The 222573-nt window shown below is 60.5% G+C and carries 221 protein-coding genes, 3 tRNA genes and 1 riboswitch (2 of these 225 cut by a window edge); of the genes, 115 read left to right on the top strand and 109 right to left on the bottom strand.

Going from position 1 to position 222573, the window contains the following annotated elements; translation table 11 throughout:
• Positions 1-529, top strand: partial view of an EamA family transporter RarD gene (gene rarD / locus ACP15S_RS09800; RefSeq protein ID WP_425039386.1) — the 3' portion only. Its footprint begins 404 nt before the window's first position; the window shows 529 of its 933 coding nt (coding positions 405-933); the start codon falls outside the window, past its left edge; it ends in the stop codon at positions 527-529.
• Here rarD and ACP15S_RS09795 read toward each other — a convergent pair.
• On the bottom strand, positions 424-987 hold the full coding sequence (locus ACP15S_RS09795) for a TIGR00730 family Rossman fold protein (RefSeq protein WP_425039385.1): 564 nt from the start codon (positions 985-987) through the stop codon (positions 424-426). The two genes, rarD and ACP15S_RS09795, sit on opposite strands and share 106 nt — an antisense overlap.
• A 107-nt stretch (positions 988-1094) precedes the next feature.
• Here ACP15S_RS09795 and ACP15S_RS09790 point away from each other — a divergent pair, with 107 nt between their 5' ends.
• The 3 genes from ACP15S_RS09790 to ACP15S_RS09780 all read left to right on the top strand — a co-directional run bounded on the left by ACP15S_RS09790 (position 1095) and on the right by ACP15S_RS09780 (position 5554).
• Positions 1095-2777, top strand: coding sequence for a LysM peptidoglycan-binding domain-containing protein (locus ACP15S_RS09790; RefSeq protein ID WP_425039384.1), 1683 nt, complete (start codon positions 1095-1097; stop codon positions 2775-2777).
• Between the two features lie 78 nt (positions 2778-2855).
• Entirely contained in the window at positions 2856-4691 is a 1836-nt protein-coding gene (locus ACP15S_RS09785) for an ABCB family ABC transporter ATP-binding protein/permease (RefSeq protein ID WP_425039383.1), read from the top strand.
• 149 nt (positions 4692-4840) lie between these two features.
• Entirely contained in the window at positions 4841-5554 is a 714-nt protein-coding gene (locus ACP15S_RS09780; protein ID WP_425039382.1) for a hypothetical protein, read from the top strand.
• On the opposite strand, the gene ACP15S_RS09775 is transcribed toward ACP15S_RS09780, so the two are convergent.
• Complete coding sequence (locus tag ACP15S_RS09775; RefSeq protein ID WP_425039381.1) at positions 5490-5699, bottom strand: DUF6471 domain-containing protein; 210 nt, start codon at positions 5697-5699, stop codon at positions 5490-5492. The two genes, ACP15S_RS09780 and ACP15S_RS09775, sit on opposite strands and share 65 nt — an antisense overlap.
• A gap of 105 nt (positions 5700-5804) precedes the next feature.
• On the opposite strand from ACP15S_RS09775, the gene ACP15S_RS09770 reads away from it, so the two are divergent.
• The 3 genes from ACP15S_RS09770 (at position 5805) to ACP15S_RS09760 (ending at position 7529) form a co-directional block, all read left to right on the top strand.
• Positions 5805-6767, top strand: a complete 963-nt coding sequence (locus tag ACP15S_RS09770) for an IS1595 family transposase (protein ID WP_425039380.1) — start codon at positions 5805-5807, stop codon at positions 6765-6767.
• Positions 6768-6905: 138 nt separating this feature from the next.
• Positions 6906-7187, top strand: a complete 282-nt coding sequence (locus ACP15S_RS09765; RefSeq protein ID WP_425039379.1) for a type II toxin-antitoxin system Phd/YefM family antitoxin — start codon at positions 6906-6908, stop codon at positions 7185-7187.
• 24 nt (positions 7188-7211) lie between these two features.
• On the top strand, positions 7212-7529 hold the full coding sequence (locus ACP15S_RS09760; protein WP_425039378.1) for a type II toxin-antitoxin system RelE family toxin: 318 nt from the start codon (positions 7212-7214) through the stop codon (positions 7527-7529).
• Between the two features lie 15 nt (positions 7530-7544).
• On the opposite strand, the gene ACP15S_RS09755 is transcribed toward ACP15S_RS09760, so the two are convergent.
• From ACP15S_RS09755 to ACP15S_RS09745, 3 genes are all read right to left on the bottom strand, one after another.
• Positions 7545-7745, bottom strand: coding sequence for a hypothetical protein (locus ACP15S_RS09755; protein ID WP_425039377.1), 201 nt, complete (start codon positions 7743-7745; stop codon positions 7545-7547).
• A 338-nt stretch (positions 7746-8083) separates the two neighbouring features.
• Positions 8084-11887, bottom strand: coding sequence for an efflux RND transporter permease subunit (locus ACP15S_RS09750; RefSeq protein WP_425039376.1), 3804 nt, complete (start codon positions 11885-11887; stop codon positions 8084-8086).
• Positions 11884-13233, bottom strand: a complete 1350-nt coding sequence (locus ACP15S_RS09745) for an efflux RND transporter periplasmic adaptor subunit (protein WP_425039375.1) — start codon at positions 13231-13233, stop codon at positions 11884-11886. Before ACP15S_RS09745 ends, ACP15S_RS09750 begins: the two co-directional genes overlap by 4 nt.
• Before the next feature lie 220 nt (positions 13234-13453).
• Between ACP15S_RS09745 and ACP15S_RS09740 the strand changes: the two genes are divergently transcribed.
• The 3 genes from ACP15S_RS09740 to der are packed head-to-tail and all read left to right on the top strand — an operon-like array spanning position 13454 to position 16985.
• Positions 13454-14110 (top strand): hypothetical protein, encoded by a 657-nt coding sequence (locus ACP15S_RS09740; RefSeq protein ID WP_425039374.1) that lies wholly within the window; start codon positions 13454-13456, stop codon positions 14108-14110.
• Positions 14111-14163: 53 nt separating this feature from the next.
• Positions 14164-15483: a PQQ-binding-like beta-propeller repeat protein gene (locus ACP15S_RS09735; RefSeq protein WP_425039373.1), complete on the top strand. Its 1320-nt coding sequence runs from the start codon at positions 14164-14166 to the stop codon at positions 15481-15483.
• A gap of 41 nt (positions 15484-15524) precedes the next feature.
• Positions 15525-16985, top strand: coding sequence for a ribosome biogenesis GTPase Der (der, locus tag ACP15S_RS09730; RefSeq protein WP_425039372.1), 1461 nt, complete (start codon positions 15525-15527; stop codon positions 16983-16985).
• A 96-nt stretch (positions 16986-17081) separates the two neighbouring features.
• Here der and ACP15S_RS09725 read toward each other — a convergent pair whose 3' ends face one another.
• The 5 genes from ACP15S_RS09725 to purL all read right to left on the bottom strand — a co-directional run bounded on the left by ACP15S_RS09725 (position 17082) and on the right by purL (position 21196).
• The gene (locus ACP15S_RS09725) at positions 17082-17912 is read right to left on the bottom strand and encodes a DUF533 domain-containing protein (RefSeq protein WP_425039371.1); all 831 of its coding nucleotides are present in this window, start codon (positions 17910-17912) and stop codon (positions 17082-17084) included.
• Between the two features lie 186 nt (positions 17913-18098).
• Entirely contained in the window at positions 18099-18461 is a 363-nt protein-coding gene (gene grxD, locus ACP15S_RS09720; protein WP_425039370.1) for a Grx4 family monothiol glutaredoxin, read from the bottom strand.
• Position 18462: 1 nt separating this feature from the next.
• The gene (locus tag ACP15S_RS09715; RefSeq protein ID WP_425039369.1) at positions 18463-18708 is read right to left on the bottom strand and encodes a hypothetical protein; all 246 of its coding nucleotides are present in this window, start codon (positions 18706-18708) and stop codon (positions 18463-18465) included.
• A 4-nt stretch (positions 18709-18712) separates the two neighbouring features.
• A complete protein-coding gene (locus ACP15S_RS09710) occupies positions 18713-18949 on the bottom strand; it encodes a BolA/IbaG family iron-sulfur metabolism protein (protein ID WP_425039368.1) in 237 nt (78 codons plus the stop codon).
• Between the two features lie 87 nt (positions 18950-19036).
• Entirely contained in the window at positions 19037-21196 is a 2160-nt protein-coding gene (gene purL, locus ACP15S_RS09705; protein WP_425039367.1) for a phosphoribosylformylglycinamidine synthase subunit PurL, read from the bottom strand.
• 124 nt (positions 21197-21320) lie between these two features.
• Here purL and ACP15S_RS09700 point away from each other — a divergent pair, with 124 nt between their 5' ends.
• A complete protein-coding gene (locus ACP15S_RS09700; protein ID WP_425039366.1) occupies positions 21321-21584 on the top strand; it encodes a hypothetical protein in 264 nt (87 codons plus the stop codon).
• Between the two features lie 118 nt (positions 21585-21702).
• Positions 21703-21888, top strand: a complete 186-nt coding sequence (locus ACP15S_RS09695) for a hypothetical protein (protein ID WP_425039365.1) — start codon at positions 21703-21705, stop codon at positions 21886-21888.
• Between the two features lie 297 nt (positions 21889-22185).
• On the opposite strand, the gene ACP15S_RS09690 is transcribed toward ACP15S_RS09695, so the two are convergent.
• A complete protein-coding gene (locus ACP15S_RS09690) occupies positions 22186-23085 on the bottom strand; it encodes a LysR family transcriptional regulator (protein WP_425039364.1) in 900 nt (299 codons plus the stop codon).
• 207 nt (positions 23086-23292) lie between these two features.
• On the opposite strand from ACP15S_RS09690, the gene ACP15S_RS09685 reads away from it, so the two are divergent.
• From ACP15S_RS09685 to ACP15S_RS09675, 3 genes are all read left to right on the top strand, one after another.
• Positions 23293-26715 (top strand): indolepyruvate ferredoxin oxidoreductase family protein, encoded by a 3423-nt coding sequence (locus ACP15S_RS09685; RefSeq protein WP_425039363.1) that lies wholly within the window; start codon positions 23293-23295, stop codon positions 26713-26715.
• An 84-nt stretch (positions 26716-26799) separates the two neighbouring features.
• Positions 26800-27672 (top strand): lysophospholipid acyltransferase family protein, encoded by an 873-nt coding sequence (locus tag ACP15S_RS09680; protein ID WP_425039362.1) that lies wholly within the window; start codon positions 26800-26802, stop codon positions 27670-27672.
• Between the two features lie 18 nt (positions 27673-27690).
• A complete protein-coding gene (locus tag ACP15S_RS09675; protein ID WP_425039361.1) occupies positions 27691-28503 on the top strand; it encodes a glutamate racemase in 813 nt (270 codons plus the stop codon).
• 164 nt (positions 28504-28667) lie between these two features.
• On the opposite strand, the gene ACP15S_RS09670 is transcribed toward ACP15S_RS09675, so the two are convergent.
• Positions 28668-29339: a hypothetical protein gene (locus ACP15S_RS09670; protein ID WP_425039360.1), complete on the bottom strand. Its 672-nt coding sequence runs from the start codon at positions 29337-29339 to the stop codon at positions 28668-28670.
• A gap of 123 nt (positions 29340-29462) precedes the next feature.
• Between ACP15S_RS09670 and argC the strand changes: the two genes are divergently transcribed.
• The 5 genes from argC (at position 29463) to ACP15S_RS09645 (ending at position 33070) form a co-directional block, all read left to right on the top strand.
• The gene (gene argC / locus ACP15S_RS09665) at positions 29463-30491 is read left to right on the top strand and encodes an N-acetyl-gamma-glutamyl-phosphate reductase (protein ID WP_425039359.1); all 1029 of its coding nucleotides are present in this window, start codon (positions 29463-29465) and stop codon (positions 30489-30491) included.
• A gap of 13 nt (positions 30492-30504) precedes the next feature.
• A complete protein-coding gene (gene ccmE / locus ACP15S_RS09660; RefSeq protein WP_425039358.1) occupies positions 30505-30969 on the top strand; it encodes a cytochrome c maturation protein CcmE in 465 nt (154 codons plus the stop codon).
• A gap of 103 nt (positions 30970-31072) precedes the next feature.
• Positions 31073-31687 (top strand): holin-associated N-acetylmuramidase, encoded by a 615-nt coding sequence (locus ACP15S_RS09655; RefSeq protein ID WP_425039357.1) that lies wholly within the window; start codon positions 31073-31075, stop codon positions 31685-31687.
• Positions 31678-32217: a holin family protein gene (locus tag ACP15S_RS09650; RefSeq protein WP_425039356.1), complete on the top strand. Its 540-nt coding sequence runs from the start codon at positions 31678-31680 to the stop codon at positions 32215-32217. The genes ACP15S_RS09655 and ACP15S_RS09650 overlap by 10 nt, the downstream gene beginning before the upstream one ends.
• A gap of 76 nt (positions 32218-32293) precedes the next feature.
• The gene (locus ACP15S_RS09645) at positions 32294-33070 is read left to right on the top strand and encodes an enoyl-CoA hydratase-related protein (protein ID WP_425039355.1); all 777 of its coding nucleotides are present in this window, start codon (positions 32294-32296) and stop codon (positions 33068-33070) included.
• A 94-nt stretch (positions 33071-33164) separates the two neighbouring features.
• Here ACP15S_RS09645 and ACP15S_RS09640 read toward each other — a convergent pair whose 3' ends face one another.
• The 4 genes from ACP15S_RS09640 to ACP15S_RS09625 form a co-directional block, all read right to left on the bottom strand.
• Positions 33165-34247, bottom strand: a complete 1083-nt coding sequence (locus ACP15S_RS09640) for a dihydropteroate synthase (RefSeq protein WP_425039354.1) — start codon at positions 34245-34247, stop codon at positions 33165-33167.
• 220 nt (positions 34248-34467) lie between these two features.
• Complete coding sequence (locus ACP15S_RS09635; RefSeq protein ID WP_425039353.1) at positions 34468-35145, bottom strand: energy-coupling factor ABC transporter permease; 678 nt, start codon at positions 35143-35145, stop codon at positions 34468-34470.
• Between the two features lie 52 nt (positions 35146-35197).
• A riboswitch (cobalamin riboswitch) is annotated at positions 35198-35341 on the bottom strand.
• A 249-nt stretch (positions 35342-35590) separates the two neighbouring features.
• The gene (locus tag ACP15S_RS09630) at positions 35591-36505 is read right to left on the bottom strand and encodes a methylenetetrahydrofolate reductase (RefSeq protein WP_425039352.1); all 915 of its coding nucleotides are present in this window, start codon (positions 36503-36505) and stop codon (positions 35591-35593) included.
• Positions 36506-36547: 42 nt separating this feature from the next.
• Positions 36548-36844 (bottom strand): virulence factor, encoded by a 297-nt coding sequence (locus ACP15S_RS09625; RefSeq protein WP_425039351.1) that lies wholly within the window; start codon positions 36842-36844, stop codon positions 36548-36550.
• 243 nt (positions 36845-37087) lie between these two features.
• Here ACP15S_RS09625 and ACP15S_RS09620 point away from each other — a divergent pair, with 243 nt between their 5' ends.
• From ACP15S_RS09620 to ACP15S_RS09605, 4 genes are all read left to right on the top strand, one after another.
• Positions 37088-37744 carry a sulfotransferase family 2 domain-containing protein gene (locus tag ACP15S_RS09620; protein ID WP_425039350.1) on the top strand — a complete coding sequence of 219 codons (657 nt, stop codon included), beginning with the start codon at positions 37088-37090 and terminating at the stop codon, positions 37742-37744.
• Between the two features lie 62 nt (positions 37745-37806).
• Positions 37807-38919 (top strand): Ppx/GppA phosphatase family protein, encoded by a 1113-nt coding sequence (locus tag ACP15S_RS09615; protein WP_425039349.1) that lies wholly within the window; start codon positions 37807-37809, stop codon positions 38917-38919.
• A gap of 108 nt (positions 38920-39027) precedes the next feature.
• Entirely contained in the window at positions 39028-39744 is a 717-nt protein-coding gene (locus tag ACP15S_RS09610; protein WP_425039348.1) for an RlmE family RNA methyltransferase, read from the top strand.
• A gap of 191 nt (positions 39745-39935) precedes the next feature.
• Complete coding sequence (locus ACP15S_RS09605; RefSeq protein WP_425039347.1) at positions 39936-41129, top strand: T6SS phospholipase effector Tle1-like catalytic domain-containing protein; 1194 nt, start codon at positions 39936-39938, stop codon at positions 41127-41129.
• A 268-nt stretch (positions 41130-41397) separates the two neighbouring features.
• Here ACP15S_RS09605 and ACP15S_RS09600 read toward each other — a convergent pair whose 3' ends face one another.
• Positions 41398-41886 carry an RNA polymerase sigma factor gene (locus tag ACP15S_RS09600; protein WP_425039346.1) on the bottom strand — a complete coding sequence of 163 codons (489 nt, stop codon included), beginning with the start codon at positions 41884-41886 and terminating at the stop codon, positions 41398-41400.
• Positions 41887-42118: 232 nt separating this feature from the next.
• Here ACP15S_RS09600 and ACP15S_RS09595 point away from each other — a divergent pair, with 232 nt between their 5' ends.
• Positions 42119-42373, top strand: a complete 255-nt coding sequence (locus ACP15S_RS09595) for an EF-hand domain-containing protein (protein WP_425039345.1) — start codon at positions 42119-42121, stop codon at positions 42371-42373.
• 134 nt (positions 42374-42507) lie between these two features.
• On the opposite strand, the gene ACP15S_RS09590 is transcribed toward ACP15S_RS09595, so the two are convergent.
• The 4 genes from ACP15S_RS09590 to ACP15S_RS09575 all read right to left on the bottom strand — a co-directional run bounded on the left by ACP15S_RS09590 (position 42508) and on the right by ACP15S_RS09575 (position 46714).
• Entirely contained in the window at positions 42508-43122 is a 615-nt protein-coding gene (locus ACP15S_RS09590; protein WP_425039344.1) for a YitT family protein, read from the bottom strand.
• A gap of 53 nt (positions 43123-43175) precedes the next feature.
• Complete coding sequence (locus tag ACP15S_RS09585) at positions 43176-43850, bottom strand: VPLPA-CTERM sorting domain-containing protein (RefSeq protein WP_425039343.1); 675 nt, start codon at positions 43848-43850, stop codon at positions 43176-43178.
• A gap of 107 nt (positions 43851-43957) precedes the next feature.
• The gene (locus ACP15S_RS09580) at positions 43958-45172 is read right to left on the bottom strand and encodes an NADP-dependent isocitrate dehydrogenase (RefSeq protein ID WP_425039342.1); all 1215 of its coding nucleotides are present in this window, start codon (positions 45170-45172) and stop codon (positions 43958-43960) included.
• A 171-nt stretch (positions 45173-45343) separates the two neighbouring features.
• On the bottom strand, positions 45344-46714 hold the full coding sequence (locus tag ACP15S_RS09575) for a class II 3-deoxy-7-phosphoheptulonate synthase (RefSeq protein ID WP_425039341.1): 1371 nt from the start codon (positions 46712-46714) through the stop codon (positions 45344-45346).
• 170 nt (positions 46715-46884) lie between these two features.
• Between ACP15S_RS09575 and ACP15S_RS09570 the strand changes: the two genes are divergently transcribed.
• Together ACP15S_RS09570 and ACP15S_RS09565 are read left to right on the top strand one after the other, a co-directional pair.
• Positions 46885-47880: a GlxA family transcriptional regulator gene (locus tag ACP15S_RS09570; RefSeq protein WP_425039340.1), complete on the top strand. Its 996-nt coding sequence runs from the start codon at positions 46885-46887 to the stop codon at positions 47878-47880.
• Positions 47881-48137: 257 nt separating this feature from the next.
• A complete protein-coding gene (locus ACP15S_RS09565) occupies positions 48138-48539 on the top strand; it encodes a hypothetical protein (RefSeq protein WP_425039339.1) in 402 nt (133 codons plus the stop codon).
• A gap of 54 nt (positions 48540-48593) precedes the next feature.
• On the opposite strand, the gene ACP15S_RS09560 is transcribed toward ACP15S_RS09565, so the two are convergent.
• From ACP15S_RS09560 to ACP15S_RS09550, 3 genes are read right to left on the bottom strand one after another with little or no spacing between them, the layout of a single operon-like run.
• Complete coding sequence (locus tag ACP15S_RS09560; protein ID WP_425039683.1) at positions 48594-49145, bottom strand: HD domain-containing protein; 552 nt, start codon at positions 49143-49145, stop codon at positions 48594-48596.
• 23 nt (positions 49146-49168) lie between these two features.
• On the bottom strand, positions 49169-49408 hold the full coding sequence (locus tag ACP15S_RS09555) for a hypothetical protein (RefSeq protein WP_425039338.1): 240 nt from the start codon (positions 49406-49408) through the stop codon (positions 49169-49171).
• Entirely contained in the window at positions 49408-50061 is a 654-nt protein-coding gene (locus ACP15S_RS09550; protein WP_425039337.1) for an alpha/beta hydrolase, read from the bottom strand. The genes ACP15S_RS09555 and ACP15S_RS09550 overlap by 1 nt, the downstream gene beginning before the upstream one ends.
• Positions 50062-50231: 170 nt before the next feature.
• Between ACP15S_RS09550 and ACP15S_RS09545 the strand changes: the two genes are divergently transcribed.
• From ACP15S_RS09545 to ACP15S_RS09480, 14 genes are all read left to right on the top strand, one after another.
• Positions 50232-50693 (top strand): Rrf2 family transcriptional regulator, encoded by a 462-nt coding sequence (locus ACP15S_RS09545; protein WP_425039336.1) that lies wholly within the window; start codon positions 50232-50234, stop codon positions 50691-50693.
• An 80-nt stretch (positions 50694-50773) separates the two neighbouring features.
• A complete protein-coding gene (locus ACP15S_RS09540; protein WP_425039335.1) occupies positions 50774-51817 on the top strand; it encodes a cysteine desulfurase family protein in 1044 nt (347 codons plus the stop codon).
• A 16-nt stretch (positions 51818-51833) separates the two neighbouring features.
• Entirely contained in the window at positions 51834-53354 is a 1521-nt protein-coding gene (gene sufB, locus ACP15S_RS09535; RefSeq protein ID WP_425039334.1) for a Fe-S cluster assembly protein SufB, read from the top strand.
• Between the two features lie 75 nt (positions 53355-53429).
• Positions 53430-53603, top strand: coding sequence for a hypothetical protein (locus tag ACP15S_RS09530; protein ID WP_425039333.1), 174 nt, complete (start codon positions 53430-53432; stop codon positions 53601-53603).
• Complete coding sequence (locus tag ACP15S_RS09525; protein WP_425039332.1) at positions 53600-54100, top strand: cupin domain-containing protein; 501 nt, start codon at positions 53600-53602, stop codon at positions 54098-54100. Before ACP15S_RS09530 ends, ACP15S_RS09525 begins: the two co-directional genes overlap by 4 nt.
• A gap of 43 nt (positions 54101-54143) precedes the next feature.
• Complete coding sequence (locus ACP15S_RS09520) at positions 54144-54458, top strand: heavy metal-binding domain-containing protein (RefSeq protein ID WP_425039331.1); 315 nt, start codon at positions 54144-54146, stop codon at positions 54456-54458.
• Positions 54455-55063: a hypothetical protein gene (locus tag ACP15S_RS09515; protein WP_425039330.1), complete on the top strand. Its 609-nt coding sequence runs from the start codon at positions 54455-54457 to the stop codon at positions 55061-55063. Before ACP15S_RS09520 ends, ACP15S_RS09515 begins: the two co-directional genes overlap by 4 nt.
• Before the next feature lie 126 nt (positions 55064-55189).
• Complete coding sequence (locus ACP15S_RS09510; RefSeq protein WP_425039329.1) at positions 55190-55729, top strand: hypothetical protein; 540 nt, start codon at positions 55190-55192, stop codon at positions 55727-55729.
• Between the two features lie 107 nt (positions 55730-55836).
• Complete coding sequence (gene sufC / locus ACP15S_RS09505) at positions 55837-56592, top strand: Fe-S cluster assembly ATPase SufC (RefSeq protein ID WP_425039328.1); 756 nt, start codon at positions 55837-55839, stop codon at positions 56590-56592.
• Positions 56592-57869, top strand: coding sequence for a SufD family Fe-S cluster assembly protein (locus ACP15S_RS09500; RefSeq protein ID WP_425039327.1), 1278 nt, complete (start codon positions 56592-56594; stop codon positions 57867-57869). Before sufC ends, ACP15S_RS09500 begins: the two co-directional genes overlap by 1 nt.
• 9 nt (positions 57870-57878) lie before the next feature.
• Positions 57879-58358, top strand: a complete 480-nt coding sequence (locus ACP15S_RS09495; RefSeq protein ID WP_425039326.1) for a YIP1 family protein — start codon at positions 57879-57881, stop codon at positions 58356-58358.
• Positions 58355-58954: a Yip1 family protein gene (locus ACP15S_RS09490; RefSeq protein ID WP_425039325.1), complete on the top strand. Its 600-nt coding sequence runs from the start codon at positions 58355-58357 to the stop codon at positions 58952-58954. The genes ACP15S_RS09495 and ACP15S_RS09490 overlap by 4 nt, the downstream gene beginning before the upstream one ends.
• Positions 58947-60167, top strand: a complete 1221-nt coding sequence (locus ACP15S_RS09485; protein ID WP_425039324.1) for a cysteine desulfurase — start codon at positions 58947-58949, stop codon at positions 60165-60167. The genes ACP15S_RS09490 and ACP15S_RS09485 overlap by 8 nt, the downstream gene beginning before the upstream one ends.
• 54 nt (positions 60168-60221) lie before the next feature.
• Positions 60222-60298, top strand: a tRNA-Arg gene (locus ACP15S_RS09480).
• Positions 60299-60306: 8 nt separating this feature from the next.
• Here the strand turns inward: ACP15S_RS09480 and ACP15S_RS09475 are convergent.
• Together ACP15S_RS09475 and ACP15S_RS09470 are read right to left on the bottom strand one after the other, a co-directional pair.
• Complete coding sequence (locus ACP15S_RS09475; RefSeq protein ID WP_425039323.1) at positions 60307-63036, bottom strand: peptidoglycan-binding protein; 2730 nt, start codon at positions 63034-63036, stop codon at positions 60307-60309.
• Between the two features lie 10 nt (positions 63037-63046).
• On the bottom strand, positions 63047-64363 hold the full coding sequence (locus ACP15S_RS09470) for a hypothetical protein (protein WP_425039322.1): 1317 nt from the start codon (positions 64361-64363) through the stop codon (positions 63047-63049).
• Positions 64364-65247: 884 nt separating this feature from the next.
• Here ACP15S_RS09470 and ACP15S_RS09465 point away from each other — a divergent pair.
• Entirely contained in the window at positions 65248-66666 is a 1419-nt protein-coding gene (locus ACP15S_RS09465; protein ID WP_425039321.1) for a hypothetical protein, read from the top strand.
• 1 nt (position 66667) lies between these two features.
• On the opposite strand, the gene ACP15S_RS09460 is transcribed toward ACP15S_RS09465, so the two are convergent.
• The 3 genes from ACP15S_RS09460 to ACP15S_RS09450 form a co-directional block, all read right to left on the bottom strand.
• Entirely contained in the window at positions 66668-67774 is a 1107-nt protein-coding gene (locus ACP15S_RS09460) for an acyltransferase family protein (protein WP_425039320.1), read from the bottom strand.
• Entirely contained in the window at positions 67774-68769 is a 996-nt protein-coding gene (locus ACP15S_RS09455; protein WP_425039319.1) for a sterol desaturase family protein, read from the bottom strand. Before ACP15S_RS09455 ends, ACP15S_RS09460 begins: the two co-directional genes overlap by 1 nt.
• Positions 68770-68966: 197 nt before the next feature.
• Entirely contained in the window at positions 68967-69536 is a 570-nt protein-coding gene (locus ACP15S_RS09450) for a YcbK family protein (RefSeq protein WP_425039318.1), read from the bottom strand.
• A 315-nt stretch (positions 69537-69851) separates the two neighbouring features.
• Between ACP15S_RS09450 and ACP15S_RS09445 the strand changes: the two genes are divergently transcribed.
• From ACP15S_RS09445 to ACP15S_RS09430, 4 genes are read left to right on the top strand one after another with little or no spacing between them, the layout of a single operon-like run.
• The gene (locus tag ACP15S_RS09445) at positions 69852-71456 is read left to right on the top strand and encodes a L,D-transpeptidase family protein (RefSeq protein ID WP_425039317.1); all 1605 of its coding nucleotides are present in this window, start codon (positions 69852-69854) and stop codon (positions 71454-71456) included.
• 26 nt (positions 71457-71482) lie between these two features.
• Positions 71483-72574 (top strand): UDP-3-O-(3-hydroxymyristoyl)glucosamine N-acyltransferase, encoded by a 1092-nt coding sequence (gene lpxD, locus ACP15S_RS09440; RefSeq protein ID WP_425039316.1) that lies wholly within the window; start codon positions 71483-71485, stop codon positions 72572-72574.
• A gap of 32 nt (positions 72575-72606) precedes the next feature.
• Positions 72607-72864: an acyl carrier protein gene (locus ACP15S_RS09435; protein ID WP_425039315.1), complete on the top strand. Its 258-nt coding sequence runs from the start codon at positions 72607-72609 to the stop codon at positions 72862-72864.
• Positions 72861-74069, top strand: a complete 1209-nt coding sequence (locus ACP15S_RS09430; RefSeq protein WP_425039314.1) for a beta-ketoacyl-[acyl-carrier-protein] synthase family protein — start codon at positions 72861-72863, stop codon at positions 74067-74069. Before ACP15S_RS09435 ends, ACP15S_RS09430 begins: the two co-directional genes overlap by 4 nt.
• Before the next feature lie 141 nt (positions 74070-74210).
• Here the strand turns inward: ACP15S_RS09430 and ACP15S_RS09425 are convergent, their stop codons facing one another.
• The 8 genes from ACP15S_RS09425 to fabI all read right to left on the bottom strand — a co-directional run bounded on the left by ACP15S_RS09425 (position 74211) and on the right by fabI (position 82137).
• Positions 74211-75203, bottom strand: a complete 993-nt coding sequence (locus tag ACP15S_RS09425; protein ID WP_425039313.1) for an NAD(P)H-dependent flavin oxidoreductase — start codon at positions 75201-75203, stop codon at positions 74211-74213.
• 220 nt (positions 75204-75423) lie between these two features.
• On the bottom strand, positions 75424-76935 hold the full coding sequence (gene trpE, locus ACP15S_RS09420) for an anthranilate synthase component I (protein ID WP_425039312.1): 1512 nt from the start codon (positions 76933-76935) through the stop codon (positions 75424-75426).
• A 16-nt stretch (positions 76936-76951) separates the two neighbouring features.
• Positions 76952-78802, bottom strand: coding sequence for a peptidyl-prolyl cis-trans isomerase (locus tag ACP15S_RS09415; RefSeq protein ID WP_425039311.1), 1851 nt, complete (start codon positions 78800-78802; stop codon positions 76952-76954).
• Positions 78803-78832: 30 nt separating this feature from the next.
• A complete protein-coding gene (locus ACP15S_RS09410) occupies positions 78833-80023 on the bottom strand; it encodes an aminotransferase (protein ID WP_425039310.1) in 1191 nt (396 codons plus the stop codon).
• A 59-nt stretch (positions 80024-80082) separates the two neighbouring features.
• Entirely contained in the window at positions 80083-80601 is a 519-nt protein-coding gene (gpt, locus tag ACP15S_RS09405; RefSeq protein ID WP_425039309.1) for a xanthine phosphoribosyltransferase, read from the bottom strand.
• A gap of 78 nt (positions 80602-80679) precedes the next feature.
• Positions 80680-81138, bottom strand: a complete 459-nt coding sequence (locus ACP15S_RS09400; protein WP_425039308.1) for a LysE family translocator — start codon at positions 81136-81138, stop codon at positions 80680-80682.
• Positions 81099-81281, bottom strand: a complete 183-nt coding sequence (locus ACP15S_RS09395; protein WP_425039307.1) for a hypothetical protein — start codon at positions 81279-81281, stop codon at positions 81099-81101. Before ACP15S_RS09395 ends, ACP15S_RS09400 begins: the two co-directional genes overlap by 40 nt.
• A 49-nt stretch (positions 81282-81330) precedes the next feature.
• Positions 81331-82137 carry an enoyl-ACP reductase FabI gene (gene fabI / locus ACP15S_RS09390; RefSeq protein WP_425039306.1) on the bottom strand — a complete coding sequence of 269 codons (807 nt, stop codon included), beginning with the start codon at positions 82135-82137 and terminating at the stop codon, positions 81331-81333.
• A 95-nt stretch (positions 82138-82232) separates the two neighbouring features.
• Here fabI and pdxH point away from each other — a divergent pair, with 95 nt between their 5' ends.
• From pdxH to glmM, 11 genes are all read left to right on the top strand, one after another.
• Positions 82233-82838, top strand: coding sequence for a pyridoxamine 5'-phosphate oxidase (pdxH, locus tag ACP15S_RS09385; RefSeq protein ID WP_425039305.1), 606 nt, complete (start codon positions 82233-82235; stop codon positions 82836-82838).
• A gap of 106 nt (positions 82839-82944) precedes the next feature.
• Complete coding sequence (locus tag ACP15S_RS09380; RefSeq protein WP_425039304.1) at positions 82945-83475, top strand: cold-shock protein; 531 nt, start codon at positions 82945-82947, stop codon at positions 83473-83475.
• Entirely contained in the window at positions 83472-83939 is a 468-nt protein-coding gene (locus tag ACP15S_RS09375; RefSeq protein WP_425039303.1) for a DUF192 domain-containing protein, read from the top strand. Before ACP15S_RS09380 ends, ACP15S_RS09375 begins: the two co-directional genes overlap by 4 nt.
• A gap of 62 nt (positions 83940-84001) precedes the next feature.
• Positions 84002-84078, top strand: a tRNA-Pro gene (locus ACP15S_RS09370).
• A gap of 557 nt (positions 84079-84635) precedes the next feature.
• Positions 84636-88298 (top strand): vitamin B12-dependent ribonucleotide reductase, encoded by a 3663-nt coding sequence (locus ACP15S_RS09365; protein ID WP_425039302.1) that lies wholly within the window; start codon positions 84636-84638, stop codon positions 88296-88298.
• Positions 88299-88551: 253 nt separating this feature from the next.
• Positions 88552-89682 carry a lytic murein transglycosylase gene (locus ACP15S_RS09360; RefSeq protein WP_425039301.1) on the top strand — a complete coding sequence of 377 codons (1131 nt, stop codon included), beginning with the start codon at positions 88552-88554 and terminating at the stop codon, positions 89680-89682.
• 122 nt (positions 89683-89804) lie between these two features.
• Positions 89805-92348, top strand: a complete 2544-nt coding sequence (locus tag ACP15S_RS09355; RefSeq protein ID WP_425039300.1) for a putative PEP-binding protein — start codon at positions 89805-89807, stop codon at positions 92346-92348.
• Between the two features lie 164 nt (positions 92349-92512).
• Complete coding sequence (locus tag ACP15S_RS09350; RefSeq protein ID WP_425039299.1) at positions 92513-93166, top strand: cell wall hydrolase; 654 nt, start codon at positions 92513-92515, stop codon at positions 93164-93166.
• 74 nt (positions 93167-93240) lie between these two features.
• Entirely contained in the window at positions 93241-94170 is a 930-nt protein-coding gene (locus ACP15S_RS09345; protein WP_425039298.1) for a dihydroneopterin aldolase, read from the top strand.
• Between the two features lie 27 nt (positions 94171-94197).
• A complete protein-coding gene (folP, locus tag ACP15S_RS09340) occupies positions 94198-95235 on the top strand; it encodes a dihydropteroate synthase (RefSeq protein ID WP_425039297.1) in 1038 nt (345 codons plus the stop codon).
• Positions 95225-96571 (top strand): phosphoglucosamine mutase, encoded by a 1347-nt coding sequence (gene glmM / locus ACP15S_RS09335; RefSeq protein WP_425039296.1) that lies wholly within the window; start codon positions 95225-95227, stop codon positions 96569-96571. The genes folP and glmM overlap by 11 nt, the downstream gene beginning before the upstream one ends.
• Before the next feature lie 59 nt (positions 96572-96630).
• Here the strand turns inward: glmM and ACP15S_RS09330 are convergent, their stop codons facing one another.
• Positions 96631-97224 (bottom strand): VPLPA-CTERM sorting domain-containing protein, encoded by a 594-nt coding sequence (locus ACP15S_RS09330; protein WP_425039295.1) that lies wholly within the window; start codon positions 97222-97224, stop codon positions 96631-96633.
• Positions 97225-97384: 160 nt separating this feature from the next.
• Positions 97385-98326 carry a DMT family transporter gene (locus ACP15S_RS09325; RefSeq protein WP_425039294.1) on the bottom strand — a complete coding sequence of 314 codons (942 nt, stop codon included), beginning with the start codon at positions 98324-98326 and terminating at the stop codon, positions 97385-97387.
• A gap of 206 nt (positions 98327-98532) precedes the next feature.
• Here ACP15S_RS09325 and ACP15S_RS09320 point away from each other — a divergent pair, with 206 nt between their 5' ends.
• Complete coding sequence (locus ACP15S_RS09320) at positions 98533-99087, top strand: hypothetical protein (protein WP_425039293.1); 555 nt, start codon at positions 98533-98535, stop codon at positions 99085-99087.
• 72 nt (positions 99088-99159) lie between these two features.
• Here ACP15S_RS09320 and ilvC read toward each other — a convergent pair whose 3' ends face one another.
• Positions 99160-100182, bottom strand: a complete 1023-nt coding sequence (gene ilvC, locus ACP15S_RS09315; protein ID WP_425039292.1) for a ketol-acid reductoisomerase — start codon at positions 100180-100182, stop codon at positions 99160-99162.
• A 132-nt stretch (positions 100183-100314) separates the two neighbouring features.
• Between ilvC and ACP15S_RS09310 the strand changes: the two genes are divergently transcribed.
• Positions 100315-100770 (top strand): Lrp/AsnC family transcriptional regulator, encoded by a 456-nt coding sequence (locus ACP15S_RS09310; RefSeq protein WP_425039291.1) that lies wholly within the window; start codon positions 100315-100317, stop codon positions 100768-100770.
• Complete coding sequence (locus ACP15S_RS09305; RefSeq protein WP_425039290.1) at positions 100767-101222, top strand: Lrp/AsnC family transcriptional regulator; 456 nt, start codon at positions 100767-100769, stop codon at positions 101220-101222. The genes ACP15S_RS09310 and ACP15S_RS09305 overlap by 4 nt, the downstream gene beginning before the upstream one ends.
• Positions 101223-101295: 73 nt before the next feature.
• Here ACP15S_RS09305 and ACP15S_RS09300 read toward each other — a convergent pair whose 3' ends face one another.
• On the bottom strand, positions 101296-102105 hold the full coding sequence (locus ACP15S_RS09300; RefSeq protein WP_425039289.1) for a PEP-CTERM sorting domain-containing protein: 810 nt from the start codon (positions 102103-102105) through the stop codon (positions 101296-101298).
• A 206-nt stretch (positions 102106-102311) separates the two neighbouring features.
• Here ACP15S_RS09300 and ACP15S_RS09295 point away from each other — a divergent pair, with 206 nt between their 5' ends.
• Positions 102312-103445 carry an aminotransferase class V-fold PLP-dependent enzyme gene (locus ACP15S_RS09295; RefSeq protein WP_425039288.1) on the top strand — a complete coding sequence of 378 codons (1134 nt, stop codon included), beginning with the start codon at positions 102312-102314 and terminating at the stop codon, positions 103443-103445.
• 24 nt (positions 103446-103469) lie between these two features.
• Here ACP15S_RS09295 and ACP15S_RS09290 read toward each other — a convergent pair whose 3' ends face one another.
• The 3 genes from ACP15S_RS09290 to ACP15S_RS09280 form a co-directional block, all read right to left on the bottom strand.
• Positions 103470-104660 carry a UbiH/UbiF family hydroxylase gene (locus tag ACP15S_RS09290; RefSeq protein ID WP_425039287.1) on the bottom strand — a complete coding sequence of 397 codons (1191 nt, stop codon included), beginning with the start codon at positions 104658-104660 and terminating at the stop codon, positions 103470-103472.
• A gap of 89 nt (positions 104661-104749) precedes the next feature.
• Positions 104750-104998, bottom strand: coding sequence for a hypothetical protein (locus ACP15S_RS09285; protein ID WP_425039286.1), 249 nt, complete (start codon positions 104996-104998; stop codon positions 104750-104752).
• Positions 104999-105056: 58 nt separating this feature from the next.
• The gene (locus ACP15S_RS09280) at positions 105057-105716 is read right to left on the bottom strand and encodes a pyrimidine 5'-nucleotidase (RefSeq protein ID WP_425039285.1); all 660 of its coding nucleotides are present in this window, start codon (positions 105714-105716) and stop codon (positions 105057-105059) included.
• A gap of 112 nt (positions 105717-105828) precedes the next feature.
• On the opposite strand from ACP15S_RS09280, the gene ACP15S_RS09275 reads away from it, so the two are divergent.
• Positions 105829-106515 (top strand): GntR family transcriptional regulator, encoded by a 687-nt coding sequence (locus tag ACP15S_RS09275; RefSeq protein WP_425039284.1) that lies wholly within the window; start codon positions 105829-105831, stop codon positions 106513-106515.
• Positions 106516-106522: 7 nt separating this feature from the next.
• Here ACP15S_RS09275 and ACP15S_RS09270 read toward each other — a convergent pair whose 3' ends face one another.
• From ACP15S_RS09270 to ACP15S_RS09240, 7 genes are all read right to left on the bottom strand, one after another.
• Positions 106523-107464 carry a quinoprotein relay system zinc metallohydrolase 1 gene (locus tag ACP15S_RS09270; RefSeq protein ID WP_425039283.1) on the bottom strand — a complete coding sequence of 314 codons (942 nt, stop codon included), beginning with the start codon at positions 107462-107464 and terminating at the stop codon, positions 106523-106525.
• Complete coding sequence (locus tag ACP15S_RS09265) at positions 107464-108258, bottom strand: quinoprotein dehydrogenase-associated SoxYZ-like carrier (RefSeq protein WP_425039282.1); 795 nt, start codon at positions 108256-108258, stop codon at positions 107464-107466. Before ACP15S_RS09265 ends, ACP15S_RS09270 begins: the two co-directional genes overlap by 1 nt.
• A 56-nt stretch (positions 108259-108314) precedes the next feature.
• Complete coding sequence (locus tag ACP15S_RS09260) at positions 108315-110528, bottom strand: PAS-domain containing protein (RefSeq protein WP_425039281.1); 2214 nt, start codon at positions 110526-110528, stop codon at positions 108315-108317.
• A 9-nt stretch (positions 110529-110537) separates the two neighbouring features.
• Positions 110538-111695, bottom strand: a complete 1158-nt coding sequence (locus tag ACP15S_RS09255; protein WP_425039280.1) for an FIST N-terminal domain-containing protein — start codon at positions 111693-111695, stop codon at positions 110538-110540.
• Positions 111696-111753: 58 nt separating this feature from the next.
• Positions 111754-112437, bottom strand: a complete 684-nt coding sequence (locus tag ACP15S_RS09250) for a response regulator (RefSeq protein WP_425039279.1) — start codon at positions 112435-112437, stop codon at positions 111754-111756.
• Positions 112438-112596: 159 nt separating this feature from the next.
• A complete protein-coding gene (locus tag ACP15S_RS09245; RefSeq protein WP_425039278.1) occupies positions 112597-114363 on the bottom strand; it encodes a PQQ-dependent methanol/ethanol family dehydrogenase in 1767 nt (588 codons plus the stop codon).
• Between the two features lie 266 nt (positions 114364-114629).
• Positions 114630-115046: a c-type cytochrome gene (locus tag ACP15S_RS09240; protein WP_425039277.1), complete on the bottom strand. Its 417-nt coding sequence runs from the start codon at positions 115044-115046 to the stop codon at positions 114630-114632.
• Positions 115047-115189: 143 nt separating this feature from the next.
• Between ACP15S_RS09240 and ACP15S_RS09235 the strand changes: the two genes are divergently transcribed.
• From ACP15S_RS09235 to ACP15S_RS09215, 5 genes are read left to right on the top strand one after another with little or no spacing between them, the layout of a single operon-like run.
• Positions 115190-116164: an ABC transporter substrate-binding protein gene (locus ACP15S_RS09235; protein ID WP_425039276.1), complete on the top strand. Its 975-nt coding sequence runs from the start codon at positions 115190-115192 to the stop codon at positions 116162-116164.
• Positions 116161-116790: an ABC transporter ATP-binding protein gene (locus tag ACP15S_RS09230; protein ID WP_425039275.1), complete on the top strand. Its 630-nt coding sequence runs from the start codon at positions 116161-116163 to the stop codon at positions 116788-116790. Before ACP15S_RS09235 ends, ACP15S_RS09230 begins: the two co-directional genes overlap by 4 nt.
• 57 nt (positions 116791-116847) lie before the next feature.
• Entirely contained in the window at positions 116848-117513 is a 666-nt protein-coding gene (pgsA, locus tag ACP15S_RS09225; protein ID WP_425039274.1) for a CDP-diacylglycerol--glycerol-3-phosphate 3-phosphatidyltransferase, read from the top strand.
• A 1-nt stretch (position 117514) separates the two neighbouring features.
• Complete coding sequence (gene moaD / locus ACP15S_RS09220; RefSeq protein ID WP_425039273.1) at positions 117515-117760, top strand: molybdopterin converting factor subunit 1; 246 nt, start codon at positions 117515-117517, stop codon at positions 117758-117760.
• Positions 117761-118204: a molybdenum cofactor biosynthesis protein MoaE gene (locus ACP15S_RS09215; RefSeq protein ID WP_425039272.1), complete on the top strand. Its 444-nt coding sequence runs from the start codon at positions 117761-117763 to the stop codon at positions 118202-118204.
• Positions 118205-118347: 143 nt separating this feature from the next.
• On the opposite strand, the gene ACP15S_RS09210 is transcribed toward ACP15S_RS09215, so the two are convergent.
• The 5 genes from ACP15S_RS09210 to ACP15S_RS09190 form a co-directional block, all read right to left on the bottom strand.
• Positions 118348-119136, bottom strand: coding sequence for an ABC transporter permease (locus ACP15S_RS09210; protein ID WP_425039271.1), 789 nt, complete (start codon positions 119134-119136; stop codon positions 118348-118350).
• Positions 119137-119188: 52 nt separating this feature from the next.
• Entirely contained in the window at positions 119189-119923 is a 735-nt protein-coding gene (locus ACP15S_RS09205) for an ABC transporter ATP-binding protein (protein ID WP_425039270.1), read from the bottom strand.
• Positions 119904-120359 carry a hypothetical protein gene (locus ACP15S_RS09200; RefSeq protein ID WP_425039269.1) on the bottom strand — a complete coding sequence of 152 codons (456 nt, stop codon included), beginning with the start codon at positions 120357-120359 and terminating at the stop codon, positions 119904-119906. The genes ACP15S_RS09205 and ACP15S_RS09200 overlap by 20 nt, the downstream gene beginning before the upstream one ends.
• Positions 120360-120406: 47 nt before the next feature.
• The gene (locus ACP15S_RS09195; protein ID WP_425039268.1) at positions 120407-121369 is read right to left on the bottom strand and encodes a YVTN family beta-propeller repeat protein; all 963 of its coding nucleotides are present in this window, start codon (positions 121367-121369) and stop codon (positions 120407-120409) included.
• 79 nt (positions 121370-121448) lie between these two features.
• Positions 121449-122615 (bottom strand): ABC transporter substrate-binding protein, encoded by a 1167-nt coding sequence (locus ACP15S_RS09190; RefSeq protein WP_425039267.1) that lies wholly within the window; start codon positions 122613-122615, stop codon positions 121449-121451.
• 178 nt (positions 122616-122793) lie between these two features.
• Here ACP15S_RS09190 and pedF point away from each other — a divergent pair, with 178 nt between their 5' ends.
• From pedF to ACP15S_RS09160, 6 genes are all read left to right on the top strand, one after another.
• Positions 122794-123468 (top strand): cytochrome c-550 PedF, encoded by a 675-nt coding sequence (pedF, locus tag ACP15S_RS09185; RefSeq protein WP_425039266.1) that lies wholly within the window; start codon positions 122794-122796, stop codon positions 123466-123468.
• A gap of 7 nt (positions 123469-123475) precedes the next feature.
• Positions 123476-124399, top strand: coding sequence for a substrate-binding periplasmic protein (locus ACP15S_RS09180; protein ID WP_425039265.1), 924 nt, complete (start codon positions 123476-123478; stop codon positions 124397-124399).
• Between the two features lie 106 nt (positions 124400-124505).
• Positions 124506-125033: a CoxG family protein gene (locus ACP15S_RS09175; RefSeq protein ID WP_425039264.1), complete on the top strand. Its 528-nt coding sequence runs from the start codon at positions 124506-124508 to the stop codon at positions 125031-125033.
• Between the two features lie 51 nt (positions 125034-125084).
• A complete protein-coding gene (locus tag ACP15S_RS09170) occupies positions 125085-125570 on the top strand; it encodes a (2Fe-2S)-binding protein (protein ID WP_425039263.1) in 486 nt (161 codons plus the stop codon).
• A gap of 107 nt (positions 125571-125677) precedes the next feature.
• Complete coding sequence (locus ACP15S_RS09165) at positions 125678-128050, top strand: xanthine dehydrogenase family protein molybdopterin-binding subunit (RefSeq protein WP_425039262.1); 2373 nt, start codon at positions 125678-125680, stop codon at positions 128048-128050.
• Between the two features lie 13 nt (positions 128051-128063).
• The gene (locus tag ACP15S_RS09160) at positions 128064-128855 is read left to right on the top strand and encodes an FAD binding domain-containing protein (RefSeq protein ID WP_425039261.1); all 792 of its coding nucleotides are present in this window, start codon (positions 128064-128066) and stop codon (positions 128853-128855) included.
• Positions 128856-128949: 94 nt separating this feature from the next.
• On the opposite strand, the gene ACP15S_RS09155 is transcribed toward ACP15S_RS09160, so the two are convergent.
• Positions 128950-131007 carry a 4Fe-4S binding protein gene (locus ACP15S_RS09155; protein WP_425039260.1) on the bottom strand — a complete coding sequence of 686 codons (2058 nt, stop codon included), beginning with the start codon at positions 131005-131007 and terminating at the stop codon, positions 128950-128952.
• 86 nt (positions 131008-131093) lie between these two features.
• On the opposite strand from ACP15S_RS09155, the gene ACP15S_RS09150 reads away from it, so the two are divergent.
• Together ACP15S_RS09150 and ACP15S_RS09145 are read left to right on the top strand one after the other, a co-directional pair.
• On the top strand, positions 131094-131861 hold the full coding sequence (locus ACP15S_RS09150; protein WP_425039259.1) for an ABC transporter permease: 768 nt from the start codon (positions 131094-131096) through the stop codon (positions 131859-131861).
• 115 nt (positions 131862-131976) lie between these two features.
• Positions 131977-133272: an MFS transporter gene (locus ACP15S_RS09145; RefSeq protein WP_425039258.1), complete on the top strand. Its 1296-nt coding sequence runs from the start codon at positions 131977-131979 to the stop codon at positions 133270-133272.
• 147 nt (positions 133273-133419) lie between these two features.
• Here ACP15S_RS09145 and ACP15S_RS09140 read toward each other — a convergent pair whose 3' ends face one another.
• Positions 133420-134433 (bottom strand): alpha/beta hydrolase family protein, encoded by a 1014-nt coding sequence (locus ACP15S_RS09140; RefSeq protein ID WP_425039257.1) that lies wholly within the window; start codon positions 134431-134433, stop codon positions 133420-133422.
• Between the two features lie 111 nt (positions 134434-134544).
• Between ACP15S_RS09140 and ACP15S_RS09135 the strand changes: the two genes are divergently transcribed.
• On the top strand, positions 134545-135588 hold the full coding sequence (locus ACP15S_RS09135) for a helix-turn-helix domain-containing protein (protein WP_425039256.1): 1044 nt from the start codon (positions 134545-134547) through the stop codon (positions 135586-135588).
• A gap of 95 nt (positions 135589-135683) precedes the next feature.
• Here the strand turns inward: ACP15S_RS09135 and ACP15S_RS09130 are convergent, their stop codons facing one another.
• The 6 genes from ACP15S_RS09130 to ACP15S_RS09105 form a co-directional block, all read right to left on the bottom strand.
• Positions 135684-136472 carry an enoyl-CoA hydratase/isomerase family protein gene (locus tag ACP15S_RS09130; RefSeq protein WP_425039255.1) on the bottom strand — a complete coding sequence of 263 codons (789 nt, stop codon included), beginning with the start codon at positions 136470-136472 and terminating at the stop codon, positions 135684-135686.
• On the bottom strand, positions 136469-137326 hold the full coding sequence (locus ACP15S_RS09125; RefSeq protein ID WP_425039254.1) for a BadF/BadG/BcrA/BcrD ATPase family protein: 858 nt from the start codon (positions 137324-137326) through the stop codon (positions 136469-136471). The genes ACP15S_RS09130 and ACP15S_RS09125 overlap by 4 nt, the downstream gene beginning before the upstream one ends.
• Before the next feature lie 106 nt (positions 137327-137432).
• A complete protein-coding gene (locus tag ACP15S_RS09120; RefSeq protein WP_425039253.1) occupies positions 137433-138413 on the bottom strand; it encodes a type I glyceraldehyde-3-phosphate dehydrogenase in 981 nt (326 codons plus the stop codon).
• A gap of 190 nt (positions 138414-138603) precedes the next feature.
• Positions 138604-139191 (bottom strand): L,D-transpeptidase, encoded by a 588-nt coding sequence (locus ACP15S_RS09115; RefSeq protein ID WP_425039252.1) that lies wholly within the window; start codon positions 139189-139191, stop codon positions 138604-138606.
• A gap of 270 nt (positions 139192-139461) precedes the next feature.
• Positions 139462-140073 (bottom strand): enoyl-CoA hydratase/isomerase family protein, encoded by a 612-nt coding sequence (locus ACP15S_RS09110; RefSeq protein WP_425039251.1) that lies wholly within the window; start codon positions 140071-140073, stop codon positions 139462-139464.
• Complete coding sequence (locus ACP15S_RS09105; RefSeq protein WP_425039250.1) at positions 140070-140819, bottom strand: SDR family oxidoreductase; 750 nt, start codon at positions 140817-140819, stop codon at positions 140070-140072. The genes ACP15S_RS09110 and ACP15S_RS09105 overlap by 4 nt, the downstream gene beginning before the upstream one ends.
• Positions 140820-140944: 125 nt before the next feature.
• Between ACP15S_RS09105 and ACP15S_RS09100 the strand changes: the two genes are divergently transcribed.
• Positions 140945-142477, top strand: a complete 1533-nt coding sequence (locus ACP15S_RS09100; RefSeq protein WP_425039249.1) for a DUF2125 domain-containing protein — start codon at positions 140945-140947, stop codon at positions 142475-142477.
• Between the two features lie 31 nt (positions 142478-142508).
• Here the strand turns inward: ACP15S_RS09100 and ACP15S_RS09095 are convergent, their stop codons facing one another.
• From ACP15S_RS09095 to bhcA, 5 genes are all read right to left on the bottom strand, one after another.
• Positions 142509-143102, bottom strand: coding sequence for a LolA family protein (locus ACP15S_RS09095; RefSeq protein ID WP_425039248.1), 594 nt, complete (start codon positions 143100-143102; stop codon positions 142509-142511).
• A gap of 128 nt (positions 143103-143230) precedes the next feature.
• A complete protein-coding gene (bhcD, locus tag ACP15S_RS09090; RefSeq protein WP_425039247.1) occupies positions 143231-144196 on the bottom strand; it encodes an iminosuccinate reductase BhcD in 966 nt (321 codons plus the stop codon).
• 132 nt (positions 144197-144328) lie between these two features.
• A complete protein-coding gene (bhcC, locus tag ACP15S_RS09085) occupies positions 144329-145492 on the bottom strand; it encodes a 3-hydroxy-D-aspartate aldolase BhcC (RefSeq protein ID WP_425039246.1) in 1164 nt (387 codons plus the stop codon).
• Between the two features lie 102 nt (positions 145493-145594).
• Entirely contained in the window at positions 145595-146566 is a 972-nt protein-coding gene (bhcB, locus tag ACP15S_RS09080; protein WP_425039245.1) for a beta-hydroxyaspartate dehydratase BhcB, read from the bottom strand.
• Complete coding sequence (gene bhcA / locus ACP15S_RS09075; protein WP_425039244.1) at positions 146566-147756, bottom strand: L-aspartate--glyoxylate aminotransferase BhcA; 1191 nt, start codon at positions 147754-147756, stop codon at positions 146566-146568. Before bhcA ends, bhcB begins: the two co-directional genes overlap by 1 nt.
• A 162-nt stretch (positions 147757-147918) precedes the next feature.
• Between bhcA and bhcR the strand changes: the two genes are divergently transcribed.
• On the top strand, positions 147919-148749 hold the full coding sequence (gene bhcR / locus ACP15S_RS09070; RefSeq protein WP_425039682.1) for an HTH-type transcriptional regulator BhcR: 831 nt from the start codon (positions 147919-147921) through the stop codon (positions 148747-148749).
• Here bhcR and ACP15S_RS09065 read toward each other — a convergent pair.
• The 10 genes from ACP15S_RS09065 to ACP15S_RS09020 form a co-directional block, all read right to left on the bottom strand.
• On the bottom strand, positions 148708-149679 hold the full coding sequence (locus ACP15S_RS09065; RefSeq protein ID WP_425039243.1) for an aldose epimerase family protein: 972 nt from the start codon (positions 149677-149679) through the stop codon (positions 148708-148710). The two genes, bhcR and ACP15S_RS09065, sit on opposite strands and share 42 nt — an antisense overlap.
• On the bottom strand, positions 149676-151592 hold the full coding sequence (locus ACP15S_RS09060) for a beta-galactosidase (protein ID WP_425039242.1): 1917 nt from the start codon (positions 151590-151592) through the stop codon (positions 149676-149678). Before ACP15S_RS09060 ends, ACP15S_RS09065 begins: the two co-directional genes overlap by 4 nt.
• Entirely contained in the window at positions 151589-152431 is an 843-nt protein-coding gene (locus tag ACP15S_RS09055) for an SMP-30/gluconolactonase/LRE family protein (RefSeq protein WP_425039241.1), read from the bottom strand. Before ACP15S_RS09055 ends, ACP15S_RS09060 begins: the two co-directional genes overlap by 4 nt.
• The gene (locus tag ACP15S_RS09050; RefSeq protein ID WP_425039240.1) at positions 152421-153035 is read right to left on the bottom strand and encodes a 2-dehydro-3-deoxy-6-phosphogalactonate aldolase; all 615 of its coding nucleotides are present in this window, start codon (positions 153033-153035) and stop codon (positions 152421-152423) included. Before ACP15S_RS09050 ends, ACP15S_RS09055 begins: the two co-directional genes overlap by 11 nt.
• Complete coding sequence (locus ACP15S_RS09045) at positions 153032-153940, bottom strand: 2-dehydro-3-deoxygalactonokinase (protein WP_425039239.1); 909 nt, start codon at positions 153938-153940, stop codon at positions 153032-153034. Before ACP15S_RS09045 ends, ACP15S_RS09050 begins: the two co-directional genes overlap by 4 nt.
• 3 nt (positions 153941-153943) lie before the next feature.
• Positions 153944-154723 carry an SDR family NAD(P)-dependent oxidoreductase gene (locus tag ACP15S_RS09040; protein ID WP_425039238.1) on the bottom strand — a complete coding sequence of 260 codons (780 nt, stop codon included), beginning with the start codon at positions 154721-154723 and terminating at the stop codon, positions 153944-153946.
• The gene (locus ACP15S_RS09035) at positions 154720-156861 is read right to left on the bottom strand and encodes an alpha-galactosidase (protein WP_425039237.1); all 2142 of its coding nucleotides are present in this window, start codon (positions 156859-156861) and stop codon (positions 154720-154722) included. The genes ACP15S_RS09040 and ACP15S_RS09035 overlap by 4 nt, the downstream gene beginning before the upstream one ends.
• On the bottom strand, positions 156861-157709 hold the full coding sequence (locus ACP15S_RS09030; RefSeq protein ID WP_425039236.1) for a carbohydrate ABC transporter permease: 849 nt from the start codon (positions 157707-157709) through the stop codon (positions 156861-156863). Before ACP15S_RS09030 ends, ACP15S_RS09035 begins: the two co-directional genes overlap by 1 nt.
• Before the next feature lie 51 nt (positions 157710-157760).
• Positions 157761-158696, bottom strand: a complete 936-nt coding sequence (locus tag ACP15S_RS09025; protein ID WP_425039235.1) for a carbohydrate ABC transporter permease — start codon at positions 158694-158696, stop codon at positions 157761-157763.
• A gap of 213 nt (positions 158697-158909) precedes the next feature.
• Positions 158910-160169, bottom strand: a complete 1260-nt coding sequence (locus ACP15S_RS09020; protein ID WP_425039234.1) for an ABC transporter substrate-binding protein — start codon at positions 160167-160169, stop codon at positions 158910-158912.
• 186 nt (positions 160170-160355) lie between these two features.
• Between ACP15S_RS09020 and ACP15S_RS09015 the strand changes: the two genes are divergently transcribed.
• The 3 genes from ACP15S_RS09015 to ACP15S_RS09005 all read left to right on the top strand — a co-directional run bounded on the left by ACP15S_RS09015 (position 160356) and on the right by ACP15S_RS09005 (position 163057).
• Entirely contained in the window at positions 160356-161156 is an 801-nt protein-coding gene (locus ACP15S_RS09015; protein ID WP_425039233.1) for an IclR family transcriptional regulator, read from the top strand.
• 3 nt (positions 161157-161159) lie between these two features.
• Positions 161160-162215: an ABC transporter ATP-binding protein gene (locus ACP15S_RS09010; RefSeq protein ID WP_425039232.1), complete on the top strand. Its 1056-nt coding sequence runs from the start codon at positions 161160-161162 to the stop codon at positions 162213-162215.
• Positions 162216-162439: 224 nt separating this feature from the next.
• Complete coding sequence (locus tag ACP15S_RS09005; RefSeq protein WP_425039231.1) at positions 162440-163057, top strand: PEP-CTERM sorting domain-containing protein; 618 nt, start codon at positions 162440-162442, stop codon at positions 163055-163057.
• A gap of 78 nt (positions 163058-163135) precedes the next feature.
• Here the strand turns inward: ACP15S_RS09005 and ACP15S_RS09000 are convergent, their stop codons facing one another.
• From ACP15S_RS09000 to ACP15S_RS08955, 10 genes are all read right to left on the bottom strand, one after another.
• Entirely contained in the window at positions 163136-163879 is a 744-nt protein-coding gene (locus tag ACP15S_RS09000) for a hypothetical protein (protein ID WP_425039230.1), read from the bottom strand.
• Between the two features lie 39 nt (positions 163880-163918).
• Complete coding sequence (locus tag ACP15S_RS08995) at positions 163919-164629, bottom strand: hypothetical protein (RefSeq protein ID WP_425039229.1); 711 nt, start codon at positions 164627-164629, stop codon at positions 163919-163921.
• A 31-nt stretch (positions 164630-164660) separates the two neighbouring features.
• Positions 164661-165953, bottom strand: a complete 1293-nt coding sequence (gene serS, locus ACP15S_RS08990) for a serine--tRNA ligase (RefSeq protein WP_425039228.1) — start codon at positions 165951-165953, stop codon at positions 164661-164663.
• A 500-nt stretch (positions 165954-166453) separates the two neighbouring features.
• Positions 166454-168076: a pentapeptide repeat-containing protein gene (locus ACP15S_RS08985; protein ID WP_425039227.1), complete on the bottom strand. Its 1623-nt coding sequence runs from the start codon at positions 168074-168076 to the stop codon at positions 166454-166456.
• A 160-nt stretch (positions 168077-168236) separates the two neighbouring features.
• Entirely contained in the window at positions 168237-168671 is a 435-nt protein-coding gene (locus ACP15S_RS08980; RefSeq protein ID WP_425039226.1) for a cupin domain-containing protein, read from the bottom strand.
• Positions 168668-170032, bottom strand: coding sequence for a sensor histidine kinase (locus ACP15S_RS08975; RefSeq protein ID WP_425039225.1), 1365 nt, complete (start codon positions 170030-170032; stop codon positions 168668-168670). Before ACP15S_RS08975 ends, ACP15S_RS08980 begins: the two co-directional genes overlap by 4 nt.
• Positions 170033-170131: 99 nt before the next feature.
• On the bottom strand, positions 170132-171406 hold the full coding sequence (gene eno, locus ACP15S_RS08970) for a phosphopyruvate hydratase (protein WP_425039224.1): 1275 nt from the start codon (positions 171404-171406) through the stop codon (positions 170132-170134).
• Between the two features lie 108 nt (positions 171407-171514).
• Entirely contained in the window at positions 171515-172390 is an 876-nt protein-coding gene (locus ACP15S_RS08965; RefSeq protein ID WP_425039223.1) for a DMT family transporter, read from the bottom strand.
• Between the two features lie 13 nt (positions 172391-172403).
• Positions 172404-172823 carry a Fur family transcriptional regulator gene (locus ACP15S_RS08960; RefSeq protein ID WP_425039222.1) on the bottom strand — a complete coding sequence of 140 codons (420 nt, stop codon included), beginning with the start codon at positions 172821-172823 and terminating at the stop codon, positions 172404-172406.
• A gap of 111 nt (positions 172824-172934) precedes the next feature.
• Positions 172935-173750, bottom strand: a complete 816-nt coding sequence (locus ACP15S_RS08955) for a lytic murein transglycosylase (RefSeq protein WP_425039221.1) — start codon at positions 173748-173750, stop codon at positions 172935-172937.
• A 211-nt stretch (positions 173751-173961) separates the two neighbouring features.
• On the opposite strand from ACP15S_RS08955, the gene ACP15S_RS08950 reads away from it, so the two are divergent.
• The gene (locus ACP15S_RS08950) at positions 173962-174420 is read left to right on the top strand and encodes a hypothetical protein (RefSeq protein ID WP_425039220.1); all 459 of its coding nucleotides are present in this window, start codon (positions 173962-173964) and stop codon (positions 174418-174420) included.
• Here the strand turns inward: ACP15S_RS08950 and ACP15S_RS08945 are convergent.
• The 3 genes from ACP15S_RS08945 to ACP15S_RS08935 form a co-directional block, all read right to left on the bottom strand.
• Positions 174413-174565, bottom strand: a complete 153-nt coding sequence (locus ACP15S_RS08945; protein ID WP_425039219.1) for a VPLPA-CTERM sorting domain-containing protein — start codon at positions 174563-174565, stop codon at positions 174413-174415. The two genes, ACP15S_RS08950 and ACP15S_RS08945, sit on opposite strands and share 8 nt — an antisense overlap.
• A gap of 209 nt (positions 174566-174774) precedes the next feature.
• Positions 174775-176181, bottom strand: coding sequence for a type I glutamate--ammonia ligase (gene glnA, locus ACP15S_RS08940; protein WP_425039218.1), 1407 nt, complete (start codon positions 176179-176181; stop codon positions 174775-174777).
• A 42-nt stretch (positions 176182-176223) separates the two neighbouring features.
• Positions 176224-176562 carry a P-II family nitrogen regulator gene (locus tag ACP15S_RS08935; RefSeq protein WP_425039217.1) on the bottom strand — a complete coding sequence of 113 codons (339 nt, stop codon included), beginning with the start codon at positions 176560-176562 and terminating at the stop codon, positions 176224-176226.
• A gap of 170 nt (positions 176563-176732) precedes the next feature.
• Here ACP15S_RS08935 and ACP15S_RS08930 point away from each other — a divergent pair, with 170 nt between their 5' ends.
• A complete protein-coding gene (locus tag ACP15S_RS08930) occupies positions 176733-178460 on the top strand; it encodes an NAD(P)H-hydrate epimerase (protein ID WP_425039216.1) in 1728 nt (575 codons plus the stop codon).
• Positions 178461-178479: 19 nt separating this feature from the next.
• On the opposite strand, the gene ACP15S_RS08925 is transcribed toward ACP15S_RS08930, so the two are convergent.
• On the bottom strand, positions 178480-179010 hold the full coding sequence (locus ACP15S_RS08925) for a Hint domain-containing protein (protein WP_425039215.1): 531 nt from the start codon (positions 179008-179010) through the stop codon (positions 178480-178482).
• A 129-nt stretch (positions 179011-179139) separates the two neighbouring features.
• Between ACP15S_RS08925 and ACP15S_RS08920 the strand changes: the two genes are divergently transcribed.
• Both ACP15S_RS08920 and tig read left to right on the top strand, forming a co-directional pair.
• Positions 179140-179224, top strand: a tRNA-Leu gene (locus tag ACP15S_RS08920).
• Between the two features lie 244 nt (positions 179225-179468).
• On the top strand, positions 179469-180800 hold the full coding sequence (tig, locus tag ACP15S_RS08915; protein WP_425039681.1) for a trigger factor: 1332 nt from the start codon (positions 179469-179471) through the stop codon (positions 180798-180800).
• Between the two features lie 90 nt (positions 180801-180890).
• Here the strand turns inward: tig and ACP15S_RS08910 are convergent, their stop codons facing one another.
• The 4 genes from ACP15S_RS08910 to rpsF form a co-directional block, all read right to left on the bottom strand.
• Complete coding sequence (locus tag ACP15S_RS08910) at positions 180891-181112, bottom strand: hypothetical protein (RefSeq protein ID WP_425039214.1); 222 nt, start codon at positions 181110-181112, stop codon at positions 180891-180893.
• Between the two features lie 137 nt (positions 181113-181249).
• A complete protein-coding gene (rplI, locus tag ACP15S_RS08905) occupies positions 181250-181900 on the bottom strand; it encodes a 50S ribosomal protein L9 (protein WP_425039213.1) in 651 nt (216 codons plus the stop codon).
• 12 nt (positions 181901-181912) lie between these two features.
• The gene (gene rpsR, locus ACP15S_RS08900; RefSeq protein ID WP_005982441.1) at positions 181913-182140 is read right to left on the bottom strand and encodes a 30S ribosomal protein S18; all 228 of its coding nucleotides are present in this window, start codon (positions 182138-182140) and stop codon (positions 181913-181915) included.
• 14 nt (positions 182141-182154) lie between these two features.
• Positions 182155-182508, bottom strand: a complete 354-nt coding sequence (gene rpsF / locus ACP15S_RS08895) for a 30S ribosomal protein S6 (RefSeq protein WP_425039212.1) — start codon at positions 182506-182508, stop codon at positions 182155-182157.
• Between the two features lie 301 nt (positions 182509-182809).
• Here rpsF and ACP15S_RS08890 point away from each other — a divergent pair, with 301 nt between their 5' ends.
• The 3 genes from ACP15S_RS08890 (at position 182810) to ACP15S_RS08880 (ending at position 184438) form a co-directional block, all read left to right on the top strand.
• A complete protein-coding gene (locus ACP15S_RS08890) occupies positions 182810-183244 on the top strand; it encodes a hypothetical protein (RefSeq protein ID WP_425039211.1) in 435 nt (144 codons plus the stop codon).
• A gap of 242 nt (positions 183245-183486) precedes the next feature.
• Positions 183487-184026: a L,D-transpeptidase gene (locus ACP15S_RS08885; RefSeq protein WP_425039210.1), complete on the top strand. Its 540-nt coding sequence runs from the start codon at positions 183487-183489 to the stop codon at positions 184024-184026.
• A gap of 151 nt (positions 184027-184177) precedes the next feature.
• Positions 184178-184438 carry a hypothetical protein gene (locus ACP15S_RS08880; RefSeq protein ID WP_425039209.1) on the top strand — a complete coding sequence of 87 codons (261 nt, stop codon included), beginning with the start codon at positions 184178-184180 and terminating at the stop codon, positions 184436-184438.
• Positions 184439-184452: 14 nt separating this feature from the next.
• Here ACP15S_RS08880 and ACP15S_RS08875 read toward each other — a convergent pair whose 3' ends face one another.
• Together ACP15S_RS08875 and ACP15S_RS08870 are read right to left on the bottom strand one after the other, a co-directional pair.
• The gene (locus tag ACP15S_RS08875) at positions 184453-185052 is read right to left on the bottom strand and encodes a hypothetical protein (RefSeq protein ID WP_425039208.1); all 600 of its coding nucleotides are present in this window, start codon (positions 185050-185052) and stop codon (positions 184453-184455) included.
• Between the two features lie 11 nt (positions 185053-185063).
• Positions 185064-185270: a hypothetical protein gene (locus tag ACP15S_RS08870; protein ID WP_425039207.1), complete on the bottom strand. Its 207-nt coding sequence runs from the start codon at positions 185268-185270 to the stop codon at positions 185064-185066.
• Positions 185271-185616: 346 nt separating this feature from the next.
• Here ACP15S_RS08870 and fabD point away from each other — a divergent pair, with 346 nt between their 5' ends.
• From fabD to lpdA, 25 genes are all read left to right on the top strand, one after another.
• Entirely contained in the window at positions 185617-186555 is a 939-nt protein-coding gene (fabD, locus tag ACP15S_RS08865) for an ACP S-malonyltransferase (protein ID WP_425039206.1), read from the top strand.
• Positions 186556-186585: 30 nt separating this feature from the next.
• The gene (gene fabG, locus ACP15S_RS08860; protein WP_425039205.1) at positions 186586-187323 is read left to right on the top strand and encodes a 3-oxoacyl-[acyl-carrier-protein] reductase; all 738 of its coding nucleotides are present in this window, start codon (positions 186586-186588) and stop codon (positions 187321-187323) included.
• A 196-nt stretch (positions 187324-187519) separates the two neighbouring features.
• The gene (locus ACP15S_RS08855) at positions 187520-187753 is read left to right on the top strand and encodes an acyl carrier protein (RefSeq protein ID WP_425039204.1); all 234 of its coding nucleotides are present in this window, start codon (positions 187520-187522) and stop codon (positions 187751-187753) included.
• A gap of 168 nt (positions 187754-187921) precedes the next feature.
• Entirely contained in the window at positions 187922-189178 is a 1257-nt protein-coding gene (gene fabF / locus ACP15S_RS08850; RefSeq protein ID WP_425039203.1) for a beta-ketoacyl-ACP synthase II, read from the top strand.
• 6 nt (positions 189179-189184) lie between these two features.
• Positions 189185-190339 (top strand): endolytic transglycosylase MltG, encoded by a 1155-nt coding sequence (mltG, locus tag ACP15S_RS08845; RefSeq protein WP_425039202.1) that lies wholly within the window; start codon positions 189185-189187, stop codon positions 190337-190339.
• Between the two features lie 337 nt (positions 190340-190676).
• The gene (locus ACP15S_RS08840; RefSeq protein WP_425039201.1) at positions 190677-191006 is read left to right on the top strand and encodes a hypothetical protein; all 330 of its coding nucleotides are present in this window, start codon (positions 190677-190679) and stop codon (positions 191004-191006) included.
• Positions 190930-192297 carry a DNA-packaging protein gene (locus ACP15S_RS08835; protein ID WP_425039680.1) on the top strand — a complete coding sequence of 456 codons (1368 nt, stop codon included), beginning with the start codon at positions 190930-190932 and terminating at the stop codon, positions 192295-192297. Before ACP15S_RS08840 ends, ACP15S_RS08835 begins: the two co-directional genes overlap by 77 nt.
• A gap of 115 nt (positions 192298-192412) precedes the next feature.
• Positions 192413-193588 carry a phage portal protein gene (locus tag ACP15S_RS08830; protein WP_425039200.1) on the top strand — a complete coding sequence of 392 codons (1176 nt, stop codon included), beginning with the start codon at positions 192413-192415 and terminating at the stop codon, positions 193586-193588.
• Entirely contained in the window at positions 193581-193808 is a 228-nt protein-coding gene (locus ACP15S_RS08825; protein ID WP_425039199.1) for a GTA head formation protein, RCAP_rcc01685 family, read from the top strand. Before ACP15S_RS08830 ends, ACP15S_RS08825 begins: the two co-directional genes overlap by 8 nt.
• Positions 193809-193834: 26 nt before the next feature.
• The gene (locus ACP15S_RS08820) at positions 193835-194377 is read left to right on the top strand and encodes an HK97 family phage prohead protease (RefSeq protein WP_425039198.1); all 543 of its coding nucleotides are present in this window, start codon (positions 193835-193837) and stop codon (positions 194375-194377) included.
• 27 nt (positions 194378-194404) lie between these two features.
• Positions 194405-195577, top strand: a complete 1173-nt coding sequence (locus tag ACP15S_RS08815; protein WP_425039197.1) for a phage major capsid protein — start codon at positions 194405-194407, stop codon at positions 195575-195577.
• A 156-nt stretch (positions 195578-195733) separates the two neighbouring features.
• Positions 195734-196330, top strand: coding sequence for a head-tail connector protein (locus tag ACP15S_RS08810; RefSeq protein ID WP_425039196.1), 597 nt, complete (start codon positions 195734-195736; stop codon positions 196328-196330).
• Positions 196327-196665 (top strand): head-tail adaptor protein, encoded by a 339-nt coding sequence (locus ACP15S_RS08805; protein WP_425039195.1) that lies wholly within the window; start codon positions 196327-196329, stop codon positions 196663-196665. The genes ACP15S_RS08810 and ACP15S_RS08805 overlap by 4 nt, the downstream gene beginning before the upstream one ends.
• On the top strand, positions 196662-197072 hold the full coding sequence (locus ACP15S_RS08800) for a DUF3168 domain-containing protein (RefSeq protein ID WP_425039194.1): 411 nt from the start codon (positions 196662-196664) through the stop codon (positions 197070-197072). The genes ACP15S_RS08805 and ACP15S_RS08800 overlap by 4 nt, the downstream gene beginning before the upstream one ends.
• 17 nt (positions 197073-197089) lie before the next feature.
• The gene (locus tag ACP15S_RS08795) at positions 197090-197503 is read left to right on the top strand and encodes a phage major tail protein, TP901-1 family (RefSeq protein ID WP_425039193.1); all 414 of its coding nucleotides are present in this window, start codon (positions 197090-197092) and stop codon (positions 197501-197503) included.
• Between the two features lie 5 nt (positions 197504-197508).
• Positions 197509-197832 (top strand): gene transfer agent family protein, encoded by a 324-nt coding sequence (locus ACP15S_RS08790; protein WP_425039192.1) that lies wholly within the window; start codon positions 197509-197511, stop codon positions 197830-197832.
• Positions 197829-198050, top strand: a complete 222-nt coding sequence (locus ACP15S_RS08785; RefSeq protein WP_425039191.1) for a rcc01693 family protein — start codon at positions 197829-197831, stop codon at positions 198048-198050. The genes ACP15S_RS08790 and ACP15S_RS08785 overlap by 4 nt, the downstream gene beginning before the upstream one ends.
• Positions 198028-198681, top strand: a complete 654-nt coding sequence (locus ACP15S_RS08780) for a phage tail tape measure protein (protein WP_425039190.1) — start codon at positions 198028-198030, stop codon at positions 198679-198681. Before ACP15S_RS08785 ends, ACP15S_RS08780 begins: the two co-directional genes overlap by 23 nt.
• 12 nt (positions 198682-198693) lie before the next feature.
• Complete coding sequence (locus tag ACP15S_RS08775; RefSeq protein WP_425039189.1) at positions 198694-199326, top strand: phage distal tail protein, Rcc01695 family; 633 nt, start codon at positions 198694-198696, stop codon at positions 199324-199326.
• Positions 199326-200213, top strand: coding sequence for a DUF2163 domain-containing protein (locus tag ACP15S_RS08770; protein ID WP_425039188.1), 888 nt, complete (start codon positions 199326-199328; stop codon positions 200211-200213). Before ACP15S_RS08775 ends, ACP15S_RS08770 begins: the two co-directional genes overlap by 1 nt.
• Complete coding sequence (locus ACP15S_RS08765) at positions 200210-200656, top strand: NlpC/P60 family protein (protein ID WP_425039187.1); 447 nt, start codon at positions 200210-200212, stop codon at positions 200654-200656. The genes ACP15S_RS08770 and ACP15S_RS08765 overlap by 4 nt, the downstream gene beginning before the upstream one ends.
• Positions 200656-204597 carry a baseplate multidomain protein megatron gene (locus ACP15S_RS08760; RefSeq protein WP_425039186.1) on the top strand — a complete coding sequence of 1314 codons (3942 nt, stop codon included), beginning with the start codon at positions 200656-200658 and terminating at the stop codon, positions 204595-204597. Before ACP15S_RS08765 ends, ACP15S_RS08760 begins: the two co-directional genes overlap by 1 nt.
• A 118-nt stretch (positions 204598-204715) precedes the next feature.
• Positions 204716-205972 (top strand): MFS transporter, encoded by a 1257-nt coding sequence (locus ACP15S_RS08755; RefSeq protein WP_425039185.1) that lies wholly within the window; start codon positions 204716-204718, stop codon positions 205970-205972.
• Between the two features lie 100 nt (positions 205973-206072).
• A complete protein-coding gene (locus tag ACP15S_RS08750; RefSeq protein WP_425039184.1) occupies positions 206073-206645 on the top strand; it encodes a DUF924 family protein in 573 nt (190 codons plus the stop codon).
• A gap of 74 nt (positions 206646-206719) precedes the next feature.
• Positions 206720-208114, top strand: a complete 1395-nt coding sequence (gene lpdA / locus ACP15S_RS08745) for a dihydrolipoyl dehydrogenase (RefSeq protein WP_425039183.1) — start codon at positions 206720-206722, stop codon at positions 208112-208114.
• Between the two features lie 88 nt (positions 208115-208202).
• On the opposite strand, the gene ACP15S_RS08740 is transcribed toward lpdA, so the two are convergent.
• The 3 genes from ACP15S_RS08740 to gltX all read right to left on the bottom strand — a co-directional run bounded on the left by ACP15S_RS08740 (position 208203) and on the right by gltX (position 213408).
• Entirely contained in the window at positions 208203-210416 is a 2214-nt protein-coding gene (locus tag ACP15S_RS08740; RefSeq protein ID WP_425039182.1) for a hypothetical protein, read from the bottom strand.
• A gap of 204 nt (positions 210417-210620) precedes the next feature.
• Positions 210621-211916 carry a citrate synthase gene (gene gltA / locus ACP15S_RS08735; RefSeq protein ID WP_425039181.1) on the bottom strand — a complete coding sequence of 432 codons (1296 nt, stop codon included), beginning with the start codon at positions 211914-211916 and terminating at the stop codon, positions 210621-210623.
• Between the two features lie 91 nt (positions 211917-212007).
• Positions 212008-213408: a glutamate--tRNA ligase gene (gltX, locus tag ACP15S_RS08730; protein ID WP_425039180.1), complete on the bottom strand. Its 1401-nt coding sequence runs from the start codon at positions 213406-213408 to the stop codon at positions 212008-212010.
• Between the two features lie 76 nt (positions 213409-213484).
• On the opposite strand from gltX, the gene ACP15S_RS08725 reads away from it, so the two are divergent.
• Positions 213485-215563: a ComEC/Rec2 family competence protein gene (locus ACP15S_RS08725; RefSeq protein WP_425039179.1), complete on the top strand. Its 2079-nt coding sequence runs from the start codon at positions 213485-213487 to the stop codon at positions 215561-215563.
• Here ACP15S_RS08725 and lexA read toward each other — a convergent pair.
• The 7 genes from lexA to ACP15S_RS08690 form a co-directional block, all read right to left on the bottom strand.
• Positions 215527-216222, bottom strand: a complete 696-nt coding sequence (gene lexA / locus ACP15S_RS08720) for a transcriptional repressor LexA (RefSeq protein WP_425039178.1) — start codon at positions 216220-216222, stop codon at positions 215527-215529. The genes ACP15S_RS08725 and lexA overlap by 37 nt on opposite strands.
• 81 nt (positions 216223-216303) lie before the next feature.
• Entirely contained in the window at positions 216304-217470 is a 1167-nt protein-coding gene (gene glp, locus ACP15S_RS08715; RefSeq protein WP_425039177.1) for a gephyrin-like molybdotransferase Glp, read from the bottom strand.
• The gene (moaC, locus tag ACP15S_RS08710) at positions 217467-217955 is read right to left on the bottom strand and encodes a cyclic pyranopterin monophosphate synthase MoaC (protein ID WP_425039176.1); all 489 of its coding nucleotides are present in this window, start codon (positions 217953-217955) and stop codon (positions 217467-217469) included. The genes glp and moaC overlap by 4 nt, the downstream gene beginning before the upstream one ends.
• On the bottom strand, positions 217948-218769 hold the full coding sequence (gene trpC / locus ACP15S_RS08705) for an indole-3-glycerol phosphate synthase TrpC (protein ID WP_425039175.1): 822 nt from the start codon (positions 218767-218769) through the stop codon (positions 217948-217950). The genes moaC and trpC overlap by 8 nt, the downstream gene beginning before the upstream one ends.
• Entirely contained in the window at positions 218766-219488 is a 723-nt protein-coding gene (locus tag ACP15S_RS08700; RefSeq protein WP_425039174.1) for a uracil-DNA glycosylase, read from the bottom strand. Before ACP15S_RS08700 ends, trpC begins: the two co-directional genes overlap by 4 nt.
• A complete protein-coding gene (trpD, locus tag ACP15S_RS08695; protein ID WP_425039173.1) occupies positions 219485-220516 on the bottom strand; it encodes an anthranilate phosphoribosyltransferase in 1032 nt (343 codons plus the stop codon). Before trpD ends, ACP15S_RS08700 begins: the two co-directional genes overlap by 4 nt.
• The gene (locus ACP15S_RS08690; protein ID WP_425039172.1) at positions 220513-221094 is read right to left on the bottom strand and encodes an anthranilate synthase component II; all 582 of its coding nucleotides are present in this window, start codon (positions 221092-221094) and stop codon (positions 220513-220515) included. The genes trpD and ACP15S_RS08690 overlap by 4 nt, the downstream gene beginning before the upstream one ends.
• 189 nt (positions 221095-221283) lie before the next feature.
• On the opposite strand from ACP15S_RS08690, the gene ACP15S_RS08685 reads away from it, so the two are divergent.
• Positions 221284-222573, top strand: partial view of a divergent polysaccharide deacetylase family protein gene (locus tag ACP15S_RS08685; RefSeq protein WP_425039171.1) — the 5' portion only. 618 nt of this gene lie beyond the right edge of the window; 1290 of the gene's 1908 nt are visible here — the first part of the coding sequence; its start codon is at positions 221284-221286; its stop codon lies off the right edge, out of view.

Raw genomic sequence — 222573 nt, 5'->3', positions numbered from 1 at the left:
GGCGGTTCTTGTGCTCACACTTGGGCTTGGCGTCCCGCCGTGGATATCGCTCATCCTCGCCGTGACCTTCGGGCTCTATGGGCTGTTGAAAAAGCGCATTCAGGCGGGGCCGGTGGTATCGGTTACGGCAGAAGTTGTCGTCTCATTGCCCTTGGCGCTCGTGCTGTTGTGGGACAGCCCCGAGGGATACGGCGCGTCTATTTCGTGGCGTGATCTGGGGCTTTTGATCCTGTCAGGACCGCTAACCGCGCTGCCCCTCGTGCTATTTTCCGCAGCGACGAAACGCATCCGGCTCGCTACGGTGGGCCTCCTGCAATATCTCAATCCGACATTGCAATTCCTGTGCGCCGTCGCCGTGCTCGGAGAGTCTCTGGGCTTTTGGTACAGCGTGACCTTCCCGGTGATCTGGATCGCGCTGGCGCTTTACTCGGTGGCGGCCTTTGCAGCAGAGCGCAACAGGTCCATGGCGTCTTCGACGCTCGCGGCCACGGACCACAGCCCGCGAAGCGACGCATCGGCAAAGCCTTGATCGATCACATGCTTCAGCAGCGCCAGAAGCGGGTCCCAGTAGCCGTCGATATTCAGGATCACGATCGGCTTCTTGTGGAGCCCCAATTGCGCCCAGGTCAGCGCCTCAAAGACTTCCTCCAGCGACCCGGCGCCGCCGGGCAGAAGGACAACGGCGTCTGAATTCATCAACATGACCTTTTTGCGCTCATGCATTGTCTCGGTCACGACATATGTGGTCAGATCGGTCTTGCCGATTTCCCAGTCCACCAGATGTTGCGGGATGACGCCAAAGGTCTCTGCGCCGGCGGCCTGCGCGCTGCGCGCCACTCGTCCCATGAGCCCGACGTCTCCCGCGCCATAGACAAGTCGCCATCCTGCCGCGCCAAGACCCCGGCCCAAAGCCTCGGCAGAATCTGCATAGGTGGTGCGCGCGCCGTCACGTGAGCCACAATAGACACAGACTGAAAATACGGGCATGGGCAGACCTCACGGGGGTTTTGACCCCGCCTATCGCTGTTGTTAGGGTCGCGCAAGACGGGGCCGCTGTGCGGCTCCTTTTTCCGGCCCGGTCTGGGGGAGGCAAAATGGCTCGGACAGCTCTTCTTGCAGGTGGCGCCGCCGCGACCGCGCTTGTGGTGGCGGGCGCACTTGTCTTTCGACCGGATCCTTCCGCTGTTCAGCAGGGTGAGCCCGCCGTTGCAGAGGCTCCGACGACGGAACCCGCCCAGCCGGAAACGCGCGCACCAGCCGAGAGCGCCGCAGTGGAGACAACTGCGTCTGATGCCGCGGCATCGGCTCCGAGCGCGGCTGTGGAAAGTGCGGCGACGCCAGACCCCGAAACAGAAGTAGAAGCTGAAACTGTTCTTGCGTCAATAGCTCCAAGCTTTGACGTCGTGCGCGTCGAGCCTTCGGGCCAAACCCTGGTCGCGGGGCAGGGTGCTCCGGGAGCAAACATCGTTATTCGATTGGACGGACGCGATACGGCCCAGGTTGAGGCTGATCGCGGCGGGAAATTTGTGAGCTTTCTTGATGTCGCGCCCAGCGATGCCCCACGCGTTATGACCCTTGCCCATTTGGTTGAGGGGGCATGGGTGGAAGGCGAAGACGCGATCATCATTGCACCTGTCATTGTGCAGGTCGCAGAAGCGCCTGCCGTCCCTGCGCCGGACCCATCATCTGAAGAGCCCCAATCGCAAACAATCGCGGAGCTTGACGCTGAAGCAGACAGCGATGAGCAAGACGCCTCGGAGCCAGAGGCATTGCTGCCCGTCGAGGGCGATGAGGTATTGGAGGCCGATGACATCGCGGATGTGACACCCCCTGCGGATGCGCCGCCTCCAGTGACGGAGGCTCCGACGCAAGACAATCCCACCATAGACGTGAGCACCACTGCCGACACAGGCAGCGACGTGGCGCAGGTCCAAGAAACAGCACCTGATCCAGTTGAAACGGCGCAGGCTGACGATCAAATGCGTGTCACAACTTCGGGTGCCGAGGCCGGTTCAATTGTCGCTGCCGCGCCAGAAGCTGAAGTATCGCTGTCTACCTCCGGTTCTGAACCAGAATTAACCGCCAGCGACGTTGCTGATGCCCAACCGGGTGAGACGCCTGCGCAAGAGGTCACAGCTGTCAGGGAACAGGCAGCAGAGCCAAACGCGCCTGCGCCCGAAGTGGCGGCCACCGCGCCAGACGTTCAGGCGCCAGAAACGCCCGTGGAACCTGTGCCTGTTGCGCCTGCGACCACGGTTTCGCCAACAGTGCTGGCGGCGGACGCAGAAGGGGTCCGTGTCCTCCAGGCCCCTCAAGTCACCGATTCCATTGCGCTTGATTCCATCAGCTATGACGATCAGGGGGAGGTGGCTCTGACAGGGCGCGCGCGGGAGGGCTTCGTCCGGGTCTATCTCGACAATACCCCGATCACCACGTCTCGCATTCGCGAAGATGGCTCCTGGCGTATTGATCTGCCGGAAGTGGATAGAGGGGTCTACACGCTCCGCGTCGATGAGGTGGATGCCGAGGGCACCGTCACATCACGCGTGGAGACGCCTTTCAAACGCGAAGACCGCGCCAATCTGGTTGCGCAGGATACCGAGAGCGCAGCGCCTGCGCGGGTGTTGACAGTCCAGCCGGGCAATACGCTCTGGGCCATTGCGCGCGAACGCTATGGCGACGGGGTTCTTTATGTCCGCGTGTTCGAGGCCAACCGGGACCGCATTCGCGATCCTGATTTGATCTACCCCGGGCAGGTCTTTGATATTCCGGATTAAGCCGAACCTCCCGGTGATCTGACAGGAAACGACGCGGGTGACTGGTCATTCCGCCATTGCGGGATTAAATGCTGAGGCATGACAGCCACGGATACCTCTGCCGCAGCCAGCGACACTCCCGAAAAATCCGCCGCGGATATTGCCGCAGAAGAACGCGCCTCCGGCATGCGCACGATCCGGCGCGTGATGCCCTATCTCTGGCCCGAGGGCCGTATGGATCTGCGCCTGCGAGTTGTGCTGGCCATGGCCGCGCTGGTCTTGTCCAAGATCGTTATGGTCACCATGCCGATGCTCTACAAGCAGGCTGTGGATGCTCTGGGCGGAGAGGCCACGAACCTGATGCTGGGTGCGGTGGGCCTGACGGTGGCCTACGGCATGGCCCGGCTCATGGGGAATGGCTTTCAGCAATTGCGCGATGCGCTCTTTGCAGCCGTCGCCCAACGCGCGCTGCGGCAACTTGCACTGGAGACGTTTGAGCATATTCACCGCCTTTCCATGCGGTATCACATCACGCGCAAGACAGGCGGTTTGAGCCGCATCATTGAGCGCGGGGTCAAAGGGGTCGAGTTCCTCCTGCGGTTTCTCTTGTTCTCTATTGGGCCGCTGGCGCTGGAGCTTTTGCTCGTTGCAGGCGTGCTCTTTTTCCTCTTTGACGCGCGGTATCTCGCGGTCGTCGCCGTCACAATCGCGCTCTATGTCTGGTTTACCTTCAAGGTCACTGAATGGCGCGTGAAGCTGCGCCGCGAGATGAACGATCAGGATACGGACGCCAATCAGAAGGCCATCGACAGCCTGCTGAATTTCGAGACGGTCAAGTATTTCGGCGCGGAGGCGCGCGAGGCGCGGCGCTATGACAGGGCGATGGCGGGCTATGAGGCCGCAGCGCTCAAGACATCCTACTCGCTGGCCTTTCTCAATTTCGGCCAGGCGCTGATCATCACGACGGGGCTCGTGCTTGTCATGGTGTTGGCGGCGGTTGGAGTGGAAAACGGGAACCTGACCGTGGGCGATTTCGTCATGGTCAACGCCTATATGATCCAGCTGACCATGCCGCTGAACTTCCTCGGTACGGTCTATCGCGAGATCCGGCAGGCGCTGGTGGATATGGGCGAGATGTTCAACCTACTCGATCAACCCGCCGAGATTGCCGACAAGCCGGATGCGCCTGCGCTGGACGTGAAAGGCGGGGAGGTTACGCTGCGGGATGTGCATTTTGGCTATGACCCGGCGCGCCCCATTCTCAAAGGCGTTGATCTTACCGTGCCTGCAGGCACGCAAGTGGCCATTGTGGGGCCGTCTGGTTCTGGTAAATCGACGATTGGTCGGTTGCTCTTTCGCTTCTATGACGTAACGAAGGGAGCGCTGAGCATCGATGAGCAGGATGTCCGCGATGTGACCCAGACGAGTTTGCATGATCACATTGGCGTCGTGCCGCAGGACACCGTGCTCTTCAATGACACGATCCGCTATAACATCGCCTATGGGCGCGATAATGCGACGGAAGAAGACATCGTGCAGGCGGCGAAAGACGCGCAGATCCACGATTTCATTCTCAGCTTGCCTGAGGGGTATGACACGGCGGTGGGCGAGCGAGGGCTGAAGTTGTCCGGGGGGGAAAAGCAACGCGTGGGCATTGCGCGCACGCTGCTCAAGAACCCGCCGATCCTGTTGCTGGATGAAGCGACATCAGCTCTGGACAGTGAGACGGAGCAAGAGATCAAGGGCGCTCTGGCCCGCGCGGCGGAAGGTCGGACCGTTTTGACCATCGCGCATCGTTTGTCGACGATTGCCGAGGCGGATCAGATTGTTGTGCTGGAGAAGGGCGAGATCGTGGAGCGCGGGACGCATCACGATTTGCTTGCGTCAGATGGACGCTACGCCAGCCTCTGGGCGCGTCAGCAGAACGACGAGTAGTTTGGCGCGCGGGTTTGGGGCTCTGCCCCGCCGCAATCTGCGATTGCGACTCCCCGAGGTATTTTCGGGCTTATGTATCAAACGCACCAAAGGGCGGTGCGGTATGATTGAGACTCCACATCGTACCGTTGCTGCGGCATGGTTCTGGCATGTTCAGAACGCTAAACAATTTTTTCATGCACTTCGAGTGGCGGCTCTCACTGGCAACGGTGATTTGGAGCCTTCTTGTTCCTGCGGGGAGTTTTGCACTGCCAGCCTGGGCGACAAAGGCAACTGGCGTGTTTAGTGAATATGCACCCCTGTCGTGGGTTGTCGCTGGCTTTGGTGGTCTGCTTTGCTATGCGCTAGCGGTTTTTATATACGGCACAGGCCAGCAGCGTTCAGTTAGATCACGCTATGATGCTAAGTTTATGCAAGAAACAGGCGGCATTGACCCGTTGGCGACGGTATTTGAGGCAAAAAGAATATACTTAAACGACTTCGTCCTGCCGTCTAACCCGGTCATTATGGGTAAGACCTTTGTTAATTGTGAGATTGTTGGGCCTGCGAACCTGTATTTAGAAGTCGGAAACGGCATAGATAACGTATGGCCGGACAAAGTGGACGCAGTAGCGTTATCGGGCGATAATAAGTTCTATAACGGCTTTCTGGTCAGGGATTGTAGGTTTCGTGGATGCCGATTCCATAGAACCACATTGTTCTTCGAGCCAAAAGAATCTCTAGCCGTGCAGCATCTTGAATGGCTCAACTGGATATCTCCGCTGCCATCACAAGACCTACATCCCGGAGTCGAGGAACCTACTGCAATCGAAGATCAGTCTGACCGATCGCCGACAAAGACTGAAGAAGAAAAGCAGCACTGAACTTTCCGCGCGACAGCTTGTTGCGCACGTTCGGCTCTTTGTCCCCAATCAGCTCAGCAAGCTGGGCGTAAGTGACGCCTTGCCGCTTCAATTCGGCTTTCAAGATGTTTGCCGCTTTGGATTCCCAATCGCTCTGATCTGGCATGACGCGCCTCCGTTGATGATAAAGGCACTATAAATGTGATATTTGCCATTGTAAACGTGATCTATACGTACTATATTTGTGATATAAGTAATCACAGAGAGTACAATGGCACAGCACTTCCTCCTTTCAGCAGCATCTCGAACGCTTTCTTTGCGCTTGATTTACAAAGCTGGTGAAGATGCTGCGTACCAAACTTTCTGCGAAATGCGCTGGCCTGAAACGGGTGGCGAAGCCGTTTGCCCGTGCTGTGGATTTGATGAGGCGTACAAGATCACCACGCGCCGCAAGTTCAAGTGCAAGGCTTGTCACCACCAGTTTAGCGTCACATCCGGCACAATCTTTGCCTCACGCAAGATGGACTTTGTGGACCTGCTGGCCGCGATCTGCATCATCGTGAACGCATCAAAGGGCGTGAGCATGGTTCAGCTTTCCCGTGATCTGGACTGCCAGTACAAGACAGCCTTTGTGCTGGCCCACAAGCTGCGCGAAGCGATGGCAATGGAAGTCCACACGGGCGAAGTGCTGGAGGGTCACGTGGAGATTGATGGCGCGTATTTTGGCGGTCACATCCGCCCTGAGAACGCCAAGAAGGACCGCAAAGATCGTCGCTTGAAGCGACATCAGACGGGCAAGCGCCGCGTCGTGATCGCCATGCGTGAGCGTGAAGGGCGCACCCTGCCGTTCGTGGGCATGGCGGAGGGCGAAGGCGTAGCGCTGGCAAATGAGAACGTATCGCGCCTGTCCACCATGTCAGCCGACGAAGCCAGCCATTGGGACGAATTGCACATGGGCTGGCACGTTGACCGTGTGAACCACTCCGAGATTTACAGCGACCACGGCAAGCACACCAACATGGTTGAAAGCTATTTTTCCCGCCTGCGCCGCATGGTGCAGGGCCAGCACCACCACGTCAGCCCGCAGTATCTTTATCAGTATGCCAATCACGCGGCATGGCTGGAAGACAATCGTCGCACCGACAACGGGACGCTGGCGCTGGTCGTGGTCAGCAATTCGATGGCCGCGTCCGTGTCGCGGCAGTGGAAAGGTTACTGGCAGCGTTCTGCTTAAATACACCGTTTGTTCATTTGTGTATGTGTCAATATGCGCACTACGTTCAAATTGAACATTGACTACAAAGTGTACAAAATGTACAAATCCACCGTGCTACCTACAATGTGGGGGTGCTGCCAGAACAAGGAACAAAGGATGCAAGGAGCTGAACGCACCAACAGAACATATACTGCAACAGAGGCACGAAAAAACTTCGCTGACCTGATCGACGCCGCACATTTCGGCGAGAAAATTCTGGTTCAAAAGAGAGACCGCTGTGTCGCGGTTGTCTCAATGGAGTTTATAGAGCGCGTTGAGCGACTGCTGGAAATTGAAGCGGCCCTAGAAGCCGAAGCGGCGCAAAGATCTCTCAACGAGTTTTACGAAAAGGGAGGAAAGACCATGGATGAGATCGAACAGGAACTAGAAATGGACTAGTTCAAGGCAACAGCGGAGGGACCAGTGGACCCCAAAGAGATAATATTCTCGCCTGAGGCAGAGAAAGCGATAAAGAAACTATCGAAGCAAGATCAAAAGACTGTTTGGGGTGCAATTAAGAAATTGCGCGCAGGAGATGGCAATCTCCAAGTCGAAAAGATCAAAGCCAATCCCGTGTTTTATCGCGCACGGGTATCCAACTTCCGCGTAATTTACTACCCGCTCTCTCAGGGGCGGGTAGTTCTCTTATTGATAGGCGACCGAAAAGCAATTTATCGAAAAATCGCAAGTCTTGACCAAAAACTGGGCACCGCACTCAAGAAGCTGAGAGTTGCGGACTAACGGAAGATGCAGGCATTAACTAGCCAGTCGCCATAGACCGCCCCTAACGCCCTCGCGCTGCACCTGCCCTTTTGCCTTCATCTTGACCAGCACACGCAACGTACAGCCATAGGCAAGGTCCGGCTCTAGCTCTGGTCGCTTCGCGGCCACACATGCAACCACCTCTTTCAGCCGCTTGGGGCCATCGCTGAGCGCCTGATACACAATCGCGGTCATGTGCCCGCGCTTGGCAACGTCCCTACGTTTGCGGGGCAGCACACGGGGCAAGTGAACGCCCCGCATTTCAAGTAGGGCCTCCACGTGGTCCAGACCTTGTAGATCGCCACGGATCATTTGCTTTCGAAGCTCCAGCAAAGCATTGTCTATCGTCTTGTCCTGCATCCAAGCATTATGGATTCACGCGGGCCAGATGTTCAGCTAGATTGTTGGTGCGTTTGATACATAAGGCCGGGTATTTTCAGACAAAAGAAGGGGTGCGGTGCGCGGCCATTCGACTGTGGTTGCGCGCGCCCGGGAAGGCTTGATCTAGCAAGTTCCGGGGCGCGCGTTGTTTGTTACTCTGCAGCGCGCAATGGGGGTTGTGGGGTGACGGGCAGAGGCGTTTGCGCGGGCTCATCGAAATCCCAGATGATCTCCGGGTTCTTGATTTTGCGCGCGGCGCGGCGTGCAGCCCAATCCCGTCCCGCTTTGCTTGTCCGTCCTGCCCCAAGGCGCGCGAGGGCGCGGAAGAGCCACATCAGATATGTGCTGGCCCAGACCCGTAGCGCCAGCATGGCGGGTGTGAAGACCAGGGTCAGAACCGTGGCGATACCCAGCCCGAAGACGACGGCTGTGGCCAATTGTTTCCACCACAGTGCCGTTGGGCTGTCGATGGAATAGCCGCCCGCGAAGAAGTCAAACGAGAGGCCAAACATCATCGGGGCGAGGCCTGCCATGGTGGTGATCGTGGTCAGCAGCACCGGGCGGATCCGGTCTTCTGCGGTGCGCACGATGGCTTCTATGCGCGGCATGTAGCGGGAGTAGTCCTGATAGGTGTCGATCAGCACGATGTTGTTGTTCACCACGATGCCCGCCAGCGCGACAATGCCTGTGCCGGTCATGATGATTGAGAAGGTCTGATCCATGACGAGCATGCCGATCAGCACACCGGTGGTGGACAGGACCACGGCCAGCAAGACAAGCGCAGCGTTGTAGAACGAGTTGAACTGCGCCAGCAGGATGATGAACATCAGGCCCAAGGCGCCGGCGAAGGCGGTTTGCAGGAAGGCCGCACTCTCAGCCTGATCTTCCTGATCGCCGGTCCATTCCCACTCAAGCCCTGCGGGCAGGGGATTTGTTTCGAGCCAGCTTGTAACTGCTTCGATACGTTCGTTGGCATTCATGGGAACCAATCGAGCGGTCGCCTTGCCAGCATCGATTTTGCCCTGCACCACAGCTAATTCTATATTTTGGGCGACTTCGGGCGCATGAAAGTAGAAGGTTCTTGCCTCTCTGAAAAGCGAAGAGAACCAACCGAGTTTTTCATTCGCAGTGACGTTATACGGCTCGCCCCGTTCTCTAGCGTCTTCGTCTACGGCATACCCAAAGCCAACGTCTGTAGCTTCGTCTTCTACAGGCTCACCGTCATCATCTAATGGGACCAATTGCAGTATTTCGATACCTGGAAGCACATCAGCTTTCACGTCAAAGTAGCGTTTCTGGTCGATGCGGTTGATCTCTGCCAGCTTCTCGACTGGCGTGCGCGTGATGAAGTTCGCCAGCGGCACAAGACCATCAGCCGTGCGCACTTTCAGCGTATCGAGCGTGGCCAGGACCCGGTCTTCTTCAGGCAGGCGGACGCGGATCTCGATCTCCTCGTCAGAGCTGTCGACGCGCATCGTGTCAAGCAGGATGCCACGGGTCACAAGCTGGACCATCGCGCCCACGGTGGCCACGTCTGCGCCGAACCGTCCGGCTTTCTCGACATCCACGTCGATCTGCCAATCGATCCCGGGCAGGGGGCGCGTGTCTTCTATCAAGGTCAGGCCGGGTGTTTCGTCAAACTTGGCGCGCGCCTTGGTCGCGGCGGCCATGAGGTCTTCCCAATTGTCGCCTTTGATGCGCAGGTGCACGGGTTTGCCCTGGGCTGGGCCCATGGCCAGTTCGGAGATCTCAGCCTGGATGCCGGACAGTTTGGCGAGTTCAGCGTTGAGCTCGGCGATGATGCGGTTGCCGTCGAGGTCCGGATTGTCCTTGCGTTCTTCCCAAGGGATGGTTTCGAACTGCACCTGACCGATCAGGTCTTTGGGCGGTTGCCCGCCGGAGGTGTCGGAGTTCAGCCCGCCTTCACCGGCGAAAGAGAAGACCGACCGCACGCCGGGATGGGCCAGAACGATTTCTTCGGCGCGGCGCACTTGCGCGTCCTTTTCCTCAAGGCTGAGGTTGCCCCGTGCAAGGACGTAGACCACCGCGCGTTCTGGCTCCGTCTCAACGAAGAATTCCGTGCCGTTGTTGTTTGCGGCGAAGTAGCCGAAGACGCTTGCAACGAAGAAGAGGACGCCACCAATTGCCGCAAGCGGCATGATTGGATTGCCTGCGATCAGCTTGATCAGCCCGCCGAAGAGCGTGCGGCGGCGCCCGGCACGGATGCGGCGCGGCTGCCAGCGGATCTCAGCCGCCTGCATTGTGATGGATGCGAGGAAGGCCCCGATGATGAAGACTGCGGCCCCGGGGAGGACGGCGGCAACGCCCTCGAATGGGGAAGTGAAGAGGTAGTCCGGATTGATCGTCATCATCACGCCCGTGAAGACGATGAAGAGCGCCGGAGGCACAAAGAGGGCGCGCAGGGCCCAAGGAAAGCGCGCGCGCAAGCCTTCTGCGGCATTGCCAAAGACCCGCGACAGACGGCCGGACACACCGCCCATAACAGGCAGGTAGATCAGCGCCACGATCAGTGACGCCGACAAAACGAAGATCAGCGTCACCGGCAACATGCCCATGAACTGCCCCGGCACGCCAGGCCAGAAGAGCATCGGCAGGAAGGCGCAAAGCGTTGTCGCGGTCGAGGAGACAATGGGCCAGAACATGCGTTTGGCCGCCTCGACATAGGCATGCATGGGCCCTGTGCCATCCTTGATGCGTTTGTCGGCATATTCCACGACGACAATGGCGCCATCGACCAACATGCCCACTGCGAGGATCAAGCCAAACATCACGATGTTGGAAACGGCGATCCCCATGACGCCCAGCAAGACGAAACAGAGCAAAAACGAGGTCGGGATTGCAAAGCCCACAAGCAGCGCCGGGCGCGAGCCGAGAGAGGCCAGCACCACGATCATCACCAGCGCGATGGCCGTGAGCACCGATCCTTCCAGCTGGCGCACCATGCTATCAACCTCGCGCGAAGTATCGTTGGATGTGCCCACCTGAACGGCGGCCTGAAGTTCTGGCGGCCATTCTTGACGCGCGGCCTCAACAGTGGCGCGGACTTCATTGGCCGTGTCGATGACATTGAAGCCCTTGCGCTTCACGACCTGCAGGGCGAAGGTGTTTTCGCCATCGAACCGGGCGGTGCCCTGACGGTCTTCGAACGTGAGCTGGATCGTGGCCAGATCGCCCAGTGTGACGACGCGTTCGCCGTTTGTCTTGACGGGCAGGTCATAGATGTCCTGCACATCGTCGAAACTGGAGGGGATTTTGACCGCGAAAGTGCCCTGCGCTGTCTCGACCTCGCCTGCTGCAATCAGCTGGTTGTTGTTCTGAACAACCGAGATCAGCTCGCCTGCCGTGACATTGTAGCTCTCAAGGCGCAGGGGATCGATGGTCACCTCGACCATCTCATCACGGTTGCCCGCAATGCCCGCTTCCAGAACGGCGTCGAGGCTCTCGATCCTGTCCTGCAAATCCTTGGCCACCTGCGCCATCGTCCGCTCGGGGACAGCGCCGGTCAGATTGACGATTACGATGGGAAATTCGGAGAAGTTGATCTCGTTGATGGAGTACTTCTCAGCACCGGAGGGAAATTGCGCCTCGGCTGTATTCATCGCATCGCGCACGTCCGCGAGGATTTTCGTTTTGTCCCAGCCGAACTCGAATTCGAGCGCGACGCCCGCGTAATTTTCCGCCGCTGTGCCGGACAGGCTTTTGAGCCCATCCAGATCGGAGAGCTCTGTCTCCATCGGTTTGACGAGCAGTTTCTCACTGTCCGCCGCCGAGATGCCGGGGAAGGGCACCGAGACGAAGAGTGCGGGAATTTCGATATCAGGCTCGCCCTCTTTGGGTAGACCCCAATAGGAAAAACCACCCGCCAGAAGCGAGAGGGCGATAAAGGCCAACACCATGCGGGCGCGGGACGCGGCCCAATCAACGATACCGGTCATTGTTGCAGCTCCTCTTCGAAGCTGACGTTCACCGGAACGCCATCGGTCACGTATTCCTGCCCAAGCGTTATGACGATGACCTCATCGGGCAGACCCGTGGCCCAGACGCCTTCGCGGGTATCGCGCAGGATCCGGATGGGGGCGAAGGCAGCGACATCGCCGTCGGCCACGATCCGCACGCCCAAAGCGCCTTCGTTGTCGAGCGTGAGCGCCGATTGCGGCAGCAAATGTGCAGTATCGCCCGGCGCGGCAATGATGATCTCCGCGGTCTGTCCATCGCGGATTGCGAGATCGGAATTGGGCACGTCAATTTCAACACGGAAGGTCCGTGTTTGCATATCGGCAGAGCGCGCAAGGAAAGACACTTTGCCAGTGACTTCTGCGCCCGTCGTCAGGCGTGCTGCGGCTTGCGCCCCGATTTTGACCCGGGAGATCTGGGTTTCAGGCACAAAACCAACGAGTGTGATGGGATCGAGCTGAAGCACGGTCCCACAGAGCGCGCCGGGTTGAAGCAGAGTGCCAAGCTCGGCTGTGTCCGTCTCCAGAATGCCACCGAAGGGTGCCCTGATTTGCAAGCGCTGGATTTCTTTCTCCGCCGCCGCGACGCCAGCCTCGGCTGACTGAATGGCGGCTTTGGTGCTATCCAGCCCTGAGCGCGCGGCTTTGACGCCGGCCTCGGCTGCCTTGACGCCGGCTTCGGCAGCAATGATACTTGCCTCTGCGCTGCGTACAGCCGCTTCGGCGTTCTTCACGCGCGTCTCAGAGGCATAGCCATCGGCCTGCAACTTCTGCGCCGCGTTGAAGTTGACCTGGGCTTCATCCAAACGCGCCTCGGCTTCGATGAGGCGCGCCTGCGCCTCGGGGATGCGGGCTTCTGCTTCGGGAATGCGGGCTTCTGTTTCAGGTTGGCGGGCGACGGCTTCAGCCAATCGCGCCCGGGCTTCAGCCACGTTCACGGCGCGCGTGCCGGGATCCAGCTCACACATCAACTGACCCGCTTCAATGATCGCGCCTGCCCGCAAGGGTGGAGAGATCACAGTGGAGCTTGTCTCCGATCTGACTTCGACCTGACGCGCGGCCTGGGTCTCCCCGCGCAGAATAATCGCGCTGTCGATCTCCTTGGCCACGGAGCGCATTGCGACAACGTCCACTTCACCTGCGCGCGCGTCCTCGCTCGGCGATGCCTCAACCACCGCCTCGGGCGCCTCGGCGACGACGTCTTCGGCGGGCGCTTCGCTGGACCAAGGTGGATTTGCGGCAAACGCCACAAGCGTATCCCGGTAGAGGACGATACCAATCAAGAACGCTGTCACGAGAAGAGCTGTGACGAAGGGGATTAAGCGCATTACATGTCCAATCTGAATGCCCAAGGAGCCTGGCTGCGTGGGTTATATAGATATCTTCGCTAAACTAACCAGTTCAGATTAGTTTTTTTCGAGAATTTCTGCAAGACGCGCTGCAATGCGGCAAAGTGAGGCAAGATGCGTGAAATAACAGCACCTCTTGGCACTGCGCAGAGGGCAGGGTAAGGGTGTGGCCCAAAGGGTCATGTGAGGCGAGGCACCTGTGAGCGACAGCGACAGCTTTATTGAGGAAGTCACCGAGGAAGTGCGTAGAGACAGGCTCTTTGCGCTGATCAAGCGCTATGGCTGGATCGCCGCCAGCGCGATCTTGTTGCTGGTCGGCGGGGCCTCTTTCAACGAATACCGCAAGGCGCAGGAGCAGGCCAAGGCGCAGCGCTTGGGCGATGCCATGCTCGCGGCGCTCGAGAACAACGATATCGCTGCCCGGGCGGCGGCTCTGGATGCCATCGAAGCCGAAACGCCCGGGGGTGCTGCCATTCTGGCGCTGCTGGCCTCTTCGCAGGAAACCGAAGCTGGGCAGGGTGCGCAAGCGTCCGAGCGTTTGCAGGTTATTGCGACCAATTCCGACTTGCCGGAAATTTATCGCAATATCGCGGGCTACAAGGCGTTGCTCGCAGGGAGCGACACATTGAGCGTCGATGAGCGCCGCGCAGGTTTCCAAGGCCTGGCCGTGCCGGGCAATCCGCTGCGACTGCTGGCGGAAGAACAACTCGCCTTGTTATCGCTGGAAACCGGCGCTGTGGATGAGGCACTGGGCCAGTTCAATCGTATCGTTGAGGATGCCGAAGCATCCGAGGGTGTCAGACGCCGTGCTGCGCAAATGATCGTAGCTCTTGGCGGCGAGGCTCCCGAGACGTAAAAGGGTGATGCGGGGCACAACGATCCCGATGTGAGACAACAAGGGCAGTCATCATGGGCATTGGATCAGTCAAATTGCGAAACCTCCTGGCGGTCGCGCCGCTCGCCGTGCTCATGGGCTGTGTGGAGCCTGAAGTTATACTGACCGGTGAGCGAGAAGACATCCGCTCCGATCTGTCGACCCTGGCGCCCGAGACGACAGCCGTGGCCTTTGCGGCGCCTGCAATTACGAACAACGCCAGCTGGACCCATGGAAATGGCAGCCCGGCGTATCGCACGGATCATCCGGCGCTGGGATCTGCTCTGCGACCGCTGTGGTCTGTGAACATCGGACAGGGCGACAAGAAGCGCGCGCGCATTTCCGCTGACCCCATTGTTGCCGATGGCCGTGTCTTCACGCTTGATAGCGCAGGCCTCCTGAGCGCTGTCTCCACAGGGGGCGCTGTTTTGTGGACCCGCGAGCTGCGGCCCGAGCGCGATGCCCGGAATGAGGTGTCCGGTGGTGGCATGTCCTACGGCGACGGGCGCCTCTACGTGACGACCGGATATGGCAACGCCCATGCTATCGATCCAACCAATGGCGAGGAAATCTGGGTCCAGCGCCTCGGCGCCACAGGCACGGCGTCGCCATCTTATGACGGTGGTTTGGTGTATCTGGTGGCGGGCGATGATGTGGCTTGGGCCATTGAAGCCGATAACGGCCGTATCCGTTGGCAGCTCGAAGCCATTGAAGACACCAATAACGTCTTCGGGGGGCCCGCGCCTGCGGTCACCGATCAGTTTGTCCTCTTCGGCTACGGCAATGGTGATGTGCAGGCGGCCTTCAAGAAAGGCGGCTTGCGTCTGTGGTCTGCAACGGTTGCCGGGCGGCGCACGGGCTTTGCCATCAACCGGGTGAGCGACATTACAGGCGATCCGGTTGTCTATGGTGATCGTGTCTACGTGGGCAACCAATCGGGCCGGCTTGTGTCGCTCTCGCTGGGATCTGGGCAACGGATCTGGACAGCGCGCCATGGGACCGTCCAGCCGGTCTGGGCTGCGGGCAATGCTCTCTTCATGATCTCGGATCGCAACGAGCTGATGCGAATTGATCGCGAGACAGGCGCGGTTGTCTGGTCAGACAAACTGCCCCAGTTCAAATCCCAGCGTCCTCTGCGGCGCGAGACGATCTTTGCCCATCATGGGCCCGTTCTGGCCGGTGGCCAGTTGATTGTGGCCTCTGGCGATGGCGTGCTGCGCGTCTATGATCCTGAGGATGGCGCGCTCACGCGGACCGTCCCACTGCCAGGAGGTGCGACGTCGAACCCTGCGGTCGCGGGGGGTGTTCTCTACGTCGTGACGCGAAACGGGCAATTGCAAGCTTTCGGCGGGTGATGTAACAGGCGCGCTTGAAGTTTCGGAGCGCGAAAGAACCCATGTCATTCACCCTGGCCCTCGTCGGTCGCCCCAATGTGGGAAAGTCGACATTGTTCAACCGTCTTGTTGGCAAGCGGTTGGCGCTGGTTGATGATCAGCCGGGCGTGACGCGTGATCTGCGTGAGGGTGCCGCGAGGCTTGGTGATCTCCGGTTCACGGTGATCGACACGGCTGGTCTTGAAGAGGCGACAGACGAGAGTCTTCAGGGGCGCATGCGGCGCTTGACGGAGCGCGCCGTGGAGATGGCAGACATCTGCCTGTTCATGCTGGACGCCCGCGCTGGGGTCACCCCCTCGGACGAGGTGTTTGCCGATATTCTGCGCAAAAAAAGTGCCAACGTCCTGTTGGCTGCGAATAAAGGCGAAGGCTCTGCTGCGGATGCCGGTGTGCTGGAGGCCTACGCGCTTGGGTTGGGCGAGCCGATCCGGCTTTCTGCGGAACATGGCGAAGGCATGCCTGAGCTCTATGCCGCCCTGCAACCGCTTGCAGATCAATTCGCCGAACGCGCGGAGCAAGACGCGCCGGAAACGGACGTCAGCATTCATGAAGATATCGCAGACGATGACATCCCGGACTTTGCGCCAACCGAGGCCAAACCGCTTCAGATCGCCGTGGTGGGCAGGCCGAATGCGGGCAAATCGACGCTGATCAATCGTATCCTGGGCGAGGATCGCCTGCTCACAGGGCCTGAAGCAGGGATCACCCGGGATGCCATTTCTCTCAAGATCGATTGGGGAGGAACACCGTGCCGCATCTTTGATACCGCTGGCATGCGCAAACGCGCCAAGGTGCAGGAAAAGCTCGAAAAACTCTCGGTGTCGGATGGTCTGCGCGCTGTGAAATTTGCGGAAGTGGTCGTGGTCCTGCTGGATGCGGCCATTCCGTTTGAACAGCAGGATTTGCGTATTGCAGACCTTGCCGAGCGCGAGGGGCGCGCGGTCGTTGTCGCCGTCAACAAGTGGGACGTCGAGCCGGAAAAACAGGCGAAGCTACGCAACCTGCGCGAGGCGTTTGAGCGGCTCTTGCCACAGCTGCGCGGCGCACCTCTGGTCACGGTCTCAGCCAAGACGGGCAAAGGCCTTGATCGGTTGCACGCGGCTGTCCTGAAAGCGTATGCGACCTGGAATGCCCGTGTCCCCACATCCCAGCTCAATCGCTGGCTCGATGGGATGCTGGCACAGCATCCTCCGCCCGCGCCGCAAGGCAAGCGAATCAAGCTGCGCTACATGACCCAGGCCAAAACGCGCCCACCCGGCTTTGTCGTGATGTGTTCGCATCCAGACAAGATGCCCGAGAGCTACTCACGCTATCTCGTCAATGGATTGCGGGACAGTTTCGATATGCCCGGAACGCCCATTCGTCTGCATATGCGTGGTCAGAGTGACAAGAACCCCTACAAGGGGCGGCGCAAGAAAAATGCCGGCGCTTTGGCCAAGCATCTGGGAAAACGGGATCGCTGACGGCCGCCTCGTCTCTTCATCTTGCCAGAAAAACTCCGGGGGAGCCCGCATGGCGGGCGGGGGCAGAGCCCCCAAACCCCATTTGTTCTTGCGCCTTTACGAATACAGGGGTTGTACGCCCATCTGCGTATGCAGCGCGTTGACTGTCTGTTGATCCAGGCCCATGGCCCCGGCCAATTGGTCCAGATAAGCCGCTTCAGCCTGCGTATCGAGACGGATGGCCATGAGGGACATGGAATAGACCTGCATGCGTTGCGGTGCAGGCGTGTCATTGGCGAGACCTGCAATATCCACCGGCGCGGCGAGCTGCGCACGGACAAATGCCATATCTTCGGCATCTGCATCGTCGCCGAGCAGTCCCAGGATCTTTTCTTGCTCCTGCGCGTCGATGTCACCATCTGCCTTGGCAGCCTGAATCATGGCGCGGAGCATGAGACCCGCGGCTTCTTCCGCCTGGGGCGCCGTTTCCTTGGTGTTCATCGCGTCGAACAGGCCACCCAGGCCACCGCCGGAGGCCGCGGCGGCCGATCCTGCCATCGCGAGGATGCCCGCCAGGCCAGCACCGCCACCGGCGCCTGACAGCAGACCGCCGGCGCCGCCGTCACCTTGCTGTGCACTGCCGCCACCCATGAGGCTGCCCAACATGTCTTGCAATCCACCAGCACCGCCGCCGGCACCACCCATGAGGCCACCCAGCATCTCTTGTAGATTGCCACCACCGCCTTGCATCATGGATTGCAATTGCTCCATCCCGGGCATGCCCTGAAGCCCGGCCATGGCGGGGTTTTGTCCAGCCTCAGCTTGGCCCGACGGCACAGATGCACCGCCCAAAAGTCCACCCAAGCCACCGTTTTGCGATACATGTTGCACGCCGCGCGCCGCGGCATATCCAATGGCAACCTTGGCCAGCGTTCCCAGCATTCCCATGACAATAACTCCCTTGTGGTCCATGTCCTTTGGCTAACGTGGTTAACGATGACAGATAACACCGGATATGCCCATAGTTGGATTGTCCTGCCCAAAGGGGGAAAATTGGCTGCGGTGTCGCAAAACAAAAAAAACGCGCGGGGCCGTGGAGGCCGCGCGCGTCTCGACTGTCTCGGGGATGGACAGTCAGCCGTTGGCTTCGCGAATTTTGTCGGCCGCATCCTTGTCAAATCCAACACCATTGTCTTCGAACATGGTGTCGAGTTCGCCGGAAAGCGTCATTTCCGTGATGATATCACAGCCGCCCACAAACTCGCCCTTGATGTAGAGTTGGGGAATTGTTGGCCAGTCGGAGTAATCCTTGATGCCTTGACGGATCTCTTCGTCAGCCAGGACATTCACATCCGCATAATCGACGCCCATGTAATTCAGGACGCCTGCCACGCGCGAGGAGAAGCCACATTGCGGCATCTCCTTGGTGCCCTTCATGAACAGGACCACGTCCTTGGATTTGACCTGTTCGTCAATGCGGGATTTTACGTCGCTCATGTTATTTCTCCTTGTGCCGTCCCTGCGGGACGAATTTTCGGGCATATTCCTGCGGATCGGCGGGGACGCGCCATGTGGTAGAGTGTCCGCCCAGACCCGATTGATAATCTGATGTGAGGATATGGTCGCCTTTGCCCGGTTTTGCACCGCGTGCCTTGCCAGGGTCCCGGCGCAGCGCCATCCAGCCCAGTGCGACCGCCGCGAGGGCGATCAGGAGGCTGAGGGGCAGGATGAGCGACAGATCCACCTCTTTAGTCCGGTGCGCGTGTGGTCAGGGCAAGGGCATGCAATTCGCCGTTGCTGCCGTCCATCTTGCCTTTGAGCGCGGCATAAACGGCGCGCTGTTGTTGCACACGGTTTTTGCCGCGAAAGCTCTCATCCACCACCATGGCAGACATATGCACCCCATCCGAGCCGCCGATCGTGATCTGAGCTTCGGGAAAGCTCTCCCGCAGGAGCGTTTCGATCTCGTTCGCAGTCATTGGCATAAGGGTTTTCCTTGGATCGTTGCGCTAGCGGTCAGTGCCTGACCTCACAGCTAAATTAGGGATCGCGCGGGCAGTTGACAAGAAACCTCAGGCAAAGAGTGCGGGCAGGGTCGCATAGCTCAAATCGCGAAGCTCATCGAGTGCCGCCCGGCTTCCCCCCATAACGACATCGGTGCCCGTAAACCGGCCCACAGATGTCAGCGTGACGCCCGCGCGATTGGCTGCAACCATAAGCGCTTCGGCTTGATCGAAATTGCAGGCAATCAGATAGCGCCCTTGATCTTCGCCAAAAAGGGTGGGCGTGTCCGCCATATCCAGCACCACGCCGACATCGCCTTGCTCTGCCATTTCATATGCTGCCAGCGCCAGACCGCCATCGGATAAATCCGTGCAGGCCTTGATCCAGTCGCGGTTGTCGCGGATGAAATCGCCGGCGGCTTTCTCGGCCTCCAGATCGACATGGGGCGCATCGCCATCTGTCCGGTTGAAGACTTCGGCCAGTAGCGCTGAGCGGCCCAGATGGCCCTCGGTGGTCCCAAGCACAAGAGCGACATGACCATCGCGGGCGCAATCGGCGATGGCCTCATCTGCGTTCTCGATGAGCCCAACGGCGCCGATGGTCGGGGTTGGCAGGATCGGCTCTCCATCTGTCTCGTTGTAAAGCGAGACGTTGCCGGAAACGATGGGCATATCAAGTGCGGCAACGGCCGCGCCGATACCTTTGATCGCGCCCACAAACTGCCCCATGATCTCGGGCTTCTCGGGGTTGCCGAAATTCATATTGTCCGTCGTGGCCAATGGCTTGGCGCCCACAGCTGAGAGATTGCGATAAGCTTCCGCAACCGCCTGTTTGCCGCCCTCGACCGGGTTGGCCACCACGTAGCGCGGGGTCACATCGGAGGTAAATGCCAGCGCTTTTTGCGTCCCATGCACGCGGATGATGCCAGCGCCTGCGCCGGGGATGCGCATCGTATCGGCCATGACCTGGCTGTCATATTGCTCAAACACCCAGTTGCGCGCAGCGTAGTTGGGTGACGCCAGAAGTGCCTTGAGCCCGTCAATAGGATCGATTTCGGGCACATCCGAGAGAGGTTCTGCCGCAGGGGTCTCGACCCAGGGGCGATCATATTCCGGCGCAGTGGAGGCCAGTTTGGACAGTGGCAAGTCGGCTTTGACGACGCCATTGTGCATAATCAGGAAACGATCTTCCGCGATTGTTTCGCCAACGATGGCAAAATCGAGATCCCATTTGTCGAAGACCGCCTTGGCCTCAGCCTCCAATTCGGGCTTGAGCACCATGAGCATGCGTTCCTGGCTCTCCGACAGCATCATCTCATAAGCAGTCATGTTTTCTTCGCGCACGGGCACACGTTCGAGATCAAGCCGCACGCCCAGCCCGCCTTTGTCACCCATTTCGACCGCGGAGCAGGTCAGCCCCGCGGCGCCCATGTCTTGAATAGAGATGACCGCGCCCGTGGCCATCAACTCGAGCGTGGCTTCCATCAGGCGCTTTTCGGTGAATGGATCGCCGACTTGCACGGTGGGGCGCTTCTCCTCGATGGTCTCGTCAAACTCGGCAGAGGCCATCGTTGCACCACCGACGCCGTCTCGACCCGTCTTGGCGCCCAGATAGACAACGGGCATGCCGAGACCCGAGGCGGCGGAGTAGAAAATCTTGTCCGCATCCGCGAGGCCGGCGGCGAAGGCGTTCACAAGGCAATTGCCGTTATAGGCCGGATCAAAGCGCAACTCGCCCCCGACCGTGGGCACACCAAAGCAATTGCCGTAGCCGCCGACGCCTTCGACCACACCATTGACCAATTGGCGCGTCTTGGGGTGGTTGACCTCGCCAAAGCTCAGGGAATTCATCGCCGCAATCGGGCGCGCGCCCATGGTAAAGACATCGCGGAGAATGCCGCCGACGCCCGTGGCCGCGCCCTGATAGGGCTCAATGTAGGAGGGGTGGTTGTGGCTCTCCATCTTGAAGATCACAGCCTGACCATCGCCGATATCCACGACGCCTGCATTCTCGCCGGGGCCGCAGATGACCTGAGGGCCTTCGGTGGGCAGGGTGCGCAGCCACTTCTTGGAAGACTTGTAAGAACAATGCTCATTCCACATGGCCGAAAAGATGCCCAATTCGGTAAATGTGGGCGCGCGCCCAATGATCTCTAGAATGCGATCATATTCATCGGGCTTGAGCCCATGTGCGGCGATGAGATCGGCTGTGATCTGCGGCTCTTGCATCGTCAATAAACCCCCGGTGGCTGTCGCAGACCTCTTAGGCCAAGGCGGCGCGGGATGAAAGGGCTGGGCCGTTGCTGCCTCGCGGTTTGGTGTGATATCCCGGACGCGTCGAGGAAGCGAAAGAATGCAATTGGGCCGAAACATATCGCTTTGGAAGCGCGCGCTGAGCCAAGCGCGCTTTGTCGTTGCCGCATTGAGCGCGCGGTTTATGCCGGGGCGGCAAACGCAAGATGTGCTCGCGCAGATGGATGGCGCGCATCCTCGCGTTCAACTGCTCTGGACAGGCGGCGTTCTGGTTGTTCTTTTCCTTGCCTGTCTCTTTGCTGCATCCCTGGGCCCATATGCTCTGGCAGGGCTGTTTGGTGTGATCGTATTGCTCATTCGTTAAATGTGAATTTTCAGAATACCTTTGCATACATCTGTTATTAAACAAAAAATTTTGATTTTTTTGATCTATGCCCGACCAGAGCTCGTATCTAACGCACTCAAACACGAAAGGGTATGACATGGACTTTGGACTTGGAATTCTGACTTTCGGGACATTGGGCTTTGTGGCGATCTTCGGCTACATCTCGGCCCGCGAGACAAAAAAACTTCGGGAAAACGGCGCGCCCAAATCGACGCTGTCCCGGGATGGTGCGGCAGAGCGGCTGGCAGAGCTGCGGGCACAATCAAAACAAAACGTGGCCTGATACACAGGCTGGAAATTTTGAAAGGCGCTCATCTCAGGATCGGGCGCCTTTTTCACGTTCTCTAGTGCATGTGATGAGGGGATCGCATACTTTGGGGGACCCTGCGCGGAGCGCCAAAAAAAAGGCCGAGCTAAGCTCGGCCGAAGTCCAACAGGGAGGTATGAAGTCGGGCAAGTGCGCCGCGTCTCCATACTGCCCAATTATGCGGCGACGGTGCTTCGATCAAGGATTATTGCGTCGCGGACTCGTCAATCCCGATATGCGTTGCGCGCATGCCTCATGAGAAAACGCCTAGAACTAGCGGCTTTCACGGATCAGCTTACGGTGGGCGATGATCTCGTCCTGCACAAAATCGCGGAAGGCAGCGATGCGCTGTGACTGACGCAGTTCTTCAGGATATGCCAGAAAAACAGGAACTTCCGCGCTCTCAAGATCGGGCAGAATGCGGACAAGGCTGGCTGTGTCTTCGGTCACGTAATCCGGCAAAACCCCAATGCCCAGATGCGACAAGGTCGCCTGCAATACGCCGAAGTAGTTGTTCACGGTAAGTTTCGGTTGGACATCATAGGTGAGCAGCATTTGCACAAAGCTCATGCCAGCGCCCACTTGTGTGACATTTGTCTGTTGGCAAATCAGTTGGTGGCTGGCGAGACCTTCGATGGTTTCGGGTTGTCCGTGTTCTTCGACATATTCCTGTGTCGCGTAAAGGCGCATGCGAACTGACATCAGCCGCTTGCGGATCAGATCGGCCTGGCTAGGCTCTTTCATGCGAATGGCGACGTCGGCCTCGCGCATGGGCAGGTCCAGAACTCGTTCTTCCAGGAGCAAGTCGATCGTCAGATCGGGAAATTTATCATAGAGCTTCTGCAGACGCGGCGCCAACCAGAGCGAGCCAAAGCCGGTCGTGGTGGTGACGCGTAATTCGCCAAAGACTTCTTCTTCACTGTCGCGGATACGCGCCGATGCGGCTTCCAGACGTTTGCTCATGGCGCGGGTTGCGTCAAAGAGCAGCTCACCCTGTTCGGTGAGAATCAGGCCTCTGGCGTGTCTGTGAAAGAGCGTCGTGTTGAGGCTTTCTTCGAGGGCCCGTATCTGACGGCTCACGGCGGATTGCGATAGATGCAGCACATCACCCGCATGTGTGAGCGAGCCTGCGTCAGCCACTGCATGAAATATTCGAAGCTTATCCCAATCCATTAGGGTAACTTTCCTGACCTGTCCCGCTCAGTGGGCAACATATATGCAAAATATACATAACGCACGCATGAGTTCACGGCGGATGCAGAGAAAGTGTGCGCAAAAAGCTGGTCAGGTCAGCAAAGTTGACCTACATTTATGATAGATTGAAGCGGAGCCGGATGCTTTGGCCAATCTACCTTTGCCAGTCTGCTTTGGGAGGAGTTGATGAGCGACCAGAAGATTTCCCTCAATGATCGGTTTGATCTCGAGCGGAGCACAGTTCTTTTGAACGGCACGCAAGCTCTGGTCCGGCTCATGCTCGCCCAAAAGGCGCGCGACATCAGGGCAGGGCTCAAAACGGCGGGCTATGTGACCGGCTATCGCGGCTCGCCTTTGGGCGCGGTTGATATGCAAATGCGCCGCGCCGAGACCTTTCTGCAAAAGTCGGACATTCGTTTCGAAGAAGGTTTGAACGAGGATCTGGCGGCGACCGCGCTTTGGGGCAGTCAGCAGTCCGAGCTGCGCGGCGAGGGCCGATTCGACGGAGTTTTTGGCCTTTGGTATGGCAAAGGCCCCGGCGTCGACCGCTCAGGCGACGTCATGCGGCACGCCAATATGGCCGGAACCTCTCCCCATGGTGGCGTGCTCATGGCGATGGGCGATGATCATACGGGCGAAAGCTCTACCGTTCTGCACCAGTCGGAATGGGCGATGGTGGATGCCTATATGCCTGTGGTCTCGCCGGCGGGGGTTCAGGAAATCCTTGATTTTGGCCTCTATGCTTTTGCGCTTTCGCGTTTTACGGGTCTTTGGGTTGGTCTTAAGACCATGAAAGACACCGTTGAGGTCACGTCGGTGGTCAACGGAGATCCGCATCGCCTGAGCTTTCAGACACCTGAATTCGACATGCCCGATGGTGGGCTCAATATTCGTCTTGTGGATACGCCCCATGCGCAGGAAGCGCGCATGATTGATCACAAACGCTTTGCCGCGGAGGCCTTCTCGCGGGCCAATCGGATGGATCGGCGCGTCTGGGGCAAGCCGGGTGCCAAGATCGGACTTGTGGCGGCCGGTAAGAACTGGCTCGACCTTGTGCATGCGCTCTCTCTGCTCAACATCAATGAGACGGAGGCTGAGCGCTTGGGGATCACCACCTACAAGGTGGGTCAGACGTTTCCGCTCGATATGCGTGGCTTCTCTGAATGGGCCGAAGGGCTCGATCTGATCATCGTTGTGGAGGAGAAGCGCAAGCTCATCGAGGTTCAGATCAAGGAAGCCATCTTTGATGATCGCCGCGGCCGTCGCGTCTGGGGCTGGCACAAAGGCGGTGGGGCAGGCTCGATGCATGGCAAGGAGCTCTTCCCGACCCGGGGCGCGCTTGACCCGATCCTGATCGCGGAAAAGCTGGGGGAAATCTTTATCGACGAGGGGCGCGGCGCCGATGGCATTCGCGCCGGTCTCGCACAGGTACGCGAGGCCAAACGTGCCGACAACGCCGAAGAGATCGCGGCGCGCATTCCTTATTTCTGTGCCGGCTGCCCGCATAATTCCTCGACCAAGGTGCCCGACGGTTCCCGCGCTTATGCGGGCATCGGTTGCCACTACATGGTGCAATGGATGGACCGCGAGACGCTGGGGTTCACCCATATGGGCGGCGAAGGCGCGAATTGGATCGGCGAAGCGCCGTTCTCGCACCGCGGGCACATTTTCCAGAATATCGGCGACGGCACCTACAACCACTCCGGCATCCAGGCGATCCGCGCGGCCCATGCCGCCGGCACGACCATGACCTACAAGATCCTCTACAACGATGCTGTGGCCATGACAGGCGGTCAGGGGAATGACGGTAATCTCAGCCCCGACCGGATCGCGCGTGAAGTTCTCGCCATGGGGATCGAGGAAGTGCATCTGGTGCATGATCCCAAGGATCCCTTTGATCCCGGCGTGTTACCCGGCGAGGTAAAGGTCGAGACACGGGACAATCTGCAAAAGGTCCAGGAGCAACTAGCCGGAACGACAGGCGTCTCCGTGCTGATCTATGTTCAGACCTGCGCCGCTGAGAAACGCCGTCGCCGCAAGCGCCAGCAATTTCCCGATCCCGATCAACGCATCTTCATCAACTCCGATGTTTGTGAAGGTTGCGGCGATTGTGGGGTCCAGTCAAACTGTGTGGCCATTGTTCCCAAAGAGACGGAGTTGGGCCGCAAACGCGCCATTGACCAAAGCGCATGCAACAAGGACTTCTCGTGTCTCAAGGGTTTTTGTCCGTCCTTTGTATCGGTGCAGGGCGGCACGCCGCGCAAGGCGCAAGCCAAGGCGCTCGATCTGCCCGATCTGCCGGTGCCGCATCTCCCGCAGATTGACGGGACGTGGAACGTCGTGATCACGGGCGTTGGCGGGACGGGCGTGGTGACCATCGGGGCTGTCATGGCGCAAGCAGCGCAGATCGACGGGAAGGGGGCCGGCATGATGGAAATGGCGGGCCTCGCTCAAAAGGGCGGCGCCGTGCATATCCATTGTCGTCTTGCCAATAGGCCTGAGGATATCTCAGCCATCCGTGTGGCCACGGGTGAATGCGATGCGCTGATCGGTGGCGATCTGGTCGTCTCTGCGGGTGCCAAGACACTGGGCCTCATGGCCACAGGCCGTACGGGCGCCGTGGTCAACAGTCATGAGATCGTGACGGGCGATTTCACGCGCGATACCGAGTTCACCTTGCCGTCGGACCGTCTGCAGGTGGCCCTTGAAGCGCGCCTGCGCGAGGGGCTGACACTTTTTGATGCGTCCGATCTTGCCCGTGCGAGCATGGGCGATGCGATCTATTCCAACATGATCCTGTTTGGGGCGGCGTGGCAGCGCGGGCTTGTCCCGCTGAGCCTCGATGCCATTGCACAGGCGATAACCCTCAACGGCCAGGCCGTTGAACGCAATTTGCGCGCCTTTGAGATCGGTCGATGGGCTGTGGTGCACCCCGATGAGGCGGCGCGCTTGGCCCAGCCTAATGTGATCTCGCTGCCCACGACTCTGGAGGAGAAAATCGCCTTCCGCGCAGAGCATCTGGCCGCCTATCAAAGCAAGCGGCTGGCCAAGCGCTACCGCAAACGTGTGGACGCGATCGACGATCCTGACCTGCGCGAAGCCGTGGCGTTGGGTTATCACAAGCTTCTGGCCTACAAGGATGAATACGAGGTCGCGCGCCTTCATCTCGATACGGCAGCCAAGGCAAAGGAGGCTTTCGAGGGGGATCTGAGAGTGACATATCACCTTGCGCCGCCTCTGCTTTCAAAGATGGGTCCGGATGGACGTCCGCGCAAAAAGGAATTCGGTCCGGCCATGGAGCGCGTGTTTGCTGTCTTGGCACGGTTAAAACGCCTGCGCGGCACCCCCCTCGATCCTTTTGGCTACACGGCGGAGCGCAAGATGGAGCGCGCCTTGATCGCGCAATATGAGCGTGATCTGCAAAGCGTTCTGCCCAAGCTCTCTGACGAAACGCGGGACGCCATACTCGCGCTGGCGCGTTTGCCGCTCGATATTCGCGGTTTTGGCCCTGTCAAAGCGGCCAATGAAGCCAAGGCGGCAAAGCGTCGGGAGGAATTGTTGGCCGTGATCGCCTCTGGGGGGCCCGATCTGGCGCAGGCGGCAGAGTGAGGCAAAAAACCTCGATGCAATCACTCGCCTTACGCGGGCATTCGGGTTAGAACGCCCGGAAATCTGATCAACTGAGGTTGTCTGATGCCAGGTAGGCACGTTGCTCGTGATATCAGCTATGCCTATTCCGCCCAGACCCGGGGCGGACGCGCGATGATCCGTCTGATGGAGAACGCGACGGGGCGATTGGGCCTGATCAAACGCGCTGAGGGGTATGAGACGGAAGTCGCCGCAGGGCGCGACTTCTGGCAAGTCATGGTCGAGCGCTACGGGCTTTCGTTGGACGTAATCGGGGGGCAGTTGGACAATCTGCCCAAGGACGGGCCACTGATCGTGATTGCCAATCATCCTTACGGCATTCTCGATGGGCTGATCATGGGGCATATCCTGTCGGTCGTGCGCGGGGACTTTCGCATACTCGCGAATTCCGTGTTTCGCCGTGCGGAGGAGTTGAACCGTGTTGTGCTGCCCGTGTCCTTCGATGAGACGCGCGAGGCGATGCAGCAAAACCTGGAGACCCGCAAAGAAGCGCTTCGGTATCTCGGGCAGGGCGGATGCATCGGCATTTTCCCTGGCGGGACTGTTGCAACGGCGGCCAAACTTTTCGGCCATCCGCTGGATCCCGGCTGGCGGTCCTTTACCGCTCGGATGATTGCCAAATCCGGGGCAAGTGTTGTGCCTCTCTACTTCGATGGTCATACCTCGCGTCTGTTCCAGCTGGCCTCCCATCTGCACGTCACCTTGCGCATGGGGCTTTTGATCAAGGAATTCAAAAAGCGCGTGGATACGCCGGTGCGCGTCGTCGTGGGCGAGCCAATTGACGATGCGGAAATTCAGGCTCGCGCAAAAGACGGTCGCGCGATGATGGATTTCCTGCGACGATCCACATACGATCTGTCGCCAGTGCCCTTGCCCCGTGACTACGGGTATGAATTTGAAGAGCGGCGGAAAACCTGACAACCCCGGAGGCGCATCGTGGCCATTGGAATATTTGACAGCGGTCTTGGCGGATTAACCGTGCTGGATGCTGTCTCAAAGCGTCTGCCTGACCAGCCACTGGTCTATTTCGCTGATAGCGCCCATGCGCCTTATGGCGTGCGTGATGCAGATGACATCCATACGCTGACCAAGCGCGCCGTCGAGCGGCTCTGGTCCGAGGGGTGCAATCTGGTCATCCTTGCGTGCAATACGGCTTCTGCGGCGGCGTTGCGGCGGATGCAGGAGGCGGGCGTGCCAGAGGGCAAGCGCGTGTTGGGGGTCTTTGTCCCTTTGATCGAAGCGCTCACTGAGCGGCAATGGGGGGACAATTCTCCGCCGCGCGAGGTCGCGGTGAAACACGTGGCGCTGTTTGCAACACCGGCGACGGTTGCCAGCCGAGCCTTTCAGCGGGAGCTGGCCTTTCGCGCGATTGGTGTTGATGTTGAGGCACAGGCCTGTGGCGGTGTTGTCGATGCGATTGAAGAGGGCGACATGATCCTTGCCGAAGCGCTGGTCCGCTCCCATGTGGATGCGCTGCACCGCAAGATGCCGGACCCCCATGCTGCGATACTGGGCTGCACGCATTATCCGATCATGGAAGAGATTTTTCAGGCGGCTTTGGGGGCGGACGTCAAAGTCTATTCGCAGGCTAATCTCGTGGCCGAAAGCCTCGCGGATTATCTGGAACGACGGCCGGACATGGTGGGGCCGGGCAAGACGAACCGCTTTTTGACAACAGGCGATCCAGAGCGCGTCGGCCGGGGGGCGACACGGTTCCTGCGCCGCGAAATTGTGTTTGAGCGCGCCTGAGCGTTGCCCGACACATGGTCTGCACCTTGAAAATCGGCTCTGGTTTTGCTATGTTTCTATCAGAGATAAGGAGAGTTACCAGTATGGCTAACGGACCACTTCCTCCCATCGTCCTGATCTGACGATAAACGCAACGTCGCCGACGCAGGCTCGTGCGCGCTTGTCTATTTTGTAATGTCTATCTGAATGCCGGCATCCTTGCGCACCTTCGCAAGGGTGGGTCTTGCGCGTTCATCGCGCTCCATGGCTTCCAGCATCTTATTGATTTCGTTGAGAACTTTTTTGCTTTGAGCGCGGATCTTCGCGACGGCGGTCTTTTTGCGCGCGGTGCTGAGAGCGGCGAAATCATCGGATGCCAGGTGTGCATAGGAGCGATGATATAGCGTCGATTCCTCAAGATAGCGATCACAGGCCACCATGAGGCCCACGCGCAGATGACGCCGGACTGTGCGATAGTCAGCCCATGTGGGGTCTTGTTGGCTGGGCGGGAAATAGACCCGGAAATCGGATGGTCCTTCGTCAATTTGGGCCGCAAGGTTGATTTGCGTGTCTTCCCGTTGAAATTCCGCAATGGAAATCCGGTCATAAGACGCGTCGAGAATAATATCTACGAGGACCTGTTGCGTATGCCTGTTTTCGGCGTCGCGTTCCTGCCGCGTGCGCTGCACTTTTTGATAAATGTCAAAGACGATTTTGCCCGCAAGGCCAAAGATGGCTGTGGCGATCGCAAAGAGCATGGCACGTGTCGCCAACGGACCCAACGAGATCACAACATCGGTGGACGAGGCCATATGTGTCACGGCATCGGAGCCGAGGAGAACGAAAATATGCGTCATCACGTTCGAGGCTACGAAAATGCGCCCCAGGCCACAAGCCCATGGCCTTGCACATTGGCCTTGAAATCGCATAGGTAGGCCTGGGCAAACTGCCATCAAAAGAGTGCATCGGAAGGCACTGACATGACACATAAAATCGCAATTCTGGGTGCATCGGGCTACACCGGTGCGGAACTTGTTCGGCTCATTGCAACGCATCCGAACCTGGAAATTGTGGCGCTTTCGGCTGAGCGAAAAGCAGGCCAGGAACTGGGCGCTGTCTTCCCACATTTGCGACACTTGGACATGCCAGCGCTTGTGAAAATTGACGAGATCGATTTTTCGGGCGTGGATTTGTGCTTTTGCGCCTTGCCGCACAAGACGTCTCAGGAGGTGATCAATCGCCTGCCCAAGACCTTGAAGATTGTCGACTTGTCTGCGGATTTCAGGCTGCGCGATCCAGAGGCCTATGCTCAATGGTATGGCAATCCGCATGCCGCCGTGGATATTCAGACGGAGGCGGTCTATGGGCTCACGGAGTTCTACCGTGACGAGATCGCCCGGGCGCGGCTCGTCGCGGGCACCGGGTGTAATGCTGCGACGGGTCAATTTCTTTTGCGTCCGTTGATTTCTGCGGATGCCATTGATCTGGACAATATCATTCTGGATCTGAAATGCGCGGTTTCCGGGGCGGGCAGGTCTTTGAAGGAAAACCTGCTGCATGCCGAATTGTCGGAGGGCTATCACGGCTATGCCGTGGGCGGGACGCACCGCCATTTGGGTGAGTTCGATCAGGAGTTTTCGAAACTGGCCGGCCGCGACGTCCGCATTCAATTCACGCCGCATCTGCTTCCCGCCAATCGCGGGATTCTGGCGACGTGCTATGTTTCGGGCGACGCGCGGACCATTTACGAAGTGATGACAAAAGCCTACGCGGACGAACCATTCGTCGAAGTCTTACCATTTGGTGAAACCCCCAGCACGCATCATGTGCGCGGGTCCAACTTCGTGCATATTGGCATCGTGGCGGATCGTATCCCCGGAAAGGTGATCCTTATTGCCGCACTCGACAATTTGACGAAGGGCTCCTCTGGACAGGCGCTGCAAAACGCCAATCTAATGCTGGGAGAGGACGAGACGTCTGGCTTGATGCTTGCGCCGCTCTTCCCATGAGAAAGGCTCTGACATGAAGAACCTGAAAAAACAAAGACGGATCCAGGTCATCGCCGTGGCGACGGTGGCGCTCATCGCAGCCACCGGGATTATTGGCTACGCCATGCGCGACGGGATCAACTTTTTCCGCTCGCCAACGGAAGTTATCGCTGAGCCACCTGCGGCCACGGAGACGTTCCGGATTGGTGGATTGGTCGAAGAAGGCTCGTTGGAGCTTGGCGCGAGCAACAACGTCACCTTCAATGTGACCGATGGCAATGGCGTGGTCGCTGTGACCTATACCGGAATTCTGCCCGATCTCTTTGGCGAAGGAGAAGGCATGGTGGGCACCGGCAAGTACATCGATGGGGTGTTCCAGGCGACGGAGATCCTGGCGCGCCACGATGAGACATATATGCCGCGAGAGGTCGTCGATGCGCTCAAGGAACAAGGCCACTGGGATCCGGCCTCTGCCGCGGAAGAGGATGCGGGTTACTAGTCTCTTAGCGATGCGCCCGCGACCAGCGCGCGGTTGTCAGCATATAACTTAACGGCTCTGCGAGACCCTGCCTGTGTCCAAGACACGAGGCAAGAGGTTCACCATGAGCAGACATGTGAGACAACTCGCAGAAGACATCATCGCGCGCGAAGGCGGCTATGTAAACGATCCCGATGATCCCGGCGGCGCGACCAATTTTGGCGTTACCATCCACACCATGCGCCGTCTCGGGCTTGATCTGGATGGCGATGGCAAGATCACGCCGGAAGATGTGAAGCGCTTGAACCGCGATCAGGCGGTCGATATTTTTCTGCGTCACTACTACACCAAGCCCGGCATTGCGCTCTTGCCTGACGTCGTGCAGGCCAGCGTGTTCGACATGTATGTCAACGCCGGGAGCAATGCCGTTCGCATCTTGCAGCGGATGCTGCGAGATATGGGCTTTGATATCGTGGTAGATGGTGTCATCGGGCCGCAAACGGCGGGCGCGGCCCATGAGGCCGCAGAGCGCGCGCCGGAGGCCTTTGCCGACGCCTATGGCATCGCCCGGCGCAATTACTACTTCCGCATCGCGGATCGCAGGCCTGCCTCCCGCAAATACGCGCGTACGCGCGCCGGGGGCAAAGGCGGCTGGATCAAACGTGCGGAAGAATTCATCTCACCCCGCCATCACCTCAGCACACAGGACTTTCAAAAGCGGGTGGCGTCATGGGGCTGATCGAGCGCATTCTTGGCGCTGTCTTTGGCGGTGGTCGCAACACGATTGTCGAGACCGTTGAGGTTTTTCGGGAGAATGCAGAGAAAAGCGCCTCTCGCGCCAATTCGATGCATGGCGCAACGCTTGAGCAATTCGCAGGAGAGTTTCGCCTGCAACGCCGGGGATGGTTTGATCGCCTGATGGACGCGATCAATCGCGTGCCACGTCCTGCTTTGGCTTTGGGGACGCTTGGTCTCTTCATTGCTGCGATGGTCGATCCGGTCTGGTTTGCCGCGCGCATGCAGGGCATTGCGCTTGTCCCAGAACCGCTCTGGTGGCTGTTGGGCGCTATCGTGAGCTTCTATTTTGGTGCGAGGCACCAAAGCAAAGGGCAGCAGTTTCAACGTGAACTTGCCGAAACCATCGCCCGCGTGCCCGGCGTTGTCCACAACCTCAAATCCCTCGAGGCGCTTGAAGAGGGTGAGGCCGATATGGAAGCGGGTCCCAAGGAAGACAATCCAGCCCTCAATGAGTGGCGCCGCGCTTCGTGACGCAAGGTTTTGACTGGCCCTTGGCAATGCTTTGGGCCAGTCTCGCGCGCAACCCTCGAACGAGCCGGAGCGCGCCATGGACTATCAGACCATCACCCTCGACATCACCGATGACATTGCTGTTTTGACGCTGTCACGGCCTGATGTCATGAATGCCCTCAATACACAGATGCGCGCTGAAATTCTGCACGCGGTCAAAGATGCAAGCGGCAAGGCCCGTGTTCTTGCGCTGACGGGCGCAGGCCGCGCGTTTTGCTCAGGCCAGGATCTGGGGGATCGCGCCAATGCAGCCAATCTCGATCTCGAACGGACGTTGCGCGATGAATATGTCCCGATGTTGCGGGCAATCTTTGATGCGCCGATCCCCACGATCTGCGCGGTGAATGGCGCAGCGGCCGGGGCAGGGGCCAACCTCGCCCTTGCCGCAGATGTTGTCATTGCCACAGAAAGCGCTTTTTTCCTTCAGGCGTTTACACGGATTGGCTTGATCCCGGATGCTGGCGGCACCTATTGGCTGCCTCGCCAGATGGGGGCGGCCAAGGCGATGGGGGCGGCTCTCTTCGCGGACAAGATTTCGGCCAAACAGGCGGACGAGTGGGGCATGATCTACGAACACGTCGCAGATGATCAGTTTGAGGCCCACTGGCGCGCGCGGGCCGCGCATTTGGCAAAGGGGCCAACGCAGGCCTATGCCCATGTCAAGGAGGCTATTCGCGGCTCCTTTGACAATAGTCTCGACGAACAGCTTGCGCTGGAGGCAAAGTTGCAGGGCAAATGCGGGAAAACCTTTGATTTCCGCGAAGGCGTCGTGGCTTTCCTGGAAAAACGGCCTGCAAATTACGAAGGTCGTTAGGCCCTCTCGCGTATCTGTGTGGCCTGTGGCGGTGTGGGGATGGTGCCCCACACTTTTCTCGATCAGCGCTGCTCCAAAGCAGCGATTGGTTTGATCAGGACCGACGTCGCCGTCCGCCGGTGCGTCCCGCGCGGCCACGGCCTTCCTGCCCTGCTTTTGGCGGCTGCTTGTTGAAATGAATCCAGGCTGCGCCGCCGTCGTCATTGTTGGTCAGGAAGTTTGCCGCGCGAATGGCCTCCATTTCCTTACCAGGTTTTGGCTGGGTCGACCCCAAACCAAAGAGCGTGACGAAGGTTTCATCGTCCATGCCTTCGGGAAGGATAATGCCAGCCGCGGCAATCTCGGCCTTTTTCTCTTCAATCCGCTTGGGGCCAACCGGCAAGGCAACCGGGTTCATAATCGCGGATGTCATTCCGGCGGTCATGGCCATGGGCAGGAAGGCATTGTTGATACCGTGGCGGTTGGGCAGGCCAAAGGAAATGTTGGAGGCGCCACAGGTCGTGTTCACGCCCAGCTCTTCGCGCAGGCGCCGAACAAGAGTGAACACCTGTAGACCAGCCGTTCCCATGGCCCCGATGGGCATGACCAGCGGATCGACCACAATGTCATGGGCGGGAATGCCAAAGTCTGCCGCGCGCTCCACGATCTTTTTGGCCACGGCAAAACGCACGTCCGGGTCCTCCGAGATGCCCGTGTCATCATTGGAGATCGCGACCACCGGTACGTTGTATTTCGCAACCAGCGGCAAGACCATCTCGAGGCGTTCTTCTTCCCCGGTCACGGAGTTGAGCAAGGGACGCCCCTCTGCGGCGGCAAGGCCGTTTTCCAGCGCTCCGGGCACAGAGCTGTCGATGCACAGCGGGCAATCTGTCACCTCCTGCACTTTTGCGATCAGCTCTTTCATGAGCGTCGGCTCGACGAAGTTGTTGTCAGCGTAGCGCGGATCTTCGGCCATTTTGTTTGAGAAAACCGCGCCGGAATTGATATCGAGCACATTGGCTCCGGCGGCTACCTGCGCCACGGCATCGGCCTGCACGCGCGAAAAATCACCGCGCTCAAGCTCTTCATTCAGCACTTTGCGCCCGGTCGGGTTGATGCGTTCACCAATGACGCAAAAGGGCTCGTCAAAGCCGATGATGGCGGTTTTTGTTTTCGACTCGATAACGGTGCGGGTCATGTGCATTCTCTTCGTGGTGGGCCCTGTCGGAGCCGTGGGATATCTGCTTTGGCGCGACCCTAGAGGCGGGATGCCAACGGGTCTGCGCGCAAACGACATAACCGGAGACGCGGGCGACTTACACGATCAAACCCTGCATGATGATTGTGAGGCGGGTTGGGCAAATGAAAACGGCCACCCAAAGCATGGGTGGCCGCCGCTGATCTGCTGTGGGTTCGCCTCAGGCAGGGTTATGCAACCGTTGGATGAATACGCCACGCTCGGTGAGGCTGCGCAGGCCCTTCGCCCCGGCCAGCACCGCAAGATCGGCCAGAGGCTCGATTGCGATGACGAGCAGATAGGCCGCGTCAAAGCTCATGACCGCCGAGAGGTTGTCGGCGCCGACGCCCTGGCCATAGATCGCCCAGAATGCGACCCATGCCACCACGCCGCCTTGACAGACCGCCGACACCTTGAGCACATCGACATAGCGCAGATCCACATAGGCCGTGGTACGGGGCACGAACCGGCGCGCCAGCGCATCCACCGCGAAGAGCGGGAAGAGCAGGGTCGTGACATTCACGAAATACATCGGCACATCCGAGGGCGCAAAGAACAGGCCTTGAACTGCCAGCCCCCCAGCCAGCCCGACCGCCGCCGGGCCCGCGCCCATGAGCAGAAACAGGGTTGTGCCAAGGATGATGTGCACCTCCGAGACGCCCACCGCGAAATGCGGGAAGACCTCGAAGAAAACAAAGACCCCAACCATCGAAATGACACTGCGCAGGCAGAAGGAGGCAATGGAATGGGCCTTAAGGTCGTCCTTGATGAGTTTGAGAGAATAGCCGGCGGCTGCCGCGGCGGTCCCATAGGCGAGGACCATTTTCGCGCCGTCGACGACGCCTGGTTCGATATGCATGTATTGTCCCTTCGCGTCCACCCGACGCAACTTAAGTGGCCGGTTTTCGCCCGGCGGTTTCATGGAGGCGGCTGGTATCCTGACTTGCTGACGATGGCACAGGGCCATGTCAGCTTACAGTTGCGGGGGCAGTCCAAGATTCGCACTCGGTTCCCAATTGGAGCGTTTTGAACCAACCTCGTTTTGGTTCCTCATCTGACTGCGTTGAAATCGTGGATTTCAGGCAGCGTCAGGTGAGACAAGTCAGTCAAATACCGCTTCAAGACCTCCTCTCGAAGGCCACCACCTGCGACAGGATGCGATTTGCGATACCTGACGCAAGGGTGAATGCCGGGCACGAAGACGTGCTTGGGATTTTGTCGCAGGCGCCAAGGCGTCGCGCGCGGCGCGTCAGCGCCACGTGAGTGTCCCGCAGGTGTCTTGCCCGTGCTCGCTTACGGTGCGTTCACTGAGCAGCGGGAGCGCCGCCGCCATTCTCGGTGGCCCATGTGGCGTTGCTCTTGATCCCACCCAGCGGGAAGAAATGCACCTGTTCGATGTTGAAGTCAGGGTTCGCGGCTTTGTGAGCCGCGAGCGCGCTGAGCACGTCGGTGGGCTCGTACGGGACGAGCAGCTTGCTCACATCCATGGCGCGTTTCTGAAGGACCTTGAGCGAGGGCCCGACGCCGCAGGCGATGGCGAATTTGATCAGGGTTTGCAATTTGGCAGGCCCTGCGATGCCAATGTGGATCGGCAGGTCGATGCCCGCGGCCTTCAGGCCATTGGCCCATGCGATGATGGGGCCTGCGTCAAAGGCAAATTGCGTGGCCAGTGCCATTTTGGCTTCCGTGGTCTCGGAGAAGCGCTGTTTCCAGCGGAGCGCCTCGTCCACATTGGTCATGGAGCCGTCGGGGTCGATGTCGCGGTTGCCTTCGGGGTGGCCTGCCACATGGAGTCGCTCGAAATCACCAAAGAGGCCCGTCTCCATGAGTTGCATCGCGCTATGGAATTCCCCATGGGGTTTGGCCACACCGCCCGCAAGCAAGAGCGCCTGACGTACATCCGCTTCGCCCTGATAGCGCGCGATCCAATCGGCCAGCGTGGCCTTGTCGCGGATGATGCGGGCGGGGAAGTGGGGCATGACATCAAAGCCCTCGGCCTTCACGCGCGCGGCCGTGGCAACCATTTCCTCGATCGGCGTGCCTTCGATATGGGCGATATAGACACGTGTGCCCGGCGCGAGGTGCTCACGCAGATCGTCGATCTTGGCGGCTGTCCGCGGCATGACCTCGATGGAATAGCCCTGCAGGAAGGCCGCGAGATCGGCATTGTCCGCGCCTGCGGGACGGGCCTCTTTGCGTTTGAAGTTCAACAATGCCATTGCGGCCTCCCAAAAATCGATCGGGCCCTTGCCCATGTTCTGTTACGCCCAACCGTCGTTGGCGATGAGTTGCTTGATGCGCGCAGCATCATATTCCGCGTCGAGCCGGGCCGCTTCGGATGCGGCCACCTCATTGGCATCGCCCTCGACCGCATAGGGCGCAGCCTTGCGCCATTCAGCGAGATAGGCGTCTGCGTCCTTGGCATTGACCTTCATGGCCGCCCGATCAATGGCTTGCTCGAAGCGCTCCGGCAATTGCACCTTCGCGCCACGCCGTCCCTTGCCGACGATCACCTGTGCGGGAATATCGCGCCAATAAACAACCGTTACATCCGCCATCGGGGATCCTCTCGTCACTCTTGTGTTTCACTACGCATTCCTGACGACCGGGCGCTGCTGTTTTTCGACACGATCAGGCACATCCGCGACGTGCGGTACAGATAGTGCGCAACTCTCCTCTCCGCGACCCTTTGTCAGGCTCATAATCTTCAAGCCGAAGATGAAATTCATTTGGGTGCGCGCGCGTTGACGGGAAGGGGCGCTGGCGGCTAAATCACCCCGGAGCAGTTTAGGAGCATGGTCGTGGCAATCGCCGTTCCGGCCCACAAGATCGCCTATATGGCTTTGCCCAAGGCTGGGTGTTCGACGGTCAAGCGTATGCTGGCGTTGATTGACCCGGATGTGGATTTGCCGCCGCGCGAGACATGGACGGCGGATACCTGGCATGCGATCTATCCAACCGCGCGGTTTCGGCCGCATCGTTGGGACGGGTTTCAAGATTATTGGCGGTTCGCCGTGGTGCGAGATCCTGTCAAACGATTGCTGTCTGTCTATACCAACCGCGTGGTGCAACTGGGCGATCTGCACAACAGCCGCCGCCTGCGCCGCCCGGAGTTTTCGCATCTAAGCCGCGATCCCGACCCGGATTTTTTCTTTTTGCATCTGGATGCCTATTACGAGGCGTCGTCCGTCATAAAACACCATGTGCTGCCCTGCGAGCTTTTTATTGGCCCCAAGCCTTTCCGATATGATCGTGTCTTCAAGACAGAGCAGATCGGCGAATTGGCGGAAGAGCTCGGCCGCAGATCGGGAAAGAGCGTTGATATATCCCGCGAAAACAGCTCGGAAATGCGTCTTGACCTCGATGATTTGCAGCCCCGGACCATAGACGCGATCCGTCCGCTGCTGGAGCGCGAGTATGCCCATCTGGATGCCTATTACGCCAATCCCCTCACGTGAGCCTTGCACGCAGGTGCGCGCAGACATATCCTTGAGCTAACACGACATCGGAGGGCGTTAATATGGCGCCCAAGCGCTCGAAAGGTGCGGGCGCATTCCCTCAGGTGGTAGAGAGCCCCGCGCCGCAGCCACCCGATCCGGCAGAGCTATATGCTGCGTTGGATCTGGGCACAAATTCGTGCCGCATGCTGATTGCCCAACCCAAGGGCAGTCAATTCCATGTGGTCGACAGTTTTTCTAAATCCGTCCAGCTGGGGCAGGGTTTGGAGAAATCCGGACGGCTGAGCCGCGCCTCCATCGGGCGCACGGTTCAGGCGATGCGTGTCTGTGCGCAAAAGCTCAAGCGCCACAAAGTGAAACGGATGCGTCTCGTGGCGACCGAGGCCTGCAGGCGCGCGCGCAACGGGCGCAATCTGGTGAGCTTTGTCAAACGCGAAACAGGGCTGAAGCTTGATATTATCGCGCCGGAAGAAGAGGCGCGCTTTGCGGTTATTTCCTGTGCTCCGCTTGTGTCGACGAAAACCGAACAATTGCTGGTCGTGGATATTGGCGGCGGCTCAACGGAGCTTGTCTGGCTTGATCTCTCCGGTGTACCGTCTGTCGAACGGCCGGCGTCGATCATGCGCCTGCATGCGGGTTTTCATCCCCCCGATAGCCCGTTTCCCGCAGCCAAGGTCGTGGACTGGATTTCCGTGCCGCTGGGCGTGGCGACTTTGCGCGATCAGTTCAATGATGTGGAAAACGATGCGGCGCGCTATGCGCTCATGTCGTGGTTTTTCGAGGAGCAGCTGGAGGCATTTCAGCCCTACAGGGATGCGCAGCCGCGTGAAGGGTTTCAGATCGTGGGCACGTCCGGGACGGTGACCACGGTGGCGGCGTCGCATCTGGGGCTCAAGCGGTATGATCGCACGAAAGTGGATGGGTTGCGGATGACCTCGGATCAGATTGACCGGGTGATCACCTCTTATCTGGATATGGGGCCGGCGGGGCGCAGGCGCGATCCGCGGATCGGTCAGGACCGGCAGGCCTTGATCATGTCAGGCGCGGCAATCCTGCAAGCGCTGTTGCGGTGTTGGCCGACGGACCGGCTCTCGGTTGCGGATCGGGGTTTGCGCGAAGGTTTGCTTTATGCGCAGATGTCGGCGGACGGGGTTCTGGAGGGCGGGCCTTATTGATCCGGGTTGCGTCGCGCCTGCGGCGCACCGCCGGGGTTTGGGGGACGCTGTCCCCCCTTGGCCTGACGGCCAATTCCCCCCTGAGGTATTTGGAGACGAAAGAAGCAGATGGCCAAGAAACCTGACGGCAAGAATACATCCGGGCGCGGGCAGCGGGATCTCAAGGTCAAGGTCAAGACCGCGCGGGGACGCAAGCTCTCATCGACGCGCTGGCTGCAGCGGCAGTTGAATGATCCTTACGTCAAACGCGCGCAGGCTGAGGGCTATCGCGGGCGGGCGGCGTTCAAAATCATGGAAATTGATGACAAGTATCGCTTCCTTGTGCCGGGGGCGCGGGTTGTGGATCTGGGCTGTGCGCCGGGGGGGTGGCTGCAGGTGGCTGTGCCGCGGATCAATGCATTGGGGGAGAAGTCCGGCAAGGCTGTTGGGCGGATCATTGGCGTTGATTTGCAGGAGGTTGAGCCGCTGGCGGGGGCGCAGGTCTATCAGCTTGATTTCATGGAAGACGGGGCCGATGCGCAGGTCAAGGCGTGGTTGGGCAGCGCGGCAGATGTTGTGATGTCGGACATGGCGGCATCGTCATCGGGGCACAAGCAGACGGACCATTTGCGGATCATGGCCTTGTGTGAGACGGCCGCCTATTTTTCCTTCGACGTTCTCGCCCCGGGGGGCACGTTCGTGGCCAAGGTTTTGGCCGGTGGGGCCGAGGGGGAATTACAAAAGGTCCTCAAGCAGAACTTTGCGAAAGTCGCTCATTTCAAACCGCCGGCATCGCGCTCGGATTCTTCCGAGAAATTTGTCGTGGCCAGCGGGTTTCGTGGCTAAAGCCCTTCAACGCAAGCCCGATACATCGAGCATCACGAAAATCACGAGAAAGCAGGTGCCTGGCAGTGTTTCCGTGACCCAGGTTTTTCGCGAAGCGCTATAGAGCCATGGAAGGCAGTCTTTTTTGATTCAGCTTTTTGGCGCCTTGGGATAAAATCCAAAGCTGTATTATAGCTTTGAAGAGATTATCCATGGTTGCATTGCACGCCTCGGAGGCCCCAGCCAAGACCATTGTCCTTTTGCTGGATGGCACCTCGAACCAGATCACGAAACGCAGAAGCCATATGTTGCGCCTGTATGGCTCACTGGAGAAGACCGAGACGCAGCTGGTCTATTACGACCCCGGTGTCGGTACGTTTGGGGCGGATAACGCTGTCTTTGGGTTTTGGCGCAAGATTATCGAGGTTGTGGGGCTCGCCACGGGATGGGGATTGGCGCATAACGTCAAGGAGGCGTACCGCTTCTTGCTGCAGCATTACAACGAGGGCGACAAGGTTGTGCTGTGCGGCTTTTCGCGGGGTGCTTACACGGCGCGGGTTCTGGCGGGGTTTTGTCATTCCGTGGGCATGATCGAGCCGCGTAACCTCAACCTGCTGAATTATGCGTTTCGCGCGTACAAGGGCATCAACGAAGATGATTTTGACACAGGCCAGAAAACCGGCGCCAACCCCTTTGCGGAGTTGAACCTTGTCAACCGGGTGTTGGATGCGCCGCGCATCAAGATCGACTCGCTTTTGCTGTTTGATACCGTCTCCTCGATGATTGAATGGGGACGTTTTGGGCCGCGTTTGCGCTCCTATGCGTTTTCCAGCCGGAACCCGTCTGTGCGCGCTGTGCGCCATGCTTTGGCGATTGATGAGCGCCGGTGGCTTTTTCGACCGACGCTGTGGGACCCCGGGCCCTATTGGGGCGGAAGCTATACACCTGTGGCGATGCCCGAACCTCAGGATGTGGAGCAGGTTTGGTTTTCCGGCGTGCACAGTGATGTCGGCGGCGGGGTGCCTGAGGACGCATCGGCTTTGGGAAAAGTGGCCCTGATGTGGATGATTGAAGAGGCGGCGCGTCTTGGAGTGGCGTTTGAGGGCGAGACGGTCCAGAACATTGTCGAGGGGCAGGGCAACGCGAAATACGTGGCGCCTGATCCTGTGGCCAAACCGCAAGACAGCATGACACCTTTCTGGTTTCTGGCTGAGTTTTGGCCCTTGCTGCGCAAAAAGAACGGATGGGGCGCGAACCGGGCTGGCCTCTTTGGGCGGTATGCACCGTGTGGGGAGCGACGTGTTATCCCAGCTGGGTCAAAAATTCACGGCTCCGTTTTCGAACGCAGGGGCACCGCGCGGGACTACGACCAGCCGAATATCCCTGAAGACCATGAGATCGTGTGACGCCGGAGTCTGCGTGCGAGACGCATGTCCGGTGGCTCGACACCCAGTGAGTGATGGGTCCGGTCAAGGATGGTTTGTGCCTCCGCGGGGCTGAGCCCTTCTGCGCCTGCATCGCAGGCCAGTTTATGCTGTCGGTTGTCTTGCTGGATCAACTCGAACAGGCGGCTATGACGAGGGGCCGCGGAGATGTGCAGAGGTTCTCTGTGGTGGCGCATGCCAGTTCTTCTAGCGGACAAATGGGGCACAAATGGTTAATTGCTGCGGTGTTTCAGAGAAACGGATCACCGGGCTTCAAACCCAATTCTTCCCGCAACCGGGCGCGTCCGCGCGCGAGGCGTGACATGATCGTGCCTTCGGGCAAGCCCAGTTCACGCGCCAGACGCTGAGGGCTCTGATCTCCAGCGGCGACGCGGCGCAAGAGGTCAGCCTGCGCTTTTGGCAGACGGTGGAGCGCGGATTGCACTTCGGTGAGCGCCATATGCCATTGTGCGTCAGGGACAGAGAGCTCGGGCGCGCAGGTTTCATCATCAAAGCGCAACGCGTCGCGCCGATACTTGCTGCATCGTCGCCGGAGCGATGTCTTGAGATAGGCCACGGGATTGTCGATCTGGCGTCCTGTCTTTACCTGACGCAGCACATCGAGAAGGCAGGCCTGTGCGGCATCTTCTGCGGCCTCCCGAGGGAGACCGAGGTAGCGGGCAAGCCCCACCAATTCACTGCGTCTGGACGCGAGAGCGTCTGTGTCGAGATCATCCATGCGGGCCATTTGCGCGTTTCATGGCGTCAGAAAAACCCCGGGGGTTCTTGCCGATTGGGTGCGAGGGGGCTTTTTGCGCGAGGCTCTGCCCATCGCGCGGGTGTGCTTCGGCGGGCTGTTGCACGCCGCCCCTGAGGCGCGGACGCAACCCCGGTTTTGCGCCTCTAGTCTCATGAAGGCACCGCGATGGTGTCTTCACGTAACAGCTGAGCTACCAAAAGGAGCTACACTCATGACACCCAAACTGATCACTGCTTTCGCCCTGACATGTGTCACAGCCGCGCCACTTCTGGCGATGAGCGACGGGATGGCGGCGCTGGATGCCAATGGCGATGGCATGCTCTCGCTTGAAGAGATGCAGGTGGGGTATCCCGAAGTCACGGGCGATGCGTTTCTGACCATGGATGCCAATGCCGATGGCATGCTCGATACAGATGAGGTCACCGCGGCGGAGACAGCTGGTCTGCTTCCTGCGAAGGAGGGCTGATCCCCAGGCCTGATGCGCTTCAAGGGAGGCCCGCTTGTGGGTCCGATGACGCGCCAAAGGGTCCTGCTTTGCGGGAAGGAGGGGCGGCCCGGTGGGTCGCCCTTTTTCATTGGGCGTTCAGCCCAGCTGCGGCGTTACCGACCGATGTAGCGGTCTTTGCGATGGTTCACGGCAATGATCAGATTGACGATGACCGCGCCCGCGAGGGAGTAGATCACCAGATCCGGCGCGAGCAGAACAAAAGCGGCGGCAAAAAGCGCTGCATCAAAGGCCAGTTGAACCCACCCAGCCTGAATGCCAAATCGGTCCTGCAGCCAGAGGCCAAGGATCCCGATCCCGCCAAGCGAGGCGCCATGGCGGAACAGAACGATGAGCCCCATGCCAATCACCGCGCCGGCCATGATCGCGCCGGGCAGCGCGCTCAATTGCTCAAAGACGAAATGATGGGGCAGCCATTCCGACAGGGCGGAGACCATGCTCACGGCAATGAAGGTCTTGAGTGTGAACATCGCCCCCATTTGCAGCCAGCCCAGAATATAGAAGGGCAGGTTCACCACAAAAAACACCAGCCCGAAGCTCGCACCCGTTGCATAGCTGAGCAGAACGGCCAACCCGGCGGTCTGGCCCGTGACAAGCCCAAGATGGGTCAGCATTGTCACGCCAAAGGCGCAGAGCGCAGTGCCCAGCGAGAACGCCATGGCGTCTTCGTGGGACTGGTGCGTCAGGCGGCTTTGAGGTTCGTTTTCCATGTCCCTGACCTACGCGGTCAGGGATGCGGGTCAAGAGGTGAAAGGGGCCGGGGTCAGCTGTGTTTGCGCCGGGCCATCAGAGCCAGACCACCCAGGCCGGCCAACAGCAGCGGCAGCCCCGCAGGCAAAGGGATTGGCGCCAGCGTCACATCAAGCGAGGTGATCGTGAAGCCGATGTTGCGCGGGTTTTGTTCATGCACAAATGACAGCGACGAGAACGGGCCGCCGCTGTAGGTAAAGACACCCGTGCCGCGGCGCACCGTCGTGCTAATGACATCGGTGACGTCATCCAGCGACGTTGTGGTCCCGGTGTAATTGGCCGATGTCAGATCAATCAATGTGCCGTCGACCCGGAAATCGGAGATCGTCTCGGACGGGCCAAACAGATTGGTCAGATAATCGAGGCTGAAGGTGATCTCTGTCACGGCTTTGTCAAACCCGAGGGTATAAGTGCCGCTGGCGGGCGCGGTCGTATTGCTGGTTGTGAAAGGACCCTGCCGGACGGCGCCGATATAAAGCCCTTGCTCGCCCAGAACATCATAGGTGCGGATCACGCCGCCGTCGGTCGCCGTCGCTGTCAAAAGCAGCTCCGGTTTTGCCACCGTGACATCCGTGAAACCAATGGTTTCAGTGCCTTCCGAGAGCTCAATGCCGGTGTAGCTGACGCTGGTGGCTTGTGCTGTCGTGGCGATCAAAAGAAGGGCTGCTGCTGTTCCGATCAATCTCATGACCAATTCCAATCTCTAAAAGTGTAGATCCAAAAGCGCGCCTGTCGGGCGCGTTGCGACGGTAGCGCGTGGATATTGGCTTGGCAATGACCCAGCATTTCTGCGCTCTAGCCTGACAGCGCGCGCTGGAGGTTTTCATCGATCTTTTCGAGAAAGCCCATGGTCGTCAGCCACCCCTGTTCCGGGCCTACCAGAAGCGCGAGGTCCTTGGTCATGTGGCCACTCTCGACCGTGTCGATGATGACGCGTTCGAGCGTTTCGGCGAACTCCATGAGCCTGGCATTGTCATCCAGCTTGGCGCGATGCTTGAGCCCGCCGGTCCAGGCATAGATCGAGGCGATGGAGTTGGTCGATGTGGCTTCGCCCGCCTGATGCTGGCGGTAGTGCCGGGTGACGGTGCCATGGGCCGCTTCGGCCTCCACGATCTTGCCATCAGGCGTCATGAGCTGGCTCGTCATGAGGCCCAGCGAGCCGAAACCTTGCGCGACCGTGTCGGATTGCACATCGCCATCGTAGTTCTTCGTGGCCCAGACAAAGCCGCCGTTCCACTTCATGACGCAGGCCACCATGTCGTCGATCAACCTGTGCTGGTACTCGAGGCCTTTCTCTTCAAAGGCGGCGCGAAACTCCGCGTCATAGATCTCCTGAAAGATTTCCATGAAGCGGCCATCGTATTGCTTGAGAATGGTATTCTTGGTGGAGAGATAGACCGGCCAGCCGATATTGAGCCCGTAATTGAACGAGGCGCGTGCGAAATCGCGGATGGAGGCGTCGAGGTTATACATCGCCATGAAGACGCCCGCGTCAGGCGCGTCAAAGACCTCGCGTTCGATCACCTCGCCATCGGCGCCTTCGAACTTCATGGTGAGCTTGCCGGGGCCGGGGAACTTGATATCGGTCGCCTTGTATTGATCGCCAAAAGCGTGACGCCCGATCACGATGGGGCGGGTCCAACCTGGCACGAGGCGGGGGACATTTTTGCAGATGATCGGCGCGCGGAAGACCACGCCGCCCAGGATGTTGCGGATTGTCCCATTGGGGCTGCGCCACATCTCCTTTAGGCCAAATTCCTCGACACGCGCCTCATCGGGAGTGATCGTGGCGCATTTGACGGCGACGCCGATTTCCTTGGTCTTTTCAGCAGCATCAATCGTGATCTGATCGTTCGTCTCATCGCGGGATTCGATGCCCAGATCGTAGTAGAGCAGATCGATATCGAGATAGGGCGTGATGAGCTTGTCTTTGATAAAGGCCCACATGATGCGGGTCATCTCATCGCCATCCATCTCGACGATCGGGTTCTCCACCTTGATTTTGGTCATCTCTCACGGTCCCTCTTGTTGGCTGCAACAGAGGTAGCGGATTGCGCGCAGGCGGGAAAGGGGAGCGGAGCCGCAGTTACATCACATTCGAAGCACTCTCGCGCCGGGGGGCTCGGACGAAAAAACGCGCCTCCCGGGGAAGGCGCGTTTGAGGGTGCGTGTCAGCGATGCTTAGCTTGCAGCAGCGCTGGCCACTTTGGCGCGGCGGGCCGTGAGCTCTTCGGCCACAAGGAACGCCAGTTCCAGCGATTGCGATGCGTTCAGACGGGGATCACAGGCCGTATGGTAGCGGTCCGAGAGGTCCTCATCTGTCACTTCGCGCACGCCTCCCGTGCATTCCGTCACATCCTGACCGGTCATCTCGAAATGCACTCCACCGGGAACAGAGCCTTCCGCACCATGGACCGCAAAGAACTCACGGACTTCGCGCAGGACGGACTCGAAGGGCCGTGTCTTGTATCCCGTCGCCGATTTGATCGTATTGCCATGCATCGGATCACAGACCCAGGTGACGTTGAAGCCTTCCTCATTCACCGCGCGGATGAGCTGGGGCAGGTGATCGCCCACTTTGCCAGCTCCGAAGCGGTTGATCAGCGTGATGCGGCCTTCTTCGTTCTCGGGGTTCAGCGTGGCGATCAGGGATTTGAGATCATCCGTCGTGATTGACGGGCCGGTCTTGATGCCAATCGGATTCTGAACGCCTTTGAGGAAGGTCACGTGCGCACCATCAGGCTGCCGTGTCCTGTCGCCGATCCAGACGAAGTGACCGGAGCCTGCGAGCCATTTGCCAGTGGTGGAATCGACCCGTGTCAGCGCCTCTTCATATTCCAAGAGCAGGGCTTCATGGCTTGTGTAGAAATCCACCGATTGCAGGGCATGGGTGTTGTCCGCATCGAGACCGGCTGCGTTCATGAAATCGAGCGCGTCTGAAATGCGCGTGGCCACATCGCGATAGCGCGCGGCCTTCTCGCCTTCTGTGAACCCGAGGGTCCAGCTGTGCACCTGATTGACGTCGGCGTAGCCACCTGTCGAAAAGGCGCGGAGCAGGTTCAGGGTTGCGGCGGCTTGTGTGTAGGCTTGCAGCATCTTGGCGGGATCGGGGATCCGTGCCTTGGACGTGAAATCCAGCTCATTGATGATGTCGCCGCGGTAGGAGGGCAGTTCGACGCCATCCTTGACCTCTGTGGGCGCGGAGCGTGGCTTCGCGAACTGACCGGCCATCCGGCCCACTTTGATTACGGGGACCTTTGCGCCAAAGGTCAGCACGACGGCCATTTGCAGCATGACCTTGAAAGTGTCGCGGATCGAATCTGCCGAGAACTGATCAAAGGCCTCCGCGCAATCGCCGCCTTGCAGCAAAAACGCCTCGCCGCGGCCGGCAGCCGCCAGCTCGGATTTCAGCCTGCGCGCCTCACCGGCAAAGACCAGCGGAGGATACTTCGACAGCTGCGCCTCGACTTTGTTCAGCGCGTCCATGTCGGGATAATCCGGCATCTGGACCCGCGGTTTGTTCCGCCAATCCGATGTCTGCCAATCGCTCATCTCATTTCTCCGGTGTTAGCGATAAAGGTTGTGCATGGGGTTATACAAAAGCGCTAGCGCAGTGACCAGAAGCGTTTTGCCCCTCTTGACGAGTCCTGTGTGCTCAGGCCAACTGCGAGCTGTGGCCACCCGGACCAGAAGGTGGCGCTCATAACAGACGGATCGCCCTCATGAGCAAACCCCCGCAAGCTGGACGCCTGGACGGTCAGACCCGCAGGTTTGTTTTCGTCTTGTTGGAAAACTTCTCCTTGCTGAGTTTCGCGGCGGCTCTGGATTGTTTGCGGATTGCCAACCGGATGCACGAGGGTGTGGTTTATGATTGGCTCTTGCTGGGCGAAGGCGGCGAAACGGTGCATTGCTCGGCAGGCACGGAGTTTTCGTTGCAGGGCGATCTGAGTGAGATGCGCCGCGACGACACGATCCTGATCTGCGGTGGCATTGACGTGCAGGCTGCCACGACCAAACGCGTCTTGAGTTGGCTGCGGCGCGAGGCCCGCAAAGGACTTGCAGTGGGGGGGCTGTGCACGGCCGCGTTCACGCTCGCCAAGGCAGGCCTGCTCGATGGCAAACGGGCCACGATCCACTGGGAAAACCAGGATAGCTTTGCCGAGGAATTCGACGAGGTTGAATTGACGAAATCGGTTTTCGTCATTGATGGCAATCGCATGACTACGGCGGGTGGCACTTCATCGATTGACCTGATGCTCAAGATCATTGCCGAAGACCACGGCGAAGATCTGGCCAATGCTGTTGCGGATCAGATGATTTACTCGTCCATCCGCACTGATCAGGACACCCAGCGCCTCAGTGTGCCGACAAGGATCGGTGTGCGCCATCCCAAGCTCGCGCGGGTCATCCAGATGATGGAGGCCAATATCGAGGAGCCCATCTCGCCCTCGCTTCTGGCCAAGGACGTAGGCATGTCGACGCGCCAGCTTGAGCGGCTGTTCCGGCGCTATCTTAACCGCAGCCCGAAGCGCTATTACATGGAATTGCGTCTGCAAAAGGCGCGCAACCTGCTGATGCAGACAGATATGAGCGTCATCAACGTGGCTCTGGCCTGCGGCTTTGCTTCGCCGTCGCATTTCTCGAAGTGCTATCGCGCGCATTATGACACGACGCCTTACCGCGAACGAGGGGCACAGGCGGCGCGTTTGTCGGTTTAAACCCGCTGTTAAGAGCCGGGCATTTATGCACGATGCATGCAAAGCGTAGATGCGATCAGGGTTAATCTGCTGGACCAGAGCTTGATGCGGCTCAGGACGTGCAAATGCGCCACCCTCACACACGACGCTTTGCTCCATTGTGGGTGGGGAGGGCGCTTGGTGTGACCCTGCACTCGCTGGAGCCAAAGACTGCACAACACGCACAGAAAACGACAGATGCCGCACGGGCGGAGAAACTGTTTTCCGCTGCGCGTCGAATGCTGGACGTGCTTTGGATTGTAGGCGCCATGGAGCGTGCGGATGAATGCGTCGTTCCGGATGCGCAGTTCTACATAGATCATAGCGAGAGCCCGCTCTCAGCGGCTGAGCACGTTGATACGATCCAGCAATATCATATTCAGACGCGTTTCACGCGCATTGAGGTCCTTGAGTTTGCCGCGTTAGACGACGAGCGATGTTACATTCGAATTAAGTGTGATCTGCACATCAAGGTCATCGACGCCTACTGCCACATGTATGTCACGATATTGCTCAAGGCACGCGATGATCGCGTGGCGGAGTGTCGGTATATCGTGGATCGGTATGCCATGCTGGGCGAGCTTGGTGCTCTGCCCGAAGACGCATACTATCTCGCGCTGGCGGGAGAAAAGTTCACTTAGCGTGATCATCTTGAAAAGGCTTTGTCGTGCACGCCCCATGCCCGCAGGGCGTGTTTAAAGCTTGTCGAGGAAGGCCTTGGCTTTCGGGGCAATCCAGTCCCACAGTTTGGGTGCGCCCGCTGCGATCTTTCGGCCAACTTTTTCGTGCAGCTGCGCAAAGCTGACATTGTATTCAACCCAGGATCCACCGCCTGTAGCGAGGTTCTGGTTGGGCGGTTGGAAGCGATCGAGTGATTTGGCAAATCGCGCGTCTGCGGTTTCATTGGCCTCGAATTCATCCCACAGGCGCCGCAGCGCCTCACCTTGCTCTGAGGGCAGAAGCCCGAAGAGACGCGTCGCGGCCGCTTGCTCCTGCGCCGCGAGCGCTGCGGCGTCGTAATCGCCAAAGATAGGCGCATCACCCGCATCAATCTCGACCAGATCATGCAGCAAAAGCATCTTGATCACTCGGTCACGGTTGACGTTTTCCGGCGCGTGCTCACTCAGGATGAGCGCATACATGGCCAGATGCCAGGAATGCTCGGCCGAGTTTTCCTGTCGGCCACCGTGAACCCGCGTGGCGCGCGAGACCGATTTTAGTTTGTCGATTTCTTGCAAGAAAGCCATCTGCGCATCAAGGCGCGACGCTGTCACTGGGATTGATCCTTCAGCTTCGCTTCAAACGCTGTCAGGCGGTCCTTGAGCATGGCCCGCGCCTTGCGGTTGGCCTGAATGACGCGCACGGCAGTGAGAAAGGCCTCCTCAGACGTCTGGGATGACGCGCCGAGAAGTTTGGCGATCTCTTTCGGCAGATCCTCGTCATCCATGATATCGGAGGCCTTGAGCACATCCTCGGCCAGCTTGTTGGCGAGATCCTCTGCCAATCCCATCAGCGTGTGGTCTCTGTCAGGCGGCGCTTGACATAATCGGTCACGCTGTCGGTCAACGTGTCCATATGCTCATTCTCGAAGAAATGCCCGCAGCCTTCGATTTCCTGATGCGTGATCGTGATGCCCTTTTGCTCGTGCAACTTGCGCACCAGCGAGCGCGTATCGGGCGGCGGCGCCACGCGATCGGACGTGCCGTTGATGATCAGGCCCGAGGAGGGGCAGGGCGCGAGAAAGGAGAAGTCATACATGTTTGCGGGTGGGGCGGCCGAGATGAAACCCGTGATTTCCGGACGGCGCATCAACAATTGCATGCCGATCCAGGCGCCAAACGAGAAGCCCGCGACCCAGCAATGTTTGGAGTTGTTGTTCATCGACTGGAGGTAATCAAGCGCCGAGGCTGCATCCGACAATTCGCCCACGCCCTGATCGTATTCCCCCTGTGAGCGTCCAACCCCGCGGAAATTGAAGCGCAACACGGTGAAGCCCATGTTGTAGAAGGTATAATGCAGGTTGTAGACAACCTTGTTGTTCATCGTCCCGCCAAACTGCGGATGCGGGTGCAAGATGATGGCGATGGGCGCGTCGCGCTCTTTCTGGGGGTGGTAGCGGCCTTCAAGGCGGCCTTCGGGTCCGGGAAAAATGACCTCGGGCATGAGCGCGTCTGTCCTTCAACTGGCCTGATGCTTGACGTATTTGCTCAGGCTCTTTAGAAACATTCTAAATCCCGGCGGGTCCGGGTCTTTGCTGCAAATAAGCCTCTGTGCGGGGGGCGTCAACTCACGGCCAGATTTAGGCAGGCGATGCCGAGGAACAGGGGGCGCGTATGAAGCTGAGTACGAAAGGTCGCTACGCAATGGTGGCGCTGGCCGATATTGCGCTGCAGCCGGACGGACATCTCGTGACCCTGGGTGATATCGCGGAGCGGCAGGACATCTCACTGCCCTATCTCGAGCAGTTGTTTGTCAAGCTGCGGCGCGCGGATCTCGTGGTCTCGGTGCGCGGCCCGGGCGGCGGTTACCGGCTGGCGCGCGCCACGTCAGAGATCAGGGTTGTGGATGTGCTGGCGGCGGTCGATGAGACGGTCGATGCCATGCATAAGGGGGCGGGCGCGAAGGGTGCTTTGTCCGGTTCCCGGGCCCAATCCCTGACCAACCGGCTTTGGGAAGGTCTCTCGGCGCATGTTTATGTCTTTTTGCATCAGACGCGGCTGTCGGACGTGGTGGGCAATGATCTGGCGCCTTGTCCGGCAGTTCCCAACCTCTTCGATGTTGTTGATGAAGACTGAGCGCTAGGGTCGATGTCGCATTGGGGCTCTGCCCCAAACCCCGAGGTATTTGAGGACAAAAGGAGGGCTGGGAGCGCGCCATGCAGCGGGTTTATCTGGATTACAACGCCACAACGCCCGTGCGACCCGAAGCGCGCGCGGCGATGATTGCAGCGATGGATCTGGTGGGCAATGCGTCGTCCGTGCATGCGGAAGGCCGCGCCGCCAAGGGTTTGATCGAGCGGGCGCGGGGCCAGGTGGCTGCGGCCTTGGGCGCTGACGGGGCCGATATCGTATTCACGTCCGGCGCGACCGAGGCGGCGGCTTTGGCCCTTGCGGACCGGGGTTTGCATGGCGCGGATATTGAGCATGACGCGGTGCGCGCCTGGGTGCATTGCGATCTCAATGTCTCACCGGACGGACGGGTGTCTGCGGGTGATCCTCAAACATCTGTGGTTCAGTTGGCCAATTCGGAAACCGGGATCATACAGGATCTCCCTCAAGGTCTGGCGCTGTCGGATGTGACGCAGGCTTTTGGCAAGGTGCCGCTGGCGTTCAATTGGCTGGGCTGTGAGATGGCGTTGATCTCGGCGCACAAGCTGGGCGGGCCCAAAGGCATCGGCGCTTTGGTTCTGCGGCAAGGGCTGGATGTCCCTGCGCGGATCAAGGGCGGCGGTCAGGAGATGGGGCGCAGGTCGGGTACGGAGAATGTCATCGGCATTGCCGGTTTTGGCGCGGCGGCGGAAGCTGCGGCGCGCGATTTGGCCGATGGCGTATGGGACCGCGTGCTTGAAAATAGAATAATTCTAGAAAAGGCCCTTGAGGCTCAGAGTTCAGAGACTATTTTTGTCGGGAAATCTGTGACTCGTTTGCCCAATACCGTGTGCATCGCGACGCCGGGCTGGAAAGGGGAGACGCAGGTCATGCAGATGGATCTCGCTGGTTTTGCAATCTCGGCCGGATCTGCCTGCTCCTCGGGGAAGGTGAAGGCGTCCAATGTCTTGATGTCCATGGGGTTTGACGAAGATGTGGCCGGCTGCGCGATCCGCGTGAGCCTTGGGCCTCAGACGAGCGAAGACGATGTCCTGCGTTTTGCCGAACGTTGGGGCGCAACACTGAAAAAGCACCGCGCGCGCGCCGCGTGACAAAAGGGAGAGCCAGATGGCCGCTTTGGACACGACGAAGGTCAAGGATGGTGTTGAGAAGGAAACGGTTGAGGCCGTCGCCAATCTCGGGACGTATAAATACGGCTGGGAGACCGATATCGAGATGGAATATGCCCCCAAGGGGCTGACGCCGGATATCGTCAAGCTGATCTCCGAGAAAAACGAAGAACCCGAGTGGATGACCGAGTGGCGGCTGGCGGCTTATGAGCGCTGGTTGCAGATGAAAGAGCCTGATTGGGCGATGGTCGATTATCCGGAAATCGACTTTCAGGACCAGTATTACTACGCGCGCCCCAAAAGCATGGCGGAGAAGCCGAAGTCCCTCGATGAGGTCGATCCCAAGCTCTTGGCGACCTATGAGAAACTCGGCATTCCGCTCAAGGAACAGATGATCCTTGCGGGCGTCGAAGGCGCGGAGAATGCACCTGCAGAGGGGCGCAAGGTTGCGGTTGATGCGGTGTTTGATTCCGTCTCGGTCGGCACGACCTTTCAGGACGAGTTGAAGAAGGCCGGTGTGATCTTCTGCTCCATTTCCGAAGCGGTGAAAGAGCATCCCGAACTCGTCAAGAAGTACCTCGGCAGTGTTGTGCCGGTGCAGGACAATTTCTATGCGACGCTGAATTCGGCGGTCTTCTCCGATGGGTCATTCGTCTATGTGCCGCCCGGCGTGCGCTGCCCGATGGAGCTGTCGACCTATTTCCGGATCAACGCTGAGAACACGGGCCAGTTCGAGCGGACGCTCATCATTGCCGACAAAGGTTCATATGTGTCCTATCTCGAGGGCTGCACGGCGCCGCAGCGTGACACGTCGCAGCTGCATGCGGCGGTTGTGGAGATCATCATCGAGGAAGATGCTGAGGTGAAATACTCCACGGTTCAGAATTGGTATCCCGGCGATGAAGACGGCAAGGGCGGCATTTATAACTTCGTGACCAAGCGCGCCGATTGCCGGGGTGATCGCGCCAAGGTTATGTGGACGCAAGTGGAGACGGGCTCTGCGGTGACGTGGAAATACCCCTCCTGCATTCTGCGCGGTGATGACAGCCAGGGCGAGTTTTACTCCATCGCCATCGCCAACAACATGCAGCAGGCCGACACAGGCACGAAGATGGTGCATCTGGGCAAGAACACCAAGAGCCGCATCGTCTCCAAAGGCATCTCGGCCGGTAAGGCGCAAAATACATATCGGGGCCTCGTGTCCATGCACCCGAAAGCCAAGGAAAGCCGCAATTACACGCAATGTGACAGCTTGCTGATTGGTGACAAATGCGGGGCGCATACCGTTCCCTACATCGAGGTGAAAAACAATTCGTCTCGCGTCGAACATGAAGCCACGACCTCCAAGGTCGATGACGATCAGCTCTTCTATTGCCGTCAACGTGGCATGGACGAAGAGGAAGCTGTGGCGCTTGTGGTCAACGGGTTCTGCAAGGAAGTCTTGCAGGCTTTGCCGATGGAATTCGCCATGGAAGCGCAGCAGCTTGTTGCGATTTCGCTTGAAGGGTCCGTGGGGTAAGTCGGAGCGCTGTGCGCGCTCCAGCCCCTTGGTTGGGGGCGGGGCGCGTTGGTGCGGCAACTTGGGAAGGCTGTGATGCAAGCGGTGCTCGTGACATCCGTGCTGACAGGCGTGTTTTGCGCCGTGTTTGCAACGATCATTGATGCGGTGACGGATGCGCTGAACATCTGGACCGTCATCGCACTTGCCTTCACCAGCGGCTTTCTCGGCTCCCTTTTTGCGCAACTGGTTCTGGGACGCAGGAAATGAACACGCCGGTTATGAATGTCGAGGATGCGGAGTTGTTTCCCATGCAGGGAGGCGATGGCTCCAAATTTGCCGCCAGCGTCGCGCAGATCGGGCGCGCGATCGGAGCGGGCGGGCTTGGGGCCATGTTTGTGACCGTTGAGCCCGGCAAACGCGCCTTTCCGTTTCACAACCATCTGGGCAATGATGAGATGTTCGTCATTCTCGACGGCGAAGGCCTGTATCGGTTCGGCGAGACCGAACACGCGGTTCGAGCGGGTTCGGTCTGTGCGGCGCCGCGTGGCGGGCCCGAGACAGCACATCAATTGATCAACACGGGCAACACGCCCCTGAAGTATCTCGGCGTCTCGACCATGCAGGATCCCGACGTGGTCGAATATCCCGATAGCGGAAAGTTTGCAGCCATGGCCATCGCGCCGGGGACGGGCTTTTTTGATGCGCATCTCAAGGTTGTCGCGACACGCGCTGATAGCCGTGACTATTGGGAGGGCGAAGTATGACGTCTTGCAGAGAACACCTTGAATGCGAGCGGAAAGGGCAACCATGATCATCACGACCACAAATGGCGTAGAAGGCCGCAAAATCATCGATTATCGCGGCATCGTTGTCGGTGAGGCGATCATGGGCGCCAATGTCGTCCGCGACGTCTTCGCATCCATCACCGATATCGTCGGTGGACGGTCCGGCGCATACGAAAGCAAACTGCAGGATGCGCGCGACACGGCGCTGCGCGAGTTGCAGGAGCGGGCGCAGGCTGTTGGCGCTGATGCGGTCGTGGGCGTCGATCTTGATTATGAAGTCGTGGGCCAATCCATGTTGATGGTGTCGGCGTCAGGAACGGCGGTGGTCCTGTCGTGAGCCAAACGTCGGTCCAAACCCTGGTGCGCCCCGAGCTCACCCTGCCAGCGGAGGAGGCGCGCGCATTGCGTGAGGCCTATGCCGATGCGCGGGTGATCCTCGAGTATGGCTCAGGGGGATCGACTGTTGTCGCCGCTGACATGCCCGGCAAACGCGTCTTCTCGGTCGAGAGTGATGCGGATTGGGCGCAGATGATGCACCAGTGGTTTGCGGCGCATCCGCCCGCAGAGGGCACCGAGGTTGATGTGCTTTGGTCCAATATCGGCAAGACGAAGGAATGGGGCCACCCGGTCAACCATAGCGAATGGCGCCGCTATCCGCGGTATGCCATGGGCGTTTGGCAGCAAAAGGGGTTTGAGCAGCCCGATGTGGTTCTGGTGGATGGTCGCTTTCGTGTGGGCTGCGCGCTGGCATCTGCCTATCTGACGGAAAAACCGATCACCATTCTCTTCGATGATTTTGCCCCGCGCGAGAGTTATCACAAAGTGCAGGAGTATCTCGGCCCGGCTCGGATGATCGGCCGCATGGCCCGTTTCGACGTGGAGCCCGCGCCGATCCCCAAATCAGCGTGGCTCAAGCTGACGCAATTCATGTATCGACCGTGAGCTGCGCCATGATCTGTGACATCTGTTTCAAGTTTGATCGAAAAACCGTCTCCCTTGTGCCCTTGTTTGGTCGCAAAGGGACAGCAGGTTGCGGCCAAGAGCTGCTAATCTGCGAGGCTGCCGCCCATGTCGATGACTGTCGATCATTCCTTCCACGCGCGACTGGCGCGTATTCAAAACGACCCGGGCGCCAGCGCCGTGCCCACGCCGGGAGATATCACCAACGGCGGAGCCATGTCGCACGCGTCTTACAAGCGTGTTCTGGCAACCCAGGAAAAGAAACCACTGTTGAACACGTTGCTTCTGGGTTCGATCGCGCTGGCCATCGTCAGCCTGTTGAGCTTTGTGGCCACGCTGCTCGTGGCCGACATCGTCTTTCCGCTGGCCGAAACGAGCTGGACGCTCAAGAGCTGGTTCATGGCCGTGTTGGCGGCCGGGGTCCTCGCAACACTCGTCTGCGCCAATGCTCTGGCCATCTCGCCCCCGCTGGCAACACCGCAAGCTGTGCTCTGGGTCGTGATTGCCGAAATGATCACCTACGAAGCCATCTTCCGCTTGCCTGCGGAAGCGAGCCTCGTGCTGAACGAGAAGATCGTCATGGCCATCGTTTCGTTGACAGAGGCAGGGTCATCCCCGGCCAGCCTCTCGCTGACCGGCCTGTTCTAAACTCAATCCCTCATGCTGCATTGGGCAGGGCATCTTTGGATGCTCTGCCCTTTGTCGTGGGCTCACATCAAATCAACGCATTGCGCGACATGGAGAAGGAATAGAAGATGCTGGAAATCAAAGACCTGCACGTCAAACTTGAGGAAGAAGACAAGCAAATCCTCAAAGGTGTCGATCTCACTGTCGAGGCGGGCAAAGTGCACGCGATCATGGGCCCCAATGGCTCCGGCAAATCGACTTTGTCTTATGTCCTGTCGGGCCGCGATGGTTATGAAGTGACCAGCGGTGAGGCAACGCTTGACGGCGAAGACATCCTTGAGATGGAAGCGGAAGAACGTGCCGCGGCCGGCCTGTTTCTCGCGTTTCAGTATCCGGTGGAAATCCCTGGTGTCTCAAACAACATCTTCCTGCGCACAGCCGTAAATGCGCAGCGCAAGGCGCGCGGCGAGGATGAGATGAGCGCAGGGGATTTTCTCAAGCTTATTCGCGAAAAGGCGAAATCGCTCAAAATTGATGCGGATATGCTCAAACGCCCGGTCAACGTCGGCTTCTCCGGCGGTGAGAAAAAGCGCAACGAAATCCTGCAAATGGCGATGCTTGAGCCCAAAATGTGCATTCTGGACGAGACGGATTCCGGGCTGGACGTTGATGCCATGAAACTGGTCGCCGAAGGCGTGAACGCGCTGCGCGACGCGGGCCGTGGCTTCCTCGTCATCACGCACTACCAGCGTCTGCTCGATCATATCAAACCTGATGTGGTGCATATCATGGCCAACGGTCGCATCGTGAAAACCGGTGGCCCGGAACTGGCGCTTGAAGTCGAGAACAACGGCTACAGCGATATTCTGGCGGAGGTGGCATAATGGCGCTGCCGCAAGTCAAACAGGATGCAACCGAGGCGCGTCTGGCGGGGTTGAGCCTGCCGGATGCAGATTGGTCCAGCTCCGCACGCAAGGCCGCATTGGCGCGTGTGCAGGAGATGGGACTGCCCGGCGCGCGGGACGAATACTGGAAATTCACCCGACCCGAAACGCTGGTCCAACCCGATGCGCCCGTGGCGGCGCTTTTCGATAATGACGAAGCGCCGGTTTTCGGCGAGGTGGATCGGATTCAGATTGTTTTCGTGGACGGTGTTTTCGATGCCGAAGCGTCCAGCGATCTGAGCCTTGAAGGGGTCAGCATCACGCGTCTGCGCGAGGGCGGGGACATTCACTGGGCTTCCAGCCTTTATGGAACGCTCGAAGCTGCAGGTCAGGTGCCGGTCCAACGTCCTCTGGCGGCGCTGAACACGGCGTTTGCCACAGATGGTGTGTTGATCCATGTGACGGGCAAAGCGTCCAAGCCCATCAATCTGAGCTACTTTCACCGCGCCGAGACGTCTGATGCGATCCTGCATCATTGCGTGAAGGTGGACGAGGGCTGTGAGGTCACGATCCTCGAAAACGGCCCCGCGGCGGCGCGGTTCAACAAGTGCATCGAGTTTGACATCGCCGATCATGCGACGGTGCATCATGTACGGATGCAAGGCCGCGATCACGAACGGCGTGCGGCGACGCACAATTTCGCGCGCCTTGGCACGGAAAGCGCGTTCAAGAGCTTTACGCTGACGGTCAACGGAGTGCTGACGCGCAACGAGACGGTGATCGAGCTGACAGGCGATGATGCTGTGGCGCATGTTGCGGCCGCTTGCATGGGCGATGGCGATTTTCATCACGATGACACGGTTTTCGTCACCCATGATGCGGTAAACTGCGAAAGCCGTCAGGTCTTCAAGAAAGTGCTGCGCAATGGGGCGACGGGCGTTTTTCAGGGCAAGATCCTTGTGAAGGAAGGCGCGCAGAAGACCGATGGCTATCAGATCAGCCAATCGCTCCTGCTCGATGATGACAGCCAGTTTCTCGCCAAGCCTGAGCTGGAGATCTACGCCGATGACGTCGCGTGTTCCCACGGTTCGACCTCGGGTGCGATTGACGAGGAAGGGTTGTTCTACCTGCGCTCGCGCGGTGTCCCGGAAGGGCCGGCGACGGATCTTCTGACCATCGCGTTCCTTGCAGAGGCCGTGGATGAGATCGAGGACGAGGCCCTTGCGGCCGAAGTGCTGGATCGCATCGAGGCATGGCTGATCCGGCGCCGCGGCTGACGGGTTCCGATGGGCGTTCTCAATGATATCGCGGCCACGTATCGCGGGCCCCGGCGCGTTTTGCGCCGGTTGCTCTCGGCGGGGCAGCGCGAGGATCGTGCGCTTGCGATCCTGATGGGCGCCTGCACGTTGATGTTCCTGTCGCAATGGCCGCCGCTGGCGCGTCAGGCGCACCTGGAGAACACCGAGTTGCAACCCATGATCGGCGGCGCGCTCATGGCCTGGCTGTTTGTCGCGCCGTTGCTGCTCTATGTGATTGCGGCGCTGTCTCGGTTGGTGGCCAAGCTCTTTCGCGGGCAGGGCGATCACTTTGGCGCGCGCATCGCTCTGTTCTGGGCACTACTGGCGACATCACCGCTGGCGTTGCTCAATGGCCTCGTCGGGGGCTACATCGGGCCGGGGGTTGAGTTGCAACTGGTTGGCTTTGTCTGGTTTGTGTGCTTCGTGTGGTTTTGGCTGTCGGGCATGATCGAGGCGGAAAGCGCATGACCTTTAACACGAAGTCTATTCTGGAGCTCTCCCTGCGCTCTGTCAGTGAGCCGCGCGAGGTGGCTCGCGACCTGATGGCGCTGAATATCCCGCACACGGCGCTCTGGCCTGCTCTGGGCGTGGTGGTCTTGCTGAGCACGGTCCTTTCTGGCGGTCTCAACATGCTGTCGCCTGCATCCGGTGGGCCATTGGCGGAATTGATGAACCGGCCTTTCTTGTCCGCCTTCATGACCTTCGGGGCGCTGGTCCTGACAATTTTTGGGTTGCACTGGGCCGGTCGCATGTTTGGCGGCAAGGGCCGTCTGGGCGACATGATCCTTGTCATGACGTGGTTTCAGGCAGTGCTCTTTGTCGCGCAGATTGCGCTCGTCCTCGTGACGCTGGCGCTGCCGCCTCTGGGGGCTTTGCTGTTTTTGGGTTTCATTGGCGTGTCATTCTGGATGGCTGTGGCCTTTGTGGATGCAGTTCATCACTTTGAGAGTTATTTCAAAGCGTTTGGCGTGATCATGTTTGCCTTGGTTGCCATCGCGTTTGGTCTGTCGATCATGCTCAGCCTTATGGGCGTGGGCGCTGAAGGAGTTGTCGGAAATGTATGATGTGTCCAGAATTCGGGCGGATTTTCCGATCTTGAGCCGTGAGGTCAACGGCAAGCCGCTGGTCTATCTGGATAACGGGGCATCCGCGCAAAAACCGCAGGTTGTCATCGATGCGATCACGCGGGCCTATGCAGAGGAATATGCCAATGTGCATCGTGGCCTGCATTTCCTCTCCAATCTCGCTACCGAGAAATACGAGAGTGTGCGCGGCACGATCGCCAGGTTCCTAGGCGTGAAAGACGAAGACGAGATCGTTCTGAATTCGGGCACGACCGAAGGGATCAACACCGTCGCTTATGGCTGGGCCATGCCGCATCTTGAAGCCGGCGACGAGATCGTCCTGTCGGTCATGGAGCACCATGCCAATATCGTGCCGTGGCATTTCCTGCGCGAGCGACAGGGCGTTGTTCTGAAGTGGGTGGATGTGGCCCCGGATGGGAGCCTTGATCCGCAGGCTGTGATCGATGCCATGGGCCCCAGGACGAAGCTTGTGGCCATCACGCATATGTCCAACGTTTTGGGCACGGTCGTGGATGTGACCTCCATATGCGCGGCCGCCCGAGAGCGGGGCATTGCCACGCTTGTGGATGGCTCGCAGGCGGCGGTGCATATGCCCGTCAACGTGGATGCCATCGGCTGCGATTTCTATGCCATCACGGGGCACAAGCTCTACGGGCCCTCTGGCTCCGGTGCGATCTTCATGCGCAAGGACCGTCAGGCGGAAATGCAGCCTTTCATGGGCGGCGGCGACATGATCAAGGAAGTGCACCGCGATCAGGTGATCTACAATGATCCGCCCATGAAGTTTGAAGCGGGCACGCCGGGGATCGTGCAAACCATAGGGCTTGGTGTTGCGCTGGATTACATGATGGGCATTGGCATGGAGGCCATTGCCGCCCATGAGAAAGACATTGCGGACTATGCGGCCAAACGGTTGGCAGGGTGCAATTGGCTGCAGGTGCAGGGCAATGCGCCGGGCAAGGGCGCGATTTTTTCCTTCACGCTGGATGGTGCGGCGCACGCCCATGACATCTCCACGATCCTCGACAAGAAAGGCGTGGCCGTGCGCGCGGGGCAGCATTGCGTTGGCCCCTTGATGGATCATCTGGGTGTATCAGCGACGTGTCGGGCGTCGTTTGGGATGTATAACACCACCGAGGAGGTGGATGTCCTGATTGATGCTTTGGAACTGGCGCATGATCTGTTCGCCTAAACGCTGCGTTTTGGGTTTGCCATGGGCGCAGCGGCATTGTAATCACCCTGTCAGGCACCTGTAGCTCAGCTGGATAGAGCGCTGCCCTCCGAAGGCAGAGGCCAGAGGTTCGAATCCTCTCAGGTGCGCCACTTCTCCATTATTTGAAAAGCTCCGCGAGGAAGGCATATTCCAACGCGACCGGCAGGTCCTTGTCCGTGGGCAGGATCAGGTAGCTGTCGAGCAAGGCATCCACCTCGTCTGCGCCATTGGTCGATTGCAATTCGAGCTCAAAGCCGGGCAAGGCAGCTTCCACAAGGCCGGCGCGTTGCTCGAAGAAATCGGACCGTGCCGTGCGATAGGCGGTGACACCCCTGAAATCGACAAACTCATTGTCGAGCTGCTCCAACCAGGCCACGCCATCCGCGAGCCCGGCTTTGTCTCCGGACAACTCCGCCAGTTTGCTCGCATGGGCCTCAATCGCCGCTGATACCCGCGCGTCGCGCAATTTGTTCAACTCGGCGCGGTAGGTCTTTTCGAGATCATTGGGAGCACCCTTGAGCGGCCGCAGGCCGATTTCCATCAGGCTTTCGATCTGCCGCGCGCCGGCGAGATCATTGGAGGCCAAAGCCGCGATCTCCAATGTGGGCTCCATCAGGGTCTTGGCGGTGTCTTTGCCGATCTGGCGAAGGCTGACCTGAAAACCATTGCGGTCCGCACGATCCAGATAAGTAATGAAATCACCCGATGCACTGCGGATCGCGTCAAAGACCTCCCTGGGCTCGCTCAAAGCGCGCACCTGTGCCAGCGCGGCGTCTGCTTGTGACTTGGCCAGCGTTGCGAGCCGCTGCTCGAGCTTGCCCACGACGCCCTTGGATTCAGAAGGCCAAAGCACATCCTCGTTTTCACTCACCAGCGTTTTGACGGCGTTCACGCGCTCAGCAATCTCGGTAAAGGCTTCGCCCGGGGCAGGAGGACGCCCGGCGGCATTGATTTCGTTGCGCGCAGCCCGAATTTTGCGGATCGCGAAAACAGTGGAGGAATAGCCATTTGAAGTGAGCTGTCGTTCGGGGTTGTCAGGCAGGACACGGTCCGCCGCAGCCCGATAGGTCTGCATGCGGTTGCGCGTGAACGGGTCCTGATTGCATTCCTGGCTGCCTACCATCCAGGCAGCTTTGCGCCGCTCCAGCGACATGCTGTCATAAGCTTCGCCAAACACGGGAATGAAATCGTCATCCGCGAAGATCTTGATCAGTCGCCAGGTATCGCCCTGACGGTTCTGGCGGTAAAAATCCCGACCCGGATATTCCTGATTGGCCTTGTCCGCCCAAGCGATGAGAGCTTCGCATTTGTCGCGCAGTGTTGCGGCTTGCCAAAAGCTGCCGCCTGTCGCGGGCGGCGGTGTCGTGAACACGAGGCGCGGGTGGCCCGCTTGCATCTGCTGCGCGGAAAAGCCCTGACAGGTGCCATTGGCGATTGTGCCACGCCCTGTGGCCGGATCAAAGACGAAGCCCGCATCCGGACGCGAGCCAAAGATGCCGTTGCGCACAGCGCGCTCAAACACAAAGTTGAGCTTGCCCGACCCATCTCCCATGGGCTCGCCGATATAGATCAGTTCGCCGGTGCCACTGCTCATGGAGTTCTCGCCATTGATCACCATGCGGATTTCCTGAATGCGCGCGTCGCGAGGGCGGAGCGTAAACTCGATTTCCGGGTTGGACTTGCCGCGGCGGGTATCGCATTGCATGGACCCATACCATGCGCCGGAAGGGATCTGGGGCGCGGTGGAAACAGGTAGCGTGACAGGGGCGGGCGCTTGCGCGCTGGTGTCGCCTGTGTCGGGGCTCTGCGCTGGCGTCTTGGGCGCTTGCTCTGCCGCCGTGATCACCTCGGCTTCGGTCGCGGGCTGTTCGACAGATGGAGCGGGGGCGGGTGTTGCGGTGACTGTCCCGGGCACGTAGGCGGCCAAGGCCCCCAGCCGGGCTTGCATCATACTGTTGAGGCAAGTGGTGTTGCCACCGCACTGATTGCGTTGCGCGACCCAGTTGCGTTGATCCACCCGCAGGTTTTCCTGATCGCCGGGCGCGAGCATGGCCATTTTCTGATTGTAAAGCGTCGCCAGAGCAACATCGAACGCAGCGAGATCTGCGGCGCCACAGATCGCAAACTCGGTCTGCGACCGGGCTTTGGCGCAATCGAAGCTGGGTTGTCCCGCGATGACCCGAGGTGCAGGTGCCGGGCTTGGCGCCGGGCGCTGCGCCGCAGCAGAGCGGCTAAAGGCCAGGGCGTCGCGCGTGGAGGTGGCATAGGGATCGCGGCCTTGCGCCGTCAAAAAGTTGGAAATGGCTCCAGCGGTGCCGCGTCCCGCGATACCGTCAATTGCGCCACGGTAATAACCCAATGCTTGAAGATTGCGTTGCAACTCCTTCATTTCATTGCGCGTTAGCGGGCGCTCGACGTTTGGATTGCCCGAGTTCAAGGCTTGGGTGTAGGTGTTGTTGAGCGCATTGAACTGACGTGCCGTGAGGTAGCCTGTGGTGCGCGCGCCAATGGAGCGTTGATAGCGCGCAATCGCCGCCCGCGTTCCTTTACCAAAGACACCATCGGCAACGCCTGCATTGTGGCCGAGCAGGTTCAGCGCCGATTGCGCCACCTGCTTTTGCGCGCGATTGAGGCGCACGTCCTGCACCGTCTGACGCTGGGGAGCAGGAGCCGTTTGCTGGCGTTGCTGCTGGCGTTGTTGTTGCGTTTGCTGGTTTTGGCGGCGGATCTCGTTTTCAACGATTGCGCCGACGACACCGCGCAACAGATCCGTCGCCGCATCAGCAGAGGCGAGGGTCGGCGTGATCAATGACCCCGACAGGAGAACTGCGGAAAATGCTCGTTTCATTTATATCACCTCACCCCGACCGGCAGCTTTTGAGCAGATCGGCAAATCCGTCATGGCTCTTGCCGATGGCCAAAACCTGTTTGAAGTCCCGCCCCAGCGTCGTCCATTCCGCCTCATCGAGGCCCACGGTATCGAGGCCCTTGACGAGACAACCGCAGTACCCCGCGCGTTTGAATTGCGCGGTGCAGGCGCTCTCGGCGCTTGTGCGTAAGCCCCTTTGCCGCTTCGCTTCCTGAGCCTTGGCCTGCTGTTCTTTCTGGCGTTCCTGGCTCTTGCGAAGGTCGTCGGAGAGCTCCGGCGCGCTGCCTGTCACATAGGCCCTGAGGTTGGCGTAGATGCGCTGGGTGACCTGGCTTTGACAGCCATGTCCAATGATCAGCTTGCCGCCGTCCTGCGCGCCGCTGGCTTGCAGCGCGGCTGCGTTTTGCTCCATGGCGACCATGCGCCCCATGCCGCCCTGGGTCAGGTCCTGCAGCATCTGACCCATCATCTCAAAGCCCTTCGTCGGAACCTGACCGGACCCAAGCCCGATGTTGAGGTCATTGCCAAAGGCTTTGTCGATCACCCGTTGCTTCAGGCGCTTGTCGAGGCGCACGTCGTAGAGCTGTACGCAGGATGGGTCTTTGATATTGAAGCTTCCTGCAAATTCTCCGTGGAAGGCTGCGAGGTAGATCCACACGTTGTCGACGCCCGCATAATTGGACTTGCCAAACCCCTTGACCTGAACGCCTTTCAGATTGCCGTCATAAAGCGCCCGGATCAGCCCGGGTTGGGAATAGCTGGCGGGGTTGAACTTTGGCTCGGGCGGCGGCGCGGGGGCGGCAACCACCTGCTGGGCAGGCGCAGCCGCAGGGGCCAGCGCAGCGGTCTGTACGTCTTCTGTGATCCCCGCCAATTCGTCCAGAGCAGCCAAGGCTGGCTCGAAGCCAGTTCCAGCGGCAATTTCATAGAGCGAGACTGCGAATTCCTCGTCTATCTCAACGCCGCCGATCCCGAAGTAGAATGCATCTGCGAGATAGGCATAGACCGGCCCGTAATCATAGCCTTCCTCCAGAGCCAGAAAGACAGCCGTGCCATCTTCCAACAGATTGGCCGCCCAAAGCGCGCGGCCCAGCTGGAACTGGAAGCGCGGTTCTTCGGGGTAGGTTTCCACAGCGTCTATGCAGTATTTTACGGCAGGTCCGGGGACGATTTCGTCGTCCAGGACGCCTGCGGCCCAGCGGTTGGGATCGTTGGGATGTGCGGCATAGGTGTCGCATTCGTGAAGCTCGGTCTGGGCGGAGGTTAACGTGGGCGCTGACAGCAAAGCCGCCGCAACCAAAGGCATCGCAAATCGCAAAAGGGAATCCCCCGGCAAAATCAAACTGTGTTAGCATCCTATTCATGTGGTTGAGAATCTGTCCAGTTTTGTGTCGAACCCTGGGGCTTATGGCCGCCGTCCTTGTGCTCTGTGCGGGGCCGCAACAGGTGCAGGCGCGGGTGTCGGATCTGATCCAGCCCGGTATTCAGCCTGATCAAAATCTCAGGTCCGGGACGGCGTCCGGTTTTCTGGACGAACACAGCTGGCGGGAGGCGCGCGGCGCGCGCGGTGGTGGATATCGCCCTGTTCGGCCATTGCGCCCGACGTTCAACCGGGCTGCGCGGCCACGCGCCAATACTGCGCCCATAGGGCGATCTTTCGGTCGGGCGGTGCGCCCATCTGGACCTGTCGCACGGTCCGTCGCGCCGCGTGCACCGGCCATCTCGAAACCCATGTTTCGCGGAACGGCGGGGCGGGGGGCACCGCGGGCCACCCCGCGCGCCGCGGCCCCTGTGCGTCCTGTCTTTCGCGGTGCTGCTGCTCCGAGACCGCGCGCGCCCATGGCCAGCCGCAGCGCGCCCGCCCAAAGGGTTGCGCCAAGAGCGGTCGCGCCATCGGTGCGCTCATCAGCCAAAGCCGCGTTCACGCGGGCGACAGGCGGGCGATCTGTTGCACAAGCAAAAGGCCTTTCCGTCCGTCAGAAGAGCGCGAAGCCAGGGTTCAATCGATCTGCAACCAAGGCTGCTCCAGCGGTGGCGCGCAAAGCCCTTGGCGCGCGCAATGCTGTAAAACGGAATGGAAAAGGGCTGACGCCGCGTCCTGTGAAAGCGCAAACTCAGACGCAGGCCCGCAATGCTATTCAGCGCGCTGCAACATCACGCCTCCCTGTGGCTCGCCCGTTCAACCGCGCTGTGAAACCCGCAGCCTCCGTCGCGCAGCGCGCGCAAACGGCCCGGGCAAAAATCGCGGGTCAGAAACCCGCGTTGCAGCCCAAAGCACCAAGCTCGAAGGTGCGGGGGGCGGCGTCTGCGGCCTTTCAACGCGCGGTCAAACCGCAGGGTGCAGCGCAAGGTACGGCCAAAGCGAAATTGCCCAACGACGCCCAACTCAAGTTTCAAAAAGCGGTCCCCAAATCCACCGCGCGCGCAGCTGGAGGAGCAACCAAGCCGCGCAGTCACTCCCAGTTCAGCACACAAGATCGCGGCAAGCTGAAAGCTGCGTTTGCCAAAGTGCGCACCAAAGCGCCTGTGATCTCGCAAAACAGATCCCGGCAAACGGCGGAGGGCGGCAAAAGCATGATCCAGAAATCCGCGCCCCGGCCCGAGCTTACGCCAAATGGCACACTGCGCCGCTCTGTCGTCGCGGCGAGCTTCCGGGCGCGTTTGGCCCAGGAGGCGCGCCGTGTCGCGCCCAAGGCGGGCGCAGGCGTTTCAAATGGCCGGGTGCAACCAAAGCGAGATTTTGCCAAAGCGAGCAACGCAGGAAATGCCGCCGTGCAGGCCCGCATGACCCGAAGTCGTGATGCGGCGCTCCAGCGCAAGGCCGCCGCTCCCCGAGCGGCCAGTGGCGGAGGGACAAAACCGCCCGGCGGCAGCGGAGGGAAAAGCGCTGTCAGTGCGCCGCCTGCGCCGCCGTCCGGCGGATCGCTCAAGGCCCAGTTCAACAAGGCAGCGAAGGCCGGGGCGTTGCGCGCGCAGTTTCAAAAACAGGCGACGGCGAAAGGCGCGTCCATTGACAAGAAAGGCATTGGATCTGTGGCCAAACGCGCCGCGGCGCCATTCAAGGATGGCGCGGGCGCAAATGTGAAATTGCTGAAGCTGAAGGGCGACAAACAATACCTCCAGGCCAATTTATTGTCGGTCCGCGTTGCGAAATCCCGGCAGGTTTTGGCGCAATCGCCGGGCTATAAGCCCAAACCGTCGACCGCCGCGCGATCCACACTCAAGACCCTGACTGGTTCGGATTTCAAAAAGCAGAATGTCACGAGCAAGATCTTTCAGAACCGGGATCAAAAGCTGCCCAAGATGACGAGGGACGGACATCCGATCCTTTATCGCGAATACTACACCAAGCCGAAGATTGGTTCTTTCCAACAGACGGCCCGGGTCCAGAACGGGCAGCTGCGGGTGAACATCGGGAGGAAAGACCTCAAGGAGCTCAACGCGCTCCGGCAGGGCAACAATCGCATTGTCGTAGGCTTCAAGATGCCCAAGGGCCAGCCGATCACGGATGCTGTGGCCAAGGCTTACGTGCCGCGCACCAAAGACATGGTGTCGGCGCGCTATACGGATTCTCATTACAAAGGCAAATACGCGGATATGTCCTGGTGATTCAGCTGCGGGCGGATTTTGCCCTGCGCGCGGTGATCTGGGACAGGGCCTGTCGGAAGAGCGGCAAAGGCCGTTCGAACAGAGCGGCAAAGGCGAAGCACAAAACAGTCACAAAAGTGAGCAGCACGGCGTCGTCGAGCCAGACATTGCCTGTTTGCAGGGGCGCGATGGCCAGAAACTGCAACAGCGGATAATGCATCACATAGAGTGAGAAACTGCCGCCCGCAGACCAGCTCAAGGCTGGAGAAACACGCATCAGGTGCGACCGGTCGGTGACCCGGCGGAGCAAATGGGCCATGCCAATCAAATGGCAGGTGACCAAAAGGCCCAGCAGCCAATTCCAGAGGATCTCGTTGGAAAACCTCAGGTCAAGCATGTGGTCGAGCGAGGCTGTGAGGGCGTAGAGCTGTGCGGGGAGATGCGCAAGTTGCGCGAGAACGTAGAGGATCACCGGCGCGATGGCGTAGAGCACCGCGCGGGGTCGTGGTACAGGCGTATGCGCCTGCTGCAAATGCCGGTAGAGCCAGACGCCCATGAGCCATGTGGGCATCAGCACGAGAATGTTGAGCCCAAAGACCCAAGCGCCCAAGAGCAAAAGGGCGATCCTGCGCAATCCGGCGGTGTAGAATGCAATGGCGAAAAGCGCGTAATAGGCGGCCTCATAGCTGAGCGACCAGAAAGGGCCGTTGGTGCCCAGACGCGTGGCGAGCCCCTGCCATTCGTTGGAGAAGCTCAGACCCCGCAGCAGCATGTCCCAGAGCGGCAGTGGGTTGTAAAACCATCCCTCGTAAACCTGCGGCGCCAGCGCGGCGCCGGTGCGATCCAGCGCATAGGTCAGCAGCAGGGCGGGCAGGGCGACCGAGATCAGACGCGTGGCGCGATCAAAGGTGAATTGCCGAATGCCGCCCGGTTTGTGCTGCGCCACATGGGCGATCACGAGACCTGAGAGCACAAAGAAAACAATGACGGCATCGCTGCCGAGGTTCCACTCACGCACCCAGAGCCAGCGACCATCCGAGAAACGGGGATAGGCGAAATGGGACAGGAGCACGATGAAAGCTGCGGCGATCCGCAACCCGTCGAGATAGGTGGACAAGCCGCGCGACATCACTCGGCCGGATGAATGCGGTCTGAGCCGTGCGCCTGAGGGGCCCTGCGGATCAGGCGTTTCTTGATCTGCTTCCAGCTGTCGCGCACGGGCACAACCATGGCGGCTGTCAGTGAGTTGTGGGGTTGGGCGATGCGATTGCCCTCTGCATCCCCCAGACCGTAAGCAATGTCCTCATAGCTCTCGGGCACGTAGAGCGTGCCAAACATCCAGTCCCAGATCGCGAGGACCTCGCCATAATTCTTGTTGTGGTGTTGGGGGGCGATGGAGTGATGGATCTGGTGTTGTGCGGGCGAGATAAACACATGTTCCACGACGCGGCCAAAGCTCAGCCAGACATGTGTATGCCGCAGGTTGGATCCGGCGATGTTGAAGAGCACATAGCCTGCGTTCACACCGACCAGCATCGTATAGCTGGGAACCTGACCGAAGGCTGACATCAACAGACCTTGCAGCGTGCCGATCAGGATGCCTTTCACGAAGGACGAAAAGATGTCGTAGAGCGGGTGTTTGCGGAAAACCGTGATGGGCGTCATGACCTCTGCGGAATGGTGCAGCGCATGGAAGGGCCAGAAAATGCGGCTCTCGTGATGGATGCGGTGGACCCAGTAGGTCGCAAAATCCCCGACGACGAGGAGCATGAGCGCGATCACGATCGGATGAAACGGGGTTATGCTGCCCGGCGCGTCGATCAGGCCTACAATCATGTTGGCCACGGTGGCCCCGAAGAAGACGAAGCTGAACACGCCCATGGCGGAGAAGACGCGGTTCACAACAAACACCTTGAGATCGACGATGTGTGAGGGGTGAAAATACATCCGTTTGGGCATGAGCCAGGCGAGAAACGGCTCTTCGATACGCCGCGCGCGGTATACGCCATAGGCAATCAAAACCGTCGTCAGGATGTAGAACGGCCAAAGGCGCGAGTTGGGCCCCGCGACGCTCGTCCAGATGTCGGACATCATGGTGGTCAAGACGGTGAGAAACATGTCCATTGGCGCATCCTGCAATCTGCTGCGCGAACTTTGCGCGCGGGTTTATGTTTGCAGGTCAGTGGGGCGGCGGTGGTGCCATGGCATGGCGAAATTATGGTTTTTGGAAACAATCCGTCTCATCAGGGGTGATTTGACTGCGCTCCAACAAAAAAGGCGACCTGTCTCGGCCGCCTCGTAACTCCGACAAGAGCGTCTTTTCAGCGTCCCCAGGTCCGGACAGGGCCGCAATCCATATGTACGAAGTTGGACCCGGAATAGCGGCCCACACCACCGGCACGGCAGGAGGCTGCTGCGCGCGAGACTTGCCCGACCGAACGGCCATTCACACGCAAGTCGGCGGCCTGGCCTTTCAGATGAAGCGAATTTTTCGCAACACCGCGCGAGCGGGACCGGAGCATCGCATTTGTCTTGGGGCTGCGGTAGCCAGACAGAAGCATGTAAGGTTCGTTGGTATCGAGCAGATTATGTGCAGCTGCCATGATGTCGATGGTGCGAAGGTCCATCGTTTTGACATCATTGGTGCGCCAGTCGCGCATGAAGCGGTTCACCTCAGCCACCGATTCCTTCAGGTAATCGCCTTCGATCCAGTAAATCATGTTGATCCGTTCGCCTGTGCGCCCGGAATACATGCTGATGGAGCGAATATCGCCCGCGCCGCGCAGAAACCCTGCGGCCTTGGAAAAGGTAGGTGCTGCTGTCACCATGGTTGCGGCGAACGCACCAAGAAGATGGCGCCGCGAAAGCCCGGTAGAAGTCGTCTCAGTCATATGTCTGCGCCGTCCGTCGCTTACCTGTAGCCCGTGGTGTGCCCCACAGTTTCTGCCATTCATCCCCCGTCATGGATTGTCTTTTGGCACAAAGAGAATCACAGGCCAAGGGGCGTTTTGTTTCCGGCTTTCAAATCAAGCCAATTCGGCAAAAAACTGCGCAAATGGGCAAACCTGTGGCCCAAAGGCGCATTTTCGTCGCCTGTGCGCACCATGCCTGTAGAGTTTTACGAACTCGTTAAAATGTGAATTGCAATGGAAGGGCTGGCCGGGCTCATTTGGTGTACTGGTTTGTAACCACCGTTGGGGAACGTAATGACGCGAGTTTTTGAACAGGCCTGTCGCCTGCCGTTCGTTTTTGCTTTTTATCTATTGATGCTGACCGCATTTGCGGCACCGACGCCGGCTGCAGCGCAGTTTACGGCGTTCAAACAATCGCTTGCGGAAGCCGCCGCTGCGGACCGTGATGTCGCCGCGTTTTATCGCGACAACAAGTTCAAACCGATCTGGACAGGCCCCGGCGCACGCGACCGGGCGCGACGCACGGCATTGATCGAAGCGCTCAGCGCAGCATCGCTCCATGGCCTGCCGCAGGCCTCTTATGATGTTGAGGGCTTGAAAGCCAAGATGAAGGCGGCGCGCGGGGCACAGGATCGGGCAGCCCTTGAGGTGGAGCTGTCTCAGGTTTTCCTGCGCTATGCGCGCCACATGCAAACCGGGGTGCTGACACCTTCGAAAATCGATCCTGGCCTTGTCCGGACCGTGCCGCTGAGGGATCGGCTGAGCTATCTGACCAACTTCGCCAAGTCCTCGCCCCGCGGCTTCTTTCGCGCGATCATGCCACAGACGCCGGAATACGGCCGTTTGATGAAAGCCAAGATGCAGCTGGAAAAATCGCTTGCGCAGGGCGGTTGGGGCCAACGCGTGCCGGCCAAATCGCTCAAGCCTGGCCAATCCGGCGATGCGGTTGTGGTCTTGCGCAATCGTCTGGCCGCCAAGGGCTATCTCAAACGCTCCGCCTCCGCGCGCTATGACGATACGCTGCAAAAGGCAGTGCAGGTCTTTCAGGCCGATCACGGGCTTGAGGCGGATGGCGTTGCGGGCCCTGCGACCATCACGGCCATCAACGCCTCCGAAGTGGAGCGCCTGCAATCGGTCATCGTGGCCATGGAGCGCGAACGCTGGCTCAACCGCCCGCGAGGCGAGCGTCATATCCTCGTCAACATCACCGACTTTACCGCGCGCGTGATGGACAATGACAAAGAGACGTTCAAGACACGCGCCGTTGTTGGCAAGAATACATCCGACCGCCGCACGCCGGAGTTTTCCGACGTGATGGAGCATATGGTCATCAACCCGAGCTGGAACGTGCCGCGCTCGATCACGACGAAAGAATACCTTCCCAAGATGCGTGCCAATCGCAATGCGGTCAGCCATCTGGAGGTCGTGGACAATCGTGGCCGTGTCGTGCCGCGCTCAGCGGTCAATTTCTCGGGCAGCTTCCCCTACCGTCTGCGCCAGCCTCCGGGCACAAAGAACGCGCTGGGGCTCGTGAAGTTCATGTTCCCCAACAAGTACAACATTTATCTCCATGACACGCCTGCCAAGAACCTCTTTGGCCGCGATGTCCGTGCCTACAGTCATGGCTGTGTGCGTCTGGCAGAGCCGTTTGAGTTTGCCTATACGCTGCTCGCGAAACAGGAAAATGACCCCAAGGGCTATTTCCATTCCGTTCTGGATACGGGGCGCGAGACTTACGTGAACCTCGACGCGCCTGTGCCGGTGCATATCATCTACCGGACGGCCTTCACCGATGCGAAGGGCCGCGTGCAATATCGCAATGACATCTACGGCCGGGACGCGCGCATCTGGAATGCATTGCAAGCGGCTGGGGTTTCCCTTCGCGCGGTTCAGGGGTAATCCTCGCCTCCAATAACGGAGGTGGCATGGCCTACACGGTGAAAGAGATTGCAGCGGCGCTGGGGGCGGACGCCTTCGGTGCCGTTGACGTGTCGATTGAGGGTGTGGCGGAGCCTGCCGATGCGCGCGATAGCGATCTTGCGCTGGCCATGAAGCCAGAGTTTGCCCAGCAGATCAGCGAAGGCGCCGCTCAGGCCGCCATGCTCTGGGATGGCGCAGACTGGCAGGCGATGGGCCTCAAGGCTGCCATCACAGCACCCCGCCCGCGTTTTGCCATGGCGGGCCTCAGCGCCATGATGGATGCGGGGCAGGGGTTTGCTCCGGGTGTGCATCCGTCTGCGATCCTCGATCCGAGCGCGGAGATTGGCGAGGGGACGCAGATCGGGCCCGGTGCCATCATCGGTCCTCGCGCAAAGATTGGCGCGGGGTCCGTCATCGGGCCACTCTGTTTTGTGGGCGCAGATGCCCAGCTGGGCGCGCGGGCTTACCTGCGGGAACATGTCTCGATCGGGCGCGGCGTGCAGATCGGCGCGGGCTTCATCGCGCAACCGGGCGTGCGTCTGGGCGGCGACGGGTTTTCCTTCGTGACGCCTGAGGAAAGCGGCGTCGAGCGGATGCGCGATACACTGGGCGATCAAGGCGAGATCACGCGGCAAAGCTGGGCGCGGATCCACTCGCTGGGCGGTGTCGAGATTGGCGATGACGTGGAGCTTGGCGCCAATGTCTGCGTCGACAACGGGACCGTGCGCGCCACGCGCATTGGCCACGGCGTCAAGGTCGATAACCTGACCCAGATCGGCCATAACGTGATCATCGGGGACGATTGCCTGATCTGTGCGCAGGTGGGCATCGCGGGCTCGTCGCGTCTGGGGCGCAATGTGGTTCTTGGCGGGCAGACCGGCGTGTCGGACAATGTCTTTATTGGTGACAACGCCATCACCGGGGGGGCCACGAAGGTCTTGGCCAATGTGCCCGCAGGCCGCGTCATGTTGGGCTACCCGGCCACGAAGATGTCGAGCCAGATGGAAACCTACAAGGCGCTGCGCCGCCTGCCGCGCCTGTTCCGTGACGTCGCATCCTTGCAAAAGGCGGTTTTCAAGGGCGGGGACAGTGACTAAATCAGCCCCAAGTCAAACCAGTGGGGTGCGCCATGGACGTGCGTAGCAAAGTCATTGAGATCATCGCGGAACAAGCGGTTCTTGAGCCCGAAGACGTGTCCGACGACAATACACTGGAAGATCTGGGCATCGACAGTCTGGGCCTCGTCGAGAGCATCTTTGCCATCGAGGAAGCTTTTGACATCTCCGTGCCCTTCAATGCCAATGATCCCTCCGAGAGTGACTTTGACATCTCATCGGTCAAATCGGTGATCTCGGGCGTGCAAAAGCTCGTGGATGAGGCCGCGTGAAACGGGTTGTTATCACCGGCGCGGGCACTATCAACGCTCTGGGCGGCGATGTGCCCACGACGCTGGAGGCCATGCGCGAGGGGCGTTGCGGCATAGGCGAGATCACCATCCGCGACGTGGACCGGCTGGCCATCCGGATCGGCGGTCAGGTGCGCGACTATGACCCCGAGGCGCGGTTCAATCGCCAGCAATTGGCGCTCTACGACAGGTTTACCCAGTTCACGCTGATCGCCGCGCGCGAAGCGCTGGCGCAATCGGGGCTGCAATTCACAGGCGAGCTTTCGGCGAAATCCGGTGTCGTGCTCGGCAATTCGGGCGGGGGGATGAACACGCTCGATGACAATTACCGCACGGTCTACGAGGAGGGCAAAAACCGCGTGCATCCGTTCGTCGTGCCGAAACTGATGAACAACGCGGCCGCCTCCCATGTCTCGATGGAGTTCAACCTCAAGGGACCAAGTTTCACGGTCTCAACGGCCTGCGCCTCGTCCAACCATGCCATGAGCCAGGCCTTTCAGCTGGTCCGCTCCGGCATGAGCCTTGCGATGATCACGGGCGGCTCCGAGAGCATGTTGTGCTTTGGCGGTGTGAAGGCCTGGGAAGGTCTGCGCGTGATGTCCAAGGACGCCTGCCGCCCCTTCAGCGCCAATCGCAACGGCATGGTGCAGGGCGAGGGTGCCGCGATTTACGTCTTTGAGGAATACGAGCATGCCCGGGCGCGCGGGGCCGAAATCCTTGCAGAAGTGATCGGATTTGCCATGTCGTCGGACGCCGCAGACATCGTCATGCCCTCCAAGCAAGGCGCGGCGCGCGCCATCGCGGGTGCCGTCGCCGACGCTGGAATCAACCCCGAAGAGGTGGGCTACATCAATGCCCATGGCACAGGCACGGCGGCCAATGACAAAACCGAATGCGCCGCCGTGGCGGATGTCTTTGGCGCGCATGCGGACCGGCTGATGATGTCGTCCACCAAGTCGATGCACGGCCATTGCATCGGCGGGACGGGCGCTGTGGAGCTGCTGGCCTGCATCATGGCCTTGCGCGACGGGGTGGTCGCCCCCACGATCGGCTATGAAGAGCCTGACCCCGAATGCGCGCTCGACGTGGTCCCGAATGAGGCGCGGGAGGCGGACGTCTCCGTGGCGCTCTCCAATGCTTTTGCCTTTGGTGGGCTGAATTCAGTGCTCGCGCTGCGGAAGGTTTGAGGCGGCGGATCTACGGGTTGGTTGGCGTTATGCGTCGGGTTTGCGGACAAAGCCGCCAATTCGCTGCGACTGCGCCAATGACCGCTTTGAAAAACAGCACCAGATAATCTCGCCGTCTGCGCGTGACCTGTTGATCAAGAACTAAAGCGCAGTTTGTCCGCTGCTCAGCAGCCCTTTGGCAGTTTGGTAGATCTCATCAACAATGTCGACTGCAGACTTTATCTCTCGCACCAGTGAGACGCCCTGTCCGGACCAAAGTGACATCGCCTCGACGTCGCCAGATGTCTCAGGCAGAGGTGTGTAGCTTTGATAACGGACTACTGGATCACCATTGGGACGTTGCCCAATCTGCTCTCCTTCATTTGGCCGTTTTCCGGGTGCGGAACACCCCTTGTCAATCCAATCTTGGGACGTCGAATTGGTTAGGGCTCGATGAGGCGCATCCGGCCAAGCAACATCATAAAGATTATGTGCCCACTGCGTGTCAGCCTCCGAAGCCTGCAGAATTCGATTTCGATAGACATCGTGGATTGTCGCCTCAGAACTTGCCAAAAATCGCGTCCCGATCCAGACGCCTGATGCGCCGAGCATCATGGCGGCCGCCATCCCGCGCCCGTCAGCGATACCGCCCGCAGCGACAACCGGGACGTCAACCGCATCAACGACAGCTGGTACCAGTGCAAACGTCGACACTTTGCCCCAGACATGGCCGCCAGCTTCCCATCCTTGAGCGACAATCACGTCCGCACCAGCGTTCGCCGCCGTTCGTGCTTCCTCGGCAGTCCCAACACTGGATAACACAGTCAGACCACCCGCTTTTGCGCGTTCAATAGCTGACGGTTCCATCCCCCAAAATAAAGACACGCCATGCACGCCCTTGGCGATGCACATCTCCAACTGATCCTCGTACGGGAATGACAGGTTCAGATTGACTGCGAAGTTCCTATCCGTCAGTTCCCGAAGCTCGTCTATGCCCGCACCGACTTGCTCTTTCGATTTGCCCCAAAGTGGTATGACACCGTATCCGCCCGCATTACAGACTGCGGCGACCAAGTCGGGCCCTGCGGCTCCCGCCATCGGCGCAGACAATATGGGCTTTTCAATGCCTAGGACTTCCCAAAGGTGCATCTTCATAGTCTTTTCAAAATACCATCCCGTTCATTGACCGCTCGTTCAGGGAATATGTCAATGGTCAAAAGCGGACGCTGGTCGGGCGCGCAGCATCGGTGACTTTGGGCTCAAAGCAGACAGTCGAACCAAGCACGGAATGGGCTCAAGACACATCGGCGGTCTTCTTTGGCCACTAATGCGTAGACCGGCTGCACCGTAACCAAACGGGCACATGTTGCGCAGCTCACTGGTTCCCCGAACCCACAAACCGGGCGGCATCCAGAGCGGCGGCGCGGATGGCGCGGGACTTGGCGACGCATTCTTCATGCTCGGAGAGCGGGACAGAATCGTAGACGATCCCGGCACCGGCCTGAATGTAGAGCGTCTCATCCTTGACCACGGCCGTGCGCAGGGCGATGCACATGTCCATATCACCGCCCGCCGAGAAATAGCCCACGCCGCCGCCGTAGATGCCCCGCTTTTCGGGCTCCAGCTCGTCGATGATCTCCATGGCGCGCACCTTGGGGGCACCTGAGACGGTACCCGCGGGCATGCCTGCAAGGAAGGCAGAGAGCGCGTCCTCGTCCTCCGACAGCTCGCCCACCACGTTGGAGACGATATGCATCACGTGGGAATAGCGCTCGATGATGAATTCTTCCGTTGGGCGCACGGTCCCGATCTTGGAGACCCGGCCCGCATCGTTGCGACCCAGATCGAGCAGCATCAGGTGTTCTGCCAACTCTTTCTCATCCGCCAGAAGATCGGCGGCCAGCGCATTGTCTTCCTCTGGCGTCGCGCCTCTGGGCCGTGTGCCCGCGATGGGCCGCACGGTGACTTCATTGCCAAAGACACGCACGAGGATCTCCGGACTCGCGCCCACAACCTGAAACCCGCCGAAGTTGAAGTAGAACATAAACGGCGAAGGGTTCGTGCGCCGCAGCGAGCGGTAGAGCGCGAAGGGGGGCAGGGGAAAGTCCTGCCGCCAGCGCTGGGAGGGCACGACCTGAAAGATATCGCCCGCGCGGATGTAATCCTTGGCGGTCTCCACGGCCGCCATGAAGCCCTCGGGCGTGAAGTTGGACACCGCGTCGGGCAGGTCCACCGCTTCGCCCAGATCGCGCGTCTCGGTGGGCATCGGCCGCTCCAGATCACGCACCGCATCCATCACGCGCTCGGCGGCCTGCGCATAAGCCGCGCGGGCCGATTGCCCGTCATTGGCCCAGACGGGCGAGACTATGATCACTTCGCCCTTCACCCCATCGAGCACGGCCACAACCGTCGGGCGCATCATCACCGCATCCGGCAGGCCAAGCGTATCGGGGTTCATATCCGGCAGATGCTCGACCAGCCGGATCATGTCATAGCCCAGATACCCAAAGAGCCCGGCAGAAGCCTGCGGCAGCTCGGCAGGCAGATCGATATGGCTTTCCGAAATCAGCGCGCGCAGGCTCTCCAGCGGCGAGCGTGCGTCGTCCTCAAAGGCATCGCCATCAAAACGCGCCTGCCGGTTCACGCGTGCCGCGTCCCCGTGGCACTGCCAGATCAGGTCGGGCTTCATGCCGATGATCGAATAGCGGCCACGGACTTCACCGCCTGTCACGGATTCCAGCACGAAGGCATCGCGCTTGGCCCCGGTGAGCTTGAGCATCAGCGAGACCGGCGTGTCCAGATCGGCGGCCAGACGGGTATAGACCACCTGATTGCGACCCGCGTCGTAGCCTTCGCTGAAGGCATCAAAAGAAGGGGTCAAGGCCATGGCGTCTGATCTTTGCTTATTGGAAGTTCACGTTGACGGCGTTGAGCGCCTGCTGATCAATCTGCAACCCGGCGCGCTGTTGAATGTCGCGGGCGAGTGCTTGGAAGAGGTCCTGCGCGATGGAGCCTTCGCTTTGTTGCTGTAGGGCCGTGGCGAGTTCGGCGGTGTCGCCGTCCGCGCGGTCGGGCGCATTGATGGCATCGAGGCGGATCACAATCGCTTCCGTGCCCTCACCGGGGATTGCCGTTGTCCCGCCGTTCTCGAGCGCAAACACGTCCACGAGCGTCTCTGCAGGCAGATCGATGAGCAGGCCGCGCCGGGTCTGGTCGCGGCGCGCCAGAGGCTCGAGCCCGAGCGCTTCGAAGCTGCGCCCTTCGGAGAGCAGGCCTGCCATGCGTTCGGCCTCTTCGAGAACCTCGTTGCGCGTGGCCTCAATCGTCCAATCCTCGAAGACACGTTCGCGCACCTCATCCAGAGTTTGGGGCCGTGGCGGGATGATCTCATCCAGACGCATCGCAAAGACACCACCATCACCAAGCGCCAGAATTTCCGGGAAATCATCTTCCGTCACGCTCAATGCTGCGGCGCGGAAGGCATCATAGGCCGCGATCCCGTCGGCGGTCGCGGTCGTCCAATTGATCTTGCCGAATTCCATATCGGTCTCTTGCGAAAGCTGCTCGAGGGTGGCGCCCCCGGCCAGCAAGTCGTCAAGATCCTGCACCAGCGCCTCGACGGCGCGCCGCGCCCGATCCTGTGCGAGCGCTTCGCGCAAGAGCGGGGTGGCCTCTTCGAGAGATGTCTCCTGGGCCGGCAGAATGCCGTTGATGCGAAAGAGGGCAGGGCCCAAATCCGTGTCGAATGGCCCAACAACCTGACCTTCGTCAGCATCGAAAACAGCCGCCGCGGCATCGCCCAATGTATCCCGTGTGACATCGCCCAGATCGACATCCGCCAAGGTGAGATCGCGGCTCTCGACAACGGCCTCAAAGGTGGTCTCGCCCGTGTCGATCTGTGCGCGGGCCGCATCGGCAGCGGCGGCATCAGGCATGACCAGGCGTTCGACCAGACGGCGTTCGGGCTGCACGTATTGGCTGCGGTTGGCCTCGTATTCCGCGCGCAACGTCGCCTCGTCGATCTCGACCGTATCGATCAGCATCTCCGGGGTCAGCCAGGCATAGGTCAACACGCGCGTCTCGGGCACGGTGTAGAGCGCTGTATTGGCGCCGTGGAAGGCGGCCATTTCGGCATCCGTCGGCGCGGGAACCGGCTCTTGCAAAACGTCATCTGTCAGCCGCGCAAAGGTGAAGTCGCGTGTCTCTGCCACGTAGTCCAACAGCGTCGTCGTGAAGACATCCGGCATGGTGTTGCCGCTGATCACAGCGCCTTGCAGGATCGTGCGCGCGGTCTCGTTGCGCAGGTCTTCCTCGAATTCGGCCTCGGAAAACCCGTTGTTTTGCAGCGCGAGCGAATAGGCTTCGCGGTCAAACTGTCCATCGATGCCCTGAAAGGCGCTCAAGCCCACGATCTCGCGGCCCAAGCGTTCATCGGAGATGGAAATCCCCATCTCGCGGGCTTCATTGTCGAGAGCGGCGGTCGTCACAAGCTGGCTGATGATGCGATCAATCACACCAGCCTGTTGGAGATCGCGAAAGCTCACGGCCTGTCCGGCCTGCGCGGAAAGCGTGCGCAGCTCCTGCTGCACGGCGCGGGCGTAATCATCGACTGTGATGACTTCATCTCCGACCGACCCCACGGTGCGCACTGTGCCCGAGAGATTGGTCGCGCCAAAACCCGCAAGACCCACAAAAAGAAGACCCATCAAAATCCAGACGAATGTCTTGCCGATACCGCCAGTTTTGCCCGCCATGGTGATCCCTCTGCCTGTGGTGGCAACTGTCTAAGCGGGCGCGGGCGGAGGGGCAAGCGCTTGCAGGCGCTCATACAGGGTTTTGATGCCCTCCGCGTCGATATTTGCAAAGGCGATGCGCAATCCTTTTGGCCCGCGTGGATCGCCTAGGGGGCAAAACATCGTGCCCGGGAGCGCCAGGATATGCGCCTCGTTCACCAGGTGCTTGGCCAGCACATCAGAAGGCACATCAAAGGGATGCTCCATCCAGGCGAAATACGCGCCAGCGCTGGCCAGTCGCCAGCCTTGCGCGTGCAGAGGAGAAAAGCCTGCTCTGATCGCATCGCTCCGCGCGAGGATTTCCTGTCGTTCGCCTGACACCCAGTCTTGCAGCTTTTGCATGCCCCAAAGCGCGGCCTTCTGGCCCAGTTGCGAGGGGCAAATGGTGACCGTATCGAGAAACTTTTCCGCCTCTGCCAGCAGTTCAGGTGCTGCCACCATCGCGCCCACGCGGTGCCCCGTCAGCCGGTAGGCTTTGGAGAACGAGTAGAGCTGGACCAGAACCTGTGTCCACATCTCGCGCTGGAACAGAGTGTGCGGCGCGCCGCTGCGGCTGTCAAAGTCCCGGTAGGTCTCATCTACGATCAGCTTCAGCCCGTGACGTGCGGCGAGATCGTAGAGCCCATCCAGAAGAGTGGCGGGATATTCCGTACCCGTCGGATTGTTGGGCGAGACGATCGCGATCGCCCGCGTCCGTTCGGTGATCAGCGCCGCAGCATCGTCAACGCCGGGCAACATATCTGGCCCGCAGACCAAAGGCACAGCGCGCACGCCCGCCATATCGAGCCACATTTTGTGGTTGAAATACCAAGGCGTGGGCAGAATGACCTCGTCACCCTCCGAGCACAGAGCGGAAATGCTGGCGGCAAAGGCCTGATTGCAGCCCGATGTGATGCCCACAGTCTCAGCCGCGATCTCCGCGCCGTAAGCCGTGCTCCATTGTGTGGCGACCTCCGCGCGAAGTGCGGGCAGGCCCAGCACGGGTCCGTAGAGATGTGTGTCCGGCTCGCGCAAGGCGCGCGCCATTGCGTCCTGCAGGGGCGGGGGCGGTGGATCAACCGGCGCAGCCTGACTGACGTTCAGCAGCGGCCTGTCTGCGGGGAAAGTCTTGCCCGCTATCCAGCGGCGCGCTTCCATGACAGGGGGCGCAAAGGTTGTCTGCGTTCTCGACATGATGCGCATTCCTTACCTTGGGGTGTCAGCGAAATCGTGAGGCGCAGGCGCGCGCAGACTGCATGCCCTCAATCGGTGCCGCGATAGGGCTCCACATATTGCAGGGCCATATCCCATGGAAAGAAGATCCATGTGTCCTGGCTCACGCCGGTGATGAAGGTATCAACCTGCGGCTCGCCTTGCGGCTTGGCGTAGACAGTTGCGAAATGCGCCTTGGGATAGAGATGCCGGACAAGCTCCAGTGTTTTGCCGCTGTCCACCAGATCGTCCACGATCAGGACACCTTCGCCGTCGCCCATAAGGTCCGCGTCGGGGCTCTTGAGCACTTCGGCTTCGCGCCGCTGATCGGCCTTGCCTCCGCCGGAATGGTAGGACTTTACCGAAATCGTGTCGACCGTGCGCACATCAAGCTCGCGGGCCACGATCATCGCAGGGGCCATACCGCCGCGTGTGATCGCCACGACAGCGCGCCATGCCCCGCTATCCGGGCCGCGCCCATCCAGCCGCCAGGCCAGCGCCCGTGCATCGCGATGCAATTGATCCCAGGATATGTGAAATCCCTTTTCATGGGGCAGTCTATCGGCCATCTGTCGTCTCCCTCGGCGCCGCGCAATTGACCGCAATTTGCCAGAGCGCGCGTGGCTGCGCCAGAGGATAAGCGCGCCCTAGCGCTGAAAGAGCAGACGTAGCCCCAGAAGCCCGAGAATACCCGCGGCAATTCTGTCAAACACAGTCTTCATGCGCAGATACCGGCGCGACACCGCGTCGGTGGACAGCATGAGGACCAGCCCCACGCCCACAAAAAATTCCACAACCAGATGGTTCAGCACGATGAACGCCTTCTGCGCCACAGAAAGCTCCGGCGGGAAGACCACGATGAGAACGGCGGCAGCAAAGAGCACTGATTTGGGGTTGGCCAGATTGACGAGGAGACCCCCGAGAAAAGCCCTGGCTACAGGCCGAGGCGGCGCGCCGAGCGGGTCGCGTGCGTGTTTCCACGTTTGCCAGGCAATCCAGATCAGATAAAGCGCGCCTGCGGTTTTGATGATCACGTAAGCGGGCGGCACAAGCGCGAAGAGCGCGTTCAACCCAAGCAAAGCCGCCGCGGTCCAGAGCGCGGCCATGGTCCCAAGCCCAGAACGGTGAAGATCCCGGCGCGCCGCCCCTCCGCCAGAGTCGTTCGAATGAAATAGAGCATGGCCGGCCCCGGCGACAGGATTGCCGCAAGAAGCGTGATGTTGAAGGCAACGAGATGTTCCCAGCCCATTCTGCGCGCTCCTTGTTCTCCCGACGTTTGACTGACGGCGCCGCGGACGTCAGCCTTTGGAGATGTCGGGCGCGTCCACGGCCTTCATGCCCACCACATGATAGCCCGCATCCACATGAAGGTTCTCGCCTGTAACGCCGGAGCCCAGATCCGAGAGCAGGTAGAGTGCCGACTTGCCGACGTCTTCGATGGTCACATTGCGGCGCAGCGGCGAGTTGTATTCGTTCCACTTCATGATGTAGCGGAAATCACCAATGCCGGAGGCGGCGAGGGTTTTGATCGGACCGGCAGAGATCGCGTTGACGCGGATCCCGTCCTTGCCCAGATCTTCGGCAAGGTATTTGACCGACGCCTCCAGCGCCGCTTTTGCAACGCCCATGACATTGTAATGCGGCATGACTTGCTCGGCGCCGTAATAGGTCAGCGTCAGCGCGGAGCCCCCGTCAGACATCAGCTTCTCGGCGCGCTGCATGATCGCTGTGAAGGAATAGACGGAGATGTCCATTGTCATCATGAAATTGTCGTGCGAGGTATCCACATAGCGGCCACGAAGTTCGTTTTTGTCAGAAAAACCAATGGCGTGTACGACGAAGTCAATCTTGCCCCAACGGGCTTCAATGGCTTCAAAGAGCGCATCGACGGATGCGGCGTCCGAGACGTCGCAGGGGACTACGAAATCGGAGCCCAATCGCTCGGCCAGCGGACCCACACGCTTGAGCAATGCATCGCCCTGATAGGAGAAGACCAATTCCGCGCCTGCATCCGCACAGGCTTGGGCAATACCCCAGGCAATCGATTTGTCATTGGCAAGGCCCATGATCAGCCCGCGTTTGCCTTGCATCAACCCGTTTGACATGAGCTCACTCCCGCACATCTTGTTCTGCGCTTCCCGGTTATGCCAAAGGGGGAGCGGTCGCAAGACGTCAACTCGACCCAAGGGAAAGCAGAACCATGACGGAACGTACAGGTATTTTCGCGGGAGATGATCCGTTTGAGATCGTTCGCCGCTGGATGGCAGAAGCGCAGGAGCGCGAGATCAACGATCCCAACGCCATTGCATTGTCAACGGTTGATCCCGATGGGCTGCCCAATGCCCGCATGGTGCTGCTCAAGGATGTCGAGGAAGATTGTTTCATCTTCTATACCAATTATGAGAGCGCCAAGAGCAATGAGATTGCCGCCTCCGGCAAAGCGGCGTTTGTCATGCATTGGAAAAGCCTCCGGCGGCAGATCCGCGTGCGGGGGCTGGTGCAGAAGGAAGACGGGGAGAAGGCGGATGCCTATTACGCGTCGCGTTCGCTCAAGTCCCGTCTGGGGGCCTGGGCGTCTGAGCAATCGCGTCCTTTGAGCTCGCGGGCGCACCTGATGGCAGAGGTCGCGAAGATCACGGCGCAGAAGGGGCCGAACCCTGATCGGCCGCCATTTTGGGGCGGCTGGCGCATCACTCCTCTGGAGATAGAATTCTGGGCTGATGGCGCCTTTAGGTTGCATGACCGTTTTGTGTGGAGACGCGAAACTGACGCTGATGCGTGGCAAATTTCGCGTTTGAACCCTTGAATTTCACGTTACGTGAACGGAAATCGGCCTAAAATACAGCGATTTGGGCTTGCAAGACCTGCCATCTGGGTGGACACTTGTGTGGGGATAAAAGCTGAGTAACGTTTTGCAACGCACACTAGAAAATGTACGAGAGGTCAAAGGTCGCGTAAAATGGTTCGACCCGGTGAAAGGGTTTGGTTTCGTGGTGTCCGAAGAGGGCGGCCCCGACATCCTTTTGCATTCGAATGTTTTGCGCAACTACGGCCAGAATTCCGTCGCTGACGGCGCGCTGATTGATATCAGGGTGCAGGAGACGCCACGCGGCGTACAGGCTGTGGAAGTGGTGACCATTGAGCCGCCACAGGATGCCGTGACGCCGCCACTCGCGGACTTTGAAGACATCGATCCATCACGCTTGGCGGAGGCCCCTCTGGAGCCGTCGCGGGTCAAGTGGTTCGACAAGTCCAAAGGGTTTGGCTTCGCGAATGTCTTTGGTAAGCCGGAAGACGTGTTTTTGCATGTCGAGGTGCTGCGCCGGTCGGGTCTCGCAGATCTGCAACCGGGCGAAGCGCTGGCCTTGCGGGTCATAGACGGCAAGCGCGGGCGGATGGCGGCGGAAGTGTGTGCCTGGGAGTTGGCCACAAAAGGCGCATGATCCGGACCTGTCTCTTCTCGATTGGACTGTCGCTGCTGGCGGCGGGCGAGGCTGCGGCCTGTGCCATGGAGAAAATCACGCTCCGGGGCGCCTATGGCGCGGCCACCTTCGACGTGGATCTTGCGGTGACGCCGCAAGAGCGCGGGCAGGGTCTGATGTTTGTCGAAGAGATGGCTGAGGATCGCGGCATGCTCTTCATCTTCGAGAGCCCGCGCGCGCTGACCTTCTGGATGAAGAACACCCTGATTCCGCTCGACATGATCTTCATCACCGAACGTGGGGTTGTGCGGCATGTGCACGAGAACGCCATTCCGCATGACGAGACGACGATTCCCAGCAATGGCCCGGCCCTGGCGGTTCTTGAGATCAACGGGGGCCTGTCCGGCGAGATCGGGATAGCGGCGGGCGATCTGGTGCAACATCCGCTCTTGCCGCAAGACAAAGCCGCCTTGCCATGTGATTAGCAGCAGAGCTGCGCACTTTCTCTCTTTTCATCGCGGGCTGTGGGCGCTAAACCGCTCCTCGTCGGGGCGTAGCGCAGCCTGGTAGCGCGACGGTTTTGGGTACCGTAGGTCGCAAGTTCGAATCTTGCCGTCCCGACCATTCTCCAAAATTTTGAGCAAAACAGCATAACGCCACCCGTAGTGTGTTTTTTGTGTTTCGCATGGTTTTTCCACCATATGTAGTGTTGCGCCCCTGTGGATAACTTCATCCAAAGCATGACTGGCCGGGGCTAAGTCTTTGTATCTTTCACAAAACTGTCATCTGCCCCTTGGCGCTGCATTGTGGATTGAACTGTGGCTGAATCACCCGCTGTTTCGGCCGCCTGAAAAAGCCTGCATGCGTCAACAGGAAAACATGCTCCGTTAACCAAAAAAATCCGTTGACCAGACCCTAAAATTTGCGCCAGTTTGTGGCCACTGACGGAGGCGACCACAACATATAGTGTATCACAGGATGCAAGATGGTTGGGTTCCTTCTCGAGTTGGGACGAAACACTTCTCACCATATGGGCTGGCAACAGCTCTGTTGTGCGGTCCGCAATAGGGCCACCCAGCGCGCACTCACGCGCTGTGGAAGAGCGTGTGTGTCTTTGAGGTGCGGGCGATCCGCGATGACTAGAGAGACCGGGCTGAGACCCGAAAACAGGGCAAAAAAAGATGAAAATCGAAAGACGTTTTACCAAGGCAGGACAAGACGCATACGCCGAGATCGACTTCGTCACGACGGCATCTGAAATCCGCAACCCCGATGGCACGATTGTGTTTCGGCTCGACAATGTCGAAGTGCCGAGCTCGTGGAGCCAGGTGGCCTCTGACGTAATCGCGCAAAAGTACTTTCGCAAAGCGGGCGTTCCCGTTGCGCTCAAGAAGGTGGAAGAAAATGCGGTCCCGTCGTTCCTGTGGCGCTCCGTCCCGGCCTCCGATGATACCGAGACCACGGGCGAGACATCGTCAAAGCAGGTCTTTGACCGCCTCGCAGGCGCGTGGACATACTGGGGCTGGAAGGGCGGCTACTTCTCAACGGAGGAAGACGCGCAAGCCTATTTTGACGAGATGCGCTTCATGTTGGCCACGCAGATGGCCGCGCCCAACTCGCCGCAGTGGTTCAATACAGGCCTGCACTGGGCTTATGGCATCGATGGACCGGGTCAGGGCCACTATTACGTGGATTATCAGACGGGTGAACTGACGCGTTCGACCTCTGCCTATGAGCATCCGCAGCCGCACGCCTGCTTCATCCAGTCGGTTGCCGATGATCTGGTTTCCGATGGTGGTATCATGGATCTTTGGGTCCGCGAAGCGCGGCTCTTCAAGTACGGCTCCGGGACGGGAACCAACTTCTCCTCGCTGCGGGCGGCCAATGAAGCGCTCTCGGGCGGCGGCAAATCTTCCGGCCTGATGGGCTTTCTCAAGATCGGTGACCGCGCGGCGGGCGCCATCAAATCGGGCGGCACAACGCGCCGCGCAGCCAAGATGGTGATCTGTGATGCTGATCACCCCGACATCGAGGAATTCATCAACTGGAAGGTCAAGGAAGAGCAGAAAGTCGCCTCCATCGTCGCGGGCTCCAAGATGCACGAGAAGATGCTCAACGGCATTTTCGACGCGATCCGCAGCTTTGATGGCTCCGAGGAGGGCGCTTACGATCCCAAGGCCAATGATGCGCTGAAAGCGGCCATCCGCGCTGCCAAAGGCGTCATGATCCCCGAGACCTACATCAAACGCGTGCTGGACTACGCCAAGCAAGGCTATGCCAGCATCGAATTCCCGACCTACGATACGGATTGGGATTCAGAGGCTTACGCGTCGGTCTCCGGGCAGAACTCGAACAATTCAATCCGCGTGACAAACGCGTTCCTCGACGCCGTGAAGAATGACCAGCCCTGGGAGCTCATCCGTCGCACAGATGGCAAGGTCGCCAAGACGATCTCCGCACGCGAGCTCTGGGAGCAGGTGGGTCATGCGGCCTGGGCCTGCGCCGATCCCGGCATCCAGTTCCACGATACCGTGAACCAGTGGCACACATGTCCTGAGGATGGCGAGATCCGCGGCTCGAACCCGTGCTCGGAATATATGTTCCTTGACGATACGGCCTGTAACCTTGCCTCCATGAACCTGCTGCAATTCTACAAGGACGGCGCGTTCCAGGCAGAAGACTATATGCACGCCACACGCCTTTGGACGCTGACGCTCGAAGTCTCTGTGATGATGGCGCAATTTCCCTCCAAGGAGATCGCGCAGCTGTCTTACGACTTCCGCACGTTGGGTCTGGGCTATGCCAATATCGGCGGTCTGCTCATGAACATGGGCTACAGCTACGATTCGCCTGAAGGCCGCGCTCTGTGCGGGGCGCTGACAGCGATCATGACAGGTGTCTCCTATGCAACCTCTGCTGAGGTGGCGAGCGAGCTGGGTCCGTTCTCGGGCTACAAGCGCAACGCCAAGCATATGCTGCGCGTCATGCGGAACCACCGCAACGCGGCCTATGGCGCAACGGATGGGTATGAGGATCTCACGGTGAAGCCCGTGCCGCTCGATCATGCCAACTGCCCCGATGCGCGTCTTGTAGAGATTGCCATGGGCGCCTGGGATGAAGCGCTGGCGCTGGGGGAGAAGCATGGCTACCGCAATGCGCAATCCACCGTGATCGCGCCCACAGGCACCATCGGCCTCGTGATGGATTGCGACACGACCGGCATCGAGCCTGACTTCGCCTTGGTGAAGTTCAAAAAGCTTGCAGGTGGTGGCTACTTCAAGATCATCAACCAATCCGTGCCAGCTGCTCTGGAAAAGCTGGGCTACGGCTCGGCCCAGATCGAAGAGATCGTCTCCTACGCTGTAGGACATGGTTCCATCGGCAACGCGCCGGGCATCAACCACACCTCGCTCATCGGCCACGGCTTTGGCCCCAATGAGATCGAGAAAGTGGAAGCGGCGCTGGAATCGGCTTTCGACATCCGCTTCGTCTTCAACCAGTGGACGCTGGGCGAAGAGTTCTGCACCAATGTGTTGGGCATCCCGGCTGAGAAGCTGAACGACCCGACCTTCGACCTGCTCCGTCACCTCGGTTTCTCCAAGGCCGATATCGACGCGGCGAACGACCATGTCTGCGGGACGATGACACTGGAAGGGGCGCCGCATCTGAAAGAAGAGCACTACGCGATCTTCGATTGCGCCAACCCCTGCGGCAAGAAGGGCAAGCGGTTCCTCTCCGTGGAGAGCCACATCACCATGATGGCCGCCGCACAGAGCTTCATCTCGGGCGCGATCTCCAAGACGATCAACATGCCCAATGACGCCACGATCGAGGATTGTCAGGCGGCCTATGAGCTCAGCTGGTCGCTCGGCACCAAGGCCAACGCGCTCTACCGTGACGGCTCCAAGCTCAGCCAACCGCTCGCCGCAGCCCTCGTGGAAGACGACGAAGAGGCGGCAGAGGTGCTCGAGACGGGCACCCAACAGGAGAAAGCGCAGATCCTGGCGGAGAAGATCGTTGAGAAGATCGTCGTCAAGGAAGTGGCCCGCGGCCGCGAGAAGATGCCGGATCGCCGTAAGGGGTACACCCAAAAGGCTGTGGTCGGTGGCCACAAGGTCTACCTCCGCACCGGCGAGTATGAGGACGGCAATCTCGGTGAGATCTTCATCGACATGCACAAGGAAGGCGCAGGCTTCCGTGCGATGATGAACAACTTCGCCATCGCGGTCTCCGTCGGTCTTCAATACGGCGTGCCGCTGGAAGAGTTCGTCGATGCCTTCACCTTCACCAAGTTTGAGCCTGCGGGCATGGTGCAGGGCAATGACAGCATCAAGAACGCGACCTCGATCCTCGACTATATCTTCCGCGAACTGGCGGTGAGCTATCTGGACCGGACCGATCTCGCCCATATCAAGCCCGAAGGTCAGAGTTTTGACGATCTGGGGCGCGGTGAGCAGGAAAGCGTGGCCAATGTCTCCGAGCTCTCCGAGACAGCAGCGACCAAGTCGCTCGAAGTGCTCAAGCAGATCAGCTCCACAGGCTATTTGCGCAAGCGCCTGCCGCAGGAGCTGGTGGTGTTGCAGGGCGGGGCCGATGATGCGGTGAGCGCGCTGCAAACGCTGGTCCCTGAGACGATGGATGCGGGCGCGGTGGCGGTTGCTGCCTCAACCACAACCACGTCGATTGCATCGGGCACCGTCGCGACCTCCATGGACGCGCGGACCAAGGCAAAGATGCAAGGCTATGAGGGCGAGGCCTGTGGCGATTGCGGCAATTACACGCTGGTGCGCAATGGCACCTGCATGAAGTGCAACACCTGCGGCGCAACAAGCGGATGCAGCTAAGAGACGTGCCGGGCACCCAAGGCCCGGCATGAGACACGGGGCGCGCGAGCGTGCCCCGCGCGGATCAAGCCGCAGGCAAAAACACATCTCGAGCGGTGAACCAATCGAGCTTGATCAGCAAAACTGAGGGGGTTTCGGCCCCCTCTTTTTCTTTTGCAACAGGCGCCGGATATCGCGCAGTCCTCTCAAAGGGGATTTTCCTTTGCGGCCGTGCAGCCTAGCCTTGTGAGCAAAGCAGGTAAGAGGTGAAGCCATGAGACTGAACAGGCGTCTTTTTTCATTGGGGCTTGGCGCGGTGGTGCTGTCGGGCTGTGCCAGTGGCGGCACAGGTCGGGCGCGGCCTGCGGGTGGAGCCTCAGGCTTGCCCGCTGATCTGCGCCCGCAGCGCAATGCGGGCTATGATGCCTGGGTGCAGGATTTTCGCCCACGGGCACAGGCGCAGGGCATTTCGCAGCGCACACTCGATCAGGCCTTTCGCGGCGCGGGGTTCCTGCCCGGTGTTGTCAAACGGGATCGCAATCAGACCGAGTTCAAACGCACGTTGGAGGATTATCTCGCAATTGCCGCCTCGGACAAACGCATTGCCATGGGGCGCGAGATGTTTGCGCGCCACCGCCGGACCTTGTCTGCGATTGAGGCGCGCTACGGCGTTGATCCCTCCATCATGACAGCCATTTGGGGGCTGGAGAGCTTTTATGGCACGCGGATGGGCGACATTCCGGTGATCTCGGCAACCTCGACATTGGCCTTCGAGGGGCGGCGGGGCCGCTTTTTTGAGGCGCAGCTTATGGATGCGCTCCGGATCATTCAGGCGGGGGACATCCCGGCGGCGCAAATGCGCGGCTCCTGGGCGGGCGCCATGGGGCACACGCAGTTCATCCCGACGACTTTCACCGGCTATGCGGTCGATTTCGATGGCGACGGGCGGCGCGATATCTGGAATGCCGATCCCGCTGACGCGCTGGCCGGCACTGCCAACTACCTTGCGCAGCGCGGCTGGCAGCGGGGCGGGGCCTGGGCGCAGGAGGATCCCGGTGGTGCGTTTGAGCCGCAGGCGGGTGGCCCGCGGTTTACGCTGGGTCCCAATTTCCGCGTTATCAAACGCTACAACAATTCCGACAGCTACGCGATTGGCGTGGGTCATCTGGCGGATCGCATTCGCGGTGCGGGCCCCCTGCGGGGTCAATTCCCGCCCGATGAGTTTGGCCTGACCAAGCAGGACCGGGTCGCGCTGCAGCAGGGGCTGACGCGGCGCGGCTTCGATGCAGGTGAGGCCGACGGGATCATTGGCACGCAGACCCGCACGGCCATCGAAGGGTTCCAGCGCCGAAACGGTCTGCCTGTCACGGGCACGCCGTCTCGCGACTTGTTGCGCCGTCTCTGACACGGCAAGGCAAGCCGGACCGTCTCCGTGGGCCCACATGGGGCGCACCCTGTGACATGCGCGCCCTTTACCAAGGGCCGCGCACATCGCTATGCTTTGCTGCGATAGCCCGGGACAGCGCAATGCTCACCAATAACCCCCACATCACGCCCATCACGGCGGATGCGCCCATGAAAGCCGACACGCATGGCGGACGGGCCAAATGCTTGCAGCGTTTGGTGCGGATGGATCTGCCAGTGCCGGCCACGGTCGCCTTGAGCTTTGATGCCGTGCACCGGATCGCCAATGGCGAATTGCCAGATATCGAGAAGATCGTCGCGCAATTCCCTGAAAATGCTCTGCTGTGTGTCCGCCCGTCGTCTCAGGATCCGGATTGGGGCGGACCGGGGGCCATTTTGAACATCGGCATGAATGATGCCCGATTTATCGAATATTCCGAGGCATTGGGGCGCGATGCTTCTGCTGCGCTCTATACCCGGTTTGTGGAAGCCTATGCCGTGCATGTGGCCCGGCTGGATCCTGACATGTTCGATGATATCACGTCGGACGGCGCCAATGCCCTGAGCGAAGCGCTGCGGGCCTATGAGGATGAGGCCGAAGAGGCCTTTCCGCAAGACCCGGCGGTACAGCTTTCCGAGGTGCTGCGCTCCATGGCGCGCGCCTGGGAGGGGACCTCGGCGCGTCTTTTGCGTCAGGCCAAAGGCGCACCGGCGGATGCGGGGCTTGGGCTCGTGGTCCAGCAGATGGCTCTTGGTTTGGGCAGCTCCGAGACGGAAACCGGCTCTGGTGTGTTGCAATTGGTCGATCCCGAGACCGGCATGCCGCAGATCACCGGACGCTATCTCTCGCAATCGCAAGGCCGCGATGCCTTGGGAGAGGGGGCGGAGGCGCTCTATCTGACGCAGGATGATCGCGGCCCGTCGCTGGAAGATACGGTGCCCGATGTATACGCGGAGATCATCGCCCATGCGCGCGCCATGCGACGCAAGCTTCGCGAGGAGATGCAGGTCGAGTTCACTTTGCAGGACGGGCGCGTGCATATTCTTGATGGTGTACGCGTGCCGCGGTCCAACCGGGCGGCCCTGCGGATCGCGGTCGCTCTGGCGGAAGACGGGATTATCTCCAAACAGGAAGCCGTGATGCGTATTGAGCCGCGTGCGCTCTCTGAATTGCTGCATCGACAGATCGACCCGGATGCCTACCGCGACGTAATTGGCTCAGGCATTGCCGCAAGCCCCGGTGCGGCATCAGGCCGGATCGTGTTCTCGGCGGCGGCGGCGCAGGCCTCGGCCTCTCGGGGCGAACCGGCCATTCTGGTGCGACGGGAAACCTCACCGGAGGACATTCGTGGCATGCAGGTCGCAGCCGGGGTCCTGACCGAGCGCGGCGGTATGACATCACACGCGGCCGTGATTGGCCGCGGTATGGGTTTGCCCTGTGTCGTAGGAGCGGCGCGTATGTCGTTCAATTTGCGAAAGAAAGTTATTGTCTCGGAAGATGGTCGCCGCTACGGCGAAGGCGACATGATCACGCTCGACGGGGCTGCGGGGCAAGTGCTGGACGGTGCGCCGCCCATGCGCGAGGCCGCGTTGGATGAGGCCTTCACAAAGTTCATGTCCTGGGCGGATGCGGAGCGCGATATCGCGGTGCGCGCCAATGCCGACACGTTGGCCGATGCCGCTCTTGCGCAGCGATTCAAGGCCGAAGGCATCGGCCTGTGCCGCACCGAGCACATGTTTTTCGAGAACGAACGCCTGACCGTCATGCGCGAGATGATTTTCGCAGACAGCGTGCAGGACCGGCGCGCTGCGCTGGATCGTCTGTTGCCGATGCAACGGCAGGACTTCACAGAACTCTTCCGTATGATGGCAGGCGCGCCGCTGACCATTCGCCTCTTCGACCCGCCGCTGCATGAGTTTTTGCCGCATGACAAGACCGGGATGCGGCAATTGGCGGAAGCGCTTGACCTGCCTGTCTCCGACGTTGAGCGACGGGTGGAGTCACTTGCGGAATACAATCCGATGCTGGGGCTGCGCGGGGTACGCGTTGGCATCACCGTGCCTGAAATCTACGAAATGCAGGCCCGCGCGATTTTTGAGGCGACGCTCGCGGTGAGCACGGAGCAGGCGCCTGTTGTGCCGGAGATCATGATCCCCTTGGTTTCGGCGCGTCGCGAAGTCGAGCTGGTGCGCATGGGGCTGGATGCCGTTGCAGCGGCCGTGCGCGCTGAGCAGGGGCGTGATTTCACCTATCATGTGGGTGTCATGGTTGAGACCCCGCGTGCCGCACTTCGGGCCCGCGAGATCGCCGCGCAGTGTGATTTCCTCAGTTTTGGCACGAACGATCTCACGCAGATGACCTACGGGCTGTCTCGCGATGATGCGGGGCGGTTCATGTCGGATTATGTGCAACGTGGTGTCTTTGAGGAAGATCCGTTCCATGTGCTTGATGCCGAAGGCGTGGGTGAATTGCTCGAGATCGGTGTCGCGCGGGCGCGAGAGGCCAAACCGCAGGTGCTGTTGTCGATCTGTGGCGAGCACGGTGGCAATCCCGAATCAATTCACATCTGCCGCGAGCTCGGCTTTAGCTATATCTCCTGTTCTCCGTTTCGCGTTCCGGTTGCGCGCCTTGCCGCCGCCCAATGTGCAATCGCTGACAAGATGTAGTGGCGCGGAAATCTGTGCCCCCTAGCTGGAGGTGTCTTGATGTGCTGCGGCCACAGGCCGCTTGTCTGCGCGCCCAGCTTGGCTGGACTTTTGTCTTAATTTTGCCTTAACACGTGGCGTTGAATTGCGGCGCCTGGGGCCGCATCCACCTTCGGAGCTTGTTGATGCGACCGATTACGAGCTGCCTATTTGCACTCTCTGTGGTGCTCTCGCCGATTGCCGCGATTGCGGAGCCTGTCACGGGGACGGCGCAGCGTTTGCTGGCTGTTGAGGACGCGGGCATTGCGCGCGTGCCCGGGGCGACGATGAAACGGGTGCTGGCGCCCAAGGAATCCCTGCGTCCGCAGGCGGCGGGTCCGCGCATCAGTTTCACGCGTGAATGGCTGGCCGCGCAGCCCAAAGTGAAGGGCGGAGCAGAGTGGCGTTGTCTCGCGGAGGCGCTGTATTTCGAAGCACGGGGTGAAAGCATCAAGGGGCAGGCTGCGGTTGCTGAGGTCATCCTGAACCGTGTGGATCATCCGCGTTTTCCAAATTCGGTTTGTGGTGTGATCAATCAGGGCACTGGCAAACGCTATGCCTGTCAGTTCACCTATACCTGCGATGGGCGGCCGGAGAGGATCAACGAGCCGCGCGCCTGGGAGCGGGTTGGCAAGATTGCCCATGTCATGCTGAACGGCGCAAAGCGGACCCTGACGAAAGGGGCCACGCATTACCACACGACGGCCGTTCGCCCGAATTGGTCACGCACCTACACCCATACAACGACGGTCGGAGTTCATAAATTCTATCGTCATGTCTGGCGCGTATCGTCCAACTAACGCATAAGATTGCATCGCAATGACGCGGCCGGGCTCTGTTCGGCGCACCGCATGCATATCGAGGACCAAGCGACGTGACCAACGACATACACCTTGCTTTTGCTCATCCCTCCGAGCGTGCTGCGGCCACGTCCGTAGCGCCGTTGGACCGGATTTCCCTGCGCGAACATATCGTCGATGTAGAGATCGGCGCGTTTCAGGCAGAACGTGGGACAACGCAGCGTATTTGTTTCAACGTCGTGGTGGAGGTTGTTCCGATCGCGGATCCGCTGGCCGATGATGTCGATACGATTTTGAGCTATGATCGGATAACCGAGGCCATCGCACATGAGCTGGCGGCCGAGCGGCTGAACTTGCTGGAAACGCTGGCCGAGCGCGTGGCGGACCGTGTGTTGCTCGAGCCGCAAGCCCAGAGGGTGTTTGTGCGGATTGAAAAGCTGGATCGCGGCCCGGGTGCGCTTGGGGTTGAAATCGTGCGTGCGCGCGATGACCTCAAGCCCGAGATCGTGGAAGCGCTATCAGAGGCGAAACCCCATCCGCGTGTGGTCTATCTGTCCAATGAAGCGATTGCATCCGCGCATTTGACGACCTGGATCGACTGGCTGCAACAGCAGGAGGCCCCGGTGATCTTCTGCGTCGGCCTGCCTGACACACAGCGCCTGACCACGGGCCATGCGATGACCCAGCGGCGGATCGATCTGCTGTCCATCGAGCAAAATGGCTGGTCGCTGGCCGCGCGTGATGCGCGGTGCGTCGTCGTGGATACCCGCACTGAAATCGACTGGGGCATGAAAAATGACCAGATCAGCCTTTGGGCGCCTTCGAAGATCGTGCTGGATGCTGTCGAGGGTCCCAAGACCCAGCCGCGCGATGCTGTGGCGCTCGCCGCCTGGCTGGCCGATACGCTGGATGCGGAAGAATTTCTTGTGATCGGCGAGAATGCGCCCGAACACATGCGCGGCCCGGTGCGGATCGTGCCTGCCACGCGCGCTGCGCTGGATTGAATAACTTCCTTGAATTAAAGACCTAATATGTCCTCTTTTAAACCGTATCGGCGTTACTACAGGCCACTTGTGCAGCAAGGCCCCGTGCGCCAGCCTGGCGCGGCCCTTCTCGCAGGCGGGCCTTTGTGGTTCACCCATGCGGAGGTGTTGAGCCGGGACGAGCCGGCTCGGATCGTGCCTGTCGAGGCGGTGCATTCGCGTATGCTCACTTGCCTGACCGCGCCGCGCGCGCCGATTGCAGGGCTCATGATGGATCAGGTGCGGATCATGGGCATTTTGAATGTCACGCCTGACAGTTTCTCGGATGGCGGGGATCATCACGGCGCAGCGCATGCTGCTGCCCATGGGATGACGATGGCCGCCAATGGCGCGGACATGATCGATATCGGTGGCGAGAGCACGCGGCCGGGCGCTTTGGAGGTGCCGGTTGAGGCCGAGATCGCGCGGGTTGAGCCCGCCGTCACGGCGCTGGCCAGCCGCATCAACGTGCCGATTTCGATTGATACCCGCAAAAGTACGGTAGCGCAGGCCGCCGTGGGCGCGGGCGCAAGCATGGTCAATGACGTCTCCGGTTTCACATTTGATCCCGAGCTGGCCAAGTTCTGCGCATCCCATCATCTGCCTGTCTGTATCATGCACACGTCCGATATTCCCGAAGTCATGGCGAGCAAGACGGATTACGACAATCTGTTGTTGGATATCTATGATTTCCTCGGCGTGCAGATTGCGCGCGTGCAGGATCTGGGCATACCGCGCGCGCGGATCGTCATCGATCCGGGATTGGGGTTCGGCAAAACCGGTGCGCAGAACCTGCGTTTGATCAACAATCTGAGCCTGTTTCACGGCCACGGGGTCCCCATTCTGATCGGGGCGTCGCGCAAGGGCTTCATTCGCGATATTGGCAAGGCGCAGGATCCCAAGAGCCGCATGCCGGGCTCCATTGCGGTGGCATTGGCGGCAGCGGGGCAGGGCGCGCAGATCTTGCGGGTCCATGATGTGGCAGAGACCAAACAGGCGCTGCGCCTGTGGGCAGCCGTCAGAGATGGAGAGAGCCATGGCGCGTAAATACTTTGGAACGGACGGCATCCGGGGGCGCGCGAATACAACGCCCATGACAGCTGAGCTTGCGCTGCGTCTGGGTGCGGCTGTGGGGCGGTATTTCCGGCGCGAAGCCTCCGGGGTTCACCGGGTCGTGATCGGCAAGGACACGCGGCTGTCCGGTTATATGTTTGAGAATGCGCTGACGGCGGGCCTGACGTCCACGGGTATGAATGTGCTGTTGCTGGGGCCTGTCCCAACGCCTGCGGTGGGCTTGCTGACGCCGTCGATGCGTGCGGATCTGGGCATCATGATATCGGCATCGCACAACCCGGCGGCAGACAACGGCATCAAGTTTTTCGGGCCCGATGGCTTCAAACTGTCCGATGATGTGGAAAGCGAGATTGAAAAGCTTGTCGAGGAAGGCGTCGATCTGGTGGATGCCAATGAGATCGGCCGCGCGCAGCGGATCGATGACGGGCTTTTCCGTTATGTGGAACGGGTGAAATCATCCTTTCCCGCAGGCATGCGCCTGAATGGGATCAAGGTTGTCGTGGATTGCGCCAATGGCGCGGCCTATCGCGCGGCTCCGGAAGTTCTTTGGGAGCTGGGCGCGGAGGTGGTTCCTGTGGGGGTGTCTCCCGACGGTCTCAACATCAACCGCGATTGCGGCTCGACCAAACCTCAACTGGCGGCAGAAACCGTTGTGGCCCATGGGGCGGATATCGGCATTTGCCTCGATGGCGACGCGGATCGGATCATCCTGATCGATGAGACGGGCGCCGTGGCCGATGGCGATCAGATCATGGGACTCTTCGCCTCCAGATGGGCCGAAGAGGACCGTTTGGCAGGCAAGACGCTTGTCTCCACAGTCATGTCGAACCTTGGGCTTGAGCGTTATCTGGGCGATCAGGGGATCGATTTGCACCGCACCGGCGTTGGCGATCGTTATGTCGTGGAGGCAATGCGGGCCAATGGGTTTAACCTCGGCGGTGAGCAATCGGGCCATATCGTCATGACGGATTACGCCACGACCGGAGATGGTTTGATGGCGGGTCTGCAATTTCTTGCGGAGATGGCGCGCTCTGGTCAAAGGGCGTCTGAGCTGGTGCGTGTCTTTGAGCCTGTGCCGCAGCTCCTGAAGAATGTGCGTTACACAGCTGGTCAGGTGCCTTTGGAGATGGCGCAGGTCAAGGCTGCTATTGCGGAGGCGGAAGCCGCGCTTGAGGGGCAGGGCCGCTTGCTCATCCGGAAGTCCGGCACAGAGCCTTTGATCCGCGTGATGGCGGAATGTGAGGATGCCGGTTTGATGGAACGCTGTGTCGACAGCGTGGTGGCCGAGGTTGACGCGGCGACCACATGAAAAAACCGCCCCTCGTAAGAGGAGCGGTTCCTTTGAATTCATGATGTGACGTGAGGCGATCAGGCCGCCTTGCGACGCCACCCTGCGAAGCCAACCATCGCCAATGCACCGCCCAGAAGCGGCAACCCTGCGGGCAGCGGCACGGGGGCCGTGACGGAGATTACAACGTCATCGATGAATGTGCGTGTGCAATCGCCGCCGGGGCAGCCAGTGCGGTTGCCGAAGAAGGAGATCCCGGTCAGCACGGAATTGGCGCGGAGGAGATCCGTGATGTTGAACAGGTTCCACTCATCGCCAGTGGTGCGCACAATGTTCTCGTCGCTCTCCGTGTCATAGAACAGCGTAACGGCGAGGGCATCGCCCAAACCTTGATGCTTGGCAGCAAAGGAGACTTCAGTGATGTCCATCGTGTCGATGCCATCAAAGACTTGAAGGACTTCGATGTTGTTCGTGGCCGTCATGGAGAATTGGCCGCTGTTTGCGCCACCTTCCCGAATGGCCCAGGGGTCGAACTCACCAGTAGCGAATTGCGTGCGATCCAGAACCCAGGGGCCCAGTTCACCGGTTTCAAGGTCACCGTTTACAAGAGCCGCGTGGCTTGTCGTGGCGAGAGCCGACAGTGCAAATGCAGCTGCGATACTGGTCAATTTCATGGTCAATCCTTTTGATTTGCTTGAGCGGGTCTTAGCTCACGAACATTGCCGTCCCAAGCGAATTCTGGCTTTTCCGTGGCAAAGGGGCGATCAGCCGCGCCATTGTTTCACCGAGACAGACAATGCGGGACATCAATTTGAATTGTTCTCGGATTGAGAATTAGTGTCGCGCTGAACGCGTCATCCTCGAAAACAAGCGCTTCAAGGCGCCGTATTGGCTCAAACCGACGCCTGCAAGGATCAAGGTCAGCGCCAAGAGCAGCGACGAGGGCAGGGGTTCGCTCAGGATCAATGCTCCCAGAACGACCGACCAGACCGGCACTTGATAGTTCACAAGGCTCATGAACACCGGGCCGGCGCTTTGAATGACCAGCGTGCGCAGCAGATTGGCTGCGGCTGTTGGGACGAGGCCCAAAAAGGCAAGGATGAGGATCGTGCGCAGATCGGGCAATGGTGGCGGCCCTTCGACGATCCATGCGGTTGGGATGACGACAATCGCACCGATCACCAGCAGTATGGCCGAGACCCCGATCGGATCAATCTCTGGCATGCGCCGCAACGTGACCGATGAGATCGCGTAGCAGGCCGCAGCGCCCAGGCAGGCCAGACGGCCCGGTGTCTCCAGCGCTGCGCCCGTCGCCTCAAAGGCTTGCCCTCCGATCAGGATGACCACGCCCACAAAGCCAATCACGAAGCCCAGAGCGCGCCGCAATGTCATGCGTTCGCCAGGAACGAGGAAATGCGCCAGCGGCAGGACAATCAGGGCAACCGCCGCCATGGACACCCCGGCAAAGCCGGAGGTCACGTATTGTTGCCCCCAGCTGAGCAGCATGAAGGGCACGGCGGAGGACAACAGCCCGACGGTCAGCAGTTGACCCCATGCGGCAGGGCCAACCTCCGGAACGCGCCAGAGCTTTCCCCCCATGACGCGCCAAATCAGGCACATCAGAAGCGCCGCAAACCCAATGCGGGCCGCGGCCAGCCAAAAGGGGGTGATCCCCTCGAGAGCCAGCTCGATGACCAGAAAGGTCCCGCCCCAGGTCAAACCCAAAGCGGCGACCATGAGCCAATCCTTGATCGAGATGTCCGGGCTGTCGCGCATGGCGTCCTGCTCATCAAAATTCGTGCGATATTCAACCTCTCAGGCGAATACCGTCTCTCAACCCGCATGCAAGCCAAATCTCCAGACCTGAGATGATTTCCCCGGCCGCATCAGCTCGTTCAAAGATCGGACAAAGACGCGCCACATTTGCAACGAATTTGTCGCGTCTAACATCTGTTGGGGGCGCATCATTTTTGAAGGTTATCATGAAAACACTTGTTTCCGCCGCCGCGTTGCTGGCTGCTTCTACATATATGGCCGCCGCCGCACCGATCAGTCTGGAGTATTCCGTCACGGATCTCGGCGGAAGCTACCAATACGACTTTACCCTGACCGCCGACAATGCCGATGGCACGCTGGAAGCGGGCTGGGGCTGGGATTGGTTTGTCATTGGCGATGCTACATTCGGTGCTCCGGCGATCTTCCCTGAGGGCAGGTTGTTTTTCACGGATCTGCCGGCCGGTTGGGATGCGACATCTACCAGCGGTGGCAGCAACGGGCCTACGCTCGGGGCGGTTGACGGGAGCGTCGTGGGGGCCGTCTGGACCCCCGAAGAGGGTGATTTCGTGACCTTCAGCGGTGTGTCGAGCGAACTGGTCGCCGAGGGCGATCTCGTCTGGACGTCGCTTGTTCCCCGCGGTGGTGCATCCTCGATCATACGCGAGGTTGCGACGCTTGCGCCTGTGCCACTGCCGGCCAGTGGGTTGCTGTTCATGGCCGCCTTGCCGTTCCTCGCATGGGGGCGCCGCAAGGCCGCTTGAGGCACAACAAAATACAAAAAAAGCGGCACCTGCATCGCAGGTGCCGTTTTCGTTTTCACGTCAGAACCTGTCTTAGTTCTTGGACTTGTCGACCATCTTGCCTTCGGAGATCCAGGGCATCATGCCGCGCAGTTTCTCGCCTGTTTCTTCGATCTGGTGCGCATCGTTGATGCGGCGGGTGCCTTTGAAGAAGGGCTGGCCGACCTGGTTTTCAGACATGAAGTCGCGGACGAACTTGCCGGTCTGGATGTCTGTCAGGATCGCTTTCATGCGGGCCTTTGTCTCGTCGTAGGGCAGGACCCGCGGACCGGAGACATATTCGCCATATTCAGCTGTGTTGGAGATCGAGTAGTTCATGTTGGCGATGCCGCCTTCATAGATCAGATCCACGATCAGCTTCACTTCGTGCAGGCATTCGAAATAGGCCATTTCGGGCGCATAACCCGCCTCGACCAATGTCTCGAAGCCCATGCGGATGAGTTCCACGAGGCCACCACAGAGAACGGCCTGTTCGCCAAAGAGGTCGGTCTCACATTCTTCGCGGAAATTCGTCTCGATGATGCCCGAGCGGCCGCCGCCGATGGCGGAGCAATAGCTGAGGCCAATCTCGAGCGCCTTGCCGGAGGCATCGTTGTGCACGGCCACAAGGCAGGGCACGCCGCCGCCTTTGGTGTATTCGCCGCGCACGGTGTGGCCGGGGCCCTTGGGCGCCATCATGATGACGTCTACGCCTTCTTTGGGCTCGATCAGACCAAAATGGACGTTGAGACCGTGGGCAAAAGCAATCGCCGCACCTTCGCGCAGATTGTCATGGACGTATTTCTTGTATGTTTCCGCCTGAAGTTCATCGGGCATGGTGAACATGATCAGATCGGCCCAGGCTGCGGCTTCCGCGATGCCCATGACCTGGAGGCCTTCGCCTTCGGCTTTCGCCGCGGAGGGCGAGCCTTCGCGCAGGGCCACGACGACATTCTTGGCGCCGGAATCGCGCAGGTTCAGCGCATGGGCATGGCCTTGGGAGCCGTAGCCCAGAATGGCGACTTTCATGTCTTTGATGAGGTTCACATCGCAATCGCGATCGTAATATACGCGCATGGGTTTTTCTCCATTTCAGGGTGTCATTGCGGGCAAAATAGCGATCCCACCCGTATATCCGCATCAAAATCGAGCATCATTTACCAAATTGCGATGGAGTTATGCGCTGGATCGGCTTATATCGCGAAAATCATGTTGAGCGATGCAGACCGACGAATCCTCCGGCAGTTTCAAGCCGAGCCTGATGCGCCGCAATCCGCCCTCGCAGAGCGGGCCAACGTCACGCCTGCAACGCTGGCGCGACGCTTGGCTGCCATGGAGCAAGCTGGCGTCATTGAAGGTGTCGGCGCGCGGATCAATTGGGTTGCGTTGGGATACAGTGTCGAAGTTTCGCTGCGCATCACGCTGGATAAATTCGAGCCTCGTGCCTTCGATGCCTTCCTCGCAGAGGCCAGACGAATTCCGGAGGTCTTGGAGCTGCAAACCTTTGTGGGCTCGGTGGATGCGCGGGTCTCTCTGATTGCGCGGGACTTGGCCCATTATCAAGAGATCTACCGCGCGCGCATTCTGACCTTGCCTCATATCTCTGACATCGAGGCCTTGATGCATGTGGCGCGCATCAAGGATGCGGAGGATTTGCCGCTATGACAGAGGTGGATGCCATCGATCTGGCCTTGCTGCGCGCGATGCAAACGGATGCTTCGCGCTCGGCCGCCTCGCTCGCGCGCGAGACCGGCCTGTCGCAGCCTGCCGTCTGGCGCCGGATCAAGCGCTTGCGGGATGCAGATGTTCTGCGCGGGGCGCAGGTCCGGCTGGATCGGGAGAAACTCGGCTTCGGCGTCACGGTTTTTCTGGGGGTCAAGCTGGCCACAAAAGGCCGCGTGTCTCTGGAGGATTTCGAACGTGCGGTGCGCGCGATCCCGGAGGTGCAAACCGTGGAGCATGTGCTGGGGCTTTATGATTATCGCTTGCGTGTCGTTGCGCGGGATATCTCGGATTTCGAGCGCGTGCTGCGCCGCCGGATCATGACCTTGCCCGGCGCGGGGCAAGTGGAAGCCAATGTGCTGCTGTCAGAAGAGCGTCTGCCGGGGCCTCTTTGACGGCAAGAAACCTCAAAAGACAACGCGCCGCGGCTTTCGCCACAGCGCGCTGATTTGAATTGACCCGTCGGTATCAGGCCGCTGCGCGTTTGCGCCGCAATGCGAGAAGGCCGCCCAAACCGGCGAGCGCCAGGGGCAGGGATGCCGGAAGTGGCACAGGCGAGGGCAGGGTAATGGCTGACCGCAGGGGCTGTTCCGCGCCAAAGAGGTTTGCGGCGAATTGAGCCGTGTTCTCTGAATATCGCTTTTCGCCCCGTGACGGGCCATCGTCCCAGAAGTTGCCATCGGCCAGAGCGACGACTGTGCCCAGCCCGTAGCTCTTCGCGACAATCGCCGCCCCGCCATCGGTTGAGGCGAGAATGTCAAAATCGCCATCAGCAAATGCACCACCACTCAGAGCGCCCAGCTCTGCGCCGGCGGTCACTCCGTCCATCAACGCGTGGGAGGAATTCGAGAAGGTGCCTTCTGAATGCTTGCCCGCGGTCAGTGTCAGGCCGAAAGCGTTCATCCAGGAATTGGCATTGTCGGTAAACTTGGCGTTTTCCCCGCCGATGACGAGCAAGCCGCCTGCGCTCACCCAGCTTTGCAGGGCCAGCAATTCGGCGTCGGTCGAATGGCCATCCGTGCGGGCATCGCTGTCGATGGACCCCGTGTAGAAAGCGTCAACGCCGTCCAGATACTCGGACGTGATCACAGAGGTCGCCTCTGCGATGGTGCTCCCAGAGCCTTCGATTGTGGCGGAGAGACTGTCGTATTTGGCACCCGTCAGGTACCAGTTGCCAACAGTCCGGGAGTCGTCAAACGACCCGATTGTTGCGGCCGCCAATGGCGTGGCCAGCATGGTTGAGGCGGCTAAGGCCACCAGTAGATTTCGCGATGTCATGTAAACCTCGTAACTGATCTCATCGAATCAGCCCCAACCACCGTTAGTGTGCTCACAATTTGCGCCAATTTGCAAGGTTTACAGAGCTTTACGCCGCGTTCTTTAAAGTGAAATGGCTGCGCACGGTATCATGGTATGCAAAAGTAGACTTTGCCTTCCATGGGAGCGTGATTTAATCCCTTTAACAAAGAGGAGTATCCCGGAACATGCCAGCTTTGCTCGATACAGTTGACCCTCAGGGTCTTGAAGAGTTTTCCGTCGTTTTTACCGATCGATCCCTGAACCATATGTCAGCGACCTTTCAGGGCGTAATGAACGATATCTCGTCCATGCTGAAAGAGGTTTATGCCGCTGACGCCGTGGCGATCATTCCCGGCGGCGGGACCTATGGGATGGAGGCCGTGGCGCGTCAGTTTGCGCGGGATGCCGATGTGCTTGTGGTGCGTAACGGGTGGTTCTCCTATCGCTGGAGCCAGATCTTTGAAGCCGGTGGCTTCACGCGCAACACATGGGTCATGAAGGCGCGCCGCATGGATAATGCCTCGCAATCGGCCTTCTTGCCTGCGCCGATTGAGACGGTTGTTGCGCAAATTCGCGAGCAACAGCCCGATATCGTCTTCGCACCGCACGTAGAGACCTCCGCAGGTGTCATCCTGCCTGACAGCTACATCAGTGCATTGGCTGCAGCGGCCCATGAGGTCGGCGCGCTCATGGTTTTGGATTGTATCGCTTCGGGCTGTGCCTGGGTCGACATGAAAGCGACGGGTGTGGACGTGTTGATCTCGGCGCCGCAAAAGGGCTGGTCTGCCTCGCCGTCTGCGGGGCTTGTGATGATGTCGGAGCGCGCCGTCGAACGCTTGGAGCATACGACCTCAGACAGTTTCGCCATCGATCTGAAGAAATGGCACCAGATCATGCAAGCCTATGAGGGCGGCGGTCACGCATACCACGCGACAATGCCAACGGATGCCTTGCGGGCCTTCCGCGATACCATGCTTGAAACACGTGACTACGGTTTTAAGAAGTTGCAGGAAAACCAATGGGATCTGGGGCGTTCTGTACGTACTTTGCTGGCTGAAAAAGGCATCAAGAGCGTTGCCGCAGATGGCTTCGGTGCGCCGGGCGTTGTCGTGAGTTACACCAATGATCCCGAGGTCCAGTCGGGCCGCGCTTTTGCCGCACTTGGCATGCAAATCGCAGCAGGTGTGCCCTTGCAATGTGATGAGCCAGCGGATTTCGCAACCTTCCGCCTGGGCCTTTTCGGCCTCGACAAGCTCTACGATGTGGAAGGCACAGTCGCGCGCTTGAAGCGCGCCATTGACCAGGTCTTCCCGGACTAATGTGGCCTGATGGGCGCGTGCGGTTCAGCCCGCGCCCAAACCCAGTCGCATCAATGCTGTGCGCACCGGTTTGACACCATGCAGCGCCTCGATCCCCTTGGCGCGGGCATCGCGCAAGAGGGCGGCACTTTGTTGTGATGTGCGATTGAGCAAGGTGATCCCGGCAACGCGGGCGCGAATGTCCAGAATGCGCGCGCGGTGATAGGCCTCCAGCATCGCCGCGTCGCCCAATGTCTCCGGGCTCTTCTGGGCCAGTTCCAGCAAGGCAGCCATATCCTTGAGCGACATGTTGAGACCTTGCGCCCCGATGGGCGGCACGACATGGGCGGCTTCGGCAACCAGCGCCAGTCGCTCGCCGTTCAACCGCTCTGCGTGTTGGCTGATGATAGGCCAGAGGGTCTTGCGCGATGCCAGTTTGAGCGGTCCGAGCAGGCCAGTGGAGCGCGCGAGCATCTCCGCTTCAAACTCAGGCTCGCCCATCTCGTAGAGCTCTTGGGCGCGCGGGCCGTCTTCCATCCAGACAATTGCAGAGGAGGGGCGGCCATCGAGGTCTGGCAGGGGCACCAGCGTGAAGGGCCCGCCTGTCCGGTGGATCTCGGTTGAGATATTGCCATGCGGGATCGGGTGCGTGACCGCAAAGGCGAGGGCTTTTTGGCCAAAGCGCGTTGTCTTCACATCAATGCCTGCCGCCTGCCGCAGGGTTGAGTTGCGCCCGTCACAGGCGATCGCCAGTTTGCACCGCGCCACCTTACCGTTCGACAGGCGCACGCGGGCTTCGTTCGTGCGGGTAAAGAGCCCTGTCGCCTTGATTCCGGGCAAGAAAGTAACCTCGGGCATCTCCTCCAGCCGGGCCACTATCTCGCGGCGCAAGAGCCAATTGGGCAGGTTCCATCCAAAGGGCTGATCAGAGATGTCTTCGCTGTCAAACTCACGGCTCACCCGGGCAACGGGCTCTGCACCGCCCGCATCGATGATACGCATGGTCTCCAGCGGCATGGCGTGGGGCGCCAGGCGATCCCAGAGCCCGGCACCTTCCAGAAAGCTGCGCGCAGGCTGTAGAAATGCCGTCGTCCGCAAGTCCGCCCCGTCCGCCTCGCGAGACGTCACCGGCGGCGCCGGATCCACGATCAGCACAGAAAATCCTTGTTGCCCGAAGGCCGCCGCGGCTGTTAGCCCGGCAATGCCGCCTCCGGCGATGATGATATCGTGATCCATAAGACCCTCGCTGCTTCGCCACTTTTATCTAGGCCGCGAGGCGCAGCGCGGCAATGCGGCCATTCACCCGGGCACGCCGCGGTGATGCGCTAACCCCAGGTGATGAGGATGAGCAGCGTGAAAATCACCGGAACCATGGTCACAGCGACAAGTGTCAACGCCACAAGACCCCATGTCATCACCGCGAGGATCCACAGCGTCATGAGTGCGGCGAGCAGATAATAGATATTGTCCGCGGCCCCATGCAGCAAATCGCGCAGGATCCATCCCAGAACCGGGATGGACAGAGCCATGCGCGTCGCTGCGCTGTGCTGGTTGGGGATCTCTTGTACGGCCATCTCACTCTCCATTTTGTGTCGATGGAAAGATAAGTTTGAAATGCAGGAATTCGCTGCGTTAGGCGGTCGCAGGGGCGATGATTGTGCCGAGGAATTGAGACAAATTGCTGGTGTGGTGGTGAATATGCGGTGCGGGCTCTGGTTTTGGTGCCACAAGGATCGTTGCCATGCCCAGATCGTGGGGCACTTTGAGATTGCGCGGATCGTCTTCAAACATGGCGCCGCGCTCTGGCGCGACGCCGTCACGGGCGAACACCGCCTCAAAGGCCGCAGCATCGGGCTTGGGATGAAAGCCTGCATGTTCCACGCCATAGATGGCGTCAAAGAGGTTTGACAGGCCACGTGCGGCCAGCACGTTTTCGGCATAGGGCGCGCTGCCGTTTGTGTAGACGATTTTGCGCCCCGGCAGGGCGGTGATGTGGTGGCGCAATTCCGGGTCCACAGAGAGGACCGAGAAGTCAATCTGGTGCACATCATGCAGGTATTCGTGCGGGTCCACGCCATGCTCGCGCATCAGCCCGGCCAAGGTCGTGCCATGCTCCCGCCAATAGGTCCGGCGCAGGACATCCGCTTCCGCACGTGTGGCGCCTGTGACGCGCATCACCCAATCGGTCATCCTTGGTTCGATCTGATCAAAGAGCCGCGTTGCCGGATCATAGAGCGTGTTGTCCAGATCGAAGACCCATGTGTCTACATGTGAGAAATGCTGTTTTGCCATGTTGCGGGATCTAGCGCGCAGGCGGGCGCACGTCCACAGGTGGTGAGCGGGTCTTGCGTGTGGGCAGGTTTGGTTCCATGCTGCAAAGTGTAAGGAAAAGAGGACACATCGCATGGGCAATGATCGCACAGGCCAGAGTCTGGGCCAGAATCTGGGCCAGAAATCCGGCCAGAAGGACGCGTATTCCATGATCCTCGAGGCGATTGACGTGGGCGTGTTCCGACCCGGTGACCGTTTGGTGGAAAGTGATCTGGCGGACCGCTTCGGCGTGTCTCGAACGCCGATTAGGGAAGCCTTGCAACGCCTTGAAACGCAATCTCTTTTGGCGCGTGACGGCCGATCTCTGATTGTGGCGTCACTGGACCACAATCAGATGGCCGAGCTCTATGTCGTTCGCTCTGAACTGGAGGGCCTGGCGGCGCGTTTGGCGGCCAAACATGCGACAGACGAGGAAGTGCAGGTCTTGCGCGACATGATCGAGGAAGACCGCAAGCTGATGTCAGATCCCAACGCTCTGGCGCGCGCGAACCGTCGGTTTCACCGGCAAATTCATCTCGCCTCACACAACCGCTATCTCGTTCAACAGCTGGATCTCGTCTATCGCTCCATGGCGCTTATGGCGACCACGTCGTTGGCTGCACAGGGGCGCTCCGAGATCGCTCTGAGCGAACATGATGCCATTGTCGATGCGATTGCCGCGCGGGACGAGGATGCCGCCTACGGGGCGCTGAAGGGCCATATTTCCGTGGCGTTCCGTACACGGCTTAAATCCGATGCAGAGGCTGCCGCCGCTGAATAGGCGCCCGTCAGTTGGCGGCAGGCAGGATCGTGCGCTCCAGGTCCGGATAAAGATGGGCCACGGACCGTTCAAACTCCTGCGGCATGGCGCCAAGTGCGGCCCATTGCGCGGGTAAGTCACTCAACATGATCTCGACCATATCCTCGCCGCCGCGCGCGGCTTCGCGTAGCCGTCCATCGAGCCAGCTCAGATAATCAGACGTCTGCTGCAAGGCGCGCTGCCCGCTCTCAAACGGGCCATGACCCGGCAAAACCGCAGCAGGTGCGGCCGCGCTGAGACGTTGCAGGCTCTCTTGCCATTGCGCGAGATCGGCATGGGGCGTTGTCGGTGCGCGGTCCAGAAAGGCGAGGTCGCCCGCAATCAGGATGCCGGTCGTTTGATCGATGAGCGCCAGGTCCCCGTCAGTATGCCCGGCCAGGGGCAGAGCCTGAAACGCGCGCCCGTCTATGACGATCTCTCCCCCCTCGATGACCTCGGAGGGCGGGATGACTTCCGTCCCGCGCATCCAGTCTCCCAGAAGGCGGTACATATTGTCAGAAAACCCGTCACCCTCCGATTGCGCCGCAAGGATCGTCGCGCCGATGGCGCGTTTGGGCACGGAGGCGAAGGCGATATTGCCAAAGAAATGATCGGGATGGTGGTGCGTATTGATCACCACAGATGGCCCCCGAAGATCGATCCGCCGGATCGCATCGCGCAGGGCCTCTCCGTAGCGCAGCGACGGGCCGGTATCGATGACGATCATGCCGGTGTCGCCCTTGAGAAGCGCAATGTTCACAATCGCGCCGCCGTTTTCCATGGAGAAATACTCGCGCGCGCCTTCGATCATCCAGACCCCATCGGCAACCGCGCGCGGCTCGAGCGCATAGCTCATGCGCGCCATGGCAGGCACAGGGAGAGCGGAGGCTGCGGCGAGCAAACCCAGCGTCTTACGTCTTGTCAGGGGCATCAGTTGGTCCAGCCGGTGCTCAAAAGGCCGTCGATTTCATTGCCGTTATTGTCCCGTCCGGTGAGCGCCATGGCGGTTTGCACTTCTTCGGGATCAAAGTAGAGCGTGAAGGCGGGGTCCTCATTCACAGGTTCATGCAATTCGATATGGGCCATCTCTGTCCCATCCTCGGACGTCAGCTTAAGGTCTGTGATGATGAAGACGGGAATATCGCCCGCAAGCCCTGTGTCCATCGGATGGTCCACGACGAAACGCACGCGGCCCGTATCGGTCCAGACGCGGCCGTTGATCTTGCCCATTTCCTCTTCCCAATTGGCGTTGGCATAGGCATGGGCCGGGGCCGTACACCCGCCGCCTGCGGCGTCAATATAGGTCCCTCCGATGTGCCAGGCGCCGTCTTTGGTCTGAACCGAGGCCCGGATCGCTGTGCCCTGATCAATCTTGAAGCGCAGGGCGAGCTTGGCGTCGGCCTCCTTGGGGTAGAAGGTCAGGATATGGGGGATCGGGCCGTAATCTGCGGTGACGACGATTTTCTCCACATTTTCCAGCGCAGTCGCATCCACGAGAAGGGGCACATTCAGGCTGTCCTCGGCGCTGGCTGGCGCCAAGACACGGACCCGGTCATCGAACTGGATCTCGGCGGGATCGCCCAGCAGGTTGACCTGATGGTAATCCCACATGCCGGAATTCAGTGGATCATTCAGCGGGACCTGTGGGTCATCTGCCGCCAGAGCAGGGGCTGCAAACATGCAAGTGGCCAGGACGATTGGCGTGGCAAATGGGGTCCAGCGCATGGGTGTCTCCTCCGTTATTCGGCACACGATAGCATACCCTCGGGGCAAACTCCTAATCACACATTGGTCTCAGAGCGCTCGTCTTGGGTCAAACCGTGCAGGAACGCCGCAAGATCCGCCGGCGCCAGCGGTTTGGGGAAGAGCGGCGCGCCGACTTTGGCGCATTCCGCCTCAAAGGCGGGATCGCGCAGGGCAGAGACAATGCGCGCGGGGATTGGCCCGTAGAGTTTCTTGACGAGATCGTAGAATTCGGTGCCCGACCGGCCTGGCCCCAGTTGCTGGTCGATCAAAAACGCGTCGGGCTTGAGGCCAAGCTCGGCCAATAGTTCGAGACCGGCCTCGGCATTGGGCACATCGATCACATCGGCCCCAAAGCCCTCCAGTGTCATGGCCATGGCGCGGCGCAGCTCGTTGTCGTTCTCCACCACGAAGATCAAACGGTCTGTGCCGGGGCGGCCCATGATGGGCGCGACTTCTTCTGCTGTGCCGCTGTCTTGCGCGCGGGCGGTTGGGACTGTGACGGAAAACGTCGTGCCATGCCCCGGCGTGGAGCGCAGATTGATGCTGTGACCAAGCCCCGCGCAGGCGCGCTCGACGATGGCGAGACCCAGACCCAACCCCTCAGAAGCTGACGCAGGCGCGTCGAGCCTGCGGAATTCCTGAAAAATCTCGGCTTGATGTTCGGGGGCGATGCCGGGGCCGGTGTCCCATACCTCGATGCGCGCATCGCGCCCGACGCGGCGGGCTCCAAGAACTACGCGACCCCGCCGCGTGTAGCGCACAGCGTTGGTTGCGAGGTTCTGGATGATCCGCCGCAGGTAGCTGGGATCCGATTGCACCATGAGCGAGCTATCCACCATCCGGAACTGCAGGCCCTTTTGCTGCGCAAGGGGGCTTAATTCGTCATTGAGCGCCCGGAAGATCTGGGAGAGCGGAAAGGCCCGCTTGTCAAAGACGGCACGGCCGGATTCCAGCCGCGATATGTCCAGAAGTGCGTCGATGATCCCTTCGACCGCACCCAGCGCCGAGAGCGCCTTGCTCAAGGTGTCTTCCTCAAGGCCCGATTTCTGGCCGCCCTGCAACGCCCCGACAAAGAGCTTGGCCGCGGAGAGGGGTTGCAAAAGATCGTGGGAGGCCGCAGCCACAAAGCGGGATTTGGAGGCATTCGCGCGCTCTGCCGAGGCGACCGCGGCTTCAAGTTCTGTGGTGCGTTCGGCGACGCGGGCCTCGAGTTCCTCGTTGAGCGCGCGCAATCTTGCGGCCACAGCCCGTTCTTCGGTTACATCCGTGAAAGAGATCACGAAACCACCATCGGGCAAGGCTTGCGCAAACGCATCCAGCACCAATGTGTTGGGTTGGGTCAGCTCAAACCGAATGGCGCGGCGCTCGCTGGGGCGTGCGGCCCATTCCAGCAAGCCGCGTCGGGTGATCTTGTCTGACAGGATGAAATCGCGGGGCATGTGATCAATGAGTGCCGCAAAGCGTGCGCCCAGAGCAATGCGCGTCACCGGGACCTTCAGCAGCTCGGCCGCGCGCGTGTTCCAGCCAACGAGGCGTTGTTGATCGTCAAAGATGCAGACGCCTTGGGCGAGGTGATCCAGAGTGGCCGCGATCAGGCGCGATTGCTGGTCTTTGAGACGCGCGCGCTCTTCGCGCTCCAGCCGGATGATATCCGTCACATCGGTTTGCAGGACGACTGTGCCGTTATTGGGCGTACGCCGTTCGGAGACTTGCAGCCAACGGTCGCCCTTCAATTGGGTATTGAAGAGGGCATTGCGCCGGGCATGGCGGGACTTGCGCATCGCGGCCCACCCCTCGGGCGTCTCACCGGGGGGCAGCTGCAAGAAGTCCGAGCGTGAGATCAGATCGACATAACCATCAAAGTGCATCCCCGGGATTAGTTTGCCGGAGATATCCTCAAACAATTCGCAAAAGTGCGAATTGCTGAGAACCAGCGTGTCAGAATTGTCAAACAGCGCGAAGCCTTCGGTGATGGTTTCGATGGCGTCGGTCAGGTTGGATTGCGCCGCCTCAACATCCGCATTGGCGCGCTCAAGTGAGACATTGCTTTCATGCAGCAGTTTGAGCGCCTGTTCGAGATCGCGCGTGCGCGTGCGCACCTGATCTTCGAGCAACGCCGCGCGTTCGAACTGGGCATAGGCGATACCCGATTGGTCGGTTTGCTGCTCCACCCGGCGCATGAGCGAGGAGGCAATGGCCTTGAGCTTTTCGTTCTGGCGCTCAAGCGTGTCGTCGGGGTTGATCAGCATGTCTGTCGCTTAGCTATGCTCTGCGGGCGTGGGCTGCGGGGCGTAGAAGGCGACGCCGGTCATCGTGTGATTGACGTGCAATGCGCCATGTTGCTCGCCATAGGTCCCGAAGCCGATGGCTTTGTGCTCGGCCAAAATGGCTGAAACATCGCGCATCTGCTGTTTTTGTCCGGCCTCAAGGCGCCGCAGGATGCAATCGCAGGACAGGACAGCTTCTGGCGCCTGTTGAACGGCCAGCTGGCTGAGCTCCCGGTCCAGATGGCTGGCCATGTCCTCGCTTTCCGCAAGCGTCAGGACCATGCCTTCGTCGATGGCAGAGAAAAAGATCAGTGATCCGTCTTCACTGACCTGCTGAATGGCGCGCACGTGATGCCGGCCGCCCAGTTGCACGACGACGGGATGCGCCGCAAAGGTGAATTGATCGAGTTCACCGGGCGCTTTGCCCACAAGGCGGGCATATTCGGCCGCCGCCGGTTCGGCATTGATCTGACGCACGATCCTGTGGGCCGGATCAGCATCAGTCACGACCATCTTGGTGCCCGTGGGGTGCAGATGGTTGAGCGAAAAAACCTCCACCGGGCCACGCGACGCCACCAGCGAGACAACGGCTGCACTGTCCATGATCTGGCCATCCAGGGAGATGCGCGTCTGTTTGAACCGGATACCGTCGCCCGAGGAGCCACCAAACAGAGGCATGCCGCCCAGACCAGAGGCCAGAACGGCCGTCAGCACGTCTTCGCGTTGAGACAGGCCATCCACAAGAAGGAAGGCAAATGGATGCGGAAAATCCCGCGCGGTCTCGGTCAGAGCAATGCGGGCAGTGATCAGGCGATCGGTCTCGGCCTGACGGTTGAAGCGGGTCAGATCGTCAATTGCATAGGCAGAGACGCGGAAGTTGGTCTGGGGCAGGGCGAGGGCCACGATCTGATCGTCTTCATAGCCTGCTTCGCCAATCTCGCCTGCGGTGGTACAGGCCACGACATGTTTGGCCGTCAGCCGGGCGTGGGCTTCCGCGGCCAGAGCATCGAAATCCGCACGCGCCGAGATAAACAGCCACACGATTTCGAACGGTCCCTCTCCCAGAGACGCGGCGATAGAACCTATGGGGTTGGAATGTTCAATCCAAACCTGTGCGCGGCGCACCAGCGGATCTGTTTCTCCTCCCAACCCGGATGTAAACTTGCCTTGTGTGTTCAAGGTCTCTTCCCGTGGCTATGGGAGTACCTTAGCCATGATCATCCAGTTCTGGCAATACAGCTGCGAAACTTGCTTCCTGCGCCACCAGAACCGCTTGTGTCCGTGATTGCACACCCAATTTGCGCATGATCGCTGTGACATGCGCCTTGACGGTGGTCTCGGCAATGGAGAGATCAAAGGCGATCTGCTTGTTGAGCTTGCCCTCGCAGATCAGTTGCAGAATGCGCCCCTGCTGATTGGTCAGCGACGCGAGGCGCTTGGGCGCAGAGAGCGCTGCGGTATCATCGGCGGGGGCCACGTAATCATCGGGCGTGTAGGTGCCGCCCTGTGCGATGGTGTTCAGCGCAGTCTCGAAGACCGGCCGTTGCGAATGCTTGGGCACAAAGCCGCGCGCGCCTGCGCGCAGGGCCTGCGCGATCATCCGGTCATCGGCCATGGAGGACACGACGACAACAGGTGTCTGACCGACCGCCTGACTCATGCGCATCAGACCATCCAACCCATTTACATCCGGCAAGTTGAGATCAAGCAACACGATTTCCGGCGCGAACTTCGCAGCCACGATCCCCAGCGCATCATCGAGCGAGGCCGCCGTCTGCACATCGATCACGGGGCAGACAGAGCGCATCGTCAGCGCCAGCGCATCGCAGAAAAGCGGGTGATCATCGACGATGAGAGCGCGGGTTGGGCAAATGGTAGGATCGAGAGACATGACGCAAACCTGAAAAGCTGTAGGGGCAGTGTAAGAGCCCATCGCGGGCTTGGCACCCGTCCAAAGGTCGCATGTCACAAGATGGGGCAGTCGCCAAGAAAAACGCGCCACGGAAGCTCCGCAGCGCGCCTTTGGTTCACGTCTTGACGACGGGTTTGGTTAGCGGGACGCCAATTCCTTGGGAAGTTTGAACGTCCAGAGCAGACCACCCTGGTTGAGGTAGTTGACCTTCTTGGCCACTTCACCACCCCAAAGCGGCACCGCGCCACCCCAGCCGGAGATCACGGAGACATATTGCTCGCCGTTCTGCTCCCATGTGATGGGCTGGCCCACAATGCCGGACCCGGTCTGGAAGGACCACAGCTCTTCGCCGGTTTCATCGTCAAAGGCGATGAAGCGGCCTTCGGGTGTGCCTGTGAAGACAAGGCCGCCCGCAGTGGTCATCACGCCGCCCCACAAGGGTGCTTCGTTCTTGAATTCCCACTTGAGCTCACCGGTATCGGGGTCAATCGCCTTGAGCGATCCGATATGGTCTTCGTAGTTGGGCTTGATCGTAAAGCCGGAGCCGAGATAGGCCGCACCTTTCTTGTAGGTGATGGGCTCGTTCCAGATATCCATGCCCCACTCGTTGGACGGCACATAGAAATTGCCGGTGCGCTGGCTGAACGCCATGGGCATCCAGTTTTTGCCTCCGAGGAAGCCCGGGGACGAGAAGACAACCTCGCCCTTCTTGCCATCGGCAGACGCTGCAGGATCGCCGGGGCGATTCTCTTCAATGAAGATCGGACGGCCGTTCTCATCGAGGCCAGAGGCCCAGGTGATGTCTTTCACGAAGGGCACGCCGCGGACGAAATCACCTGCGGCGGCGTCGAGCACGTAGAAGAAGCCATTGCGGTCCGCCGTTGCGAGGCGCTGTTCGCCTGCACGGTTTTCATAGGCCACAACTTCGTTCACACCGTCATAATCCCAGCCTTCGCGGGGCGTGGTCTGGAAGTGCCACTTGATCTCGCCGGTGGCGGGGTCGATGCCCAGCCGCGAGGCGGCATAGAGGTTGTCGCCCGCGTTGCCTTCGGTGGGCTTGCCTGCATTGCGCAGGTGGCTGTTCCACGGCGCCGGGTTGCCTGTGCCGAAGATCAGCGTGTCAGTGCGCGCGTCATAGGAGCCGCCAAGCCAGGTGGCGCCGCCGCCTGTCTTCCACATATCGCCCGGCCATGTGGCGTTCAGCGTGCCGGTCATTGTGGAGGGCTCACCGTTGAGCTCACCCATGTGGCCCTCGATCACGGGGCGCTTCCAGACGAGCTCGCCCGTTTCGGCATCCCGCGCCTCAACCGCGCCCACAATGCCAAACTCACCGCCGGAATTGCCGGTAATGACAAGGCCGTTCACGATCAGGGGCGCTGCCGTGTAGGAGTAGCCTTCTTTATAGTTGGCGATCTTCTTGTTCCAGACGACGTCACCGGTCTTGGCGTTGAGCGCCACGATGCGGGCATCAAGTGTGCCGAAGTAGATGTTGTCGCCGTAAAGCGCGCCGCCGCGATTGATCACGTCACAGCAGGGCAGGATACCTTCGGGCAGACGGGCATCATATTGCCAGATCTCTTTGCCCGTCTCGATATCAATTGCGTACATCCGGCTGTAGGAGCCGGTGATATACATCACACCGTCATGCACGAGAGGCTGGGTCTCCTGACCGCGCTGCTTCTCGCCGCCGAGGCTGAAGGCCCAGGCCGGCACGAGGTTCTTCACATTGTCCTTGTTGAGCATGTCCAGCGGCGAATAGCGCTGAAGATCCCGGCCCATGCCATTGGTCAGCACGTCGCCCGCGCTGTCGCGGTCATTGGCCAGCATGTCTTCCGTGACACCAGCATATGACATGCCTGTGGTGGCAATAACCCCTGCGACAGCTGCCGCGATAAACCTGTTCATGGATGTCCCTCCCATTTGTATGTGCACATACGCCCGGCGTCTCCGGACGCACGTACGGACAGATGCGAGTACACTAGAGACGGGGAGGCCGTGCAGGGTAGTGGCCAATGGTCGTAAGACCATAACAGGCTTGACACGCCTCATTCCAAAGAATCATGCGCTGGGCACAGTAATGCAAAAGCCCCGGCCGCCCTGAGGCAGCCGAGAGCACAGATCAGACGCGTCGCGCCAACGTCTGACCCGAAAAGCGCGCGCGCAGGCGCGGCTTAGTCGATGGATTTGTTGCGCTCTGCGTCCGAGATGCTTTCGAGATATGCGAGGATGAAATCCTGGACTGTGCGGTCTTCAATACCCACATGGCGCATCTTCGTGCCGGGCATGAAGCCTTTGTTGTCTTCCATCCAGGCGCGCAGGGCTGCCGGGGTCCAAACGATGCCCGATGCTTCCAGCGCAATCGAGTAGTCGTAATCCTCGACCGATCCCGCAGCGCGGTAGAGGATATTCGTCAGGGGCGGCCCGTAGGAAGCATCGCTTGCATTGTCGGAGTGACACCGGTGGCAGGACTGATCGTACAGCGCCTGACCCGCAGAGATTTTGATTTTGTCAAACGCTTCAGACGCGATGGCCGGCGTGCACAGCATCATAGGCAGGGCAAGTGTTGCAGCACATGTTGCAAGTTTCATGGACGGGACTCCTTCATGTTGCGCGCATCCTTAGGCGACGACGATGGCCCTTCCTTGATGCAAATCAAAACCGCGCCTTTGGTCGTAGTGGCGCGATGCGCGGCTTTTGCTAGGCTTGGGGAAACTCTGGGAGGAGAGTGCTCATGTCGATTGTTCATCGCGGCCTGATGGCTGCAGCCGCGCTGGCGTTCACAGCGACAACCGCGCTGGCCGAAGCGCCCGTCCTGCGTGCCGCCGTATTGAAATACGGCACGGTCAACTGGGAGCTCGATGTCATCCGCCACAACGGCATGGACCGTGACGCAGGCTTCGAGCTGCAAGTGCAGGGCATGGCGGGCGGGCCTGCGGCAAAGGTGGCGTTTCAGGGCGGAGAGGCCGATGTGATCGTCTCCGATTGGCTTTGGGTCGCGCGTCAACGCGCGGCGGGCAAGGATTATGTCTTTATTCCTTATTCCAAAGCGGTCGGTGGCCTGCTTGTGGGCAAAGACAGCGACGCCGGTGCGCTAAGTGACCTCGCAGGCAAAAAAGTCGCTATCGCGGGGGGACCGCTGGATAAATCCTGGCTCATCTTGCAGGCTTATGCCGAAGAGAAGCTTGGCATGGACCTTGGGGCCCAGACCGAACAGGTCTTTGGCGCGCCGCCGCTGGTGTTCAAGCTTGGGCTGTCGGGCGAGGCGGATGCCGTGATCAATTTCTGGCATTTTACCGCCAAAATGGAAGCCTCGGGCATGCGCAAGCTTGTGGATGTGAGTGTTGCGGCCGAAGCGCTGGGCCTTGATCCCGAAACGCCGCTTCTGGGCTATGTGGTCAAAGGCGAGCTGCTCAAGAGCAATCCCGAGCTGGTCTACGGTCTGGCCGCTGCCAGCCGCGCCGCCAAGGACAAGCTGGCCACGGATGACGCGGAATGGGCGCGCCTGCGTCCGAAAATGAAAGCCAAGACAGACGCACAATTCGATTTCCTCGTGGCGGGCTTCCGCGCTGGTATTCCGGCCGCCGGTCCCGTGGACGAGGCGGCAGCGGACAAGATGCTGCAACTCATGGCCGCGCGGGGCGGTGGTGATCTGGTGGGCGAAGCCACAACTTTGCCCGAAGGGGTTTTCCTGTCCCCGGGATCATGATGCGAGACACGGCTCCCGCGTTGGCGCAAGACCCGGTGGTTTCCGTTGAAATCACCGGGCTTTTTCGTGGCGACACGCAGATATTGGAGGACGTCCGCTTCACGCTGAACCGGGGCGATACGCTGGCCATTACCGGCCCCTCCGGCGTGGGGAAAACGACCCTGTTGCGCGCTGTTGCGGGGCTCGAAAAAAAGGTGCAGGGGCGTATCTCTGCGGCGTGTTGCGCGATGGTCTTTCAGGAGCCCACGCTCTTGCCCTGGCGCCGGGCGCTCGACAACGTGACCCTGATTGCCGGGATCTCGAAAAGTGAGGCGCGGGAGGCTTTGGGGGAAGTGGGCCTTGCCGACAAATCGGACCTCTTTCCGGGCCAGCTTTCGCTCGGCCAGCAAAGGCGGCTGGCCTTCGCGCGCGCGTTGGCGTCCAAGCCCGACGTCATCTTGCTTGATGAACCTTTCGTCTCGCTGGATGCGGATCTTGTGGAGGAGATGATGGCGCTCTTTGAGGCGCTGCGTGCACGCCATGGCTTCGCCAGCCTCTTTGTCACCCATGCTGAGGCCGAGGCCGCGCGATTGGCGGACAGGCGAGCCGAGCTTTCAGGGCGCCCCGCGACATTGCGCCTGCTTTGAGCGCGCGTCCGAGCGATCCCTCTTTCACCCCTTGAGAAAGCACGTTACCACTTCGTCATGCGCTGGACCGTACCCAATATCCTGACGACATTGCGCCTGCTCGCCGCGCCCGGCGTGGCGGTCATGTTTTTGTATTTCGAGCGGCCTTATGCGGATTGGTGTGCCTTGATCCTGTTTCTGGGCGCGGCCATCACCGATTGGTTTGACGGCTATCTCGCCCGGGCCTGGCGACAGGAAACCAAGATCGGCACGATGCTCGATCCCATCGCGGACAAGGCAATGGTCGTGATCGCCCTGATGGTGATCGTGGGCTATTCCTCGATGTCGCCCTGGCTTGTCCTGCCTGCGACCTTCATCCTGTTCCGTGAGGTTTTCGTCTCTGGGTTGCGGGAATTTCTGGGCGATACCGCCGGTACGCTGAAGGTCACGAAACTGGCCAAGTGGAAGACGACGGCGCAGATGGTCGCTATTGCGGTGCTCTTTGCCCAAGGTATCTTCGAGCATTACCTCGGCATGGCCGTTTGGGGCATGGATCAGGCCATGTTCGAAGCGGTTCTGGCGGGTGAGGTCGAGGATCTGGGTCACATCCGCTTTCATATGGCGGGTATGAACTGGTCTGGTAATCTGGGCCTCGCGCTGCTCTGGGTTGCGGCGGCCCTGACGCTGGTTACAGGCTGGGACTATTTCCGCAAGGCCTTGCCACATCTGAAAGAGGAGATCTGACATGGATGTACTCTATTTCGCCTGGGTGCGTGAACGTATTGGAATCCCGAAAGAAAAAGTCGAGACGCAGGCGGAGACAGTTGCGGATCTCGTGGCCGAGTTGTCCGCGCGCGAAGAGCGTTATGCGCTGGCGTTTTCTGATCTGGCCTCACTCAGATGCGCGGTCGATCAGGAACTCGTGCCTTTTGATGCGCCATTGGGCAACGCCCGCGAGGTTGCGTTCTTTCCGCCCATGACGGGGGGCTGAATGAAGGTTCTCGTTCAGCAAGCTCCATTTGATTTTGGCGCAGAGGCGGAAGCCTTCGCCCGCGCACAACACAATATGGGCGCCGTGGTCACGTTTACCGGGATCGTGCGCGATTCCGTGGAGGGGGGGATGGCCGAAATGCAGATCGAGCATTACCCCGGCATGACCGAAAAAGCGCTGACGCAATTTGCGCAGGACGCGATGGATCGCTTCGATCTGGGCGATGCGTTGGTCATCCATCGTTACGGACATCTGGGCCGCGACGAGATGATCATGATGGTGGCCACGGCCGCACGACACCGCAAGGATGCGTTTGCGGCGGCGGAATACATGATGGATTGGCTGAAGTCCCGCGCGCCTTTTTGGAAAAAGGAAGTGGGTGATACAGGCGCCCAATGGGTCGATGCCCGGGACGAGGATGAGGACGCGCTGAGCCGTTGGTGAGACGATACGTCTAAGCAGCCGAATCCAATTTACGTGAAACCCAACCACTGATCCGGCACCGCCGGACTGCCCCCGATCCTCCCCACAGGACGGGGCTTGTCGCCCCCGCCCAGGCTTCGGGGGGGCTGTCCGGGGATCAATGTTCAAGCGCGTTTCTTGATCATGCCGCGCGCGGGATCATAACCCCAGAGCGCAGCCCCCATGAACACAAGCGCGGCCAGACAGGTCCATCCAAAAGCGGAAGCATTGAATTGGCCGTAAAGCGCAAAGCGTATCAATTCGACCGCATGGGTGAACGGGTTGAACGCGCAAATGTCATGCAACAATTCCGAGCTCTCCGCCATTTTCCACAAGGGGTAGAGCGCGGAGGAGAGGAAAAACATCGGGAAGATGACAAAGTTCATCACACCGGCGAAATTTTCCAATTGTTTGATAAAGCTCGACAACATCAACCCCAACGCCCCCAGCATGAGGCCTGCCAGAACCAGCGCAGGGAAGGCCGCGACATAGCCCAACGGATCAAAGTCGATCCCGAAGAGCGCGGCGATCAGCAGAAACGTGTAGACCTGCGCCAGCGAGATCAGCGTTGCGCCGAGGAGTTTTGACAAAAGCAGCCACCAGCGTGGTTGCGGCGCGGTCAGAAGCAGGCGCATGGAGCCCATTTCACGATCATAAACAAGACTAAGAGAGCTCTGCATCCCATTGAAAAGCAATATCATTCCGCAAAGGCCCGGAACGATATAGGTCTCGTATGTGATGTAGGTCTGGTAAGGCGGCGTGATGGAAAGACCAAGGGCTGCGCGGAAGCCTGCGGCGAAGACGAGAAGCCAGACGAGGGGCCGCACAAGGGCAGCGACAAACCGTTCGCGTTGGTGCACGAAGCGGAGCGCTTCGCGCAGAACAATGGCTTGCGTGGCGCGAAACGAGATCATTGTGGCGCCTCTGTCTTGCGGTCAAACATGCGTATTTTTCGCCAGAAGAAGATCATGCGTCTTGTCGGGTCATATCGAGGAACCAGTCTTTAAGAGGTTGTCCTGCGCGCAATTCATGCGCTGTGCCTTTCCGCAGGATTTTGCCCTGGTGCAGCAGGATGACTTGATCCGTGGGAGCGACCTCGTCGGTCAGATGCGTGGCCCAGAGCACGGTCAGGCCCGTCTCTGCGCATAGGCGATGCACATGCTGGGTCAGGGCGCTGCGTGTGGCGGCGTCGAGTCCGACGGTGGGCTCATCAAGGAGCAAAAAGTCGGGCTGGTGCAAAAGCGCACGTGCGATCTCTGTGCGCCTGCGGTGACCGCCGTTGAGCGTACGGCACTTCTCCTGCGCGCGCTGGGTCAAATCCATTCGGGCGAGGGCGGCCTCGATACGCGGGGCGGCATCGCGGCGGGACAGGCCGTGTAACGCACTGAAATACTGCAGGTTCTGCAGGATTGTGAGATCAAGATCGAGGGTCGTCTGCTGGAAGACGACGCCCATGCGCCCCAACGCAAGCAGGGGTGTTTTCTGCAAGTCGTGACCGCCAATTTCAATCCGGCCCTGTGGCGCAGTGAAAAGGCGTGTGAGCAGGCCAAAGAGCGTTGATTTGCCAGCGCCGTTGGGCCCGAGCAGGGCGCAAAACTGCCCGGGCGCAATCGTGAAGGAGACATCATCGAGGGCTTGCTTCGCCCCGTAGGAAAAGCTCAGCCCATCGACTGTCAGGCCTTTATTTGATCGTGATTTCAACCCGCTGTGTCTCCCCGGTGCTCCCTGGGATTTTAAGGTAATAGGAGCCGGGCTTGATGGCAACGAAGCCGATCTCCATCTCGCCTGCTTCGTCGAATTCGATCGAATCGACACCCAGCGGGCGGATTTCCAGACCTTCGACCACGATCTCGTCGATCCAGATCGCGCGGAAGAATTCCGGGCCGACCAAGGCAAGTTCCTGGCTGCCGTCGCCCTGAATTTCAAACTCGTAATACATGCCGGATTTCAGCTCCCACGGGGCAGAGGTCAGCGGCATGCCTGCGCTCAGTTGGATGGGCTCGAGATCGGCCTTGTTGGACGATGACAGGATGCCAGCCAGGCCGAAGCCATCGTCATCATCATCGTCGTCATCCGCGAAGGCTGCGCCGAAGGGCAGGGCCACGGCGAGAAGGGCCGTCAGAAAAATCTTGTGCATGTAGTATCTCCCAGTCTGTTTTACGAGTTGTACCAGAACGGCTTGGATCAGTTTGTTGGGCGGAATGCAGCGCCCCATGGGAAGCGTCCGACCTTGATGGTTTTGATCGCTTCGCGTTTGGCGACATCGATCACCGTCACGTCGCCCGAGACGCCGTTTGTCGTGAACAGCATCGAGCGGTCGGCGTTGAAGTCCATATGCCAGACGCGGCGGCCCACGAGGATGTAATCCTCGACCTCATAGGTCTCGGCATTGACAACGGCCACGTGGTTGGAGGGGCCAAGCGCCACGAAGGCGTGGGTATCGCCTTCGGTGAATTCGAATCCCACGGGCTGGACCCGGTCGGGGTGCACGCCTTTGACGTCGAAGTCGATTTTGGCCTGTTCGGTCTGTGTCGCGACATCGAAGATCGAGATCGTGCCGCCGATCTCGGCAGAGACCCACATCTCGGTCCCGTCCTTGACGAATTCGGCATGGCGGGGGCGGCTGTCGACCAGGGTATTGGCGAAGAGCTTTTGGGTCTCGGTATCGATCCAATGGGCCATGTTCGTGGTCTCGGAGGTGGTGATGGCGATCTTGCCATCGGGGCTGACCGCCATGCCTTCGGGCTCGATGCCCACGTCGATTTGCGCCACGACCTTGCGTTCCTTGGTGTCTACCACGGTTGTGATCGCGTCGTCTTCATTGGCGATGTAGAGGTGGCGGTCATCGGGATGCAGGACAAATTGTTCGGGGTCTTCGCCCGAGGGCAGATCGAAGAGGATCTTGCCGGTATTGGGGTCCATCGCCTGTACGGTATTGCTGTCGGAGGCGCAGATATAAAGGATCGAGAAGTCCTTGGAAAAGGTAATACCACGGGGGCGTTCGCCGGTCTCGAAGGTCTTGATGACCTCCAGTGTTTCGATGTCGATCACGGAGACCGTGTCGTCTTTCTCGTTGGAAATCCACATTTCATCGGCCAGCGCCGGTGTGGCGAGGAGGAGCGCGGCGAGGATCGGCGTCATCTTCATAGGTCGGTCCTTTCGGTAGCGGGGGAGCGAGGGGCCAGCCCCTCGCGCTCCCCGGAGTTTATGGAGCAAGATGAAGGGGTCACTGGAAGGCTGTGCACCGGCTTTCCGGTGCGTCAATGCCCAACGTGTCGAGCTCGGTGCTTTGGTGTAAAAAGCCCTCCAGCGGCGCGTTGGCGACAAGGGCGCGGGGCTGTGTCAGTGCGATGGGTTGGCGTAGTTGACCATTCCAGCCGCGGAAAGACAGCGGGCGGCCTTTGAAGCCTGCCAGTTCGAAATCCGGGCCCAGCAGGTAGGCGCGCAAGGTGGGCGCGTCGGAGGCACTTGTGCGGGTGACGGCTTCCCCGATCGCGCGCAGTGCGGCCCAGGCAGCGTAATCCTGCGCCAGCATATCGCGACCGGCGGCCTCCTCAAAGCGCGATTGCAGCTGGGCGGCGCCCCATTGTTCGATGACTCGGTCCCATGTTTTGGGCGTCAGGCCTTCGGAGCCTGCGACGGGGCGGGCTTCCCATGTGTTGTAGAGGATGTAGCGGCCGAAATCGTGGATTTCATCGGCGATGAGCAATGCGTCGTAATCGCCGAAGTCCTGTGTAAAAAGCGGCACTTCCTGTGCGGCGTTGCGGCGCATATCGGCGTCAAACACCCAGTCTTTCGTGTCCCGGATCTCGAGGCCGAATTTCGTGGCGGCGCGTTCGAGCGCGCTGGCGAAGGCCTGATCCTTGGCATGCTGGCCGCGAATCATCACCAGATCAGACCAGCGGCGTTTGACCATGAATTGCATGAGCGCATCGGCGCGCATGGCATAAGAGGGCACGGTGTGCAGGAGGTTGGCCTGGCAGGCGTCCGCGCGCAGGGCGTCGTCCTCGGCAGCCACATTAAAGAGCAGCTTGGAGCTCATGTCTGGCAAGGCTGCAATTTCCGCCACCGCTTCCATCGGCCCATCCAGAACAATCAGATCGCCTTCCAGCGCCTGCGCCGCTTCGGCCGGGGCCGCGCCCAGAGGCACGGTCACAACGTTCAGCTCGTAGGATTGTCCGAGAAACCGTCCGGTCGTCGCGTTGTCTTGCAGGCCAACCTCCGCGCCCGCCAAGCCCAGATCTTCGGGAATGGGATCGAGGTTGGACAGGACGGGCGGGGCTTCCTGCTCAATCTTGAGATAGGTCACCGAGACGCTGACATCGGCCTGAGCTGCTGTCAGGCTTGCGCACGTCAAAGCGATGCACACGATCAGGCGGCAGCTGTAGGTCATTTTGTTCTCCCTTGGGATGTACCAAAGCAAGTGTGGTGTGTGATCGGAATAGGACCTTCGTACCGTCCGGGCGGCCTGACACGCGGCGGGCCGCCGCAGGGCAACCAAAGTCCAATATCGCTGGGAGGGCACTCTGCCGTATCAGAGGGTCAAACGGGAGATCGAAGGAGTGATCGAGATGCCCAGACTTATGCCTATTGCCATTGCCGCGATTGCGGCGGCCACGCTTGTGAACGCCCATGGCGATGTTGCGCCGCAGCCGGTCAACACGGACGAACTGCCCGACATCGGTGAGGAATGGCTCATTGAAAACCCCTTCCGCGCAGCCGCTGTCGGGGAGGAGGCCTGGGCCAAGGCGATTGAGATCGGCGCATCGGGTTACAATCAGAACTGCGCACGTTGCCATGGGCTAGAGGTGATCTCGGGCGGTCTCGCGCCGGATTTGCGCTTCCTTGAAGCTGAGGAATATGGCGATGAGTGGTATATGGAACGCTTCATCAGCGGCTATACCCAAAACGGGACAACCAAGATGCCCGCGTTTGGCGAGCTTCTGGGCCAAAAGGCCGGTTGGGCCATTCGCACCTATATCGAGACGCGCCCTGATGATGACTCCATGGCGGAGTATTCCGATGAGCTGAAGGCGATCCGTGATGCGTTGAATGATGGCTCTGCGACGGATCTTGAGGCCACCAAGGCGCGTCTTGTCGCGATTGCGGCAGAGATCGAGACGCTCTCCGGTGCGCCCGTGGCTGACAGTGCGGCGTCCCGCGCGGTCGCATCACTTGATGGCTCGGAGACCGGCGTGAAACGCGCTGTTGAGGCATTGACCATTGGTTTGTCTGCCGCGCAATAATCCGGTCATGACACCAGTGACCTCTTTTACAGCACCTCTGCTCCTGGCCCTTGCGGCGGTCGCTTTTGCGCCGTCGCAGGTGGCCGCCAATGATCCTTGCGCGGATTACGTCCCGCAGCCCAAGCCGCAGAACGCGAGCCGGGATATTGTGGGTCAGGAACTGGATGAAATCATTGATCGCGGCTGGATGGAGTTCGCGGTCTATGAAGATTACCCGCCCTACAGCTGGCGCGAAGCGGGCACCCGCAAGGCCAAGGGCATTGATATCGAGATTGCCAAGCTGATTGCTGCGGATCTGGGGGTTGAGCCCCGGTTCAGCTTTGTGGCGGCAGGAGAGAATCTCGAGGCGGATTTGCGCTTCAATCTCTGGCGCGGGGCGCTGATCGGGGGGCGGATCGCCAATGTGATGATGCGTGTGCCTTATGACAGTGCTTTCAAATGCCGGGTCGAACAGGTTGTTTTCACAGGGCAATATGGCGGCGAGAGTATCGCGATTGCCTATGATGATGCGCATTACGACGAGGATGAGGCGCCCACGCCGGCCTATTTCCGATTTGACACGGTGGCGGTGGAAAACGACTCGATTGCGGATTTCTATCTGTCGAGCTTCGCGGGTGGGCAAGTGACGGGCAATGTGCGTCGCTACCCCTCGATGGAGGCCGCGATGGACGCCCTGAACGCAAACGAGGTCAACGCGGCCATGGGGCCGTTGAGCCAGCTGGAATTTCATGCCGAGGACGACACGATTGTGCATCAGCCGCCATTGGCGGGATTTGCAAAGTCTTCCTGGACCCTCGGGGTTGGGGTGAATTTCCGGTACCGCCCGCTGTCCTATGCGGTCGATGATGCGATCTGGGCAGCGCTTGATGATGGCCGTATTCAGGCCATCCACGATGATTTTGGTGTCAGTTTTCAACCGCCTGAACGGTAGCCTTTTGTAGGCATCCTCAGGCACGGGCGCGGACATGCGCCACCATAGTCTTATACCCGGGGGGCAGGCGGGAGCCTAACCTCCCGCTTGGAGAGGGAGAATTTCCATGCACCTGACCGATTCCCGCGAGATCGCCGCCCCACCGCAAGAGGTGTGGAATGCCATTCTGGATCCCGAGGTGCTCATGGCCTGTGTGCCGGGGTGCCAGGAGATGGAAGGCACGGCGCAAGACGGCTTTCATGCCACGGTGGTTCAAAAGGTCGGACCTGTGAAGGCGACCTTCAAGGGGGCCGTTACGCTCTCGGAGATGAACGAGCCTGAAAGCCTGACATTGTCAGGCGAGGGCAAGGGCGGAGCGGCCGGGTTTGCCAAGGGCGGCGCGAATGTGCGCCTTGTGCCCAGCGAGACGGGCACGCTGCTGGAATATGACGTGGAAGCCAAGGTCGGCGGCAAGCTGGCGCAGCTGGGGTCCCGGATTATTGACGGGTTCGCCAAGAAGATGGCGGATCAGTTTTTCCGCAATCTGCAGGAGCAGATCGAAGGTCCGGCGGAGCCGGAAGCGGACAGCGATGCTGATGCCGACGCAGGTGATGGCGAGAAGAAAAAGGGCTGGTTCAAGAAGCTCGTAAGCTGACCGGGACCGCGCCACGAGAGACAAAGAGATACGGACGAAGGGAGGAATTTCATGTCCAAGGTTGAAATGACCGTGAACGGCAAGGCCGTCAGCGGCGACGCAGCGGGGAATACGTTGCTGACCGAATTTCTGAGGGAGGAACTTCGGCTCACAGGGACGCATGTTGGCTGCGATACATCGCAATGCGGGGCCTGTGTGGTTCACGTCAATGGCGAGGCTGTCAAAGCCTGCACCATGTTTGCCGCTGAGGCCGCAGGTGCCGAGGTGACGACCATCGAAGGCATGGCCAATGCCGATGGCTCGCTTGGTGTCATCCAGGCGGCCTTTCAGGAGCATCATGGTCTGCAATGCGGATTTTGCACGCCAGGTATGGTGATGTCTGCGGCAGCGCTTCTGAAAGAGAACCCCAAGCCCAGCGAAGCTGAGGTCCGGGATTATCTGGAGGGCAATATCTGCCGCTGCACCGGCTACCACAATATCGTGAAAGCCATCATGGCGGCGTCCGGTCAGGACGTGGGCGCCATCGCGGCAGAGTAATCACTTTAGATTAACCGCCGGGGGCCAGCCCCCGGACCCCCGGAGTTTATCTGGCAAGATGAAGAGGGGTTCGGGCGTTTGAGCGCATCGGCATTTGGGAGGCAAGCATGCCAAAAGATCACGGAATTGGCGCCAGCACGAAGCGGCGCGAAGACGTCCGGTTTCTGACAGGGGCCGGAAACTACACAGATGACATCAATGTTCATGGCCAGGCCTATGTGCATTTCCTGCGCTCGGATGTGGCCCATGGCAAGATCAATGGGATCGACACGGGCGCGGCCGCCGCGATGCCCGGTGTCGTGCGCATTTTCACTGGCGCGGATTTTGAAGGCGTAGGCGGTTTGCCCTGTGGCTGGCAGGTAACCGACAAGAACGGTGCGCCCATGCAGGAGCCGGCCCACCCGGTTCTGGCGCAAGGCAAAGTGCGCCATGTGGGCGATCCGATTGCTGCTGTGGTGGCCGACAGCCTCGAGCAGGCGCGCGATGCGGCTGAGGCCATCGAGGTGGACATCACCGAGCTTGATCCGGTGGTCGATATGAAAGCGGCTGTGGCCGGTGGCGCGAAGGTGCATGACGATCTGACGTCGAACCTGTGCTACGACTGGCAGTTTGGGTCAGAGACAGCGGATGTGGAGAAGGCCTTTGCAGAGGCGGCCCATGTCACCACGCTTGAGCTGATCAACCAGCGTATGGTCGCCAACCCGATGGAGCCGCGTGTGGCCGTGGGCGATTATGCCCGCGCCAATGATGAGAGCACGCTCTACACCACATCACAAAACCCGCACGTCATCCGCCTTTTGATGGGCGCGTTTGTTCTGGGCATTCCGGAGCACAAGCTGCGCGTTGTGGCGCCCGATGTGGGCGGTGGTTTTGGCACGAAGATCTTCCATTATGCGGAAGAGGCCTTTTGTACCTTTGCGGCAAAAGCCTGCAACCGCGCGGTCAAATGGACGGCGTCGCGCTCGGAAGCCTTTATGTCGGATGCCCATGGCCGTGATCACGTGACCACGATCAAGCTGGCGCTCGACAAGGACAACAACTTCACCGCCGTGCACACAGACACCTATGCCAATATGGGCGCCTATCTCTCGACCTTCGCGCCATCTGTTCCGACATGGCTGCACGGCACGCTCATGGCGGGCAATTACAAGACGCCCAATGTGCAGGTGAACGTGAAAGCGGTCTTTACCACGACTGTGCCTGTGGATGCCTATCGCGGCGCGGGCCGTCCGGAGGCGACGTTCCAGCTCGAGCGCGTGATCGACAAGGCTGCGCGGGAATTGGGCGTGGATCCCATTGCCCTGCGCCGTCAGAACTTCGTGACGCAATTCCCCTATGCCACGCCAGTGGCGGTGGAATATGACACGGGCGATTACAATGCCACGATGGACAAGATGGAAGAGCTCATGGATCTCTCCGGGTTCGAGGCGCGCCGCAAGGCGTCGGAAGCCAAGGGGATGCTGCGCGGGCTTGGCATCAATTGCTTCATCGAGGCCTGCGGTATCGCGCCGTCAAACCTCGTGGGTCAGCTGGGCGCTCGGGCCGGTCTCTATGACGCGGCCACGGTTCGGGTGAATGCCACGGGCTCAATCTCCGTCATGGTGGGCGCGCATTCCCACGGGCAGGGCCATGAGACGGCCTTCCCGCAGGTTGTGGCCGAGATGATCGGTATCCCTGAGGATCAGATCGACATCGTGCATGGCGACACCTCCAAGATCCCGTTTGGCATGGGCACCTATGGCTCGCGCTCGATTGCGGTCTGTGGCTCGGCCATGGTGCGGGCGACCGAGAAGATCATCAACAAATCCAAGAAGATTGCCGCCCACCTGCTCGAAGCCGCGGAAGCGGATATCGAGCTGAAGGACGGTCAGTTCTCGGTCGCAGGTACCGACAAATCGGTTGCCTGGGGGGATGTGACGCTCGCGGCGTATGTGCCGCACAACTACCCGCTCGAGGATATCGAGCCGGGCCTTGAGGAGACGGCGTTCTACGATCCGGCCAACTTCACATACCCTGCGGGCGCCTATGCCTGTGAGGTGGAGGTTGACCCCGAAACGGGCGTGACCTCGATCGAGAAGTTCGTCTCGGCGGATGATTTCGGCAATGTCATCAACCCGATGATCGTCGAAGGTCAGGTCCACGGCGGCATCGCGCAAGGGATCGGGCAGGCGCTGCTTGAGAATTGCGCCTACGACGAGAACGGCCAGCTGCTCAGCGCATCCTATATGGATTACGCCATGCCGCGGGCCGATGATCTGCCCAATCTGGACAGCTACATGGTCGATCACTCCTGTCAGACACCGTGTACCCACAACCCGCTTGGGGTGAAGGGCTGCGGTGAAGCCGGGGCCATTGGCTCGCCGCCCACAGTGATCAACGCGATTGTGGACGCCCTGCAATCGGGCGGTCACAAGGTCGATCACATCGACATGCCGGCCACGCCTTCGCGCGTCTGGGCCGCCATGAACAACGCCAGCTAAGGAGGCTCTCGATATGTATAGCTTTGATTTCGAACGGCCATCCTCGGTGGCGGATGCAGTGGCAGCTCTTGGGGCCGACGAGGCGCAGGCGCTTGGGGGTGGGCAAACGCTCATCCCGACGCTCAAGCAACGTCTGGCCAGCCCCAGCGTATTGGTGAGCCTCTCGGGTATTGCCGAGATGCAGGGCGTCTGCACGGGCGATGATGGCGCCGTCTGTATCGGTGGCGGCACAACCCATGCCACTGTGGCACGGGAAGCGGCATCGCTCTATCCGGCGCTGGCTGATCTTGCGGGCAACATCGGCGATCCGGCGGTGCGCAACCGTGGCACCATCGGTGGCTCAGTGGCCAATAACGATCCGGCGGCATGCTATCCGTCTGCTGTGCTGGGCTCGGGTGCAACTGTCGTGACCAATACGCGCGAAATCGCGGCGGACGACTACTTCCAGGGCATGTTCACGACAGCTCTGGAAGAGGGCGAGATCGTCACGGAAGTGCGCTTCCCGGTCCCGGAAAAGGCCGCCTACGCCAAGTTTGAACAACCTGCGTCGCGCTTTGCGATGGTTGGTGTCTTTGTTGCGAAATACGCGGACGGTGTGCGCGTTGCTGTGACGGGGGCCTCTGAAGAAGGTGTCTATCGCTGGTCAGAAGCGGAGGCGGCCTTGTCGTCGAACTTCTCGGCCGATGCGCTCAATGGCGTGTCTGTCTCAGGCGATGGCATGATCTCCGATCTGCATGGCTCGGGCGATTACCGCGCCCATCTCGTGGGCGTCATGACGCGCCGCGCGGTTGCCGCAGCAGGCTAGGCCACACAAAAGTCGAACCAAGGCCCGTCGCAGGCGACTGCGGCGGGTTTTATTATGGGCTGATGCTGGATAAGGGGAGCCGTGCGTTGGAGCCTTAGCCCGCCCGCGCCGCCTTCTTTGCGGCAAGGATCAAGGGCACGCATTGTGTCTCATCATCATGGATCGTGACACAGTCTAGACATTGGAAACATTCGGAATACTGGATTTCGCCGGACTTCGCGATGGCCCCGTAGTTGCACTTCACCTTGCACAGCTGGCAGGGGCTGCCGCAAGCCTCGCGCCGTTCGATCCAATCGCGCCCGCGCAGCACGCCGCCAATGGCCATGAAGGCCCCGAGCGGGCACAGATATCGGCAAAAGCCTTTGTAAAGCACCATAGCGCCCAAAAGCAGACCCAGAGCATAGGCGACGTAGTACCATTCGCGGATGAAAAAGGTGGTGATGGCCGTTTTGAAAGGCTCGACCTCAGCGGCCTTCTCCGTGGCGCCGGGGGCTGCGAAGGTCACGATGATCAGACCGGCCAGAACGCCGTATTTGAGGGCTTTCAACCGGGTATCCCAGGGCTCTGAAGGCATCCATTGCGGCAGGCGCAAGAGGCGGCCCAAATGATGCGCAAATTCCTGCAGCGCGCCAAAGGGGCAAAGCCAGCCGCAGAAATAGCCACGGCCCCACAGGACAAATCCGATGATCGCAGCCGCCCAGACCAGAAGAGAGACCGGATCATAGACGAGAAACCCGAATGAGCCGCCCTCGACGGTGGCGCGCAATGTGCCCAGAACGGTCACGATGGAGAGCTGCGCCTGCGCCCACCAGCCGATGTAGCCCACGACAAAGGCCAGAATGCCAAGGCGCAGCGGCGTGAATGCGGCAAGACCTGCGACGCGCGATTGGCCGAAGAAGAGCAGGGCGGTCAACCCCAACAGGAACGTGCCGATAACGGCCAAGTCGACTTGCCGCGCGATCAGGGCTTCCAGCCATGCGGGCCGGGGTTCGGGCGGAATGTCCTGCCAGAAATAGGCCGCCGGTGCGGCATGGGTCAACGTGAACTGGCGCGTGCCGACCTCCGGTTGAAAGACGCCGTGATGGCGCAGCGTCGTGACGGCCAACTCCCAGTCACGGGTCGGATCAAGGCCCAGCCGCCGGTCTGTCCGCAGCACCATGGCCGTGCCGTCCCTGAGCGCGTCGGGCAGAGCGTCGTTGAGTTCGACGTAGAGATCGGCATCCCGCAAGGCGATGGGCAGGCTGTCTTGCGTGGCCGCGAGCCAATCGGGGGCGGTGTTTCGGATGAACGTATCGGAAACAAGCCCATGGCGGGCCGTTTCGATCACCAAAAGCGGCTCATCAAAGGTCGAGACCTGCATGAAATCTTCGAGCTCTTCCAATGTCCCGGGGGCCAACACCCCGCGCGCCACGGCGCGTGGTCCGATGTCGATGAGCCAGAGATCAATATAGGGCGCGTCCGGGGACGCCAGCGCCTCGGGATCATCATCGTCCCATTTCGTCCCGTCAAAGGCCGCTTGCACCTGGCCATTGTTGACCACGAGCCGCGAGACATGGCCCTCGGCCACAAGTCTCTCCCAAGACAGCGTGCCCTCGCTGTCCAGCACGGGTTGAAGCGGTGGGCCGCTTGCAATGCCTTGCATCTTTTCCCGCGCGACCGCGAAGGCCGCGGCCAGCAGGCTTTCGTGGGCGATCCGCACCGAAGCCGTGGCCTTGGTCACGCCATCGAGATAGCGCAGCGACGAGCCTTCGGAGCCGCTGCCATAAGGCGTTCCCACGACGATGGTATCGGCCAGCGTGAGGCCCGCGTATTGCTCAAAGAAGGCATGAAACGGACGCTCGCCCAGACCGGAGACGAAAATCGGCTCGTTATGGGTGATGAGCCGCGCATCCAGAAAGCGCCCATCCAGATCCATCGCCAGAAAGACATTGATGACCGCCCCGGAAAAGCCCGGCAGGGGGGCAAGATATTCTGTCTCCAAGGCATAGCCCGCAGGCTTGTCGTATTGATCCTTGAGCTCCCAGACGCCATTGCCGAAATTCTCGCCCAGGGTCATCGGCGTGGTGACAAAACGCGCCATTTCCGCGCGTGTCAGCGGCTCGGCCAGCACAACAAAAGGCCACAACAGAAAACACAGGATCCAGATGCGCATGCAGCAAACCTATTGGCGCGGGTGGCGCAGGAATATGCGACCTTTGTCGCGGCGCATATGGGGGCGGCTTTTGGCATCTTGGCGCCATGGATCGCGCCCCACATATCACCTTCGTGCTCTCGCTCACGGGGCTTTTTGCGCTCTGGGTCTTTGCGGCGTGGTTGACCGATGATGCCGAAGTGCTGGCCTCGCCTTTTGCCGTGGCCCGGATCATTGGCGCGGAATGGGCCTCGGGCGATCTTTGGTTTCATATGTCGGCCACCTTGCTGCGCGTGGCGGCGGCCTTCATCGCAGCCATGACCATTGGCGGCGCGCTCGGCTTGGCTATGGGGCTCAATCAAAGCGCGGATCGCTGGTTGTCTCCGTGGATTTCCGTTTTTCTCAACATGCCCGCGCTGGTGGTGATTGTGCTGTGCTACCTGTGGATCGGCCTCAATGAAGTCGCGGCCGTGACGGCTGTAGCGGTGAACAAGGCGGCCATGGTCGCGGTGACGTTGCGCGAGGGCGTCAAGGCGCGGGATGCGGCGCTGGGTGATTTGGGCCGTGTCTACCATCTGAGCTGGAGTACGCGGTTTGCCCATGTGATCTGGCCCCAGCTTGCGCCTTATGTGGCGGTGGCTGCGCGCAATGGGTTGGCCATTATCTGGAAGATTGTTCTGGTCGTGGAGTTTCTCGGCCGCTCCAACGGGGTCGGCTTTCAGATCCACCTCTATTTTCAGCTCTTTGAGACCGCTACGGTCCTGGCCTATGCGGTCAGCTTTGTAGCTGTGATGATGGCCATTGAATACCTTGTGATCGCCCCCTGGGAGCGACACGTGACCCTCTGGCGCCGTGCAGCTGCGGGCAGTGCGTGATCTATAGGTGGGTCTCACCCGACACGGTCATGATCTAACCGGCGAACCCCAGACCCAATGAGCACGCGGCGAGAGCGCTCTTGTGCATACAGCCGCAAATACTCAAGCTGGCGCCATGGCCACGGAAATCGAGTTCTCCACCAAGACCCTCTCGGACACGGCGCGACGGCATATCCGCGTTTTTCAAGGGCATCAGTTCCTTGATCGGTTTGCCATGGGGCTCACTGTTGCGGTTGTGGCGCTTGCGCTGAGTGATCGTGGCATGGATCTGTTTCAGATCTCTCTCCTCTTCGGCGTCTATGCGATCACAACGCTTGCCATGGAGCTGCCGTTTGGCGGCTTGGCTGATGCCATAGGGCGCAAACCGGTTTTTCTTACTGCGGTCGTGGCCAGCCTGTTGTCGCTGGCGCTGTTCCTGTCATCCAGTGACTTTGGCGTTTTGGCGCTCTCCTTTGTCTGCATCGGGTTTGGACGCGCGCTCAGGTCGGGCACGCTGGATGCGTGGTTTGTCGAGACGTTCAGGGCTGCTGCGCCGAACGTTGACGTCCAACCGGCTCTTGCCAAGGCGCAATGGGCCAATGCCATGGGGCTGGCGTGCGGCGCCATTCTGGGCGGTGTGCTTCCCGATGTCTTCGGGGCGGCAGCCCTCGCGTACGGGACCAGCGTCTATGACGCCTCTTACGTCGCGAGCTTCGGGGTGATGATTGGCGTGCTGATTTATACCATGATCGCTATCAACGAGCCGCCGCGTCCTCTCAACCCGCGCGCGCTCAAAGAGGGGTTTCGCACGGTCCCATCGGTGATCGCGGAGGCAGCGCTGCTGGCCTTGAAACACCCGACATTGTCCCTGCTTCTGGCCGCGCTGGCGCTTTTTCTGATGGCGACCAACCCGGTTGAGGTAATCTGGCCCACCCATGCCAAGCCGATGGTGGAGGCGGCGTTTGCCAACACTGCCATTGGCGCGTTGACGGCGGGGTACTTCTTCGCGATTGCTTTTGGTGCGGCGCTCTCGCCACGCATAAGCCGCATATTCAGACGCCGCCACGCGGTCACGCTCGCAGCCCTCTTTTGCGCGCTCGCCTTTGGTCAGGTCGCTCTGGCGATGCAGGGCAATATCCTTGGCTTTGTTGGCGTCTTTCTCGTGTACTCCGTCATTCTCGGGGCCTGTGACACGCCGGCCAGTAGTATTCTGCACAGCTGCGTCGAAGATCGGCAGCGATCCACGATGCTCTCGCTGCGCTCTCTCATACAGCAAATGGGCGCTGCATCGGGATTGGTCCTCGCGGGCGCGGTGGCAGAGATGTATGCGACGCCCGTCGCATGGAGCCTTGGGGCCGTCTGTCTTCTGGTGGCAGCCGTGCTGAGTTTGGGACTGGCCCGGCGCTTGGCGGGGGCGTCCGGGCCTTTATGACGCTCTGGCGTAGATCTATTGGAGATTTGGGAGCCAGGGGTGTGGTCAGAGACCAACCAAAAGCGCGCGCCCGGGAAATCGCGTGCGACCTCTGAATGGTGACATTAGAGGTCGCACGGCAGGTGGCACTGAGACTGGCCGATTGCCTTAGAGGTTCAGCCCCGAAGCAATCACATCAATCAGCTGGCCGTGGGTCTTTTTGCGGTCCGCGCCGTCCGGGTCGGAGCAGATCGGATCGTCCCCTTCTTCTGCCAGCAAGGCCGCAGCGCCGGGCTTGCACACACCGAGGAAGGTGAAATGGTTGGCCGGGGCAATCTCGATGTAATTGGTATCGGGCAGCCGCTGCGCCAGATCATTGCCCGCAGGACCCACATCCGCCGCGCCCAGACGATCCGCATCGCCAAGGTTGATGAGGGTTATCCCACTGAGCGCGCCGTCCAGTGTTTCCGGAACGGCGGAGCCACCGAACCCGGGATCAATGATAACGGCGCGGGTGATCCGGGCATCGCGGGTATCAGCCGCATATCCGGGGTAATCCGCAAATCTCACGCCGCCACGCCGGAAAAACGCGCAATCCGCCGCATCGGGACCAGTTGTGCAATTCTCATCCTGCACAGCGCCGTCAAAGCGCACACCGGCCAGACCCAGCGCCGTGGCACCGCCCAGAGAAAAGCCCACAACGCCGATCTGGCTTTGATCGATGAAGGGCGCGAAGGCGGGATCTGCCAACGCCATGTCGAGCGCCGCGGACAAGTCGTTTGCCCGCGCATCAAGGTCCACGGAGCGGCGCGGTGAGCTGTCTCCGCTGGTGGATCCGGGATGGTTCACGGCCAGCACAATCGCGCCCCGCGCCACAAGACCGCTGGTCAACCATCCGAGGCTGTCGGCATTCCCGCCGGACCCATGGGACAACAGCACAAGCGGATGTGGCCCTTCCGCGATGGCCGGGCCCATGAAGGCAAAGGTCGGATCGAAGATCGGCCCATCCCCGACCGGCGCGCGATATGTCGGATTGGCCGCCGGATACCAGATCGAGGCTGCGATGGGCCGCGCCCGATGGTCGGCCATCAGATCGAACCGGTCGTAGCCGGGCAGCATATCAGCCGCCGCAGGCATGGTGTGCGACAGGGCCAGAAAGGAAAGAAAAGCGAGACGTTTCATGGGAACCTCCGTTTTGAACGTTGGCCTGTTGATGCGGGGAAAAATGAGTCCTCGCGTCCTGTTTTCGGGATTCAGGTCGTCACAATCCGGTTTTTGGACCATAGTGCGCCCATGCCTATGCTTCCGATCCCTGCTTTCGTTGCCCTTGTTCTGGGGTATCTGGCCTTGCGTACATTTCTGTCCGGCGGGCGGCCCTTGTTGGTCGCGTTTCTTGGGGCCTGTGCGCTGCAATCAGGCCTTGTCACGCTGGTGGGCGGTTATGGGATGGACGCCTTGCGCCCCATATTGCCCGTCAGCGCAACCATCATTCCGCCGCTGGCCTGGGTCACCTTTCAGGACGCATTGGTCAGCCGCAATCAGTTGCGCGGGGTCGCCGTGCATGGCGCGGCGCCGGCGTTTTCGCTGTTTTGCAGCCTCTTTGCGCCGCAGACGACGGATTTTGTCATACCGCTGGTCTTTGTCGCTTACGGCGGGGCGATCTTGCTCGAGCTGCGCCGCGCCTCCGACATGCCTCTGGCCCGTTTGGACGCGGGGCATATCCCGGCTGCGATCTGGCAAGCGCTTGGCTGGGCTCTGATTGCATCGGCGTTCAGTGACGTCTTGATCGCTATGGCCTTCGCCACGGGGCATGCGGCATGGACGGGCTGGATGATCACGGTCTCGTCTTCTTTGGTGCTGCTGTTTGTGGGGATGCTCAGCGGGAACCCCGCGGCCTCGGGCACGGCAGGAGAGGCTACCGCCCAGAGTACCGCGCCACCGCCGCCGCCCGAAACCAGTCAGGAGGATGTCGAGATCGTCGCGGCGCTGGAGGCGTTTTTGAGGCGCGAGCCCATGCATCTGGATCCCAACCTGACCTTGGCGCGTCTGGCCCGGCGGTTGCATCTTCCCGAAAAGCGCTTGTCCACGGCGGTCAATCGCGCGACCGGGGCCAATGTTTCGCGCTATATCAACTCGTGGCGTATCCGCCACGCCTGTGGACTGATCGAGGCAGGGCGGAGCGTCACGGATGCGATGCTGGAGAGCGGCTTCAACACGAAGTCGAATTTCAATCGTGAGTTTCTGCGCGAGACGGGCGTGGCACCCAGCAAGTGGCCGCGCAAAGCATCCGAGACCGATACGGTGACGCCCATCAGCGCGTCCCCGGGCGGCGCGTGACCTACAGCACTGCGCGAAAAACATGACTCACGAAAAAACCGCCAAGCAACGGCTTTCTCGTGATGCTCAACATATCAGGTTTCCGTCGACGTGCTTTAGCTGCCGCGAAAGACCGGATCGCGTTTTTCGTTGAACGCCGCGACGCCTTCGCGGCGGTCTTGCGTGACGTAGGTCTGGTTGTAGCAGGCGATTTCGAACTCCAGCCCGTCGGACAGGCTCATCTGCGCGCCTCGCGTGATGGCGCGTTTGGCCTGCCGCGTGGCGACCGGGGCGTTTTTGGCAATGCGTGTGGCGCAGTCCAGAGCGGCGGGGAGGAGGTCTGCGTTGTCAAACACGGCGTTGATCAATCCCCAGTTGTGGGCCTCTTCGGCGGAAAAGACGCGGGCTGACAGGATGAGCTCCATGGCACGGGCCGTGCCGATCTTGCGCGCCAGCGTCTGGGTGCCGCCTGCGCCGGGAATAATGCCAATGCGGGTTTCGGTTTGTGCAAATTTCGCAGAGCGCGCGGCATAGGCGAAATCAACCGCCGCCGCCAGTTCGCATCCACCGCCGTAAGCCGCGCCATTGATCGCACCGATCACGGGCACCGGGCAATTCAGTATCGCGCGCACCATGCGTTCATACACCAGGTGTTGCGCCTGCCATGCGGCATCACTCATCCCCAGACGTTGTTTGAGATCGCCTCCCGCGCAAAACGCGCGCTCGCCAGCGCCGGTTAACACGATTGCGCGGATATCGTCCGTGTCGACCTGATAGCGTTCAAATGCGTCGACCAGCTCTGTCGCCATCTCCGTGTTGAACGCATTGGAGACCTCGGGCCGGTTGAGCGTGATCTGATGCACATGTGGCGCAGGCGTGCTCACAAGGAGGGTGTCATAGCTCATTCGACCATCTCCGAGGCAATCAGAAGGGCACCATCAAGCCCGCCCGCCTCGGGCGGCATCAGGGCGTCCTGCACATCCGGCGGCAGGACCCTTGTATAACTGTCGGCCAGCCCACCTGTGAAACACAGGGGCATGCCCGGCTCCCACCCCAGCGTGGCGAGTGTTTCAATGACATAGGCCCGGCCCCGGCGCAGCAATTCTCGCGCATTGCGATCGCCCGCATCGGAGGCGGCCACGATTTCGGGGGCGAGTGCTGCATAATCCTGCGGCGCTGCTTTGAGCGATTGGGCAACAAGGCCCGGCGCACCGCGGTAACGCTCAAGAAGGCTCTCGGTCAGTGGGCTCTCGGGAACAAGCCCGTCCACGCTGGCCAATGTGATGGCGAAGGCTTCGCGCCCCAGCCAGGCCCCCGAGGCCTCGTCGCCCAGCCGCAACCCCCAGCCGCCCGCCAGCCGGATCCGGCCGTTTTGCTGAATGGCGAAGAATGATCCTGTCCCAATGCCCACCATGGCACCGTCCCGGCTGCCCAAAGCGCCGCGCAGCGCAATGGCGCGATCATCGAGAATACGGGCATAGCTCAAGCGCAGCGCATCGGAGATATCGGGACGGGGGTCTCCGGCGACAACGCCCGCAAGGCCCAGACAGGCGGGCAGAGCGCGCACTGCGCCACGGTCCATCCCGGCCTGTGCGGCGAGGCGATCCAGCCCGGCGGACAATTCCCTGAGCGCACCGGCCAGATCGGTGGATACATTGCAGGGGCCGCCCTCAACCTCGAACCGGGCGTCTTCACGCACCAGTGCAAGGCGACATCCCGTGCCGCCACCGTCAACGCCGATGAACGTATTTCCCCCCATGGGCCAACTGCATCCGATCCGCGTCAGGTGATCAAGGGGAATTGCGTTAACGCGCGAGGGACGTTGCGGCGGGGTCACAGGTTGGGGGGCGACGCGCCCGGGCCAGCTACCCGCGCGCACTCATACGACGGACCATATCCAGCATCCGCGCCGAAAAGCCCCATTCATTGTCATACCAGCCAAAGACCCGCAGAACACCGCCGACGCTGACGGATGTCTCTCGCAGATCGACAATCAGGCTCTCGGGGCGGCCCCGCAGATCGGTTGAGACGAGCGGCAGGTCGGTCCAGCCGATCAAGGGCGCGGATTTGCGCATCAGGGCGTTGATGTCCTCTGCCCGGACAGGTGTGCCGGTTTGGACGGTCAGATCGATGGCCGAGACGCTGGCTGTGGGCACGCGGATGGCGCGGGCTTCGATACGCCCTGCCAGCTCCGGCAGGACCACATCCAGCAAACGGCCTGCGCTTGTTGTCGTGGGCACCATGGAGAGCGCGGCTGCGCGAGAGCGTTCGAGCGGGCCCCGGGGCGCATCCACTGTGGGCTGGGAGCCGGTGTAGCAATGCACCGTTGTCATATGCCCCGATGTAATGCCGCAAGTGTCATGCAGCAGACGCAGGAGTGGGGCCAGCGCATTGGTCGTGCAGGAGGCATTGGAGACAATCTTCTGATCCGTGAGCCGCGCGTCATTGGCGCCCAGCACAATTGTCTCGTCTGCCGCGCCCGACGGCCCGGAGATCAACACACGCTCAGCCCCCGCGCGCAAACCGCGTTCGGCCACATCACGCGCCTCCGCGCGGCCGGTGCATTCCAACACGAGATCGACATCGCCAAGATCAAGCGCCGAGATGTCGGGGGCATGAGAAAAGGGCAGGGCTTTGTCACCCACATGCAGCACGCCCGGGGAGGCCCGCACCTCTCCCGGAAAGGGCCCGAATACGGAATCATAGGCAAAGAGATACGCGGCTGTGTCGAGCGCTGCGATGTCGTTCAGGCCAGCGATCTCGATATCATGAGGCTCGGTCAGCAGCATCCGGGTTATGGTGCGCCCGATGCGGCCAAACCCGTTGATGAAAATGCGTGTGGCCATGACGTGCTTTCCCTGCGCCTTCGAGCGCCGCTGGTTACCGTCCGTGCAACTTGCGGGCGCGGGCGCGGAATGAAAAGGGGCGACAGCGCTTGCGGCGTGAATTTTCCGCTCTGGGGTAATCAGGATCCCCGACGACCCATGTTTGCGCCGCAGGACCGTCTGCGCGGCTCAGGCCTTGCAGGTGACGGCCTCAGACGTCGCGCCAGCGCGGATGCAGAACAACGCGCGCGCCTTTTTGCGTCCGGTTGTAGAGATCGATCACGTGATCATTCACCAGACGCGCGCAGCCATTCGATACGGCTGTGCCGATGGTCCAGGGCTGGGTCGTGCCATGAATGCGCAGATAGGTGTCCCGGTTTCCCTGGAAGAGGTAAAGCGCGCGCGCACCAAGGGGATTGCGGGGACCGCCGGGCATGCCGTTGCGGTATTTCGCATAGGCCGCCGGATTGCGTTTGATCATAGCATTGGTGGGCCGCCAGCTGGGCCATTTGGCTTTCCACTGAACGTGATATTCGCCCGGCTCCCAAAGATCGGGGCCGGCGACGCCCACGGAATAGCGCCACGCCTTGTAATCGGGCAGGGTCAGATAGAGCGCGAAGAAATTGGGATCGACATGGATCTCGCCCGCGGGAATGTATTCGTCGAGCTCCACGATACGTGGCTCGTGCTCAGCGGGCACTTCGTAGGACTGGCTTTTATTCGTGTGATGCGCCTTGAGCGGCGCCGCAAAACTGGCCGACGCCAAGGCGCTTGTGCAAAACAAGCGACGCGTAATCATGTAACCTCCCCAGGTTGCCGCAACGATAGAATGGTCCTGCGGAGAGGTTCAACCCGTGGGAATTGCAAAATCGTAAAAGTCTGTGGATTGTTTGCAGAATTTACCAAAAGAGGCCCCGCCGCCCGTGAGCAGCAGAGCCTCTCCTGCATCCTAACCCCGTGAGTGATGGTCGGCTGCATGTCTTGCAGCTGTTTTCTCACGCAACGCATCATCTTTAACGGGTAAAGCTCAGGCGTTTTTCCCAGTAAGGGATTCCGGACCCGAGCGGGCTCAGGTCTGGCAGAGTGTCTTGATTCCCGCTGCGATGATGGGATCTGCCGCAAGCGTGTCGGCGGCGATCTCGCGCGCGCTGGTCAGGAGCGCATCTGGCGCGACAATGCGATCAATCAGACCGAAGGCCAGCGCCTCTTCGGCCAGAATCTTTTGCCCTCCCATGAGGATCAGCTTGGTGCGGGCCGGGCCGATGAGCGCGGCCATGCGACCGGGGTCGGAGGGCTGCGGCAGAAAGCCAAGTTTCATGACGGGATAGAAGAACTTTGCCGAAGGCACAGCGAGCCGCAGATCACAGGCCAGCGCCATGCCCATGGCGCCCCCCGCCAGCGTTCCGTTGAGGGCCGCGATAGAGAGACCGGGCAGGGCGGCAATGGCAGAGGAGAGCCGTTCCCAGACCGGTGATGTCGCCAGACCCGCGCGGGCCTCCTCGAGATCAGCACCCGCAGAGAATACCTTGCCGCGTCCGCTCAGAATGAAAACGCGCGCCTCCTGGGCCGCCTCGGCAATCTCCGCCAGCTCTTCGAGCATCGCGCCCGTCAGGGAATTTGCCTTGTCGGGCCGGTCAATCGTTGCTGTCCAGATGCCCGCATCTTTTTCCAGCGCAATCATGAGATCACCCCGACCCGTCGGCGCAGCCCCTCATCGCGCAGCGACAGCTCTTCGCCCAGATGTGCATCGGCCTCCGGCGTGCACATCCACACAAGCGCGCGGGCGGGCCATTCCGGCGGGATATGAACGGACCAATCCAGCTGCGCCACGGGATTGATGCCGGAGGCCTTGATCTCGCGTTGCATCTGCGTGGCCACCGTGCCCGGGGACAGCCCCATGGCGCGGATGCCGTCGGCGCGGTTTTCCATGTCGAGGCAGCGCGTCAGCATGGCGGCCCCGGCCTTGGAGGCATTATAGTGCGACCAGGCTTCCGTCGGGCCATGGGCCGCGCCAGAGCTCACGGTCAGGATCGTGCCGCCGCCCTGAGACACCATGACGGGGCCTGCCGCACGCATCCCGTTGAACACGCCTTTGAGGTTGATGTCGATCGCCTGTCCCCAGCCTTCAGGATCTGCGCGCAGCATGTGGGAGACAGGCTCGATGACACCAGCGTTGTTGATCAGCACATCCAGCGCACCGAAGGTATCAACGGCGGCCTGAACGGCGGCCTCCATCTCCCAGTAGCGCGAAATGTCACACGGCACTGCGAGCGCTTTCTCGCCGATCTCTCCGGCCAACTCTGCAATGGCATCGCCCGAGCGCGCAAGGAGCACGACGTTACAGCCTTCCTTGGCGAATTCCCGCGCCGCTGCCGCGCCAATGCCCCGGCTGGCCCCGGTAATCATGATCGTTTTTCCCTGCAACATCGCCTGCTCCCTCAAGGTCAATCCGTCTTTGGCCTAGCGCCCCGTTGACCACAGGTCCAGCCCCTGCGCATCATGGCGGCAAAATCGATATGTTGTTCGAAAGGCGCCCCATGTCCTGTTTTCACGTGTCCCGTTCTCCTGCGTCGCGGTCTTGTCTTGTCGCGGCTCTGCTGGCCTGCACTGCGATTGTGTCGCCCGCGCAGGCGGATCTCGCCCCCGCCGAAGTCTGGAATGGGCTCAAGGGGTATTTCGAAAGCTTTGGCTATGATGTCAGCGGCGCGGAAACGGGCGGCGCGGATGACTTGACCGTCGCGGATACCTTGCTCAGCATGACCTTACCGGACAGCGAAGGCACGATCACGGTTGAGCTCGGCCAGCTGCAATTCATGGATACGGGCGATGCCGTCGCGATTTCCTTTCCCGAAGTGATGCCCATTCGCTTTGATCTGCTCCCGCAAAGTGGTGCTCCGGCGGTGCAAGGTGTGGTCGAATACCGGCAGGCAGGTCTTGAAATGTCCGTCTCGGGCAGCGCGTCCGACATGGATTTCACCTATGCCGCAGAGGCGCTCGATCTGGCGTTGACCGAGCTTTCCATCGACGGAGAAGCGCGGGGCGCAGATGTCGCGCGCGCGCAGATGACGCTTTCGGAGGTCGCGGGCGAGACACAAATGACCATCGCCGCGCTGCGCGATGTCTCTCAAGGCCTGACGATGGGAGAGGTCTCTTTTGATGTCTTCTTTGCCGATCCCAGTGAGCCCACGACCCTGTCGCAATTCACTGGGTCGTGGAAAAACCTGGACATGACGTCGGAGGCGAAATTGCCTTTGATCATGGACATGACCGATTTTCCCGCGCTTCTGGCCTCCGGGTTCACACTTGCCGCGACGATGACGCATCAGGGCTCGTCTCAGGATATCAATGCGACGGATCGGGGGGAGATCTTGGCCAGCAGCACAACCACGGCCTCTGGCGTGACCGATCTGAGCCTGGGCGGCAATGCCATGTCGATCACCTCGGAGTCGCGCAACGTGACAATGCAAACGGCGGGCGGCGATTTGCCGTTCCCGGTCGCCCTGACCGCCGAGACAACACAGTTCGGTCTCGCAGGCCCGCTGTCCAAGACAGACGGTGCCGCGCCCTTCGCGTTCAACCTGACGCTGGGCTCGTTTGAGATGAATGACCTGATCTGGTCGTTGCTCGATCCCACAGGCCAGCTGCCCCGCGATCCGGCGACGCTGGAGATCGATCTGTCGGGTATGGTCCGGGTTCTGCTCGATATGTTCGATCCCCAATCCGCGATGGCCATCCAGCAAGGCGCGCGTAGTCTCGAGCTGGATACGCTGGCGCTCAACGCTCTGACGCTGGATGCCGCAGGGGCCAAGCTCACCGGGGAAGGGGCCTTCACGCTCGACAATACCGACCGCCAGACCTTCCGGGGCCTGCCACGGCCCGAAGGCGAGGTGACGCTCGAATTGACAGGGGCCAACAAGCTCATCGACACTTTGGTGCGCATGGGGATCATCCCGCAGGAGCAAGCCATGGGCGCGCGCATGATGATGGCGATGTTTGCCCAGCCCGTGGGCGATGATCAGCTGCGCAGCAAGATCGAGATCAACAGTTCAGGTCATGTTCTGGCCAACGGCCAGCGCATCCAGTAGCGCGCCGAAAGGGCCGCGCCCCCCCGCTTGTTCAGTTGCGCAGCTTGGCGATTTCCGCCTGGATATTGAACAGCCCGTTGGGCAGGCGGGCGGAAGTGTCCATCTCGCCCAGAATGACGGTCGTTGGCTGGCCGCCTTCATCGCGGATGATCCATTGGCGCAGCTCGACGGGATTGGCCGTAAAGACCATCTCGATCGTGCCAAATTCGGGGTTGGCAGGGTCTTGCGCGGTAACAATCGTGGAGGTGCCATCGAAGGTGTGGCCCACTACGATGCCTGATGCGCCAAGGTTCACATTGCGCTGCAAGATGATCTTCAGCGGCGTGCGCCCTATGGGATATTGCTCCGGTGTCGCCCCGGTTTTCTGATCAAAAATTGCGACCGAACCGCCGCCCACAATGACAAGCGCGCGCTCGGGCGGGTTGTAGTCAAACCGGGCCCGCCCGGGGCGTTTGATCGCAATCTCGCCTGTAGAGATTGAGCCATCCGCATTGATCTGCGTGAAGGCCCCCTTGGTGCTTTGCAATTGGTTGAGATACTGGGAAATCGCGCCCAGTGAGAGCTTCTCGGCCAACGCCGGAGAGGCGGCGAGGGTCAGCGCGAGGGCTGCGGCGATCATGCGCATGGGTAAGGTCCTGCTTTTGCCTGTCTTTGGACCAAGATGGGGGTCTCGGCCCGCGTTATGCAATAACAAGCCCGTGCCTTGAGCGCAAAATCGCGTTTTTCCCCTCTCGAGAGGTGGTCGCGCCCGCCTCAAACATCCACTTCAATGGCAATGCCGCGATCCCGCGCCAGACGCACCGCCGCTTGCGCCACGGAAAGGTCCTGGAGCCCAACGCCCGTGCCGTCAAAAAGCGTGATCTGATTGGCGCTCTCGCGGCCCGGATGTGTGCCATTGATGACCGCACCGATCTGATGCACATCGCTCTCGGCAATCAGGCCTGAGCCCACCGCATGTTGCGCCTCGCCAATGGAGATGGACTGCGCCACCTCATCGGTAAAGACCGACGCGCGCGCCAGAAGCGCCGCCTCGACCTCCTGCTTGCCCTTGGTATCGGTGCCCATACAGGCCAGATGCGTGCCCGGGCTCACGTGATCGGCCATCAAGGTGGGCGCAAAACTCGAGGTGATGGTGATGATCACATCCGCCTCCGCCAGGCCCGACAGATCCACGGCCTCAAAGGGCAAACCCGCCTCAGACGCGACCTCTTCAAGGTTGGGCAGCATCTCGGGATGCATGTTCCAGCCGATGACCTTCTCGAAATTCCGGTGCTTGAGCGCTGTGCGCAGCTGAAACTTCGCCTGATGACCCGCGCCGACCATGCCAATGACCTTGGCATCCTCGCGCGCCAGATGCTTGATCGAGACAGAAGACGCCGCAGCTGTGCGCAGAGCGGTGAGCAGATTGCCCCCCACCATGGCCTCGGGCCGCCCGGTGTCAGGATCAAACAGGAACACGGTGGATTGGTGGTTGATCAAGTCGCGCTTCTCAAGGTTGTGGGGCCAATAACCGCCCGCCTTGAGCCCCAGCGCACCGCCCGCGCGGTCAAACCCGCCTTTGAACCCGTAAAGCGCATCCTCATGACCAATGGCTTCCCGCACCACGGGGAAGTTGTAGGCATCCTCGCGCGCCATGGCCGCAAACGTGGCCTCCACCGCGTCAAACGCTGCCTCCGGCGTCACGAGCTCCGCAATCCGCGCCTCAGGTACAATCCACATTCCACTATCCCTGCTCTTGTGGGGAGGGCAAACGCCTCCCTTCATCTTGCCAAATAAACTCCGGGGGGAGGCCGCAGGCCGGGGGGCAGAGCCCCCCAACCGGTCGGACAGGCGCAGCCTGTTCGATCCTGCTTAATAAGCGCGGCCCCGCGCGGAGACCGGCCACACCGTCTCAACCACGCCATTGCGCACGCCCACATACCAATCATGCACGTTGCAGGTGGGATCACAGTGTCCGGGGACGAGGTGCAGCTTGTCATTGACCTTCAACACGCCCTCCGGGTCCGCCACAACGCCATGCTCGTCGGAGCATTTGACGTATTCCACATCATCGCGCCCGAAGATCACCGGCAGGCCGCTGTCCACGGATTGCGCCTTCAGGCCCGCATCAACGATGGCTTTGTCAGCCTTCGCGTGGCTCATGACCGAGGTCAGGATGAAGAGCGCGTTTTCCCACTCGCCACGGTCAATCCGGTTGCCGTCCTTGTCGAGGATACGACCGTAATCGGCATCCATGAACGCGTAAGAGCCGCATTGCAACTCATTGTAAACGCCGGAATTACTCTCGAAGTAATAGCTGCCTGTGCCGCCACCGGAGACAAGCTCGCTGTCGATGCCTTCGGCCTTGAGCGCGTCGACCGCTTCCTTGACCATCGCGACCGCCGTGGCGATCTTGGCCTTGCGGTCCTCGTAGCTGTCCATGTGCTGCATGGCGCCCTGATAGGCCTGGATGCCGGTGTATTTCAGCCCGTCAGCCGCCTCAATCGCCTTGGCGATCTCCACGACATTCTCCGCCCCGATCACACCACAGCGGCCCGCGCCCACATCCATCTCGATGAAGCATTCGATCTGCGTGCCATGACGCACGGCCGCCTCGGAGAGGTCCGCCACATTCTCGATATCGTCGACACAGACAATCGTGCGCGCGCCGAGCTTCGGCAAACGCGCCAGACGGTCGATCTTTTGCGGCTCGCGCACCTGGTTGGAGACCAGCACGTCCTTGATACCGCCACGGGCAAAGACCTCGGCTTCGGAGACCTTCTGGCAGCACACGCCCACAGCCCCGCCGAGACGTTCCTGCAAAAGCGCCACATCCACAGACTTGTGCATCTTGCCATGCACCCGGTGGCGCATGCCGTGATCACGGGCATAGTCGCCCATCTTCTTGATGTTGCGCTCGAGCGCGTCCAGATCAAGCACCAGCGCAGGTGTCTGGATCTCGTCTTCGCGCATGCCGGGCTTGGCTGGAATGTCAAAGCCCACTTCGAATTCGTCGAGATTGCTGAGGTCTTTCATCGGGTCTCTCCAAGTCAGTAGGACGCTCTCAGGATCAGAGAGCTTGATGCGTATGCAAGTAATGAGTTTCCTATAGGAAACAAGATGGGGCGCAAGCCTGATTCAGCTCGTCATCCACGGGAGTTTCGCCAGATCGACATTTCCGCCCGTCACGACAACGCCAACCCGCTTGCCCGCAAAGATCTCCGGGTTCTTTAAGATCACGGCCAGGGGCACGGCGCAGGAGGGTTCCATGACGATCTTCATGCGCTGCCAGGTGAGCTTCATCGCGTCGATGATCTCTTCCTCGGAAGCGGTCAGGATGTCGCTCACATGGTTGGAGACGAAATGCCAGGTCCGCTCCTTGAGCGGCACCTTGAGACCATCCGCAATGGTCACGGGTGCATCATCGGCAATGATGTGACCGGCCTTGAAGCTGCGATAGGCATCGTCGGCCTGCTCGGGCTCTGCGGCGATGATCTGCACTTCGGGGGCCAGCGTCGAGAGCGTCAGGCAAGTGCCCGAAATCATGCCGCCGCCGCCGATGGGCGCGATCACAATGTCCAGCCCGTCAACTTGCTCCATCATCTCCTTGGAACAGGTTCCTTGCCCGGCAATGACCCGCGGATCGTTATAGGGATGCACAAAGTCGCCCCCCGTCGCGGCCTGCACTTCGGCAAAGACCGCTTCGCGCGAGGTGGTCGAAGGCTCACATTCCGTGATCGTCCCGCCATAGCCGCGCACAGCCGCCTTCTTGGCCTCCGGCGCCGTGCGCGGCATCACCACATTGCAGGGAATGCCCCGGCGCCCTGCGGCATAAGAGAGCGACAGGGCGTGATTGCCCGAGCTATGCGTGCACACGCCTTTCTGGGCGTCCTCATCAGAGAGACCAAAGACCGCGTTGCAGGCCCCGCGCACCTTGAAGGCGCCCGCCTTCTGGAAGTTCTCGCATTTGAAGAACAGCTCTGCGCCGGTCCTGTCGTTGAAGTAAGACGAGGTCAGAACAGGTGTGCGGTGGATGTGGGGCGCAATGCGTTCATGCGCCTCCAGCATGTCTTCGTACGTCGGCAGATCAAGGGGAGCATTGTCTTTCATCACGCGGCATCCTTCATGGCTGTGGCCGTGGTGGCCCGGTAGACGTTTTGTGCGGCGGCAACGCCGGATCCCAACTGGATATCCAGGCCGAGATCGGCCATGCACATCTCCGCCGTGGCGATCCCCGAGAGCGCCATGACATCCGTCAGCGAACCGAGGTGCCCGATGCGGAAGACCTTGCCCGCCACATCGCCCAGACCTGTGCCAAAGGCCACGCCATAGGTGTCCGCGGCATGGGTCACGATATCGGTCGCATTGAAGCCCTCGGGCGTCTTGATGGCGCTCACGGAGTTTGAGTAAAGCTCCGGCCGTGCTGCACAAAGATCAAGGCCCCAAGCCTGCACAGCGGCGCGCACACCCTCGGCAATCCGGGCATGGCGGGCAAAAACATTGTCCAGCCCTTCGCTCAGCAGCATGTCGCAGCTCTGTGCCAACCCATTCAGCAGGCCCACGGGCGGCGTGTAGGGGTAGGCACCGGCGGCATAGCCCTTGGCCATGTCATCGAGATCAAAGAAGGTCCGGTGCAGCTTGGCGGTCTGGCCCGCAGCGCGCGCTTTTGGCGAGATGCCAATGATGGCCAGGCCGGGCGGCAGCATGAAGCCCTTCTGCGAACCGGTCACGGCGATATCAACGCCCCAATCATCCATGCGGAAATCCATGGAGCCGATGGAGGACACACCATCCACCATCAAAAGCGCCGGGTGATCGCAGGCATCCATCGCGCCGCGCACGGCAGCAATGTCAGAAACAACACCTGTGGCCGTCTCGTTATGCGTGGCCAGCACAGCCTTGATCTTGTGGCTCGTGTCCTTGGCGAGGATCTCGGCAAAGCGGTCGGCCGGGATGCCTTCGCCCCATGGCACGTCGACGATGATCATCTCAAGGCCGTGACGCTCGCACATGTCAATCCAGCGGTGGGAGAACATGCCATTGCGCGCGGCCAGGACCGTATCCCCGGGCGAAAGCGTGTTGGAGATCGCTGTTTCCCAGCCACCGGTGCCGGTCGAGGGGAAGATGAAAATCTCCGCTGTGGTCGAGCGCAGAACGCGCTGAACGCCGTGACGCGCGGGCGTCAACATCTCCGCGAAGACGGACGAGCGATGATCGATCGTCGGGAAATCGCAGGCGCGTCTGAGCGCCTCGGGAATGTTCGTTGGGCCGGGAATGAAGACTGGATTTTGGAATGACATAGCGGTTCCTCCTCGTTGCACCCTGTCTAAGAGCACTGCCCGACAGCCTCAATTTTTTTGAAATCGAATTTCATATTGAGGGTTTTGCTTGAAAATCGTTGCTTTTGAGAGGCTTGTATTATTTCATATAGCGAATGATAATTTTAACTGGTGAAAAAAATGATGGATGACGCTACGCGCAGACCCCGCGGACGGCCCAAGGCCTGGGATGACAAGACCGAGCAGAACACGATCAAGTCGCTGGATCGCGCGCTTGCAGTGCTGCAACGGCTGGGCGAAAGCGAGGGGATCACGCTGACGGATTTGGCCCGCGATATGGGCCAGTCCACGGCGACGCTCTACCGGGTTCTCACAACTCTGGAGGGCCGTGGCTTCGCGGAGTTCGAGAGCGATAGCCAGGCCTGGCATGTGGGGGCGGGCGCGTTTCTGGCCGGCGCGCCGTTCTTGCGCCGCACGTCGCTCGTCGAGCGGGCCCGGCCCATCATGCGAGGTTTGATGGAATATACCGGAGAGACCGCCAATCTGGGCATTGCGCAGGGCGATCACGTGATGTTTGTGAGCCAGGTCGAGACCCATGCCTCCATTCGCGCCTTCTTTCCTCCCGGCACGCTCTCGCCCATGCATGCCTCTGGCATAGGCAAGGCGCTCCTCTCTGCGTGGGACAAAACGCGGCTAGAGCAGTATCTCGCGCGTTCAGAGCGCGAACGCTTCACCAACCGCACGCTTGTGGATGCCCGCCTCCTGAGCGCGGATCTCTCGATGGTGCGCAAACGTGGCTTTGCGATTGACGAGGAAGAAAAGGCCACCGGCATGCGCTGCATCGCGGCGCCGGTGTTCAATGCCTTTGGCGAAGCCGTGGCGGGGCTGTCGGTCTCAGGACCTGTGGCGCGCATGAATGAGGCGACAACCCCCAAGATCGGCGCAGCCGTCCGCGAGGCGAGTCAGTCTCTGTCAGAGGCCCTGGGACGTCCCGTTGGTGCGCATCTGGCCTGATCCGACCTTGAAGCGGTATTCGATGATCGTCCGGCTGATCTGTCCGGGCGCAAAGGTCACCTTCGGGAAATGCGGATGGCGCGGCGCGTCGGGCCACATCTGCGGCTCCAGACAGCAGCCCGCATAAGGCGCAAGCCCAAAACCATCGGTGATGCGTCCGTCAAAGACCACAAGGCCCGGCTCGTTTGTCCAGAGCTCCATCGCCCAGCCATCGGGCGCTTCCAGATAGGCCACCGCGCGTTCCGTTTCGAGCCGCGCGTTGGAGAGGCAATAGGTATTGTCGAGATCCGGCGCGCCGGGGATCAGGGCGCGGGGAATATTGAAGTCATACTCCGTGCCCGCCACCGGCATGACCTCGCCCGTGGGCCGTGTCTGGGCGTCGATGGGCAGGACATTGCGCGCCAAAACCTGAAGCCGGTGATCGGCGATGCCCGTGCCGGGCCCCAGTGCCCAATAGGGATGATGGGTCAGCGACATGAGCGTGGGGCTGTCTGTCTGGGCTTCCATCACGATGCGCAGCGCATTCGTCCGGGGCAGGGTGTAGCGTACGGCGAGGCTTCGGTGGGCCTTGAACCCGCCATGGCCAACGGGCAGCTCCAGCGTGAACAATGCGCTGCGCGGCGTGACCTTGCCCGTCTCCCAGGCCAGATGTTGCGTTCCTGCCTGCATGCCTTCGGTGTCACCGTGCAGCATGACCTGCCCATCCGTGGGGCCGTCCCATCCCGGCAGATGATCCCCGGTTGTAATCCGGTTGCCAACCGGCCCGACAATCGCGCCCGCATCCGACCAGACCCCGAAAGGGTCAAACGCCTCAGGCGTGGGCAGGATCAGGTCGCGGTCATGGAAACGCAGCGCAGTCGTTCGTGCGCCGTATGGGTTCAAGTCTACGCTCAATGGCCCATAGGTTAGTCTTGGTCGTTCAGTCGTCATTTGTCCGCCCAGTGCACCCCCGCACCTGGTATGGTGACTGAGTGCCACGTGATGGGGTCAGCACTGTAGTTGAAAACGAAGCGGTGCGACGCCGTGTCTCGGATGCGGAGCCCGTCTGGCAAATCATGGGTCACAATGTCCATGGCGTGGGCCGCCTCGCGGACAATTCGTCCGTAGGTCTCGGCATCCGGCCAACCTGCGAGCACGCGGCAATACAGGCTTCCCATGATGGCCGGGCGGCCATCCGCCAGCGTTTCAAAGACCTCGGCGCTGCCCTCAAGCTCTTCGATCCAGCTCACCATGGCGCCGCCGCCCGAGAGCGCGATGGTCTCACTGGGGGGCAGGCTTTCTGTGCGCACAGAGGTCACGTCCACGCCCGGAATATTGGGGCCCATGGGCAGCGGGATCGTCAGATGATCTGTTTTCACATCGCTGCGCGGCCCGAGAAGGACCCGGCCTTTGTGCGCCGCGATGGCTTTGCGCAGAGGTGCACTCAGGCTCAGAAGGCCGGGGGCCAGCACGAGCGGATAGTCTGACAGATCGTTTGTGTCGGGCGGCAGAATGTCGATATTGAGCCCCAGCCCGCGCGCCGCACGATAGGCGGCAAAGGCCAGCGCGAAGCCGTCAAAGCCCGCGCCCTGGGGCTGGGCGTCCCAGGCCCAGCAGGAGGCATAATCGAAGATCAGCGCGACCTGGGCCTTGCCGATACTGACCTCGGGCATCTCGCGCATCTCCTGCGCCACCGCGCGCGCCTCCGCCAGACCGGGCGCCTCCGCGCTGTCAGGGCGCAACAGGCCTGCGTGCATTTGTTCCTGTGCCATCGGCGCCTGACGCCACCGGAAATAGCAGACCGCCTCGGCGCCATGGGCAAAAGCCTCCCAGCTCCACAGCCGCACCATGCCGGGCAGGGGGGCGGGATTGTAAGGCGCCCAGTTGACCGGCCCTGGCTGCTGTTCCATGACCCACCACCGGCCCTGTCCCACAGCCCTGTAGAGATCGTGGTGAAAGGCCTGCATGTCCGGATCGCCCTGCCGCAGGAAGCGGCTCTTGTGGGTCTCGCTCGCCTCGAGCCTGTCGGACAGAAAGCCTATGGGATAGCTGTCCCACGAGGCGATATCGAGATCGCGGCCCACGTCCCAGTGATCAAACTCGACGATCCGGCCCATGTAATTGTGGATCAAAGGCTGGGTGGCATGGGTGCGCACGGCTGTGGCCATGGTGTGGTTCCAGCGTTGCACCATGTCAGAGGCAAAGCGGTAGAAATCCAGCACATGGGCCGGATTTGGCTCGGTCACCGTGAGATTGGGCAGGTCAATCTCATCGAATGTGGCGTAGTCCATGGACCAGAAGATATTGCCCCAGGCCTCGTTGAGCGCAAAAATCGTCTGGTAACGTGCGGCGAGCCAGCGTTGAAAGGCGTCACGTGCGGCCGGTGAGTAGCTGCGCACGGTGTCATGGCAGCCGTATTCATTGTCGATCTGCCAGGCGAGGATGTGGCGGTTGTGGCCATAGCGTTCGGCCATCAGCCGCGTGATGCGCCGCGCCTCATCGCGATAGCCGCGATGGGCGAAATCATAGTGACGGCGGGAGCCGAATTTGCGCGGGCGCCCCTCGACATCCACAGCCAGCATGTCGGGATGCAGATCGAGCATCCAGCGCGGGGGCGTGGCCGTAGGCGTGCCCAGAACGATCCGAAGCCCGGCCTGACCCAGCACATCAATGGCCTGGTCGAGCCAGGCCCAGTGCAGATCGCCCGATCGCGGCTCGATGCGGGACCAGGCAAACTCTCCAATGCGCACAATGGAAATGCCTGCCTCAGCCATGCGCTGCGCATCCTCGGCCCATTGCGCCTCTGGCCAATGCTCCGGGTAGTAACAGACCCCGAGCGCGCGCTGTGTCAGAGCCCCGCTCACAGGATCACCTGATGTTCGGGCTGGCCGCGCAGGTCCGTGTTCAGAAGGAAGGTCTTGCCCGAAGAGGGCGCGGCCACAAGGGCGCTACTGTCCAACCCTTGCGTGGCGGATGTCACCAGCATCTGCGACAGCTCCGGCCCGCCGAAAGCCGGGCAGGTCGTCTGGGGCGCAGGCAAATCAAACCGGCCTGTCTCGCGGCCATCCGGTCCATAGCCCACAACCTGCGCCGCGCCCCAACAGGCGACCCAAAGCGTGCCGGTGTGATCGACGACAGCGCCATCGGGATTGAGGCCTGCGTCCCTGAGATCCACATGCACCTCCCGCGCGCCCTCTGGCCAGCCATGGGCATCCAGGCCCACGCGCCAGATCACGCCCTTGGGTGTATCCGCGAAATAGGCGGTGCGGCCGTTAGGGGCAAAACAGGTGCTGTTGGGGATCGAGATCCTCTCAAATATCCGGCGCAAGGTGCCGCGATAGTAGCGATAGATGGCGCCTGCACCATCGTCCTCGGCGGCAACGCTCATCGTGCCGATCCAGAAGCCGCCCTGCGGGTCCGCGCGTCCGTCATTGGACCGGGTGCCGGGCGTGTCAGCCTCCAGCGGGGCCACGATGTCTGACGCGCGGGTCTCGAGGTTGAAGCGGATCAGGGCAGAGGATGAGGCGATGAGCAGATGATCGTGATCGATCCAGCCCGCAGCGGAGACATATTCGTCAAATTGCCATTCCGCGCCGGGTGTCAGAAGGCGTTTGCCCAGAATATCGAACCAGAAGAATTGCGCGCGCTCAGGATGCCAGAGCGGCCCTTCCCCCAGCGCACAGATGCGATCATCAAAGGCCACGGGCAGCCTCATCATAGGCGGCGACGATATCTGCCGCGCGCTGCGCCACGTCTTCGACGGACATGTCTGGCTTGAAGAGCGCAGACCCCAGACCGAAGCCATCGGCAGAGGCCTTGAGCCATGCGCCAAAGTTCTCAGGCCCCGCACCGCCCACCGCATAGACCTGCGTGCCCCGGGGCAGCACCGCGCGCATGGCCTTGAGCCCCTCGGTCCCAGCCATGGAGCCGGGAAAGAGCTTGAGGCCGGTGGCGCCCGCCTTGAGCGCCATGAAGGCCTCCGTTGGCGTGAAGATCCCGGGCCAGCTCTCCATTTTCATCGCGCGCGTGGCCTTGATCACCTCGACATCGGCATTGGGCGAGACGATGAGACGCCCACCCGCCAGCGCGACCGATTGGACCTCATCCACCGTGAGCACCGTGCCCGCTCCGATCAGCGCATCACTGCCACGGGCCAGCTTGGCCAGCGTTGCGATGCTTTGCAGTGGCTGCGGCGAGTTCATCGGCACTTCGATCCGCGTGATCCCCGCATCCAGCAGGACACTGCCCATGGCAGCGGCATCGCGCGGCTCAAGCCCACGCAAAATGGCAATGAGGGGGCGGCTCATGACAAAGTCTCCTTGAGCGAGAGGCGCGCGGCGGAGAGCCCGGCCAGCGTCAACAGGGTGGCGTTTTGCGGTGCGGAGGGCACGCCTTGCGCCTCCAGGGCGCGTGCATAAAGTGCGGTCAGGGCCGTGTCGCCAATCAACGCTATTTGCTGACCCAGCCAATAGGGCCGTGTGGCGGCCAGTTCCATGCCGATGAGCAGCCCGGAGAGCCGCGCCTTGGCGGCGTCGGGATCAAGCCCGTGCAGCAAGCCTTCGGCGCGCAGGGAAAAGAGGCGGGTTACAAGATGCTCAGGTCGCGCCAGCCCGTCGGCCACACCGTCGTCAAAAGCGGCCCGGTCCCATCCCTCGCCCAGGGAGTGCCGCAGAACGGTATTCCTCGAGAGCGCGGCGAACATCTCGCCCGTCAGAGCGGTGCGAAACGAGACGATCTCGCGCGCGGAGATCTGCACCCATTTGCAATGGGAGCCGGGCAGGACAAGCGTGCCATCCCAATCGGGGTTGCGCGCAATAAACCCTGCGATCTGGGTTTCCTCGCCGCGCATGACATCGGCCGGGCTCTCCTGTTTGACGCCGGGCAGGATGAAGGCCGCAATCCGGTTGTCTCGGGTCTGGACGTGAATGGCGTGGTCTTGCTCCGCTGCACAAGGCACCGCGCGGTAGGGAGCCTCCGCCCAACCCTGACGCGCGCCCGCCATCCCGCAGATGAGCACCTGAATGCCGTGGGGTGCGTCTTGCGCAGGCAGCCATGGGCCAATCAGCTCCAGCAGCGCTTGCTCAAACTCGGCGCGCGCAAGGCTTCCCATGCCCGCATCGGAGCTGGCGTCGGCCAATACCGTGTCGCCCCGCATGGCCCAGACCCGCAGATGCGAGGTGCCCCAATCAACCGCAATCCACTCCGCCTGCATGTGTTATCCCGTTACAACCACGCCGCCATCAATGACGAGCGCCTGACCTGTCATGGCCTTGGAAATCTTCGAGGCCAGAAAGAGCACCCCGCCCACGATATCCTCTGGATCAAGCGTATCCGGCAGACATTGCCGGGCCAGATGCGCGGCCAGACCGTCTTCTGTCACCCAAAGGTCCTTTTGCTTTTGCGTCAGCACCCAGCCCGGCGCAAGCGCATTGACCCGAATGTGCTCCGGCCCCCATTCCCGCGCAAGACTGCGGGTCATGCCATTGATCCCGGAATTGGCGGCTGTGTAGGCGGGGTAGCCCGCATTGCCCATCATGTAGGAGATCGAGGAGAAATTGATGATCGAGCCGCCGCCTGCGGCCCGCAGATGCTTCAGCGCGGCTTCGCAGGCAAAGAAATAGGCCTTGAGATTGATGGCCTGCATCCAGTCCCAGAACTCTTCCGTCGTGCCTTCGGCCACGTGACGCTTGTCATTGGCGGCGTTGTTCACGAGCACCTTGAGCCCGCCATGGGCCTCTGCCGCCCTGTCAATCGCGCCGCGCAGAACGGCGACATCGGTGATGTCACCCTGAATGAAGAGCGGCGCGCGGCCGTGTTTGGCCTCCATCTCGGCCACGAAATCAGAGGCATCTGAGCGCCCGATAAAGGCCACCTGCGCCCCCTGGGCCAGAAATCCGTCTGTCAGGGCCGCGCCGATACCCGATCCGCCCCCGGTGATGAACACCGAGGCGTCTTTGAGATCGTGGAATGTCGCGCCGAGGGTATCGCTGCTCATAGGCGTTCTCCTTCAAGGACCCACATCGTCTCGGGGTAAGACCATGGCAGCGTCACACCATGTGACATGAGCCAGGCGCCCGAGACCTCGATGGGATCATGTTTCAAGATGGGATGGCCCCGCGACAGGGCAGGAGCCGAAATCCGATTGGTGAGCCAGACCTTGTAGCGCGCGCCCGGCTCCAATGCGGCCAGACGCAGGGGGCGGGGCGAAATCTGTGCCGAGGTGCGGGATTTCCCGGCAAAGACGACGAAACGGTCGCCCTCGCGCGGCATCTGTTGTTCGGCAATGACAGCAGGATCTGAGCTGTCGAGACGCAGGATATCGGCCTCCGCCATCCAGCCGCGATTGCGCTTCCACCATGCGGTGACTTCGGTGAGCACGGCTTCTTCGCGGTCGTCCAACTCGCGCGGGTCCATCTCGAAGCCCATATGCCGCTGCGCCGCGACCCAGGCGCGAAATGAGATATCGAGCGTGCGCCCCGAGGTGTGGCATTGCCGCGGGCCCACATGCGAGCCCGTGATGGCCATGGGCAAAAAGAGCGCCGCATCATGCTGCATGCGCAAACGCTCCAGCGCGTCATTGCTGTCCGACAGCCAGACCCGCTGCGTCCGGCTCAGGATGCCAAAATCGATCCGCCCGCCGCCAGAGGCACAGCTCTCGATTTCCACGTCGGGGAAGGCCGCGCGCAGCCGGTCAATCAGCGCATAAGAGCCGCGTGTCTGCGCGGCGTCCGGCATCGGCAGGACGCGGTTATGATCCCACTTGATGTAGTCAATCTCATGGTTGCCCAGGATCGCGGCCATCCGCTCGAAAATGAAATCCCGCACATCCGCGCGGGCCATGTTCATGGCCTTCTGGTTACGCCCCAGCGTCTGATCCTCGCTCCCCAGCGCCCATTCGGGATGCAGGCGGTGGATATCGCTGTCGGGGTTGATCATCTCCGGCTCAAACCAGATGCCGAAGGTCATGCCAAGGCTGTGGACATGCGAGATCAGCGGGTCCAGCCCGTCGGGATATTTGCGCGGGTCCACCTCCCAGTCGCTGAGCGCGCGGGTGTCATCGTCGCGCTGGCCAAACCAGCCATCATCGAGCACAAAGCGCTCAGCGCCAATGGCGGCGGCGCGGCTGGCGATGTCTTTCAGGACCGGCAGCGAATGATCGAAATAGACCGCCTCCCAGCAATTGTAGTGCACAGGCCGCTCTGTGGGCGATTTGGGCCATGTCACAATCCGGTCGCGCAGATGGCGCTGGAAGCTGACAGCACAGCCATTCAGCCCCGTGGCAGAGTAGGTGAGGTAAAGCGGCGCTGTCTCAAAGCGCGTCGCCGCCTCATGCTCCATGCGCGCGGCATGGCCAAACTGTATCTGGCGTCGCCCATCAGGCAGCTCCTCGGCGATCATCTTGTGGCCGCCGGACCATCCATAATGAAAGCCCCAGGCCTCACCTTGGGTGTTTGTGCAGCCCCGCGCGGGGATCATCAGGCCGGGGAAATGCTCATGCCCCGTGCGCCCCGTGCGGTTTTCGCGGTAGCGCATGCCGGGGGACCATGCGGTGCGGTTCATCTGAAACTCGCCACACCAGCGGCCCGAGACATCGATCATCTCATCCGCAGCCTGCGGCCCCGGCATGACGGGTGCTGCCAGCCAATGCAGATGCACCGGTGCGTCGGCCTCCAGCACGGTTTGCGCCGTGATGATGCGGGTCTGGGCATCGACGCCAAAGCGGAAGATGAGGCGCAAGCCTGCGGCCTCGTCGCGGTAGCGCAGGGTTAGGCCCGCCTCCTTTTCCGCGCTCTCGAAACAAAATTTCGGCAAAAGCGGCGTGCCATCCTGCGCCCGGCAAATCAGCCCGGGCTGGCCCGGAAAGGTCCGCACGGCTTCGGGGCAGAGCGAAAGGTCTGGGTTTTCATCCAGCATGCCGCCAGTGATGTCGATCTGCGCGCCTTCGAATATGACGCTCAAATCCTCGTCCCGAGGCAGGGGCGCGCCCCAATAAACCACTTGCGGCAGCCGATCGCGCAGCGCGCCGATCACAAGGGTCTGCCGCCCCCCATCATCGAGGCGCCAGACGTGAGAGGGCGCGCTCTCGGCCCGCGCAAGCGGCGCGGTCGATCCTACCAAAACGCGGTCATCCATTACTTGACGGCCCCCAGCGTGAGACCCGCAATGAAGTGTTTCTGCATGGCGAAGAACATGATCACCGGCGGCAGCGCCGCGACGATGGAGCCCGCGCTCATCAAGTGATATTGCGCCACAAACTGACTGTTGAACTGGGTGATCCCCGCCGTCACCGGCTGCGCATCGGGGCCTTGGGTCAGCACGATGGCCCAGAAGTAATCATTCCAGATGAAGGTGAAGATCAACACCGCCAGCGCCGCAATCGCTGGCCGCATCAGCGGCAGGACGACGTACCAGAAGATGCGCCACTCCGCGATCCCTTCCACGCGCGCCGCCTCGATCAGATCAAAGGGCAGGGCGCGGATGAAGTTGCGCATGAAAAGCGTACAGAACCCGGTCTGGAACGCGATATGAAAGAGCACGAGCCCCAGCTTGGTGTCGTAAAGCCCCAGCCCCAACGTCAGATCGCGGACCGGCACCATCAGGATCTGGAAGGGCACGAAGTTGCCCGCGATGAACATGAAGAAAATCAGCAGGTTCCCCTTGAACCGGTACACGCCAAGCGCAAACCCCGTCATGCACGACAGCGCCACCGCGCCAATGACCGTGGGCACCGTGATCAGGATCGAATTGACCAGATAGCGTGGCATGTCACTCTCAAAGAAGACCTTGCCGTAATTGGTAAAGAACTCGAAAGACGAGGGCAGGCCCCAGTAATTGCCTTGCGCAAAATCCGTGGAAGGACGGATCGAGAAGAGCATCACGGCAATGAGCGGCAGGAGCCACAAGACCAGCGCCACAGGCAACATCGCCTTGTAGGAGGCCTGCGCGGCAGCGGAGCGTTTTTCAATCGGTGTCGGAAACATCTCTCTATCCCTGCTTCTTCTGGCCAAAAATACGCATATCCAACGCCTGTCTCATCGCCGCGACGCCTTTTCTTCGCGGTACATGGACCACAGGAAATAGGCGATGAAGAACAACATGATCACAAAGAGCACAACCGCGATGGCAGAGCCGTAGCCCATGCGGAAGCCGTATTCCGAGAGCGCTTTTTCGAACATGTAGAACGACAGGACCCGCGTCTGCCCGAAGGGCCCGCCATTGGTCATGATCGAGATCAGGTCAAACGAGCGCAGCGCGCCGATGATGGTCACGACGAAGGCGATGAAGGTCGCAGGCTTGAGCTGCGGCAGGATCACGTACCAGAGCATCTTGGGCCCCTTGGCCCCATCCAGCCGCGCCGCCTCAACCTGTTCGGGATCAACCGCATTGAGGCCCGTGAGATAAAGGATCATGCAATAGGCCGTCTGCGGCCAGAGCCCTGCCGCGATGATCCCGTAAGTGGCAAGTGTCGGATCGCCCAGCACATTGATTGGCCCCAAGCCGAACCAGCCCAGAAAGCCGTTCAGGAGCCCCACATTGGGCAGGTAGAACCACGAGAACACCAGCCCCACGACCACTTGGCTCAGCACGAAGGGAAAGAAGAACATCGACTTGTAGAGCCGGATGCCCCAGACGTTCTGGTTCAGAAACAAAGCGATAAAGAGCCCCGCCGGGATCGCCAGCAGGTAGAGCGCCAGCCATTTGACGTTGTTCCACAGCGAGATCTCGAACGCGCGATCCGTCATCAGTTCGTTGTAGTTGCGCAGCCCCACATATTCCGCCTGTCCCAGACCATCCCACTCATACAGCGAGATGTTGAAGCTCTGGAAAATCGGGATGATCACATAGACCGCAAAGAACAAAACCCCCGGGATCAGGAAGAAGATCGGGGTGAGCGCAATCTCGTTGCGCTTGTACCAGCCGCGTTTGGATTGCAGTTCCGTCTCGGGCACATTGGCGCTCGCTGTCATGGACACTCTCCGTTTTGGATCCGCAACCGGGTCGTTTGGGTCGCAGGGGCTTGGCATCTCCCCGCCTTATGCGGCGGGTCTGGTCCGAATGGGCGCTCTGACGGAGGCGAGGGGCGTGGGCTGTGACAGAGCGGTGTTACCCCCCGGGCCACCGTGTGGGCCGCCCGGGAAGATCGTGTGACGGCGGGTGGCTCGCAGCCACCCGCAGACGCCTTAGTAGATACGCTGACGCGCTTGCTCGAGACGGTTCAGGATGTCCTCGAGGTTGTCGGGGAACACCATGAATTCCTGCAGGCCTTCCATGCCCACGGACGCCATCTCGGCCGGGAAGTCACGGTCGAAGAACTGTGCAATTCCGCCTGTGGCGTTGTTCGACAGCATCTCGAAGCCCTGCTGGATGAATTCGTCATCCGCCACAGAGGCGTTTGCGTTCACCGGCAGCTGGCCCAGACCATCGGGCCCGTTGATGCGCGTCTGCACCTCGGCCGAGGTCACGTACTTCAGGAATTCCCGCGCCGCGTCCACGTTCTGCGCGCCGGAGGCCACGTGGAACGTGTCGGTCGGTGCGTCTTCGCCCATGGGCACGTCGGCAATTTTCGGGAATTGATAGAAGTCGAGCTGGCTGTCATCGAGACCGGCTTCGCGCAGCTGCGGCACGGCAAAGTTACCGATCAGGTAGGCCGTCGCCTCACCATTGACCACGAAGGGTAGGGCTTCCTGCCAGGAGTAGTTCTGGTGGTTGTCGATGAAGGCGCCCATGTCGATCAGCTTGCGCCAGTTGGCGAATGTCTCGCGCACGCGGTCATCGGTCCAGGCAACCTGACCTGTGGCCAGCTGCATGTGGAAGTCAAAACCGTTGGTGCGCATGTTGAGATAGTCAAACCAGCCGCCCGCGGTCCACAGGAACTTGGAGCCGATGGAGTAGCACTTGCGCCCGCTGTCGAGGATCGCCTGACAATTGGCCATCTCTTCTTCGAATGTCATGGGCTCGGAGAGACCCAGCTCGTTGAAGATGTCCTCGCGGTAGTAGATGCCCCACTGGTAGTAGGTGTAGGGCACGCCGAATTGCTTGCCGTCCATGGTCATCGCGCCTTTGACGGACTCGAGGCCCTCAAAATCGCCCGCATCCCACCAGTCGGAGATATCCATGAAGAGGCCCGCATCCACGAAGGGGCCCATGCGGTTGGCCGCATACCAGTTGATCACATCGGGCGGGTTCGCCGTCAGCGCGTTGCGGATCTGGCTCTTCCACGCTTCGCGATCCACGATCTCCAGCTCAACCGTCAGGTTGGGGTGCATCTCGTCGAATTCCGCCGCCATGCCTTCCATCGCCGCGCGCGGCGCGGGGTTGGACATGTCGGAGATGATCCGCAATGTGCCCTCAAGGTTGGAATGGCCTTCCGCCAGAGCCACGTTGGTCATGGCCGACGTGGCAAGAAGCGCCGCAAGCGGCGCCTTCATCAATGAACGCATGTTGTCCTCCCTATGCGTTTATATACGACACAAACCGCTGCTGTGGCTGCGCCGGGATCCTGTCTGTCAGTTCCACTATTTGGACCGACGTTTTGAATATTGATACTAGAGACCGACTCGGCCTATGCTGTCAAGACGCTCTGGTGCAACGGGAGATTGTGCAGGAGCAAATGGGAGGAATGCGGCATGACGACTCAGACGGCAGCCGGGGGAACAGTCGGCAAAGCCATGGAGGTGCTTGACCTCGTGGCGTCCTTCGGTCGTCCCGTGCGTTTTGCCGAGCTTCAGGCGGCGTCAGACTTTCCCAAGGCAACGCTCTACCGTCTGGTGCAAACCCTGCTTCAGCTGCACATGCTGAACTTCGATGATGACCGGCAAACCTACACGCCCGGGTTGCGCCTCGTGCGGCTGGCCCATGCGGCCTGGGCTGCATCCTCACTGGCGCCGCTGGCGCGCCCGCATATCGACAGGCTGTCCGCAGATGTCGGCGAGACGGTGCATCTGGCCCAGCTTGATGGCGGGCAGGTGCTTTATGTGGACAAGCGCAATGCGGTCGAGCCCATTGAGATGTATAGCCAGGCGGGCAAGGTGGGGCCCGCCTATTGCACGGGCGTGGGCAAGGTCATGCTGGCCTTCCTCAAAGAGGCCGATGCGACCAGCGCCATTGATCAGCAGAGCTTTCACCGCTTTACCGCCTCCACCCTGACCAGCGCAGAGGCCCTGCGCCGCGAGCTGGCTGACATTCGCCAACACGGCTACGGGTTTGACCGCGAAGAACACGAGCCCGGCATCATCTGCGTGGCCATGCCCATTCGCTCGGCTACCGGGCGCGTCCTGGGGGCGCTCTCGGTCACAAGTGCCACCTCGCGCACCAATCTGGCGGCCCTCGAAGGACTCGTTCCGCGCCTGCGCGACACCGCACAAGCCATTTCAGAGGAAGTCTCGAGCTTCCGTTTTCCCGATCAAACCATGCAACAGGAGAGATAGCCCATGTCCGGCGTGACGATGAACAAGGTGATCAAACGCTACGGCGAGACGCAGGTCATCCATGGTATCGATCTTGAAATCGAGGATGGTGAATTCTGCGTCTTCGTGGGGCCCTCCGGCTGCGGCAAGTCCACGCTGCTGCGCATGGTGGCGGGGCTGGAGGAGACCACCGAGGGCCAGATGCACATCGGCACGCGGAATGTCACGAAGATGGACCCGGCCGAGCGCGGTGTGGCCATGGTCTTTCAGACCTACGCGCTTTATCCGCATATGACAGTCGCGGAAAACATGGGGTTTGGCCTCAAGATGAACGGCCATCCCCGCGCCGAGATTGATGCCAAGGTGGGCGAGGCCAGCCGGATTCTCAAACTCGACGACTACCTCAAACGCAAACCCGCCGCGCTCTCGGGCGGTCAGCGCCAGCGGGTCGCCATTGGCCGCGCGATTGTGCGAGGGCCCGAAGTCTTCCTCTTTGACGAGCCGCTGTCGAACCTTGATGCCGAACTGCGCGTCGAGATGCGTGTCGAAATCGCGCGTCTGCACCGCGAGATTGGTGCCACGATGATCTACGTGACCCATGATCAGGTCGAAGCGATGACGCTGGCCGACAAGATCGTGGTGCTGAAATCCGGCTATATCGCGCAAGTGGGCGCGCCCATGGATCTCTACCGCGATCCCGACAACAAGTTCGTCGCAGGCTTCATCGGCAGCCCCGCCATGAATTTCGTGGCCGGGGAAATCGGGTCCGACCGGATCGCCGTGCCGGGCCTGGGCGTTGACGTCCCCGCACCAACCTCCGGGACAACAGGTCAGAAGGTCGAGGTCGGTCTGCGCCCCGAACATATCGAGCTGGTGGCGGGCGACACGCATGTGGTGGAGCTGACCGAGGCGCTTGGCGGCGTGTCCTACGCCTATCTGGCGAGCAAGGCCTCGGGTGAGCGCGTCGTCGTCGAGGAACGCGGCGATGAACGCGTGCGCGAGGGCCAGGAGGTGGGGATCACCTTCGAGCCCAACCGCATCTATGCCTTTGACGCCACAAGCGAACAGCGGGTGCGCTAGAGCCGCCCGCAATCCGCCCTGTCATGGTGCCAGCCCGGTGCCAGTGCTGCGCCGGGCCGGGGGGCTTATACTGCGCTCGGCAGAGCAACGTGCGCGTTCATCGCGCTATTGGGAAAGCATAAGCCGAGCCGAATACAGAGACAGGCAGGGTTCTCGAATCATTGACAAATGCTGTGTCCGTGCTGCTCGCTGATAATGCTATTTTTTTTAATTTGGAGACGATAATGAAGAGAGCCATTTTCACCAGCGCCGCTGCGCTTGCTTTTGTTGGTTCGGCCGCTGCTGCCGGATCCATAAACTTTGAAGAGTTTGCACCGGACAATGCAAATGGCCCCATGCAGGCTGATCGGTATGAGACCATGGGCGTCCTCTTTGACGCCACAGATGACGGCTCCACTTGGGAGGGTCTGGGCGCTGGTGACTTCGGGAACTGGGATCTTGAGGGCACAAACGGGTCCACGTTCATGGGCATTAATGGCAGCTCTTACGGTCTTACAATGAACTTTTTCGACACGGTGAGTTCGTTTAGTCTTGATGCGTCACGTGCCGCTGGATCAGACGCAGGCGACGCTCTGACCGTCACGGGATTGTTGAATGACGCGGTGCAAGACAGTGTCACTCTGACGTTTGGCGATATCAACTCCTGGAGCACGTTTTCACTGACCGGTCTCTTTGATGAGGTGACTGTGCAAGGCCAAGGACAAGGCTTTGGCTCGTTCGGTGTCGACAATCTCAATTGGGAGACAACAACGTCTCCCGTGCCAGTGCCCGCGAGCTTGCCTCTGGCTTTGCTGGGTCTCGGAGCGTTTGGGCTGTTGCGTCGGCGGGCGGCCCAAGCCTGAAGCCGCAGCGTCTGAAAGTAGCGAAAAGCCGTCACGATGTGGCGGCTCCTTTATGCGTCTTCCGGTTTGCGCGCCGCGTCACGTCGCGTCTGATCCAGTGATGCGCGCGCCGTGCCTGCGGTTCTTCTGCGCCTCGGCCCGGTCTTCGTCCGGGATTTGAACAACATCGCGTCGCCGCATCAGCTTGCGCCAGCGCATCTTGCGGATCAGCCCGGCTTTGACGGCTTCCTCATGCACCCGGCCCACGCGAATGGGGATCACGTCGAGCTCAAGGATCTTGGCAATGGCCAACCGGTGCATCCCTCCGCCGCCCATGATGCCGCGCCCGTCACGGGCGATATGGACAAAGATCCCCCCGAATTCGCGCCAATAGGCCGGATAGCCCAATTGCTGGCGCGTCTTCATGGCGCGGCGTTTGCCGATCTTCTTATACAGCCGGTCGATCTTCTGATAGCGCCGTTTGATGTCGTCCAGTGAGTTGCAGAAATCGGCTGTCCCTTCCTTGCGCAGCCGATGCATCAGGGGGCGATAAGCGCCGGCCTCGTGCCAACTATGCCCCTGTTGAAAGTGCAACCGACAGGCTTTCATTTTGGGCAGGTCTTCGATGTCCTCCAGCGTGTCGGCCATATCCCAGTCGCCGCCCAGCACGCGGGCACTGTCTTGCCGAAACGAGATCCGCTTGCCGTTGTGCACGCCGTAGAGCGCATGGGTGATCCGCGCAGGATCGATATAGAGGCATCCGTCGCCCAGCGGGGCGTTCCGGCCGTAGCGGATGATGTTGTGCGCGTCGCGCAGAGTGCGTTTGAGGTAGTAGGCAGACATGTCATTCAGGTAATGTGGCTTTGGGCAATTTGCCACCGGTCAGGCGCGCATCTCTCGCCAATCACGCGCGAGCAACGCGCTGACAACCGCAATGCCAACCAGCGCCAGTCCAGAGACCAGAGGCTCATTAAACCCATTGGCCACGATCACGCCAATCAGCGCCCAGATGAAGGCCGCCCCAAAGCTGTAGGCACCTGGACGCCGGGTCAAAATCGCCAGAGCCAGCGCAAGCGCCAGCACCAGTGCCGCGACCGCTGCCGTCACCGGGTCCATCAGCCCGTAACCCCCCGCCATCAGTCCCAGCGCCACGCAGGACGCCGCTGTGAGCCAGCCCGCATAGAGCCCGATCGGGCCTTCGCCCCAAAGCCTGTCAAACTCCGGCGCACGCAGAAGCGCCAGCACCGCAGGCCCCCACATCACCCAGATCAGCACCGTGGCCCAGAACGGGCTCACGAAGGCCACCGAGAGCCAGATCGCACCGACCGCCACCGAGAGCGCGAGCGGCCCCCGGATCGGATCCCAGATCGGATCATTGTGCCGCCGCAACCATTGAAAAAGCGCGCCTGCCAGCAGCCAGAGGTAAATCACCCCCCAGATCGAGAAGGCATAGCCCGCAGGCTGCACCGGCGGGTCATTCTGCGGGATCGGGAATTGATCGGCTTCAAAGCCGCCAAAATCCGGCGTCAAAAGCGGCGAGAGCCCGAAGGCGCAAACCGCGACAAAGAGCAGGAAGGGCATCAAACGTGTCATAGTCTTTAAACGCGCGAGCGCATCCTTTGGTTCACTCCATGGTTCCGTCAGCGGCAATCCGCGTCTTGCCGCGCAGGTAGGGATGCAGCGCCTCGGGCAGATCGACAGATCCATCCGCCTGCTGCCCGTTCTCCAGAACCGCAATCAGACAGCGCCCGACCGCGAGGCCCGAGCCATTGAGCGTATGCACAAATTCCGGCTTGCCGCCGCCTGCAGGTTTGAACCGCGCATTCATCCGCCGCGCCTGAAAATCACCGCAGACCGAACAGGAGCTGATCTCGCGATATGTGTTCTGCCCGGGCACCCAGACCTCGATGTCATGGGTACGTTGCGCGCCGAACCCCATATCGCCGGTGCAGAGCACAACCGTGCGATAGGGCAGGCCAAGCGCCTCCAGAATACCCTCGGCACAGCCCGTCATCCGGTCCAACTCTGCGCGGCTCTCATCGGGGTGGGTGATCGAGACCATCTCGACCTTCTCGAACTGGTGCTGGCGCAGCATGCCCGCCGTGTCGCGCCCCGCGCTGCCCGCTTCCGAGCGGAAACACTGGGAATGGGCCACATAGCGGCGCGGCAGATAGCTCTCCTCAACGGTCACGCCATTGACGATATTGGTCAATGTGACCTCGGATGTCGGGATCAGCCACCAGCCATTTGTCGTCTGATAGCTGTCCTCGCCGAACTTCGGCAACTGGCCTGTGCCCAGCATCATTTCCTCGCGCACGAGCACCGGCGTCCATGTCTCGGTCAGCCCGTTCTGCTCCACATGGGTGTCCACCATGAACTGCGCCAGCGCCCGGTGCACCCGCGCCACAGCGCCCGACAGTACGACAAAACGCGAGCCGGACAGCTTCGCCGCCGTCTCGAAATCCATCCCCGGCTGCACGCCGCCAATCTCGAAATGCTCCTTCGGCGTGAAGTCAAAATCGCGCGGCGCTCCCCATGTCTTGACCTCGACATTGTCGTCCTCATCCGCGCCCTCGGGCACGTCGTCAAAGGGCAGGTTGGGGATCTCCATGAGCCGCGCGGTCAGCGCATCGGACTTGGCCCTGGCCTCCGTCTGCATCTCGGCCACTTCGGCCTTCTTGGTCGCCACCAGCGCGCGCAGCCGCTCGAACTCCGCCTCATCGCCCGAAGCCTTGGCCGCGCCCACGGATTTGGCGGCCTTGTTCTGCTCGGCCTGCGCAGTCTCGGCGGTCTGGATCGCGGCGCGGCGCGCCTCATCCAGCGCAATCAACTCGGAAGAGACCCCGTCCACCCCACGCCGAGACAGAGCCGCATCAAAAGCAGCAGGATTCTCACGGATCAGGCGAATGTCATGCATGGGTCATCTCCTTGGGCACGCATCGTATCTGGAATCGCCCGGCCTCCTGCCAGACGTCCTGCGCGGCTTATGCCTGATTGGTAAATTCTTGGTAAGGGTGGTTTTTGCTTGGGGCAGGGCCTGTGGGGTTTGGGCCTGTGTTGGGTCCGGGGACACTCTCACCCTGTAGCGCAGCCAGCAATGCCTGAATCGCACCACGAACCGCGCCCAACAAACGCACTCCGTCGCAGAACAAGCGATGCGCTACATCGCGTCACAAACAGCATCGCACGAGCGCACTTGGTCGTGGAGCAAAGGGGCGCAGCCCCGCCACGACCAGCACCGACCCGCCCGGTCGCACCAAAGGTGCGCCCACCTAGTCTGGCTCGCTTTCAGCGAGACGGGGCGGTGCTTTTGTAAAGGACAGTGCATCGCTCTTTCCAAGCAATGACTAGTCCACCATGAACCGCACCCGAAAACCCGTCGCACGCACCACCCCACGGGCCGGTGCTGCCCGCGGCTCAGCCATCCACCTTGGGCAACGGCACCTCGTCCCAGCCTTCCTCCTTGGGCCGCGTGCGTTGTTGCTCGATGATCCAATCGCGCCAAAGTCGGAATGCGTCGTTCCAGTCTTCGGGCACTTCGATCCAGTGGTCCGGGCGCGCTGCGTGATCCAGCGAGGCCTCGTCTCCAACTACAAAGACCTGATCCGGATCAATTATTTTTTGCATCGGCTTGCCAAAAATTACCCCATAGAGCAAAGCTCCTCGAAAGCTGGTGTTATGGAAATAAGCGCTAACGCCAAAACGGGTATTCGTGAGCAACGCGCCATTCAAGTCAGTGGATACAAGTGAGGCGCCATCAAATTCCGCACTTGCTAGCGTCGAACCCCTGAGTGTAGCGCCATCAAAATAGGCTCCTTCGGCTTTAAGCCTTGTTGATTGAGTGCCTATAAGTTCAGCTCTTATCAGTTCGGCGCCGCGTACATCCGCGAAACCCAATTCTGCATGGTTCAATTTAGCCGCTGTACAATTTGCGCCATTGATTTTGGCGAGCACCAAATTCGCTTTTTGCATCTTCGCATTTTGCAAACAGCAACCTTGCATTTCAGCTTTGTACAGCTGGGCTTTCATCAATTCAGTCAGCGTCAAATCCGCCCCTTGAAGTTGAGCGCGCAGCAAATTCAAGCCTTTTAGCTTGCGGTTCGACAGATCGAGATGTGCTAGCGGTGCCCGTTCAAGACTAGGCACATAGTTTTTATACTCCTCGGGCACTACGCGGCGCTCAATGATGCTCAGACAGGTATCGATGTCGAGACGCATTGATTTGGCGGGATTGCTACTGCGCCAGCGTTCCCACTTCGAGTGTGACGCATCATCTTCCGGCATGTTGCCCGGTACGACCCCACTCGCATTCTCTCGGATATACGCCGTGAGTATTTCCATGATCATCACATGATGTTCCGGATTGTCCTTCATCAGCCGTTCGAGCGAGAGCAGACCGCCGATGCGCACTTCGAGGTTGGGTTCCGTCAGCGCGATATTCTGCCAAGGGGTTGTGTGCTCTGCGATAATGTCGTGACCGTCTTTGCGCTTGTCGGTGCGTTCGTCATACCATTCGAAATCGCCTTTGATTTTGTCGCCGTCCTGAAAGACGATTGTCCGCCCCAGCCGATTGACCTCCTTCTGTGCGCCAAGCGCTTCGACCGCACTGTTGATCCGGTCGGTCACGAGGCCCTGTTCCTGCGCATCGGTTTGGCGGGATGTGAACCAGAGGCGCGCGAGGGCGAGGGGGGCGGCGATCAGACCGCCGAGGGCTGTGATCAATCCGACGTAGCCCAGAATAAACCAGCGCAGGTTTTCGCCGCGCGTTGGGGCGTCGGATGCGATGAGCTCGAACATGAGCACGGAGACATTCCATGTCGCCCAGAAGGTCCGCGCGAAGAGGTAGGCCCAGAAGGGGGCGAGGCACAGGACGAAGATGATCACCCAGGTCTCGCTTTGCAGGCCTTTGGCCGGGTTAGCGGCATCTTCCTTTTTTGGCGTTGCCGCAACGATGCTCTGGATCACGAAAAAGAGCAGGGTGCCGCCGAGGAATAGCCAAAGGGCGGGGTGGGAGACGATCGAGAGATAGGTGTCGAGCATCGCAAATCCTTAACGCAATCTTGTCCCACGCTAGGGCAGCGCTTGGCAGCGCTCAAGATGAGGTGTTGCGCAGTGAGCGTGCGGTGCTCGGGCACAAAGCGAGGGCTTTTGTGCGATTTGGGGGGTGTTTCGCACAAATACCCCCCCTTTGCGCGTGGTTTCAGGCGTCGGGGATGTCGAAGCCCGGAGGGGCGAGGGTGAAGCCGTCGAAGGTGAAACCGGGGGAGACGATGCAGGAGACGAGGGCATAGGCGTCCGGGGTGTCCGCGCGGCATTCGGCGGCTTGCCAATGGTCTTTCTCGACGATGAGTTGGGGCGATTGACCGCCCAAAACGTCCGGTCCCAACAGGTCCGCACTGGCCGGGCCTTGCGCGGTCGCCGCGCGGCGCAGGGTCAGGGGGGATCCAGCGTGCCAGAGCCAGATTTCGGTCGCATCCACTTGATGCCAATGACTTTTTTCGCCTGCGCGCAACAAGAAGTAGATGCAGGTGGCCGTGGGGCGCCCGGCGTTGCCCGCGAACCATGTCTGGCGGTAATGCCCGCCTTCGGGATGGGGCGCGAGGCCGAGTTTGGCGATGATGTCCCGGGCGCTCATGGCAGGGTCTCGTCTTCAAGTTCGGGCGGGATCGTCGGGCGGTCCGGCAGGCAGAGGCGGAGCCGCAGACCGCCCTCATTTGCGTTTTCTATCAATAGCTTACCGCCTGCTTGTTCTGCAAATCCCTGCACCATCGACAGCCCCAGACCAGAACCTTTGCCGACGGGTTTGGATGTGTAGAAGGGTTCACTCAACCGCGTCAGCACCTCGTCCGGAACCCCCGGTCCACTGTCTTGCAGGACGATCTCGACCATCGCGGTGGCGCGGTCATCGGGTCGATTGGTCAGCCTGCGGGCCGACAGCGTCAAGGTGCCGGGGTTTGGGGCCATGGCGTCACGTGCATTGGTGGCGATGTTGAGCAGGGCGGATTGCAGGAGCGTCGGGTCTGCGAAGATCGTCAGATCGTCTTTCGCGGGTTTTATTTTGAGGCGCACATTCGCGGGCAGCAGACGGCGCGCCAACACGTCGAACTGCGCGATTTCAGCCGCGACATTCAGCAGACGCGGCGCCACTTGCGCCTTGCGCGAGAAGGCCAGAAGCTGCGAGACGAGATAGGCCGCGCGATCCACTGACCCGCGCGCTTCTGCGAGCAATGCGCGCTTCTCATCGGCCGCGTCGACAGCATCATGCAGATCGAGATTGCCGCGAATGACGGTCAGTATGTTGTTGAAATCATGCGCAATACCGGCAGTGAGCTGGCCGAGGGAAGCCATTTTCTGGCTCTGGGCCTCCTTGGCCTGGCCCAGGGCAATGCCTTCGCGCAGGCGCAGGGTAAACAGAAAGGAGTGCACGAAATAGGCCGCGAGAGACATGCAGGTGGTGGCAATGGCCCAGGTTTCGTATTGGGTCGTGGCATAGCGCGTCAGAAACAACGTCGCGATCAGGGTGGCCCCGGTGACGACGGCGATGTCCATCAGCGCGTGGGGGCTGCGCCGCGTGTGGCGCAAAGTGACGTGGACGCCCATGCCCGTCAGACCCACGAGCCCGATCAGGGCGAGGGCGAAGGAGCCGAATGTCATGATGTAGAGCGTCATGAACACGTACCAGCAGGGCAGCAGGAGCGCGAAGAAGTATCCAGCCGGGATGCGCCACGCAGCAGGCTCAAGGGTGCTTGGTCCCGTCACGCGGCAAAACATCAGCAAGATGGCAAAATAGCCAAACCCCCAGATGAGCGCGCCAAGGATGCCCATCGCGAGATAGAGCATCACGCCGGCAATTGCGATGATGGTGCCGCGCAGGATGAGCTCGGTGCGATCACCCGCTTCAGTCTCGTAGAGTTCACGCAGAATGCCGCGCCGGACCTGCTGTTGTGTCGGTTCCGCTGCTCCGGTCAACCATCGCGGTGATGCTTCGTCAGACACCAGCCCCTCTCATTCGCGCCACGTGCCAGCAAGAGTGCGGGAGAGGCACGGGTATTGCAACTGCTATCTCCCGCGATGCTGGGTCGGGGCGGAGCGCGCTCACCGCAAGATGGACGCTCCGGCGTAGATCGCGCTTTCGCCAAGCATTTCTTCGATACGGATCAACTGGTTGTACTTGGCGAGCCGGTCAGACCGGGCGAGGGAGCCGGTTTTGATCTGGCCACAATTCGTGGCCACGGCAAGATCGGCGATTGTTGCGTCCTCTGTCTCGCCGGAGCGGTGGGACATGACATTGGTGTAGCGCGCGCGGTGAGCCATTTCGACGGCGCGCAGCGTCTCGGAGAGCGAGCCGATCTGGTTGACCTTCACCAACATGGAATTGGCGCATCCACGCGCGATGCCATCTGCGAGGCGGGCAGGATTGGTCACGAAGAGATCATCGCCCACAAGCTGAACCTTGTCGCCAATGGCGTCTGTGAGGGCTTTCCAGCCGTCCCAATCATCTTCGCCCATGCCATCTTCGATGGAGATAATCGGATAATCCTTGACCAGTGCTTCAAGGTAGGCGGCGTTTTCCTCAGAAGAGAGCGTCTTGCCTTCGCCGGCGAGGACATATTTGCCATCCTTGAAATATTCCGTCGCGGCGCAATCCAGAGCGAGATGGATATCCTCGCCGGGTGTGTAGCCTGCCTTCTCGATGGATTTCAGAATAAAATCAAGGGTGTCCCGGGTAGAGCTCAGGTTGGGCGCAAAGCCCCCTTCATCGCCAACGCCGGTGGCGAGGCCTGCGCCAGAGAGCTCTTTCTTCAACGTATGAAAGACCTCGGACCCCATGCGCACGGCATCCCGGATATTCTCTGCCGCGACGGGCATGATCATGAATTCCTGAATGTCGATCGGGTTGTCCGCATGCTCCCCGCCATTGATGATGTTCATCATGGGCACGGGCAGCACGCGCGCCGATGTTCCGCCGACGTAGCGGTAAAGCGGCTGGCCCGTGAAATCCGCAGCCGCCTTTGCCGTTGCGAGGGAGATGCCCAGGATTGCGTTTGCACCGAGGCGGGCTTTGTTGTCCGTCCCGTCCATCTCGATCATGGCCGCGTCGATGGCTTCCTGTTCGCAGGCGTCAAAGCCAAGAAGACCTTCGGCCAGCTCACCGTTGACGGCGGCCACAGCCTCAAGAACGCCTTTGCCCATGTAGCGCGCCTTGTCGCCATCGCGTTTCTCTACAGCCTCGTAGGCACCTGTCGATGCGCCCGAGGGCACTGCTGCGCGGCCCATGGTGCCGTCTTCAAGCGTCACGTCGACTTCCACGGTCGGGTTGCCCCGGCTGTCCAGAATTTCGCGTGCGTGAATATCAATGATCGTGCTCATCTCGGCGTCCCCTTATCAAACGATTTGGCGCCGATGTAGCACTCCCATGCGCATTTGGAAACAGCCCATGTTACCGCTAACAGCCAATTCAGGGCAGGGAAGCCCGCGTCAGGCCGTCGCGCTTTGAGCCGCAACGCGCCTTTCGCGGAAAAACGTGTAGAGGCCGCTGCCAATAATGAGCGCGATGCCCAGCCAGGTTAGAAGGTCAGGGCGCTCGCCAAATATGCCGATCCCGATGAACAGCGCGAAGACCATGCGGGAGTAGCGGAAGGGCGTGACATAGGAGACATCGCCCAGCCGCATCGCGGAAACGATGGTCCAGTAGGCGAATAGCCCGATGGTCGCACAAAGCGCCACCGTGCCCAACAGGGTGGGTGTCAGGGGAGCAAGGCCGCTTGTCACGCTCAGCGCGAGGCCAACCGGGACCAGCAAGGCAAAGGCCTGAAACGACAATTGCAGCGAGTCCATGCTGGCGGGTACCCGCCGTGTGGCCAGATCGCGAAAGGCCAGCCCCAGCATGCCGCCAACGGCCCAGAGGGCTGCTGGATCAAACCCGGCCATGCCCGGCCGCAGGATCACCAGAACGCCCAGAAAACCGACAGACATGGCCGCCCATCGGCGCCACCCTACCGTTTCGCCCAGAAAAAGAACTGCCCCGAGGGTCACAACGAGCGGGGTGGCTTGCAGGATGGCGGAGGCTGTCGCGAGATCGACTTTGACCAGCGCCGTGACGAAGCAAACCGTGCCGAAGGCTTCCGAGAGGTTGCGCAGGATAACTGGGCCGCTCAATGTCTCCGGTGGAAAGAGCGCCACGCCGCGCAGGCGCAGGACGATCAAGAGGGCCAGACCGCCAAAAGCTCCCAGCATTGCAATGATCTGGCCCGGGGGCAGGGCGCCGCCCATGCCCTTGATCAGCGCATCCTCGACCGCAAACCCGGCCATGGCCAGCACCATGAAAAGCGCACCGCGATTGTTGGGGGTCATGTTTGCTGCGCCCTCAGCTCTGCCGCTTCAGCGGCACGCCGTAAAGCTCCATGCGGTGGCCCTTCAGCTCATAGCCCAGCTTGCGTGCGATCTTTTCCTGCAGGGCTTCGATCTCGGCATCGACAAATTCGATGACCTCGCCGGATTGCAGATCGATCAGATGATCATGATGCTCCCGTTCGGCATCTTCATAGCGCGCGCGGCCGTCGCCGAATTCAAGCTTCTCGAGAATGCCCGCCTCTTCGAAGAGCTTGACCGTGCGGTATACGGTGGCAATGGATATGCCCGCATCCCGCGCACTGGCCCGGGCGTAGAGTTCTTCGACATCGGGATGATCGGCACTGTCCTCCAACACCGCCGCGATGGTGCGGCGCTGATCCGTCATTCGCAGGCCTTTGGCTTCGCAGCGTGCGATGATGGTGCTGTCGGACATGGGGACCTCGCTCGGATATGCGCTCTCCTCTAGGCGATTGCGGAGAGAAGAAAAAGGGGCGTTGCGCCGATTGCTGCGCGCCAGGGAGCAGGCGCGCAGGCTCAGATCGGCTCATTTCGCGCGTTCGGCCGCGTAGACAATGGCGCGCAGGTAGTTTCCGCTGTCATTCCAGACCGACAGCACGTTGAAATTCTGGCTGCCGGGGCCAAACGGCTGGCCTTTGCGCCAGCCATTGCGCGAGAGCATGTTGGCGGCAGAGGCCAGCGCATCAACGGCATTGTAGGGATCTGCGCGCCCGTCGCCATTGCCGTCCACGCCGTAGCGCAGCCAGTTGCCCGCAAGAAACTGCATATGCCCGAGCTCGCCGGAGGGTCCACCTTTGGTGGAGGTGCTGATCATCCCGCGATCGACCATCTCGAGCGCGGCCAGCGCGTGGGATTCAAAGCGCGGATGGCGGCGGCAGTAAGAGGCGAGTGTCACAGCGCCATCGACGATGCGCGTGCCGCCCAAATACCCGCCCCAGGAGGTCTCAAGGCCCCAGATGGATGCCAAGAGCGATCCGGGCACGCCAAAGCGCTGTTCGATGGAGGCAAAAGTGTTGGGGTTGCGCGCCATGCGGTTCTTGACGCCATTGATGAAGGCTTGCGCGGTAGAGCCGGATCGTTTGGCCAGAAAACGCGCGGGATCCGCGGCCAGCGTGCCGGTTTGTGTGGAGGGGTTGGATTCAAACTTCCACGTGATGTTGGACAGCTTCGCGCCCGCCAGCGCCTGTTGGCCGCGCTGGCCAATGCCGTTGGCGGCCAGTTGCGAGGCGAACTGGTTTTTATAGGCGTTCCAATTGCCCTTCGAGGTGATGCAGGTCGCGGCGCTGACAGGGGCCGCGAGAGCGCTCGCCAAAACGAGGCTTGCAAATACGTTTTTGATCATGGACTTCCCACTCGCTGAATTTGCGCCACTTTAGCGAGGCACTTGACCTGCGCCAAGGTCTGGATTTCCCGAAGTCGGTAGGTGGTGGCAAGCGGGCGACCGACGGATTGCCTGAAATATGGGCAAATTAAAGAGTTGGTAAAGGTGTTTGCGTATGACGCCCTGTGATCATGAGGCCAACGGACGGTCTCGCCAGCCGTGGAGCGTGCCTATGCAGATCCTTGAAGCACCTATGTCCCAGGCCTCGCTCGAGGATTTTGTCAACGAGGCCATGCGCGTTGTCTGGCAAGAGGGGCAGACCGAGCAGATTGATCGTTTCTATACCGATGATGCCGAAATCCGCGGCGTTATTCCCAATGATGTCGTGAGCCGGTCCGAACTGGCCAATATGCTCGATCACCTGCTCATGTTGGTGAGCATTGATGAGGTCCGGGTACACAGCCTCGTCTGGGATGGCGCGCAAAAGGCATCTTGCGTGACCGATTTGACGATCACGCATAAGGTAAGCGGGAAGGTTGGCAGGATCCCCGCCTCCATCTACGCGGAATTCAAAGACAATCGCATCCATCGCAGCAGCAGTGTTATTGACTACCTGTGTTTGCTCGAACAGCTGGAGCTGTTGCCGGATGGCGCGCTTTTCCTGGGTTTGACCGGTCAGGTACTCAAATAGACGCTGTGCGACGCTTGCGTGCCGTTGCAACCCCGCCAAAGCCAGTCAATGTGAGCAGCCCGCCTGCGGGCAGTGGTACGGGGGCTGTCGTGGTCGTTTCGAGCGCCGGCCCCGCGTATGTCGATTGCCGTGATCGCGGCGCCAATAAAAGCGTCAAAAGTTCTTATTTTTAGTGACTTATCCTCGATCCTAAACGAACACCCTTTGGTTTTTCACGCAGCAAAGCCCCGACAAAGCCAAACCCCTTTGAGTCAATGACCCCAAGGCGCTGCACCGAAAAAAGGCGCCCGGGGTATCGGGCGCCTTCTCAAATGTTGTGGTGATCCAGATCCGGAAAGGTCCGGCCGGAACGCATTAGCAGGAGTAGTACATGCCGAACTCAACGGGGTGCGGCGTGTGCTCGTAATGCTCCACCTCTTCCATCTTGAGCTCGATGTAGCCCTCGATCTGGTCTTTGGTGAACACGTCACCGGCCAGCAGGAAGTCCATATCGGCTTGCAGCTCTTCGATCGCTTCGCGCAAGGAGCCACAGACCGTTGGGATGCCCGCAAGCTCTTCCGCTGGGAGATCGTAGAGGTTCTTGTCCATCGCCTCGCCGGGATCGATCTTGTTCTTGATGCCGTCGAGACCGGCCATCAGGAGCGCTGCGAAACACAGGTAGGGGTTGGCGGAGGGATCGGGGAAGCGCGCTTCCACACGTTTCGCCTTGGGGTTCTCCGTCCACGGGATCCGGACACAGCCCGAGCGGTTGCGTGCGGAATAGGCCCGCAGAACCGGTGCCTCGAACCCGGGGATCAAACGCTTGTAGGAGTTCGTCGAGGGGTTGGTGAAGGCGTTCAGCGCTTTTGCGTGCTTCAGGATGCCCCCGATGAAATAGAGCGCTTCCTGGCTCAGATCGGCATATTTGTCGCCTGCGAAGAGCGGCTTCCCGTCTTTCCAGATCGACATGTTGCAATGCATGCCGGTGCCGTTATCGCCATAGATGGGCTTGGGCATGAACGTCGCCGATTTGCCATAGGCCTGGGCCACGTTGTGGATGACATATTTGTATTTCTGCAGCTCATCGGCCTGTTTGGTCAGCGAGCCAAAAACGAGACCAAGCTCGTGCTGGCACGAGGCCACCTCGTGGTGGTGCTTATCGACCTTCATGCCAAGGCGCTTCATCGTCGAGAGCATCTCGGAGCGGATGTCCTGGCCGTCATCGATGGGGTTGACCGGGAAGTAGCCGCCCTTGATGCCGGGGCGATGGCCGGTGTTGCCCATCTCGTATTCGGTGTCGGTGTTCCATGATCCGTCGAGTGCGTCGACCTCATAGGAGACCTTGTTGATCGAGTTCGAGAACCGCACGTCGTCAAACAGGAAAAACTCCGCTTCCGGTCCCCAGTAGGAAACGTCACCGATGCCGGAGGACTTCAGATAGGCTTCCGCCTTCTCGGCCGTCCCGCGCGGGTCGCGCTCATAGGCTTCGCCGGTGTCCGGCTCGACGATGGAGCAATGCACACAGACCGTTTTCTCGGCATAGAACGGATCAAGATAGGCGCTGTCGCAATCTGGCATCAGCTTCATGTCGGAGTTCTCGATGGACTTCCAACCCGCGATAGAGGAGCCGTCAAACATGAAGCCCTCCTCGAGGAAGTCTTCATCGACCTCATCGACGATGACTGTGACGTGCTGCAGCTTGCCGCGCGGATCGGTAAAGCGGATGTCTACGTATTCGACGCTTTCGTCCTTGATCATCTTGAGCAGGTCTTTTGCGCTCATTTTCTCTTCCCTTCTGTCAAAAATGGGTCGTTTAGCTGGTGTTTAGAGTGCATCCACGCCGGACTCGCCCGTCCGGATGCGAATGGCTTGTTCGACGGGAGATACGAAGATTTTCCCGTCGCCGATCTTGTCAGTCTTGGCCGCGCTGACGATCGCTTCGATCGCCCCGTCCACCTGATCGGCATCGAGGACAACCTCGATTTTTACCTTCGGCAGAAAGTCCACGACATATTCGGCGCCGCGGTACAGTTCGGTATGGCCTTTCTGACGCCCAAAGCCCTTGACTTCGATGACCGACAGCCCCTGAACGCCAACGTCTTGCAACGCCTCTTTCACCTCATCGAGTTTGAACGGTTTGATGATGGCTTCGATCTTTTTCATGGGGCTGTCTCCTCGCGCCGGCTTTGGCCAACCCCAGACCACTTCTGTTTGGGAGGGACAATCTGCTAGGCTGCCCAGTGATGAGAAATCGTGCAACGCGCCGAACGTGCGATGAAAATTTAGACAAAACGATCAAAAAGTAAGCAAAAGTGAATCGGAGTGCCTACGAAATGACAGAGCTGCTCACATCAGACCAGATGCGACGCATTGAGCAAGCGGCCATGGCTAGCGGTGCGGTGACAGGTTTGCAGCTCATGGAGCGGGCCGGGCAGGGCGTTGTGACGGAGGTGTTCAAGTGGCGGCCAGAGTTGGCCGTCGGCGTGCATCGTGCCTCCATTCTATGTGGTCCGGGCAATAACGGTGGAGACGGCTATGTGATCGCGCGGGCGCTGGAAGAGCGCGGCTGGGATGTTGAAGTATTCGCGCTCGCGCCGCCCAAGACACCTGACGCTCAGGCCATGGCACGCGCATGGGGCGGGACTGCGCGGGCGCTGTCGGAGGAGTCGTTTCGCGCAAGTGCAGATGCGGACCTTTACGTGGACGCGATTTTCGGAACGGGCCTGAGCCGCGCGCCGGAAGGCGATCTGGCGTCTCTTCTGGCGCATCTGGGTGGGTCAGGGGGGGATTACGCACATTTTCACCCACGCCTCGTTGCGGTGGATGCGCCGACGGGGTTGTGTCTGGATTCTGGGCGTCAATTGGCAGGTGGCACGTCAGACTCCGGCGAAAGCTCTGTTCCACTGGCGGGGCTCACGGTCACGTTTGAGTGCCCGAAGCTCGGGCATTTTCTTGCGGACGGTCCTGCGGCTTGCGGTCAATTGGCTGTGGTTGATCTGGCGCTCAGCACTTGGCGCGGCACTGATCCGAAGGAAGGGTATGTCCGGCCTGCGCGCATATCGATTGTGGACCGCAAGGTCTGGGCTGCGCCCTGCGCCAACGATGCTTTGGCGTCGAGGATCTCGATCCCGAAATGGCAGGGCCATAAATTTGACAATGGCGACGTTCTGGTTGTCACTGGAGGGCTGGGTGCGACTGGCGCGGCGCGCTTGGCGGCCCGTGCCGCTTTGCGTGTCGGTGCCGGGCTGGTCACTTTGGCCGCTCCACGGGCGGCGATCCCCGAATGCGCGGCGCAGATCACGTCGATCATGTTGAAGCCCTGTGATGATCCAGCGGAGCTTACCGCATTGCTGGCTGACAAACGACGCAGGGCGGTGTGTATCGGGCCCGGTTTGGGGCTGGATGACCGCGCAGCGGCGCTTGTGGCTGCGGTTTTGGACAGTGGTACAGCGGCAGTTCTGGACGCGGATGCGCTCACTTTGATCGCCCGCGACGCGGCGCTGCAGGAGAAATTGCACAAAGATTGCATCCTGACCCCGCATATGGGTGAGTTCCGCAGGCTTGCACCCGATCTGGCCGATGCCTTGCTGCACCCGCGCGCATTGGCTGCGCGCGACAGGCCCAAGACCTATGCGGACAGGCTCAAGGCGGAAAAGTCCATGGGTCAGTTCCGTGAAACCGCTCAAGCCGCGTTGACAGGCCCCGCCACATCAAAGGTGGATGTCGCGCGCGAGGCGGCAGCTCGGCTCGGCTGTGGCATCGTGCTGAAGGGACCCGACACTGTCTTTGCGCCAAACATAGGTCCGGTCTTTGTGCATGCCGCAGTTTATGATCGTTCCGTGCCCTGGCTGGCCACGGCGGGCGCGGGAGACGTGCTTGCGGGGCTGATTGCGGGGCAGGTCGCAAAGGCGCCCGGTGCGGACCTGAGCATGGTTCCGCCCGCGATCTGGCTGCATGCGGAGGCCGCGCGTCTGTTTGGACCAGGGCTCATTGCGGAAGACTTGCCCGATATGATCCCGGCGGTTTTGCGAAACATGCAGGAGGCAGGGGCACGTAGCTGACCCGCCTTAATCCGGCGTGTCAAACAGTGGCGTGTATGTGTTGCTGCTCGACACTCAATTCAAGCCCATCCGCGTAGACAATATGCGGGCGATCAAAAACAAGATCGAAAACCCGCATGTCCACGTTATGCCATTGCTTGGCAAAGCATCCGTCAACAAGCGCCTGCGCGGGAAACAGAGCGGTCGAGGTGCCGTAAAATGCCTGCGCGCGCCAGTCACGGATGAGGATTTTCTGATCAGGCGGCACGACTGTGTCTACTTGCGGACATGCGTGACTGACCGATCTTTGGCTAAAACGTATGGGGTCACACTGGATCACGCGCGCGCGGATGCCGCGCAGTCGGACCGCGCCTTGATCCCGGGTGATGATCTTGTCGCCCACCTCCAGATGCTCGACGGGCAACGCGCCATCCAGTGTGTAGATGACACTGCCAGCCGCGATACCGGTCGCGGGGGATGGATCGTCGAGAGTGCATTGCTCCCGGTGCGCCGCGAGCTGCGCCATCGCCAGCCCGTTGGGCAGAATGCCTCTGCCGTGGCGCCGGGCCATTTTTGGCTCCATAGCGCTATCCTTGTCTAACCTGCCTCGGTTTTCGCAAAGATATCTCAAGAGATTGCTAAAGTCGCAGCACTTTTTTGGCTCGCATCCCGAGTGTGTCTTTGATATCCGGGCGCCGTTGCGGGTGTGGCGGAATTGGTAGACGCACCAGATTTAGGTTCTGGCGCCGCGAGGCGTGGGGGTTCGAGTCCCTTCACCCGCACCATAGAGTATTTTGGCAAAGCCAAAATACGAACGGCGTACACAAAAGCGCGCAGCTCGAAGCGACAGGTGATTGCCCGCAATCACCGAAAGCTTGCACCAGCTACCGCGCCGCAAACACGCTACAGCAAAACAGATCCAAACAGCTCCGAATCCACCTTGCGCGCGAAGGCGTCGCCGCTTAGACAGGCGCGGATTTTGACCGCCGCGGACGCCTCTGCGGCCCCAATGCAATGGATAAGGACGACATGCAGGTCACCGAAACACTGAATGAAGGTCTCAAGCGCGGCTATGCCATCACGGTTACAGCTGCGGAACTGGACGCCAAGGTCAACGAAAAGCTGGCCGAAGCGCAGCCAGAAGTTGAGATGAAAGGCTTCCGCAAAGGCAAGGTGCCGATGCCGCTGCTCAAGAAGCAGTTTGGCCAGCGCCTCATGGGCGAAGCGATGCAGGAAAGCATCGATGGCGCCATGAACCAGCATTTTGAGGAAAGCGGTGATCGGCCCGCGCTTCAGCCCGAGGTCAAGATGACCAACGAGGACTGGAAAGAAGGCGACGACGTCCATGTCGAGATGAGCTATGAAAAGCTGCCCGACATCCCCGAAGTTGATCTCAAAGCGCTCTCCGTGGAGCGCATGGTCGCCAAAGCCGGAGACGATGAGGTTGAAGAGGCTCTGGGCAATCTTGCCGAGACGGCTCAGGACTTCAAAGCGCGCCGCAAGGGCTCCAAAGCCAAGGATGGCGATCAGGTTGTCATGGATTTCGTCGGCAAGGTCGACGGAGAGGCATTTGAAGGCGGTTCAGCCGAAGATTATCCGCTCGTGCTGGGCTCCAATTCCTTCATTCCCGGCTTCGAAGAGCAGCTTGTCGGCGTGAAGGCTGGTGAAGAAAAAGAGGTCAACGTGGCGTTTCCAGCGGAATACGGCGCTGAAAACCTCGCGGGCAAGGATGCGGTGTTCTCCTGCACGATCAAAGAGGTCAAAGAGCCTGTTGCCGCGGAGATTGACGACGAGCTCGCCAAGAAGTTTGGCGCGGAAGATCTCGCTGGTCTGAAAGGCCAGATCTCCGAGCGTCTCGAAGCGGAATATTCTGGTGCCGCACGCGCGGTTGTGAAGCGCGATCTGCTGGACCAGCTGGATGAAGCGGTCAAATTTGATCTGCCGCCGTCGCTTCTCGAGGCGGAAGCCAAGCAGATTGCCCACCAGCTGTGGCACGAAGAAAACCCGGACGTTGAAGGCCATGATCATCCCGAGATCGAGCCCACAGACGAGCACAACACTTTGGCGGAACGCCGTGTCCGGCTGGGCCTGCTTCTGGCCGATATCGGTCAAAAGGCCGAAGTGGAGGTCTCTGATGCGGAATTTACCCAGGCTGTGATGGCTCAGGCGCGTCAGTATCCGGGTCAGGAACGCCAGTTCTTTGAATTCGTGCAACAAAACGCCCAGATGCAGCAGCAGCTGCGCGCGCCTTTGTTTGAAGAAAAGGTGGTCGACTACATTCTGGAGCTTGCAGATGTGACGGAAAAAACCGTAACGAAAGACGATCTGCAAAAAGCTGTGGAAGCGCTGGAAGACGAATAAGCGTCACCACACGACAAGTGTTTGAGAAACCCGCTGCGATGCAGCGGGTTTTTTCTTTTGCCTTACGTCCCTGTCATGGGCTGTGGTGTATCAAGCCGCGCCAAGCGCTTGGGCGAGGCGAATGGCGGCATCGCGTTCGTGCTCGTCCAGTGCGTCAGAATATTGTTCGTTCAAATAGCGTTTCAAAATCGAGGGCAGGGAGCCTGATTGCTTGGCGTCGTGACACGACGGCGTTTTGCATTGTGCGGCTTTTGCTAAAATGATCACCCTGTCATCCTCGGCAAAATGTGCTGCGGGGTGCGTATGACGCATGTCTGTGTCTCCGGTAACGACTTGTTAAGCAATCCTCCGGCAAAAAAGTTAACGAGGGATGAATAGAGCAAATGCGAATGAAAAAAGCGCCCCCACCGTGGTGGAGGCGCTTCAAGAGCGTGCAATGATCAAAGCGCTTAGGCTTCGTCGTTCTCGGTCCCTTCGACCACATCCGAGGAGGGGTCTTCGGTTTCCATACCGGCGGCCTCGGCGAGGTCGTCGTCATCCGACGCAGCCGCACCGATATCGTCAAACAGTTCCGCGATCTCGAATTCAGCCGCGGCTTCTTCTTCCGCAGCTAGCTCCTGGATCGATTTGCCGGTTGCTTGCAACGCGGCTTCCTCTTCCGAGCGGGCGACGTTCAGCTTGATCGTCGCGCTGACTTCGGGGTGCAGGATGACGGCCACTTCGTGCAGGCCGAGCTCCTTGATGGGGGACTCGATGCGCACCTGTTTGCGGTCGACCGAGAAACCCGCAGCTGTAGCGGCCTCGGCGCTGTCGCGCGGGGTCACGGAGCCATAGAGCGAACCTGCGTCTGAGGCCTGACGGATGATGATGAACTGCTCACCATCAAGGCGGGACGCCATGTCTTCGGCTTCTTTCTTGGTCTCCAGATTGCGCGCTTCCAGCTGCGCTTTCTGGGCCTCGAAGCTATCGATGTTGGCTTGGCTTGCTGTCAGGGCTTTGCCCTGGCGCAGCAGGAAGTTGCGGGCATAGCCGGGTTTGACATCAACGACATCACCCATTTGGCCCAGCTTGGCCACGCGTTCCAGAAGGATCACTTGCATGTCAGTTACTCCTTACTTCACGGCGTAGGGCAGAAGGGCGAGGAAGCGGGCGCGCTTGATAGCACGGGCCAGCTCACGCTGCTTCTTGGCCGAGACGGCAGTGATACGGGACGGCACGATCTTGCCACGCTCAGAGATGTAGCGTTGCAGCAGGCGCGTGTCCTTGTAGTCGATCTTGGGTGCATTGTCGCCCGAGAAGGGGCAGACTTTGCGACGGCGGAAAAACGGTTTTGCAGCCATGGTCCAGTCTCCTCTTATCGGCGCTCGCGGCGACCTTCACGGTCGTCACGTTTTTGCATCTGTACCGAGGGGCCCTCGGCATGCTCGTCAACCTTGATCGTCAGGATGCGCATGACATCATCATGCAGGCGCATCAGGCGCTCCATTTCCTGAACCGCAGGCGCAGGCGCGTCGGTCTTCAGGAAGGCATAATGGCCTTTGCGGTTTTTGTTGATCTTATAGGCCATCGTTTTGACGCCCCAGTATTCATGCTCAACGACTTTGCCGTCGTTGTCTGCCAGAACGCTGGAAAAATGTTCGATGAGGCCTTCAGCTTGCGTCGTGGACAGGTCCTGACGCGAAATGAAAACATGCTCGTAGAGCGGCATGTGTATCTCCGTTCTTCTATCAAGGCGCGTTTCATAGGCAGGGGCCCGGTTTCCCGAAATCCTTCCGCACCCCAGCCACGAGAGCCCGCGCGGTCAATCATGATCGCGGAAGGATGGGTGCGGATACCGTGGGTGCACTCAAAACGCAAGCGGGGAAATGAGCGCTCTGAGAGGACGGCGTATTTGCCTCCCGGGCTTGCGCGTGTTGAACGGCAATTGCGCTGCGTATCCTGTTTGACAGACCGGTGCGCGATCACGAAGGATAAAGGCACGTCCTTTTGACCAAGGAGCCTTTTGCGTCATGAAATCCTTCGCCACTTTTTTGTTTGCCATGGCAATGGCCAGTCTGCCTGCCATCAGCTGGTCAGATACGGACCTCGCCGAATATTATGTCGAGTTGGGGCCGCAGGACTTTTACAATTCATCCGGCAAGCGCCTGACATCGGGTGCTGCGATTTTCCAGCAGGACAGAGCCAATGTGCATCGTTTTGGCATCCGCCATGGCGGCGACAGTCTGGATCCCTTTTTCGCAAGTCGCGCCAATCGCGCCCGGATCCCGCAGCTTTTCACCGATCCCAACAACCGGCGTTGGTTGGATGACATCGCCCGCATGAACCCTGAGACGGCTGCGCGTCGCGGATTTGCGGATTACGTTGTCATTATTTGCGGCAATGGCAACACGATCACGCGCCTGATCCTGGATTATGCCGATGGCGATGCCCGTTCGAGCTGCTGAGGCGCGTCGCATCTGACCATACGGTCAGGCAATGTCGCTGGGATGTGAAACACGGGGCCCGCGCGCCGAACGCGGATGTGCGGGTTGTGGATCGAGACGAGTGATGCTGCGCCTCATTGGCGAAAGGGCCGTGAGATCGCGACCAGCGTTGGCGGTTCTGTCCTGCCTTCACACAATCGTTTGTTTCATGTGAGCGGGCCACAGCCCATATCGGCGCAAAACAACCGAGGCAGGACCGTGACATGACCCGAATATCGCGCCGTATTTTTGTAGCAGCCCTTGCTGGAGGCGTCGCAAGCCCATCGCTCGCGCTGGACGGTGTGCGCCGGAATGTTTCGGCCTTCGGGCGGCAGGATTGGTCGGATCATTTCGAGGCCATCGGTCTGGGCTGTATCGTCTGTGATACCGCCGCGCGCGCTTTGCACTTTTGGCGGCCCGATGGGGCGTATCACATCTACCCGACGTCGGTGCCCCGCACGGATGAGCTGACAAAACGGGGATATACGGAGATCACACGCAAACGTGTGGCGCCACCTTGGACGCCGACTGCGTCTCAGCGCGAGAGATTTCCCGATTGGAAGCCCGTTGCGGGCGGTGCGCCTGACAACCCGCTCGGGTCGCATGCCCTCTATCTCGATTGGCCCGCCTATCTGATCCATGGCACCCATGACACGCGCAAGATCGGGCGCCCATCGTCAGACGGGTGCATCGGACTCTATAATGAGCAGATCGCGGAGCTTTACGACATGGCTGTCATCGGCACGCAGGTGCGCCTGATCTGATCCATCGGGGGGCAGCGGCGCACGAAACGCAACTCTGAGGTGTGCCCTCTAATACGTCGCAACCTTTCCTCGCAATGCGCGCATTCCTGCCCCATTCCTGCCCTGATTGCCCCTCACCTTCACAGTTAACCGAACGCAGGAGGGCAGGCCTATGACCGTTACATCTCATTATTCCGAGCGCAGCACACGCGAACCGAAACACGCGGAAGAACTGGGTATGGATACGCTCCTGCGTCTGGCGCGCCGGTTCACGGGTGTGATCCTGATGTTCGCCGCAGCAGGGCTCTGGATTGCGCCCGGTGCAAGCTGGGATGGCGATCTGGCCTTCATGAAGGTAGGCGTTTTCTTCTTCTTCGCGCTCATCGGCCTGACAATGTTTGCTTCCGGCCGCGCGCCCAAGTCCCAGGACTAAAGCGCGCGCGCGCTTCAGCCCGCACCCGCGGGCTTGGGCGGATCAGCAGGCGGTTTTGGCGCCTCGCTTTCCAGGTATCGCAGCAGGTTGTGAAAGATCCGCGTGATTGCCGTGAAGATCAACCCCGAATTATAGCCGAACAACATGACGATGCCGAAGGCGAACATCTGACCGCGGGCGCTGTCATCGATGAAAAAAGCGAGGATCGAGTCAATCGGAGCGATCTGGGACTTGATCAACTCTCCCGACAGAAGCGGAAACCAGAATCCGGCGGTGATCAGGAATGTCATCGGTGCCGAGACAGCGGTTTCGCGTTTTTGGGTTCCAGTCTTTCCCGGCATCAGACAAGCCAGCACGACGCCCAGAAAAAAGCAGCCCGCGGCGACGATGATGAGGGCAATATCGGTTGGCAGGTTGAGCAGGAAATCTCCCAATCCACCACCGGCTGGCGCTTCGACGATGACAGGTGCCTCAACCGGCGCGTCAGGTTGAAAGGTCGGCGCGGGTGCGGGGGGCGGATTGTTCGCGGCGGGGGCGCGATCATGGTTGAAGGCGCCGCCGGGGATGCGCAGCCCTGCCTCAGGCGCTGTAGGAATTCCAAGGGTCGGTGTCATGGCTCCCTCCCTCAATTCGCGCGGTCGAGAAGGGGGACACTGGTACCGGCCTGATATTGGACCCAGCCGCGCTGACCGGCGGCCTCCACTTCGACCCATTCCTCGATCATGCCCTGGCGCACAACCGTCCGGCTGCCGATCACCTGCAAAGAGGGTACCGTGATAGGCGCGCCCACCACGTAGTCTCCTCCATCAGGGATCAAAGAATGCAGCGTCACGGATCCGTTGGATCGTTGGGCCAGACCAGTGGGGACCTGATGTTGAAACAGGCCGCTATCAGGGGCGGAATACAAAACGACGTTATCTCGGGGCGAAAGTGTTTGTCCTCTGAGGTCTGCACTGCTTTGGGCATAGGCCGTTTGAGTCAGCACGCAGAGCAGCAGGGCAGACATGCGAAAAACATGCATAGCGCAGCTCCAATGTTTAGGTTGTAAAAAAAATCTTTGACTATCCTTATAGGGTACCACTTTCCGAGCGATCCCCAAAGGACTTTTCCTGCCCCGTTGCACAGAGCGCATGTGCGGCGTATCCAAGGCGCAGGAAGCTAAGGACAGAGTTGGACCCATGAGCAGAGCATTCGTTTTTCCCGGCCAAGGGGCCCAAACCATTGGAATGGGCCGCGCTCTTGCGCAGAGTTATCCCGCGGCGCAGGCTGTTTTCGATGAGGTCGATGCGGCTCTGGGGGAAAAGCTCTCGGCACTGATCTGGGAGGGCGACGCCGAAGAGTTGACGCTCACGCAAAACGCACAGCCTGCCTTGATGGCGACCTCTCTCGCGGCTGTGCGCGCGCTGGAAGCGGAAGGCGTGGGCATTGAGGCCGCGTCGTATGTTGCGGGGCATTCGCTGGGCGAGTATTCTGCTTTGGCGGCCGCAGGTGCCTTTACCGTCGGTGATTGTGCCAAGCTTTTGCGCGCGCGCGGGGAAGCGATGCAGGCGGCTGTGCCAGTGGGCGTTGGTGCTATGGCGGCGATCCTCGGTCTGGATCTCGATGCGGTGCGCGCTGTGGCTGAGGAAGCCGCAGAAGGGGACGTCTGTGCCGCGGCCAATGACAATGATCCGGCGCAGGTCGTTGTTTCAGGGCATACCAGCGCCGTTGAACGGGCCGTCGAGATCGCCAAGGCCAAAGGCGCCAAGCGTGCGGTCATGCTACCAGTGTCCGCACCATTCCATTGCGCTTTGATGCAGCCTGCGGCTGAAGCCATGGCCGAAGCGCTTGGTACCGTCAAAATTGTGCAGCCCGCTGTGCCTGTTGTCTCCAACGTCCGCGCTGCGCCCATCAGTGATCCCGAAACGATCCGGGCGCTTTTGGTGGAGCAGATCACCGGCGCCGTGCGCTGGCGCGAAAGTGTGGCCATGATGGCGGGCGCGGGTGTGACGGAGTTGTGGGAAGTCGGCGCGGGCAAGGCGCTATCAGGTATGGCGCGCCGCATCGACAGAAGCCTCGGCACGCGCGCCATCTCGACGCCAGAAGATGTTATCGCCGCGAAAGAGGCCTTGGCCTGATCGTGCGGTCCAACAATGAAAGAGAAGTACATGTTTGATCTGACAGGAAAAACCGCGTTGATCACAGGCGCATCCGGCGGCATTGGTGGCGCTATTGCCCAAGCCTTGCATGGCGCGGGCGCAACGGTTGGCCTTTCGGGGACACGTGAGGCGCCTTTGGAAGCTTTGGCCGCTGATCTGGGCGAGCGTGCCCATGTGTTGCCGTGCAACCTGTCTGACATGGACGCGGTGGCCGAGCTGCCCAAGCGCGCGGTCGAGGCGATGGGATCGGTTGACATTCTCGTCAACAACGCAGGCATCACCCGTGACAATCTTTTCATGCGCATGTCGGATGAGGAATGGGATGACGTTCTGGCCGTCAATCTCAAATCCACCATGAAACTCTGCAAGGGCGTCATGCGTGGTATGATGAAAGCCCGCTGGGGCCGGATTGTGAACATTTCCTCCATCGTTGGCGCGACGGGCAATCCCGGTCAGGCCAATTACGCGGCGTCCAAAGCGGGCATGATCGGCATGGGCAAATCGCTGGCCTATGAGGTTGCCTCACGCGGCATCACTGTGAATGCGGTGGCGCCCGGCTTCATCGCGACGGCCATGACAGACAAGCTCACCGACGAGCAGAAAGAGAAAATCAACGTACAGATCCCGGCCGCCCGTATGGGCACGCCGGAGGAGATTGCGGGCGCGGTTCTCTATCTGGCGAGCCCGGAGGCGGGCTATGTCACGGGTGCAACGCTGCATGTGAATGGCGGGATGGCGATGCTCTAAGTGTCGCAATTCAGGGCAGGGCGAATCCATTTGCGTCCCGCTTGAGGTGTGTTATAGGCCCGTGGCAATCCGGGGGCGGCAAGCGCTGGCCGGGTCCGCTCGACACGGTCAATGTGCTCGAGCGTCAATCTGGCCCCCGCGGGGCACGAGCATGAACAAGGGCCTGTGCGGCTCCTGAAGAAAAAGGAATGCTGATATGAGCGACGTCGCAGATCGCGTGAAGAAAATCGTGGTAGAACACCTCGGTGTGGATGAAGCCAAAGTTGTTGAAGGCGCGTCCTTCATTGATGACCTGGGTGCTGACAGCCTCGACACAGTCGAGCTGGTCATGGCATTCGAAGAAGAATTTGGCATCGAAATCCCCGACGACGCGGCGGAAAACATCCAGACATTCGGCGACGCGGTGAAATTCATCGGTGAAGCCTCCTGATCCCAGTCGATCACTTGTTTCAGACGGCGTCCCGCAACACGGGGCGCCGTTTTCTTTTCTGGCGGTGACATGCCATTGACAGGCTTGGGCGCTCTCGGGGCCTTGCTCCCATGACCACAGTCGCGATATGAGGCCCCAACACAGACGCAAGGATAGGGGCACGAGGCCATGCGCAGAGTAGTTGTGACCGGACTGGGGCTTGTAACGCCATTGGCGTCGGGCGTCGAAGAAAGCTGGCGCCGTATATTGGACGGTCAATCGGGCGCAGGGCCCATCACGCGATTTGACGCCTCCAATCTCGCAACAACCTATGCCTGCGAAGTGCCTCATGGCGATGGCTCGGATGGCACCTTCAATGCAGATGACTGGATGCCTGCAAAAGAACGGCGCAAGGTCGATGACTTTATCCTCTACGGGATCGCAGCGGCCATGCAGGCCGTTGAGGATTCAGGCTGGACGCCGGAGGAAGATGACGCCCTAGAGCGCACCGGCGTCTTGGTGGGCTCTGGCATTGGCGGGCTGAATTCCATCGCCGACACGGCGCTTCTTATCCGCGATCGTGGCCCCCGGCGTGTCTCGCCGTTCTTTATCCCGGGCGCGCTCATTAACCTCATCTCTGGGCAGATCTCGATCAAATATGGCTTCAAAGGGCCAAACCACTCGGTCGTGACGGCCTGTTCAACCGGGGCGCATGCCATCGGGGATGCGGCGCGGATCATCAAGGATGACGATGCCGATGTGATGATCGCAGGCGGCGCGGAAAGCGCTATTTCCGAGATTGGCATTGCCGGGTTTAATGCCTGCAAAGCGCTCTCGACAAAGCGTGCAGACAATCCTCAGGCCGCGTCGCGCCCTTATGATGCGGACCGGGACGGCTTCGTCATGGGCGAGGGTGCGGGCATTGTTGTCCTTGAAGAATACGAACATGCCAAGGCGCGCGGCGCGAAGATCTACGCGGAGGTTGTAGGTTACGGCATGTCCGGCGATGCCTACCACATTACGGCCCCCTCGGAAGACGGTGAAGGCGCGGAGCGCTGCATGCGCATGGCCCTCAAGAAAGCTGGCATTGGGCCGGAAGATATCGACTATATCAATGCCCATGGCACCTCGACCATGGCCGATGTGATCGAGCTGGCTGCGGTTGAGCGCATGATGGGAGATGCGTCCTCCAAGGTCACCATGTCGTCGACAAAATCCGCCACAGGCCACCTGCTGGGTGCGGCGGGAGCCATTGAGGCCATCTTCTCGATCCTTGCGATCCGCGATCAGGTGGCCCCGCCGACGATCAACCTTGATACGCCCGTTGTAGAGACCCAGGTGGATCTGGCGCCCAATTCCAAAAGGGAGCGGGGGATCACCTATGCACTCTCCAACTCGTTTGGGTTTGGCGGCACCAACGCATCGGTTCTCTTGAAGAAGGTTTAAGCCCTCATGTGGCGACACATCGCATCCAATGCGCTCACGCTCGGGATGGTTCTGCTGTTTCTAGCCGGTGGTCTTTTGCTCTTTGCGCAAGGCCAGTACGCCGGGCAGGGGCCGTTGACGCAGGCCATCTGCCTGCAAGTTGACCGTGGGTCGAACTTTTCGCGCGTGTCGCGTGATCTGGAGCGGGAAGGTGCGATATCCTCGGGCTTTCTCTTCCGGGTGGGTGCGGACTACGCCGATAAAACAGACCAGTTGAAAGCGGGCTCCTATTTGCTGGAACCCGGCGCCTCGATGGAGACCATTGTGGATCAGGTGACGCGCGGGGGCGCGTCGACCTGTGGGACAGAGGTGGTCTACCGGATCGGCGTGACCCGCGCGACGGTTCAGGTGCGCGAACTGGACCCGGCCACGAGTCGTTTCGTCGAAAAAGCGTCGTTCAATCCGGCGGAGGATGCGCTTCCGGAGGCTTATGCGCAGGTCAAGGAACGTCCCGATACGCGCTACAGGGTCGCTTTGGCCGAAGGTGTGACTTCCTGGCAGGTGGTGGAAGAATTGCAATCGCTCGACATTCTGGATGGCAGCGTGGCGGAAGTGCCTGCGGAAGGCTCACTCGCGCCTGATAGCTACGAGGTGCGTCCGGGGGATACGCGTCAGAGCATTATAGACCGGATGACCCGGGCACAGGAGCGTATCCTGGCGGATGCGTGGGAAAACCGCGCTTCCGATCTGCCTTTGGAGAGCCCCGAAGAAGCGCTCATTTTGGCCTCGATTATCGAAAAAGAAACAGGCGTTGCGGAAGAACGTCGGCAAGTGTCGTCGGTCTTCATCAACCGTCTGAACCGCGGCATGCGTCTGCAAACCGACCCCACAGTGATCTATGGGATCACGCGCGGTCAGGGCACGTTGGGCCGTGGTCTGCGGCGTTCGGAGCTGGATCGTGAGACCCCTTGGAACACCTACCGGATTGACGGTCTGCCCCCGACACCCATTGCCAACCCGGGGCGCGCCTCCATCGAAGCGGCGCTGGACCCTGATACGACGCCCTATATTTTCTTCGTGGCCGATGGCACGGGCGGACACGCTTTTGCGGAAACACTGGCCGAGCACAACGCAAACGTCGCTCGGTGGCGCGCGATTGAGGCGGAGCGCGCCAATAATTAGACGCGCTTGCGCGTTGTGCTTTCCAAAGGATTAAGCGCCCTATCTGGTGTTTTGAGGCCTGATTGAGGGGGCTTGCGTTTTATTCATTCATAGAAACGTAAGCATTTACAGGCGTTTAACCCTAATTTTCTTGACTTTGTACGCTGCTTCGGGCACAAAAGGGCATGCTAGCAGAAATGGGCAAGCGGCCCCCGGGACATCCCGGGCGGCCGTTTTTTTGTGCGTTCCCGCCAAGAGGAACCACCTGTTTCTGTCGATCGGGGTCACCGGCCTCAAGGCGCATCAAAAGCGTCGGGCCACCAAAAACAACCTCATACAAACAAGAGGACTATCGAGCATGACCCTTATCACCCCGGAGCAAGATCGCGAAACGCTGGACCAGGATGTCGAGCAGATCCGATCCGTCCTGAAAGAACTGAAGGACCAATTCGAAGACCTGAGACAACAGGTCCGGTCGGGGGAAGTCGAAACTGTCAAAGAGGCAGGCAAAACACTGAGCGAGCTGCGCAGTTGGATGCGCACTGCTATGGAAACGGAGAAACAACTGGATGACTATCTCAAACGTGAAAATGGAACCGGCCCCAAAGGATATGCCCTCGACCTCGCTGAGGCCAAACGGCAGATCGGGTGCCGATTGGGTCGCATCGCTCCCTGCTGCAAAGCGTGACGCCTGGTTGAATGACCTGACAGAGGGAGAGCTCATGGCTCTCCCTTTTTTGTTTGAGTTCTGGGGTTTTGAGCATCAGGTGCCGCCGCAGGGCGATTGGCGCAGCTGGGTTATTCTGGGCGGGCGTGGCGCAGGCAAGACGCGCGCTGGCGCGGAATGGGTGCGCTCCATGGTTGAGGGATCGCGGCCCCTTGATCCGGGTACTGCGTCTCGTGTGGCGTTGATTGGCGAGACCTATGAGCAGGTGCGCGATGTCATGGTGTTTGGCGATTCCGGCATTCTGGCCTGTTCGCCGCCAGATCGGATGCCGCGCTGGGAAAGCACGCGCCGCAGGCTTGTCTGGCCCAATGGGGCGGCGGCAACGGCTTACTCGGCCTCCGATCCCGAAGCGCTGCGCGGGCCCCAGTTTGATGCGGCCTGGGCGGATGAGCTGGCCAAGTGGAAGCGCGGGCAAGAGGCCTGGGACATGCTGCAGTTTGCGCTGCGCCTTGGTGAGGACCCGCGCGTCTGTGTGACGACCACGCCGCGCCGAAGTGCGGTTCTCAAACGTCTGATGGAAAGCCCGTCCACCGTTCAGACCCATGCGCCCACGGAAGCCAACAGCTACCTGCCGGCTTCTTTCCTCGAGGAGGTGCGTGCGCGCTATGCAGGCACGCGTTTGGGACGTCAGGAATTGGATGGCGTGATGCTGGAAGATGTCGACGGCGCGCTTTGGGGTCATACCATGCTGGATGACGCGAGGGTCGTTGAAGCACCGGAACTTGACCGGATCGTCGTGGCTGTGGATCCGCCTGTGACGGGCCACGCCAAATCCGATGCCTGCGGGATCATCGTGGCGGGGGTGGCCATGAAAGGTCCGCCATCCGAGTGGAAAGCCTATGTCCTCGAAGATGCGACGGTTCAGGGCGTCTCGCCCTCTGCTTGGGCGGCGCGCGCGGTTGAGAAGATGAAGGCCAATGGGGCTGACAGGCTGGTGGCCGAGGTCAATCAGGGTGGCGCGCTTGTGGAGCAAGTGGTGCGTCAGGTTGATCCGGGCGTGAGCTACCGGGCTGTGCGGGCGTCGCGGGGCAAGTCCGCCCGCGCGGAGCCCGTGGCTGCACTCTATGAGCAGGGCAAAGTGCGTCATGTCGGGGCGTTTGACACGCTGGAAGATCAGATGTGTCGCATGACGATCTCTGGCTTTGAGGGCCGGGGCAGCCCTGACCGGGTCGATGCGCTTGTCTGGGCGCTCTGGGCTTTGATGATCGAGCCGCAGGGTATGGGGCAGGGGCCACGTGTGCGCGTGCTCTGACGGCGTTGCGCAGGCAGCGCGCGCTCTGGTTCTAAGCATTTAACGCTTTGGTCAGATATTCCCTCACGAGACGCAGGGCCATGTGCCCCGGTTGGGATCAAGTGAGGAGCGCGCGATGTTTGATTTTCTGCGAGGCCGTAAGGGGGATGGGCATGTGCCTGAGACCAAGGCCAGCGCCACAGGGCCACTTGTCGCCTATACGTCAGGTGGCCGCGCGGCCTGGAGCCCCCGCGATGCGGTGTCGCTCACCAAGACAGGCTTTGCCAATAATCCGGTCGGGTTTCGTGCTGTAAAGCTCATTGCCGAAGCCGCTGCTGCCATTCCTTTGGTGTTGCAGGATGATACCGAGCGTTTTGACGTGCATCCGTTGTTGTCAATTCTCAGCCGCCCGAATCCGGCGCAGCGTCAGGCAGAATTGCTGGAGGCGCTCTTTGGTCAGCTCATTTTGACCGGCAACGGATATGTCGAAGCGGTGGGAGCCGGGGGCACAGCGCCTGTCGAATTACACGTTTTGCGCTCAGACCGGATGGCTGTTGTGCCAGGGCGGGATGGCTGGCCTGTTGCTTATGATTATACGGTCTCAGGGCGCAAACATCGTTTTGACGCCAGTGGCGAGATTTCTCCCATTTGCCACATCAAAAGCTTTCATCCGCAGGATGACCATTATGGGCTCTCGCCGCTACAGGCTGCCGCTCAAGCCATTGACGTGCACAATTCTGCGTCGCGGTGGTCCAAGGCGCTTTTGGACAATGCCGCCCGCCCATCCGGTGCAATCGTTTACAAAGGCAGCGACGGGGCGTCGATGACGCCGGAGCAATATGACCGGCTCTCCTCCGAGATTGAGACCAATCATCAGGGCGCGCGCAATGCTGGCCGACCGATGCTTCTTGAAGGCGGGCTGGACTGGAAGCCAATGGGCTTTTCGCCCTCGGACATGGAATTTCACAAGACCAAGGAAGCTGCGGCGCGCGAGATCGCTTTGGCCTTTGGTGTCCCGCCCATGCTTTTGGGGATCCCGGGCGATGCGACCTACGCCAATTACGCCGAAGCAAACCGGGCCTTTTATCGGTTGACCGTGTTGCCGCTTGCGGCGCGGGTCAGTGCTGCCCTGGGCGGTTGGTTGGGCGCGTTTTCCGGTGATCGCGTCGCGCTCAAGCCGGATCTCGATCAGGTGCCCGCCTTGGCAAGTGAGCGTGAGGCGCAATGGTCCCGCGTGGCCAATGCCGCGTTCCTGAGCACTGCTGAGAAACGGCGCATGCTGGGGCTTCCTGCGGAGGTTTCTGATGAATGAACGCGCAGGATTTGAAGCCTTCGATTGCGCCCCCGCGTTGCGATTGCAGGCCCATGAACGGGTCTCGGAATTGCAAATCGAAGCGCTCAATCAACGGTTGGATCGGATCGAGGATCTGATGGAACGCATGGAGCGGCGATTATGGCTCACCGTTTACGGAGTGGTTGCTGCCATTTTGGGTCAGGCTTTTCAGAGCCTGTTGGTGACGGTGCCTGTTTAGGGGCCTTTGGGAAGAAAGGAAGACCCATGGAATTGGAAACAAAATTCGCGAGTTTCGAGGGCGACCTTGAGGTCACCGGCGGGTTGGAGATCGAAGGATACGCGTCGCTGTTTGGTGCGCAGGATCAGGGCGGCGACATTGTCCAGAAAGGGGCCTACGCGCGTTCGCTTGATGCCCTGCATTCGGCCGGTCGCGCAGTCAAGATGCTCTGGCAGCATGATCCGGCCCAGCCAATCGGCGTGTGGGATGTTGTGCGCGAGGATGAGCGGGGCCTCTTTGTCAAAGGGCGCATCCTCGATGCTGTGGAACGCGGACGCGAAGCTGCGGCTTTGCTTGAGGCTGGCGCCATTGATGGCCTCTCCATTGGTTACCGCACGCGGCGCGCCAAGAAATCGGACACAGGAGCTCGGCTCCTTCAGGAACTGGAGCTTTGGGAAGTCTCTCTCGTGACATTCCCGATGCTGCCCAGTGCGCGAGCTCAACGGAAAGGGGAAGCCCCCCTCGACGAAGAGTTGCGCGAGATGGCGGCGGTCTTTGACGGCCTTCGTCTAGAGATCGCCGGGCACTAGCCCGCGGCCAACCAAAGGAGTGATGGGATGACACAGACCCATGCAAACGCAGGGGGTGGGGCGGCTTTGTCTCCGGCCTCTGAGATGCGGCAGGCCGTTTCGGGCTTTGTCGCAGAGTTCAAGAGCTTCTCGGAAGAGATGAAATCACGTGTTGAAAAACAGGAAGAGCGACTGACCATGCTGGACCAGAAACAGACTTTTGCGCGCCCGCAGCTTGCGGCGACAGACTTTGAAGCCCCCCATGTACAGGCGTTTGGTGCCTATGTGCGCTCCGGGGATGACGATGGCCTGCGTGGCCTCGAAATGGAGGGCAAGTCGCTTTCCACGGCGGTAAATTCCGATGGCGGCTACCTTGTCGATCCGCAGACCTCGGAGTCGATCCGTTCGGTTTTGACCTCTTCTGCCTCGCTGCGCGGTATTGCCAGTGTTGTGAATGTCGAGGCGACGTCCTTTGATGTGCTCATCGACACCACGGATGTGGGCGCAGGTTGGGCCAATGAAGCGGATCCCACTGCCGAGACGGCCACGCCGACGATTGATCGCATCACGATCCCGCTGCACGAGTTGTCCGCTCTGCCCAAGGCGTCGCAGCGTTTGCTCGACGATTCCGCCTTTGACATTGAAACATGGCTCGCGGGCCGTATCGCCGACAAGTTCGCCCGTGCGGAATCTGACGCGTTCATTAACGGTGACGGTGTCGACAAGCCCCGTGGCATTCTTGACCATCCCGTGGCGCCTGATGCGACCTGGACCTGGGGCAATCTTGGCTACATCGACACAGGTGCCGATGGCGAATTGGGCTCCGGCGATGCCATTGTGAACCTCGTCTATGCACTGGGTGCTCAGTATCGTGCGAACGGCACATTCGTGATGAACTCCAAGACAGCGGGTGCCGTGCGCAAGCTGAAGGATGCCGATGGCCGCTTCCTGTGGTCCGACGGTCTGGCAGCAGGCGAGCCTGCGCGCCTCATGGGCTACCCCGTCCTCGTCGTCGAAGACATGCCGGACATTGCCTCGGGGTCCTTCTCGATTGCCTTCGGGGATTTCGCAGCGGGCTATACCGTGGCCGAGCGTCCTGATCTGCGCGTGCTGCGCGATCCTTTCTCCGCAAAGCCGCATGTCCTGTTCTACGCCACCAAGCGCGTGGGCGGCGATGTCAGCGATTTTGCGGCGATCAAGCTGCTGCGCTTCTCCGCCTGATTGCGGTGATCAGTTTCTGTGGCGGGGCGCAGCCTCGCCGCAGGACCGGGCGCGCGCTCTTCACAGCGCGGGTGTTGTCTAGCTGCTCCCCTCCGATCGAGCAATGACCGCGCGGGTGCGCGTCCGGAACGAAGGGGTGAAAAGGGAGATGTCGGTATGATGTTGCGAGAAGAAACTACAGTCCAGCCGGGTGATCTGCCCGTGGCCCAATTGCGCGCACACCTGCGCCTTGGCACTGGATTTGGCGAAGAGACCGTGCAAGTGCCAGTCCTGGAGGGCTTCCTGCGTGCAGCCATGGGTGCCATTGAGGGGCGCATCAGTAAATGTCTGATAACGCGAGATTTCACGCTCGTTTTGTCACAGTGGAGCAATACGACTGCGCATCCGCTTCCCACTGCGCCGGTTCTGACGATTTCGGACGTCATTTTGGTGGATGGCAATGACAACCGCACGCCATTGGCGAGCTCTGCATGGCGTTTGATCGCGGATACCCATGAACCCAAAATTGCCCCGCGTGCCGCGTCGCTTCCAAGTATTCCAAAGGGCGGGGCGGTGGAAATCAGCTTCCGCGCTGGTTACGGGGCGTGGGGTGACTTGCCCGCAGATCTACAGCAAGCCGTTTTGTTGCTTGCGGCGCATTACTACGAAAATCGCAACGAGATGCATCTTGGCCAAGGCTGCATGCCTTTTGGCGTCACAGCTTTGCTAGAGCGCTACCGCGTCGTGCGAATGACCCTGGGAGCCTCCCAATGAGCATACCCAACCTCAACCGGCGCCTTGAGTTGGAGGCTCCGCAAGATGTCCCGGACGGTGCGGGCGGTTTTGACAGGATCTGGATGCCAATGGGCGAGCTTTGGGCGGAGATCACGTCCGGGACCGGTCGCGAGACGGCCAGCGGGACGGCGCCCGTATCGGTAACCGGTGTGAAAATCATCGTGCGCGGTGCGCCTGTCACATCGGCAGCCCGGCCGCGCCCTGAGCAACGGTTTCGCGAAGGGTCTCGGGTATTTCGGATTACGGCGGTCACAGAAGCAGACCAACATGGCCGCTATCTCAGCTGTCAGGCCGTTGAGGAGGTTGTGACATGAGCTATGCAGTTTCTGCAGCGCTTCAGGCGGCCGTTTTCCAGACACTGGCGACCGATGCGACGCTGAACAACGTAGTGGGCTCCGCCGTTTATGATGCGCTTCCAGCCGGTCAATTGCCGCCAATCTACGTGACGCTCGGTGCGGAGCAGGTCCGTGATGCGTCAGACAAGACGGGCAACGGCGCAACCCACGACATCGGTCTGAGCGTTGTGACCGAGAGCGCAGGCTTTCAGCAAGCCAAGGAGGCCGCTGCGGCAATTTCCGATGCGCTCGTGGACCAGCCTTTGACGCTGTCACGTGGCAGGCTTGTGAGCCTTCAGTTTTTGCGCGCGGTGGCGAAACGCGACCAAGCAGGATTACAGCGCCGGATCGATCTGACGTTCCGCGCGCGAGTGGAAGACAACTGAACCAAGGAGTTGAGACAATGGGTGCTCAGAACGGAAAAGATCTTTTGATCAAGATTGACGTCTCCGGCGACGGAACGTTTTCGACCATGGCGGGCCTGAGAGCCACGCGTGTCAGCTTCAACACCGAAACAGTTGACGTAACCTCGCTGGAAAGCCAGGGCGGCTGGCGCGAGCTGCTCGCGGGCGCAGGTGTGAAGTCAGCCTCTATCAGTGGCTCTGGTGTGTTCAAGGATGACGCAACGGATGCACGGGCACGTCAGATCTTCTTTGACGGCGAAACGCCCGATTTTCAGGTGATCATTCCGGATTTCGGAACCGTCGAAGGTGCCTTCCAGGTCACCAGCCTTGAATACGCAGGCAGCCACAATGGCGAGGCGACATATGAAGTTGCGCTCTCGTCGGCGGGCCAACTGAGCTTTGTTGAGGCCTGAGAGCGATGAGCAATCCTTGGAGGGGAGAGGTTGAGCTGGACATCAATGGGGAGGCGCGGGTCATGCGCCTGACCCTTGGCGCTCTGGCGGAGCTCGAAGCGCAATTGGGTGAGACAACCATTGTTGATCTTGTTGCACGCTTCGAGACGGGAAAGACATCTGCGCAGGACGTCATGGCTTTGATCGTGGCAGGTCTGCGCGGCGGCGGCTGGAATGTCACGGCTGAGGATCTCGTTTCTGCGGAAATTGCGGGCGGCATCACAGGTGCCGCCAAGGCGGCAGCCAAGCTTTTGGCGCGGGCCTTTGTGGTGCCAGGGGCTGCAGCGTGAGCCAGATCAACTGGCCACAGATCATGCGTGCTGGATTGCGCGGCTTGGGGATGCAGCCAGAGGAGTTCTGGTCGCTGACCCCGGCTGAATTGATGTTGATGTTGGGAGTAGGCGGGGACACGGCGCCGATGACGCGCGCGGGGCTGGATCGTTTGATTGCAGCTTTCCCCGATGACGATGCGAAAGGAACGGAAGATGGCGGATCTGGACGGGATTGAGGAATTCGACAACGATGTTGCTGCGCTCAGCCAGTCTTTGGGGCAAGCCAGCGCATTGGCAGCGGGTTTTGATGGTGAGATGCAGCGCATTCACCAAACCTTCTCAGCGACAGGCAATCAGGCTGCTGCTCTTGATCGCACGCTCACAGGCGGGGTCAAGAAGGCCATTGATGGCCTGATCCTCAATGGCGATTCCCTGTCCAGTGCGCTCGACAGTATTGGGCAATCGATGATCAACGCGGCCTATAATGCCGCTGTCAAACCGGTTTCCAGCCATATTGGTGGGTTGCTTTCAAATGTCTTCGACGGGTTGATGCCCTTTGCCGATGGCGGCGCTCTGAGCCAGGGTCGCGTGATGCCTTTTGCCAAAGGCGGCGTGGTCAGCAGCCCAGTTACGTTCCCGATGCGGGGCGCGACCGGGCTCATGGGCGAGGCCGGGCCCGAGGCGATCATGCCGCTGACCCGTGGTCCGGATGGCAGCCTCGGCGTGCGCGCGCAAGGATCGGGCGGCGCGGGCGTGAATGTCGTTATGAATATTTCGACCCCTGATGTGCAGGGGTTCCAACGCAGTCAAAGCCAGATTGCAGCTCAAATGCACCGCGTCCTGGGGCGCGGCGCGCGCAACCGGTAGTGAGGGGATGTCATGAATTTCCATGAAGTGAGGTTTCCAGCAAACCTGAGTTTTGGCTCCGTTGGCGGGCCCGAGCGGCGGACGGACGTCGTGACGCTCGCCAATGGCTTTGAAGAGCGCAATACCCCCTGGGCTCATTCACGCAGACGGTATGACGCGGGCCTGGGTTTGCGCAAACTGGAAGACATCGAAGTCATGATCGCATTTTTTGAAGCGCGCCAGGGCCAGCTGTTTGCCTTCCGTTGGAAAGACTGGGCTGATTACAAGTCGGCGCCTGTCTCCCAAGATGTGCGTTACAATGACCAAGTGATTGCCCTGGGTGACGGAGAGCGCACCGAGTTTGAGTTGATCAAGAACTATAATTCAGGCGAGTTTTCGTATCAGCGCCCGATTACAAAACCTGTCGCGGGGACTGTGCGCGCCGGCGTTCAAGGCGATGAGCTTCAGGAAGGCGTGCACTGGGAAATCGACACGACAACGGGGCGGATCACATTCGAGCGTCCGCCGCTTGCCGATGTCGTGGTCACGGCGGGGTATGAGTTCGACGTGCCGGTGCGCTTTGATGCAGACAGGATCGCAACGTCCGTGGCGTCTTTTCAGGCGGGCGAAGTGCCCAGTGTGCCGGTGGTTGAGGTGCGTGTCTGATGAGTGTCTCCGAGCAAATGCAGGCGCATCTTGATACGGGCCTGACAACCTTGTGTCGCGCGTGGGCTATCACACGTGCAGATGGAACAATCTATGGGTTCACGGATCATGATTGCACGTTGAGTTTTGAAGGCGTCACGTTCCGTGCGGACACGGGCCTGACTGCGCTGGCGTTGCAGCAATCCACTGGATTGTCTGTGGACAACACCGAAGCTCTGGGCGCCTTATCGGATGTTTCGCTGCGCGAGGAGGATATTCTCGCGGGTCGTTTTGACGGGGCGTCGGTTCAGGCCTGGCTTGTGAATTGGAGCGATGTTGCTCAGCGTGAAGTGGTTTTCCGGGGAACGATTGGAGAATTGACGCGCATCGACGGGGCGTTTCGCGCCGAAGTCCGCGGCCTCGCCGATCAGCTCAATAGACCCTTTGGACGGGTTATCCAAAAAACCTGTGCCGCTGTTTTGGGGGATGCCCAGTGTCGGTTTGATCGGGATCAACCGGGCTATCGGTTTGACGGAGAGGTCATCCAGACGGACGGACGCGCGGCGTTCATCATAAACCCTGAGAATACCTTTGCCGAGGATTGGTTTCGCCATGGCGCTTGTGAGGTCCTGGATGGGGCCGCGAAAGGATTGAGCGGCGTCATCAAACGAGACACGTCGCAGCCAACACAGGGTCGTCGCATCGAGCTTTGGGAGCCGTTGCGCGCCGCGATTGCCCCGGGTGATCGGGTGCGTCTGACGGCAGGGTGTGACAAAGCTTTCAAAACGTGCAGATTGAAGTTCAACAATTTGCTGAATTTTCAGGGCTTTCCAGACGTTCCGGAAGACGATTGGGTCGTGACGGCCGCCCCTTCTGCAATGACGCGCAATGGGGGGAGCCGGAGATGAGACGTGCTGATGTCGTGACATTGGCGCGCAGCTGGGTCGGGACGCCTTATGTCCATCAGCAAGCTGAGAAAGGGGCAGGGTGTGACTGCCTGGGCTTGCTGCGAGGCGTCTGGCGCGAGCTTGGCGGCAAGGAACCCGCCTATGTTCCGCCCTACACCATGGACTGGTCCGAAGCGTCGCAGATCGAGTTGCTTTGGCTTGCGGCAAATCATTATCTGCGGCCGGCCGAGGGACCCGAGCGTCGCGGCGATGTCTTGTTATTTCGCATGGCGGACGGTGCTGTTGCCAAGCACCTGGGTATCCTGACTGAGACCGCTGATGCAGCCCGGTTTGTTCATGCCTATTCCGGACATGGGGTCGTAGAAAACTCGCTAAGCTTGCCATGGCGCCGCCGGATGGTGGCGCGGTTTTGTTTCCCTGAAATCCACGAGGAGATGCCCTGATGGCGACGGTTGTACTTTCGGCGGTTGGTGCCGCTGCCGGTTCTGCACTAGGCGGTTCGTTTCTCGGACTGTCCATGACGGCCGTTGGCCGTTTCGTTGGCGCAGCGGCAGGGCGCATGCTCGATCAGCGTGTCATGGGCGAGGGCTCCAGTGTTGTTGAAGGGCGACGGATTGATCGCATTCGGATCACACGCGCCGGCGAGGGCGCGGAAATCCCACGTGTCTGGGGGCGTATGCGTCTGTCGGGTCATGTGATCTGGGCCAGCCATTTTCGCGAACGCGTGCGGATCAAAAAAGTGTCTTCCGGTGGCAGTTCGGGTGGCGGCAAAGGGGCTCCCTCTCAGCCTAGTTCCACCACCAAGTACAAAACGTACGAGTATTCCGTGAGCCTTGCTGTCGCCATCTGCGAAGGCGAGATCGCCAATATCGCAAGGGTCTGGGCGGATGGTGTCGAGATGAATACATCGCGGCTCAACATGAGACTTTACAAAGGTGCTGAGGATCAACTTCCTGATCCCTTGATAGAGGCGATCGAAGGCGCCGGCGAAGTTCCGGCTTATCGGGGTACGGCTTATGTCGTTTTCGAGGATCTTCAGCTTGAGCAATTCGGCAATCGTATGCCGCAATTCTCTTTTGAGGTTGTGCGCCCGGTGCAGCCCAGCACGCAGGATGCCGAAAAAGAGGCGCCTTACAACGTCCGGGCCGTCGCTCTGATGCCGGGGACAGGGGAATATGCCCTTGCCACCACGCGCGTCCACTACGGCAGTGGGACAGACCGGCGCGGCTGGGCAAATGCCGCGCAGCCGACGGGCAAAAGCGACTTTAGCGCCTCTCTCGATCAACTCAGCAACGAGATGCCGAATGTAGAGGCGGTCTCTCTGATCGTCAGTTGGTTTGGTGATGATTTGCGCACGGGACAATGTCAGTTGCGCCCGAAAGTCGCCAGTACGGCACGAGATGGCAATCAGATGCCTTGGAGCGTTTCGGGCGTGACGCGTTCTGCTGCACAAAGCATTGCGCAGGACAATGATGGACGCGCGATCTACGGCGGAACGCCCGCCGATGCGGCTGTTTTTGAATCCATACAGGCGTTGAACGCGGCTGGAAAAGCCGTGATGTTTTATCCTTTCATTTTGATGGAGCAAACGGTAGGCAACGCGTTGCCCGATCCCTATTCCGGAGACGCAGGCCAACCGGAGTTGCCATGGCGTGGACGCATTACAACGGAACGCGCACCTGGTGTGGATGGTTCCCCGGATGGGACGGCGGCTGCTGTAGCAGAGGTGGAGGCGTTCTTCGGGACCGCGGGGCCGACAGATTTCAGCACTGATGGAAAAACGGTCTCCTATAACGGCCCAGAGGAATGGAGCTATCGTCGATTCATTCTGCAATATGCGCATCTGTGCAAATTGGCGGGCGGCGTGGACAGCTTCTGCATCGGCTCGGAAATGCGCGGGCTCACGCAAATTCGTGGCCCGAATCATACTTTTCCGGCTGTGGAGGCCATGCGTGCGCTCGCGGCTGATTGCCGTGCGATCCTTGGTCCGGATGTGAAAATTGGCTATGCAGCCGATTGGTCGGAATACTTCGGCTACCATCCACAGGACGGCAGCGGGAACGTCTATTTCCACCTTGATCCACTCTGGGCTGATGACGCCATCGATTTTATCGGCATCGACAATTACATGCCTCTTTCCGATTGGCGCGACGGCACGGATCACGCCGATGCGGATTGGGGCTCAATCTACAATATTGACTATCTCAAGGCCAATGTTGCGGGCGGCGAAGGATACGACTGGTTTTATGCTTCTGATGCAGCGCGCCAATCCCAACGACGCCGTAACATCACGGATGGCGCTCATGATGAGCCTTGGGTGTTCCGCTACAAGGATCTTCGAAATTGGTGGGGGCATACCCATCACCACCGCATCGACGGGATCCGGCAAAGCATGCCAACGGCGTGGGAACCGCGATCCAAGCCGATCTGGTTTACAGAATTCGGATGCGCTGCCATCGACAAAGGAACCAACCAACCCAATAAATTCCTCGATCCAAAGTCCTCTGAAAGTGCGTTTCCCTATGGCTCCAACGGCGCCCGGGATGACCTGATCCAACGGCAGTATTTACGCGCGGTGACGGAGTATTGGGCGACAGTGGAGAACAACCCGGTCTCAGATGTCTATAATGGGCAGATGCTGGATATGAGCCGCGCCTTCGCCTGGGCTTGGGACGCGCGTCCTTTCCCGTGGTTTCCGCGCGCGACGGGCTTGTGGTCAGATGGGGAGAATTACGCGCGAGGCCATTGGCTCAACGGGCGCGCCAGCGGGCTGAGCCTTGCGTCGCTTGTGCAGGAAATCTGTGCCAAGGCCGGTTTGACGGAGATCGATGTTTCGCAACTTCACGGTTTCGTCCGCGGCTACATGGCCGGTGGTGTCGAAGATGCACGCGCCACTTTGCAGCCCCTGATGTTACAATATGGGTTTGACGCCGTTGAACGCGACGGTGTGTTGCGCTTTGTCATGCGCAACGGCAAGCGAGACGTTGTTCTTGATCCCGGGCAACTGGCCGTCGCCGAGGATCTCGACGGTCGTTTGGTGCAAATGCGGGCGTCAGAGGCTGATATCTCGGGCCGTGTCCGGTTCGATTTTATTGAAGCTGAGGCAGATTATGACATTGCCAGTGTCGAAGCTGTTCTGCCCGACGACAAAACCCATGCCGTGTCGCAGACAGAGGTGCCGTTGGCGTTGACACGGACGGAGGGGCGACAGTCCGCTGAGCGTTGGTTGGCGGAAGCTCGCGTGTCTCGCGAAGGGGCTAAGTTCGCTCTGCCGCCTTCGTTGCGCGCTATTGGCGCGGGCGATGTCGTCTCGGTGGAGGATGTTCTCTACCGGATTGACCGTGTTGAGCAGGGCGCGGCTCAGATCGTGGATGCCGTTCGGATTGAACCGGATGTCTATGATCCCGTTCGTCTCGAAGAAGAGCTGCGCACGATGACGGCTTTTGAACCTGCCGTCCCAGTGACCCCGTTCTTCCTCGATCTGCCGCTTTGGACGGGGGAAGAAGTGGCCCATGCGCCGCATATCGCGCTGTCGTCTGATCCATGGGTGGGGACCGCGGCTGTCTACTCGTCATTGGACGAAAACGGCTTCGAGTTGGACGCGTTGATCAATGCGCGTGCCAGTGTGGGGCAAAGTGAGACCCCGCTGTTCCGGGCGCGACCAGGATTGATTGATCGCGGTCCGGACTTGCAGGTGCGTTTTGTGGATGCCGAGTTGTCTTCCGTTGGACGCCAAGCTCTTCTCGGTGGCGCCAATGCGGCCATCATCGGCGATGGAAGCACGGGCAACTGGGAGATCTTCCAATTCGAAGAGGCGCAGCTCATTCAGCCCAACACCTATCTTCTGCGCACGCGTCTGCGTGGACAGGCAGGCACCGATGGGATCATGCCCGATGTTTGGCCGTCAGGCAGTTGGGTGATCTTGCTGGACGGCGCGCTGGAGCAATTGCCGTTGACCCTCGCGGACAGGCGGATCGCGCGCAATTACCGTGTCGGGCCTGCAACGTCCCCCGTGGATGACCCGGTTTTTGAGACGACCAGCCAAGCCTTCGACGGTATTGGCCTGCGCCCGTTCAAACCTGCGCATCTGCGCGCCCGGTCTGACGGCGGCGATCTCGAATTCTCCTGGGTGCGCCGGACGCGCATTGATGGGGATTCATGGGAGGGTTTCGAGGTGCCGCTGGGGGAAGAACAGGAGCAATACATCCTGCGTGTCAGAGACGGGCAAAACGTCCGTCGCGAGACGATCCTGTCTTCGCCAAGTTTCACCTACTCTGCGGCGGCTCAGGCGCAAGACGGGTTTGGCGCTGGATGGAGTGTCGACGTGGCACAAGTCTCGGCGAGTTTTGGCCCGGGTCTTTTTGAGACTTGGCGCGCGGCGTGATGAGCTGCGCGCAGGTCCCGCTTGCGCAGAAAACGGTCGTCTCCGGACAAGTGAAGTCGTCACAAGGCTAGAATCGCGCGCTACATGGCTCTAGCCGGGGGCCAAAGGAGTGCCTGTGATGCTGACCGTGATCTCCAACGCCTGGGCCTTGTTGCTCGGCATGCTTCTCTTGATGGTCGGTAACGGCCTGCAAGGCACCTTGCTCGGCGTACGTGGGGAGATCGAGAATTTCTCCACGTTGCAAATGTCTGTCGTCATGTCAGCCTATTTCGCCGGTTTTCTGGTGTCGTCGCAAGTCACACCGGGCTTGATCCGGCGTGTGGGGCACGTGCGGGTGTTCGCGGCACTCGCGTCGACCATCTCTGCTGTGCTGATCCTGTTCCCGCTGCTCAACAACCCCTATGCCTGGATCATTGGCCGCGTCATCGTGGGGTTTGGCTTTTGCGGGGTCTACATTGTCGCGGAAAGCTGGCTCAACAATGCCGCAACGAACGAGACGCGCGGGCAAACGCTCTCGGCTTACATGATTGTGCAGATGGCGGGCGTCGTTGCGGCGCAAGGCCTGTTGTTGATGGCAGATCCGGCCGAATACACGCTCTTTATCGTGATCTCCGTTCTGGTTTCGTTGTCATTTCTACCCATCTTGCTCTCGATTTCTCCGACGCCCGCGTTTGACACGACCAAACCCATGAGCCTTGCGCAGTTGATCAAGATCTCGCCGTTGGGATGTGTCGGCATGTTCCTTTTGGGTGGTGTCTTTGCGGCGCAATTTGGCATGTCCGCGGTCTATGGTGTGGAAGCGGGGCTCAGCGTGGCGCAGATCTCGATCTTCGTGTCGAGCTTCTATGTCGGTGCTCTTGTGCTGCAATATCCGTTGGGCTGGATGTCAGACCGGATGGACCGTCGCTCTTTGATCATGTTTGTCGCGGCGGCGACGGCTCTGGGCGCGGCTTTGGCCGCCATGATGGGCTCTGTCTTCGTGGTGCTTTGTGCGGCAGCGTTCTTGATCGGTGGCATGTCCAACCCGCTCTATTCGCTTCTGATTGCGCATACCAATGACTTTCTGGAGCCCGATGACATGGCGGCGGCCTCTGGCGGTTTGCTGTTCATCAATGGTGTGGGCGCTGTGTCCGGGCCATTGATTACCGGTTGGGCCATGAGCGCGCTCGGGTCCTGGGGCTTTTTCCTGTTTATTGGTGTTCTGATGACGGGCCTTGCAGGCTATGCGGCCTATCGCCGGACACAGCGCGCCGCGATCCCTGTGGAGGATACGATGACCTACGCGCCGGTTTCTCCCAGCTCAACCTCTGTCGCGGTGGAATTTGCGCAGGAATATGCCGTTGCCGAAGCCGAGGATGCAGAAGCGGCCCAGTGAACCTGTCACAATTGTTGCAATTCGTGTGTTTGTCCCCAGTTAATCTTTTGTAAACATTTGCCCCAGGGGGCGTGAAACGGGTGAGGAGGCCCGCGCCGCGATGACGAGTATGACACCTGACGAGGTTTTGTCCTTTTGGTTGGACGACGTTGGTCCTGAGGGATGGTACAAACAAGACGATACTTTGGATGACACGATCCGGAGCCGTTTTTCAAAGGCCTGGGACGCGGCCATGGAGGGGCGATACGCGCTTTGGATGACCTATCCATCCGGCACGCTCGCCTACCTCATCCTGACCGATCAATTTCCCCGTAATATGTTCCGGGGTTCCTCCAAAGCATTTGCGTCTGATCGGATCGCTCTGGCAGTGGCGAAAAAAGCGATCGGGCAGGGGTATGATCTCAAGATAGACGCGCCCGCGCGCCAGTTTTTCTACATGCCCTTGATGCATTCGGAGAACTTGTGTGATCAGGAGCGTTGCGTGCGATTGATGCATGAACGCATGCCGGATCAGGATAATCTGCTCCATGCCCGGGCGCACCGCGAGATCATTCGCGAGTTTGGGCGCTTTCCCTATCGCAACGCGGCTTTGGAGCGAAAGGCGTCTCACGAGGAAAACACGTTCGTGACAGATGGCGGCTATGCCAAGACATTGGAGCGCCTGCGCGCCTGACGGGCTGCGTCGCATTTGATGCAAGCGCCGCAATAGGTTAGTCCTTGTGCGATACGTGCGAGGAGGAGACGCCTATGGCCGGGAAGAGCTTTGATGTGATCGTGATTGGCGCGGGGCCGGGCGGCTATGTCGCGGCAATTCGGGCCAGCCAGCTGGGCCTCAAGGTCGCCATTGTCGAGCGCGAACATATGGGGGGCATATGCCTCAATTGGGGCTGTATCCCGACGAAGGCGATGTTGCGCTCCTCCGAAGTCTTTCATCTGATGCAGCGGGCGGGTGAATTCGGGCTGAAAGCCAGTGGCATTGAGTATGATCTGGAGGCCGTTGTGAAACGGTCCCGCAAGGTCGCGGGCCAGCTCAATTCCGGCATTGGCCATCTCATGAAAAAGAACAAGGTCACGGTGTTCATGGGGGAGGCCAGCATTCCGGCACAAGCGCAAGTCGCGGTTGCAACCAAGGCCGGGCAGGACATCTTGGACGCGCCCAACATCATTGTGGCCACGGGCGCACGGGCGCGAGAATTGCCAGGGCTGGAGGCCGATGGCGATCTGGTCTGGACCTACAAACACGCGCTCACGCCTGCGCGGATGCCCGAAAAGCTGCTGGTCATTGGCTCCGGCGCCATCGGGATCGAATTTGCCAGTTTCTACAATACGCTCGGGGCGCAGACGACAGTCGTGGAAGTGATGGAACGCATCCTGCCCGTCGAAGACGCCGAGATCAGCGCATTCGCAAAGAAAGCCTTCGAGAAGCAGGGCATGATCATCCGCGAGAAGGCAATGGTCAAACAGCTTGATCGTGGCAAAGGCAAGGTGACCGCGCATATCGAGCAGGGCGGCAAGACCACCAAAGAAACCTTTGATACGGTGATTTCTGCTGTGGGGATCGTTGGCAATACCGAAGGGCTGGGGCTTGAGGCACTGGGCGTCAAGATCGAGCGCAGCCACGTGGTCACCGATGCGCAATGTCAGACCGGGGTTCCGGGGATTTATGCCATCGGAGATATCGCGGGCGCGCCGTGGCTGGCCCACAAGGCAAGCCATGAAGGCGTCATGGTGGCGGAGCTCATTGCGGGCGGCCATCCCCATACGGTGGATCCTGATGCCATCGCCGGGTGCACCTATTGCCATCCGCAGATTGCCTCTGTGGGGCTGACCGAGGCGCAGGCCCGCGAGGCCGGTCATGAGATCAAGGTGGGCCGCTTTCCGTTCATAGGCAACGGCAAGGCGATTGCGCTTGGCGAGGCGGAGGGTCTGGTCAAAACGATCTTTGATGCCAAGACCGGCGCGCTTCTGGGCGCGCATATGGTGGGCGCGGAGGTCACGGAAATGATCCAGGGTTATGTCATCGGGCGCAGCCTGGAGACGACCGAAGTTGACCTGATGAACACAGTCTTCCCGCATCCAACCTTGTCAGAGATGATGCATGAAAGCGTGCTGGATGCCTTTGATCGTGTGATCCACATGTAGTGCGGGCAGGGCTTGGCCAGCGCGGCCGGGCCAAATGCAAAAAGCGCGCCGGGCAGGCGCGCTTCTCGTTGTCAGACAGACCGAAGATTTACCACAGATCCGCCAGATCGTCTGCGGGCTGATCATCGGAGGGATCATCGTCCGAGCCATCATCGTTCGTGTCATCACGGGCATCATCGGCCATGATATCCTCGTAAATCAGCTGGTACTGCCCATCACAGCCCGCGTCGTCCTCCTCGTCAATGACAGGGGGCGGCGCGTCGAAGGCAAGATCGTCCACTGCGCCGGAGCCGACAAGCGTGACATCCATCGCCGCGACGTTCTCGATCCCGATATCGATCGTCTGGGCGGAATTGTCGCCTGCGGCCGGGATACCAATCGAAGACAGGAGCGCGCCGTCAGCGTCAAAGAGCTCAATCGTCCCACCGGGTTCCTCGATGTCCAGCAGGGTCAGGGAATTGACCGTGCTTGGCGCGTCGAACTCGAAGGACAATGTGCCGCCATGGGCATTGTCATCCGGATCAGAGCTGTCGTTGTCCTCAGAGATGATGAGGACATTGTCCTGATCGGTATAGGCCAGATCGTGATCTCCGCCGGTGGGCGCATTGGTATTGAAGATCATCGCGTCGTTCTCGGAGCTGTCATCCTCGCCTGCGCGCTGACCGCTGATTGTCACGCCGTCGAACTGATCAGACGCCACATCGCCCGCGCTCGCATCGATGAAGCTTTCGGAATAGGGGCCATCCTCTTCCTCGCCGCCGTCGATGATCTCGACATTGGTGGTGGAAATTTCGACATTGTCGATGCGGATGATCTCGTTGCCGCCGGTGGCGTCATTGATGAACCGATATTCCACCGTGCCTTCGGCGTCCTCCAGAATGCCGCCCTCATAGGTGATGGTGCTGGCGTCAGAGGTGATGGTTTGTCCTGTCTCGGAGCCCACAAGCGCGCTGCCATCGTTGTTGACCTGGAATTCGTCCAACAGGACCCAATCGCCCCCGTCAAGGCGCACTTCGACGCGGAAGCTGTCTTCAAACCGGCCGGCATTTTCAAAGCGGCTGGCATTGTCGGTCGAGGCATCGAAGCTGAGGCTGGTTGCGCCCTCGGTCTCTACGGCCTCGAAGGTCAGCGTGCCCTCATTGTGGCTGTTGGTGAACAACTGATCGTGGCGCACATCCCAGCGACCGTCATCCGCGATGAGATCGGACATGCCGGGCGTGTCCATCCCGTCGAAATCTTCGCTGAACACTTCGGTCGTGACGATTTCCACCGGCCCGTCGCCGCCGTCCGTGATCTCGACCTCGTCAGTCGCGGTAATGGCGAGGTTTTCGATACGGAGCGTTTCGTCGCGCGCGGTAAAGTCTGACACAATGCGGAATTGCACGCTCTCGCCCGCGTCCGCCAAAACACCGCCGTCATAGGCGAGGCTGCTGTTGCTCTCGGTGATGGTTTGGCCCGTCTCGGAGCCCACAAGCGCTGATTTGTCACCGTTTACGACAAATTCGTCGAGCAGGACCCAATCGCCGCCATCAACCTGAACTTCGATGCGCAGGCTGTCGGCATAATGGCCGGAGGCTTCAAAGCGGTGCAGATCGCCGACGCTTGCATCGAGAAACAGCGCGGCGGGGCCTTCGGTCTCCACGGGCTCAAGTGTCAGCGTGCCCTCATTGTGGCTGTTGGTAAACAGCGCGCCATCGCGCAGATCCCAGCCATCGGCATCAGCGATACTCTCAACAGCGCCTGCGGAATTGGCCGTCTCGAAATCCTCTTCGACCGCAACGACTTCCGTCAGAACGGTGGTCGGGCCATCGCCGCCATCCTCTCCTTCGTCGTCCGTATTCTCGGGGATCGTCAGCGCGAGGCCCTGCCCATAGTCCGCGTTGATGACCACGGTCAGCTCGCTGAGATCGAGATCATCTGCCGTCAATGGGCGGTCGCCGGCCTCGATGAACAGGGTCAGCGCGGTTGTATCGAGATCTGAGTCCGATGGATTGACCTGCTCGCCAAACTGGATGCGCACATCGTGATCGGTTTGCAGCGTGGCCCCGTTGCTGAGGCTGGAGAAGCTGTCATCACCGGTGTCAAAGCTCGTGATATCCGCCTCGGGGCCCGTCGGGAATACGGTCAGCCCATCCAGGATGGTTGGATCGGTGACATCAAAAAAGAGCGCGTCGATATCCGTGATTTCCGGGGTCGCGGCGACAAGGCGGACGAAGAGGTTGCCATCATCCTCCGCAATCGTCACCTCGACCTGATTGGGTTGGCATCCAACAAGGAATGTTTGGGGGGCAGATGTGGCCATCGTTAACTCCGAAAATGTGAACCGAGCGCGAGTTAACGGGAATGGGGCAGGGAAGGCACGACTTTATGTTAATTTTGTGTTAACTGTTCTGGCCTCTCGAACAATACCCGGACGCGGTTTGCATTGTCCCGGGCCAAACGAAACAATGCGCCGGTTTCCCGACGCATTGTTCTGCTTTCGATCAACAATGATCGAGAATCAATTTCACCGTTTTTCGATATCCACGTAGTCGCGCATCGCTTCGCCCTGATAGAGCTGGCGCGGACGCCCGATTTTCATTTGCGGATCGCCAAGCTGTTCTTTCCATTGGGAAATCCAGCCAACGGTCCGCGAGAGAGCGAAGATCGGCGTGAACATCGATGTCGGGAAGCCCATGGCTTCGAGAATGATGCCGGAGTAGAAATCCACGTTCGGGAAAAGCTTCTTCTCGGCGAAATAAGGATCTGCGAGCGCTGCTTGCTCCAATTCCTTGGCCGTCGCGAGAATGGGGTTGTTCTCAACGCCCAGAAGCTCCAGCACCTCGTCGGCCGATTGTTTCATAACAGTCGCGCGGGGATCGAAGTTCTTGTAGACGCGGTGGCCGAAGCCCATCAGGCGGAACGGATCGCTCTTGTCCTTGGCGCGGGCGATGTATTCGGGAATACGATCAGGCGAGCCGATCTCCTTGAGCATCTCGAGGCAGGCCTGATTTGCGCCGCCGTGCGCCGGACCCCAGAGGCATGCAATGCCAGCGGCAATACAGGCGAAGGGGTTGGCGCCGGACGAGGAGGCGAGACGCACCGTCGAGGTCGACGCATTTTGCTCGTGATCGGCATGCAGGGTCAGGATCCGGTCCATCGCGCGCGAGAGGATCGGATCAACGACATATTCCTCTGCCGGAACGGCAAAACACATGTGCATGAAGTTGGCCGCATAATCGAGATCATTGCGCGGATACACGAACGGCTGACCAATGGAGTATTTGTACGCCATGGCCGCAATTGTGGGGACCTTGGCAATCAGACGGTGCGAGGCAACCTCGCGCTGGCGCTCGTCATTGATGTCGGTGCTGTCGTGGTAGAAGGCCGCCATTGCGCCCACGGCACCGACCATGATGGCCATGGGATGCGCATCACGACGGAAGCCACGGAAGAAGTTGTGCATCTGTTCGTGGATCATCGTATGTCGTGTGATCGTGGCCTCAAAGTGCTCCAGATCGGCGGCCGAGGGCAGTTCACCGTAGAGCAGCAGGTAGCAGACCTCGAGGTAGTGCGATTTGCCCGCCAATTGATCGATGGGATAGCCGCGATGCAGCAATTCGCCCTTGTCGCCGTCAATGAAGGTGATCGTGCTGTCACATGCCGCGGTCGACGTGAAACCGGGGTCATAGGTGAACACACCGGCCTGTCCGTAGAGTTTGCGAATGTCGATCACATCCGGGCCTACGGTCGGCGAGTAGATGGGCAGATCGAAAGTCTTGCCGTCAATGGTCAGCGTGGCGTTTTTGTTTGTGTCAGCCATGAAGGTCCCTCATTCAATTTGGGGCCAGCGGGCCAGAGGGCCCGGGGCACGGGGGTCGATCAATGCCTGCCGCCAAGATCTGAAATCCAGGTTAATCGGCCTTGGCAGCATCCGACAAACGCGCCAGCGTCTCATCGCGACCAAGGATCAGCATCATATCGTAAACACTGGGGGTAACTGCCCGCCCCGCAAGCGCGGCGCGCAACGGACCTGCCAATTTGCCGAACTTCGTCTCATGCGCTTCGGCAAAGGCTGACATGACCGCCTCCAGATCGTCTCGCGTCCAGCTAGCAGTTTGCAGATGCGGCGTCAACGATCCCAGTATACCACGGGATACCGTATCAAGCGCCTTGAGCGCCTTTTCATCGGGTGCAATTGGGCGGTCAGCCAGTATAAAATGAGCTTTTTCAGTCAGTTCCGGAAACGTCTTGGCACGCTCCTTGAGGCAATACATCGCACGTCCCACACCGTCCTCTTGCGCGGGGCTCAACGCAGGCTTGCCGGAGGCTGCGCGGTATTCAACCAGCTCACGCTGCAATGCCGCATCATCTGCCGCTGCGATATGCTGCCCCGACAGATTTTCGAGTTTTTTGAAATCAAACCGGGCGGGGCTTTTGCCGATGCCGTCAAAACCGAACCATTCCTGCGCCTGTGCATCGGTGAAGAACTCGTCATCGCCGTGGCTCCAGCCCAGCCGCGCGAGGTAGTTGCGCATTCCGGCCGCAGGATAGCCCATGGCCTGATATTCCTCGACCCCGAGCGCGCCGTGGCGCTTAGACAGTTTCTTGCCATCAGGCCCATGGATCAGCGGAATATGCGCCCAGACAGGCACGTCCCAGCCCATAGCCGTGTAGATCATCATCTGGCGGGCGGCATTGTTGAGGTGATCATCGCCCCGGATGACATGCGTCACGCCCATGTCGTGATCATCCACAACAACTGCGAGCATGTAGACCGGCGTCCCGTCCGAGCGCAGCAACACCATGTCGTCGAGCTGATCGTTGCGGATGCGGACATCCCCTTGCACCTGATCCTTGATCACAGTCTCGCCATCTTGTGGCGCCTTGATCCGCACGACATAGGGGGCGTCTGGATGGCTCTCGGGCGCGGCATCGCGCCAGGGTGAGCGATATAGCGTGGAGCGCCCCTCGGCCCGGGCGGTCTCGCGAAAGGCGGCGATCTCGTCCTGGGTGGCAAAACACTTGTAGGCTTTGCCAGCATCCAGCAACGCCTGTGCGACCTGCGCATGACGCTGGGCGCCAGCAAACTGACTGACCACCTCGCCATCATAGTCGAGCCCCAACCACGCAAGCCCCGTCAAGATCGCCTCCGTGGCCTCCGGCGTTGAGCGGGCGCGGTCCGTATCCTCGATCCGCAGAAGGAACTTGCCGCCGCGACCCCGCGCATACAGCCAATTGAAGAGCGCCGTGCGCGCCCCACCGATGTGAAGAAAGCCCGTGGGCGAGGGGGCAAAGCGGGTCACGATTGTCATGGCGGCATTAACCTCTGAGTAACCAAGTGCGGGATACGTTAGCGCTTCCTTAACGGGGGGAAGAGAGAGGAACAAGGTGCGCCTGTACGAGCCCTTTGCCGCCGCGCTTTTGCACCAGCGCGGACGGCTCATGCCGTGGTCGCCGGTCATGCTGGCGGCAGGGATCGGGCTGTTTTTCTCGCTTCCCTTCGAGCCTTCCGTCCTTTCTTTGTGGATCACGGGCGTGTTGGCACTGGGGCTTGTGCTTTGCGCGCTGCGGTCCGATGCGATCTGGGGCCCTGTCTTTTGGGCGCTGGCCCTCGTGGCTCTGGGGTTTGTCTTCTCCGGGCAGCGCGCCCATGCCGTCGCGGGGCCCGTGCTCGAGTTTCGCTTTTATGGCACGATCGAGGGCACTGTCGTGGGGCTGGATCGGTCGGCATCCGATGCCGTGCGCGTGACCCTCAAGGACGTGATCCTCGAAGATGTGCCCGCGCACAGGACACCCACAAAAGTGCGCATTTCCCTGCATGGCGGAGATGGTGCGCCGCCTGCGGGGGCGCGCGTCATGACGACGGGGCACCTCAATCCGCCGGGCGGTCCGGTTGAACCGGGCGGGTTCGATTTTCAGCGTCACACATGGTTTCTGGGCATTGGCGCTATCGGCTACACCCGCGTGCCGCTTCTCCTCGTGGATCCCGCGCCCAATTGGGCAGGGGTCTTCGGCGCGCGTATGGGCCTGTCTTCTTATGTTCAGGCGGCGATCCCGGGCGATGCCGGTGGCTTTGCCGCAGCCGTGACGACGGGTGATCGCTCGGCCATGTCCTCGGAAGCAGTCGAGGCACTGCGCATTACCAATCTGGCCCATCTTCTGGCCATTTCGGGACTGCACATGGGACTTCTGACCGGGTTTGTCTTTGCGACCCTGCGGTTTGCCTTGGCGCTTCTTCCCATGGCTCTCTTGTGGCCGACGCGTAAAATCGCAGCGGCAGGCGCATTGGCCGTGGGGGCTGTTTATCTGGCGCTCTCGGGGGGCAACATTGCCACCGAGCGGGCGTTCATCATGGTGGCCGTGGCCTTCAGCGCCATCTTGCTGGATCGCCGGGCCATTTCGCTGCGCTCTGTGGCCGTCGCGGCCATTATCGTTCTGGTCATGCGACCTGAAGCGTTGCTGGGGCCGGGCTTCCAGATGTCATTCGCCGCCACAACGGCCCTTGTCGCGATCTTTGCGCTGCTCTCGGGCGCGCCATGGGCGCAGGTGCCCAAATGGGCGCAACCTGTGATGGCTGTTGTCGTATCCTCAGGCGTTGCTGGATTGGCGACCCTGCCTGTGGCGGCGGCCCATTTCAATCGTATGGCAAGCTACGGGCTGATTGCCAATCTGGCGGCCACGCCCGTGATGGGGACGATTGTCGTGCCTGCGGGCGTGCTGGCCGCGCTTCTGGCGCCACTGGGTTTGGACGGCATCGGCTTTTGGATCATGGAACAGGGGCTGGCCTGGATCCTCTTCGTGGCCAACGGGGTGGCCAGCTGGGAGGGTTCATCGCGCTACATTCCAGCGCCGCCTCCGGTTGTGCTGCCCCTCATGTCGCTGGGTGCTTTGATGGTGGTTTTGATCCTGGGGCGGGGGCGGTATGTCGGCGTGCTGCCTGTGGTCGTCGCGTGCGGGATCTGGGCTGCGGCAGAGCGCCCTGCAGTGCTCATTGCCGATGGCGGTACGTTGGTGGGGGTCATGACGCCAGAGGGAAGGGCGCTTTCAAAGGCGCGGGGCGCGGGGTTCGTGGCCAATTCCTGGCTGGAGAACGATGGCGCAGGGCTCACGCAGGAGCGTGCGGCAGCGCTCTGGTCGGGCGATGGGCGGTTGCGTGCTTGGGACTTGGGCGATCATCTGATCATTCATGCCAATGGCAAACGGGCTTTGGCTGAGCTCGAGACCTGTCCGGCGACTGCCTTTCTTGTGGCGTCCGTTCCCGTGACCGAGCCATGGGCCTGTCAGGTGCTCGATCCGGATCGCTTGCGGGGTACGGGCGCCATCGCGCTGGATGCCGGGATGCAGAAAAAAACCGCGCGCCAGATTGCTGGCACGCGGTTGTGGAACACATCAGACCTGCGCCGCGCGCGTCAAACGTCGGGCGCGTGGCGTCAGTATGTCCGGATCAGCCCGACGAGCTTGCCCTGAACCTTGACGCGGTGCTCGGGATAGACCTGCGTCTGATGCGCCGCATTGGCGGGTTCCAACGCAATCATATCGCCCTGACGCCGAAAATACTTGAGCGTCGCGTTCTGGCCATCGACCAAAGCCACGACGATATCGCCCGCGTCTGCCACGGAGGTTTCGCGGATCACCACAACATCGCCATTGTTGATCCCGGCCTCGATCATTGAATCGCCGTTGACCTCAAGGGCGTAATGCTCCGCACCAGAGCGTACCATTGCGCCGGGCACGGCCACGGGCGCGGGGTTTTCCATGGCCTCAATCGGCATGCCCGCCGCGATCTTGCCCATCAAGGGCAGCTCAAACACATTGGCCACCTCGAGGCGCTGCGCCTGTGCCGGTCGCGGTGCGGCGTCTCCATCGATGACGCGAGGCGTGAAACCGGCCACTGTCGGAGCACCGCCCAGACTTTCCGGCAGCTTCACGATTTCCAACGCGCGCGCCCGATGGGCCAATCGGCGGATGAACCCGCGCTCTTCCAACGCCGTGATCAAACGGTGAATTCCCGATTTGGACCGTAAATCCAGCGCCTCCTTCATTTCGTCGAATGAGGGCGGTACGCCATCGCGCTGTACGCGTTTATTGATAAAATCCAACAGATCGAGTTGCTTCTTCGTCAGCATGTTCTGCTCCCTGACGGCTCTGAATTGCGTAATGTTCTACGCATGTTCCCGTTTTGTGTCAACTCTGGGTGAAGAAAGCGTTTAAAGCGGCAGGAAATCGATCTCACTGCCTGCGACGCGGGGGCCGTCATGGGCGGGCCGGATCATCAGGGCGTTTGCCTGCGCCAGCACCGATAGCAGCGAGCTGTCCTGATGCTGGGCGGGCGAGATCTGGCCGTCGGTGATCGTGGCGCGCATGTAGTGTTCGCGCGGGCCGCCGGGTCCGATGTCATGGGCCAGACGGGCGGTCTGGCGCGGCGCAGGTTCTGCGGGCAGGCCCATCATGCGATGCACAACAGGCGCCACAAAAACATGGCCGCAGACCATGGCCGAGACCGGATTGCCGGGCAAACCCATCATCATCGACGCACCAATGCGACCAGCCATCAGCGGCTTTCCGGGGCGCATCGCCACCTTGTAGAACTGCCGCTCACCGGCCGCCATGACACGCGCCACAACGTCGTGATCTCCAACGCTTGCGCCGCCAATCGTAATGATCAGATCCGCGTCCTGCGCCAGATCGAAGGCCAGCGCGAGCGCGGCCTCGGTATCCCGCGCGATGGGCAGAAGGCGGGGCTCTGCGCCGAGTGCTTGCAACATGGCGTGCAGGCCGAAGGTGTTGGAGGCGATGATCTGGTCCGGTCCGGGCTCTTCCCCGGGCATGACAAGCTCGTCGCCCGTGGAGATCAGAGCGACCTTGGGCCTGCGGTGCACGGGAACGCGCGGGATGTTCATGGAGGCCAAAAGTGCCACATCCTGCGGCGTGAGCCTGCGCGGGGCTTTAAACAAAGTGCCGGTGGCGAAATCGACGCCTGCGGGGCGGATATGTGACTTGGCTTCAAGCGTATCGCCAAGCGTAATCCAGTTGCCCTCGCGGTGCACGTCTTCCTGAATGACAACCCAATCGGCGCCCTCCGGGACGACACCACCGGTGAATATGCGCACGGCCTGGCCGGATTGCAGGGGCGCGTCGTATCTGTGGCCAGCGGCGGATTCGCCGACAACCTGCAGGCGTTGCCCGGGCTGCCCATCGGCTTTCTGGATCGCGTAGCCATCCATGGCGCTGGCGGGAAACGGGGGTTGATCGCGTGTCGCCTGTTGGGCGCGCGCGAGCACACGGCCTGCGGCCTGGATCAAGGGGACGTCTTCGATCTCCAGCACCGGCGTCAGGGCGAAAAGCTGCTCCAGTGCTTCGGTAACGCTGATCATGACGCTTCGTAACGGCCTGATTTTCCGCCATCTTTCAATGTCACGCGAATGCCGCCGATCTCCATGGCCTTGTCCACGGCCTTGGCCATGTCATGCACTGTCAGGGCTGTGACGGAGACGGCGGTCAGCGCTTCCATCTCAACCCCGGTCTGTCCGGTGGTCTTGACGGTGGCTGAGATGCGCAGACCGGGCAGGTCCGGATCCTGCGTCAGGTCGACGGAGACCTTGGTAATCGGCAGGGGATGACAAAGCGGGATCAGATCGGCGGTCTTCTTGGCACCCATGATGCCTGCAAGTCGCGCCACGGAGATCACATCGCCTTTCTTCGCGCGGCCTTCTGTAATGATTTCAAAGGTATGCTGGGCCATCTTCACGTAGCCTTCGGCCACGGCGATGCGGCTTGTGACGGCCTTCTCGGAGACGTCGACCATGTGGGCCGCGCCGCTATCGTCGAAATGGGTGAGCCCTGTGTCCGGCTTATCCATGGACCGCGACCTGCGCTGGGGCGGGGTTGGCAAGCAGGCTGCGCGTGGCGGCTTCCACGTTGTTCTGGCGCATCAGGCTCTCGCCGATCAGGAACGTGCGCGCGCCGTGAGCAGCCATGTCTGCCAGATCATCAGGCGTGTTCAGACCGCTCTCCGAGATCAGCAAACGATCCTCGGGCACATGCAGCGAGAGCGCGCGGGTTGTTTCAAGGGTTGTCTCGAAAGTCTTTAGATTCCGGTTATTTACGCCCATCAAGGGGGATTTCAGATTGAGCGCGCGGTCCAGTTCGGCGCGATCGTGAACCTCCAGCAGAACGTCCATGCCCCAGGCAAAAGCCGCCTCTTCCAACTCAGCGGCCTGCGCATCGGAGACGGAGGCCAAAATGATCAGGATACAATCCCCGCCAAGCGCCCGGGCTTCGGCCACCTGATAGGTGTCATACATGAAATCCTTGCGCAGCGCGGGCAGCGCAGTCGCCTCGCGCGCCTCTGTCAGGAATGACTTGGCGCCTTGGAAGGACGGCGTATCAGTCAGCACCGACAGGCATGTCGCGCCGCCGCGCTCATAGGCTTTGGCAAGGGTCGCGGGATGAAAGTCCTCCCGGATCAAGCCTTTGGACGGGCTCGCTTTTTTGACTTCCGCGATCAGGCCATAACCAGTGGCACTGGCGCGCATCAAAGCGTCGGCAAAACCGCGCGGCGCAGGCGCGGCGCGGGCGGCGTCTTCCACGGCGCTCAGGGGCGTCGCGGCTTTATCAGCGGCAATTTCTTCGAGCTTATAGGCTTTGATCTTGTCGAGGATGGTGGCGCTCATGATCTGGTCCAGTTTATGGCAGTGTCGCCTTGCTTTGTAAGCCAGTCGTTCACGCGACTAAAGGGGCGCGAGCCGAAAAAACCGCGCCGGGCAGAGAGCGGCGAGGGATGCGCGGTCTCGATGCGCAAATGGGAGGGGTTTTGTGCGATTTGCCCCTCGGATCGTGCAAAAGCCCCCCAAAGAACGAGCGCGCGCGGTCGGTCATCGAGGGATTTGAGAACCTGTGTTAACAAATCCTTCCAGCCCAGTTTCAGATGCCCGCCCGCGTCGCCCGCAGGCACCGTGAGCGCGGCATTGAGCAGGAGCACGCCTTGCGCGGCCCAAAACCGCAGATCGCCCGTCGCAGGGCGCGCGCCCAGATCGGCCTCCATTTCCTTGAAGATGTTTTGCAGCGAGCGCGGCAGCGGGCTGACGTCTGGTTCGACGGAAAAGGCAAACCCATGGGCATGGCCGGGCGTCGGGTAGGGGTCCTGCCCCAGAATGACGACGCGAGCCGCGTCGGGGGGACATGCATCAAGCGCGGCGAAGATCTGCGGCGCGGGCGGGAGGATCTTGCGCGGATCGCCTGCCAGTTCGGTTTGAAGGGTGGGCCACCTGTCCTCGAAGAACGGGAGGTGCGCCCAGGCATGCGGCACGCCTCCGTCCGGGAAGGGCGCATCCGCGCCCGCCGTGGGAGCGGACGGGGGCGTGCCAGCCCGCTGCGCGTCCCGGTGGGTCATGAGGCCGATGTGACTTTCGCCAAAGTCTCGATCGCCCGTTTGGCCGCGCCGGAATCGATGCTTTCGGCAGCCATTTCTGCGCCCTCGCGCAAGTCGGACGCTTTGCCGGCCACAACCAGGGCGGCGGCCGCATTCAGGCAGACCGCATCGCGATAAGCACTTGTCTCACCGCCCAGCAGCGCGCGGAAGGCTGTCGCGTTATATTCCGGTGTGCCGCCCATGATGTCCTTGAAAGGGTGTTCGGGCAGGCCCGCATCCTCGGGGTGCACCTCGCGCGCAGTGATCGTGTCGTCCTTGAGCACGGCCACGGAGGTCGGCCCGGAAATGGCGATCTCATCGGTCCCGTCAGAGCCGTGCACAAGCCAGGCATCGGTGCTGCCCAGGGCTTGCAAGGTCTCGGCCATGGGAAAGATCAGATCGATGGCAAAGGCCCCGGTCAGCTGGCGCTTGACGCCTGCGGGATTGGTCAGAGGGCCAAGGATGTTGAAGATCGTCTTGCAGCCCAGCTCCTGGCGCACCGGCATCACATGTTTGATCGCGGGGTGATGCATGGGGGCCATCATGAAAGCGATCCCGGCCTCAGCCAGTGCCCGCTCAACCACATTGGCCCCGACCATGACATTCACCCCCATTTGCCCCAGCGCATCAGCGGCGCCCGAGAGCGAGGAAAGGTTGCGGTTGCCGTGTTTGGCCACGGTCACGCCGGCGCCCGCGACAACAAAGGCCGTTGCGGTCGAGATATTCAGAGTGCCCTTGCCATCGCCGCCCGTGCCCACGATGTCCATCGCGCCCTCAGGCGCACGCACCTTGACGCACTTGTCCCGCATGACGGCGGCCGCGGCGGCATATTCCGCCACGCTCTCGCCCCGTGCGCGCATGGCCATCAGGAGCCCGCCCATTTGCGCCGCCGTCGCGGTGCCTTCAAAGAGATGCGCGAAGGCCTCTGTGGCTTGCGCGCGCGAGAGCGGGCCTTCGGAGGCCGCAAAAATCAATGGTTTCATGGCGTCAGAGGCGGGGGCATCGCTCATGCGGGGACCTTCATCATATCTGTGAAATTCTTGAGCAGCGCGTGACCATGCTCGGATCGGATGCTCTCGGGGTGAAATTGCACGCCATGCAGCGGCAGCTCGCGGTGTTGCAGGCCCATGATCGTGCCGTCTTCGAGTTCTGCCGTGATCTCGAGACACTCGGGCAGGCTTTCGCGGTCCACGATCAGGGAATGATAGCGCGTGGCTTCAAAGGGGCTGGGCAGGCCCTGAAAGAGGCCGCGGCCCGTGTGATGCATGGTGCCCATCTTGCCGTGCACGATCTCATGGCAGCGTTCGACGCGTCCGCCCATGGCCTGTCCGATGGATTGATGCCCCAGACAGACCCCCATCAACGGCGTGCCCGTCTCGGCGCAGGCCTCGACAAGGGCCAGACAAATGCCTGAGCTGTCCGGTGTGCCGGGCCCGGGCGAGAGCAGAATGCCAGCGGGATTGAGCGCCATGGCCTCTTGTACATTGAGTGCATCATTGCGATGCACCTGCACATCCACGCCCAATTCGCCGACGTAGTGAACGAGGTTATAGGTGAAACTGTCGTAATTATCGATCAGCAGAAGCATCGTCTTGGCCTTTTTGGCAAATAGGTGTGGAGGCAGGGGCTGCGCTCGCGGTATATAGGTCTTGGATGTGGTGGGAGGTCAAGCCCACCACTGGGTGAGAGATGGCCGGACAGCGGCACGGGGACCGAGTTCTGCGCATTCAACGATGCGGGCCGGAACCCTTGTGAGGTGAGAGCGAAAGGACAGGACATGGCACGCGGATTTCTTTCGGGCGCGCTTTGGGGCGTGGTCGTGGCGGGCGTCGGCGCAGGAACGGCCTCAGTGGTCACAGGGCCTGTGATGGCCCCGCAGCCTAACGCACAGGTGGAGACGGGCCCCAGCGGTTCCGCGCCTTTGGCTCCGGCGGCAGATGCCTTGCCCAGCACAACGCCAGAAGCCCCGCGCGGGCAAGCCAAGAGCACATCGCCGGGTGTCCCCGATCAGGATGGGCTTGTGGCGGGGCCTGAGCTGGATGTGAGCTCTGCGCCGCGCCCCGAGACGGGCCAGTCCGCCACATTGCCGCAAGCGCCCAGTGCAGGAGAAACCGGTGCAGTCGCTCTGAGCGCCGATGCGCCGGTCTTGCCCAATCCGCAAGCGCTCCAGCCAGTGGCGCCAAAAGCCGAAGAGCTCTCGATCTCGACCAATCCCGCCCAGCCGCCCGCACCTGCAGAAGAGGTGGTGCAAGCACCTGTGCTTGAGGCAGGGTCAGGGTCCGAAGCCGGGGCGGAGGTTGCGGTTGAGACGGACGTGACCGTGGCGCCTGACGCGCCAGAGGAGGCCCAGAGCCCGCAGGAGGAAAGCGCGGCGGAGGGCGCTGTCAGTGTTGCGGAGAGCGCGCCTGACAGCGAAGAGGCACCAACAGCAGATGCGGTGGATCGTGGAGACGCGGAGGCCAGTGACGAAGAGACGGCCATGGCAGAGGACATGCCAAAACCGGCGACGGACACAGACACCGCCGCGCTGGAGGCGCAGCCGGAGGCCGATGTGATCGCGCAGGTTACGGTGGATGCGCAATCAGATGCACAAAGTGACACGATGGTGCTGGCCCCTGACGCGCCCGAGACGCCGGATCCGGTCGGCGCGGACAGGGAGATGGCCGCCGATGGTGAGACGTCAGCCGAGAGCCCGGCGTCGGAAGAGGGGGATGACGCGGGTGCGGCCCCACAGGCGGATGCGCCAATCGTGCAAGCACAAACCCCGAGCCCGGCGCGTTTGCCACAAGTGGGTCAGGACAGCGCGGAGACAGACACAGAAACTGAGACCGCAACTGCACCAGCGACAGACACTGTGGAGGTCAGTGAGGCGCAGGCCGACGATGGGGACACACCCGATGCAGGCCCCCGCATCGGGCAGGGCGCCAGCAACCTCGCGACGCTGAACCCGGAGATCAAGACCAACCGCTTGCCTCGCGTCTCAGACGGGGACCAGGCGGCACAGGAGATGTCTCCGCTCAGCGCCTTTGCCGCAGAACCCGTAGCGACGGACGGCAAACCGCTCATG

Origin of the sequence: Primorskyibacter sp. S187A, assembly GCF_049800955.1 — a bacterium.
Lineage (GTDB): Bacteria > Pseudomonadota > Alphaproteobacteria > Rhodobacterales > Rhodobacteraceae > JAKVBH01.
This window is presented reverse-complemented; position numbering and strand designations above follow the sequence as displayed.

Bases quoted from the DNA above. Each gene is read 5' to 3' on its own strand.
- ACP15S_RS09710 (WP_425039368.1), bottom strand. From the start codon at position 18,949: ATGCCAATGACTGCGAACGAGATCGAAACGCTCCTGCGGGAGAGCTTT.
- tig (WP_425039681.1), top strand. From the start codon at position 179,469: ATGCAGGTCACCGAAACACTGAATGAAGGTCTCAAGCGCGGCTATGCC.
- ACP15S_RS08855 (WP_425039204.1), top strand. From the start codon at position 187,520: ATGAGCGACGTCGCAGATCGCGTGAAGAAAATCGTGGTAGAACACCTC.
- ACP15S_RS09290 (WP_425039287.1), bottom strand. From the start codon at position 104,660: ATGGATCACGATATCATCATCGCCGGAGGCGGCATTGCCGGGCTAACA.
- ACP15S_RS09695 (WP_425039365.1), top strand. From the start codon at position 21,703: ATGGACTTTGGACTTGGAATTCTGACTTTCGGGACATTGGGCTTTGTG.
- argC (WP_425039359.1), top strand. From the start codon at position 29,463: ATGACACATAAAATCGCAATTCTGGGTGCATCGGGCTACACCGGTGCG.
- ACP15S_RS08935 (WP_425039217.1), bottom strand. From the start codon at position 176,562: ATGAAAAAGATCGAAGCCATCATCAAACCGTTCAAACTCGATGAGGTG.
- ACP15S_RS09640 (WP_425039354.1), bottom strand. From the start codon at position 34,247: ATGACCCGCACCGTTATCGAGTCGAAAACAAAAACCGCCATCATCGGC.
- fabF (WP_425039203.1), top strand. From the start codon at position 187,922: ATGCGCAGAGTAGTTGTGACCGGACTGGGGCTTGTAACGCCATTGGCG.
- ACP15S_RS09350 (WP_425039299.1), top strand. From the start codon at position 92,513: ATGCGACCGATTACGAGCTGCCTATTTGCACTCTCTGTGGTGCTCTCG.
- ACP15S_RS09015 (WP_425039233.1), top strand. From the start codon at position 160,356: ATGACGACTCAGACGGCAGCCGGGGGAACAGTCGGCAAAGCCATGGAG.
- ACP15S_RS08980 (WP_425039226.1), bottom strand. From the start codon at position 168,671: ATGAGCGCCCGGGACATCATCGCCAAACTCGGCCTCGCGCCCCATCCC.
- ACP15S_RS09180 (WP_425039265.1), top strand. From the start codon at position 123,476: ATGACACCAGTGACCTCTTTTACAGCACCTCTGCTCCTGGCCCTTGCG.
- rpsF (WP_425039212.1), bottom strand. From the start codon at position 182,508: ATGCCGCTCTACGAGCATGTTTTCATTTCGCGTCAGGACCTGTCCACG.
- ACP15S_RS09775 (WP_425039381.1), bottom strand. From the start codon at position 5,699: ATGCCAGATCAGAGCGATTGGGAATCCAAAGCGGCAAACATCTTGAAA.
- ACP15S_RS09150 (WP_425039259.1), top strand. From the start codon at position 131,094: ATGGATCGCGCCCCACATATCACCTTCGTGCTCTCGCTCACGGGGCTT.
- ACP15S_RS09210 (WP_425039271.1), bottom strand. From the start codon at position 119,136: ATGATCTCGTTTCGCGCCACGCAAGCCATTGTTCTGCGCGAAGCGCTC.
- ACP15S_RS09065 (WP_425039243.1), bottom strand. From the start codon at position 149,679: ATGACGACTGAACGACCAAGACTAACCTATGGGCCATTGAGCGTAGAC.
- ACP15S_RS08910 (WP_425039214.1), bottom strand. From the start codon at position 181,112: ATGCGTCATACGCACCCCGCAGCACATTTTGCCGAGGATGACAGGGTG.
- ACP15S_RS09780 (WP_425039382.1), top strand. From the start codon at position 4,841: ATGTTCAGAACGCTAAACAATTTTTTCATGCACTTCGAGTGGCGGCTC.
- ACP15S_RS09595 (WP_425039345.1), top strand. From the start codon at position 42,119: ATGACACCCAAACTGATCACTGCTTTCGCCCTGACATGTGTCACAGCC.
- ACP15S_RS08830 (WP_425039200.1), top strand. From the start codon at position 192,413: ATGTTTGATTTTCTGCGAGGCCGTAAGGGGGATGGGCATGTGCCTGAG.
- ACP15S_RS09635 (WP_425039353.1), bottom strand. From the start codon at position 35,145: ATGCATATCGAACCAGGCGTCGTCGACGGCGCGAAAATGGTCCTCGCC.
- ACP15S_RS09700 (WP_425039366.1), top strand. From the start codon at position 21,321: ATGCAATTGGGCCGAAACATATCGCTTTGGAAGCGCGCGCTGAGCCAA.
- lexA (WP_425039178.1), bottom strand. From the start codon at position 216,222: ATGCTGACGAAGAAGCAACTCGATCTGTTGGATTTTATCAATAAACGC.
- ACP15S_RS09565 (WP_425039339.1), top strand. From the start codon at position 48,138: ATGCTGGACGTGCTTTGGATTGTAGGCGCCATGGAGCGTGCGGATGAA.
- ACP15S_RS08965 (WP_425039223.1), bottom strand. From the start codon at position 172,390: ATGACCCCCAACAATCGCGGTGCGCTTTTCATGGTGCTGGCCATGGCC.
- ACP15S_RS09570 (WP_425039340.1), top strand. From the start codon at position 46,885: ATGAGCAAACCCCCGCAAGCTGGACGCCTGGACGGTCAGACCCGCAGG.
- ACP15S_RS09035 (WP_425039237.1), bottom strand. From the start codon at position 156,861: ATGGATGACCGCGTTTTGGTAGGATCGACCGCGCCGCTTGCGCGGGCC.
- ACP15S_RS09670 (WP_425039360.1), bottom strand. From the start codon at position 29,339: ATGACGCATATTTTCGTTCTCCTCGGCTCCGATGCCGTGACACATATG.
- ACP15S_RS09615 (WP_425039349.1), top strand. From the start codon at position 37,807: ATGGCGCCCAAGCGCTCGAAAGGTGCGGGCGCATTCCCTCAGGTGGTA.
- ACP15S_RS08885 (WP_425039210.1), top strand. From the start codon at position 183,487: ATGACCCGAATATCGCGCCGTATTTTTGTAGCAGCCCTTGCTGGAGGC.
- ACP15S_RS09365 (WP_425039302.1), top strand. From the start codon at position 84,636: ATGAAAATCGAAAGACGTTTTACCAAGGCAGGACAAGACGCATACGCC.
- ACP15S_RS08820 (WP_425039198.1), top strand. From the start codon at position 193,835: ATGGAATTGGAAACAAAATTCGCGAGTTTCGAGGGCGACCTTGAGGTC.
- bhcD (WP_425039247.1), bottom strand. From the start codon at position 144,196: ATGTGGATTGTACCTGAGGCGCGGATTGCGGAGCTCGTGACGCCGGAG.
- ACP15S_RS08995 (WP_425039229.1), bottom strand. From the start codon at position 164,629: ATGACACGTTTGATGCCCTTCCTGCTCTTTGTCGCGGTTTGCGCCTTC.
- ACP15S_RS09130 (WP_425039255.1), bottom strand. From the start codon at position 136,472: ATGAGCTATGACACCCTCCTTGTGAGCACGCCTGCGCCACATGTGCAT.
- rplI (WP_425039213.1), bottom strand. From the start codon at position 181,900: ATGCAAGTGATCCTTCTGGAACGCGTGGCCAAGCTGGGCCAAATGGGT.
- fabI (WP_425039306.1), bottom strand. From the start codon at position 82,137: ATGTCAAACGGGTTGATGCAAGGCAAACGCGGGCTGATCATGGGCCTT.
- ACP15S_RS08700 (WP_425039174.1), bottom strand. From the start codon at position 219,488: ATGACCCACCGGGACGCGCAGCGGGCTGGCACGCCCCCGTCCGCTCCC.
- ACP15S_RS09295 (WP_425039288.1), top strand. From the start codon at position 102,312: ATGCCAGCTTTGCTCGATACAGTTGACCCTCAGGGTCTTGAAGAGTTT.
- ACP15S_RS08835 (WP_425039680.1), top strand. From the start codon at position 190,930: ATGCCCTCGACCTCGCTGAGGCCAAACGGCAGATCGGGTGCCGATTGG.
- ACP15S_RS08875 (WP_425039208.1), bottom strand. From the start codon at position 185,052: ATGACACCGACCCTTGGAATTCCTACAGCGCCTGAGGCAGGGCTGCGC.
- lpxD (WP_425039316.1), top strand. From the start codon at position 71,483: ATGGCCTACACGGTGAAAGAGATTGCAGCGGCGCTGGGGGCGGACGCC.
- ACP15S_RS09005 (WP_425039231.1), top strand. From the start codon at position 162,440: ATGAAGAGAGCCATTTTCACCAGCGCCGCTGCGCTTGCTTTTGTTGGT.
- grxD (WP_425039370.1), bottom strand. From the start codon at position 18,461: ATGAGCGACGTAAAATCCCGCATTGACGAACAGGTCAAATCCAAGGAC.
- ACP15S_RS09755 (WP_425039377.1), bottom strand. From the start codon at position 7,745: ATGACCGCGATTGTGTATCAGGCGCTCAGCGATGGCCCCAAGCGGCTG.
- ACP15S_RS09215 (WP_425039272.1), top strand. From the start codon at position 117,761: ATGAAGGTTCTCGTTCAGCAAGCTCCATTTGATTTTGGCGCAGAGGCG.
- ACP15S_RS09795 (WP_425039385.1), bottom strand. From the start codon at position 987: ATGCCCGTATTTTCAGTCTGTGTCTATTGTGGCTCACGTGACGGCGCG.
- ACP15S_RS09435 (WP_425039315.1), top strand. From the start codon at position 72,607: ATGGACGTGCGTAGCAAAGTCATTGAGATCATCGCGGAACAAGCGGTT.
- ACP15S_RS08880 (WP_425039209.1), top strand. From the start codon at position 184,178: ATGACCGTTACATCTCATTATTCCGAGCGCAGCACACGCGAACCGAAA.
- ACP15S_RS09680 (WP_425039362.1), top strand. From the start codon at position 26,800: ATGCCAGGTAGGCACGTTGCTCGTGATATCAGCTATGCCTATTCCGCC.
- pedF (WP_425039266.1), top strand. From the start codon at position 122,794: ATGCCCAGACTTATGCCTATTGCCATTGCCGCGATTGCGGCGGCCACG.
- ACP15S_RS08770 (WP_425039188.1), top strand. From the start codon at position 199,326: ATGAGTGTCTCCGAGCAAATGCAGGCGCATCTTGATACGGGCCTGACA.
- purL (WP_425039367.1), bottom strand. From the start codon at position 21,196: ATGCAAGAGCCGCAGATCACAGCCGATCTCATCGCCGCACATGGGCTC.
- ACP15S_RS09530 (WP_425039333.1), top strand. From the start codon at position 53,430: ATGCAAGCGGTGCTCGTGACATCCGTGCTGACAGGCGTGTTTTGCGCC.
- ACP15S_RS09355 (WP_425039300.1), top strand. From the start codon at position 89,805: ATGCTCACCAATAACCCCCACATCACGCCCATCACGGCGGATGCGCCC.
- ACP15S_RS09375 (WP_425039303.1), top strand. From the start codon at position 83,472: ATGATCCGGACCTGTCTCTTCTCGATTGGACTGTCGCTGCTGGCGGCG.
- ACP15S_RS09790 (WP_425039384.1), top strand. From the start codon at position 1,095: ATGGCTCGGACAGCTCTTCTTGCAGGTGGCGCCGCCGCGACCGCGCTT.
- ACP15S_RS09510 (WP_425039329.1), top strand. From the start codon at position 55,190: ATGTCGATGACTGTCGATCATTCCTTCCACGCGCGACTGGCGCGTATT.
- ACP15S_RS09275 (WP_425039284.1), top strand. From the start codon at position 105,829: ATGGGCAATGATCGCACAGGCCAGAGTCTGGGCCAGAATCTGGGCCAG.
- ACP15S_RS09485 (WP_425039324.1), top strand. From the start codon at position 58,947: ATGTATGATGTGTCCAGAATTCGGGCGGATTTTCCGATCTTGAGCCGT.
- ACP15S_RS09040 (WP_425039238.1), bottom strand. From the start codon at position 154,723: ATGAGCAGCGATACCCTCGGCGCGACATTCCACGATCTCAAAGACGCC.
- ACP15S_RS09490 (WP_425039325.1), top strand. From the start codon at position 58,355: ATGACCTTTAACACGAAGTCTATTCTGGAGCTCTCCCTGCGCTCTGTC.
- ACP15S_RS09445 (WP_425039317.1), top strand. From the start codon at position 69,852: ATGACGCGAGTTTTTGAACAGGCCTGTCGCCTGCCGTTCGTTTTTGCT.
- ACP15S_RS09110 (WP_425039251.1), bottom strand. From the start codon at position 140,073: ATGATTGCGCTGGAAAAAGATGCGGGCATCTGGACAGCAACGATTGAC.
- glmM (WP_425039296.1), top strand. From the start codon at position 95,225: ATGGCGCGTAAATACTTTGGAACGGACGGCATCCGGGGGCGCGCGAAT.
- ACP15S_RS08890 (WP_425039211.1), top strand. From the start codon at position 182,810: ATGAAATCCTTCGCCACTTTTTTGTTTGCCATGGCAATGGCCAGTCTG.
- ACP15S_RS09690 (WP_425039364.1), bottom strand. From the start codon at position 23,085: ATGGATTGGGATAAGCTTCGAATATTTCATGCAGTGGCTGACGCAGGC.
- ACP15S_RS08780 (WP_425039190.1), top strand. From the start codon at position 198,028: ATGGCGGATCTGGACGGGATTGAGGAATTCGACAACGATGTTGCTGCG.
- ACP15S_RS09585 (WP_425039343.1), bottom strand. From the start codon at position 43,850: ATGAGATTGATCGGAACAGCAGCAGCCCTTCTTTTGATCGCCACGACA.
- trpE (WP_425039312.1), bottom strand. From the start codon at position 76,935: ATGGCCTTGACCCCTTCTTTTGATGCCTTCAGCGAAGGCTACGACGCG.
- serS (WP_425039228.1), bottom strand. From the start codon at position 165,953: ATGCATGACATTCGCCTGATCCGTGAGAATCCTGCTGCTTTTGATGCG.
- ACP15S_RS08815 (WP_425039197.1), top strand. From the start codon at position 194,405: ATGACACAGACCCATGCAAACGCAGGGGGTGGGGCGGCTTTGTCTCCG.
- ACP15S_RS09285 (WP_425039286.1), bottom strand. From the start codon at position 104,998: ATGGCCGTACAAGAGATCCCCAACCAGCACAGCGCAGCGACGCGCATG.
- ACP15S_RS09230 (WP_425039275.1), top strand. From the start codon at position 116,161: ATGATGCGAGACACGGCTCCCGCGTTGGCGCAAGACCCGGTGGTTTCC.
- ACP15S_RS09050 (WP_425039240.1), bottom strand. From the start codon at position 153,035: ATGAGCCGCCCCCTCATTGCCATTTTGCGTGGGCTTGAGCCGCGCGAT.
- ACP15S_RS09495 (WP_425039326.1), top strand. From the start codon at position 57,879: ATGGGCGTTCTCAATGATATCGCGGCCACGTATCGCGGGCCCCGGCGC.
- ACP15S_RS09000 (WP_425039230.1), bottom strand. From the start codon at position 163,879: ATGTCTGCCTACTACCTCAAACGCACTCTGCGCGACGCGCACAACATC.
- ACP15S_RS09195 (WP_425039268.1), bottom strand. From the start codon at position 121,369: ATGAAGATGACGCCGATCCTCGCCGCGCTCCTCCTCGCCACACCGGCG.
- ACP15S_RS09250 (WP_425039279.1), bottom strand. From the start codon at position 112,437: ATGTCTCTCGATCCTACCATTTGCCCAACCCGCGCTCTCATCGTCGAT.
- ACP15S_RS09245 (WP_425039278.1), bottom strand. From the start codon at position 114,363: ATGAACAGGTTTATCGCGGCAGCTGTCGCAGGGGTTATTGCCACCACA.
- ACP15S_RS09415 (WP_425039311.1), bottom strand. From the start codon at position 78,802: ATGGCGGGCAAAACTGGCGGTATCGGCAAGACATTCGTCTGGATTTTG.
- ACP15S_RS09145 (WP_425039258.1), top strand. From the start codon at position 131,977: ATGGCCACGGAAATCGAGTTCTCCACCAAGACCCTCTCGGACACGGCG.
- sufB (WP_425039334.1), top strand. From the start codon at position 51,834: ATGGCCGCTTTGGACACGACGAAGGTCAAGGATGGTGTTGAGAAGGAA.
- ACP15S_RS09525 (WP_425039332.1), top strand. From the start codon at position 53,600: ATGAACACGCCGGTTATGAATGTCGAGGATGCGGAGTTGTTTCCCATG.
- der (WP_425039372.1), top strand. From the start codon at position 15,525: ATGTCATTCACCCTGGCCCTCGTCGGTCGCCCCAATGTGGGAAAGTCG.
- ACP15S_RS09300 (WP_425039289.1), bottom strand. From the start codon at position 102,105: ATGACATCGCGAAATCTACTGGTGGCCTTAGCCGCCTCAACCATGCTG.
- ACP15S_RS09160 (WP_425039261.1), top strand. From the start codon at position 128,064: ATGTATAGCTTTGATTTCGAACGGCCATCCTCGGTGGCGGATGCAGTG.
- sufC (WP_425039328.1), top strand. From the start codon at position 55,837: ATGCTGGAAATCAAAGACCTGCACGTCAAACTTGAGGAAGAAGACAAG.
- pdxH (WP_425039305.1), top strand. From the start codon at position 82,233: ATGACGGAACGTACAGGTATTTTCGCGGGAGATGATCCGTTTGAGATC.
- ACP15S_RS09745 (WP_425039375.1), bottom strand. From the start codon at position 13,233: ATGCGCTTAATCCCCTTCGTCACAGCTCTTCTCGTGACAGCGTTCTTG.
- ACP15S_RS08750 (WP_425039184.1), top strand. From the start codon at position 206,073: ATGACGAGTATGACACCTGACGAGGTTTTGTCCTTTTGGTTGGACGAC.
- trpC (WP_425039175.1), bottom strand. From the start codon at position 218,769: ATGAGCGCCACCATCCTCGACAAGATCAAAGCCTATAAGCTCGAAGAA.
- ACP15S_RS09030 (WP_425039236.1), bottom strand. From the start codon at position 157,709: ATGTTTCCGACACCGATTGAAAAACGCTCCGCTGCCGCGCAGGCCTCC.
- ACP15S_RS09125 (WP_425039254.1), bottom strand. From the start codon at position 137,326: ATGGGGGGAAATACGTTCATCGGCGTTGACGGTGGCGGCACGGGATGT.
- ACP15S_RS08840 (WP_425039201.1), top strand. From the start codon at position 190,677: ATGACCCTTATCACCCCGGAGCAAGATCGCGAAACGCTGGACCAGGAT.
- ACP15S_RS09685 (WP_425039363.1), top strand. From the start codon at position 23,293: ATGAGCGACCAGAAGATTTCCCTCAATGATCGGTTTGATCTCGAGCGG.
- ACP15S_RS08950 (WP_425039220.1), top strand. From the start codon at position 173,962: ATGCAGATCCTTGAAGCACCTATGTCCCAGGCCTCGCTCGAGGATTTT.
- gpt (WP_425039309.1), bottom strand. From the start codon at position 80,601: ATGGCCGATAGACTGCCCCATGAAAAGGGATTTCACATATCCTGGGAT.
- ACP15S_RS09560 (WP_425039683.1), bottom strand. From the start codon at position 49,145: ATGGCTTTCTTGCAAGAAATCGACAAACTAAAATCGGTCTCGCGCGCC.
- ACP15S_RS09190 (WP_425039267.1), bottom strand. From the start codon at position 122,615: ATGACCTACAGCTGCCGCCTGATCGTGTGCATCGCTTTGACGTGCGCA.
- gltA (WP_425039181.1), bottom strand. From the start codon at position 211,916: ATGGCTGACACAAACAAAAACGCCACGCTGACCATTGACGGCAAGACT.
- ACP15S_RS09590 (WP_425039344.1), bottom strand. From the start codon at position 43,122: ATGGAAAACGAACCTCAAAGCCGCCTGACGCACCAGTCCCACGAAGAC.
- ACP15S_RS09750 (WP_425039376.1), bottom strand. From the start codon at position 11,887: ATGACCGGTATCGTTGATTGGGCCGCGTCCCGCGCCCGCATGGTGTTG.
- ACP15S_RS09360 (WP_425039301.1), top strand. From the start codon at position 88,552: ATGAGACTGAACAGGCGTCTTTTTTCATTGGGGCTTGGCGCGGTGGTG.
- ACP15S_RS08740 (WP_425039182.1), bottom strand. From the start codon at position 210,416: ATGGCCACATCTGCCCCCCAAACATTCCTTGTTGGATGCCAACCCAAT.
- ACP15S_RS09770 (WP_425039380.1), top strand. From the start codon at position 5,805: ATGGCACAGCACTTCCTCCTTTCAGCAGCATCTCGAACGCTTTCTTTG.
- ACP15S_RS08800 (WP_425039194.1), top strand. From the start codon at position 196,662: ATGAGCTATGCAGTTTCTGCAGCGCTTCAGGCGGCCGTTTTCCAGACA.
- ACP15S_RS08810 (WP_425039196.1), top strand. From the start codon at position 195,734: ATGATGTTGCGAGAAGAAACTACAGTCCAGCCGGGTGATCTGCCCGTG.
- ACP15S_RS08690 (WP_425039172.1), bottom strand. From the start codon at position 221,094: ATGCTTCTGCTGATCGATAATTACGACAGTTTCACCTATAACCTCGTT.
- ACP15S_RS09330 (WP_425039295.1), bottom strand. From the start codon at position 97,224: ATGAAATTGACCAGTATCGCAGCTGCATTTGCACTGTCGGCTCTCGCC.
- ACP15S_RS09580 (WP_425039342.1), bottom strand. From the start codon at position 45,172: ATGACCAAAATCAAGGTGGAGAACCCGATCGTCGAGATGGATGGCGAT.
- ACP15S_RS09265 (WP_425039282.1), bottom strand. From the start codon at position 108,258: ATGCGCTGGACCCCATTTGCCACGCCAATCGTCCTGGCCACTTGCATG.
- bhcB (WP_425039245.1), bottom strand. From the start codon at position 146,566: ATGAAAGACAATGCTCCCCTTGATCTGCCGACGTACGAAGACATGCTG.
- ACP15S_RS09165 (WP_425039262.1), top strand. From the start codon at position 125,678: ATGCCAAAAGATCACGGAATTGGCGCCAGCACGAAGCGGCGCGAAGAC.
- ACP15S_RS09520 (WP_425039331.1), top strand. From the start codon at position 54,144: ATGATCATCACGACCACAAATGGCGTAGAAGGCCGCAAAATCATCGAT.
- ACP15S_RS08925 (WP_425039215.1), bottom strand. From the start codon at position 179,010: ATGGCCCGGCGCCACGGCAGAGGCATTCTGCCCAACGGGCTGGCGATG.
- ACP15S_RS09630 (WP_425039352.1), bottom strand. From the start codon at position 36,505: ATGGCATTGTTGAACTTCAAACGCAAAGAGGCCCGTCCCGCAGGCGCG.
- ACP15S_RS09105 (WP_425039250.1), bottom strand. From the start codon at position 140,819: ATGTTGCAGGGAAAAACGATCATGATTACCGGGGCCAGCCGGGGCATT.
- eno (WP_425039224.1), bottom strand. From the start codon at position 171,406: ATGAGCACGATCATTGATATTCACGCACGCGAAATTCTGGACAGCCGG.
- ACP15S_RS09550 (WP_425039337.1), bottom strand. From the start codon at position 50,061: ATGCCCGAGGTCATTTTTCCCGGACCCGAAGGCCGCCTTGAAGGCCGC.
- ACP15S_RS08765 (WP_425039187.1), top strand. From the start codon at position 200,210: ATGAGACGTGCTGATGTCGTGACATTGGCGCGCAGCTGGGTCGGGACG.
- ACP15S_RS09645 (WP_425039355.1), top strand. From the start codon at position 32,294: ATGGACTATCAGACCATCACCCTCGACATCACCGATGACATTGCTGTT.
- ACP15S_RS08805 (WP_425039195.1), top strand. From the start codon at position 196,327: ATGAGCATACCCAACCTCAACCGGCGCCTTGAGTTGGAGGCTCCGCAA.
- ACP15S_RS09305 (WP_425039290.1), top strand. From the start codon at position 100,767: ATGACAGAGGTGGATGCCATCGATCTGGCCTTGCTGCGCGCGATGCAA.
- ACP15S_RS09575 (WP_425039341.1), bottom strand. From the start codon at position 46,714: ATGAGCGATTGGCAGACATCGGATTGGCGGAACAAACCGCGGGTCCAG.
- ACP15S_RS09310 (WP_425039291.1), top strand. From the start codon at position 100,315: ATGTTGAGCGATGCAGACCGACGAATCCTCCGGCAGTTTCAAGCCGAG.
- trpD (WP_425039173.1), bottom strand. From the start codon at position 220,516: ATGAGCGATGCCCCCGCCTCTGACGCCATGAAACCATTGATTTTTGCG.
- glp (WP_425039177.1), bottom strand. From the start codon at position 217,470: ATGATCAGCGTTACCGAAGCACTGGAGCAGCTTTTCGCCCTGACGCCG.
- fabD (WP_425039206.1), top strand. From the start codon at position 185,617: ATGAGCAGAGCATTCGTTTTTCCCGGCCAAGGGGCCCAAACCATTGGA.
- ACP15S_RS08775 (WP_425039189.1), top strand. From the start codon at position 198,694: ATGAATTTCCATGAAGTGAGGTTTCCAGCAAACCTGAGTTTTGGCTCC.
- ACP15S_RS09155 (WP_425039260.1), bottom strand. From the start codon at position 131,007: ATGCGCATCTGGATCCTGTGTTTTCTGTTGTGGCCTTTTGTTGTGCTG.
- ACP15S_RS09725 (WP_425039371.1), bottom strand. From the start codon at position 17,912: ATGGGAATGCTGGGAACGCTGGCCAAGGTTGCCATTGGATATGCCGCG.
- ACP15S_RS09470 (WP_425039322.1), bottom strand. From the start codon at position 64,363: ATGCCTTTGGTTGCGGCGGCTTTGCTGTCAGCGCCCACGTTAACCTCC.
- ACP15S_RS09785 (WP_425039383.1), top strand. From the start codon at position 2,856: ATGACAGCCACGGATACCTCTGCCGCAGCCAGCGACACTCCCGAAAAA.
- ACP15S_RS09115 (WP_425039252.1), bottom strand. From the start codon at position 139,191: ATGATTACGCGTCGCTTGTTTTGCACAAGCGCCTTGGCGTCGGCCAGT.
- bhcC (WP_425039246.1), bottom strand. From the start codon at position 145,492: ATGAAAGACCTCAGCAATCTCGACGAATTCGAAGTGGGCTTTGACATT.
- ACP15S_RS09135 (WP_425039256.1), top strand. From the start codon at position 134,545: ATGCCTATGCTTCCGATCCCTGCTTTCGTTGCCCTTGTTCTGGGGTAT.
- ACP15S_RS09540 (WP_425039335.1), top strand. From the start codon at position 50,774: ATGCAGCGGGTTTATCTGGATTACAACGCCACAACGCCCGTGCGACCC.
- bhcA (WP_425039244.1), bottom strand. From the start codon at position 147,756: ATGTCATTCCAAAATCCAGTCTTCATTCCCGGCCCAACGAACATTCCC.
- ACP15S_RS09325 (WP_425039294.1), bottom strand. From the start codon at position 98,326: ATGCGCGACAGCCCGGACATCTCGATCAAGGATTGGCTCATGGTCGCC.
- ACP15S_RS09260 (WP_425039281.1), bottom strand. From the start codon at position 110,528: ATGCTGATCAACCCCGACGACACGCTTGAGCGCCAGAACGAAAAGCTC.
- moaC (WP_425039176.1), bottom strand. From the start codon at position 217,955: ATGGATAAGCCGGACACAGGGCTCACCCATTTCGACGATAGCGGCGCG.
- ACP15S_RS09655 (WP_425039357.1), top strand. From the start codon at position 31,073: ATGAGCAGACATGTGAGACAACTCGCAGAAGACATCATCGCGCGCGAA.
- ACP15S_RS09650 (WP_425039356.1), top strand. From the start codon at position 31,678: ATGGGGCTGATCGAGCGCATTCTTGGCGCTGTCTTTGGCGGTGGTCGC.
- ACP15S_RS08795 (WP_425039193.1), top strand. From the start codon at position 197,090: ATGGGTGCTCAGAACGGAAAAGATCTTTTGATCAAGATTGACGTCTCC.
- ACP15S_RS09240 (WP_425039277.1), bottom strand. From the start codon at position 115,046: ATGAAACTTGCAACATGTGCTGCAACACTTGCCCTGCCTATGATGCTG.
- ACP15S_RS09280 (WP_425039285.1), bottom strand. From the start codon at position 105,716: ATGGCAAAACAGCATTTCTCACATGTAGACACATGGGTCTTCGATCTG.
- ACP15S_RS08955 (WP_425039221.1), bottom strand. From the start codon at position 173,750: ATGATCAAAAACGTATTTGCAAGCCTCGTTTTGGCGAGCGCTCTCGCG.
- ccmE (WP_425039358.1), top strand. From the start codon at position 30,505: ATGAAGAACCTGAAAAAACAAAGACGGATCCAGGTCATCGCCGTGGCG.
- ACP15S_RS09270 (WP_425039283.1), bottom strand. From the start codon at position 107,464: ATGCCCCTGACAAGACGTAAGACGCTGGGTTTGCTCGCCGCAGCCTCC.
- ACP15S_RS08985 (WP_425039227.1), bottom strand. From the start codon at position 168,076: ATGCTCGACACCTATCTCTCGATCGTCTCCCACCCCGCCCTTTGGCTA.
- mltG (WP_425039202.1), top strand. From the start codon at position 189,185: ATGTGGCGACACATCGCATCCAATGCGCTCACGCTCGGGATGGTTCTG.
- ACP15S_RS09500 (WP_425039327.1), top strand. From the start codon at position 56,592: ATGGCGCTGCCGCAAGTCAAACAGGATGCAACCGAGGCGCGTCTGGCG.
- ACP15S_RS08790 (WP_425039192.1), top strand. From the start codon at position 197,509: ATGAGCAATCCTTGGAGGGGAGAGGTTGAGCTGGACATCAATGGGGAG.
- ACP15S_RS09170 (WP_425039263.1), top strand. From the start codon at position 125,085: ATGTCCAAGGTTGAAATGACCGTGAACGGCAAGGCCGTCAGCGGCGAC.
- folP (WP_425039297.1), top strand. From the start codon at position 94,198: ATGTCCTCTTTTAAACCGTATCGGCGTTACTACAGGCCACTTGTGCAG.
- pgsA (WP_425039274.1), top strand. From the start codon at position 116,848: ATGCGCTGGACCGTACCCAATATCCTGACGACATTGCGCCTGCTCGCC.
- ACP15S_RS09455 (WP_425039319.1), bottom strand. From the start codon at position 68,769: ATGGACATGTTTCTCACCGTCTTGACCACCATGATGTCCGACATCTGG.
- ACP15S_RS09020 (WP_425039234.1), bottom strand. From the start codon at position 160,169: ATGCGTTCATTGATGAAGGCGCCGCTTGCGGCGCTTCTTGCCACGTCG.
- ACP15S_RS09610 (WP_425039348.1), top strand. From the start codon at position 39,028: ATGGCCAAGAAACCTGACGGCAAGAATACATCCGGGCGCGGGCAGCGG.
- ACP15S_RS09765 (WP_425039379.1), top strand. From the start codon at position 6,906: ATGCAAGGAGCTGAACGCACCAACAGAACATATACTGCAACAGAGGCA.
- ACP15S_RS08825 (WP_425039199.1), top strand. From the start codon at position 193,581: ATGAATGAACGCGCAGGATTTGAAGCCTTCGATTGCGCCCCCGCGTTG.
- moaD (WP_425039273.1), top strand. From the start codon at position 117,515: ATGGATGTACTCTATTTCGCCTGGGTGCGTGAACGTATTGGAATCCCG.
- ACP15S_RS09410 (WP_425039310.1), bottom strand. From the start codon at position 80,023: ATGCGCATCATGTCGAGAACGCAGACAACCTTTGCGCCCCCTGTCATG.
- rpsR (WP_005982441.1), bottom strand. From the start codon at position 182,140: ATGGCTGCAAAACCGTTTTTCCGCCGTCGCAAAGTCTGCCCCTTCTCG.
- ACP15S_RS09425 (WP_425039313.1), bottom strand. From the start codon at position 75,203: ATGAAGATGCACCTTTGGGAAGTCCTAGGCATTGAAAAGCCCATATTG.
- ACP15S_RS08755 (WP_425039185.1), top strand. From the start codon at position 204,716: ATGCTGACCGTGATCTCCAACGCCTGGGCCTTGTTGCTCGGCATGCTT.
- ACP15S_RS09450 (WP_425039318.1), bottom strand. From the start codon at position 69,536: ATGACTGAGACGACTTCTACCGGGCTTTCGCGGCGCCATCTTCTTGGT.
- fabG (WP_425039205.1), top strand. From the start codon at position 186,586: ATGTTTGATCTGACAGGAAAAACCGCGTTGATCACAGGCGCATCCGGC.
- ACP15S_RS09735 (WP_425039373.1), top strand. From the start codon at position 14,164: ATGGGCATTGGATCAGTCAAATTGCGAAACCTCCTGGCGGTCGCGCCG.
- ACP15S_RS09400 (WP_425039308.1), bottom strand. From the start codon at position 81,138: ATGGCCGCGCTCTGGACCGCGGCGGCTTTGCTTGGGTTGAACGCGCTC.
- ACP15S_RS09460 (WP_425039320.1), bottom strand. From the start codon at position 67,774: ATGTCGCGCGGCTTGTCCACCTATCTCGACGGGTTGCGGATCGCCGCA.
- ilvC (WP_425039292.1), bottom strand. From the start codon at position 100,182: ATGCGCGTATATTACGATCGCGATTGCGATGTGAACCTCATCAAAGAC.
- ACP15S_RS09010 (WP_425039232.1), top strand. From the start codon at position 161,160: ATGTCCGGCGTGACGATGAACAAGGTGATCAAACGCTACGGCGAGACG.
- ACP15S_RS09320 (WP_425039293.1), top strand. From the start codon at position 98,533: ATGAAAACACTTGTTTCCGCCGCCGCGTTGCTGGCTGCTTCTACATAT.
- ACP15S_RS09120 (WP_425039253.1), bottom strand. From the start codon at position 138,413: ATGGCCACACGCATTTTCATCAACGGGTTTGGCCGCATCGGGCGCACC.
- ACP15S_RS09625 (WP_425039351.1), bottom strand. From the start codon at position 36,844: ATGGCGGATGTAACGGTTGTTTATTGGCGCGATATTCCCGCACAGGTG.
- ACP15S_RS09200 (WP_425039269.1), bottom strand. From the start codon at position 120,359: ATGCACAAGATTTTTCTGACGGCCCTTCTCGCCGTGGCCCTGCCCTTC.
- gltX (WP_425039180.1), bottom strand. From the start codon at position 213,408: ATGACAATCGTGACCCGCTTTGCCCCCTCGCCCACGGGCTTTCTTCAC.
- glnA (WP_425039218.1), bottom strand. From the start codon at position 176,181: ATGAGCGCAAAAGACCTGCTCAAGATGATCAAGGACGAAAGCGTCGAA.
- bhcR (WP_425039682.1), top strand. From the start codon at position 147,919: ATGGATGACGCTACGCGCAGACCCCGCGGACGGCCCAAGGCCTGGGAT.
- ACP15S_RS09605 (WP_425039347.1), top strand. From the start codon at position 39,936: ATGGTTGCATTGCACGCCTCGGAGGCCCCAGCCAAGACCATTGTCCTT.
- ACP15S_RS09045 (WP_425039239.1), bottom strand. From the start codon at position 153,940: ATGCAGGCGGAGTGGATTGCGGTTGATTGGGGCACCTCGCATCTGCGG.
- ACP15S_RS09025 (WP_425039235.1), bottom strand. From the start codon at position 158,696: ATGACAGCGAGCGCCAATGTGCCCGAGACGGAACTGCAATCCAAACGC.
- ACP15S_RS09545 (WP_425039336.1), top strand. From the start codon at position 50,232: ATGAAGCTGAGTACGAAAGGTCGCTACGCAATGGTGGCGCTGGCCGAT.
- ACP15S_RS09475 (WP_425039323.1), bottom strand. From the start codon at position 63,036: ATGAAACGAGCATTTTCCGCAGTTCTCCTGTCGGGGTCATTGATCACG.
- ACP15S_RS09395 (WP_425039307.1), bottom strand. From the start codon at position 81,281: ATGGGCTGGGAACATCTCGTTGCCTTCAACATCACGCTTCTTGCGGCA.
- ACP15S_RS09140 (WP_425039257.1), bottom strand. From the start codon at position 134,433: ATGAAACGTCTCGCTTTTCTTTCCTTTCTGGCCCTGTCGCACACCATG.
- ACP15S_RS09600 (WP_425039346.1), bottom strand. From the start codon at position 41,886: ATGGATGATCTCGACACAGACGCTCTCGCGTCCAGACGCAGTGAATTG.
- ACP15S_RS09555 (WP_425039338.1), bottom strand. From the start codon at position 49,408: ATGGGATTGGCAGAGGATCTCGCCAACAAGCTGGCCGAGGATGTGCTC.
- ACP15S_RS08960 (WP_425039222.1), bottom strand. From the start codon at position 172,823: ATGTCCGACAGCACCATCATCGCACGCTGCGAAGCCAAAGGCCTGCGA.
- ACP15S_RS08760 (WP_425039186.1), top strand. From the start codon at position 200,656: ATGGCGACGGTTGTACTTTCGGCGGTTGGTGCCGCTGCCGGTTCTGCA.
- ACP15S_RS08930 (WP_425039216.1), top strand. From the start codon at position 176,733: ATGACAGAGCTGCTCACATCAGACCAGATGCGACGCATTGAGCAAGCG.
- ACP15S_RS09175 (WP_425039264.1), top strand. From the start codon at position 124,506: ATGCACCTGACCGATTCCCGCGAGATCGCCGCCCCACCGCAAGAGGTG.
- lpdA (WP_425039183.1), top strand. From the start codon at position 206,720: ATGGCCGGGAAGAGCTTTGATGTGATCGTGATTGGCGCGGGGCCGGGC.
- ACP15S_RS09235 (WP_425039276.1), top strand. From the start codon at position 115,190: ATGTCGATTGTTCATCGCGGCCTGATGGCTGCAGCCGCGCTGGCGTTC.
- ACP15S_RS09095 (WP_425039248.1), bottom strand. From the start codon at position 143,102: ATGCGCATGATCGCCGCAGCCCTCGCGCTGACCCTCGCCGCCTCTCCG.